Below are 224993 nucleotides of genomic sequence, written 5' to 3'. Positions count from 1 at the left end.
CGCGGTCGGCACGACCATCGTGCTCACCTGTACGAAGGCGTCCTGACAGCCTCGCTCGTCCTGCGTACCGGAAGCAGCCGTCAAATAAGTACATAGAACACAGAAGCCACAAAGAACGATATCAAAAGCACATAGGTCACAGATCGGTTCTTATGGCTCGCCAGACCATGCGAACCACAGGAATATTGTTCCGTTCACTTAGAAATTTCGACTGATTCTTCGGGATAAGCCGGACAAGATACTTCATATCCGCACATCCCTGACCACTCACGCCTGGCTCCTAGATATTCCAGGGTGTAGCTTCTTACAGCTTCACATCGATGACCAAGGCGCTTAATCCGTGATAAATGATCAACTGCCCGCTACGTGGCCCATTGGCACCTTCATGCACAGACTCAGCCCGGAGGAGCGGACGGAACTGCTGGCTCTCGCGCCGCCGTCCCCGCGGCGGGCCGGCGAGCCACTCATACAGCAAGGGGACCGAGGGGGGTCCGAGGTCTACCTACTGCGGTCCATGCCAGGCCAGAGGCCCACGGCGTGCGTGAAGGTGACGGCCTACCTGGAAACGGGCGCGGCAGCCATGCTGGGCATTCGGGTCAGCGGCGATGTGGTCGGCGAGCTGGCGGCCCTGCGCAGAGAGCCGAGATCGGCCATGGTGACCACGTGCAGTCCGATGTTGGTGCACGTCATCCGGGCCCAGGCGTTCACGGACTTCCTCGATCGTCACCCCGCGGCCTGGAACGCGCTGGCCAGGATGATCGCCGACCGGCTCGACTGGGCCAACCGCAGAAGAACCGACTTCGCTCAGTTCAGCGTGCCGGTACGGGTCGCGAACGTGCTGGTGGAACTCGCAGGCCGACACGGCATCGACCGGGTGGACGGGAAACGAGACCTCGGGATCGATCTCACCCATGAGGAGATCGCCAATCTGATCGGGGCCGGAAAAGACGCCGTCTTCAAGGCCATCCGATGTCTCAAAGATCTCAAACTGATCGATCCCAGTCATCGCCGGAAGATCATCATCGACCCGGTCAGACTGGCCGAGTTCCGATAAAGCGTACTGGTACGTCTTGGGGCGAAGAGATCTTCGCCAGACTCTATCCCCGACGATCTCCCCGGCCACTCCGTGGGATCTTTTCCGCAACCACAAGGTGACGTGATGCTCGATTCCGATTTCAGCCGCCGCTTGATCATGGCGGTCGATGCAGAGGGATACGGCCGCGGCGATGATCTACGGCACGACTCGATCCAGTCGGGTCTGGCCCAGGTCATGGACCGTGGCGCCCGTGAGACCGGACTGCGCCGTGACACCTGGACCCGCCAGGAGGCGGGCGACGGCGAGGTCATCGTCCTCCCGGACGGCGAGCCCGAACTCCGGGTCATCGACGACCTGATCCGTCGCGTACGCAAAGCACTCCACGACCACAACCGCGAACGCCGGGACGACGCCCGTCTACGGATCCGCGTGGCCATCGGCCACGGCGTCGTGAAGCGCGGCGCGATGGGCTTCGTCGGCCAGGTCGTGGTGACCACCTGCCGGCTGCTCGACGCGAAGGCCGCTCGTGCCGCCCTGAAGGCGAACCCGCGCGCCGACCTGGTGCTGATCCTCACCGATCGGCTCTACGAGGACGTCGTCCGGCAGCTCCACACCTCCTATAGGCCGGAGTCCTTCACCCGACTGGAAGTGCCGACCAAGGAACGCACCGAGATCGCCTGGATGTGGATCCCCTCCGAAGACCTGGACCAGAAGGGAACCCTCGACATGGACAACCTGCCCGAGGTCGCCGACACCCTGTGGGCGCTGATCGCCGGCGGCGCCCTCGAACGTCTGGGTGCCTACGGCACCGAGACCGGCCTCGGTGGCGCCAGGAGACTGCTCGCGAAGATCAAGGCGTTCCGGTCCGAGCAGGGCCGACCGGCCGACCCGGAGTCCCGCGACGACCTGCTGGAGTCCCTGGAGAGGCTGGTGCGGGTCGACGCCGCCGCGAAGCAGTTCGCCCAGCAGTTCAACGCCGAGCAGATGACCGTCAACCTGATCACCGCCCCCATTTCCGGCGAGGAGATCAACTTTGGCATCCGAAACTGACTCGCCGCCCGAGGGGGTGAGGATCGGCGGAGAGGCCACGCCGGTCGATCTGACTGATCAGCCTCAGTCGACGGACGAGATCTTCGCGCAGGTCTCCCACGTCCAGACCGTCATCAACCACATCCACGGCAACATCGGGGGAGCCTCCTTCGGCATCTCGGATTCCCGCCCCAAGTCGCGCCGCACGTCCGGCCCCGTATCCCAGCACGAGATGGCGGAGGCTCGCACCTGCTACGTACGCCACGCCAGTTACAGGGCCGCCGCCGAACAACTGGAGAGCAACAACATGGTGGCCTTGATCGGCAACGCCGGCACGGGCCGACGGACGGCAGCGCTCAATCTGCTTCACGATGTCGTCGCCGCCCGGCCCGACATGGTGGTGGAACTCAGTCCGGCCTACACGCTGGAGAAGCTGGCCGCCCGCGAGATTCGGCCAGGCCACGGCTATCTGCTGTGCGACTGGCCCAAGGACGACGTCGAGGGGAGCATCGCTGACTTCCACGTACGGGAGATCAGGCGCCGCGTGCGGGATGCCGGAGCTTACTTGGTGATCACAGGGACGGCTACCTCGCTGCCCGACGGGGACCAGATACCCTGGCTGCCGCCGCCGGCCGGCGACGTCCTGCGGGCCCACCACGTGGCGTCCGAGATCGCTGACGAGGCGGCCGCCCAGATCACCGCCGACCATGCCATGGCCGACGTGGTGGCACTGGCGCGCGAGCTGGCCTCAGGGGTTCCGCTGGACAAAGCGCTCGACAGGCTGGAGTCCGCCGGGCGCCGTGACGTGGTCGCCTGGTTCGACGGCCCACGCACCCGGGGTGAGCTCTTCGAGATGGCTGCCATGGCCTTCACCGCCGGTCTTCCGGAAAGCGGCTTCGAGATCCTGCTCGCCCGGCTGGAGTCCATCGCCGGCATCGGCGGGGAAAAGGCGGATGCCATCTCGGCCGACGATCCGATGCCGAGCCGCCGCCTGCTCCGGGTGGCAGAGGGCTCGCTTTTCGGCCTGGCACCGGGGCGCAGGCTGGTGTTCAAGGTCGAGGGGCATCGAACGCACGTCATGCGGGAGCTGTACCAACGGCACGGCATGCGGTTGTGGGATCCGGTCATCGAATGGCTGCATGAGTGCGCCAATCTTCGCGACCCGAGCGTACAGGCGGAGATCGCCAGGGGCGTGGCGGTTCTGGCCTCCGTCACGGACTACTCGTACGTCGAAAGCACGTTTCTCACCCCATGGGCCCGAGGAGGGGGCGTCATGCGCAGGCAGGCGACCGCCGCGATGGCCATCTCATGGTTGTGCCTGGACGAAACGACCCGTCCGGAGGTTCTGCGTACGGTCACCTCGTGGACGAGGGCATCCGCGGTCAGACCCAAATTCACCGCCAGCCTGGCCTGGTCCGGTGAGCTGGGCATCCGATTTCCGCTGGAGGCGACCCGGATGCTCTGGCTGCAGATCAAAGTCAGCGAGAAGCCGGTTCGGCACGCAGAGATCGCATTGGCTCGGCTGTTCGCAGCGCTGACCGAGGCCACCGGCAACGCCCTCCCGATGCTCGATCGGATGGCGGCTCAGATCAGCAACGACAGACGGATCGGCCGCGCAGTCGACCCGTCGATCCGGGCGATCTTGAGTGTCCTGTCGGCTCGCGCGGACGGGGTCAGGGTCCCCACAGTCACCGCCCACCTGCGTAGTCGCCCCGAATCAGCTATCCCCCTCGCCCAGCTGTGGTCGGCGGTTCTGGTCAAGCGCCCTCACCGCAGGGACGCGCTGGCCGCCCTGTACGACGCCGTCTGCGCGTTCGACGAGCGTGACGACGACGACCGCAGCCGTGTCCGTGCCCTCTTCGCAGCGCTCGTGGAGGCGCTTCCTGCGAGGGAACGGCCGCTGCTGGCCCATGATCTGCGGCGTTACGCGATCTCCCGCAACACCGACGAGAACCGGATGGAGCTTCTCCTGTCGCTGCTCCGGATCTTCTTGAGCCCCGCTGCACTGTCCCTCGACACCACTGGAAAGCGTCCATGAGCTACCCCGTGATCAGGCAGGTCCCCCTTGAGCCTGTCGCCAGGAAAGGGTTCCTGAGCAAGCCCCGCCGGCCGATCTCCAGCCTGCCCCGCCAACTTCCGCACGAGCGGCTCGTCTTCGAATACGACGGCACGTTCGTGCTGGGCGACCGGCGGCTGCACGGTGACGAACCGCACGTGCTGCACGGCGACAGCGTCAGCGTCGTGGACGTGTCCAAGGACCACCCGGTGACGATCCACGTACCGATCAACTCCTCTGGCGCCCACGACTTCAGGGTCGCGGTGCGGTTCCACTGCACGGTCGACGAACCGATCGAGGTGGTGCGTGCCGGTCTGACCGATGTCTCCGATCACCTCGTCACCTATATCCGGGCCTACCACAAGCTCTTCGAGCTCGGCCGCGACTACGAGTTGCACCAGGTCCACGACCTGTGGACGCTCGTGCACGCCCAGGTGAAGGCCTACGCGACCCTGGTGCCGTGTGTGCTGTCCGGCATGACCGCCGAGTTCTCCGGCCTCGACGTGTACGCCCCCGAAGAGATCGCTCGGGGGCGGCGGCACTACGAGACCAGTCTGCACAACATCCAGGGCGAACACGGCCTCCGCGACGCCAGGCGCAAGCTCGACCGTGACTTCGAGCTGGACGAGCAGGACTACCTGCACACCAAGGGTCGTAGCGCCAACGACTTCACCCGGCAGGAGGCGACCCTCGACCGGGATCAGCAGATCAGCGAGGCCACGAAGGTCAGGGACTTCCTGAACAGCGGTCCTGGCGCCGCCGACAGTCTGTACGTCACGGTGCACGGCCTCAGCGAGCAACAGGTCGCCGAACGGTACGCCGCCCTGGGAGACCGTGAGTACAGCGCTGTCCAGCACAGGATGCAGCGCGAGCACGAGTTGCAGGTCGTTCAGGCTCGTGGCAGGGCCGAGGTCGTCCGGGCGGCGATCGCCCAGGGCCTGTTCAACGAGAACACCGGAAAGGAACTGCTTGCCTCGTTCGACGATGTCGAGCCGGACGCGGAGGCGAGGGACCTCGAAGGCCCGGCCTATGAGCCCCGCGCCGAGGTGACGGCCGGCGACCCCGACGACGACTTCTTCATGGAGGAGGACGTCCGTGGTTGACATCCTCCACGAGTCCAAGGCCGGCGAGCAGCGCGGACGGCGTCCCCGGCGCCGGGAGCGGCTCACGCTCGGGGTGTTCCTGCGTCGGTTCACCGGAGTCGACGAGAAGATCCTCGCAAGTGTCCCGCAGGAACGTTCCCGCTACACCAGCCTCGGCGCAGTCGTGATCAGCACCGCGCTCATCGCGGGCACCTCCATGCTGGGCGCGCTGACCCTGCTCTCGCAGGCGTCCCTGCTCTACCTGGTGCCGGTCGCGGCGCTGTGGGGCCTGATCATCGCCAACATCGACCGATTCCTGATCACCAGCCTGCACGGCGACAACGACGGCTGGACCCGCTGGGGCAACCTGCTCATCCGCCTCGCCCTCGCCGTCGTCATCGGGATCTTCATCGCCGAACCCCTCACCCTGAAGATCTTCCAGGAGCGGCTCGATCGGCAGATCCTGGTGGAGCGCGACCAGGCGATCAGCTTGACGGAGAGCCGATACAAGCAGTGCAACCCCCTCGACGGGCCAGCTCCTTCGGGGGTCGACTGCACCGGCTATCTTCTCGACGGCGGCGACCAGGCGCTCGCCATCGAACGGAACATGACGCAGAGGCAAAGCAGCCTCAAGGCCGCCGAAGACCAGTTGGCGGCAGACATCAACCGACGCCAGGAGTTGGAGGCGCTCCGCGGACGGGAGTGTAACGGCATAAAGGTGGCGAACCGCACCACAGGCGTCGAGGGCAACGGCCCTGAGTGCAAGGTCCGGACGAACGATCTCACCACCTTCCTCGCCACCCATGACATTCCCCGACAGCAGGCGGAGATCGCGAAACTGAGGACCGAGATCGGCTCGCTGACGGCCGATCGCGCCAGCGCCGAAGAGCAGCGTTCGACGGCTCTCAGCAAGAAGATCACCGCGCGCGTCGAGGAGAAGAAGCGGGCCTACGCCGACATCGGCCTGCTGGACCGATGGGAGGCATTGGGCACACTCGCAGGCCAGAGTGGCATGGTCAACTTCGCTCACTGGTTGCTGCGGATCATCTTCGTCCTGCTCGACTGCATGCCGATCATCTCGAAGATGCTGAACGGCAAGACCGAGTACGACCGCCTCCTCACACAGGAGCTGCGCGCCGGCTCAGCCTGTCACGAGGCCGAACTGAACTTCACCACCCGGCAGACCACCGGCGAGTACGAGATCAGGCTGCGCGAAGAGGAACGCCGGCTGAAAGCCGAACGCGGCCGGATCGACCGGGACCAGCGCGTCGACGAGGCCTCCAGGGACGACGAGATCGACCGCCTCGCCCGCACTTTCATGACCTCGACGCCCACGCGCCGTTAGACCACCGGATCGCCGTCGGGCTCGGGAACCATCTCAGCATCCTCCTCTGTCATGCCCGGATCGGTCCCGGTCGCGGCCAGCGTGGCGATCCGGGATGCGGCCTCGTTGCGAGCCAGTCGGCATACGGTGAGCATCGAGTTCAGGCTGGCCCGCAGGTCGTCCTTGACCGCTTCGAGAGCCGCGTCCCTACGGAGCCAAGTGACCTTCCGCACCTGCCGGAAGTCGGCAGGCTCGTACGGATGGTGTTCGTAGGGCCCGGTGACCTCCCCGATGGCGATGCGGCCGGGAAGCGATTGGAGCGGCATGACCACCAGGTCTCCGGGCTGGATCTCGGTGGTGAATCTCCAGAGTTGTCCCATCCAGTTGGCGATGGTGTTGGGATTGTCCGCCGGGAAGGCGTTGCGCAGGGCGTCCGCCAGCGCCTCCCGGGTCGGGTATCGGCTGAGGTCTCCCACCTCATGCCAGCCGACGATGATCAGGCCCTCTTCCAGCGCTCGCACTTCACGCTCCCCCTCGCTGCCGCCGCGCACCAGCCATGCGCGAGGTGAGGTGTCTGCGTTCAGGAGGTCGTTCAGCGCTCCGATGACGACCGTGGAGGCATCCGGCCTTTGCAGCGCGATCGGTGCCAAGGACGGCCTCCTCGCGAAGTTGGCGGCGGAGAGCTGCGCCGGCATGCTCGCCCACCCGGGAAGCACGGAGAGGGCGTGAGCGAGCCGCTCCAGGCGATCCACCGGCACGCCCCTGTTGCGCATCCACTCGAAATTGATCGACAGCACCGACTTGCTCACGCCGGTGTAGATGCTCCACATCGCTGCCTCGTCGTGCCCGGTGCTGAACCAGGCGGTGACGGAGGGATGGGCGGCTTCCCCGAAGTAATAGCCCCGGAAGGCTGGATGGCCCTCCGCATGCCGATAGACCGCGAGGAGTGTGTCGGCCACGCCAGGAGGACAGTATTCGTCGAGGGCGTGGAGAAGGCTCTCCTCGGTCCATCTCGACAGTGCCCGGATCGCGCCTCTGCGCTTCGCGTCAGGCTGGACCGGAGCAGCCCCCAAGGAGCCGGCCTCGGCCGGTGGGAGACTGTGATCCGTGGCCGGCGGCAGGTCACCGAGCGCCTGGAGTATCGCGATCACCACCGACTCGAGCACATCGATGGTCTGCTCGGTCTCCTGCGCAGTGATCCTCATCTTGCGGTGGAAGCTGCCCGGGTCGTGGTCGCCGGTGTGCGCGATGTTGTTCCGGCGTCTGGCTATCTCGGCAAGCTTCCTGCGTATCCGATCGGCCGCGATCGGCTCGCGCGGGTCCTGATCAGTCAGCTTGCCCGCGACAGTTGTCCACAGACTGACCTTGCTGACATGAGAGAAGCCTTCCGCGATCTTGTCCGGGTGCTGGAAGGTCTTGAACTCGAAGAAACGCTCCAGTGCGGCACGGAACGCGTCCTCCAGCGGCTCGGCGTTCCGGTGTACTTTCTCCACCAGCTCGACCGGCATGGACAGGCGGCTGAAGTTGTTCGGACGCGGGGATCCCGGCCTCTGCGCCAGCGCCACGGCCCGATCGATGATCTCTTGAGTGACCCAATGGTCGAGGGCCGCGACGGCCTGGGTCCATGCAGCACGGTAGAGATCAGTGACGTCGAAGGCGGCGACGCCCAATCTTTCCAGATTGCGACCGCCGTGCACGAGTTGCCGGGCATAACCCAGGTTGCGTTGATATTGCTCGAACGCATTGGGGAAATCACCGGCCCTGATGAGCCGCCGCTCACGGTACTGGCGTTGCAATTCCCGATATATGGCGATATCTGGGAAATCGTCCAGCGCCTTGATCCCGATGCTGGTTATCGACCAGCCGTTCCTTTTGGTCATCCATCCCAGGGACGCCGCCTCGCCGGTGCGGAAGCTCACTTGGGTCCACCAGAGGATCTCGCCGTGCGCGTCAGGACGTCGCAGGTCGCGTGGTATCTCAACGCGCTCCGCTATCGCCTCACGTACAGCGCCGGGCTGCATCGGGCCCCCAGTCTCACGTAGCACCTCCAGGGCTATGCGGAAAATCGGCATAATCTGCTCGGCGAAGGACATGCGACACGCCTCTCTATGCCCAAATATCAGCCTCGGCTCAGCCGCGAGGATATCAATACTCCCCAGGAGAAAGAATCATCGCGCAACACGGGTGGCCAATAAGTGCAATGAACCCGTGCTGCATTACGGGAATGCGCGAGATCGCGTGATTGCGGTGAATCGGACTGCCATGGCCGGCGACCGCGGCTTCGGAGGCTCGTCGTGAGCTCCCCAGGCCGGCCAACAGGCGTCAACCTCGGGGAGCGGTTTTCGACTTCTTCGGCCCCGCCCGGAGCGGGGTTCCATCGCCGCACACCGCGTACGTGCGCGGACCTCGGCGAGGCAGAGGAGAGCGCGTCAGAGCGCCCTCAGGCCGTTGATCACTTCGCGGAGCAGGCTCTCCGTGGGTGAGGACGCGCGGTCGCGTTGCGGGCGGACCGCCACCAGGCCGTACTCCAGCAGGTCGCCCAGCAGCACCCTGATCACGCCGACCGGCAGGCCGACCTCCGAGGCCAGTTCGGCCACCGGCGTGGACTTGCCGGACAGGCAGGCGAGCACGCGGCGGTGCTGGGCGCTCAGTTCGGCGCCCGACGGGGCGGGCAGCCCCGTCGCGCCGACGTTCGCCAGCAGGTCGAGCGCCGAGGACGCGGGTCTCGTGCGTCCGCGCGCCACCGCGTAGGGCCGCACGACCGGCCCGGCCTCCTCATCGACCCATTCGTGCTCGCGGCTCACGATTGAGTTCCCCCATCCTGGTCGCTGTCCTGGCGGCCGCGCTGCCAGCCGGACTGGAGCGAGGAGAGCAGCGCCCTGGCCTCCTCGGGCGAGCGCTCCGGCGCGGGCGCGGGCTCCGGCGGCGGCGCCTCCTTGAGGCGCGGCGACAGGCCGTTCTGGCGCTGTCTGCGGGGCAGGCTCGCCGGGGGCCGCCCGTCGGCGGTCTGGGGCGGGCCCGCCTGCTGCTCGGCGGGCTGCTGCCCGCTCGTACGCGCCCGCCGCGGCAGGACCGCCGGCCCGTCACCGTTCCGCACCGGCGGAGCCACGGCAGGACCACCGCCGCCCCGGAACGGGGAGACGTCGGGAGCGTCGCCGCCCCGGAACGGTGAGACGTCGGGAGCATCGCCGCCCCGGAACAGAGAAACCTCCGGCGCGTCGCCGCCTCTGAGCGGGGAGACCTCCGGCGTGTCACCTCCGAAGGGCGAGGCCGCAGGGGTGTCGCCGCCCCGCAACGGGGAGACCTCCGGCGCGTCGCTGCTCCGGAACGGAGAAACCTCGGGCGCGCCGCCCCCGAAGGGCGAGGGCGCGTCGTTGCCCCGGAACGGGGAGACCTCCGGCGCGTCGTCGCTTCCGAACGGCGAGAGTGCGGGGGCGTCGCCGGTGCCGCCGAAGAGTGGGGCGGGGTCGGGGCGGGGGCCGAGTTCGTCGTCCAGAGGCTGGGCGGGCTGTGGGAGGGCGGGGCCGCGTCTGCTGGTGTGCACGCGCCGCGGCAGCCCCCCGTTCGCCGCGTTCCCGTTGGTCGCCGGCCCGTCCGTACGCACCACCGACACGGACACCGGCTCGAAGTCCAGCGCCTTCGCGGGCGTCACCAGCGGCTCCACGAGCGACCCAGGCACGAGCACGATGGCGGTGGTGCCGCCGTACGGCGACGGCTTCAGCGTCACCTTGATCCCGTGCCTGGCCGCGAGCATGCCGACGACGGCGAACCCGAGGCGCTCGGTCTGCGCCGCGTCGAACTCCGGCGGGCTGGCCAGCCGGCAGTTGATGGCCTGCCGGGTGGCCTCGTCCATGCCGAGCCCGCGGTCCTCGATCTCGACGGCGAAGCCCCTGCCCACCATCTCGCCGCGTACCGAGACCTCGTTGCTGGGCGAGGAGAAGGCGGCGGCGTTCTCGATGAGCTCGGCGAACAGGTGCATGAGGTCGGCGACCGCGGCTCCGGAGACGCCGGCCTCCGGCATCGGGTAGACCCGGACCCGGGTGTACTCCTCGACCTGGGCGGCGGCGCCGCTCAGCACGTCCTCCATCGGGATGACGCCGCGCCACCTGCGCCCGGCCGAGCCGCCCGACAGCAGCACCAGGCCCTCGGCGTGGCGACGCATGCGGGTGGTCAGGTGGTCGAGCTTGAACAGAGGTTCCAGCGCCTCCGGCTCCTCCGTCTGGCGCTGCATCTCGTCGAGCAGCTTGAGCTGGCGCTGCAGCAGCGACTGGCTGCGCCTGGCCAGGTTGCGCAGCGCCTCCGACAGGCCCTCGCGGAGGTGGGCCTGCTCGACGGCGGCGTCCACGGCCGTGCTCTGCACGCTGTCGAAGGCCGCGGCGAGGTCGGCGACCTCGCTGGTGGCGTTCCTGGCCACCCTGATGGGCGGCGCCTCGGCCGCGATGTCCACGCGCTCGCCCTTGCGCAGCTTCGCCACGACGTCGGGGAGCCTGATCTCGGCCAGGTCCAGCGCGGTACGGCGGAGCGCCGCGAGCTCACGCGTGATGCGGCGGCCGAACCGTACCGAGATGAAGATCGAGACGATGACCGCGACGAGGCCGAGCGCGCCCGCGACGGCGGCCTGGACGACGATGGCGATGCCGGCTGGCTCCATCCGGCCGAGCAGCTTGTCGCCGGTGCGCCAGACGGCCTCCTGGTATTCGTCCTGCACCTGGGTGGCGATGCCGCGCCAGAGCTCGATGTCCAGCGGCTGGCCGCTGATGGTGCTCTCCACCAGGTTCTCCATGGTGACGTACTTGGGGGAGTAGTAGATCCGCTCGAACGGGGCACGCAGCTCGGTGTCGAGGTTGGCGAGGGCCTTCGGGAACAGGTACGCCCTGGAGCCGTCGATGCCGGCCAGCATGTGGAGGTCGTGCATGGTGGCGCGGCCGTTCGAGGCGATGATCAGCGCGTGCTCGCGGCTGAGCAGCTCGCGCACCTCGTCGGCGGCGATCACGCCCTGGGCCTGGAGCGAGAGCTCGACGTCGGTGCTCATGTTGAGCCGCGAGTACAGCAGGTGGATCTCGTCGGAGATCTTGGCGTACTCGGTGACCAGGCTGCCCGGGGTGAGTCGGCGCTCGTCCACCTTGCGGCGGATGTCCGGGATGCGGTCGATGGCGGCGAAAACCGTCTGGAGCTGGTTCTTCATGTCCGGCGTCAGCGCCGCCTGTACGTCCTCCGTGGCCGCGCTCTGCGTCAGGCGCTTCCTGCTGGCGTCCACCTTGGCGCGGGACTCGGCCAGGGCGTCGGGATCGGTGACGTTGTTCCCGAGGCGCTCGGCGGAGGCCAGGCGCTCCTTCTGGAGGTTGCCGATCAGGCCGTCGGAGTGGTTGATGACGCCGGTCCAGATGGTCTCGACCTTGAGCAGGTTGAGCGCCTCACCCGTCGTGGTGCTCGCGGCGAAGCCCCACAGTGCGACCAGGGAGACCAACGGGATGACGAGCAGCGTCGAGATCTTGAATCGGATGGATCTGCCCGATGCCATGACACCTGCTCCCGGATAGAAGATCGCGGGAGAGAATAGCATCGAAACGCCTGGTTTTAAGATCGACTAGCGATAAATCTGTGATATGTCGGGAAAACGGAGGCTTTGGGGCCCCTGGGGACACCCCATGTGACCTGCCGGAAACCGCCCGCTCAGGCCCCCGGGCCCCCGGACCCCAGGTCCCCGCGTCAGGCCGCCGTCGTCAGCTCGCTGCGCACCCGGGTGGCCGTCCGGGCCAGGGCGGGACGCCACGACAGCCACGCCAGCCAGAACGCCAGCACGCCCAGCAGCGTCACCTCCGCCCCCAGCAGCAGCCGCTCCACGAGCCCGATCATGACCCGCTCCCCCGGCAGGGCCACGTACGTGATCGCCAGCAGCCCGAACCCCCCGGCCAGCGCCACCCACTCCACGACCCGCGCCACGGGCTTCCACGCGGCGTCCGCGGTCAACCGGGGCACCAGGAGCGCCCCTGCGGCCGGCAGGCTCACGAAGGCGGCGACGGACACGTACCGGTGGATCTGCGCCGCCAGGTCGAGGTCCTGCCCGATCGGCGTCGTCGGGATGACCGCCGCCACCATCAGCGCCCCCGACCACAGCAGCAGCAGGCGCTCCGGCATCCCCCGCACCGGAGCGCCCGCGGACCGCAGCCCCGCCAGCAGGGCCAGCGACCCGAGCCCGAGCACCGCCATCGCGACCTCCGTGACGCCCCCGCGGTCGGAGACGGCGTACTCGCTGATGGTCACGTTCATGGGGTCGAGGTAGGGGTCCGGGCCGAACTGACCGGCCGCCACCGCGATCACCGCGAACACGATCGAGCCACAGGCGGCGGCCGGGAGGAGCTTCTTTGCTGCGGTCATGCCACCACCATCCCGCCGCCGCCCCTCCCCCGGCATCCGGCGCCGTCCCCGATCCGCCCCTGACCCGACCCTGACCTCCTCAGGGTTCCGGGCACGAAAAGGACCGCGCAGCGTGCCCGGGTCTGGTGGGCGCGCTGCGCGGCGTGGGGGGAAGGATCAGCCGGTACGGAGGGTGAGCCCGTACGCGCTCAGAGCCTCATTGACCGGCTGGTGGTACGTGGTGCCGCCGACCGAGCAGTTGCCCGAGCCGCCGGAGGTCATGCCCTGGGCCTGGTTGCCCGAGATGAACGAGCCGCCGGAGTCGCCGGGCTCGGCGCAGGCGCTGGTCCTGGTCAGGCCGGTGACGGTGCCCTGGGAGTACCTGACGGAGGCGTTGTGCTGCTGGATGGTGCCGCAGCGCCAGCCGGTGGTGGAGCCGGAGCGGCAGATGGACGCGCCCACGGACGCCTGCGTGGACCCGCGTACGGTCACGTTCGCGCCGCCGGAGCCGCGCACGTACGGCGTGGCGGTGTTGCCGCTGTCGGCGGCGACCCACGCGTAGTCGTTGCCGGGGAAGGACGAACCCTGGAAGGTGCCGGACGGGTTCGAGGTCCTGTTGCCGGCCCGGCCGCAGTGGCCGGCCGTGGTGAAGCCCTGGACGCTGCCCTTGGTGACGGGGAAGCCGACGCTGCACCGGCTGGAGCCGATGTAGTACGGCGCGCCGCCGATGATGTTGATGAAGAGCGTCGGCTGCTCGGCCGTCGCCGCCACGCTCACCGCGCCGCGGTCCACGCCGGCGGCGGCGACCAGCGCCTCGGCGGCCTGGACCGTGGGCGCCTGGACGGAGACGGTGTTGGTGGTGACGTCGACGTACCAGAGGGTGGCGTTGTTCTTGGCCTTGCGGGGGGCCTGGTCCAGCTTCTGCTTGACCGCGTCGAGGTCGGCCAGGGAGCGCTGGACGACGACGGGCTGCGCGCCGCGCGCCGAGATGGCCGGAGCGGCGGCGGCGTCAGTGGTGGCGACGTTGAGCTTGCTGGCGTCGGCGTTGAGCCAGGCGCCGCCGAACGAGCCGCCGAGCTGGCTGCTCAGCGCGGTTTCGGTGGCGGCGGCGCGTTCCTCGTTGGCGAGCCGGGTGACGACCTGCGCCTCGGAGAGGCCGAGGTCGCGCTCCATGGCGTCGATCACGGCCGGGGGGACGGACGGGGAGGCTGCTTGAGGCGCGGGTTCCGCCGCTGCCGCGGCCGAGCTGAGGGGGGTGGCCAGGCTGACGGCGAGGATGATGCCGCCGGCCAGCGCACAGCGTTTACTCGACATGTGCACTCCTCGGGTGGGGGTGCTGTCAAGCTAACGGCTGGTAGGGCCGCCGTTCAGATGTTAATGAGCCCCTATTTCGGTGTTATGGCGGCTTTTTGGTCCTGGTTCAAAAGGTGACATCTCCCGCCTTAAAGGCGAACGCCGAGGTGGGCCGGTAATGTCCCGGGGCTGGAGGTGTTGTCGGTGCGCAGTGGTGTTCGTCATCTTCTCGGCGCCGGCGCGGGACTGCTGGCCACGCCGCTCGTGGCGGCGGGTTTCGCGTACGGTCACGTCCAGCTTCGCGTCGCTCCCGACTGGCTGCCGCTCGCCGCGTTCGCGGGCGCGGCGCTTCTGGTCGGCGTCCTTTCCGGATCGCGGCTCTCCCCGCTCGCCTCGCTGCTGCCCGGCCTCGCCCTGACCGGGCTCGCGGTCGCGGAGCCGGCCCGGCTCGACCTGAGCTGGCTCCGGGCGCCCGGCATGTACCTGGCCGGCGGGCAAGTGCTCAGCGCGTACCTGGCCGCCGTCGAACAACTGGTGAGCTTCGGCGCGCCGGCCGCCGGGTGCGTGCTGCTGGCCGCCTCCGCCTTCCCGTCCCGGTGGCGGGCCCGGCCGGCCGCGCCGGAGGCGCCCCCTCCCCCGCAGCCGGAGGAGGAGACGCCCGCGCCGCCGCCGCTGCCCAAGCGGATCCCGTCGCGCTACTGAGCGACGACCCGCTCCCTGCGGCCGGCCAGCACGGCGACCACCAGGTACGGCACCGCGAACAACGCGAACGCGGCCCCGTTCGACAGCCGCCCGGAGACCGCGCCGTAGCCGGCGTAGACGGCTAGCGTGATCACGTTCACGCCGAGCCCGGCCACCGACGTGACGGTGGCCCTGGCCGCCCCGCCGATCCGGTCCTGCAGCCGGGCGTCGGCCACCACCCCGGCGAGCTGGAACGCGCCGAACGCCACGGCGATCAGCACGAACCCGGCCGGATGCCCGCTCAGCGCCCCGGCCGCGAGGGCGACGGCCGCCGCCGCGACGGTGAGGCCGTAGGCCCGGTCGGGCAGCCGCGCCGCGACCCCGGCCAGCAGCCCGCCGGCCGTGGCCCCGATCCAGACGACGAGCACCAGCAGAGGCACGGTGCTCTGCGCGACGCCGGTCTCGACGCCCAGGAACGGGATGTACTCCTCCAGCGCGCCCCAGATCGCCGTGACGACGGCGACCAGCAGCAGCGCCCGCAGCACCGCGCGATCGGCGCGCGCCGCGGCGAGCCCCGAACGCAGGACCGCGAGATAGCCCTCCTCCCCGGCCGCGCGCGGGGCGCGGTGCTCGGGCAGCGTCAGCGCCGTGACCGCGCAGAGGACGCAGGCCGCCACGCTGGCCGCGCCGACGACGGCGTAGCCGCCGGCCGCGAAGACGGGCACCGCCAGCCCGATGGCGAGGGCGTTGGCCACGAGCCCGGCGGCCTCCGCCCGGCCCATGACGGCGGCGTAGCGGTCTTCCTGGCCCCGGCGCTGCAGCTCCTCGTACGCCAGGGCCTCGTAGGAGCCGGACACGAGGGCGCCCTGCGCCCCCCACAGCACGAACCCGGCGGCGAAGGCCCAGAAGGACGGGACCGAGACCCACAGGGCGTAACCGGCCCCGGCCAGCAGCGGGCCGAGGAACAGCAGCAGCCGCCTCGACACGGTGTCGGCCCAGGCCCCGGACGGGACCTCCAGCACCATGCCCGTCACCGACCAGATGACGAACAGCACGGATGCCTCGGCGACGGACACCCCGGCGTCGGCGAACAGCAGCGTGTAGACCGGGTAGAGCAGGATGAATTCGCCTAAGAACGCATAGGCGTACAGCTTGAAGACGAGCATGAGGCCCTCCAGCAGGACGAACAGGATCTCCGGGAGCTCGTCGCCCCGGAGGTCCGCGCGCCCCGCGCGGGCCTGCGGCCGTGAGTCATCAATGTCGTCGGATCATGCCCGCGAGTCTAGCGGCCCCGCTGCTACCCTGCGGTGCGTGGCCAGGGCAGTGAGCGTGGTGGTGCGTTATCGCAAGGCGGTGACGTACGGCGTGCACGCGCTGCTCGCCGCGCTGGAGACCGCGCAGGTCGAGCACGAGCTGCGGCTCGGCACCACCCCCGAGGAGACCGCCGGGCACATCAGGGACACCGGGGCCGACCGCGTGCTCACGCTCTGGTCGTTCTACTCGCCGGACGCCGAGGCCATGGCCGCCGAGCTCGCCGTGGTCAAGGAGCTGAGCGGCGGGCGCGGCCTGCACATCGCGGGCGGCGTGCACGCCACGGCCGAGCCGCAGCAGGTCATCGACGCCGGCTGGGACCTCGCGGGCATCGGCGAGGGCGAGTCCACGATCATCGCGCTGGTCCGGGCGCTGCGCGAGGACGCGCCGCTCACCACCGTGCCCGGCCTGGCGATCAGGGACGCCGACGGGGTCGCGCTCCGCACCCGGCCCGCGCCGCAGCTCCCGCTGGACGCGTTCCCGTCCTTCGTGGGCAGGAACGGACCCATCGAGATCACGCGTGGGTGCCGTTACACCTGCCGCTTCTGTCAGACGCCGTTCATGTTCGGCGGCCAGTTCCGGCACCGGTCGGTGGCGAGCGTGCGCGAGCACGTCCGGGGCATGGTGGAGCGCGGGCTGAAGGACATCCGGTTCATCACGCCCACGTCGCTGTCGTACGGCTCCCCCGGCCCCGACCCCGACCTCGGCGCGGTGGAGGAGCTGCTGGCGGGGGTGAAGGAGGAGCTGCCGCCGCACGGCCGGGTCTTCTTCGGCAGCTTCCCGTCGGAGGTGCGGCCCGAGCATGTGACGCCGGAGGCGATGCGCCTGCTCAAGCGGTACGTCGCCAACGACAACCTGATCATCGGGGCCCAGTCGGGCTCGGACAAGGTGCTGGCCGCCTCCGGGCGCGGCCACGACACCTCACCGGTGCGCGACGCGGTCCGCATCGCGGTCGAGCACGGCTTCCGGCCCAACGTCGACTTCATCTTCGGCATGCCCGGCGAGGACGAGGCCGACCAGGCCGCCTCGCTCCGGCTCGCCGCCGACCTGGCCGAGCTGGGCGCGCGCATCCACACGCACACGTTCATGCCGCTGCCCGGCACGCCGTGGCGGGACGCCGAGCCGGCCTTCATCCCGCTGACGACCATGCGCGAGCTCGACCGGCTGGCGCAGCGCGGCGACGCCTACGGGCACTGGCGCAAGCAGGCCGAGCACTCGGCCCGGCTGGCCGAGACCGCCAAGAACTACCCGCGCCGCGCCCGGCGCAGGCGCGCCTGAGCGGGCTGGGCGGGTCAGGCCGGGCGGCCCGCGTCGTCGTCCTCGTCGTGCCCGTCGTCGAAGGCGGCGGTCAGCGCCCGCTCGAACGCGTCGCTGACCGGCCGCAACGCCTGCGAGAACGCGTTGACGAGCGGCCCGATGATCTCGGACACCTCGGTCATGAGGTCGGGGCTCTTGCTCTCGGGAGGCGCCCAGCGCATGGCGTCGGCGCTCAGCGTCTCCCATTCCTCGACGACACCGTCGATGGCGTCGAGCACATGATCAGGATCGCTTGGCATGACGGCTCCCCGCGGCGAGAAAGGGGTCAACACCACGGTAACCCAGCCGGGGGCGCGGCGACCGTTCAGGCCGGGACGGAGACCCCCACGCCGCCGCGCGTCCGGGCGCCGAAGCGCTCCTTGTCGGCGGCGAGGTCGAGCGGCCTGATGCGGGAGCGGGCGGCGAGGATGTCGTCGGTCAGCAGCGCGGCCGGCACCAGCCAGGACACCTCGAACTCCAGCCCGTCGGGGTCCTTGGCGTACAGCGCCTTGGTGGAGCCGTGGTCGGAGGCGCCGACCAGCGCGTCCAGCTCGCTCAGCCGGGCCGCGATCCGCTCCAGCTCGTCGAGCGTGTCCACCTCCCAGGCCAGGTGGTAGAGCCCGACGGAGGTGCGCCCGGCGCCGGACGGCGCGGCGTCCGCGCCGATCTGGAACAGGCCGAGGTCGTGGTCGTTGGTGGAGCCCGGCGCCTGGAGGAAGGCGGCGCCGCGCATGCTCATGACGACCTCGAAGCCGAGGGCCTCGCGGTAGAAGGCGACGCTGCGCTCGACGTCGCGGACGTACAGGACGGCGTGGTTGAGGCGCTGGACCGGCATGATGATCCCCTTTCGCGGGTGTCTCGCCTTAAGTATATGAGAGTTCAACTAAAATGGGAGGGTGACGATGACGACCCGATGGCTGGACGAGGACGAGCAGCGGACCTGGCGCGCGTTCCTGGCGGCCACCCGGCACGTCCAGGAGACGCTGGACCGGCAGCTCCAGCGCGACGCGGGCATGCCGCACGCCTACTACGAGATCCTCGTGCGCCTGTCCGAGGCTCCCGAGCGCACGCTGCGCATGAGTGAGCTGGCCAGCCGGGCCGGCAGCTCGCAGAGCCGGCTGTCGCACGCCGTGGCGCGACTGGAGGAGCGCGGCTGGGTGCGCCGCGAGCGCTGCCCGGCCGACGGCCGCGGCCTGCTCGCCGTCCTGACCGACGACGGGTACGCCGCGCTCGCCGCCGCCGCTCCCGGCCACGTGGAGGAGGTCAGGCGGACCTTGTTCGACGTGCTGGAGCCGGGCCAGGTCGCGGCGCTTGAGTCGATCTGCACCGCGATCGTGTCGTCTCCCGGCGGGACACACGGCGGAGGTAGCGCGCGAAGTGTCGGGCCGAGGCCGTAGCGTTCTCCCGGTACCCGAGCGAGGAGAGGCCGATGCACCACTCAGAGAAGGCGCTGTTCCTGGCGGTCCACGGCATCGCGGGGCGGTTCGCCGGCCAGCCCGTGCCCGTGGTCATGGAGGCGCTGCTGCGCGGCCTGCCCAAGGCCCCCGGCCTTGAGGTGACGGAGATCCGCAAGATCGCCGAGGAGATCAGCGTCGGACGCGATCCCTCGGGCTTGTGACCGCCTGATCGCAGGGGGAGGGGACGGGCGAAAACGGCACGGCGGGGTTACCATTTGTCGCGTCTGATCCAGCTTGCGCCCGACAAGGAGTCCGTGAGTGACGCTGGTCGCCGGGGTCGATTCTTCGACGCAGAGTTGCAAAGTCGTCATCCGTGACGCGGAGACGGGCGCGCTGGTCCGCGAGGGCCGGGCCCGGCATCCCGAGGGCACGGAGGTCCACCCGTCGCACTGGTGGGCGGCGCTGCTGGAGGCCCTGGAGGGCGCCGGCGGGCTCGACGGGGTCGCGGCCGTCAGCGTGGGCGGGCAGCAGCACGGCATGGTCTGCCTGGACGAGTCCGGAAATGTCGTACGCGATGCCCTGCTCTGGAACGACACCCGCTCCGCCCGGGCCGCCGCCGACCTCACCACCGAGCTGGGCGGCCCCCAGGCGTGGGCCGACGCGGTCGGCTCGGTGCCGGTGGCGTCGTTCACGATCACCAAGCTGCGGTGGCTGGCCGAGCACGAGCCCGACAACGCCCGCCGCACCGCCGCCGTCTGCCTCCCCCACGACTGGCTGACCTGGCGGCTGGCCGGCGCGCTCGCCTCCGGCGTCCCGTTCTCCCGCGAGGGCTGGGCGGACGCGCCGCTCGCGCCCCTCGACGCGCTCACCACCGACCGGGGCGACGCCTCCGGCACCGGCTACTGGTCGCCGTTCACCGGCTCCTACCGCACCGACCTGCTGAAGGCCGCCTTCGGGGCGACGCCGCTGCTGCCCCGCGTGCTCGGTCCCACCGACCGGGCCTACGACGGCGGTGTCCTGCTCGCGCCCGGCACTGGCGACAACATGGCCGCCGCGCTCGGCGTGGGCGCCCGCCCCGGCGACGTCGTGGTCTCGCTCGGCACCTCGGGCACCGCCTTCGCGGTCGCCGAGCAGCCCAGCGCCGACCCGACGGGCGCGGTGGCGGGGTTCGCCGACGCGACGGGCCGCTTCCTGCCGCTGGTGTGCACGCTCAACGCCGCCCGCGTCCTCGACGCCGCCGCCCGCATCGCCGGCGTCGGCCTCGGCGAGCTGAGCGACCTCGCGCTCCAGGCCCCCGCCGGGGCCGGCGGGCTGACCCTGGTGCCCTACCTCGAAGGCGAGCGCACCCCCAACCGCCCCACCGCCACCGGCTCGGTCCACGGGCTGACGCTGGCCACCGCCACCCCCGCCCACCTGGCCCGCGCGGCCGTCGAGGGCATGCTGTGCGGCCTCGCCGACGCCCTCGACGCGCTGCGCACGCGGCCCGAACGGGTGCTCATGATCGGCGGCGCCGCCCGCTCGGAGGCCGTCCGGCGCATCGCGCCGACCGTCTTCGGCGTGCCCGTCACCGTGCCGCCCCCCGCCGAGTACGTCGCCGACGGGGCCGCCTACCAGGCGGCGACGCTGCTGACCACGCCGGAGTGGCGGGGGGCGGAGGAGACGGCCACGTACGACGGCGAGGCCGTCCCCGAGATCCGCGCCCGCTACGCCCGCGCCACCGAGCACATCCTCGACTGATCGTGCCCACTCATCGGCCCGCTCATCGGCCCACGGTCGGGGCGTAGGGCTCGCGCCAGAGCTCCCGGCCGGCGGCGTCGTACCCGACGACCTCGAAGCCCTTCCCGTAGATGTCGCCGTCGCGCCCGTGCCGGCCCGCGAACAGCCGCACGCCGATCCCCCACGGGTCCTTCCTGGTCGTGGCGGCCGCCCTGCGCCCGTCCGGGAAGACCAGCTCGACCTCGGTCGTCCGCACGTCCGCCACGACGCCGAACCAGCGGCGCTCGCGCTCGTGCAGCAGCACCGGGATCCTCCCCCCGCCCAGGTCGCGCAGGAGATCCTTGGCGCGTACGAGGTCGGCGGCCACCGGATCCCCGTCCAGCCGCCAGATCAGAGTGCGGTCGGGGACGTCGAACACGTTGGCGCTCAGCCCGCCGCCCAGCCGCAGCACCGTCCCGACCGGCTCGGCCGTCGCCTCCGGCACGGTCAGCGGCGTGTGCGTCGCCGTGGCCACCGTCAGGCCCCGCGCGTCGGTGAACTCGAAGCCCGTCACCCGGGTCGAGGCGGGCAGGGTGACCGTCCAGATGGCCCGGGGCGCGCCGGCCGGACGTGTGATCTGCCCGGGCGTCCTTTGTCCCGTGGCCGAGACGGCGTTCACCCCCGCGACCTGGTCGCCGGCCGCGCCGAAGTACAGCGTCTCCTCGGGCGGCGGCCACGACTCGGTGGTTCCTTCGAACGACGTATCCCCGCTGACCGGCCCGGCGTTGCAGGAGGACGACGACCCGCCCGTCCTGTTCCGGTACAGCCGGCAGAAGGCCAGTGCGCCGTCGGAGCGCCGCGCGTACCAGAGCTCCATGGTCCCGCCGAGCGCCGGGTCGTCCACGACCAGCCGGTCGCCCAGCGGCGGCTTGCCCTCCAGCCCGATCTCGCGGTCGGACGCGTGCACACCGGCGGACGGCACGGGCCGGAGAACGCCGGTGGCCACGTCCCCTCCGCCGCCACCGCCCAGCCCGGTCGTCACGACAGCCACGGCCGCCGCCGCGCCCCCCACCGCCGCCAGCATCCGCATCCGGTCCCGCCGTCTGCCCCGCGACCGCGCCACGACCCGCCCCGGCAGCCCGGCCGGCGACTGCGGCGCGTCCTCGGCCGCGTGCCGGAGCGTGCTCCGCAGCAGGCCCTCCACCCGCTCGTCCTCGGTCATCATCATGAAACGCCCTCCTCGGCCTCGCGGCGGTCGTGCGACAGGGCGGAACGCAGCTTGCCGAGACCCAGGGAGGCGTGGCTGCGCACCGTCCCGCGCGAGATCCCGAGCACCCGGGCGATCTCCTCGTCCGCCAGGTCCTCGTAGTAACGCAGGACGAGCACGGTCCGCTGCTTGCGCGGCAGCCCCTTCAGCGCCTCCCACAGCCCCTGCTCCGCCTCGGACGGCAGCAGGTCATGGCGTACGGGTGCGTCGGGCACCTCGCCGAACAGGTGCTCCCGCCTGCGACGCCGCCAGACGCTGATGTGCAGCCTGGCCATGATCGTGCGGGTGTACGCCTCGGGGTCCTGCTTGCGCCGTACGCGGGGCCAGGCCCGGTGCAGCCTGATCAGCGCCTCCTGCGTCAGATCGGCCGCGTCGTGGGCGTTGCCGCTGAGCACGTAGCCGTAGCGCAGCAACGCGTCGGCGCGATCCGCCACGAAGCTCTCGAACCTGGAGTCATCCTCCAAGATCCAACCTTTCCTCGTTCCGTCCCCCTGTAGACGGACCGAGCCCCCGAACTGTTGAACCTCACCCGGTCGCCTTGGCCTCACTCATGAGCCAGGCGCAGATCAGGGCGGTGACCACGAAGCCGATCGTCGCGGGTACGGCGACGAAGAGGTAGAGCGGGAGGTTCCCGTCGGGCATCCAGGAGCCGTAGTCCGGCTGGAGGAAGGCGACCGCCAGCATGGCGAACGGCGCCAGCATCCCCACGAGCGGCCAAGGAGACAGGCGGGCCAGCCACGCGGCCACCAGGCTGAGCGGGAAGGGCGCGAGCGCGAACGCCGACAGCAGCTTGAGCTCGGAGTCCGAGTCACGGGTCGGCCAGTGGAGGAGCAGCAGCAGCGCGAACGCCACCGCGGCCCCGGCCAGGGCGGACCTCAGGATGAGGCGCACAGCGTGATTCTGGGGCATCAGCCGCGGCCGGGTCGACGTCAGGGGCCCCTGCCGACCGGAGGTCGGCGGGGGCCCTGCCGGTTCACTTGACGGCGGTCACGAGATCGACGGACGCGAACGGATTGAACTCCTCCAGGAACCCCCTGGCCACCAGGACGCTCACCGGCACCTCGTCGTTCGTCTGCGGGAACCCGGGGACGAGTCTGCTGATCACGTGATACTGCGTGCCGCCGCCCGGCATCTGGAACGCGGGAGCGGCCGGGCCCACCTCGACGCCGAACGCGGTTCTCACTACGAACGCGTGATAGTTGCACAGGTTCATGGGGGCCGCGGAGCTGGTGTTCAGGTTCCGCGGCGGCAGTCCGCGCCTGATGAACAGGTCGCCCATCGGTGCCAGGAACGAGCCCGCGTTGCTGCCGAACCGGTCGAGCTTCATGCCGGGCTGCAGGGTGGTCGTCTTGAGCAGCAGCCGGCCGTTCGGGTAGTTGCCGGAACGGCCGAAGCCGGAGTCGGGCGGGAAACGGTAGTTGCGCATGTCGTAGTCCCAGTAGCGGGCGAGGAAGTGCTGCGGGGCGAGGCCGCCCAGCGGCACGTAGCCGTGCAGGATCGCCCCCAGATAGCCGGTTCTCGGCAGGACGGTCGGCCCGAGGTCGGGGTCGCCGGTGATGTAAGGGGGGCCGCAGACCCGCTTGCCGGGCACCGGGACGGCGGCCGACCCGCCGGGCGTGTCCTTGCTCGAAGACGGCGTGCTGAGCTCCGGCTGCTGGACGAGCCGGGTCTCGGGCTGGACGGCGCTCTCGGCGTACGCGGCCGTGCCGCCCATGGCGCTCAACATCGTGCATATCGCGGCGGCCAGCATGGCGCCGCGTCGGTTTTCCGGCATGACTTTCCCGTCGATCCTCAATGGCGAACGAATGAGAACTGATCACCAGAGAATGGACGGCCAAGCGCCGCATATAGTGATCGATTCCTACATTCCCGCCATCGCCGGAATCGCAATCTCGGGCACTCTAAGAGAACAGCAAAGCTCGAAGGCTAAATTGTCATATGTGGTGATTTGTATTCGATGTCGGTTATGGGGCGCTCCTCCTCGACGGCCGCGCGGCCGTCGAGGAGGAGCCGGAGCGAGCGGGCCGGCTCTACGGTGCGATCGACCAGAGCTGGCAGGTGTTGTTGAGCCACATCCACAACCGGACCGGCGTGCCGTTCGCCGTGCCGCAGTTCTGGTTGTCGAGCACCATGCCGCTGTTCTCCACCACGAGCTCGTACCGCCCGTTGCCCGCGGGCACGACCGCCCACTGCTGGCAGAGGTTGCCGAGCGGCTGCCACAGGTTGACGGCCGTGCCGAGGGCCAGCCCGCAGTTGACCGCGTCGAGCACCTTGCCGGCGTTGACGTTGGTGATCGTCCACTTGTTCGCGCCGACGCTGGTGAAGCGCCACTGCTGGCAGGCGTTGCCGAGCGCCTGCCACTGGTCGATCTGCGTGCCGTTGGCCGTGCCGCAGTTGACCGCGTCGAGCACCTTGCCGCTGGCGAGGTTCGTGATCCGGTAGGTGGCCCCGTTCACGGGGAAGGTGACGCTCTTGCTGTAGCCGACGGAGACGATGTTGGCCTGCACGGCGTTCTCCGTGGCGTCGCTCGGATAGCCGCTGGTCATGACGCCCTCGAAGAACGAGCCGACGGAGCCGTTGCTGTTGTCGCCGCCGATGCCGAGGATGATGGCGCCCTGCTTGGTCATCGGGCGGTAGCCCGCCTGGGTGGGCAGCGGTCCGTCGTACCGGGTCGCCAGGCCGCCGGACTGGGCGTTGCCGTCCTTGATGGCGTACGTCGAGGTGCCGTTGTTCTTCAGCATGGCCGTCACGAACGCGGAGCTGCGGCCGGTGTTCGCGGTCCAGGAGCCGTTGCCGCCGGCGAACAGCCCGTTCTCCAGGTCGGCCGCGACGCGCGGCCCGCCCGCGCACGGCGAGAACCAGCAGAGCGTGCCGAAGTAGATCGCGTCCATGTCGCCGTTGCCGGTGTCCATGTTGTTCGTCTCGGCGTTGCCGTAGTCGAAGCAGCACCGGTCGTTGACGTGCGTGCCCTCGGTCACCATGTACATGCCCTCGGGCTGGCTGCCGGTGGCGACGCCGTTCGTCGCGTTGTTGCGGTAGCCGTTGCCCGCCGACATGTAGATGCCGTAGACCTTGTGGCCGCCCGCCGTCACGGGCAGGGCCGCCGCGTTCGCGCCCTGGTCGGCCGTGGGGTTGGCGCCGCCGCCCGGGGCGATCGTGAGGTCGTTGTGGCGCGAGGTCTGGTCGTAGACGCGGACGATCGTGCAGTACGTGCCCGAGCAGAAGGAGTCCTGGGTGGCGGCGTTCGCGTAACCGCCGGCGCTGAGCACGCCGATGTTGGCGGTCGCGCCGTCGGACCAGCGCCGCACCTGGTAGAGCGGCCCGTTGTAGGAGCCGAAGAGGGCGCGGGTGGTGCTGTGCGCGGCGACGCACGGCGTGCCGCCGTTCGCGTAGATGTCGCAGGACGATGTGCCGGCCGCCTGTGCGGTGCCTGATGGCACGGCGACCAGCGCGGTGACGACGAGCGCCGCCGAGGAGGCGACGGTGAGGGCCGTCCGCCGCCAATGGCGCAAGGACCAGAAACCCATGATGTGCCTTTCATGTGCGGCGAGGCAGCGCGGTGCCAGGCGATGAAGGAGATGATTGTTAGCGCTAACATATGTCGCTGTAAAACCGACTTGTTAGCGCTAACATTTATGGCCATAACATTTCCGCGGTGTTTCGACCAAAGTGTCATCGCCGGGATGGCGGCTGTCAATAGCCGTCGAAGGCCGGTGTCAAATCCGCGCGCTCAGGCCAGGCGGGCGCCGAGTGCGGCGGCGCGGTCCAGGAACAGGTCGCGCTCGCGGGCGTTCCTGGTCAGCTCGGCCGCGCGCCGGAACTCGGCGCTCGCCTCCTCGGCCCGCCCCAGCTTGGCCAGCAGGTCCCCGCGTACGGCGGGCAGATGCGCGTACCCCCGCAGGGCGCGCTCGTCCCGGAGGCCGTCGGCGATCTCCAGGCCGCGCGCGGGCCCGTACGCCATGCCGACCGCGACCGCCCGGTTCAGCTCGACGATCGGCGAGGGCGTGAGGTGGGCCAGCAGCCGGTAGAGGGCGGCCATGCGCTCCCAGTCGGTGGCCTCCGGGGTGAGCGCGCGGGCGTGGCACGCGGCGATGGCGGCCTGCAGCCCGTACGGACCGAGCGTGCCCAGCTCCTCGGCGCGGCGCAGCGCCGCCAGGCCCCGGCGGATCAGCAGCCGGTCCCAGCGGCTGCGGTCCTGGTCGAGCAGGAGGATGGGCGTGCCGTCGGGGGCGGTCCTGGCCGGGAGCCGCGACGCCTGGATCTCCATGAGCGCGAGCAGGCCGTGGACCTCGGGCTCTTCCGGCATGAGCCCGGCCAGCACGCGGCCCAGGCGCATGGCCTCCTGGCACAGCGACGGGCGGATCCAGTCGTCGCCCGCGGTCGCCGCGTACCCCTCGTTGAAGATCAGATAGATGACCTCCAGGAGGGAGGCCAGCCGGGCCGGCAGCTCGGCGGGCGGCGGCAGCTCGATCGGGATCCTCTTGTCGGCGAGGGTGCGCTTGGCGCGCGAGATGCGCTGCCCGACGGTGGGCTCGGGGACCAGGAAGGCGCGGGCGATCTCGGCGGTGGTCAGGTTGCCGAGCAGGCGGAGCGTGAGCGCCAGCCGGCCCTCGACGGGGAGCGCGGGGTGGCAGGCGGTGAAGATCAGGCGGAGCAGGTCGTCGCCGATGTGGTCGTCGAGGGCGTCGTCCAGCTCGGCCTGCGCCGACTCCTGGCGGAGCTCCATGTCCATGCCGATCTCCTGCAGCTTGCGCTGGTAGGTGTCGCGGCGGCGGAACTGGTCGATGGCCCGGTGCTTGGCCGTGAGCGTCAGCCACGCCCCCGGATTCTCGGGCACGCCCTTGACCGGCCACTCTTCGAGCGCGGCCACCAGGGCGTCCTGCGCCAGCTCCTCGGCCAGTCCGATGTCGCCGACCATGCGGGCCAGAGCCGCGATGACCCGGGCGGACTCGATCCGCCACACCGCCTCCACCGCCCGATGCGCAGCAGCTACCGTCATATGTCCTGAATACCACCAGGCCGGGGATCATGTCCCCGGCCTGGTGGAGCGGCCCGGTCAGGCCGGCGGGGCGAAGTCCTCGGGCCCGAACAGCCGCAGGACGTCCGACTCGCCCTCCCATCCCGGCCACAGGTCACGGTGCAGCTTGACGAAGCGGGTGGTCCATTCCACGACCTCCTCCTTGCTCCTGACCTCGTACAGGGCGTAGCTGATCAGCTCCTTGGCCTCGGCGAACGGCCCGTCGCTGACGGTCAGCCGGCCTCCGCTCACCTCGACCCTGGCGCCCTCGGAGCTGGGGGCCAGGCCGCTGTTGTCGAGCAGGACCCCGGCCTCGGTGGCCTCCTGACCGAGCTTGAAGATGGCCTCCATGAGGTCGGCCGGCGGCGGTCCGGCGGGCTGGGCGGTGGCCTTGAACGTGACCAGGTAGCGCATCGTGAATCTCCTTCTCGTCATGAGGTGTTACGGGTGGTCAGGCGGCGTCACGGGACAGGCTCAGCGACACCAGCGACAGCCAGGTCCAGACCGCGACGATGCCGGCGACGAACATGAGGTTGGTCCAGGCGGCGCCGGCCCCGCTCGCGATGCCGACGAACGAGCCGAGGAACAGTGTGCCGGTGACGCGGGAGTACAGAGCCCAGCCGCCGTGGCCCTGGCGGGCCTGCCGGGAGGCGATGACGTAGCAGGCCGCCGCCATGCACAGGAACCCGACGCCGCCGACGGCCATGTGCAGGGTCCCGGACAGGGTGACGACGCCCGGACCCTCCGGGGTCCCCGCGGGGAAGCCCATCGCGGGGTCGGCGGGGAAGATCGCGGCGCCGATCATGCTGGCGCCGAACACGCCGACCAGGGCCGGCGCCCACCGGGCTCCCCGTCCGGGCGTCAGGGCGCGGCGCAGGCCGGCCGCCGCGGCGATGGTGGCGAGGGCGGTGACGACGAAGTTGACGGTCTGGATCCAGCCGAGCTCTCCGTTGGCCAGGAAGCTCCACGGGTGGCGGGTCAGGTCGAAGCCCTCACGGGTGAGCGCCTGGGCCAGGGCGACCGTCACGTAGAAGGGGCCGGCGACGACGCCGCAGCCGAGGAGCAGGCGCTGGGTGGAGATCGGGCGGGTGTGGGCGAGCTGCAGAGTCATGGTCGTCAACCTCCTGTCGCGGGACCGGCGCATCCGGACCGTCTGCCTACGCTGCGAACGGGGCGGGCCGATTTCGACACCCGCCCCCAAGATCTTTCAAGATCTTTTCGGGACGCGGCACCCCGGCCCGGCGGCGAGGTTCGCGACCGCCGCCGGACGGGGGGCGGCCCCGCCCCCTGAGCGACCGCGCGGCCCCCTCCCGCCCGCGATCGTCCTGAAATTCTCCGGGCATTCACTGGGCGACACAAATAGGTGGCGGGATTCTTCAAGCGTGCACAAACAAATGGCCCGGTCATGTCCGGCGGCTCCCTTTCCGGCCGATGCTCGGGTTTATCGCCACGAGCCAGCGGACAGCCCTCATCCATGCCATGGGGAAAAATACGCAAACGGCCGTCGCTGCCATGATGTCCGAGCATTCGAAGAAGGCGTACCGGCACTGCGAGCAGATCATGCGCAGTCAGGCCCGCAACTTCTCGTACGGTCTGCGGCTGCTCCCCGTCCCCAAGCGGCGTGCGCTGAGTGCCGTCTACGCGCTCGCCCGCAGGATCGACGACATCGCCGACGGCGACGGCCCGGCCGGGCAGCGGCTGGCCGGGCTGTCGGCGGTCCGCGAGACGCTGGGCGCGCCCCTCCCCGAGGCGCACGACCTCGTGCTGGTGGCGGTGTTCGAGGCCGCGCGCCGTTATCCGATCCCGCTCGGCGCGTTCGCCGACCTGGTGGACGGCTGCGTCGCCGACGTGCGCGGGAGGACGTACACGGAGTTCGAGGACCTGGTCGGCTACTGCCGGTGCGTCGCCGGCTCGATCGGGCGGCTCTCGCTGGGCGTGTTCGGCTCGGACGACGCCGAGGCGGCCACGCCGCTCGCCGACGCGCTCGGCGTGGCCCTGCAAATCACCAACATCCTGCGCGACCTGCGCGAGGACCGCATGGCCGGGCGGATCTACCTGCCCGCGGAGGACCTCAAGCGGTTCGGCTGCACCCTGGACGTCGACGCGTCCGGCCGGTTCGTCGACCCGCCGGAGCGCCTGGCCGAGCTGGTCAGGTTCGAGGCTGACCGGGCGCGCGACTGGTTCACCGTCGGGATGGGCCTGCTGCCGCTGCTGGACGCGCGCAGCGCCGCCTGCACGGCCACCATGGCCGGCATCTACCGGTGCCTGCTCGACCGCATCTCGGCCGATCCCCATCGCGCGGTGGCCGCCAGGCTCTCCCTGACGACGAAGGAGAAGTCCGTGGTCGCGCTGCGCGCCCTCGCCCGTGCCGGGCGCGGGAGTGCCCGGCCGGCCGATCGCGCCGGGTTCCGTTGATCACAGCCGCGCTGCTGGCGGTGCTCGCGGCGCTGTGCAACGCCGTCGCGTCGGTCCTGCAGCGCCGCGCGGCGCTGACGGTGCCGCAGGGGCCGGCAGCGCAGGCGGGCCTGATCCTGACGCTGGTGCGGAAACCGGTGTGGCTGTGGGGCATCACGGCGCTGATCGGCGGCTTCCTGTTCCAGGCCGCCGCGCTGTCGCGCGGAGCCGTCGCCCTGGTCCAGCCGGTCATGGTGGTCGAGCTGCCGTTCACCATGGTCATCCTGTCGATGGTGTTCGGCATCGTCCTGGATCGGCGCACCTGGCTGGCGATCGGCGCGCTGTCGGCCGGGCTCGCGATCTTCCTCATCGCGGCGGCTCCCGACGTGGGGCGGTGGCTGCCCGACGCGATCGGCTGGATCGTCGCCACCGCCGTGACCGCCGCCGTCGTGGCCGCGCTGGTCGCGGTGGGGGTCCTGGCGAAGGGGGCGCTGCGGCCCGCGGCGCTGGGCGTCGCCGCGGGCATCGGCTTCGCCTTCACCGCGACGCTCATCAAGAGGTGCACGGCCATCGCCGAGGAGGACCTGAGCGCGCTGCCGCGGTCCTGGCAGCTGTACGCGATGGTGCTGGCCGGCCTGTGCAGCCTGCTCCTCCTGCAGCACGCCCTGCACAGCGGTCCCCTGGTGATCGCGCAACCCGCGCTGACCATCAGCGACCCCATCGCCGGCATCCTCTACGGCGGGCTGCTGTTCGGGGAGCCCATCCGCTCCGGCTCATGGATCGTGTTCGAGGCGATCGGCATCGGGAGCATGGCCTACGGCGTCATCCAGCTGGCCCGCTCGCCGATCGTCCAGGCCCAGAACACTCCCCTTCGGTGAGGAGACGAGACCCGCCTCGGCCGGCATCGCGGCGAACAGGGCGGAGGCGCGGTCCGCCTGGCGCCCACGCGCCCGCGCGTCGTCGAGGCGGTCCAGCGCCTCCAGCAGCGCGGCCGCGTCGCCGGTGCACGCGCTCACCCCGGCCGCGGCCATCGCCCGCGCGCCGTCGCGCCCGTGGCCGCTGATCGGCCGGTGGACGACGACCGGCAGCCCGGCGGCGAACGCCTCCTCGCAGGTCAGGCCGGAACCGTTGTCGACCAGGGCGTACGCGGCCGCCATCAGCTCGGGGACGTCGTCGCGCCAGCCGAGCGCGGGCCCCAGTCCGGCCAGGCGCAGGCGGCGGCGCAGCGCCGCGTTGTCCCCACAGAGCACGAGCGGCGTGTACCGCCCCGACCGGGCCAGAGCCCGCGTGGTCGCGACGATCTCCCCGGCCCCCCATGACCCTCCCGACACCAGGACGAGCCGGGCGCCGGGGTCCGCGCCCACGCCGCGGGCCACCCGTACGGGATCGGCCACCGCCTGCCCGAACACCGGACGGACGACCGGCGCGCAGCGCAACGCCGGCCGACGGGTGCATGCGGCTATATATCCAATGATGTCGGGGTTCGGGCACAGGTACCGGTCGTTGCCCTGGTGCAACCACAACCGGTGCACCGCGAAGTCCGTGACCAGCACCGTGCTCGGGCACGGCAGCCCGCCGCGCTCGCGCAGCCGCCCGGTGATCTGCGCGGCCAGGTGGAACGTCGAGACGACCTCGTCGGGCCGCCAGTCCTGGACGAGCCGGCGCAGGCGGCCGGCCGCGAGCACCGTGAGCGGAGACGTCCCCGGCGCCCGTTTGCCCACGAAGAAGACCTGGTAGATGAGCTCGTAGAGCCAGGGGGCGCGCAGGATCATCCAGCGGTACCCATGACGCAGTGCCGGTCCCAGCCGGAGCGGGAAGAGCAGGAGGACATCGATGATCCGCGCGTCGGCATCCTCGGCCGCGAGCCGCGCGGCCAGCTCGGCGGCGACCCCGTCGTGGCCACTGCCCATCGACGCGGTGAGGATGAGCACCCGCCGCCTCCCCGCTCCCCCGGGCGGACGAGCGGCACGACGATGAGCCGGTTCGCCCTGCCGCTCGGGCTGGCCTGCCTGTCCCTGCTGCACGCGGCCCCGGCCGCCACCTGGCTGCCGTCGGTCCGTCGCCGGATGCCCGCGCTCGCCGGCGCCGGTGACCCCGGCCACGTGGCGCTCACCTTCGACGACGGCCCCCATCCCGGCTCCACCCCGCGTTTCCTGGACGAGCTGGGACGCCTCGGCGCCCACGCGACCTTCTTCGTCCTCGGCGAGCTGCTCGAACGCCATCCGGGGCTGGGCCGCCGCATCGTGGCCGAGGGCCACGAGCTGGCCGTGCACGGCTGGCGGCACGGCAACGCCCTGATCGCCCCGCCCGGCCGGCTGACGGCCGAGATCGGCCGCGCCGCCGCCCTGGTGCGGGAGGTCTGCGGGGTCCGCGCGGCCTGGTACCGCCCGCCCTACGGGGCGCTCAGCCTGGAGGCGCTGGTCTCCGCCCGCGCGCTGGGGCTGCGTCCCGTGCTGTGGACCGACTGGGGCCGGGACTGGGAGGCGACCGCCACGGCGCGCTCGGTCCTCGCCACCGTGACGGCCGGGCTGCGCGGCGGGGCGACCGTCCTGCTGCATGACTCCGACCACGCCTCCGTTCCTGGTTCCTGGCGATCGGCGCTCGACGCCCTCCCCGGGCTCGTGGAGCGCTGCCGGCTCATGGGCCTGCGGGTGGGGCCGCTGCGCGACCACGGCGTGGCGGCGAGCCGCCGTTAAATGCCGGTGCAGCGGGTTTCCATAATGGCGAGTCCCCTTTCCCCGCGCATTCAAACGCCAATTTACCGGCGGCGCCGAAAAGTAAATGCCGAGCCAATGGAACGGAAACGAATCACCTTCAGGTTTGCGCTGCCCGGCGACGGATAATTTCCCTGTCGTGCTGTCAAGGAAGGGCTATTCACAGGAGCTCGCGAAAAAGGCCCGCCGGGAGAACTTCCCGGTGGCCTCGCGGCTGCTGCCGCGCCGGCACCGCGACCACCTCATGGCCGTGTACGGCTTCGCGCGCTCCGTGGACGACGTCGGCGACGAGGAGCCTCCCGGTGACCGGCTGCGCCTGCTGGACGAGTTCGAGGCCGACCTGGCGCGGCTCTACGACGGGGAGACCCCGCGGCTGCGGCCGGTCCGCGCGCTGGCCCGCACCGTCCGGGAGTGCGCGATCCCGGCCGAGCCGTTCCACCGCCTCATCGAGGCCAACCGGCGTGATCAGTCGGTCACCCGCTACGAGACGTTCGACGACCTGCTCGGCTACTGCGCGCTCTCGGCGAACCCGGTCGGCCGGCTCGTGCTGCACGTGTTCGGGGAGGTGAGCGAGGCCCGGCTGGCCCTGTCGGACCGCGTCTGCTCGGCCTTGCAGATCATCGAGCACTGCCAGGACGTGGGCGAGGACTACCGGCACGGACGCGTCTACCTGCCGGAGAAGGACCTGCGGCGGGCCGGCTGCCCGGAGGGCCATCTCGCGGCGACGGCCACCTCGCCGCCGCTCCGCGCGGCGGTGGCCGTGCAGGCCGCGCGGGCCGCGAAGCTGCTGGGCGAGGGGGAGGCGATCGTCGCCACGCTGGCCGGCTTCGCCCGTACGGCGGTGGCCGGTTATGTCGCGGGGGGTCACGCGACCCTGGCCGCGCTGGCCGCCGCCCGCTACGACGTCCTGGGCCGTGCCGTGCGCCCGCGCCGCCTGCGCCTGCTCGCGGCGTGGGCGCGGGTCCTCATGACCACGAGATCGTCCGATCCGGCGCTCCAACGCCTTCCTTCGGCATGAGGGGGCCGCGATGAGTCCCCGGCCGGGCTCCGAGCCGGTGGCGGTGATCGGCGGCGGCCTGGCCGGCATCTCGGCGGCCGTCGCGCTCACCGAGGCCGGGCACCGCGTGACGCTGTACGAGGCCCGCCCGAGGCTGGGCGGCGCGGCCTGCTCCTTCCAGCGCGACGGGCTGACGGTGGACAACGGCCAGCACGTCTTCCTCCGCTGCTGCACGGCCTACCGCGGGCTGCTCGACCGGATCGGCGGCACCGCGCTGGTGGATCTGCAGAGCCGGTTCGACGTGCGGGTGCTGAGCGCGGCGGGCCGGTCGGGGCGGCTGCGCCGGGCCGCGCTGCCCGGACCGTTGCACTTCGTCCCCGCGCTCGCGGGCTACCGCCTGCTCGGTCCCGGCGACCGGGTCCGCGCCCTGCGCGGCTCCATCGCGCTCAGCAGACTCGATCCGGCCGATCCCGTCCTCGACGAGGTGACGTTCGGGAGCTGGCTCGCCGCGCACGGCCAGCGCGCACCCGCACGGCAGGCGCTGTGGGACCTGCTCGCGGTGGCGGCGCTGAACACCGGGGTCGAGGAGGCCGCGCTCGGCCCGGCCGTGAAGGTGTTCAAGACCGCGCTGCTCGGCCGGCCGGACGCCGCGGACCTGGGCATCCCCCTGGTCCCCCTGGGCGAGCTGCACGACACCGCCGCCAGGGCGGCCATCGTCCGGCGCGGCGGCGACGTACGGGTGGGGGCGAAGGTCAGCGCGATCGAGCCGGGACCGGCCGTCGTCGTGGACGGCGTCAGGATCAGGGCGTCGGCGGTCATCGTGGCCACCCGCCACGAGCAGGCCGCGAAGCTGGTGCCCCTGGACGCGGCGCCCGGCAGGGACACGTGGACCGCCCTCGACGCGAGCCCGATCATCAACGTGCACGCCGTCTACGACCGCCCGGTCATGCCGGCGCCGTTCGTCGCGGTCACGGACTCGCCGGTGCAGTGGGTGTTCGACAAGACCCGCGTCGCGGGCCTGCGCCGGGGCCAGTACCTCGCGGTGTCCGTGTCGGTCGCGGACACCTGGATCGACCGGCCGACCGCCGACCTGCGCGAGGTGTTCGTCCCCGCGCTGCGCTCGGTCCTGCCCGCCGCGCGCCGGGCCCGGCTGACCGACTTCTTCGTCACCAGAGAACGGCGCGCGACCTTCCGCCAGGCGCCCGGCAGCGGGGCGCTCCGCCCACGCAGCACCACCCACTGGCCCGGCCTCTACCTCGCCGGCGCCTGGACCGACACCGGCTGGCCCGACACCATGGAAGGGGCCGTACGCAGTGGACTGCACGCGGCCGGCCTGGTCAGGCGGCACCTGCGACGTCAGGAGACGACGCCATGACCCTGACCCTGCCGGCCGCCGAGGCCGCCCGCGAGCTGGTGGAGCCGGTGCTGCGCGAGGCCGTCGGCCGTCTCGACCCGCTCTCCGCGCGCGTCGCCCGCTATCACTTCGGCTGGGCGGACGGCGGCGAAGCGGGCGGCGGCAAGGCGCTGCGGCCGACGCTCGCGGTGCTGTCCGGCCAGGCCGCCGGGGCGGACGTCGAGCGCTGCCTGCCCGCCGCCGCGGCGGTGGAGCTCGTGCACGCGTTCTCGCTCCTGCACGACGACGTCATGGACGACGACCCCGTACGCCGGCACCGACCGGCCGCCTGGACCGTCTTCGGCCGCCCCCACGCCCTCCTCTGCGGCAACGCCCTGCTCGCCCTGGCCGGGGAGCTGCTGCTGGAACAGGGCTCTGCGGCGGCGGCCCGCGCGCTCAACGACGCCGTGCTCGCGCTCGTCGCGGGCCAGGCCCTCGATCTGGAGTTCCAGGACCGGGACGACGTGACGAGGGAGGAGTGCCTGCTGATGTCGCGGTGCAAGACCGCCTCGCTCCTCGCCTGCGCCTGCTCGATCGGCGTCACGGCGGCCGGCGGCCCCGCGCCTCTGGCCGGCGCCCTGGCCGCGTTCGGGGCCGAGGCGGGCCTGGCCTTCCAGCTGGCCGACGACCTGCTCGGCATCTGGGGCAGCACCGAGGCGACGGGCAAGCCGGTGCTCGCCGATCTGCGTACCCGTAAGAAGAGCCTGCCCGTGGTCGCCGCGCTCACCGGCGGGACGGCGGCCGGTCGGCGGCTCGCCGGACTGCTGGCCAGGCCCGAGCCGCTCGCCGAGGCCGACCTGCACGAGGCCGCCCGCCTGGTCGAGGAGGCGGGCGGCCGGGCGTGGGCCGAGGCGGAGGCAGGGCGGCGGCTCGACGCGGCGGTCCGGTGCCTCGACGAGGCCGACCTGCCCCCGGACGTACGAGCTGAATTCCTGCACCTCGCCCGATTCATCGCATCCAGGGACCACTGACATGACGACTCTTGAGACCCGGAACGTGCTCACCGGAGCCGAGCACGCCCTCCAGAGCGCCTGCGACCACCTGCTGGGCCTGCGGTCCCCGGAGGGCTGGTGGAAGGGCGAGCTGCAGACCAACGTGACCATGGACGCCGAGGACCTGCTGCTGCGGCAGTTCCTCGGCATCCGCACCGAGCGGGACACGGCGGAGGCCGGCCGGTGGATCCGCTCGCAGCAGCGCGCCGACGGCACCTGGGCCAACTTCCACGAAGGCCCCGCCGACCTGTCCACTACCGTCGAGGCGTACGCCGCGCTGCGGCTCGCCGGCGACCCGCCCGACGCGGCGCACATGCGCGCCGCCCGCGGCCCGATCCTGGACATGGGCGGCATCGAGGCGAGCCGGGTGTTCACCCGGATCTGGCTGGCGCTGTTCGGGGAGTGGCCGTGGCAGCGGCTGCCGGTCATGCCGCCCGAGCTGATGTTCCTTCCGCCGTGGTTCCCGCTGAACATCTACGACTGGGCCTGCTGGGCCAGGCAGACGATCGTGCCGCTGACCGTCGTGACCGCGTGCCGGCCGGTGCGCCGGCTCCCGTTCGACCTGGCCGAGCTGCGCACCGGACGGGAGCCGCGCCGGGCCGCGGACGGAGGCTGGGAGAGAGCCTTCGGCGTCCTCGACAGGGCGCTGCACCGCTACGAGCGGCGCCCTTCGCCGATCCTGCGGCGGGCCGCGCTGAGGCGCGCCATCAACTGGATCGCCGCGCGTCAGGAGGCCGACGGCTCCTGGGGCGGCATCCAGCCCCCGTGGGTCTACTCGGTGATCGCGCTCCACCTCGCCGGCTACCGGCTCGACCATCCGGTGCTGACCAAAGCCATCAAGGGACTCGACCGGTTCACCATCAGGGACGAGAACGGACGCCGGTTGGAGGCGTGCCAGTCCCCCGTCTGGGACACCGCGCTCGCGGTCAACGCCCTGCTCGACGCCGGCACCCCCGCCGACCACCCGGCCCTCACCGGAGCCGCCGCCTGGCTGCTGCGCGAGGAGATCACCACGACGGGCGACTGGGCCGTGCGCAGGCCCCGACTGGCGCCGGGCGGATGGGCGTTCGAGTTCGACAACGACGGCTATCCCGACATCGACGACACCGCCGAGGTGATCCTGGCGCTGCGCAGGCTGGACGTCCCCGGCGTGCGGCCGGCGATCGAGCGCGGGGTCCGGTGGATGGCCGGCATGGCGAGCTCCGACGGCGGCTTCGCGGCGTTCGACGCCGACAACGACCGCGTGCTCTGCACCAAGCTGCCCTTCTGCGACTTCGGCGCGGTGATCGACCCGCCGTCCGCCGACGTCACCGCGCACGTCGTCGAAGCCCTGGCCAAGGAGCGGCCCCACTCCCCCGAGCTGCGCAGGGGCGTGGTCTGGCTGCTCAGGGCGCAGGAGCGGGACGGCTCGTGGTTCGGCCGCTGGGGCGCCAACCACGTCTACGGCACCGGGGCCGTGGTGCCGGCCCTCGTCGCCGCCGGGGTCGACCCGGGACATTCCTCCGTACGGAACGCCGTGGCCTGGCTCGAACGGCACCAGAACGACGACGGCGGCTGGGGCGAGGACCTGCGCTCCTACCGCGACCCCGCCTGGATCGGCCGCGGCGCCTCGACGGCGTCGCAGACCGCCTGGGCGCTGCTGGCCCTGCTGGCCGCCGGCGAACGCTCACCGGCGGTGGAGAACGGCGTGCGCTGGCTCGTCGAGCACCAGCGGCCGGACGGCACCTGGGACGAGCCCTACTTCACGGGCACCGGCTTCCCCGGCGACTTCTACATCAACTACCACCTCTACCGGCTCGTCTTCCCGATCAGCGCACTCGGGCGCTACCTGCGCCGCGACACGCCGCCGGACGTCCGATGACCGGCCTGCTGATCTGCGCCGCGCTCGGCATCGAGGCCCACGCGATCAGGCGCGGCCTGCCGGCCCACCTCACGGACGTCAGGGTGGTCACCACCGGGATCGGGCCGCGCCGGGCCGCCCGCGCGGCCGGGCACCTGCACGGACAGGGGGCGGTCGCCGTCGTGGGCTTCGGCGGCGCCGTCGCCGCCGGCCTCCGGCCGGGCGACGTCCTGGTGGCCGACGAGATCCGGTTCAGGGGACGGACCCATCCCTGTCCTTGGGCCGCCCTGCTCATGGAGGAGCTGGTCCGCGCCGGCCTGCCCGCCAGGACCGGGCCGCTGCTCACCGTCGACCACCTCGTCAGGGGGGCCGAACGCCGCCGCCTCGCCGGTCAGGGGGTGCGGGCCGTGGACATGGAGAGCGGGCCGCTGGCCCGCGCCGCCGCCGACCGGCCGCTCGCCGCCGTACGGGTCATCGTCGACACGCCGCGGGCGCCGCTGCTGCGCCCGGCGACGCTGGCCCGTGGCCTCGCCGCGCGGCGCACGCTCGCCGCCCTCGGTCCCGTCCTGATGCAGTGGGCGGCGGCCGTCGCCCCCGAACCCGTGTCCGTCCCGCTAACCAAGGAACCGCTGCCATGACGATCCCGCTTCGGCAAAGCCTGCGCATCGGCGGCTACATCCTCGGCCAGCGGCTCCGGGGACGGACCAAGTTCCCGCTGCTGGTCGAGCTGGAGCCGTTGTTCGCGTGCAACCTCAAATGCGCCGGGTGCGGCAAGATCCAGCACCCCGCCGACGTGCTCAAACGGCGCATGCCGGTGGACCAGGCCGTCGCGGCCATCGAGGAGTGCGGCGCGCCCATGGTCTCGATCGCCGGCGGGGAGCCGCTCATGCACCCGCAGATCGGCGAGCTGGTCCGCCGCCTCGTCGGCATGAAGAAGTACGTCTTCCTGTGCACGAACGCCCTGCTGATCCCGAAGAAGATCGACGAGTTCGAGCCTTCCCGTTACTTCGCCTGGACCGTGCACATCGACGGCGTCCGCGAACGCCACGACGCGGCGGTGTGCAAGGAGGGCGTCTTCGACGAGGCGGTCGCCGCCGTGCGCGAATGCCAGCGGCGCGGCTTCCGGGTGACGACGAACACGACGTTCTTCTCCTCCGACAGCCCGCAGACCGTCATCGAGGTGCTCGACTACCTCAACGACGAGCTCGCCGTGGACCAGATGATGATCTCGCCCGCGTACGCGTACGAGAAGGCGCCCGTACAGGATCGGTTCATGGGCGTGCGGGAGACGCGCGAGCTGTTCCGCGAGGCGTTCAAGGGCGGGAGGCGGAGCCGCTGGCGGTTCAACCACTCGCCGCTGTTCCTGGACTTCCTTGAGGGCCTGACGGAGCTGCCGTGCACAGCCTGGGCGATCCCGTCGTACTCGCTGTTCGGCTGGCAGCGGCCCTGCTACCTGATGGCCGACGGGTACGCCCAGACCTACCGCGAGCTGATCGAGGACACCGACTGGTCGGCCTACGGCCGGGGCCGCGACCCGCGGTGCGACAACTGCATGGCGCACTGCGGCTACGAGCCCACCGCCGTCCTCGCCACGCTCGGCTCGCTGAAGGAGTCGCTCAGGGCCATCAGGAGCGGCTGAGCGAGAGGTCAGCCGAAGCGCCGCGCGAGCAGCCGGAACGGCCCGGGCGCCGCGCCGCGCAACCTGGCCGGCAGCCTGAGCCAGCCCGGCACGAACGACTCGGGCCGGCCGTGCAGGATCGCCGCCACGACGGCCCGCGCCACCCGCTCGGGCGGGATCGGCGCCGGCCAGCCGCGCGTGTAAGGTGAGCCGCGCCGGACGAAGAAGGGCGTGTTCACCACCCCCGGCAGCAGGACGGACACGCCGACCCCCGGCGCGTGGCGCAGCTCGTGGCGCAGGCCCTCGGCGAAGACCACCAGCCCCGCCTTCGTGGCCGAGTAGACCGCCTCCCGCGCCACGCCCACCGCTCCCGCGATGGAGGCCACGAACACGACGTGCCCGCGCCCCGCCGCCAGCATCCCGGGGAGCAGCAGCCGCGTGAGCGCGATCGGCGCGGCGAGGTTGACGGCGAGCAGCCGTTCGGCGCTGCCGGCCGGCATCTCCACGAACGACCCGGCCCACCCCACCCCGGCGTTGTTCACCAGGACGTCCACGTGACCGGCCCGCGTGACGAGCTCGTCGGCCTGGGTGGCGACGTCGCAGACCACCATGGCCCCGCCCGTCGCCGCGGCGACGGCCGCGAGGCGTTCGCGGTCGCGGCCCGCGAGCGTCAGCCGGGCGCCGGTGCCCGCCAGCGCGTGCGCGGTGGCCGCGCCGATCCCCGAGGAGGCCCCCGTGATCAGCACGTGGGCGTCCGCGAGCCTCATCGCGTCGGCCCGCAGGTGAGCCGGGTGCTCGCCTGGGCGAGGAGTTCGGCCAGGTGGAGCGGGCGGTCCGCGGCTTTGGTGTGTTCGAGCTGGGTGCGGCAGCTGAAGCCGTCGGCCAGGACGAGCGTGCCCGGCTCGCTCTCGCGTACGGCGGGCAGCAGCTCGTGCTCGGCGCAGGCGAGCGAGGTGTTCAGGTGCCCGGCGGTGAAGCCGAAGTCGCCGGCCAGGCCGCAGCAGCCGCCCACGGTCCTGAGCTTGACCCCAGCCTGCTGGAGCAGGCGCTGATCGGCCTCGTAGCCGAGCACGGCGTGCTGGTGGCAGTGCGGCTGGGCGACGGCGGCGCGGTCGATGCGCGGCGGCCGCCAGCCGTCGGTGCCGGTGAGCAGCTCGGCGAGGGTCTTCGTCTGCTCGGCCAGCCGGGTGACGTCCTGGTCGCCGGGCAGCAGGTTGGCCGCGTCGTCGCGGAAGACGGCGGTGCAGGACGGCTCCAGCCCGACGATCGGGATGCCGCGCCTGAGCAGGGGCGCGAGCGTGTCCAGGGTCCGCCGCAGCACGCGACGGGCGACACCGAGCTGCCCGGTGGAGATCCAGGTCAGCCCGCAGCACAGGGTGCGCGGCGGCACGATGACCCGGTAGCCGGCGGATTCGAGCACGGCGACGGCCGAGGCCCCGATGCGCGGGGCCAGGTTGTCGGTGAAGGTGTCCGGCCACAGCAGCACCTCGCCGAGGTCGCCGCTGCCACGCGGCCCCCGGCGGCGGTAGGCGTCGCTGAAGCGGATCCCCGCGAAGGACGGCAGCGGCCGGGCCGGCTCCAGCCCGCCCAGCCGCTTGACCAGCCGGCCCAGGCCGGGCGCGTGGGTCACGGCGTTGACCAGGCCGGGCGCGAACGAGGCCAGCCGCGCCCACACCGGCAGCCAGCCCATGCTGTAGTGGGCGGCGGGCCGGAGCCGGCCCGCGTAGTGGTGGGCGAGGAACTCGGCCTTGTACGTGGCCATGTCCACCTCCACCGGGCAGTCGCGCTTGCAGCCCTTGCAGGCCAGGCACAGGTCGAGGGCGTCGTGGACGGCCGTGGAGCGCCAGCCGTCGGTCACGGTGGAGTCGCGGTGGCCGTTCAGCATCTCGAACAGCAGCCGGGCGCGGCCCCGGGTCGAGTGCTCCTCCTCGCCGGTGGCCCGGTAGGAGGGGCACATGACGCCGCCCTGGTGGCTGCGGCACTGGCCGACGCCGACGCAGCGCATCACGGCCCGCTGGAAGCTGCCCTGGTCGTCGGGGTAGCCGAACTCGGTCTCCGGCTCGGCGGGCGTCCAGGCGCTGCCCAGCCGCAGGTCCGTGGTGATCCCGTAGGGCGAGACGATCTTGCCGGGGTTCATCCGGTCGTCGGGGTCGAACACCGCCTTGACCTGCTGGAAGGCGGTGACTACGGCGTCGCCGAACATCCTGGGCAGCAGCTCGGCCCGCGCCTGGCCGTCGCCGTGCTCGCCCGACAGCGAGCCGCCGTAGGAGACGGCCAGGTCCGCGGCCCGGTCGAGGAAGGCGCGGAAGGCCGCCACGCCGTCGGCGGTGAGCAGGTCGAACGGGATGCGGGTGTGCACGCACGCCTGGCCGAAGTGGCCGTACAGCGCGGCGTCGCCGTAGCCGAACTCCTCCAGCAGGCGGCGCAGGTCGCGCAGGTAGTCGCCGAGTCGTTCCGGCGGGACGGCCGAGTCCTCCCAGCCGGGCCAGGTGTCGGCCATGCCCGGCCCGCGCGCGGTGGCGCCGAGCCCCGCCTCGCGCAGATCCCAGAGCTCCGTCTCGGACTCGGGGTCGTCGAAGAACGCCACGTCGGGGCCGTTCCCGTCGCGGCCGATGTCCTCCAGGAGCGCGTGGGCCCGCCGGTCGGCGTCCTCCTGGTCGTCACCGGTGAACGACGCCATCAGCCAGGCGCCGCCCTCCGGCAGCCGGGCCACCGCCTTGCCGTGCATGTGCTTGCGCGTCTCGTAGCCGATGAGCTTGTCGTCGATGCCCTCAAGCTGGAGCGGCCGATGGGCGGCGATCGGCAGCACGGCGTCGCCGGCCGCCGCGATGTCGTGGTAGCCGAGCACGACCAGGCTCCGCGCGGCCGGTACGGGCACCAGCGCCAGCTCGGCGCGGAGCACGGTGACCAGCGTGCCCTCCGAGCCGACCAGAGCCCGCGCCACGTCGAACGGCCCGCCGGGCAGCAGCTGGTCGAGGTTGTAGCCGGAGACCCGGCGCGGGATGTCGGGGTAGCGGCGGCGGATCTCGTCGGCGTGCTCGTTCATGATCTCGCGCAGCCCGCGCAGGATCTCGGCCGGGCGGCCGCCCTCGGCGGTGATCCTGGCGTACTCCTCGTCGCTCGTGGGGCCCACCCACATGCGGGTGCCGTCGTAGGTGAGGATCTCCAGCCGGACGACGTTGTCGGCGGTCTTGCCGTAGAGCTGGGCGGTGGACCCGCACGAGTTGTTGCCGATCATGCCGCCGAGCGTGCAGTGGGAGTGCGTGGACGGGCGCGGGCCGAACATCAGGCCGGTCGGCTTGAGCCGCCGGTTGAGGTCGTCCAGCACGATGCCGGGCTCCACCACGCAGGTACGCGCCCGCTCGTCCACGGAGACCAGACGGTGGCAGAACTTCGACCAGTCGATGATGACGGCGGTGTTGCAGGTCTGGCCGGCCAGGCTGGTCCCGCCGCCGCGCGAGGTGATCGGCGCCCCGTGCTCGCGGCAGATCGCCACCGCGACCACCGCGGCGTCCACCGTGCGCGGCACGACGACGCCGAGCGGCACCTGGCGGTAGTTGGAGGCGTCGGTGGAGTAGGCGCCCCGGCTGCCGGGGTCGAAGCGGACCTCGCCGTCGACCTCGGCGGCGAGGTCCCGCTCCAGGTCACGCACCCGCACGTAGGGCTGCGCGGTCCGGAGGGCGGGAGCGGGAAGCGTGGCAGGACGGGTCATCACCCTCACCGGCCCATCTGGGAGATCTTGTCCTTGAACAGGGTGGTCGCGATCGACGCCTTGTGCGGCTGGCCCTTCATGAACGCCTCGGCGAACTTCTTCGCCTGCTCGTACGTCACCTTGCCCGGCATCGGCGGCTCGTCGGGGTTGACGTCGGCATCGACCAGCGCCGGCCCGTCGTGCGCGAGCGCCTCCCGTACGGCCTCGGCGAGGTCACGGGGGTCGCTCACCTTGCGGCCGTAGCCGCCGCACGAGCGGGCCCAGGCGGAGAAGTCGGCGGCGGGCTCGGCGAAGCGCACGCCGTGCTCGGGGTAGCCGAGCACCATCTGCTCCCAGAGGATCTGGCCCAGCGCGTTGTTGTTGTTGACGATCACCTTGATCGGCAGCCGGTGCTGGGCGGCGGTCAGGAACTCGGCCATCAGCATCGCGAAGCCGCCGTCCCCGACGAAAGCGATCACCTGCCGGCCGGGGAAGGCGTGCTGCATGGCGATCGCGTACGGCAGGCCCGGCGCCATGGTGGCGAGGTTGCCCGACAGGTAGAAGCCGCGCTCGCCGCGGATGGTCCAGTGCCGGGCCGCCCAGGTCGCGATGGTGCCCGAGTCACAGGTCAGGATCGCGTCGTCGGTGGCGGCCTCGTCCACGCAGGCCATCAGGTACTGAGGGGCGATCGGATCGCGGTCGGGCGTGCGCAGGGCGGCCATGTCGGCGCGCCAGCGGTCCATCGCCTTGGCGTACTTGGCCAGGTGCCCGCGGTCGCCGTTCCGCTCCAGCAGCGGCAGGAGCGCGGCGAGGCCCTGTTTGGCGTCGCCGATCATCGGCACCTCGGTCGGCATGCGCACGCCCGCCCTGATCGGGTCGGCCTCCAGCTGCACCACGCGGGCCTGGCCCGGCTCCGGCAGGTGCTTGGTGTAGGGGAAGTTGGTGCCGATCATGAACAGCGTGTCGCAGTCCTCGACCAGCTCCTCGCCCGGCCGGGTGCCGAGCAGGCCGATGCCGCCCACGGCGAAGGGCGAGTCGTCGGGGATGACGGCCTTGCCGGGCAGGGTCTTGATCACCGGCGCGCCGAGCACGTCGGCCACCGCCAGCACCTCGCGCCGGGCGTGCAGGGCGCCCGCGCCGGCCAGGATCGCCGGCCGCGCGGCGGCGTTCAGCACCGACGCCGCCGCCTCCAGGTCCTCCTGCCGGGGGACGCCGGGGGCGCTCAGGTAGATCGGCGCGGTGGCCGGCGGGCGGGCCGGCGCGACCCCGGGGTAGGGGTCCTCGTGGGCGTCGGCGACCTGGACGTCGTTGGGGATGGTCAGGTGGGCCACTCCGCGCCGGGCGTAGGCGGCCCTGATCGCGAGGTCGACGACGCCGGGCAGCTGCGCGGGGTTGTCGATCAGGAGGTTGTACTCGGTGACGTCCTCGTACAGGCGGTCCAGGTGGACCTCCTGCTGGTAGCCGGTGCCGAGCACGCTCGTCTCCTGCATGCCGGTGATGGCGAGGACCGGCTGGTGGTCCAGCTTGGCGTCGTACAGGCCGTTGAGCAGGTGGATGCCGCCCGGTCCCGAGGTGGCCAGGCACACCCCGATCTGACCGGTGGCCTTGGCGTGCGCGGTGGCCATGAACGCCGCCGCCTCCTCGTGGTGCACCAGCAGGAAACGGACGCGGTCACGATGGCGGCGAAGTCCCTCCATGATGCCGTTGATCCCGTCGCCCGGCAGGCCGAACACGGTGTCCACACCCCAGGCGACCAGCCGTTCTATGAGCGATTCTGCGACGATACGGGTCATGCCCGGCGTCCTGCCCTGCCTGCTGGAGCGGAATGCTGACGAATGCGGAAAGTGTTCGTCAGCCCGGGGCCAGGGCGGCGGCGGTGTTGATGACGGACACGTGGCTGTACGCCTGCGGGAAGTTGCCGGCCTGCCGGCGGAGGGTGGTGTCGTACTCCTCCGAGAGCAGCCCGACGTCGTTGCGCAGGCCGAGCAGCCGGTCGAACAGCTCGCGCGCCTCGCGGCGGCGGCCCAGCATCGCCAGCGCGTCGGCCAGCCAGAACGAGCAGGCCAGGAAGGTGCCCTCGCGGCCGGGCAGCCCGTCCACGCCCTCCTGCTGGGGCCGGTAGCGCAGCACGAAGCCGTCCTCCATCAGCTCGCGCCTGATCGCGTCCACGGTCCCCGCCACGCGCGGGTCGTCCACGGGCAGGAAACCGAGGCGCGGGATGAGCAGCAGCGCGGCGTCCAGCCCGGTCGAGCCGTAGTACTGGGTGAAGGTGTTGCGGTCGGCGTCGTAGCCGCGCGCGCACACCTCGTCGTGGATCTCCGCGCGCAGCGCCCGCCACCGGTCCACCGGCCCGCCCAGCCCGTACGTCTCCACCGCCCGCACCATCCGGTCGGCGGCCACCCAGGTGAGGATCTTGGAGTGGGTGAACTGCCGGCGCGGGCCGCGCGTCTCCCACACCCCGTTGTCGGGCCGCCGCCAGGCCCCTTCGAGATAGTCCATGATGCTCCGCTGCAGGTCCCACGCCTCCTCCTCCACGGCGAGCCCCGACCGCCTGGCGAGGTGCAGGCATTCGAGGGTCTCGCCGTAGACGTCGAGCTGGAACTGGCCGGAGGCGGCGTTGCCGACGACGACCGGGGACGAGCCGTCGAAGCCGGGCAGCCAGTCCACGGTCCACTCGGGGATGCGTCTGGCCCCCTCGACGGTGTACATGATCTGCATGTCGGCGGGGTGACCGGCGACGGCGCGGAGCAGCCAGTCCCGCCAGGCGCGGGCCTCGGCGTCGTAACCGGCCGACATGAGCGCCTGGAGGGTGAACGTGGCGTCGCGCAGCCAGCAGTAGCGGTAGTCCCAGTTGCGCGAGCCGCCGAACTGCTCGGGCAGGGAGGTGGTCGCGGCGGCGACGATCCCGCCGGTCGGCTCGTACGTGAGCGCCTTCAGCACCAGCAGGCTGTCGCGCACGGCGGAGTCGTCGTCGCTCCGGTGGTGGCACCGGCCGATCCAGTCGCGCCACATCCGCACGGTCGCGGCCAGGGACTCCCGCCCGTCCACGGCGTGCGGGCGCCGCAGCCACGAATGCTGCCAGGTCAGCACGAACGGCACCCGATCGCCCGGCCCCACCGTGAACTCCGCCGTGGTACGCCGGCTGTCCTCGTTTTGGCGCAGCGGGACGGGGGTGCGCAACCAGGCGGCGTCGGGCCCGGCCACGGCGGCCAGGAGGCCGTGCTCGTGGCGCAGCCAGGGCTCGTCGCGCCCGTAGTCGAAACGCAGCGCCAGCTCCATGCTCATCTCGACCCGGCCTCGTACGCCCTCGACGATGCGGACCACGTCGGGCGCCTGACCGCGCGGCGGCATGAAGTCCAAAATCCGCACCGCGCCGCCGTCACGCTCCCACGTGCTCTCCAGGACCAGCGTGCCGTCCAGGTAGCGGCGGGAGGAGCAGGGACCCGCTCCGGCCGGGGCCAGCAGCCACCGGCCCGCGCCGGGATCGGCGAGCAGGGCGGCGAAACAGGCGGGAGAGTCGAAGCGCGGCAGGCACAGCCAGTCGACGGAGCCGTCCCTGCCGACCAGGGCGGCGGTCTGCATGTCTCCGATGAGGGCGTAGTCCTCGATCCTCCGCATCTCCCCGTCACCTCCGGCTTCACGCTGTGCGGTACGGCTGAGCGGCGTCGGCGCGCAGCGTCAGGCCGTGGCCCGGCCCCCCGGTGACCGGACCGGCCAGCCCGCCGCTGGGGTCGGCGGCCCCGTCGAACAGCTCGGCCTCGATGCGCTGGTGGTCGTGGAACCACTCGATGTGCCGCAGGTTCGGGGTGGCGGCGGCGGCCGGCAGGTGCAGGTTGGGCGCGCAGTGCGCGGAGACCTCCAGGTTGTGCCCGGCCGCGATCGCGCAGGCGGCGAACCAGCCGGTGTAGCCGCCGCAGCGGGTCGCGTCCGCCTGGAGGCAGTCCACCGCCTCCGCCTGGCACATCCGGGTGAAGTACGCGGGGTCGCCGCCGTACTCGCCCGCGGCCACGTCGGCGCTGATCCGCTGCCTGACCAGCCGCAGGCCGGCCAGGTCGTCGGAGGAGACCGGCTCCTCGAACCAGCGCACGTCGTGCTCGCGCATCCGCTCGGCCTGCCGGACGGCCTGCTTGGCGGTGTAGCCGCCGTTGGCGTCGACGTACAGCTCGGCGTCGTCGCCGATGACCCGCCGGGCCAGGGCCACCCGGCGCAGGTCCCTGGCGGGTCTGGTGCCGGACGACTCCCCTATCTTGATCTTGACGCGGCCGATGCCCAGATCGTGGACCCAGTGGGTGAGCTGGGCGGCGGTCGTGTCGTCGTCGTAGGTGGTGAAGCCGCCCGACCCGTACAGCGGGACCCGCTCGCGGGCCGGCCCGAACAGCCCGGCCAGCGACGTCCCCAGCAGCCGCGCCTTCAGATCCCACAGGGCGACGTCGAGGGCGGAGACGGCGTACCCGGCGAGGCCGGGCCGCCCGGCGTTGCGCACCTGGCGGACCAGGGCGTCCCAGATCGCCGGGATCGCCAGGGCGTCCCTGCCCTCGACCACCTTCGCCAGCGCCTCGCCGATGAACCCGGCCGCGGCGGCGGGCGCGTACGTCCAGCCCGTCCCCGTCATGCCCTCGGCGTGGACCTCGGCGACGACCAGCGTCGTGGCGTCCCAGGCGAGCGTCCCGTCCCCTTCGGGCTGGTCGGTCGGCACCCGGTAGGCCGCGGCGGTCACTCGCTCGATCCTGCTCATGTGATGGGCTTCTACCCCGTCCGACCTCGGCAAACGAGGTCAGAAGATGGCGTCGAAGGCACCCCAGTTGTTGCCGATCGCGTCACCGGTCCCCGCCTTGAACCCGCCGCTGCCGTTGCCGAGGTAGAGGTGAAGGTCCTTCGTGGCGGAGTTACGGACGATCACGTCAGCCTTACCGTCACCGCTGAAGTCACCGGGCGAGAAGATGACGTCGAACGCCCCCCAGTTGTTGCCGATCGCGTCACCGGTCCCCGCCTTGAAGCCGCCGCTGCCGTTGCCGAGGTAGAGGTGAAGGTCCTTCGTGCTGGAGTGGCGGGCGATGACATCGGCCTTCCCATCGCCGTTGAAGTCGCCCGGCGAGAAGATGGTGTCGAAGGCGCCCCAGTTGTTGCCGATGGCTGCGCCTGTCCCCGCCTTGAAGCCCCCGCTGCCGTTGCCGAGGTAGAGGTGCAGGTCCTTCGTGGCGGAGTTGCGGGCGATGACATCGGCCTTACCATCGCCGTTGAAATCGCCCGGCGAGAAGATGACGTCGAACGCACCCCAGTTGTTACCGATCGCATCACCCGTCCCCGCCTTGAACCCACCACTGCCGTTGCCCAGGTAGAGGTGCAGATCCTTCGTCGTGGAGTTGCGGGCGATGACATCGGCCTTACCATCGCCGTTGAAATCGCCCGGCGAGAAGATGACGTCGAACGCACCCCAGTTGTTACCGATCGCATCACCCGTCCCCGCCTTGAAGCCCCCGCTCCCGTTCCCGAGATACAGATGCAGGTCCTTCGTGGCGGCGTTGCGGGCGATCACGTCCGCCTTCCCGTCGCCGCTGAAGTCGGGCTTCGAGAGCGCGTCCACGATGATCTGGGCGTCGGCGGCCTGCACCTGGTAGCGGTCCGGGTAGGCGGACACCTGGACCGCCTGGCACACCTCACCGACGGGAGCCGTCTTCCAGCTGTCGCCGGGGTAGAGCCTGATCATCTTGTCGAGGAAGGCGTTGGTGGCCCACGTCGGGTTGAGGCGCTGGGCGCTCGTCCCCCAGGAGGCGCGCTGCTGGAACAGGCCGAGGCTGTCGTGGTCGACCTCCTCGCTGATGTTCTGGATGCTGGACTCCACGATGGTCGTGGCGATGGCGATCACCGCGGCTCGGGGAGCCAGGCCGCGGTCGCGTACGGCCTTGACCACCATCCGGGCGCAGGAGACCCGGTAGGCGGACATGTAGCCGCGCATCTTGGCGTTGAGTGTGCTGTTGAGCTGGGTGGCCAGAGCCGCGTCGGCCGAGGTGGTGCCGTTGGGGTCGCAGGCGGCGAGCTGGTAGGCGGCGTTGAGGCGCACGGCCGGCTCGGGTTCGGCCGCCATCGCGGGGTACGCCGATAAGCCGAGGACGGTGATGACGGCCGCGGCCGTCATGCCGAGAGGGGTTTTGCGCATGACAGTCCTCCAAGGGAAGTGGGGTTCGGGTCAGAAGATGGTGTCGAAGGCGCCCCAGTTGTTGCCGATCGCGTCACCGGTCCCCGCCTTGAAGCCCCCGCTGCCGTTGCCCAGGTAGAGGTGCAGATCCTTCGTCGTGGAGTTACGGACGATCACGTCCGCCTTACCGTCACCGCTGAAGTCGCCCGGCGAGAAGATGGTGTCGAAGGCACCCCAGTTGTTGCCGATCGCGTCACCGGTCCCCGCCTTGAAGCCCCCGCTGCCATTGCCCAGGTAGAGGTGAAGGTCCTTCGTCGTGGAGTTACGGACGATCACGTCCGCCTTACCGTCACCGCTGAAGTCGCCCGGCGAGAAGATGACGTCGAACGCACCCCAGTTGTTACCGATCGCATCACCGGTCCCCGCCTTGAAGCCCCCACTCCCGTTCCCGAGGTAGAGATGCAGGTCCTTCGTGGCGGAGTTACGGGCGATGACATCGGCCTTCCCGTCACCGTTGAAATCGCCCGGCGAGAAGATGACGTCGAACGCACCCCAGTTGTTGCCAATCGCATCACCCGTCCCCGCCTTGAACCCACCACTCCCGTTCCCGAGGTAGAGATGCAGATCCTTCGTCGTGGAGTTACGGGCGATGACATCGGCCTTCCCGTCACCGTTGAAATCGCCCGGCGAGAAGATGACGTCGAACGCACCCCAGTTGTTACCGATCGCATCACCCGTCCCCGCCTTGAACCCGCCACTCCCGTTCCCGAGATACAGATGCAGGTCCTTCGTCGTGGAGTTACGGGCGATGACATCGGCCTTACCGTCACCGCTGAAGTCGGTCGCCGAGGACCCCTGGCCGCAGTTGTTGCTGGTGACGTTGCGCCAGGTCTGGCCGTTGGCCGAGCCGTAGGTGACGCCGTTGAAGGTCGGCCTGACCCGTTCTGAGCCCGCGTACCCCCAGGTCGCCGACCCGCTGCCGTCGGCGTCGTAGCCGAGCTCGAAGTGCAGGTGGGGATGTCCGTTGCTGGTCGGGCCGGTCGCGCCGACCCGGCCGATCGACGATCCCATCTGCACCTTCGCGCCGGCCGAGACGCTGCGGGACTGCAGGTGCAGGTACGTGGTGAAGTAGCCGCCCCCGTGGTCGATCTGGATCACGTTCCCGGCGTTGCTGTGGTAGAAGGACTGGTTCACCGTGCCGGCGGCCGGCGCGACGAGAAGTGCGCCGTCGGTTCCCTGCTGGTCGGGTTCCCGCACCATGTCGAGCGCGGGAGCGTGCGCCCAGGTGTCCAGCCGCCACTGCTGGCCGCAGGGGAAGGGGAGCTGGAGGTTGGGGGCGGCCATCGCCGGGGTCGCCGCGGCGACCAGGCCGAAGGCGGCGATGAGCGAGGTGGTGACGGCAGCTCTCATGGGCGTGTTTCTGAACATGGCATTCCTCCTGGCGCGGATCAGACGCTCCTCATCGAATCCCGCGACAGGGAAGCGGACCAGGACGTTCGACCTGACGTTCGTCCTGACGCCCGCCTCAGGTGGCCGGCGCGGCGCCTTCCTGCATGCCGAGCCGGCGGGCGAGCTCGGCCGCGGCGGGCGCTTCCAGCGCCTGGTAGATCTGGTACGCCTGCATGAGCAGCTCCCGCGCGGCGGGATCGCCCTGCTGCTCGCCGGCGTCCGCGAGGGCCACGAGCGTGCGCGCCTGGAGAGCGGGGACCTGCTCGTCGACCCAATACCGCAGGGACCGGCGGAGGCGCGCGGTGGCTTCAGGGTTGCCCTGGCGGGCCTCGATCTCGCCCAGGCTCAGCTCGGTGAGCGCCAGCCCCCAGCGGTGTCCCTGTTCGCGGAACAGCGCGGCGGCGGCGGTCAGCGCCTGTTGCACCTCCTCAAGCCGGTGCGGCTCGTGCGCCAGCGCCTCGCCCAGCACGCGCAGGCTCTGCGCGGTGCCGATGAGGTCGCCGACCTGCTCGAAGATCGCGGCGGCCTCGCGGGCCGCCGCCTGCGCCTGCCGGGGCCGGTCGCAGGCCCGGAGCGCGCCGGAGAGGCCCCGCAGCGCGTACGCCTCGGTGAACCGCGCGCCGCACGAGCGGGCGATGCTGAGCGCGGAGGTGATGACGTCGACCGCCTCGGCCGTGTCGCCCCGTTCGCGCAGCACGAATCCGAGGCTCGTGAGCGCGAGGGCCCTGGCGAGCGGCAGGTCGGCCTGTCCCAGCCGTTCGGCGGCCGTACGCAGCTCGGCCTCCGCCTCCTGGACCCGGCCGACGAGGCTCAGCATGAAGCCGATCTCCTTGCCGGCCAGGGCGACGCCGGCCAGGTCGCCGGTCTCTTCCGCCAGCGTCCGCGCGGCGTTCAGCGCCGACATGGCGGCCTTCGGGTCGTCGAGCTCGATGAGGCAGCTGCCGAGCCCGCGCAGCATCGTCGCCTCGCCCGCGCGGTCGCCGGCGCGCCGGCAGGCGGCCTGCGCCGCGCTCACGGCCCGCCGCCAGTCGTCGTAGTAGCCCCGCAGCTCGTAGAAGTCGGCGCTGCAACCGGCCAGGCAGCGCGCGGTCGCGGCGAGACCCGCCTCCGCGCAGGCCGACACCAGCACGGCCAGCGCCTCCCGCTCGGCCTCGAACCACTCGACGGGCCGGTCGGCGACGGCGGCGGCGGCCCGCTGGTCGGTGACGGCCGCCGGATGGTCCCTGTCGTCGAGGTGGAAGCGCAGGCAGTCGAGGTGGTCCTGCGCGTGCCTGGCCAGGGCCAGCCAGCCGGTGGCGGCGCGGGCCAGCGCGGCGGTCCACTCGGATTGGGGAACTGCGGCTTCGCGCCGCTCGCGGGCGTACAGCCGGGTGATGTCGTGGAAGCGGTAGCGCGGCTGGCCGGCCCGGTCGGAGCCGAGCGCCTCCAGCAGCCGCGAGTCGAGCAGCTCTTCGAGCACGGCGGTTCCCGCGGCGGGATCGGCGCCCAGCAGGGCGGCCACCGCCCATTCGGGGAAGGACGGCACCCCCAGCTCGCCGAGCAGCGCGAACGCCCGGGCGGCCGTGGGGGTGAGCCCTTCGTGGGCGAGGTGCAGCCCCGGGCGTACGGCCAGGTCGCCGTGGCGCAGCTCGTTGAGCCGCCTGCGTTCGTCGGCCAGTCGCTCGTTGAGCGCCTCGACGCTCCAGTGCGGACGCGCGGCCAGCCGTGCCCCGGCGATCCGTACGGCCAGGGGCAGCCCGCCGCATGCCGAGACCAGCTCGACGGCCGCCGCGGGCTCCGCCCGTACGCGTTCTTCGCCGGCCACCTGGGAGAGCAGCCGGACGGCCGTCGGGCCGGACAGCGGCCGCAGGTCGATGGAGGTCACGCCGGGCAGGCCGGTCAGGGGTAATCGGCTGGTGACCATCATGGCGACGCCCTTGGCCGGCAGGAGCTGCTCCACCTGGCGGTACCCGCCGGCGTCGTCGACGACGAGGAGCACCCGCTGGACGGCCAGCCGGTCCCGGAACAGCGCGGCGCGGGCGTCCACGCCCACGGGCAGGGCCGAGCCGTCCACACCGAGCGCCCGCAGCCACTGGGCCAGCACCTCGGCGGGGTCAACGGGGTCGGCGGTGCCGCCGCGCAGCGTCGCGTAGAGCTGCCCGTCGGGGAACCACGACGCGAACCGATGTCCCGCGTGCACGGCCAGGGCCGTCTTGCCGACGCCGGGCGGCCCGGAGAGCACTGCCAGCCTCGCGTTGTGGTTGCCCGGGTCGAGGACCGAGGCCAGGAGGGCGAGCTCGTCGTCGCGGCCGACGAAGTCGGGGGCGTCCGCGGGGAGCTGCCTGCACGTCGAGCCGGCGTCGGGGACGCTCTCGCCCGCGGGGTCGCGGTCCGTCCGGCCGGCGCGGCTCGCCCAGAACAGCGTGTGACCGGCCGCGATGAACTCCTCCCGCTCCTCGCCGTCCAGGTCCAGCGCCGTGGCCAGTTGCTCCAGCGAGCGGGGGCGCGGGCTGCGGCCGCGGCCCCGTTCGAGTTCGGCGACCGAGCGGGAGCTGATGCCCGCACGCTCGGCGAGCGCTTCTTGGGTGAGCCGGCGGCGGAGCCGATGGGATCGAAGCAGCACGCCGAACGCGTCCCCCACGTCTTGCGCCTCCCGTGTTGGCGTCTGTGAGGGTCCACACCATATGTCGTGATCAACGTCCGGCTCAATGTCCGCTCCAACGTCGGGGTGAACGTCATGGTGCGGTGATCGCGGGTCGGCTTTGCTGAGGACGGCCGGGCCGGGCAGGGCGTCCGGCCGGACAGAAGGAGGGTCCCTGTGAAGGGAAGCATCGTGGCGGCGCTCGCCGCCGGGGTCGTGCTGTGCGGCCTGCAGGCGCCGGCCCGCGCGGACACGCCCACGCTCTTCGGCGCCTCCGTCCATCAGTCGCCGGGGCAGACGTTCGCGGCGGCGCTGGCGGGCACCGACGCCGCGTACGGCACTCCCCCGGCGCTGCGGGTCTTCTACTCCGGCGCCCCGGGGGCGTGGACCGACGCCAAGCTCAACACTCCGGGCCGGGCGACCATCGTGTCGTTCAAGTACCCGCCGAAGGACGTGCTGGCGGGCAAGCACGACGCGTATCTGCGCGCGTGGTTCGCGAGCGCGCCGCGCGACCGGGACGTCTTCTGGTGCTTCTACCACGAACCCGAGAACGAGATCCAGGACGGGCTGTTCACCGCGGCGGACTACAAGGCGGCGTGGAGACGCATCGACGGCCTCGCCGACGAGGCCCGCAACGCCCGGCTGTCCGCCACCACGATCCTCATGGACTGGACGCTCAGCCCGAGCAGCGGCCGGCGCTGGCAGGACTACTACCCCGGCTCCTCGTACGTCGACGTCATGGCCTGGGACGTGTACGGCTTCGACGAGGCGAAGTCCGAGACGATGGCCGCGCACGACGCGAGCCGTCCGGGCCTGGAGGTCGCCCGGTCGCAGGGCAAGCCGTACGCCGTCGCGGAGCTCGGCGTGCGGGACCACGCCAATCGTCCCGCGATGCTCAGGGACATCGCGAAATGGACGCGGAACACGGCCGACGCCCGCTTCGTCACGTACTTCGACGCGTACGGCTGGCCGGAGTACGCCCTGAACGGCGACGACGCGAGCGTCCAGGCGTGGCGCGGCGCGGTGACCGGCACGCTGTTCGCCGGCACTCCGGCGCTGACCACGTCCGCCGGTCCGGCGGCGCCGACCTCGACCTCCATCGAGTGGACGACCCTGGTGGACCCCGCCCAGAAGAGCGGGTGGGTGTCGTGCGCGTCGTGGACTCCCGCGACCGGCGGCAATTTCTCCGAGGGACCGCGCCGCCACGTCACCGGCAATCCCGAGACGGTCACGTGCACGAGAGGGGGTCTCCTGCCGAACACGGCCTACCGTGCCCGGCTCAAGTGGTGGGACGCCGAGACCGGCGGAACGCTGCTCCACACCAGCAACACCGTCGACCAGACGACCGCCCCGGCATAGCGACGAGTTCTCCGGTCAGCGCTTCTTGGCGTTCCGCCGTCCCAGGACGAACACGATCGTGCCTATCGAGGCGAACACCACGCCCAGCCCACCGGTGATCACCGGGGCCAGGTAGGCCGACCAGAACGTGGAGATCCGCGCGTCGGACGGGTCGTCGGGGTCGTAGGCGACCGGCACGCCCTCGCCTTGCCTGTAGGCCGGGGGGTTGTTGCCGGTGGAGCTCTGGAACGAGTACCGCCTGCCGTCGACGGTGAACTCCACGGTCGGGTACCACGTGGTGCTGCGGCGCGTATAGCCGTCGGAATCCCGCGACGTGGTGGTTCGCGGGGTCAGCCCGGTCACGGTGCCCTCCGTCCGCTGGGCCGAGGCCAGGAAGCTCGCCGTGGAGGCGGCCAGCGCGAGCGTGACGCCGAGCAGGATCAGGCCGACCAGGGCGAAGATCGCGCCGATGAGGGTGAGGGGCCGTCCGTTGTGCATGGGACGAGTGTCCCAATACGTACGGTCAGGCGTGGGAGCGGGCGGCGGCGGCGACGCGCTGGATGGCGCGGACGGCGAGGTCGGGCTGGTCGAGGTAGATGTAGTGCGCGCTCTTCGCGGCCGTGCTCAGCTTGGCGCGCTTGGACAGGGCGAGCCACTTGCGCTGGCCGGCGGACCACGCCCGCTCCAGGCGGGGGCCGTACTGGGGGACGCCGGCCGCGAGGTACTGCTTGCCGTGCTGGACGACCTCCACGGGGATGTTCCCGGCGGAACGCACCTTGCCGTCGGCGATGATCAGCTTCTCCGGGTTGGCGCCCTGGAAGACGGCGAGGTTCTGCGCACGCATCTCGGCCGCCGCGCCCTTCGCGGACGCCGGGATGGCCTTCTTGACGTCGGCGAGCATCGTCGGCGACGTGGCGTCCAGCAGCACCACGCCCTTGACCCGGTCGCGGTGCTCGGGGGCGTACCTGGCGGCGATCAGGCCGCCGAGCGAGTGCCCGGCGAGCACCACCGGCCGGTCGCCGGCGACCCGGTCGAGCACCCCGGTGAGGGTCTTGCCGACGGCGGCGAAGTCCTGCTGCCCGGCGGGGGCGTCGCTCGCGCCGGCGCCGAGCCGGTCGTAGGAGCAGACCCGGTTCCGGCCGCTCAGGGTCTTCTGGAGCGGGGCCAGCTTGTCCAGCCCGTCGCCCATCCCGGCCAGCAGGACGATGACCGGCGCGCCCTTCGCCGAACGGCCCGAGCAGGACACGTTCACCGACCGGCCGCCGACCTTGATCTTCTGCGGGCCCGAGGAGGTGGCGAAGGGGTCCCAGTTCTCCAGGGAGGTGTTCGCCATCGGGTCCCATTCGGCGGCCGAGGCCGCCGACGCGGCCGGGGCGCCGGCGATCCCCACACCGACGACGGTGCAGCACAGGGCGGCCACGGCGGTTGCCTTGAACGTGCGGAGCATGCTGTTCTCCAGGTGATCTCGGGGAGCGGTCCGAACCGCTGCTGTCACACCGAGAACGTTAGGGAACGGGCGCCCCCGGGTCGTCACCGCACGGTGGACATCCGCCGGTAGCTCTCACGGGGGACAGCCGGCCGGCGGGCTCTAGTCGGGGATGGCGGCCAGGTCGAGGGTGACGGCCAGGTCGCGGAGGCACTCCTCGAAGACGGGCTCGGCGTCGGTGTAGGCGAAGTCGAGCTGGTGCAGGACCTCCATGCACAGCAGGCCGTACAGCCTGATCCAGCAGGACAGGAAGACGTGCGCGGCTTCGGGCGGGAGCCGCCCGTCGATGGACTCGGAGTAGGCGATCAGCTGCTCGCGCTGGGACGCGGGCAGGGCGGCGAGGTCCGGCACCGGGAACCCCCGCGTCCGCCACAGCTCGGCGACCAGGTCGAGCAGGACGTACTCGAACCGGAGTGCGGCCTGGTGGCGGCTGGAGTCGGGCCGCCGGTCCGGCGGGGCGACCGGGTTGGCGAAGATCCAGCCGAACTCGGCGGGATGGGCGACGGCCCAGGCGCGCATCGCGCGGCAGGCGGCCAGCAGGCGCTTGCCGGTCGGCGCGTCGGCGCGGGAGTCGCGGCCCTGCTCGACGGCGGCGGTCAGCTCGCGGAAGAAGCCCGCGGTCACCGCGCCGACCAGCTCGTCGTGGCCGGAGTAGTAGTGGTAGAGGGCCGGGCCGCTCATGCCGACCTGCCTGGCGACCGCGTTGACGGTCACGGCGGCCGAGCCCTGCTCGACCAGCAGCTTGCGGGCGGCCGCGTGGATCTCCTCCAGCGTGGCCCGGCGCAGCCTCTCCCGCCTGTTGCCGGTCTGTCGTGACCCGGTCTCTTGAGACATCGTCGCTCCTCCTGCCGTGACTCCGTTGACATCTTATGGCATCTATGTTTCCTTAATGACTCTAAACAACTTAGAGGCAGTAAGGAGCGGGACGTGCTGCGCGACCATCTGTCAGGCAAGTACGCCAGGGAGGCCACCGTCACCGTCACCGAGCAGGTGACGCCCGCCGTCCGCCGGATCCGGCTGGAGACGGACCGGCCCGTCGAGTTCCCCTACACCCCCGGCCAGCACATCAGGATCCAGCTCATGGACCCGCTGTCGGTGCCGGGAATCCTCCGGCCGGGAGAGACGCTGCGGACGTACACGATCTGGGACCTGGACGCCGGCAGGACCGGCATCGAGCTGCGCGTCCACCTGTACGACGGCGACGGCATCGGGCTGCGATGGGCGCGGAAGGCCGCGCCCGGGGAGCGGGTGACGTTCTGGTGGCCGCAGGGCGACTTCTTCACGCGCGAGGCGGCCTACCACGTGTTCGTCGGGGAGGAGACGGCCGCCGCCGCGTTCGGGCCGATGCTCCGGGCGCTGGACGCCGCCGCCGAGGTGCACGGGGTGCTGGAGAGCGAGGCCCCCGAGCACGACCTGCCCATGCCGGACGTCGCCCGGCGGGTGCGCCGCGTCCACCGCCGCGGCGCGCCCGCCGCCGCGTCGGCGGTGCTGCTCGGCGCCGTGGCCGAGCTCGACCTGCCCGGCAACGCCGGCGCCGCGTACGTGGCCGGGGAGGCGAGGACCTGCCGCCTCGTCCGCGACTACCTGGTACGCGAGCGCAACTGGCCACGGACCTCGATCAAGGTCAAGCCGTTCTGGACCCCGGGCAAGCGGGGCCTGCACTGACCGTCAGCCGGCCTCCTCCCGCTGGCTCAGCACGCTGGACAGGAACGCCCTGGTCCGTTCGTGGCCGGGGTTGGCGACCAGCTCGGCGGGCGGGCCGCTCTCGACCACGACGCCGTCGGCGAAGAACGTCAGCCGGTCGCCGACCTCCCTGGCGAAGGCGATCTCGTGGGTGACCACGACCATGGTCATGCCGTCGGCGGCGAGACCGCGCATGACCTCCAGCACCTCGTCCACCAGCTCGGGGTCCAGCGCCGACGTGGGCTCGTCGAACAGCATCAGCTCGGGGCTCATCGCCAGCGCCCTCGCGATGGCGACGCGCTGCTGCTGGCCGCCGGAGAGCTGGTGGGGCCGCTTGTGGGCGTGCTCGGCGAGGCCCACCCGCTCCAGGTGCTCCATCGCCGACCTCCGCGCCCGCTCGGCGGGCAGGCCGAGGACGTGGACGGGCGCGCAGGCCACGTTCTCCAGCGCGCTCTGGTGGGCGAACAGGTTGAAACGCTGGAACACCATGCCGATCCTGCGGCGGAAGGCGGCGAACTCCTTGGGGGACCACGGCCGGTAGCGCCCCCCGTGGAGGCGGTGGCCGACCTCCTCGCCGAGCACCCGCAGGCTGCCGCCGAGCACCGGCTCCAGCCCGTTGACGCAGCGCAGGAAGGTCGACTTGCCCGATCCCGACGGCCCGATGACGCAGCTCACCTCGCCGGGCGCGACGGCGAAGTCCACGCCGTTGAGCACCTGCGTGTCGCCGTAGCTCATGCGCACGCCCGTGGCGTGCACGACCGGGGTCACGCCGCCGCCTTGGACAGGAGCCGGACGCTCCGCCCGCCGCGGACCAGCCGTACGGCGTCGGCGCCGAAGCGCCGCTCCAGCCTGCTCTGCAGGAAGGTCGCGATGGCGGTCATGAGCATGTACCACAGGCTGGCCACGATCAGCAGCTCCATGATCAGGTTGTTGGCCTTGTAGATCTGGCTGGCGTTCGTCATCAGGTCGTGCCCGGCGACCACGTACACCAGCGAGGTCGTCTTCAGCATGGAGATGAACTCGTTGCCGGTCGGCGGGATGATGATGCGCAGCGCCTGCGGCAGCACGATCACCCGCATGCGCTTGGCCGGGGTCATGCCGAGCGCGTACGCCGCCTCCGTCTGCCCCTTGTCCACGGCCTGGATGCCGGCGCGCACGGTCTCGGCGAAGTACGCCGCCAGGTTCAGCCCGAGCCCCAGCATGGCCGCGGTGAAGCCGGTCATCACCTCGTTCGTGTCCCACTTGACGCCGATCATGGTGAACGGGATCTTGAGCACCAGCTCGGGGAACAGGAACGCCAGGTTGTACCAGAAGATGAGCTGCACCAGCACCGGCGTGCCGCGGAAGAACCAGATGTAGAGCGTGGCGAGCCCGCTCAGCACCGGGTTGTGCGACAGCCGCAGGATCGCCATCCCCACGCCCAGCACCAGCCCGAGCACGGTCGCCAGCACCGAGATCTCGATGGTGACCCAGATGCCGTCCAGGATGCGGTCGTTGAACAGGTATTCGGCGACCTTGTCCCAGTGCAGGCGCGGGTTCACTACCATCACGTAGACCAGCCAGCCGGCGACCGCGATCGCGACGGCCGCGGCCGCGAGCCGGCCCCAGTGCCGGGTCCTGACGACCGGGATGCGCTCTCCGGAGGGCCCGGTGAAGGGTTCCGTGCGCATGCTCACTTACCGCCGTTGATCACCGCGGACTGGACGGCCAGCTTGTCCAGGTTCCACGCGGCCAGCAGCTTGCCGTACTCGCCGCTCGCGATCAGGGAGTCGAGCGCGCCCTTCACCGAGTCGATGAGCTGCTGGTTGTCCGGCTTCATGCCGATGCCCCACGGGCTCTCGGTGCCCTCCAGGGCGAGGGCCTCGATGTCCAGCTTGGGGTCGTCCAGCTTGTACGCCGCCACCACGTAGTCGGTGATGGTGGCCTGCGCCCGCCCGCCGGTGACCTGGAGCATGGCCTCCTGGTCGCCGGGGAACTTCAGCAGGTTCACCGGCTTCTTGCCGGACTTGTCGCAGTCGGCGGAGTACTGCTCGGCCAGCTCCATCGACGAGCCGTTGTCGACCACGGAGACCGTCTTGCCGCACAGGTCGGCCGGGCCGTTGATCCCTTCCGGGTTGCCCTTCTTGACGATCATGCCGGCGCCGGCCTGCACGTAGTCGACGAACGTGACCTGCTTCTGCCGCTCCGGCGAGTCGGTCATGGAGGAGATCACGAAGTCGTACCGGCCGGTCAGCACGCCGGGGATCTGCGAGTTGAACTCCTCGTCGGTGATCGTCACCTTGACGCCGAGCTTCCTCGCGATGGCCCTGGCCAGCGCCGGGTCGAAGCCGATCGCCGTCTTGCCGTCGCTCGCGTACAGCTCCATGGGCGGGTAGCCGATCGAGCTGACCACCTTCAGCCCGTCGGACTTGAGCTTCGCGGGCACCTTGGCGGCCAGGCTCTCGTCCGGCGTGATGGCGTTGATGACGTCGGCGGCCTTCTCCTCGGCGGGCGCCTGGTCCAGCGTGACCGCGGGCGCGCCGCCCCCGGACTCGGTCCCGGTCGAGCCTTCGTCCAGGGACTGGGCGCCACAGGCCGTGGTGGCGGCCAGCAACGCGCCGGCGGCCAGGACGGTGATGGTACGGATCTTCACGTGGGGGGCTCCTTCTCAGAGGCGCTGCCAGCGGACTTCGCCGCCGACGACGGTGGTGAGGACCTGGGTGCGGAGCACGGCCTCCGGCGCTTCCAGGTAGGGGTCGGTGTCCACGGCGATGAAGTCGGCGAGCATACCGGGGGCCAGGACGCCCTTGCGGTCGCTCTCACCGGCCGCGTACGCGGCGCCGAGCGTGTGCGCGGTGATCGCCTCCGCCATGCTCAGCCGCTGCTCGGGCTGCCAGCCGCCGGCCGGGGTGCCGTCCTCGCGGGTACGGGTGACGGCGGCGTACAGCGCGGCCCACGGGTTCGGGCTCTCCACCGGCGCGTCCGAGCCGAAGGCCAGCGCGACCCCGGCGTTGAGCATGCCGCGCCAGGCGTAGGAGGCCAGGTCGTGCCCGGCGAGCAGCGAATCGACCAGCGCGATGTCCGTGGTGCAGTGCACCGGCTGCATCGAGGCGACGACGCCGAGCCTGGCCATTCTGGTCAGGTCCTCGGGGCGCAGGTGCTGGGCGTGCTCGATGCGGTGCCTCAGGCCGGGGGTGGGCCCGATCTGCTCGTACGCGTCGAGGACCAGCCGGTTGGCGCGGTCGCCGATGGCGTGGGTGGCGACCGCGATCCCGGCCGCCGCCGCGGTGCTGAAGATCCGGACGAGGTCTTCGTACGGAGTGACCGCGATGCCGGTGTTGTCGTGCTCGCCGGCGAAAGCCTGGTGCATGTGGCAGGTGTGCGAGCCGAGCGCGCCGTCGCTGAACACCTTGACCGGCCCGGTACGGAACCAGTCGTCGCCCTGGCCGGTGCGCCGGCCCTCGGCGATGGCCGCCTCCAGGTGGACCGTGGGGATCGCCTTGTGCACGCGGATCTTCAGCTCGCCGGCCTCGCGCAGCTCCAGGTAGGCGGCGCGGCAGTCCTCGCCGTCGATGTCGTGCACGCTGGTCAGGCCGAACGCGAGCAGCTCCTCCTGCCCGGCGCGCAGCCGGTCGCGCAGGTCGCCGGTGACCATGAGGGCGCGCAGCGGGTACGACGCCGACTCGCGCAGGATGCCGGTGGGCTCGCCGTCGGCGTACCTGACGATCTCGCCGCCGACCGGGTCGGGGGTGGTGGCGTCGATCCCGGCCATCCGCAGGGCGGCGGAGTTGGCCCAGACGGTGTGGCCGTCCACGTTGGGCAGCGCCACGGGCAGGTCGGGGCAGACCGAGTCGAGGGCGTAGCGGTCGGGCTGGACGGGCGGGTTCCAGATGTTGCTGTTCCACCGGCCGCCGAACAGCCATCCGCCCGGCCGCAGCCGCGCGGCGTGCTCGGCCACCGTGGCCAGGGCCTCGTCCAGGGAGCGCACGTCGCGCAGGTCGACGCCGCCGAGGCTCTGGGCGTACTGGGCGGTGTGGATGTGGGCGTCGTACAGGCCGGGCAGGACGGCCGCGCCGTCGAGGTCCACCAGCTCGGCTCCCGGGCCCGCGGCCTCGCGCACCTCGGCCTCGGAGCCCACGGCGACGATCAGCTCGCCGTCCACGGCCATGGCCTGGGCGACGGGCCGGCCGGTGTCTCCCGTGCCGCCGGTGCGGATGGAGGCGTTGCGAAATACGCGCATGCTCTTGGATCTTCCAGGGGTTTCGAGGAGTGGTCCGACTGACTGTAGGGGTGGCGAAAACAAGGTCGGAAGCGCTATAACCAGGACATTTAGCGCGGCTCAGAGCAAGGAACGCTTATGCTGAAGCCAGAACATCTCCGCACGCTGCGTGAGGTCGTGCGGCTGGGATCCTTCGCCGCGGCGGCCAACCGGCTCGGCTACACCTCCTCCGCCGTCTCCCAGCAGATGGCCTCGCTGGAGCGGGAGACCGGGGTGCGGCTGTTCGAGCGCTTCGCCCACAGCGTGCTGCCGACCAGCGCCGCCGAGGTGCTGGCCAGGCAGTCCGAGACCCTGCTCGCCGACATCGAGCGCATGGTGGCGACGGTCAGGGAGGTGCACAGGAACAGCGAGCCGCAGGTCCGCCTGGGCGTCTTCCCCAGCATCTGCGACCTGCTGTCGAGCGTGCTGCGGGACCTGGAGCCGGAGGAGCGGTCCGGCATCCGGCTGTCGGTGGCCGAGCCCTCGCAGCTCATCGCGCGGCTGGGCGCGGGCGGCGAGATGGACGCGGCGATCGTCTACCAGGTGGGCAACTCGGGCCTGTCCTGGCCGTCCACGCTGTCGAGGCGGTGGGTCGCCGAGGACCGCTACCGGCTCGTCCTGCCACGGACCTGGCCCGACCTGTCACCGCACCGGGCCGAGCAGCTCGTGGACCTGCCGTGGATCATGCACCATCCGGGCAGCAGCGACGCCACGCTCTTCGAGGCCATGCTCGGCCACTGGAAGCTGCATCCGCGCGTGGTCTGCCACTCCGACGACTTCAAGGTCACCCTCTCGCTGATCGGCGCGGGCCTCGGCGCGGCCCTCATCCCGGACCTCGCGCTCCGCGACCACAGCCCGGACGTCGTCGTGGTCGACCTGCCCTGGCTGAACATCAGCCGCAGCATCTTCACCCTCGTCCGCCCCGAACGCGAGAGCGCCCGCCTGCAGACGCTGCTGGACAAGCTGGCGTTCTGAGGCGGGCGATCCGGACGGCCTTACCTGGCGAGTGACTCCTCGGGGGTCCGCCGTGTGGACAGCGCCCAGCGGCCCGGGCCGAGGACGGCGATGAGCAGGAAACCCCAGCAGAAAAGGGCGGCTTTCTCGCCGCCGTTCTCGATGGGGAACAACGCCTGCGGCTGGTGCACGACGAAGTAGGCGTACGCCATGGTGCCCGAGCAGATGACGGCGGCGGCCCGCGTGGCCACGCCGAGCAGGACCATGGTGCCGGCGACGAGCTCGATGGCGGCGGCCCACCAGCCCGGCCATTCCGCGAAGGCCGGCGCCGGGCCGCCCTGCGGGCCGCCGAGGACGCCGAAGAGGGTGGCCGCGCCGTGGCAGGCGAACAGCAGCCCCAGCACGATCCGATAGAGGGCCAGGAAAAGGTCCTGATGCTGCTTGAACAGGGATTCCATGAAGGCGTCCTTTCACGAAATGGGAGCGCTTCCAGAAGAGTCAAGAATGCGGCTTCACCACGTCAACTCTGGTCAGTCAGGTAGATCGGCCGGGAAAAGCAGAAAGAGGGCGTTCACTTGGTTCGACGCCATTCCGATAAACATTTCGAGATGGTGAAAATTTCAACCGTCTGCCGTGGGACGGGCCCGTACGATCGCCACCGGGCAGGGCGCCTGCCGCAGCAGGCCCGAGGCCACGGAGCCGAACCGCCCGTGCGGGCTCCCGACCACCACCAGGGTCGCCTCGGCGACGGCCGCGACCGTCTCGGCCGCCCGCGCGTTCGCGACGCGGAGCTCGACGGCGAGGCCGGGATGCCGGCTCCGCCAGGGCGCGACCGTGGCGGCGAGCCAGTCCTCCGAGGCCTCCTGGAGGGACATCGGGTCGAGCGCCGGGTACGTCATCCCCGCCCACGCCACCGGTGGCTGGTGCCAGGCGTGCACGACGAGCAGCGGCAGGCGCCGCATGGCCGCCTCCTCGCAGGCGAAGCCGAGCACGGCGTCGGCCTTGCCGTCGTCGGCCACGCCGGCCACGATCGGGCCGGGGTCCGGGGTGCGCGGCAACGCGCCCCTGCCGCGTACGACGATGACCGGGCAGCGGGCGTGGGCCGCCGCGTGGCTCGCCACGGAGCCGATGACCGCCCGCGCCATGCCGCGCAGCCCGCGCGAGCCGAGCACGATCAGCTCGGCCTGCCCCGACAGCTCCTCCAGGCGCTCGGTCGGCGAGCCCTCGTACAGGTCGCCCCGCACGTCGAGCCCGCCGGCGCCGGTCCGCGCGCAGTCGGCGCCGTGCCACAGCACGTGCTCGGCGGCGCGGCGGAGCGAGTCGCGGCCCCCCGGGTCGCCCTCGCCGTACGGCCACTGCCAGGCGTGGCAGACGGTCAGGGGAAGCCTGCGCAGCTCGGCCTCGTCCATCGCCCAGTCCAGGGCCTGCATGGAGTGGTCGGAGCCGTCGTAGCCGACGAGCACGCCCAATGACTGTTCCACGGTCCCCACTGTGCGCGGACGGTGGCGGGGTGGCGCGAGGACACGGGGACCGCCTCTCGAAAGCTTGCCCATTCCGTGGCCGCCCTTGGTCCGCGCGCCAGTTCGGTTTTATGCGAGGTTTATCCGGAAGTGGGGCAAGATGCCGTTGTGGCTCCTGCCACGGCTTTTGTCGGAAGGGGACACGGGGGTGAAGGGCTGAGCACAGCGCGCATGGGAGTAGTCAACAAGGGTTTCAAACGACGGGCACGGCTCCTGCGCGAGGCGCTACGCCCCCCACGGCAGCTCACCGGCCCGCTCACTGGCACCGCGCCGGGCGCCACGGGACCGCAGGTCCGGCGCCCCCCGAAGCGGACACAGATCGTCGACTACGCCGTTCCGACCATGCCGCGCCTGGTGCGCTCGCCCGTCTTCCTCATCGCCCCGGTGCGCTCCGGCTCCACGCTGCTGCGCATGCTGCTGAACGCCCACTCCCGCGTCCGCGCCCCGCACGAGCTGCACCTGCGCACCGTCGGCGTACGGCTCACCCCCGGCTTCTCCGAGGCCGCCATGCTGGAGCTCGGGCTCGACCAGGTGGAGCTGGAGCACGTGATCTGGGACCGCATCCTGCACCTGGAGCTGCTGCGGAGCGGCAAGGACGTCGTGGTCGACAAGACGCCGGGCAACGTCTTCGTCTGGGAGCGGCTGAAGTACGCCTGGCCGCACGCCAGATTCCTGTTCCTGCTGCGCCACCCGATGGGCGTGGTCTCGTCGCTGGAGAACCGCAAGGAGAACACCGCCTCCAGGGAGGCGCTGGAAGCCACCGCGTGCAAGTACTTCAAGCCCCTGGAGCAGGCCCGCCGCACCCTCGGCGGCCTGACCGTGCGCTACGAGGACCTGACCGCGCAGCCGGAACGGGTCACCCGGGAGGTCTGCGCGTACCTGGGCGTGGAGTGGGAGCCCGCCATGCTGGCGTACGGCGAGCGCAACCAGGAGCAGTTCGTGCCGAACCTGGGCGACCGCAGCGACAACATCAAGTCGGGCCGCGTCCAGGCCGCCCGCACCTTCACCGGAGCGGACGGCCTGTCCCCCAAGCTCGCCGAGTACGCCGCCGCGTGGGGCTACTCATGACAGCGTGAGCGGCAGGGTCGCCGTGACGGTGGTGCCGCCCTCCGGACCCGAGGTGATGACGCAGGTGCCGCCGATCTCGGCGGCCCGCTCGCGCATCGAGGTCAGCCCGACCCCCGGCGACGGTTCCTCGGGCAGCCCCACGCCGTCGTCGGCGACCGTCACCAGCAGCACGCCGTCGCCGCGGTCCAGCGTGACCACGATCCGGCTCGCGCGGGCGTGCCGGCGGGCGTTGGTGAGCGCCTCCTGGACGATGCGGTACGCGGCCGTCTCGACCCCGGCGGGCAGCTCGCCCAGGGGCTCCCCCGGCATGCGGATCCGCACCCGGGGACCCGGGGTGGCGCGGGCGAACTTGCGCAGCGCCCCGGGCAGGCCCAGCTCCTCCAGCGCGGGCGGGCGCAGGCCGTCCACCAGCTCGCGGACCGAGCCCAGCGTGGCCGTCATCTCCTCCCTGAACCGGACCAGCAGCTCCTCCACCGAGTCAGGATCGCGTTCGAGGCGGCGGCGGGCCTCGTCCAGGGTCATGGTGACGCTGGTCAGGCTGGGGCCGAGGCCGTCGTGCAGCTCGCGGCCGAGGCGGCGGCGCTCCTCGTCGCGGGTGGCGGTGATGCGCTCGCGCGAGTCGTGCAGGTCGGTGCTGAGGCGTACCGCGTGGGCCAGCTCGGCCAGGTGCTTGGCCATGACGCGGAGCTGCTGCCGGCTCTGCCGGCCGCCGGCGAGCAGCAGGCGACCGGCGTGCTCGCCCTGCCAGACCAGCTCGATCTCGCGCGGCCGGGCGCCCAGCTCGCCGTCCGCGAACGACACCGCGGGCTCCCCCGCCACCCGTACGCCCGCGCCCCGCGCGCCCAGCGTGGTGCGCACGATCGACAGCGCCTCGGCCAGCGCGGCGGCCGGGTCGCCGGCCCGCTGCACGGCGCGGCTGAGCAGGTCGGCCGCCCGGTACGGATCGCGCTCGACGTTGAAGAGCCGGTCCACCGAGCGTTGCAGGCGCAGCCGTACGGGGTGGAAGACCGCGGCCGTGGCGAGGGCGGCGGCCAGCCCGGCGACCGCCCCGTAGTCGCCCGCGACGCTGTTGGCCGCCCAGATGAGCCCCGAGTACGTGAGGCCCGCGACGACGGCGAGCGTGCCGTACACGAGGGTGCGGTCGAGGATGAGGCGGATGCCGTAGAGCTGGTGGCGCAGCGCCGAGGCCACGACGGCGATGGGGATGCCGGCCGTCAGGAAGATGCGCAGGCCGATCACGACCGGATCCTCCGACCCCTGGCTGCCCACCCAGTAGCCCATGAAGATCACCATCGCCCAGAGGTACCAGGCGATCTGCCGGCGCACCTCGGGCGTGGCCGCCCGGTACCTGAAGCCCAGCGAGGCGACGCTCAGCAGGCTGAGCAGGATCATGGGGAGCCCGATCCACTCCTCGACGACCTCGGGGATCCGGCCCAGCGCCGGCACCCCGAACGGGTTCTCGATCGGCAGCCCCAGCTCGAACTCGGGGTCGGGGCTCAGCCCGAGCAGCAGCGAGTGACCGACCATGAGGACGAGATGGCCGTAGAGCACCGGCCGCCACCGCTTCGAGGGCAGCCGGCCGTCGGGGAAGAGCAGCGGCATGATCCCGGAGAACGTCGGCACCACCAGGAGCCACAGCCAGAGGGACGGCCAGGCGAGGTACGGCGTCAGCGGGCCGGGCGCGTACGTGTGGGTCCACGCGGTCAGCGCGAACAGCAGCAGGTAGACCGCCCAGAGCACGCCCGTGCCCCAGAGCAGCCACGGGAACAGCAGCCGCGGCCGGTGCGTGACCAGGAAGGCCCCGGCCGCCGGGAACAGCAGCCCGACCGGGTCGGGGCCGCCGTCGAGCTCGTTCCAGCCGGTTAGCTGCGCGCCGAGGACGCTGGTGACGATCGTGGCGACGGGCGCGGCCACCGCCAGGGTCCACACGACGACGAGCAGCGCCCGGCGCGTGGCCGGTGTGCTTCCGTTGGCGGTTGTCACGCGGGCTCCTTGACCGGAAGTTCCACCACGACCTCGGTGCCGCCGCCGGGGCGGGTGTCGTGCTCGTACGTGCCGCCCAGCTCCTCGGCGCGGTGCCGCAGCCGGGTGGCGCCCTCGCGGCGCTGCTCGGGCAGGCCGATGCCGTCGTCGGCCACCGACAGGCAGAGGCCGCCCGGCCGCCGCTCCACCCGGATCAGCGCGGTGGTGGCGCGGGCGTGCCTGCGCACGCCGGCCACCGCCTCGTGCGCGATCCGGTACGCGGCCACCTCCACGGCGGCGGGCAGGTCGCCGAGCGGACCGGACACCGCGACGTCCACGCGCGGCCCCGGGGTGTCGGCCAGCGTGCGGAGCGCGCCCTCCAGGCCCAGCTCGCCGAGGTCGGTGCCGTCGAGCGCGGGCGGGCGCAGGCCGTACACCAGCTCGCGCACCTCCACGATGGCCTCGGTCATGCGCCGGCGCATCCTGGTCAGCAGCGGATCGACCGCCTCGGGTCCGCCGGCCAGGCTGATCCGCGCCTCGTCCGCGCTCAGCGCCAGCTCGGTGAGGGTCGGGCCGAGGCCGGCGTAGAGGTCGCGGCGGAGCTTGTGCCGCTCCTCCTCGCGGGTGAGGAGCATGCGCTCGCGGGAGCGCCGCAGGTCGGCGCTGAGTCGTACGGCGTGGGCGACCTCGGCGAGCTGGCGGGCCAGCATGTCCAGCAGGGCGGGGTCGGCGGGCTCGCCGGCCACCAGGAGCCAGCCCATCGAGGTGCCCTGCCACTCCAGCCGCAGCACCGTCGGGCTCGCGCCCACCTCACCGTCGGCGACCGTGCGCGAGCGCCCGCCGGGCAGCACCACCTCGACCGCGACGCCGGGGGCGCGCAACGCCCTGCGGGACGCGGCGACGGCGGAGGCCAGCGCCTCGGCCGGCCCCGGAGCCTCCTGCACCCGCCGGTTGACCCGGTCGGCCAGCCGGTACGGATCCCGCTCGATCCCGAACACCCGGTCCGCAGCCCCCTGCAGCCCCACCCGCACCGGATGGAACAGCGCGCCCGCGACCAGCGCCGCCACCAGCCCCGCCGAGGAGGTGAGCGGCCGGCCGAGCGCGATGATGCCGAAGTAGACCGCGCCGACGACGGCGGTGAGCGTCAGGTAGACCAGCGCGCGGTTGAGCAGGACGAGCGCGAGGCGGCTCCGCCGCATGCCGGAGAGAACCGCCACCCGCACGAGCAGCGGTCCCGCCACTCTCAGCAGCATGAGCTTGATGGTCATGTGTCGCGCACATCATAAATCGCACGATTCACCGCGTCTCCGGCACGCATGGCCCCATGATTGTGGCGACGCCTTGCGTAGCGGTTGCGGCCCGCCAAAATCGGGCGACTCGCCCTCAGGAGTGAGCGGCAGGATCGCTCCCACCGGCGATGTCCCCGGCCCCCTCCGCCGAGCACGATGAGCGACATGAAGCTCCTGAACCTCCGTACCGCCTTCATCGCCGCCCCCCTGCTCGTCCTTGCCTACGGCGTGATCCGCATCCTCGACGGGCTCGACGGCGAACGGGGCCCCGGCCTCGCCTGGACCACCGGGCATCTCGCCTTCGTCGCGGCCCTGCTGCTGTTCGTACCGATCTACTGGCGCTTGCGGCGGATGGCGGGAGGCGGGGCGCTCGCGACCGCCACCGCGACCGCCGGCACCATCGGCGTCGCCGCACTGGTCGGGCAGTTCGGGATCGACCTCGTCGTCGGGTTCATGTCGGCCGACCACGCCGCCATGAGCGTGCTGTTCGACCAGGTGCAGTCCGTGCCCGGCGTGTCGTTCGCGGTCTACGACGGCCTGCCGTTCCTCTTCTACGTCGGCCAGCTCGCCCTGGTCACGCAGCTCGCCGCGCAGCGCCGGGTCAAGCTGTGGACGCCCGTGCTGGTGCTGGCCGACCTCGCGCTGCCGTTCGTGGACAAGGACCTCATCCCGCTCGGCGCGCTCTGCCTGCTGGTGTCGTTCGTGCCGCTGGCCCGCGCCTCCGCCGCCGTCGCGCCTGCTCGGCCCGCCGCCGTGTACGCATGACGCGGACGGCAGGATGGGATGCCGTGTCCGACGTACGGTTCCTCGTCCCGCTCCGCCGCTGGGCGAACACGCTGCCCCCGATCTGGGTGGACGCCGCGCTGGCCGCGCTGATCTGGATCGCGCAGCTCTGGCCGTTCATCAGCCGCGACAACCCCGCGGGCGGCCCCTGGCACTGGTGGGGGTACGTCGTCGTCACGCTCGCCTCGCTGCCGCTGATCTGGCGGCGGCGCGCCCCGGCAGTCGCCCTGGTGGCCGCGCTCCTGGCCATCGCCTGCTACGACCTCGTGGCGGGCGTGGCCGCCCAGCCCGTCTGGTACGGCGCCATGGTCGCCCTCTACACGGTGGCCGCGACCTGCACCCGACGGGTCAGGATCACGCTGTTCGCCCTCTCGTGCGGCGGCGGGCTGCTGCTCGTCGGCTCGTCCGACACCGCGATCCGGGGCGTGGTGCTGTTCGTCACCGCCTACGCCGTCGGCCGGGCGGCGGCCGCCTCCCGCGCCCACGCGGCGGCGCTGGAGGAACGCGCCGCCCAGCTCGCCCGCGAGCGGCAGGTCGCCGCCGAGCGGGCCGCCGAACGCGAGCGGGCCAGGATCGCCCACGACATGCACGACATCCTCGCCCACGCCGTCAGCCTCATGGTGGTGCAGGCCGAGGCCGGCCCCGTCGCGGTCGCCGCCGACCCGGCGCGCGCGGTGGCCGCCTTCGACGCCATCTCCGCCGCCGGACGGGACGCGATGGGCCAGCTCCGCCGCCTGCTCCAGGTGCTGAAGGAGGAGGAGGGGCCGCGCGAGCCGCAGCCCACGATCGACGGGCTGCCCGCACTCGCCGAGCAGGTCAGGGCGGCCGGGATCGAGGTCGTCCACACCGCGGACGGCGAGCCGAGGCGGCTGCCGCCGGACGCCGAGGTGGCGGCGTACCGGATCGTGCAGGAAGCTCTCACCAACATCGTCAAGCACGCCGGCGCGACCCGCGCCGGCCTCACCCTCACCTGGCGGGACGACGCACTGATGATCGACGTCACCGACGACGGCCGCGGCAGGGGACCGGCGTTCCCCTCCGGCGGCAACGGCCTGATCGGCATCCGCGAGCGCGCGGCCGCCTGCGGCGGCGACGCGCAGGCCGGCCCGCTCCCCGGCGGGGCCGGCTTCCGCGTCCGCGTCCGCCTGCCGCTTCCGGGAAAGGCGGCGGCGTGAGCGTGCGCGTGGTCGTTGCCGACGACCAGGAGCTGGTACGCGCCGGTTTCGCCATGATCCTCGACGCCCAGCCCGACATCGAGGTTGTCGCCGAGGCGGGCGACGGCGCACAAGCGGTCGCGGCGGTGCGCGAGCACCAGCCGGACGTGCTGCTGCTCGACATCCGGATGCCGGTCATGGACGGCATCGAGGCCGCCCGCCGGGTCTGCGCGGACGGCTCCTGCCGCGTGATCATGCTGACCACGTTCGACCTCGACGACTACGTCTACGACGCGCTGCGCGCGGGCGCGAGCGGCTTCCTGCTGAAGGACGTCCGCCGCGACGACCTCGTCCACGCCGTACGAGTGGTCGCCGCCGGGCAGTCCCTGCTCGCCCCGGCGATCACCACCAAGCTGATCGCCGAGTTCGCCGGCAGAGCCGCCCGCCCGGCCGGCCAGGTGTCACCCGAACGGCTGTCGGCACTGACCACGCGCGAACGGGAGACGCTGCGGCTGATCGCACGCGGCCTGTCCAACGCGGAGATCGCCCAGGCCATGGTGGTCAGCGAGCATACGGTGAAGACGCACGTCAGCAACGTGCTGACCAAGCTCGGCCTGCGCGACCGGGTGCAGGCGGTGATCGCCGCGTACGAAACCGGCCTCACCGTCCCCGGCGACCCGAACTGAAGCCACTCGTACATGAGCTTGACTTCGGAATCTTGGACTTCGGGCCCCACTCGCCCGAGTCGATGCGCGCGTTCAGGACTTCGAGGATTTGCTTCCAGCGGGGGGACTGCCGGGCCGGCGGGCAGGGATTCACCCGGCGGTACGACCGCTCCGTCGTACCGTGGGCCATCGCAGAGAGCCTGCGGGTGAAGATCCGCGAGGCTGAGATGCTGTGCGACAGCTCATGTCCCGGCAGGCGAGATGACGACGCGTGGTCCCTTCGCCAAGCCCGATCTCAGAAGGTGTTTCCATCCCGATGGATGATCTCGGGACGAGGGATCATGGTCGGCGAGGAGCCCTTGACTGGGACAACCGACGACTGCTCATGACTGCGCACCGAGCTGACCCGCATCAGCCGCCTGCTGGCGCGAGCCCGGCGCTGGCAAACGGTTGTCCGGTGGGTCCGTGACCTTTCCTCTCTGCGTTCGGGGACGCCTTGGTTTCACCTCCGGAGCAGGTTCCCTCCACAAGATGAAGACCACAACGCTGGCGACGGTCACCATGAAGGCCAGGCCATATAGGACGAGAAGAGCGATCGATGGCTTAGCCACGTGAATGCTGGCGCCGATCGCCAGAAGAGAGGTCGTTGGGAATATCGAGCGAAGCCCCCAGTAGGCGAAGCGCCCCCTCGGGAGCGGATGCTGCTGGACGAAGTGCTCCCAGCCGAGATTGGACTGCCCCACGCGATCTTCCACTCCGCTACGAAGGTAAGCCGCGATGCGAGTGATCAGGTGCGCCTTGTACAGCCAGACGATGCCCAAGATTAGCGACAGCAGTGGGTAAACCAGGACGATTGCGGCGTTGTTATTCTGGAGTCCCACCGGGACGATGGCACCGAAAGCCACAACGGTCAAAGTGACGATCTGCGACTGCAGGCCTGTTAATTGCACAATCTCGGCGCGTAGGGCGGTGAATTCAGCAACCGCTAGAGAGGTGGGATCCCACCCGGAAAGAGAAGTCTCTGCCACAGATGGGTATGTACCCGTTTCTGAGCACCTCTCCTGATGCCATCAGGCGGCTTGTGTCGGGCCGGACCTCGTCCGGTCCACGCCAACGCCGTCTTCCTCCTGGTCAAGCGGCGTGTCATCAGCGTGATCGAGGCCCACGTCGGATGGGCCTCGATGTGCTGCGAGAGCTGCTCGTGGTTGATCAGCGGCTGAGCAGGCCGCGGCGTCGTTGAAGATTCGACTGGCATCAGGCAGGGGTTGAGGCCCTGCGCTCCGGGTCGGGTCACCATCGAATTACCCGGGTTGCTGTCTGTGATGGTTTCGGAGTGGTGCAGGGACGTTTCAGGGTGCCCCTCCATCACGGATCATCCGGCCCCGCTTCCGCCGCCTGCTCTCCGCCTGCAGGTTCGTAGCCAGTTCGTCCAATGTCTCCCCGCACCGGACATTGGACAACCCGCTTGCACACGGGACCAAGGTCTTGCGCAGGGCCACCCAGCCGCCGGCCAGGTCCTGAATGCGCCACGCCGGGTATTTTCTGATCAACTGCTCCAAGGTCACAGGCACGGCGGCACCCCGGCGACCGGCGCGAAGAGCGTGTGGGACTCTCGCAGTTGGGCGTAGCGCAGTGCGACGCGGTAGGCGGCCTGAGCGGGTTCGCTGGAGGGGTGCCAGGCGTAGATGACTCGCTGCCGCCTCGCGTCCCACGCCGATCGCCACCAATATCGCCCGCCGTGGCACCACACGACCAATCCGGCCCAGACGGACACCAGCGCCAGGCCATAGCCGTCGTGCACGTCGGCGCGGATGCCCTGAGCGGCGAGGGCATCGGCCAGGGCAGCGGCCTCTGTCTCTGGTCGAGATGAAGGGGCGTTCACAGCGCCTGCTCCGTTGCGCCCTGTTCCTTCAACTGCTCGGCGAGTTGGGCGACATCGTCCGCATCGATCGTCTGGTAGAGGCCGTGATCCACCTCTCGCTGGGACAGGTGCAGGCCGTTGCGCGTTGCCCAGAGACGGCCGGCAGAACTGCGCCAAATGCACCAACCAGGAAAAGCCGACTGGAGGTCTTCGAGAATTACCGGTGTGGACATGGGAACAGCGTGCTTACCCGGGCGTTACGAACCCACCGCGTTATCAAGACGTCCAGGACCCTATGGAGTTACGCTCGAAACGTCCCTGACGTCCTCCGCTTCGAGGTGTACCGTGGCCAACGTCCCCCTGCGTACCGCGATGCTGAACGCCCAGGTCACGAACCAGAACTTGGCCGACCGATGTGGTGTGGACGTCAAGACGGTGGAACGCTGGTTGCAGGACGAAACGCGTATTCCGCACATGCGACACCAATGGGCCGCCGCAGAGGCGCTAGGAGCTGAGACAGCAGTGCTATGGCCAGACGCAATTCGCAATACGGTGAAAACCGGGCCGGACAAGGAAGTCTTGACAGTTTATCCGTATCGCTCCGCATGCCCGAAATCAATCTGGCGCAATCTCATCAACTCGGCACGAAACGAGATCGTGTTCGCCGGTTACACGAACTACTTTCTTTGGCTCGAACACCCGAACCTGGCCAAGGTCCTCAAGCGGAAGGCACAGCAGGGTTGCAAGATCCGGTTCCTCGTCGGCGACCCGGAGAGCGACGTCACCCGCCGCCGTGAGGAGGTGGAGAATGTCCCGCTGACCGTCTCCACCCGCATCCGGATCACACTGTCGGAGATCGAGCAGCTACGCGACGTCCCCGGAGTCGAGGCCCGTCATGGTGACGAGCACATCGCCATGAGCGTGTTCCGGTTCGACGCGGAAATGCTCGTCACGCCCCACCTGGCCAGGCTCGTCGGGCATGACTCGCCGATGCTGCATCTGCGGCGGTACCAGGACGACGGGCTGTTTGACCGGTTCGCCTATCATGCCTCCGAGCTGTGGAGCAACGGCCGCGACGTGTGGCAGCAGCCCCAGCCCACAGGCCCGACTCCGAGTGACTGACCGGGTGACGGTCGGCCCGGACCACCCTGAACTTCACGGGACTGTTCGGGGCCATAAGCCCGCGGGTACGGCTGGAGACGGCCTACGGGCACATCCTGCTTGCTGACGATGATGGGCTGGTGATCCTCGACCGTGCCGCGCGAGACGCGGCACAGCACGGGCTCGCGCACCAACTGCGCAGCATCGAGGCCATCCAGCGGACCACCAGGGGAACGTCCGTCCTCCCCTCCCACGGCGACCAGGGAGCAGCCGAGTGAGCGTCGAGCAGCAGGTCATCACCGACGAGCAGTGGCAGCACGCCTGCACCGTCTGGGACTACCACCAGATGCGCCACGACCTGCGCCGGTGCGATGTGGCCATCGGCTTGGGCAGCCATGATCTCGGCGTCGCGCGTGCGGCCGTCAGGCTGTACCGCGCCGGATGGTTCCCGCTGCTCGTCTTCACCGGCGCCACCAGCCCCACCACCGCAGCCCGGTTCCCGCGCGGCGAAGCCGTCCACTACCGCGAGCACGCCGTGGAACTCGGTATGCCCGACGAAGCGATCCTGCTGGAGCCGAACGCGACCAACACCGGGCAGAACATCAGCCTGTCGCGGCAGGTCCTGGCGGACTCCGGAGTCGAACCTGCGTCGGTATTGCTGATCTCCAAGCCGTACATGGAGCGCCGCGCCTACGCCACCGCCCGGAAGGTGTGGCCGGAGGCCGAGGTCGTGTGCGCCTCCGAGCCGCTGGAGTTGGACGACTACGTCAGCTCGATCGGTGATCCAAAGCTGGTCGTCGACATGCTCGTGGGCGACCTCCAGCGCGTGATCGAGTACCCGAAGCTCGGCTACGCCATCGAGCAGCCCGTACCAGGAGAGGTCCATGACGCCTATCAGGCTCTTCTCCGCGCCGGATTCGACAGCAGACTTCTGCAGTCCTGACCTGCCGTACGGCGAGGTGTGCGCGATCCACCAGCCGAACCTCTTCCCCCGGCTCTCGACCTTGGCCAAGCTGTACGCCGCCGACTACTGGATCGTCCTGGACGACGTCCCTCGCCGACAGCGGCTACAACGGCACTGGGATCGGAACCTTCTTGTGATTCCTCCCAATGTGTTTGACCCAAAAAACGGCCGGGTCGCCGGGTGACGGCGACCCGGCCGGGGGCTCAGCCGAGGACCGGGAAGTTGGAGCGGAAGACCCCGTGCGGGTCGCGGGCGCGCTTGATCTCGCGCAGTCGCTCCAGCGTGGCGGCCGGGAACGCCGCCGCGGCCGACTCGCCGTCGCCGAGGAACGTGAACGGCTTGAAGCCGGTGGTGTGCGACGCCAGCGCCCCGGCGATCGCGCCCATCCTGGCCGTCCCCGCCGCCGCCAGCTCGGGCACGGGCGCGGGGGCGATCATGCTCAGCAGGTACGGCTCCGCCAGGTGCCCGCAGGCGCCCCCGTCCGCCTGGGGCCGGGCCAGCGCGCCGCCGAGGTGGCGGATCTGGACCGTGGCCAGCGGCGCGATGCCCTCGGCCGTCGCCTCCAGCAGGGCCGCCACGGCGTCGTCACCGAGGCCGGTCAGCAGTTCGCCGCGCGACAGGACGGGCATGGGCTCGGTCGGCTCGGCGCAGATGGAGCCCAGCTCGCTGACCGGCAGCTCGCCGCGCGTGTCCAGCAGCGCGCCGGGCACCGACTCCAGCGGGCGCACCAGCTCGCGGCCGGCGGCGGCGTCGCCGAGGAAGGTGAGGTCGACCATGACGGCGGCGAGGCCGCGCAGCGGCTCGGGCACCTCGGGGAAGGGCGGAAACTCGGCGAGGGTGAACCACAGGCTCAGCTCGTCGGGCGCGTTCGCGGTGATCTCGCGGAAGGCGGCCATGACCTCGGCGGCGCGGGCGGCGGGCCACAGCAGGCGGCCGCCGTACAGGCCGGCCGCGGGGAACAGCTCCAGCTCCAGCGCGGTCACCACGGCGAAGTCGCCACCGCCGCCGCGCAGCGCCCAGAACAGCTCGGGGTCGGACTCGGCGGTGACGCGGGACGTGGCGCCCTCGGCGTCCACGATCTCCAGCGCGCGCACGGCGTTGGCGGCCAGGCCGCGGGCGCGGCCGTACCAGCTGAGGCCGCCGCCCAGGACGTAACCGGTCACGCTGATCACGGGCGAGCTGCCGGCGGGACCGGTGAGGTCGTGCTTGGCGGCGGCGGCCAGCAGCTCGCCCCACGAGGCCCCCGCCTCGACCCGCGCCACGCGCTCGTCGGGGCGGATCTCCACGGCCCGCATGCGGGACGTACGGATCAGGATCTCGCCGTCGAGGCCGCTGGTGGCGCCGTGGCCGCTCGGCTGCGTGGTGACGCGGAGCCCGGACGCGGCGGCCTGGCGTACGACGGCGGCCACGTCGGCGGCGCCCTCGGCCTCCACCACGACGGAGACCCGCTGCGGCACCGCGCGGTTCCACGGCAGCGCCGCCTGCTCGAAGCCGTCGTCGCCGGCGGAGAGCGTCAGCCCGCGTAGCGCCCTGTCGTCGATGGTCATGTGATCCCCCTGTCGTGGCGATGTCGTCGATCGCCAAGGGTGGACCACAGCGCTAAACGGTGGGTTGGATGTGACTTGTGCCGGACTTGTCCAAGAGAGTCAGGTTGATCTGCCCTATGTACGTGCCGACGACCATGACACCGTCGAGGGGACGGTGACGCACCGAATCTGGAGGAAACGTGTGCGCGTTCCACATCATCGACCTGGGCGCCATGCAGATCCTGGACTCCCGCGGTCGCCCCACCCTGTCGGTCACCCTCACCCTGGCCGGCGGCGCGACCGGGTGGGCCGGCGTTCCCTCCGGCGCCTCCACGGGCGCCCTGGAGGCCGTCGAGCTGCGTGACGGCGACAGCGGCAGGTACGCCGGCGCCGGCGTGACGCGAGCCGCGGCACGCATCACCGGCACCATCTTCCACCGGTTGAAGGGCCGGCCGTGGTACTCGCTCGCCGACGTCGACCAGGCGCTCATCGAGCTGGACGGCACGCCGGACAAGAGCCGGCTCGGCGGCAACGCCACCGTGGGCGTGTCGATGGCCGTCGCGCGGGCCGTCGCGGCGGCGCACGGACAGCAGTTGTGGGAGTTCCTGTCCCCGTCCACGGTGCGGCCCAGGATGCCGGTGCCGCACTTCAACATGGTGAGCGGCGGCATGCTCGCCTCGAACCAGCTCGACTTCCAGGAGTTCATGATCGCGCCGATCGGGGCGCCGTCGATGGCGGAGGCCGTACGGGCCGGGGCCGAGATCTACGCCGTGCTGCGCGCGAACCTGGCCGCCGCCGGCCGGCCCACCGGGCAGGGCGACGACGGCGGCTTCGCGCCCGACTTCACCCGGCCCCGCGAGGTGCTGTCGGCCCTTATGCGAGCCATCGACGACGCCGGCTACACCGCCGCCCGCGACCAGGTCGCCATCGCGCTGGACCCGGCCGCCACCCGGTTCCGCCGCCCCGACGGCGCCTACGAGGTCGCCGGCGAGCGGCTGTCCGGCCCGGAGCTGGTCGAGATGTACGCGGACCTGGCCGCCGACTTCCCCATCTGGAGCATCGAGGACGGCATGGCCGAGGACGACGCCGACGGCTGGCGGCTGCTCACCGAACGGCTCGGCGAGCGGCTCCAGCTCGTCGGCGACGACGTCTTCTGCACCAACCCGGCCGTCATCGAGCAGGGCATCGCCGGCAACATCGCCAACGCGGCGCTCATCAAGGTCAACCAGGCCGGCACCGTCACCGAGACGATGCAGGCCATGGACCTGTGCCGCAAGCACGGCTATGCGCGCATGGTCTCCCACCGCTCCGGCGAGACCGTGGACGACTTCGCCGCCGAGCTGGCCGTGGCCACCGGCTGCGGGCAGTTCAAGGGGGGCGCGCCGGCGCGCGGCGAGCGCGTCATCAAGTACAACCGGCTGATGCACATCGCCGGGCAGCGGCCCGACCTGCCGTACGGGCTGGCCGAGCGGTGACGCGCCCTCCCCTGGTCAGCCCGCGGCGGCGGCCTCCTCCAACGCCCGGATGTCGATCTTGCCCATGCGGAGCATCGCCTGCATGGCGCGCCCGGCCCGGCCCGGGTCGGGATCGGTGATCAGCTCGGGCAGCCGGCTCGGCACGATCTGCCAGGACAGGCCCCACCGGTCCTTGAGCCAGCCGCACTGCGACTCCTCGCCGCCGTCCGCCGTGAGCCGCGCCCACAGCTCGTCCACCTCCTCCTGCGTCTCGCAGTCCACGTACAGCGAGACCGCCTCGTTGAAGGTGAAGTGCGGGCCGCCGTTCAGCGCGAGGAAGCGCTGCCCGGCCAGCTCGAACTCGACCAGCATCACCGTGTCAGCGTCACCGTTGCGCTGCACGCGCACGATCCGCGAGCCGGCGAACAACGAGGTGTAGAAGGTGGCGGCCTCCTCGGCCTGGTGGTCGAACCACAGGTACGTCGTGATCTTCTGAGTCATCGTCGAGCCCCTTTCACTAGCCTGTATGGCGTTTCGTCAACAACGCGTCGAACGGGCTCCGGCCGGATCGACACGGCGGCCGGAATTTTTTTTCGCGGGGAGTTCGCACATGAACAGAAGAGCACTGGTGCTGGGCGGCGGCGGGGTCGCCGGGATCGCGTGGCTGACCGGCCTGCTGGCCGCGCTGGCCGACGCGGGCGTCGACGTGACCGCCGCCGACCGGATCGTCGGCACCTCGGCGGGCGCCACGGTGGCCGCCCAGGTCACCTCCGGCCTGCCGCTCGCCGACCTGCTGGCCCGGCAGACCGACCCCGCACTGCAGACGCCTGAGCTGGCGAGCGGGGTCGACATGGCGGAGCTGTGGACCCGGTTGCAGGCCGCGTACGGGAGCTCGCCCGACCCGGCCGAGCAGCGGCGCAAGGTCGGCGAGCTGGCCCTGGCGGCCTCGACGGTGCCCGAGGCCGAGCGGCGGGCGGTCATCGAGGCCCGGCTGCCGGTGCACACCTGGCCGGCCCGCGACCTGGTGATCACGGCGGTCGACGCGCACACCGGCGAGCCGCGCCTGTTCACGCGCGAGTCGGGGGTGGAGCTGGTCGACGCGGTGGCGGCCAGCTGCGCGGTGCCCGGCGTGTGGCCGTGCGTACGGATCGGCGGGGCGGCGTACACGGACGGCGGCGTGCGCTCGTCCACCAACGCCGACCTCGCGGCGGGCTTCGACCCGGTCCTGGTGATCGCGCCGATGGCCGAGCTGGGCGAGCCGTCGTGGAGCGGGCTCGGCGGCGCGGTCGAGGTGATCGAGCCCGACGAGGCGTCGCTGACCGCGTTCGGCGCCGACCCCCTCTCCCCCGCCTCCCGCACGCCGAGCGCCGAGGCCGGCTACACCCAGGGCAAGGCCGCGGCGACCAGGGTGGCGGCCTTCTGGGGGTGACCGACGTGCGGAGGTCCGCCGCGCTGGCGCCGTTCGTGGTGACGCTGACCCCCTATGAGCTCGGCGCGGGCGGCGTGCATCGGGGGCTGCCCTCGTCCACGGTGTCGGTCACCATTCCGGAGGCGGACTCGCTGGAGATCGGGTGGCCCGGGCGGTCCGGCTCGCGTGAGCGGTTCCGGGCCGTTGTCGCCGGTCTTCATCTGGACGCGGCCGAGTTGCGGCAGGTGGGCGGCACGCGGGGCGTGTGGCTGACGCTCAGCCCGGCGGGGGCGGGCGCGCTGCTGGGGGTGCCGGCGGCGGCGCTGGCGGGGCAGGTCGCCGATCTCGCCGACGTGGCTCCGGCGATGGCGCACCTGCCGGAGCGGCTGGCGGCGTGCCGGTCCTGGCCGCAACGCCGGGCCGTCGTCGAGAGCGCTCTGCTGGCCGGGCGGACGCGGTACGGCGGGGGTGAGGAGCTGCGGGCCGTGATGGCGGCGCTGTCGGGGGCCGGTCGGGTGCAGGAGGCGGCTCGGCGGCTCGGGTGCTCCCGGCGTCACCTGAGCGGTACGGTCCGGCGGGAGCTGGGGGTGACGCCGAAGGAGTACCAGCGGCTCCTGCGGTTCGAGACCGCGCGTGGCGGGCTCGTGGCCGCCGCCCGTGCCGGGACGGTCAGCCTGGCGGCTGTGGCCGCCGCGGCGGGGTTCGCCGACCAGGCGCACTTCACCAGGGAATGGCGGGTCATGGCGGGGTGTACGCCTGCCGAGTGGCTGCGCGCCGAAGGACTCACCGCGTAGGGCGTGCCCAAATCTTCAAGACCGTCGCCTCCGCCCGGCCCGACGATGGGCGCATGACGTCTCTCTTTCCCCGGCTCGTCGTGCCCGACCCCGAACTCGCGTCGGCGTTCTATCAGGTCGCCCTGGGCGCTGAGCAGGTGTTCAGCGCCCCTCCGGGCGACGACGGCCGGCCCAGTGTCATCGATCACCGCGTCGGCGGGGCGTCCTTCCGGGTTTCGCCGGCCGTCGCGGCGTGGGGGTGGCTGTCGCCCGACGATCTCGGCGGGTCGGCGGTTCTCGTGGAGATCGAGGTCGACGACCCTGACGTGGTCGGCGAACGCATGGTCGCCCACGGCGCCGAGGTGGTCGTGCCGATCGAGAACCGGCCCTACGGCAAGCGCTCGGGCCGCGTCCGTGACCCGTTCGGCCACCTGTGGATCATCTCCGGGGAGCTCAAACCAGGCGTACGGTGACCGAGGCGCCCTCACGGGCGGCGAGACCCCGGAAGGACAGGGTGGAGCCGGTCAGGAGGGCGTCCCCGGCGAGCAGGGCGGCGATCGGCCGGTCCCAGGTGACCGTCAGCTCCTCCAGGTCGCGGCGCGGATCGGACACCGCCAGCGTGGCCGTGCCGTCGCCGTGCTCGCGGGCCAGGACCGCGCACGGGGCGGAGGCGGTCAGGCCGCCGGCCGTTCCGGCGAGCCAGAAGTTCGCCGCTGTGAGGCCGAGGGCGGGCACGTGCACGGCCTGCGCGCCGGTGCCGTTGGCGAGCACCCGCACGCGGCCGGGCTCTGCCGCGCGGGCCCGCGTATCCTCCGGCGTCGCGCCCGGCAGCAGGACGTAGTGGTAGCCGGCCGAGCGCGGGTCGACGCCGTGGTCGAGCCAGAGCGTGACGTAGTCGCGGGCGAACCCGCCGCCCGCGCGACGTTCCCGCAGCGTGCGGAGCCGCCCGCCGGGCACCAGGTAGCCGCCGTGGCCCTCCAGGTGCGCCCAGCCCTCCCCCTGGGTGAGCCGCGCGGCGGTCCTGCGGTTGTCGACGATCGTCTCGACCGGCGTGCCGTCCTCGGCGGTGATGCCCGCGCCGAGGCAGACCACGGCGTCGTCGAGGAAGAACCACGACGCGAACGCCTCCAGCGTGCTCTCCAGCCCGCTCAGGTGCTGGCCGACGGCCGCGTACGTGCCGTCCGTGGCCCCGCCGACCCACCGCCACGGCGTACGGGTGTCGCCCCACGCGCCGCCCGCGCCGTCCGGCAGCCGCCTGGTGGAGACGGTCGTGCCGGGCAGGCGGTAGGGGTCGACGGTGGGCCAGAAGGCGTCGGAGTAGTGCTCGCCGTGGCCGTCCGCCCACCAGTAGAGCATCCCGGAGCCGGTGTGCCAGCCGCGCGGGTTCTCGCCGTTGCCGTGCTCGTAGTGGCCGATGCGGTCGGAGGACATGCTGAGCGCCGCGCACCAGCCGGGCCGCCGGTGCACCGCCCGCGCGCTCATCGGCAGCAGCCGGTGCCCGACCGGCTCGGGCGCGGCGGGCACCGCGGGATCGGCCTCGACCGCCGCCAGCCGGGCGTGCGCGGCGGGCTCCAGCGCGGGCCGGTGACCGCTCCGCGCCGCCCAGCCCTTCACCAGCGCCTGCCAGCGGGCCCGGTACGCGGCCGGGGCCACCTCGCCGAGCAGCAGGATCGCGTCGGCGAGCGCGTGGCCCCGCTCGTGGTCGCCGAAGGGGCGCCGGCCGACGGCACGCCCGCTGACGAGGTCCATGCACGCCCCGTCGCGCACGAACGGCGCGAACGAGCGCTCCACCACCTCGAAGGCCACCGGATGGGTGACCTCCCACGGCGAGCCGCGCAGCAGCGCGAAGATCACGGCCGCGCCCGACAGCAGCGTCACCCCGTAGGAGCCCTGGTAGGGGACGTACGCGTGCTGGATGAACGAGCCGTCCCGGTAGAAGCCGTCGCCCTCGCCGACGTAGCGGAACACCGGCGCCAGCGCGGCGACCGCGAGGTCCGCCCTGCCGTGATCGCCGTCGAGCATGGCCCGCAGGAGCATCACCAGGCACAGGTCCACCCGGTTGGCGGCGGTGCTGGTGCCGCTGTAGGAGCCGAGGCGGTGCTCGGGGACGAAGTGGTCCACGGCCCCGGCCAGCGCGCGCCGGCGCTCCTCGCCGAGCTGCGGCTCGACCAGCGCGGACGCGTCGAGCAGCGCCTTCGGGACGCCGATCTGCCAGTGCCACCAGTTGCCCGCCGGGTAGGCACCGGCCGCGTACACGTGCCGCCGGTAGTGGTCGATCCCGGCGGCCACCGCCTCGGCGAGCGCGGGGTCGCCGGTCAGCCCCGTGCCGGGCAGCGCGTACGCGCGGGCCATCGTCCGCAGGCGGCGCGGCGTCGCGACGAAGGAGGGGAACGGCTGGTCCGGCCAGAGCCGGCCGGGCCCCGGCGCCATCGTGTCCAGGTGGCGGGCGGCGGCCCGGCCCAGGGCGGCCAGCTCGGCCCGGTAGGGTTCGGCCGCCGGGTCGTAGCCGGAGCCCGCGGCGAGCTCGCGCCAGCGGCGGCGTAAGCGGACGAAGCAGTCGTCGGGCGTGCGCGCGACCCCGGCCGGCGTCAGCGCCCCGGCCAGCCCGGCCGCCGCCACCCCGCCGGCCCGCAGGAACGCCCGCCGCCGCACCCTCCCGATTATCGGCGCTCAGCCGGGAAGCAGGGCGCCGGCGCGTTTGATCGTGCGGATGATGGGGGCCGTCTCGATCTGGCGGATCGCGGGCAGCGCGCCCAGGTCCTCGGTCAGGTAGCGGTAGAAGGCCGCGTCGTCGCGGCACACGATGCTGGCCGCCAGGTTGTGCGGGCCGGTCGTCGCGCCCGCGAAGGCCACCTCGGGATGCCGGGTCAGCGCCCGTCCCGTCGCGTGCAGCTCGGCGGGCGGCACCGACATCCAGAGCTGCGCCTCCACCTGGTAGCCGAGCAGCGGGGGCAGCACGTCCATGTCGAAGAAGAGCACGCCGGCCGCGCACAGCTGCTCCATGCGGCGCTTGACCGTGGACTCCGACCAGCCGGTGGCCGCGGCGAGGTCGGCGTGGACCGCCCGGCCGTCCAGCGACAGCGCCCGGAGCAGCGCCTCGTCGCCCGCGCTCAGGGAGACGACGGATTCGCCGGTGGAGCCGTGCCCCGGGTACGCCCGGCCGGCCTCCAGGCGGGCCACCTGGTCGGCGGAGAGCGCCGCCAGCCCCGCCCAGCCGATCCGCCCGCCGACGAACACGTGCAGCGTCCGGTGCGCCACCACCGACAGCACCCGGCTCGTCCTGGCCAGCTTGTTGAGCAGCAGCTCCTGCCGCTGGGCGGGCGTGCGCTGGAGGGTGCCGCAGGAGATCTCGGTGCCGCCGGACAGCAGGTGCACCCAGGACGTGTCGGGGCGCCGCCCCAGCGCCTCGGCGATCGAGCTGGCCGCGTCGGGCGTGCACCGCAGCCGCAGCGCCCACGACTCGTAGCCGAGCCGCCGCCCGTCCACCACGCCGACCACCCGCAGCATCCCGGTGGAGCGCAGCCGCCGGTAGCGGCGCGCCACCCGCTGGTCGGACACGCCGAGCACGTCCGCGATCCGGCTGAACGAGGCCCGCCCGTCCACCTGGAGCGCGTGCAGCAGCCCCCGGTCCACCTCGTCCAGCGTGATGTTTTCCACCACAGAAGCGTAGCTCGCACGGAAATCCGGCAGAACGGCCCGGTTTTCGGGCGAGGACCGGCATCCGTCCCCGACCTTGGCACTCATGACACAAGTGACGACCCCCACCACGACCGCGAGCTGGCGGCCGCTGGTCGCCGCCTGCCTCGGCGCCTTCATGCTGCTCGTCGACGTGACCATCGTCATGGTCGCGCTTCCCCCGATCGCCGCCGACCTGCGGATGTCGTTCGGCGACACGCAGTGGCTGCTCGACGGCTACGCGCTGGCCCTCGCCGCCCTGCTGCTGGCGGCCGGGTCCGTCGCGGACCACGCCGGCCGCCGGCGGGTGTACCTGGTGGCGCTGGCGGTGTTCGCGCTGGCCTCGCTGGCCTGCGGGGTCGCCCCGAACGGCGCGCTGCTGCTGGCGGCCAGGGTGGTGCAGGGCATGGGCGGCGCGGCCATGATGGCCACCACGCTCGCCCTGGTCAGCGCCACCTACGAGGGGCGGCAGCGGGGCATCGCGTTCGGCGTGTGGGGCGGCGTGAACGGAGCCGCCGCCGCCGTCGCGCCCGTGCTCGGCGGCCTGCTCACCGAGCACCTGCACTGGCGGGCCATCTTCCTGGTGAACCTGCCCATCAGCCTGGTCGCCGCCTGGCTCACGCTGCGCTCGGTCAAGGAGTCGCGGCTGCCGGGCGGGGCCGGGCTCGACTGGGCGGGGATGGCGACGTTCACGGTGGCGACGGGGGCGCTGACGTACGGGCTGATCGAGGCCGGGCAGCACGGATGGGCGGCGGCGCGGACGCTCGGGCCGCTGGCCGCCGCCGCGGTGGCGCTGGCCGCGTTCCTGGTGATCGAGCTGCGGAGCCCGCGGCCCATGCTGGACCTGCGGCTGTTCGCGAACCGGTCGTTCAGCGGGATCATGGCGGGCGCCGGGCTGCTCATGCCGGCCGCCTTCGCCTGCCTCGCCTTCACCTCGCTCTGGCTGCAGCAGTCCCTGGCGCTCGGGCCGGTGCTGGCGGGGGTGGCGCTGTCGCCGATGGCGGTCACGTCCCTGGTGGTCGCGGTGGCCGCCGCCCGGCTGCTCCCCCGGCTGTCTCCGCGCGTCGCGCTCGGCGGCGGGCTGCTGCTCATCGCCGCGGGCGCGTTCCTCCAGGGCCGGCTCGGCCCGGACACGGGCTGGACCGCGCTCGCGCCCGGCCTGGTGGTGGTCGGCGTCGGCGTGGGCCTCGCCGTCCCGGCGCTCAACTCGGCCGCCATGGGCGCCGTCCCACCGCACCGGGCGGGCATGGCGGCCGGCGCGGTCAACACGGTCAGGCAGCTCGGCTACGCGCTCGGCGTCGCCGCGCTCGGCCTGCTCTACCAGGGCGGGGGCAGGGCGGCGTACGCGGCGCTGAACGAGGTCTACCTGGCCGCCGCGCTGACCGGGCTGGCGGCGGGGCTGCTGGTCCTCGCCGCCGTCCGGCGCTGACCCGCTTACTTGTCGTACTCGTGGGCTCCGGCGTCCACGGGGCCGTCGCTGCCGTCGATGGCGCGCCCGGCGACGTCCTGGTCGCTGAACCGCGTCACGCCGAGGTCGATGGCCGGGCTGCCGGCGCGGAGCCTGAGCGGCTGGGCCGCGTCGGTCAGGTCGAACAGCGGGTCGGCGGTGACGTTGGCGGTGCCGCCCATCTGGTGCTGGCGGGCGCCGAAGAACACGTTGTGGTGGCTGTCGGTGACGCCGGGGCCGTAGGCGGTCTTGACCACGGCCTGGACGATGTTCTGGGACATGGACAGGTGCGCGTTCGTGCAGGAGGCGTCGCAGATCACGCCCTGGGAGTCGGCGTGGGTGAGGCGGACGCTGTTGTTGCGGAAGACGGTGCCGAGGACGGGGCCGTTGGGGTCGGGATCCTCGCCGGGCTCCTGCGGCCCCCTCGTCACCAGCGCGGCCTGGGTCTCCGGCCCGGTGATCACGTTGTACTCGAAGACGTTGCCCGAGGTGCCGTCGGGGTCGGACGGGCTGCCGTCGGGGTTGACGTCCCTGCTGGTGCCGAGCTCGGTGAAGGTCTCGTTGTCCACGGCGATGTTGTGGTGGATCCAATTGCGCGAGCCGAGGAAGATCTCGACGGCGGCGCCGTCCGTGCCGTAGTCGTAGCTGAAGGCGGAGGAGCCGCGGATCTCGTTCCAGCCGATGTTGGAGTCGTCGCCCTGGACGAGGATCGCGAACGCGCCCGAGTCGTCGTTGTCGTCGACGTCCTTCGGGGTGAGCGTGCTCATGTGGTCGTTGTCGACGAAGTCGTTGGCCGTCACGGCCGTGTAGCGCGTGCCCTGCTCGATGTAGACGCCGGCGGCGGCGCCGGTGATGAGGTTGCGCTCGACCACGTTGTCGTCGCCGGAGACCTTCACCCCGGCCCACGTGCAGCGCGCGCCGTCCCGCGCGATCCCGATCTGCAGGTTGTAGAGCTCGATGTGGGCGCCTTCTAGGCTCACGCACGCCTCGGCGTGCCCGGTGATCACCGGGCGGGCGGCGGCGGTGCCGTAGGCGTCCACGACGATCGGCGCGGCGGAGGTGCCCGAGCCGGTGATGGCGAGCTGCTGCCCCTGCCAGGTGCTGCCGCGGGCGAGCAGCAGCCGGTCGCCGGGGGCGAGGGCCGCGGCGGACGCCTTGGTGAGCGTCTTCCACGCGGTGGCGGGCGAGGTGCCGGCCGCCGCGTCGCTGCCGTTGACGGCGTCCACGTAGTAGGTCCGCGCGGCTGCGGCCGACGCCGGTGAGGCGGTGAGGGTCGCGGTGAGCGCGAGGACGGCGACCGCGGCGCCGGCACGCGGGATCCAGACAGACATACGGCCTCCAGGGCGGCCGGGGCCCGTCCCGCGACGAAGATCATCCACGGCTCGCGGCTGACACTGTAGCCGGGAAGTCCTGACTTAAGAAGCTATGTCCCAGAACGGATGGGCACGACGGCGCACACCGGGCCCTGGCGGGGCAGGGCGAACCAGGTGCCCTTGCCCACCAGCTCGGGATGCGTGGCGTAACGCTGGGGATGGCAGCCGTAGAAGCCGTCGGAGAGCCGGGCCACGATGCGCAGGCCGCGCCCGTGCTCGGCCTCCAGGTCGGGCGGCCCGGGCTCGGGCGGGGCGGGGCCGCCGTCCACGACCACGCACATGATGTCCTTGGCGTCCACGTGCAGCAGCAGCTCGTACGGCGCCTCCCCGTACATGAGGGCGTTGGTCACCAGCTCGCTCACCATGAGCACGGCGTCGTGGACGAGGTCGGGGTGCAGGCCGAGGTCCGACAGGTGCCGCCGGATGACCGTGCGCGCGTGAGCGACCGTCCGGGCATCCTCCCGCAGCGGCCACACGTACCGCGTCCCGCGCCGGCGGGGCGATCGCAGGGTGGTCGTCATAACGTCTCGCTTCCGGGGGTTCACGGGTGAACTGAAGCGGCTGTCGAAACGTGTACGCACGAGACGGCCGTCCGGCTCGATGTTTCCGGTGAGAAATCGTGAACTCACGGAAAGGAGACCGGAACCTCAGCGCAGCAGCGACCACACCGCCGCCGGGGTCAGCGGCACGTCCGTGACCCGGTCGGCGATCTCGGGAAGGGCGGCGGCGACCGCGTTGGCGACGGCGGCCGGCGGGCCGATCGTGCCCGCCTCGCCCACCCCCTTCATGCCGCCCGGCGTGATCGGCGACGGCGTCTCCAGCAGGACGACCTGGATGTCCGGGACCTCCCGGGTGGTCGGCAGCAGGTAGTCGGTGATCGGCTGGCCCTCCTCGCTGTAGCCGATGTCCTCGGTCAGCGCCTGCCCGAGCCCCTGGGCGACGCCGCCGTGGATCTGGCCCTCCACCACGGCGGGGTTCACCAGCACGCCCGCGTCGTTGACCGCCCAGTAGCGCTCGACCTCGACCGCGCCCGTCTCCGGGTCCACGGCGACGGCCGCCGCGTGCGCGCCGTAGGCGTAGGTGTAGCCGGGCGGGTCGTAGCTGACCCGCTCCTCCAGGCCGGGCGGCACGCCCTCCGGCAGGTCCCAGCCCCGCCAGGCGGACGTGGCCAGCTCGCGCAGCGGCACCGACGCCTGCGGGTCGCCCTTGACCCGTACGACGTCGCCGACGAGCTCAAGGTCCTCCTGCGCGGCCTCCAGCCGGTGCGCCGCGATGGCCAGCAGTTTGTCCCGCAACCGCGCCGCCGCCCGCACCAGCGCGCCGCCGCCGAGCGTCAGCGCCCGGCTGGCGATCGACCCCACCGACGAGTACGGCGTCGCCGCCGTGTCCCCCAGCACCACCCGCACCCGCTCCAGCGGCACCCCCACCCGGTCGGCGGCGAGCTGCGCCAGCGCGGTCTCGATGCCCTGGCCCATGCCGACCACGCCCGAGGCGACGACCACGGAGGCGTCCTGCTCCATCCGCAGCACCGCCGTCTCGTAGCCGCCGGCCAGGATCCCGATGGCCTTGAGGTCGTCGGACGGTCCCATGCCGGTGCTCTCCACGTGGCAGGACCAGCCGATGCCGCGCCGCCGGCCGTCGTCCTTCACCACCGGCTCGACCAGGTCGCGCAGCGTCCGCAGGGCGCGCGGGTAGTCGCCGGAGTCGTAGCGCTGATGGACGCGGGTCGTGCACGGCAGCTCGTCCGGCCGCAGCATGTTGCGCAGCCGCAGCTCGACCGGGTCGACGCCCAGCCTGCGGGCGGCCTCGTCGATCAGCCGCTCCCGCGTCAGTGTCCCCTCGGGCTGGCCGAAGCCCCGGTAGGAGCCGGTGGGGGTCGTGGTGGTCACCACGGCCCGCACGCGGACGGCGACGCGGTCGAACCGGTAAGGGCCGGGCAGCAGCGTGGCGGTCACCGCCGCCGTCGAGGCGCCCGCGTTGGACGGGTGGGCGCCGAGGTCGGCGAGCACGTCCCCCTCCAGGGCCAGGAACCGCCCGTCGTGGTCCAGCGCCAGCCGCCCCCGGTGCACGGCGGCCCGCGCGGGCAGCGTGGCCAGCAGCCGGTCGCCAGGGGCCTCCGTCCAGGCCACCGGGCGGCCGAGGCGCGTCGCGGCCAGGCAGATCAGCGTCTCGTCCGGGTAGACGTGCTCCTTGGCGCCGAAGCCGCCGCCGGTGTCGCCGGCGATCACCCGTACCCGGTCGTGCGAGAGGCCGAGCGCCTCGGCCAGGTGCTCGCGCACGTGGTGCGGCGCCTGCGTGGAGATGTGCACGGTCAGCTCGTCGCCGGACCAGTCGGCCACGACGCCGCGCGGCTCGATGGGGTGCGGCGAGACCCGTCCCATCCGGAACGTCATCTCCACGACGTGCGCCGCTCCCTCGATCACGGCCGCGCAGTCGTCGTCGCCGAGCAGGAACTCGGTGACGACGTTCGTGCCCAGCTCGGGGTGGAGCAGCGGGGCGTCCGCCGCCAGTGCCCGCTCCGCGCCGACGAGCGCGGGCAGCTCGCCGAGCTCCAGGTCGACGAGGTCGGCGGCGTCCCTGGCGGCCTCGGGGGTACGGGCGACGACGAGGGCGAGGGGCTGGCCCGCGTACCTGATGGTCTCGTCCAGCACCGGGTAGCCGGTGAGGCGCTGGCCCGGTGAGAGGTTGACGCAGGGCAGGCGGAGGCCCGCGGCGTCCGCCGGGGTGATCACGTCGAGCACGCCGTCGGCCGCCCAGGCTCCCTTGACGTCGCAGCCGAGCAGCCGCCCGTGCGCGATGGGGCTGCGGATCACGTGCGCGTACGCCTGGCCGGGCAACCGGACGTTGCCGACGTACCTGGCCCGTCCGGTCAGCAGCCGGGCGTCTTCCCGTCGCGGCGTCCTGGCGCCGACATATCCGTCTCCCATGGGCCGATTGTGAGCGCGCTTCGGCGAGCGGTCCAGACGATCCAGGGGTAGGAGCAGGTCAGAGGGGGTGGCCGATGCAGACGTTCCTGCCTTATCCGGATTTTGTGGCGACAGCGGGGGTGCTCGACCCGCTGCGGCTCGGCAAGCAGCGGGTCGAGACCCTGCAGATCCTGCGCGCCCTCACCGTCCCCGGCTACGGCTGGCGGCACCACCCCGTCGTCAAGATGTGGGCCGGGTACGAGGAGGCGCTCATCCGCTACGGCCTGGAGGTCTGCGACACCTGGTGCGCCCTGGGCCGCGCCGACACCTGCGCCGCCACCATGACCACCGAGCTGGCCCAGCTCCGCGGCACCTCCGAGATCCGCCGCCAGCCCGAGCTCGCCACGGCCGGCGAGCTGCCGCCCTGGCTCGGCGACGAGGCCCTGCACCGCAGCCACCGTTCGGCCCTGCTGCGCAAGGACCCCGCCTACTACCGGCCGAAGTTCGGCGACGAGGAGCCCGACGACCTGGAGTACGTCTGGCCCCGCTCCGACCGCCTCCCGCCTCCGGCGTAGCCCGCCGGCGGGAGGCCCGCGATGATCACGCTCTCCGCCCACTCGGTCGCGAGGATCGCCCCATAGGCGATGATCCGCACCAGCGCGGCGTCCCCGCCCGAGCCGGAGCCGCGCCAGGCGGCCACGTCGGCGTCCGTCACCCGGTACGGCGCCAGCGCCGTGAGCAGCGCCAGCCGGGCCGCGGGCCGGTCGGCGGGCGGGAGCCCGGCGAGCAGGCCGTCCAGCCGGGCGCCGCCCATCAGCGGGTGCTCGCCGTCCCAGGCGGCGACCGCGCCGGCGACGGCGTCCCTGGCCTCGGCGCTGAGCAGGTCGCCCCCGTCGCCCGCCACCGTGCGCAGCGCCGCGTAGGCCACGCCGGCCGGCCTGCGCCGCGCCCAGCCGGGCTCGGGACGCCCGCCCAGATCGGCGATCAGCGGCAGGGCCGCCCCGCCGGGCAGCCGCCTGCGCACCGTCCGGGACATCGCCCGCCCGCCCACGCTCCGCACCAGCCGCGACCGCTGCAGGTTGCCGGGCAGCAGGTTCTCGGTGAGCAGCGCCGAGGCGATCCGGTTGACGAAGTGAAAGGTCAGCGCGGTCCCGACGTAGTCGGGGGCGTGCTCGGCGGGGAACGGCGCCGGGCCCCGGTCCTTGGCCCAGGCCAGCAGCCGCGCGTGCCCGGGATCGTCGGGGACGCCCCCCGCGGCGACGGTCTCGGCGAGCCGGTGGTCGCCGGTCGCGTGCAGCAGCGTCGTGTGCGCCGCCACGCAGAACGGGCACCGGTTGGCCAGCGACACCCCCAGCGCCACGACCTCCTTGCCGGTGCGCGGGGCGTCCCCCGCGAGCAGCGTCTCGCGCAGCAGCGCCCAGGTGGCCGCCAGCACCTCGGGCGCGGGCGACAGGGTCAGGAAGACCGCCATGCGCGCCATGCCGAAGTCGTCGGCGAGCTGCCGGTAGACGTCGGCGACCCGGCCGGTCGCGGCGTCGGGCGGCACCGGGGTCACATAGCGGAACTGGCCCCTGTTTCTGGTCGTGTCGTCCATGCCGGACATCGTGTGGCCCCGGCGGGCCTGCGGTCGTCGTGCCGCCGGATGCTTCTCCCGCTACGCCGCCGAACCGGGATGCTCGCAACGTACTACGCCGGAAGTAGCCGGAGAATACGCCCTTCTGCGGAGGATCACCGCCGGGAAAAACCCTAATCTGCAGAGGTGAGGTATCTGGAGCGATTGGGGCCGTCCGCCCAGGACGCGCTGCTCGCCGGGGTCGTCGCCGTCACGCTAGCGGTGAACGTGCTCGTCGGCACGCCGCACCCGGACCCGGCCGGCCTCGCGATCGACCTCGGGGCCGTGCTCGCCGGCTCGCTGGCGCTCGCGGCCTGGCGGCGGGCTCCCCTGCCGGCGCTGGCCGGGAGCACGGCCGCCATGCTCGTCTACGCCGTGCACGCCCAGCCGGGGCCGCCGGCCGCGTTCCCTGTGATGATCTCGGTGTTCGGCGCGGTCAGGTACGGTCACCGGCTGCTCCCCGCGCTCGCCGCCACCGCCTTCCTGGGCGCGAGCCTCGCCACGGATTTCGCCACCGTCACCGACCGGAGCGCCAAGGAGATCCTGCAGGCCACGACGTTGCTGCTCGGCTGGTTCGTGGCGGCCGGGGTGGCGGCGACGGTGACCCGGCACCGGCAGGCGTACCTGGAGCAGGCCCAGCAGCGGGCCGCCGAGGCCGAGCGCACCCGCGAGGAGGCCGCCAGGCGGCGGGCGGGCGAGGAGCGGCTGCGCATCGCCAGGGAGCTGCATGACTCGCTCACCCACAGCATCTCGGTCATCAAGGTGCAGGCGGGGGTGGCCGTGCACCTGGCGCGCAAGCGGGGCGAGGAGGTGCCCGCGGCGCTGCTCGCGATCCAGGAGGCGAGCGGTGACGCCATGCGCGAGCTGCGCGCCACCCTGGAGGTCCTGCGCGACCCCGCCCCCACCCCGGAGGAGGACGTGCCGAGCGGGCTGGACCGGCTCGACGACCTGGTGCGGCGGGCCCGCTCGATCGGCCTGCCGACCACGGTGACCGTCGCGGGAGCCCGGCGCGCGCTGCCGCCCGAGGTGGACCGGGCCGCGTACCGGATCGTCCAGGAGGCGCTCACCAACGTCTCACGCCACGCCGGAGCGGCGGCGGCGCGGGTGCGCGTCGAGTACGCGGACGCCGAGCTGGTGGTCCAGGTGGACGACGACGGCAACGCGTCGGCCGGCGAGCCCCCCGTCCCCGGCACCGGCCTGCGCGGCATGCGCGAGCGCGTGTCGGCGCTCGGCGGCCGGCTGCGCACCGAGCCCCGCCCCGAGGGCGGCTTCACCGTCCAGGCCGCGCTGCCGCTGCGGGAGCCGGCGTGATCCGCGTGCTGCTCGCCGACGACCAGGCGCTCATCCGCGGCGGCTTCCGCGCCCTGCTGGAGGCCGAGGACGACCTGGAGGTGGTCGCCGAGGCCGCGAACGGCGAGCAGGCCGTCGCGCTGGCCCTGGAGCACCGCCCCGACGTGGCCCTGGTCGACATCCAGATGCCGGTCATGGACGGCATCGAGGCCACCCGCCGGATCGCCGCCGACGACCGCCTGTCCGGCACGCACGTCGTGATCCTCACCAACTACGGCCTCGACGAGTACGTCGTCAACGCCCTGCGGGCCGGCGCCGGCGGCTTCCTGGTGAAGGACACCGAGCCCGCCGACCTGCTCCAGGGCGTCCGCGTGGCGGCCCGAGGCGACGCCCTGCTGTCCCCCGCGATCACCCGCCGCCTGATCGGCGAGTACGTCGCCCGCCGCCCCGGCCCGTCCCCCGAGGCCCTGGGCGTGCTGACCAACCGCGAGCGCGAGGTCACCGCGCTGGTCGCCCGCGGCCTGTCCAACGACGAGATCGCCGCCCACATGGTGATCAGCCCGACCACCGCGAAGACGCACGTCAGCCGGGCGATGACCAAGCTGCACGCCCGTGACCGGGCGCAACTCGTGGTGTTCGCCTATGAATCCGGGCTGGTCGCTCCCAGGAGCGGCAGGTCGGACGTCCACGGGTGACGTATGGCGGGCGGATGAACATGTGAAGCGCTCCCCACGACTGAAGAAGGAGGGGGATTCCAGCCGGCTCGGGCTCCCGTCTGCGCGGTGGCCTGTGCTGCTGTTGCTCGGCGGTCGGCCTTCCGGCCCAGCCGTCACCAGGGGAGTGTGCCGGCGCGGTCGGTCACCGTGCCGGTGGGCGTGTCGGGCCCCAGGGTGGCGATGCGCACCGCCGCCTCGGCGCCCTCCTCGACGCTCTGCCCGATGTGGCCGGTGAACTCGGTCGCGGTCTGGCCGGGGTCTACCGCGTTGAAGCGGACGTCGGGGATCGTTCTGGCGTACTGCATGGTCAGCATGGTGACCGCGCTCTTCGACGAGCCGTAGGCGGCGAGCGGATACTGCGACTCGACCCGCTCTGGGTCGTGGGTCAGCGTGAACGAGCCGAGGCCGCTGGTGACGTTGACGACGGACGGGGCGGCCGCCATCCGCAGCAGGGGCAGGAACGCGTGCGTGACGCGCACCAGTCCGAAGACGTTGGTTTCGTAGACGTGGCGAATCTGGTCGGCCGTCATGTCCTCGGGCGCGGTCACTTCGCCGAGGATGCCGGCGTTGTTGACGAGAATGTCCAGGTGGCCGGCCCGTGCGCGCAGCGTCTTGACCGCCGCGTCGACCGACGCGTCGTCGGTCACGTCCAGCTGGACGAAGCCGGCGCCGAGCCGGTCGGCGGCCTTGCGTCCGTTCCCGGCGTCCCGGGCTCCGATCCAGACCGTCTGGCCCGCCTGGACGAGTCGGCGCGCGATCTCGTGGCCGAGGCCCCTGTTGCCGCCGGTGATCAATGTGGTGGTCACGTCGTGTCTCTCCTGTGCGTGTCGTCGGAGCGGGTGCTCCCGCAAAAGCGGTCACCGGGAGCACCCGCGGGATCGGTTCGCGGTGGTGCGGCCCGCCGGCGTCGATGCCGGCGGGCGTCCGGCGCTAGTGGGCGGGACGGAACGGGCGCAGTAGGCGGATGCCGTCCTCGATGGATCCGTCGATCAGTTCGAGCATCTGCGGGACGAGTTCCCGCATCCGGGGCGCGGCGAGGTGGGCGTCGAGGTGGGCGCGGGTCTCCCAGCGTTCGTAGATGACGAATTCGCCGGGTCGGCCCTCGACTTCGTGGGCCTCGTAGTCGATGTTGCCGGGGTCGTTGCGCGAGGGGGTGACGGCGGCGGTGATGAACGCCTTGAGGTCGGCCTCCCTGCCCGCCTTCGCCTTCGCGTCCCAGACAACGGTCACGTAGCCGGTGGGTGTTGCGGTCATGGTGATTCCTGTTCTGTTCCGTGCTGCCGGGTTGTGTGTCGGTACCGGGCCGGTGTCAGCTCTCGATGAAGTCGAGGAGGTCGGCGTTGACGGTGTCAGCGTTGACGGTGCACATGCCGTGGGACAGCCCCGGGTAGACCTTCAGGCGCGCGTTCTTGACCAACGTGACCGCCATCTCCGCGGAGGCGGCGATCGGGACGATCTGGTCGTCGTCGCCGTGCATGATGAGCGTGGGCACGTCGATCGCCCGGAGGTCGTCGGTGAAGTCGGTCTCCGAGAACGCCTTGATCCCCTCGTAGTGCGCCTGCGCGCTGCCGGTCATTCCCTGGCGCCACCAGTTCTGGATGACGCCCTGGGAGATGTCCGCGCCCGGGCGGTTGAACCCGTAGAACGGCCCGGAGGCGAGGTCGAGGTAGAACTGGGAGCGGTTGGTGGCCACGGCCTCGCGAAAGCCGTCGAAGACCTCGACCGGCAGCCCTCCCGGGTTCGATTCGGTCTGAACCATGAGCGGCGGGACCGCTCCGATGAGGACGGCCTTGGCGACCCGCCCGGCACCGTGTCTGGCGACGTACCGGGCGACCTCTCCGCCACCGGTGGAGTGGCCGACGTGGACGACGTCGCGCAGGCCGAGGTGCGCCACCACGGCGGCGGCGTCCGCCGCGTAGTGGTCCATGTCGTGCCCGTGGCCGACCTGGGCGGAGCGCCCGTGCCCGCGGCGGTCGTGGGCGATGACACGGTAGCCGTGCTGGACGAGGAACAGCAGTTGGGCGTCCCAGTCGTCCGAGCTCAGCGGCCAGCCGTGGTGGAACATGACCGGCCGGCCCGAGCCCCAGTCCTTGTAGAAGATCTCGGTTCCGTCGCTGGCGGTGACGAACGGCATGGTCGGCTCCTCGTGGTCTCGCCCGGGTACCGGGCGGATTCGATGTCTCCACGAGAATGGCTCGGCGGCCGTGCCGACAGCCTCCGTCAGCTGACTGACATCCGGCCGACGACTCGCTTACGTCAGCACCGGGGCAGTGCTGAGACCCGACCGGTAGCTCTCACAGCCCGGTGGCCGGAGGCTCGGGAGGCAGCGCCTCCAGTGCGTCGCGGAGCTCGGCCCGCGATGTGATTCCCAGCTTCGGGAACACATGGTAGAGATGCGACGACACGGTCCGCGGCGAAAGGAACAGATGCGACGCGATCTGCGGATTCGACAGGCCCGTCGCCGCCAGCCTGGCGACCTCCAGCTCCTGCGGGGTGAGAGCCTCACCGGCCTTGTTCCGGCCGGCCCGCGTCATGCCGGTGGCGCGGAGCTCCGCAGCGGCCCGGGCCTCCCACGAACGGGCCCCGAGTTCCTCGAAGCGGTCGCGGGCGGCGGCCAGCTGCACCCGGGCGTCACGGTTGAGTCCTTGCCTGCGAAGCGCTTCGCCGTACGCCAGACGAGCATGGCCGACCTCGAAGGGCCACTGCTCGACGCCCGGCAGTGCGAGCGCCTCCTCGAAGCACCGGACCATGTCCTCGGCAGTTGATGTCATCGCCGTGACCGTGGCCGAGCTCAGCGCGAGCCGCGACGAGAGGTGGCCGACACCGGCGTCGCGAAGCGCGTCCGCGTGCCGTCGCGCCTCCGCGTGCCGCCCGGTGCGCACGGCGGCCTCGACGAGGTCCGGCGCGGACCACACGGCCTCGGGGTTGAACGGCGGCAGCACACCCGGGGCGCAGATCGCTGTGGCGTGCCGGAAGGCTGTCTCGAAGTCGGCGGCGCCGAGGGCCGCCCGGGCCGCCGCTTGGTGGGCGCAGTTCTCCAGCCGCCGCAGTCCCCTGGGCCCTGACCACCCCCAGACGGCCTCGCAGTGGCGGCGGCACGCGTCGAGGTCGCCGCGCTGGGCCGCGGCCATCGCGGCGATGTAGTGCCCCACCTGGGCGAACAAGTGGTATCCCGTCTCCTCGGACAGGGCGATGAGCTCGTCCGCGGCGCCGGCCGACGCCTGCCACCGGCCGGCGTAGAGGTCGTCCAGGGCGACGAACATCAGGGCCGGCATGCTCGACCCCACCGCGCCGCCGTCGCGTATGACCCGGGACACGGCCTCGCGACAGCCCGGAAGTCGGTCGAGGTAGGAGGCGGTCAGGGCGGTGCGGATGACCACGTCGGCGTTGCTCTGGTCCCTCAGCCGCGCGATCTCCTCGTCCAGGCGGCGCAGCATGCCGTCGGTGATGGAGCCGAGGTGGTGGTGGACGCGCCCCAGGTACGCCGCGGCGGCGGGCGCCGCCGCGGGAAGCTGTGCGAGGACCTTGAACAGAGGCTGCCAGTGCTCGGGCCGGCCCGAGTACTGGCTGGCGAGCATGAGGGTGAAGAGCGCGGTCTCCAGCTCGCCGGACGGCGGACCGGGCGACATCGGCGCCTGCTCGATCGCCGCCATCAGCAGCGTGTGGGCGGTGTCGGCGTCCCCTTCCGTGACGAGCACGAGGAAGCCGGCCGTCGCGGCCGCCGAGAGCGACCGGGCCGCCGGATCGCCCTCGACCTCACGCATGATCTCGTGGCTGACCTCCAGATGACCCGCGACCCAGGCGGCGACGTAGGCGGCCTGCGACAGGCGGCGTCTGCGGACTGCCCGGTCGGGGCTCAGTTCGGCCGCGCGCCGCAGCCTCGCGATCGCGCCGTCGGCGTCACCGCGTCGCAGGCTGCTGCGGGCCGCCGACTCCACGGCGGCGGCGACCGCCTCGTCGGGCGCCGTCGTGGCTCTCGCGAGGTGGTCACCGCGCCGCTCGGGCTGGTCGCCCAGCGCGTCGGCCAGCCGGCGGTGGGCCGTGCGCCGCTGCTCGCCGGTGGAACCGTCGACCACCGCGGACCTGACCAGCGGGTGCCTGAAGCGCACCGTGCGGCCGTTCTCCGCGACCATGACCAGGTGGTCGCGCTCCGCGGGAGCGAGCCCGTCGAGCCCGCCCGGCCCGCCGGCCGCCTCGAGAATGCCGATGTCGCCGGAGCCATCGAGAGCCGCGAGCAGCAGTACTTCGCGCGTTCTGTGCGGTAGCCGTCCGACGCGGGCGCTGTACAGAGCACGCACGTCCCGTCCCTGGCCGCTCGCCCACCCCGCCCCTTGGCCGTGTCGGCCGCCGGACGCCCCGGTGGACCCGGCGAACTCGAGCAGAGCCAGGGGGTTTCCCTGTGCCTCGTGCGCCAAGGTCGAAAGGACCCGGCGGGGGAGGTGGGCGAAGCGCCGGGACAGCAGTCGCAGGGCGTCCGCGTCGTCCAGCGGCGCGATCTCGAGCTCCGGCAGACCGGTGGACCGGAAGGATTCGTCGGACTCCTCTCGCTGTGCTCCGAGCAGCCCGATGCGGCGACCGCCCAGTCTTCTGGCGACGAAACCCACCGCGGCCCGGCTCGCCTGGTCGACGGCATGAAGGTCATCGACCACGAGGAGCAACGGCCGCTCCTTCGCGGCCTCGTCGAACAGGGACAGTGCCGCGTTCAGGACGGCGATCTGCCTCGGCGCGGGGCCGGCGCCGAGACCGAGGGCGACCTCGAGGGCCTCCCGCGTGGAATGCGGCAGACGACCGAGCTCGTCCGGCAGCGAGCCGACGAGCTGATGGAGTCCCGCGAAGCTGATGTCCGTCTCGTACTCGTCGCCGCTCCCGCGGACGACCCGCATTCCCTTCGCCACCGCCAGCTCGGCGGTCGCGTCCAGGAGTGCCGTCTTGCCCACGCCCGGATCACCGGTGAGCAGCAGGGCGGCTCCGTTCATCCCGGCCATGTCCAGGAACGCCGCAAGCTCGGCGAGCTCGCCCTCCCGGCCGACCAGTCCGGTCGGACCGACGCCCATGTCCGTCCTTGACTTCGCCCACATCCGCCGTGTCCCTCGCTGTACCTCGCGAGGCAGTCGAACCTCCAGCCACGCACCTGACCAGCAATTATCGCACCCACCGGCAAACGGAGCCCGAAGCCATCTGCTTCGCCGACACCCGCAGCTCCCAGACGAAGATCATGCAGAACACCAGCCGGGCGCTGCTGCCGGGCGAGCTGGAACCGCGGCGGCGAGGGTTACCTCACAGAACTGGCACCGCGACGCCTTCCTCGCCCCTCCCGCGCTCCGGGCTCGCCCCGAGCGCCGTCAGCGTCACCCCGGCTGCCACCGCCAGCGCCGCCACCAGCCCCGCCGCGAGCACCGCCCAGTGACCCAGGAACGTACAGGCGACCACCAGCAGCGCCGTGACCGGCAGCACCGACTGCTGGGCGATCCCCACCTTGTAGAAGCGCGAGTGCAGCGCCCACACCGTGAGCAGGAACAGCGCTGTCGGCAGCGTCACCGCCGCCGACGCCGACAGCGCCGAAAGGTGTGCCTTGCCCACCGCCTGCTCCACCGCCACCTCCAGACCGGCCCCGATCGCGGCACCCGAGACGAAGATCAGGTAGTGGCCGTAACCCCAGAGGAAGGACTGCCGGTTGGACCGGAGGTGCCCGTGGATGGGGACCGCGAAGTACACCCACCAGGCGGCGAAGATGATCAGCAGCCCGCCGGCGGCGATGGGCAGCAACTCACCCAGGGCCTCGTGCTCGTCGATCCCCGACTTCACGGCGACGGTGGCCGCCGCGATGGTCTCGCCGAGCACGATGAGCGTGAGCAGCCCGTACCGTTCGGCGATGTGGTGGGCGTGCCACGGCGTGGGGTGGGCCCGCTCCGCATACAGCGGTACGGCCATCTCCAGCAGCGCCATCACCAGGAAGACCCACGGGCGGCCGGCCTCCGGCAGGGCCAGTAGCCCCAGCCAGCCGATCTGGCACAGCCCGATGGCGTACCGCAGCGCCATCGTCCGCTCGGGGCCCTGGCTCGACCGCGCCACGCGCAGCCACTGCGCCGTCATGGCGAGCCGCATGATCACATAGCCCAGGATGACGACCAGGTACGCGTGTTCCTCGAACGCCTGGGAGACGCCTGCCGTCAGGACGAGCACGCCGGCTATCTGGATCAGCGTGACGATCCGGTACAGCATGTCGTCGTTGTCGTAAGCCGAGGCGAACCACGTGAAGTTCATCCACGCCCACCAGATGGCGAAGAAGATCATCAAGTAGCTGAGGATCCCCTCGCCCGCGTGTCCCTCGACCATGGCGTGCACCAACTGGGCGCCTGCCTGGGCTATGGCCACGATGAAGCACAGGTCGAAGAAGAGCTCCAGTGAGGAGACGCCGCGATGGGCCTCGTCGCGGCCTCGCGCCGTGAGCCTGCGCAGTGGTCTGTGGTGTGCGGGCGCCGCGGAGCACACCGGCGGCGGAGCCGGGCTGCTTGTCATCTGGTGAGCCAAGCTCCGAAATGCCGCTGCAGTCGGGGATTGATCTGCCAGACCATCGCTGCTGCTGCCGCCGGGACGAGCACAGCGAGTCGCACCGGCAGGTACAGATCCTCCAGAACAGGGTTCGTGGCCAGGCCGAGCAGGACGATGGTGGGGTAGATGGCGCACACGGTGAGGAGCCACAGCTTCCAACGCCGGACGGCGGCCGGAACGGTGGGGCCGAGCCGAGGTTCGGCGTTCGCGGACACGTTCCGGCTCTGCTCCCTGAGCGTATGCCGGATGTCTGTCACTGCCGGTGGACTTGGCAATCCAGGATCGTCGGCACCGTAGGCGTGGGAAACAGTTCTCTCGTTCATGGACCACTCCAAATTCGCCCGGCGCCCGGGCGGGCGCCAGCCGGGTCATGATCTGATCAGTGAGCGGACTGGGTGTGGTCCTGCTCCACGTACACCTTGAGGGCCTGGAACTCCTCGATTGCGCGCGGGCCGCACAGGTAGCCGTAACCGCTGCCCTTGACGCCGCCCTCCTCGAAGTCCTCGCTGATGGCTCCCCAGGTGTTGATCCATACCGTGCCGGTGCGGATGCGCCGGGCGACCCGGCGGGCCTTCATCGAGTCCGAGCTGAACACCGAGGCGGCCAAGCCGTAGATGGTGGCGTTCGCCTTGGTCACGGCGTCGTCCTCGTCGTCGAAGATCTCGAATGTCTGGACCGGACCGAAGACTTCTTCCTGCACGATTCGGACGTCGGTGCGGTCCACCTCGATCAGGCTCGGCCGGTAGAACGCGCCGGCGGCCAGCGGGCCGTCGGTGACCACACCGCCGCGCAGCAGTACCGTGCCGTACGAGGCGGCTTCCTCGACGATCGCGTCCACCCGCTGGGCGGACGCCCGGTCGATCACCGGGCCGAGCTGGGCCTTCTCGTCGTCGCCCGACCCGAGCCGCACCTGCGCGAGCGCGGCGGTGAGGCGAGTGCGCACCTGGTCGGCGATGTCCCGGTGAACCAGTACGCGGGAGCCGGTGCAGCAGAACTGCCCGTTCATCAGCACCAGCGACTGCACCACGGTCGGGATCACCATGTCCAGATCGGCGTCGGGAAAGATCACCATCGGCGCCTTACCGCCCAGTTCCAGACCGAGCCGCTTGAGCGTGGTGGAGGCCGCGGCCGCGATACGGCGCCCGACCGGCGTACTGCCGGTGTAGTTGATCACGTCGACCTTGTCCGAGGAGACCAGGAACGGGGCCCCGGTGTTGCCGGACTCGGTGAACACGCTGACCACACCCGCCGAGATCTCCGGGACCGAGGCCAGGACCTGCGCGAAAAGCTCATTGGTCAGCGCCGTCTGAGCCGGAAGCTTGACCACGACGGTGCAGCCGGCGGCCAGCGCCGGGCCCAGTGCCCGCACGGTCAGCATGATGGGAGAGTTCCAGGGAGAGATGATCCCGGCGACACCGAGCGGCTCGGGCACCGAGTGGGTGTACTGGCCGGGTGCCGTCTCGGCGGCGCGCCCGGCGGTCTGGGTGCGCACAGAGGCCGCCGCGTAGCGCAGCCACCCGACTGCACCGCTGACCTCCCACGTGGTCTCACCCAGCAGCTTGCCGTTCTCCCGGGACAGCATGGCCGCGACCTCGGGTACCCGGGCCTCGAGGGCGTCGGCCAGCCGGCTGAGTGCGGTCGCCCGGAGTGAGGGAGTGCGCGCCCATTCGGTGGTCTCGAACGCGGCGGCGGCTGCGTCCACGGCGGCCGAGGCCTCTGCCTCGCCACCGTCGTAGAACGAGCCGACGACGGTGCCGTCGGCCGGGTTGATCGATTCCAGAACCGAGCCGGAGCCTGTCCACTGTCCGTTGATCCAGTGCTGCGCGATGGTGTTCATGGTCCGCTCCTCGTGGTCTCGCCCGGGTACCGGGCGGTTTCGATGTCTCCACGAGAATGGCTCGGCGGCCGTGCCGACAGCCTCCGTCAGCTGACTGACATCCGGTCGACGGCTCGCTTACGTCAGTACCGGGGCGCAGCCCCGCTGAGCTGCAGCCAACAGTCCGCGCCCTGAATCTTCGATCGGTCGTTACCGCCCGGACGTCCGGATGCGGGCCCGCAGGCGCCGCTGACTGGATACACTCGGGCTCGATCCACGGCCGAGAACTGTACGGCGAGGCTCTTGGCCAGGGGCGGCCCGCCCTTCGGCCCCGTCCCTTGGGGAGTCACGTGAGCAGCGGGCTTGTCGACGCGCCGGCCTCGGAGCCGGACTCAGAGCCTGGCGCGCAGCCGCGCCGGCGCCGCCGCTGGCTGCGGTGGGTGCTGGCGATCTCGGTGACCGTCGTCCTGCTGGTGGCGGGCGTCGCGGTCGGCGTCCTCGCCAAGCTCAACGGCAACATCAAGCACGAGGACCTCACCTCCGACGACCTCGGCACGACCCGCCCGCCGAAGGTCGCCGGCACCGCGATGAACGTCCTGGTGGTCGGCTCCGACCAGCGCGACGGCAAGAACGCCAGATACGGCCACTCGATCGCGGGCGAGCGCACCGACACGATCATGCTGATGCACGTGTCGTCCAAGCGCGACAACGCGATGGTCGTCAGCTTCCCGCGCGACTCGCTCGTGCAGCTTCCGGCCTGCCGGGCCACGGGCGCGTTCCCCGGGCAGCGGGCGCACCTCGGCATGATCAACGAGTCGTTCAACTCGGGCGGCATCGGCTGCACCTGGAAGACGATCGAGCACCTCACCCACATCCGCATCGACCACTTCGTGAAGGTCGACTTCACCGGCTTCAAGGGCATCGTCAACGCACTCGGCGGCGTCGAGGTCTGCCTGCCGCAGCGCGTGGACGACAAGAAGGCGCTGCTGCACCTGCCCGCCGGCCGGCAGAAGCTCAACGGCGAGCAGGCGCTCGGCTACGTACGCGCCCGCTACAGCTTCGGCGACGGCTCCGACATCGGGCGCATCCAGCGGCAGCAGATGTTCATCGCCTCGATGGTCAAGCAGGTGATGAGCGGCGAGACGCTGACCGATCCGGCGAAGCTGTTCGGCCTGCTCGACGCGGCCACCAAGGCGGTCACCACCGACCGCGACCTGACCACGGGCGTCATGAAGGACCTCGCCACCAGCCTCCAGGGGCTCGACGCCGGCAAGATCCGGTTCATCACCACCCCGTGGCACTACTCGCTCACCCAGCCGGGCCGGGTGGAGTGGACGCAGCCGCAGGCCAACCGGCTGTTCCAGATCGTCGCCAAGGACCAGAGCGTCGAGGGCGTCAAGGGCGGCCAGGCCAAGGTGGGCCGCTCCAAGATCCAGGTCGAGCTGCGCAACGGCACCTGGCGCGGCGGCCTCGGCACCCAGGTCGCCGCCTTCCTCGAACAGCGCGGCTACCACGTCACGAAGATCGGCGACACCGCCCGCAAGCCGTACGCGAAGACCACCGTGCTCTACGGCCCCAACGGCGAGACCCGCGTCCCGACCCTCACCGGCGACCTGCTCGGCGCGTCGCTGCGCGAGTTGCCCAAGGCCCGGACCAACCAGCTGGTGCTGGTGATCGGCGACGACTGGAAGGGCCTGAAGGAGCTGCGTCCCGACGACGGCGAGGCGATCAAGGGCTTCGACGCCACCCACGACTCCTGCGCCACCTGAGGACCGTCCCGCGCCGGATAAAGTCCTTTTCGTGCTTTATGGGAGAGCCGCGGAGACCACCGCCGTCACGCTCCTGCTCGACTCGGCCCGCGACGGTGAGGGCGGCGCTCTGGCGCTGCGCGGGGAGGCCGGCGTGGGCAAGTCCGCCCTCCTCGACCTGGCCGCCTCCCTCGCGGCCGCGAGCGGGATGCGGGTGCTGCGCGCCGACGGCATCGAGCCGGAGTCCGACCTCGCCTTCGCCGCCCTGCACCAGCTCCTGCGCCCGGTGACCGGCCTGCTGGACGCGCTGCCGGGTCCGCAGCGCGACGCGCTCTCCGCGGCCCTCGGCCTCGCGGACACCCCCCACTCCGACCGGTTCCTGGTGGGGGCGGGGGTGCTGTCGCTGCTGGCCGAGGCGGCGGCCGCGGACGGGCTGCTGTGCCTGGTGGACGACGTCCAGTGGGTGGACAGGGCCTCGGCCGACGCCCTGCTGTTCGCGGCCAGGCGGCTGCGCACCGAGCGGGTCGCCGTGCTGTTCTCCGTACGCGGGGACGCTCTGCTCAAGGGCGTGCCCGAGCTGCGGGTCGGCGGCCTCGACGAGGAGAGCTGCGCCGCCCTGCTCGCCTCCGGCGGGCCGGTCGCGCCCGACGTCGTACGGCGGCTCACGGCACTGACCGGGGGCAACCCGCTCGTGCTGCGCGAGGGCGTGGCCGCGCTGTCGCCGGCGCAGCTCGCCGGGCAGGCTCCCCTGCCGGATCCGCTGCCGGGGGGCGCGCAGCTGTTCGGCGAGCAGGTGGCCAGGCTGTCACCGGAGGCCCGGCGGTTCCTGCTGGTCGCGTCGCTGGAGGCGGAGCTGGCCCTCGTCGTACGGGCCGCCGGGGAGGCGCTGCACGAGGTGGAGGCCGCCGGGCTGGTGACCGTGGCCGACGGGACGGTCAGGTTCCGGCACCCGCTCGTCCGCTCGGCCGTGCACGCCGCCGCCACGTCGGCCGAGGTACGGGACGCGCACGTCACCCTGGCCGGGCTGGTGGACGGCGACCGCCGGGCCCTGCACCTGGCCGCCGCCGCCCTGGCCCCGGACGAGACGGTCGCCGCCGAGCTGACCGCCGCCGCCGGACGGGCCCGTACGCGCGGCGGCCACGGGGACGCGGCCACCGCGCTCGCCCGCGCCGCCGAGCTCACCCCCGACCCCCTGCGCAGGGCGGAACGGCTCAAGGACGCCGCCACCGCCGCCTGGCTCGCCGGCCGCCCCGGCCAGGCCCAGACCCACCTCGCCGAGGCCCGCGAGCTGGCCGAGCACGGGGAGGGCGGGCTGCTGGAGGAGATCGCGCAGCTGCGCGGCCGGTTCGAGCTGAACAGCGGCGACGCCTCCGAGGCCGTCAGGATCCTGGCCGCCGGCGACGGCATCGAGATGCTGGCCGACGCCTCCGAGGCCGCCAGCTATGTGGGCGACGTCGCGGCCATCGTGGAGCTGGGCCGCCGGGCGCGGGCGCACCCGCCAGGCTTCCTCCGCGACGTGGTGGCCGGCATCGGCGCCATGCTGGAGGACGGCAGCGGCGGCGAGCTGCTGCGCGGGGCGCTGGCCCGCACCGGCGAGCTGACCCTGGCGGCGGAGCTGCTGTGGGCGTCGGCGGCGGCCAGCTATCTCGGGGAGGCCGACGTCTCCGCCGAGCTGGTCGAGCGGGCCGGGCGCGCGGCCCGCGTGTCGGGGATGGTCGGGCAGCTCCCGGTCGTGCTGGAGTTCGTGGCCACGGGCGAGCGCTTCAAGGGCCGCCTCTCGGAGAGCGCCGCCGTCGCCGAGGAGGGCCTGCAGCTCGCCCGCGAGGCCGGCTACACCAACTCCGTGGCCGCCCACCTCGCCAACCTGGCCGTCGTGGCCGCGCTGCGCGGCGAGGAGGAGCGCTGCCGCGAGCTGGCGGAGGAGGCGCTGTCCATCGCCGTCCCGCACCGGATCGGCCTGCGCGCGGGCGTCGCCGGGTACGCGCTGGCGCTCCTGGACCTCGGCCTCGGCCGGTACGCGGCGGCGCACGCCAGGTTCGCGGCGCTGGCCGCGGCCGGCCCCGGCGCGGGCCATCTCACGGTGACCTGGCGTTCCACCCCGGACCGGGTGGAGGCCGCCCTGGCGGCGGGCGAGCAGGAGGCGGCGGCGGAGGCGCTGGCCGCGTACGAGCAGTGGGTCGCCAACGCCGTCACCGACGAGGCGCGGGCGCTGCTGGCCCGCTGCCGCGCCCTGCTCGCCGCCCCCGGCGCGGACGCCGAGCTGTTCGAGGAGGCGCTGCGCCGGCACGGCGAGCCGATGGAGCGGGCGCGCACGGCGCTGCTGTACGGCGAGCGGCTGCGCCGCGCGCAGCGGCCCGGCCAGGCGAGGAACCACCTGCGGGCGGCGCTGGAGACCTTCGAGCGGCTGGGGGCGGCTCCTTGGGCGGAGCGGGCCCGCGGCGAGCTGCGCGCGGCCGGCGAGGCGGCCCGGCCCGCCGCCGACGACCCGGAGACCGTGCTGACGCCGCAGGAGCTGCGCATCGCGCGGCTGGTGGCGGAGGGCGCCTCCAGCAAGGAGGTCGCGGCCCGGCTGTTCCTCAGCCCGCGCACGGTCGAGTACCACCTGTACAAGATCTATCCCAAGCTCGGCATCACGACCCGTACTGAACTGGCCGGGCTACTGGTGAAGGCCAGTAGTCCTACGGAAGGCGTCCGCGCCCGCGCCGGGCAAGCTTGAGCACATGACAACGAACATGATCGAGACCGACGGCGTGGACCTCTGGACCGAGGAGTTCGGCGACCCGGCGCACCCGCCGATCCTGCTGGTGATGGGGTCGATGTCGCAGGGCGTCCTGTGGCCGGACGAGCTCGTCGGGCGGCTGGTCGCCGCGGGCCGCCGGGTCATCAGGTACGACCACCGCGACACCGGCCGCTCGGCCACCTTCGACTTCGCCGAGCAGCCGTACACCTGGCACGACATCAAGGACGACGTGCTGCGGGTGATGGACGCCTACGGGCTCGAGTCCGCGCACCTCGTCTGCCACTCGGCGGGCGGCCTGCTCGGCCAGTTCATCGCCGTGGAGCGACCGGAGCGGGTGCGCACCCTCACCGTGATCGGCTCCTCGCCGCTGGGCGGGCACGAGGGCGAGACCATCCTGCGGGCGCTCACCGGGCAGCCGCAGCCGGAGGGGAGCCTGCCGCCGCCCCGGCCGGAGTTCACGGCGTACTACACGCGGCTGATCACCGCGCCGCCGCCCGCCGACCGGCGCGAGCAGGTGCAGCGGATGATCGACGAGGCGCGGGTGCTGCACGGCACCGCGCTGCCGTTCGACGAGGACGCCGAGCGCCGGCTCCAGGAGCGGGTGCTGGAGCGGGCCCGTGACCTGTCGTCGGTGGCCAACCACCGTCTGGCGCACGCGGCCTGCCCGGACTTCGAGCCGGAGGGCGTGCTCGGGCGGGTGCAGGCGCCGACGTTGGTGATCGAGGGCACGCACGAGCCCGCCAAGCCCGGGCACGGAGCGCTCATCGCCGAGCAGATCCCCGGCGCGGAGCTGCTGATGATCGAAGGGATGGGGCACATGATGCCGCCCCAGGTCCACGCGGAGCTGGCCGCCGCGATCATCCGCCACACGGCGCCATGACACACGCCGCCATGGCAGACCGGGCGATGACACACGGCGCCATGACCGACCGGGCCATGACCCGCCGACGTCACGCCCGGGCGTGTCGCGAAATGCGCGCCCGGGCGTGTCGCGGGACACACGCCGCCCGGCTCCGGCGCGGCGGGCACCGGCCCGCCCTGCCGGGCCGGGCGGGTCATCGCCCGCGCTCGGGCTCCCGCTCCGGCACCGTGGAGGGGTAAAGCTCCTCGCGCCGCGTGTCGGCACCCAGCTCCTCGCGAAGCCGGTCGTAGTCGATGTTGTGGTTGGCGTACTTCAGCTGGCGAGCGACCTTCGTCTGCTTCGCCTTGGCTCTTCCTCGACCCATGGCTACTCCCTAGTCCCCGGCGTCATACTATCCAACGACGTTACGACTTGAAGAATTATGCAACTGCACTGGATTAGTCTGGGCAGTATGCACGTGGAGGTCTATCAGGCCAAGGCCGACTTCTTCCGTACGCTCGGCCACCCCGCTCGCATCAGAGTGTTGGAGCTTCTTCAGGAAGGGCCCCTACCCGTCAGGGACCTGCTGGCCCAGATCGACATCGAGCCGTCGAGCCTTTCCCAGCAGCTCGCGGTCCTGCGCAGAGCGGGGATCGTGAGCGCCATCCGCGAGGGCAGCACGGTGGTCTACACGCTGGCCACGCCCGAGCTGGCCGATCTGCTCGGCGCCGCCCGCCGGATCCTCACCGACATGCTCGCCGACCAGGGGGAGCTGCTCGCCGAGCTGAGAGCCGAGGTCACCTAGCCGCCAGACGTCGCACGCGCTTCGGATACCAGGCCGTGAAGACGGCGGGCAGCGCGAACGAGAGCACCTTGACGGCGACCACCGCCGTGGTGGCGTGCGGCGCGGCCGCGAGGACGATGGTCAGCGAGATCGCCGCGGCGGTGAAGGCCGCCGCCCAGACCGCCGTGATGACCACGTTGACGCGGCGGAACCTCGGCGTGTCCCAGACCTCGCGGGGCGTCGCCGCCCGCGCGATGCCCAGCGTGAACGGCCTGCCGATGGCCAGCGAGCCCCAGGCCGTGCCGGCCAGCCACACGTTGACCAGCGCGGGCCCGTACGGCGTGAGCGGCGAGTGCGGGGCCGCCAGGGAGAGCGCTGTCAGACCGGCGAAGAACAGCGCCGCGCTGGTCTCGATGACCATCTCGTCCCAGCCCCGCCCGGCCCGCCGGTCCACCAGGACGAGCCCGGCCGCGATGACCAGGCCGGCGATGGCGCCCCAGCGCCACTCGTCGCCGGTCGCGATCACGGCGTAGACGATCCAGGGCAGGAAACCGAGCAGACCACGCATGACCCCGAACCTTCCGACATTCCTATTGTGACAGGTCGAAGCTAGACCCTCCTTCTTCGACATGTCAACATAGGAACGTGAGTCTTCGACACGCCGTGCTGGGACTGCTCTCCGAGGGACCCGCGAGCGGCTACGACCTGATGAAGCTGTTCGACGTCTCGCTGTCCAACACCTGGCCGGCCACGCAGAGCCAGCTCTACGCCGAGCTGGGCAAGCTCGCCGACGCCGGCCTCGTCACGGTGGCCGCGGAGGGGCCGCGGGGCCGCAAGGAGTACGCGATCACCGAGGACGGCCTGGCCGAGCTGCGCCGCTGGATCACCGACGTCGAGCCGACCCGGGTCAACCGCAGCGACATGCTGCTCCGGGTGTTCTTCCTCGGGCGGATCCCGCCCGAGCGGGCCCGGGCCTACCTGCGCGAGCAGGCCGACCTCGCGGCCGAGCGGCTGGCGCACATGGAGGGCATCCGCCCGTTCGTGGAGAGCGGCACCGACGACCTGTCCCGTTACGGCCGCATCGCCCTGGAGTACGGCCTGCGCCTGAGCCAGGTCCAGCGGGAGTGGGCCGAGTGGGCGGAGAGCCAGATCAAGTAGGCTCCTGCCATGGTCTCCGAGCTGTTCGATCCCAAGGCGTGGCAGGCGGTCGAGGGATTCGACTTCACCGACATCACCTACCACCGGGCGGTCGACCAGGGCACCGTGCGCATCGCCTTCAACCGGCCCGAGGTGCGCAACGCCTTCCGCCCGCAGACGGTGGACGAGCTCTACCGGGCGCTCGACCACGCCCGGCAGACGACCGACGTCGGCTGCGTGCTGCTCACCGGCAACGGCCCCTCGCCCAAGGACGGCGGCTGGGCCTTCTGCTCCGGCGGAGACCAGCGCATCCGGGGCAAGGACGGCTACCAGTACGCCGACGGCTCGGCCTCGACCGGCCGCCTGCACATCCTGGAGGTGCAGCGGCTCATCCGCTTCATGCCGAAGGTCGTGATCTGCGTGGTGCCCGGCTGGGCCGCGGGCGGCGGCCACAGCCTCCACGTCGTGTCCGACCTCACGCTGGCCAGCGCCGAGCACGCCCGCTTCAAGCAGACCGACGCCGACGTCGCCAGCTTCGACGGCGGCTTCGGCTCGGCCTACCTCGCCCGGCAGGTCGGGCAGAAGTTCGCGCGGGAGATCTTCTTCCTCGGCGACACCTACACCGCCGAGGACGCCCACCGCATGGGCATGGTCAACCGGGTGGTGCCGCACGCCGAGCTGGAGAGCACGGCGCTGGAGTGGGCCCGCAAGATCAACGGCAAGTCGCCGACCGCGCAGCGGATGCTCAAGTTCGCCTTCAACCTGATCGACGACGGGCTGGTCGGGCAGCAGGTGTTCGCGGGCGAGGCGACGCGGCTCGCCTACATGACGGACGAGGCGGCCGAGGGCCGTGACTCGTTCCTGGAGAAGCGCGAGCCCGACTGGTCGCCCTTCCCCTGGCACTTCTAGGGCGGGCCGTCAGGCCATCCGCAGGACGATCTTGCCCTGGATGTGGCCGCGTTCCGCCCGCTCGTGGGCCTTGGCGGCGTCGGCGAGCGGGAAGACGCTGTCGACGCCGACCCGCAGCCGGCCGGCGTCGGCCAGGCGGGCCAGCTCCGCCAGCTGCGCGCCGTCGGAGCGCACCTGCCCGAACACGAAGGTGATGCCCAGCTCGGCGGCGCGGTCGCGGTGATACTCGCCCAGGAAGACGGGGCTGATGGTGCCGCCTCGTCTGACCACCGCGAGGAACCGGTGCCCGTGCGGGCCGCCGACGGTGTCGAAGAGGTGGTCGACGCCGCGTACGACGTCCTCGGCGGCGGTCACCGTGTAGTCGACGAACTCGTCCACGCCGAGGTCGCGCAGGAAACGTTCGTGGCCCCCCGAGGCGACGCCGATCACCCGGGCGTCCTTCGTCCTCGCGAGCTGGACGAGGAAGTGGCCGACGCCGCCGGCCGCGCCGTTGACCAGCACGGTCCTGCCCGGTTCGAGCCGGACGAGGTCGAAGAGGAACTGGTAGGCGGTGAGCCCGGCCATCGGCACGCCCGCCGCCTCGACGTGGTCCAGCGCGGCCGGCTTGCGGGCCAGGTGGGAGGCGGGCGCGGTGGTGTACTCGGCGTAGGCCCGGCCACCGCCCTCGGGGAAGCGCAGCAGGCCGAACACCTCGTCCCCGACCTGCCACTCGGTGACGCCGGGGCCGAGCGCGGCGACCACGCCCGAGACGTCCGTGCCCGGGGTGAAGGGCAGGGTCCGCTTCGGCCGTAAGTCCTCGGGGATCACCGAGTAGCCCGATCTGGCGTACCAGTCGGGCGGGTTGAGCCCGGCGGCGTGGACGCGGACGAGCACGTCGCCCGGCCCCGGCTCGGGGACCGGGACCTCCTCGGGCACCAGCACCTCGGGCCCGCCGACCCGGTGCACGCGGACGGCGGTCATCATCTTCTCGGGCATCGTCTTCTCGGGCATCGTCTTCTCGGGCATGGTGATGTCCTCTCCGGTACGATGTGGAGCACTGCTCCGCAATATAACCGGAGCAGTGCTCCACATACAATGGGAACGGATCACGTGACGGAGAAGCAGACCCGCGCCCCCCGCCTGGACGCGCGCCGCAACCACGCGCGCATCCTGGAGGTGGCCCACGCCGTCGTCGCCGAGCAGGGCACCCAGGCCTCGCTCCGCGACATCGCCCGCCGCGCCGGCATCGGCCTCGGCACGCTCTACCGCCACTTCCCGACCCGGGACGAGCTGCTGGAGACGCTGCTCGGCGAGCGCTTCGACCGGCTCGCCGCCACGGCCGCCGCCCTGGAGACCACGCGCACGCCGGCGGACGCCCTGACCGAATGGCTGGCCGAGTACGCCGCCTTCACCACCGTCTACCGGGGCCTGACCAGCTCGGTGATGACGACGCTGGAGGACGAGAACTCCTCGCTGCACGCCTCCTGCCTCGCCATGCGGCAGACCGCGGGCCGGCTGCTGAGCAACGCCCAGCAGGCGGGGCTGGTCCGCTCCGACGTGACGGGGACCGACCTGTTCGCGCTGGTCAACGCCGTCGGCTGGATCGCCGAGCAGGCCCCGTCGCTGTCCGCCCGGCGCGACCACCTCCTCGGGCTCGTCCTCGACGGCCTGCGCCCGGCGGCCGGTCGCCCGTGAGGATCGTGGTCCCGGAGGCGCTGACCGCCTCGCACGTCAAGTGGGACGGCGAAGCCGGCCGCGCCTGGTCGGCCGGGCTGCCCGCGCTGGCCGAGCGCTACCTGGAGGAGTGGGAGCTGCGGCCGGACGGCGAGCCCGGCCACGGCGTGGTGTCCCTGGTGCTGCCGGTGATCCGCGCGGACGGCACGCAGGCCGCGCTCAAGCTGCAGCCGGTCAACGACGAGAACGCCACCGAGGCCGTCGGCCTGCGCGCCTGGGACGGCGACGGCGCGGTCCGCCTGCTCGCCGCCGACCCCGCCACCGGCACCCTGCTGCTGGAGCGCCTGCACGCCGAGCGCTCGCTGTCGGCGCTGCCCGACGACCTGGCGGCGCTGGAGATCCTCACCGCCCTCCTCGCCCGCCTGACCGGCCGTCCCGCCCCGTCCGGCCTGCGCCGCCTGGCGGACATCGCCCAGGACATGCTGGACGACGTGGACCAGGCGCTGACCGCACTGCCGCGCGAGCCGGACCGCCGCCTGCTGCGCCACTGCGCCGGCGCGCTCGCCGAGGTCGTGGCCGAGCCCGGCGACCGGCTGCTGCACTGGGACCTGCACTACGACAACGTGCTGGCGGCCGACCGCGAGCCGTGGCTGGCCATCGACCCCAAGCCGCTGGCCGGCGACCCCGGCTTCGACCTGCTGCCCGCGCTGCACAACCGGTGGGACGACCTGGTGGCGACCGGCGACGTGGGGCGGGCGGTGCTGCGCCGCTTCGACCTGATGACGGCCGGGCTCGGCCTCGACCCCGGCCGCGCGGCCCGCTGGACGCTGGGCCGGGTGCTGCAGAACGCCCTGTGGGACGTCAAGGCAGGGGCGGACCACCTCGCCGAGACACACGTCGCACTCGCCACCGCCCTCCGCCCCCGCCTCTAGACCGGCCGGCACCGCCGCCGGCCCTACGGCCGGCCGGCAACGCCGGCCTGGGCCGCACGATCGCCGGCTCTAGAGCGTCAGCACGACCTTGCCCCGGCCGTGGCCGGTCTCGATCTCGCGGTGGGCCTCCGCCGCCTCCGCCAGCGCGTACGTCCGCCGCACCGTCCAAACGAACCGCCCCTCGGCGTACAGCCTGGCGTAGCGCCCGAGCCGCTCGGCCGTGCGCTCGCCGCGCACCGTCCGCACCCCCAGCCCGGCGGCCCGCCCGTGCTCGACCAGCGTGACGACGCGGCCGGGGTCGGCGACCAGCTCCAGCGAGACCTCCAGCGCGTGGCCTCCCGCGCCGTCCAGAGCGGCGTCCACGCCGCCGGGCGCGAGCGCCCGCACCCGGTCGGCCAGCCCCTCGCCATAGACGACCGGCTCGGCGCCGAGCTCGCGCAGGTGCTCGTGGTTGACCTCACGGGCGGTGCCGATCACCCGCGCGCCGCGCATGCGGGCGATCTGCACGGCGGCCGTGCCGACGGCTCCGGCCGCGCCGTGCACGAGCAGCGTCTCCCCCTCCTTCAGCCCGAGCTCGTCGAGTGCCAGCTCGGCGGTCTGCACACCGGCGGTCAGCCCGCCGGCCACCTCCCAGGGCACACCGGCCGGCTTGGGCGCCACGTCCGTCGCGGGCACCACGACGTACTCGGCGTAGGCGAACAGCCGGGAGAAGCCCAGCACCTCGTCCCCTGCGGCCACGCCGCGCACGCCCTCCCCGACCTGGTCCACCACCCCGGCGAACTCGTTGCCGGGAATGCGGGGGAAGCTCACCTCGCCCAGGTACGGCGGCAGCCAGCCGCCCCGTACCGCCGTGTCGAAGGGCTGCACCCCGGCCGCCCGCACCCGCACCCGCACCTCGCCCGGCCCCGCCTGCGGGGCCGGCAGCTCCATCACCTTCAGCACTTCGGGGCCGCCCGGCGTGGCGAACGCCGCGGCCCTCATCGACTCAGTCATGGGACCAGCGTGCTACCTCAACCTAGGTTGAGATCAAGCTGGCCAGACTTCGCATCCCATTTCGGGAACTTTCCTCTTTACTCGCACTTTATATAGATATAGTCCGTCGAGACATCGATACGGGGATGGACACAACGGGGCAAGATGGGCGAGTTCTTCAGCGCGGTGTTGAGTTTTCCGACTGTCGTTTTCAGCTTCCTTCTCGTGGTGGTCGTCGGTTATTGGCTCATCGTCGTCACCGGCGTTCTGGAGCTGGACGACGGCGACGCCGTCTGGCTGGGCCTCGGAGGAGCTCCGGCCGGCGTCACGCTCTCCCTGCTGATCGCGCTCGCCTGGCTGCTGTGCCTGATCGGCAGCCAGGTCGTGAGCGGCGGCCCGCTGATCGCCGTGCCCTTCGCCGCCGCCGGCCTCGCCTGGCTCGTCACCCGCGGCCTGCTCAAGCCGCTGCGCCGGCTGGTCCCTGACGGGGACCGGCACTCGCGCGGCGACTTCGTCGGCCGGCCGTGCGTCATCCGCACCGGCTCGGCGACCCCCGACTTCGGCCAGGCCGAGGTCACCGCGACCGACGGCTCGACCGCGCTGGTGCAGGTCCGTACGACCGGCGCCGACCGCCTGTCCCGCGGCGAGCGGGCCCTCATCTTCGACTACGACAAAGACGGCGAGTTCTTCTTGGTCATGCCGCACGAAAGTGGGTTTTGATGGACGTCATCTCGACAGGGTTCGGGGTATTCCTAGCGGTTGTCCTGGTTGTTGCGATCGGTCTGATCGTCATCATCGGCCGGCTTTTCCGTAAGGTCGAACAGGGCAAGGCGCTCATCGTCTCGAAAGTCAACAAGGTGGACGTGACGTTCACGGGCGCGGTCGTGCTGCCCGTCGTCCACAAGGCCGAGGTCATGGACATCTCGGTCAAGACCATCGAGATCGAGCGGACCGGCCGCGAGGGCCTGATCTGCCGGGACAACATCAGGGCGGACATCAGGATCACCTTCTTCGTCCGGGTGAACAAGACCGCCGAGGACGTCATCAAGGTCGCCCAGGCCATCGGCACCGCGCGCGCCAGCGACGAGGCCACGCTGCAGGCGCTGTTCAACGCGAAGTTCTCGGAGGCGCTGAAGACCGCCGGCAAGCACCTCGACTTCGTCGACCTCTACACCAAGCGGGACGAGTTCCGTGACGAGATCGTCCGGCTCATCGGCACCGACCTCAACGGCTACAGCCTGGAGGACGCCGCCATCGACTACCTGGAGCAGACCAGCATGGTCCAGCTCGACAAGAACAACATCCTCGACGCGCAGGGCATCAGGAAGATCACCGAGCTGACGGCCATCGAGCACGTCCGCACGAACGAGTTCCAGCGCCAGGAGGAGAAGGAGATCACCCGCCAGAACGTCGACGCCCGCGAGGCCATTCTCGAGCTCCAGCGCCGCCAGGCCGACGCCGAGCTGAAGCAGCGGCGCGAGATCGAGACCGTCAAGGCCCGCGAGGAGGCGGAGATCGCCCGCGTCCAGGCCGAGGAGCGGCTGCGCGCCCAGAGCGCCAACATCAAGGCCGACGAGTCGATCGGCGTCCAGCGCGAGAACCTCGCCCGCGAGGTGGCCGTCGCCGAGAAGAACCGCGAGCGGGTCATCGCGATCGAGAGCGAGCGCATCGAGAAGGACCGCGTCCTGGAGGTCATCGCCCGCGAGCGGGAGACCGAGCTGTCGCGCATCGCCAAGGACAAGGAGGTCGAGTCCGAGAAGCGGCTCATCGCCGAGGTCATCCGCGAGCGCGTCGCCGTCGACAAGACCGTGGCCGAGCAGGAGGAGGCCATCAAGCGGCTGCGCGTGGTCGAGGAGGCCGAGCGCACCCGCCAGCAGGTCGTCATCGCCGCCGAGGCCGAGGCCCAGGAGAACCTGGTCAAGGACATCAAGGCCGCGGAGGCCGCCGAGGCCGCCGCGAAGTTCAGGGCCCGCGAGGAGCTGGTGCTGGCCGAGTCCCGTCAGCAGGCCGCCGAGCTGGAGGCGCGGGCCAAGATCCGGCTCGCCGAGGGCGTGCAGGCCGAGGCCGCGGCGAGCGGGCTGGCCCAGGTGCAGGTCAAGGAGCGCGACGCCGCGGCCATCGAGAAGGTCGGCCGCGCCGAGGCCGTTGCGCTGCGCGAGAAGCTGACGGCCGAGGCCGCCGCGGTGGGCGAGAAGCTGAAGTCCGAGGCCGAGGGCCTCACCGAGAAGGCCGCCGCGCTGGCCGCGCTGGACGAGGCGAGCCGGGCGCACGAGGAGTACCGCCTGCGGCTGGAGGCCGAGAAGGAGATCAGGCTCAAGCACATCGACGTCTCCCGCGCCGTGGCCGAGTCGCAGGCCGGGGTGCTGGCCGCCGGGCTCACCAACGCCAACATCGACATCGTGGGCGGCGAGTCGACGTTCTTCGAGAAGGTCATCGGCTCGATCACGGCGGGCAAGGCCGTGGACGGGTTCGTGGAGCACTCGCAGGTCGCCACGGCGCTCGCGGCGCCGTACGTCAACGGGCAGGCCAGCATCGCCGCCGACCTCGCGCGGGTCGTCGGCGGGATCAGCACCGAGGACCTGAAGAACGTCACCGTCTCCGCGCTGCTCATGAAGCTCATCCAGGACGGCGGCCCGCAGGCCGGCGCCATGGGCGAGCTGCTGGACACCGCGCGCCGCCTCGGCGTGGCGGACTCCCCGGTGAACGCGCTGGCCGGGGCCAAGTGAGCGTGACGGGGACGGGGCTGGAGGCGGGGACGTACGAGGTTCTGCGGAACCGCCTCCAGGCCCAGGCCAAGGCCCTGGCGGCGGCCGCCGGGGCGCTCAACGGGGAGCGGCTGAAGGTGTTCGGCGGCGCGGAGCTGCGCCTGCTCGGCACCGAGCGCATCCGTACGGAGAACAACTGCGTCCCGAGGGACATCGTCTCGGTCGGCGGCGTGATGTTGTTCGGCTACAACGTCTTCATCGGGCTGAAGCCCGAGACGCGCGTGGCCGACGTGTTCGCCGTGCACCGCTTCAGCCGCGACGGCGACCGTTTCGGTTTCGCGGCGGACCGGCTGGAGGCGCTGGCCGATCCGGCGTTCGCCAAGGACTTCGCCGAGCTCTACCGCTACTACAAGGAGACCCGGCTCCAGCAGCTGCGCCGGGTGGACGGCAAGCTGCTGGCGGTGTTCAGGACAGGTCCGGCCGACCTGCGGGTGCTGCGCTGGGCCGTGGACGCGGCCGGCGTGCCGACCTACCTGGACAACCGGGGCGAGCGCGACCACGTCTTCCCGCCGTCGCACGACTTCGAGTGGACGCCGACCACCCGCGACGACCACGTCCTGGGCCGGCATCCGCACATCTCGATCGCGGGCGAGGTGTTCGTCGAGACCGTGGGCGGCGACCTCACGATCAAGATCGAGGACAACACCGAGACCGGCGCGGGCATCTACAGCGAGCCGGTCAGCGAGCCGCTGCAGAGCCTCGCCGACGCCGACGTCGAGTACGCCCGGGTGGGCCCGCTCATCCTCATGCGGATCCGGCCGTACAAGGAGACCGAGTGGCGGCACCTGGTCTTCAACACCCGTACGAAGGCCGTCGACCGGCTGGACGGCATCGGCCAGGCGTGCCGGCGCCTGCCCGAGGACCAGGGCTTCATCTTCCCCGGCGGCTACTACCTGTCGACCGGGGTCAGCAGGACGTTCGACACGGACGTGAGCGACCTGGAGTTCGAGCGGGTGGTCCGGGCGCCCAACGGCGAGGACGTGCTGTACGTCTTCCACGCGCGGGAGGACGGGCGCTCGCTGCTGCTGCCGTACAACGTGATCAGGAAGGAGGTGGCCACGCCCATCGTCTGTCACGGGTACTCGCTCTTCGACGACGGCACGATGGTGGTCTTCCGCGCCACCTCCGAGGAGCCGACCCGGGTCCACCCGATGCAGGTGTGGCAGACGCCGTACGTCTCCGACACCTTCGCCGCCGCCCAGCCGGCCGGTGACCATCCGCTGGAGCGCATCGGCAACGCCGAGCTGGTGCGCGGCATCTCCGACTGCCTGTCCGTGGCCAGGATGGTCGAGGAGATGGCGCCGTCGGCGGGGACGTTCGAGGGGCTGATCGCGGCCTGCGCGCGGGCCTTCGACTCCTACCACTGGCTCGGCGAGCACGGCCTGCACGGGCCGCTCGCCGACGTACGGGCCACCGCCGAGCAGGTGCTCGACGAGTACGAGAACGTCGAGCAGCTCACCCGCCAGGCCCGCGACACCCTCGACCGGACCACGGAGGAGACCACCCACCTGGTCAGGCAGGCCCGCGCCGACAGCCCGGAGAGCGCCGACGCCTGGGTGAGCACGCTCGCCGCGCTGCGCAGGGCGCAGGGCCACCTGGTGACGCTGCGCGAGGTCCGCTACATCGACCTGGCCGCCCTGGACGTCCTGGCGGAGTCCGTGGCCGAGGAGCTGGCCGCGACCGGGCGGCGGGCGGTGGACTTCCTGTCCGGCGCGGACGCGTTCACCTCCTACCAGGCCGCCGTCGAGCGGCTGGCCGCCGAGGCCGCCGCGATCGCGACGGTCGCCGAGGCCGCGCCCGTCGCCGAGCGGCTGGCCGAGCAGGGCGAGGGGCTGGAGGTGGTGACCGAGGTCGTCGGCTCGCTGGAGATCGCCGACGCGACCGTGCGCACGTCCGTGCTGGCGCGCATCGCCGAGGTCCTGGGCGGCGTGAACCGGGCGCGGGCCCTCCTCGACGGGCGGCGGCGCGAGCTGCTGGGCAGCGAGGGGCGGGCCGCGTTCGCCGCCGAGTTCGCGCTGCTCGGCCAGGCCGTGACGGGGGCGCTGGCGGTGGCCGGCACGCCCGCCGCGTGCGACGAGCAGCTCGGCCGGCTCATGCTGCGGCTGGAGGGCCTGGAGTCGCGCTTCGGGGAGTTCGACGACTTCGCCGCGCAGCTCGCCGCCAAGCGGAACGACGTCTACGAGGCGTTCTCGGCGCGCAAGCAGGCGCAGCTCGACGAGCTGGCGCGGCGGGCCGACCGGCTGTTCGCCTCCGCCGAGCGGGTGCTGGGGGCGATCACCCGGCGGCTCGGGACGCTCACCTCTCCGGACGAGGTCAACACCTACTTCGCCACCGACCCCATGGTGGCCAAGGTGCGCGCGACGGCCGGGGAGCTGCGGTCGCTGGGCGACGCCGTACGGGCCGAGGAGCTGGACGGGCGGGTCAAGGCCGCCCAGCAGGAGGCGGGCCGGGCCCTGCGGGACCGCCTGGAGCTGTTCTCCGACGGCGGCGAGGTGCTGCGGCTCGGTCACCACCGTTTCGCGGTCAACACCCAGCCGATCGACCTGACGCTGGTCCCGCACGACGGCACGATGCACTTCGCCATCACGGGCACCGACTACCGCTCCCCCACGCCCGCCTCGTTCGCCGACACGCGGCCGTTCTGGGACCAGCTCCTCGTCTCGGAGACCGCCGACGTCTACCGCGCCGAGCACCTGGCCGCCTCGCTCCTGCCCGCCGTCGCCCCCGGCGCGCCGCTCGCCGACCTCGTACGCCAGGCCGCCGAGTCCCGCTACGACGAGGGCTACGAGCGCGGCGTCCACGACCACGACGCGGCCGCCATCCTGGACGTGCTGGTCCGGCTGCGTGAGAGCGCGGGGCTGCTCCGCTATGCACCGGAGGCGCGGGCGCTGGCCCAGCTCTTCTGGGCGTTCGGGACCGATGATGTTTCACGTAAAACATTCGCCACCCGGGCCGTGTCGCTGACCCGCGCCCGCGACCTGTTCGGTCCCACGCCCGCGCTGGACGCCCTGGCCGGCGAGCTCGGCGCGCTGATCGCCGCCTTCGTGGCGGAGCTGGGCACCGGTGCGGCGGAGGACACGGCGGCGGCCGGCGAGTACCTGGTCGAGGAGCTGGGGAGCGGCCCGGACGGGTTCGTGACCAGCAAGGCGGCCCGCGACGTCCTCGACGGGTTCCGCGCCGGCCTCGGCCCGGACCGGACGCGGGAGTTCGAGGAGGACCTGGAGGCGGTGCCGCTCCCCGAGCGGGTGCAGCTCGCCCACGCCTGGCTGACCGCCTACCACCAGGGCCCGGAGACGGCCGAGGCCGTCGCCGTGCTGCTCTGCGGCGACCTGCCCCGCCACGACTCCGGCGCCGCGACCACCGCCACGGTGACCGGCCTGCTCGGCTCCCACCCCCGCGTCAAGGACCGGGCGCTGGAGATCCGGCTGGAGGAGTTCCTGCCGCGCACCCGCCGCTTCCGCGAGGAGCGGGTGCCCGCCTACCGGGCCTACCAGCGCCGCCGCACCGAGCTGGTCGAGGCCGAGCGGGCCCGGCTGCGCCTGGAGGAGTACCGGCCGAAGGTGATGAGCGCGTTCGTCCGCAACCGCCTGCTCGACGAGGTCTACCTGCCGCTGATCGGCGACAACCTGGCCAAGCAGCTCGGCGCGGCGGGCGCGGGCAAGCGCACCGACCAGATGGGGCTGCTCCTGCTCATCTCCCCGCCCGGCTACGGCAAGACCACCCTCATGGAGTACGTCGCCAGCAGGCTCGGCCTCGTCTTCGTCAAGGTGAACGGCCCCGCCCTCGGCCACCGGGTCACCTCGCTCGACCCGGCCGAGGCCCCCGACGCCACCGCCAGGCAGGAGGTCGAGAAGATCTCCTTCGCGCTGGAGACCGGCAACAACACGCTGCTCTACCTGGACGACATCCAGCACACCTCGCCGGAGCTGCTGCAGAAGTTCATCTCGCTCTGCGACGCCCAGCGCCGCATCGAGGGCGTCTGGAACGGCCGCACCCGCACCTACGACCTGCGCGGCAAGCGGTTCGCGGTCTGCATGGCGGGCAACCCGTACACCGAGTCGGGCCGCCGCTTCCGCATCCCTGACATGCTGGCCAACCGGGCCGACGTCTGGAACCTGGGCGACGTGCTGTCCGGCAGGGACGAGCTGTTCGCGCTCAGCTACGTCGACAACGCGCTCACCAGCAACCCGGTGCTGGCCCCGCTCGCCGGCCGCGACCACGCCGACGTGGAGCTGCTGATCCGGCTGGCGAAGGGCGACCCTGCGGTCCGCCCCGACCAGCTCAGGCACCCGTACACGAAGCCGGAGCTGGAGCAGATCCTCGCCGTCCTCGCCAAGCTGACGCGGGTGCAGGAGGTCGTGCTGGCGAACAACCGGGCCTACATCGCCTCGGCGGGCCAGTCGGACGCGGCCCGCACCGAGCCGCCGTACCGGCTGCAGGGCTCCTACCGGAACATGAACAAGCTGGCCGAGCGGATCGTCCCCGCCATGAACGAGGACGAGCTGGAGGCGGTGATCGACGATCACTACCTGGGCGAGGCGCAGACGCTCACCTCCGACGCCGAGGCGAACCTGCTCAAGCTGGCCGAGCTGCGCGGCAGGCTCACCCCGGAGCGGGCCGAGAGGTGGGCGGAGATCAAGCGCGCCTACCTCAAGGCGAAGGCGCTCGGCGGCGCCGAGGACGACCCGGCCACCCGTACGGTGGGCGCGATCGGCCTGCTCGCCGACCGGGTGGGCGAGGTCGGGACGGCCATCAGGGAGGCCGGCCGGCTATAGGGCCGCGGCCACCGATGCGGGACTCGCGGGCAGCAGCGGCAGCCGTACGTCCGGGGTCGGGATGAGACCCCGGGCGTGCAGGACGCCCTTCAGGACGGTCGGGTTGGGCTCGGCGAACAGCGCGGCCGACAGAGCGGCCAGCCGGTGCCCGAGCGCGCGGGCGCGGGGCACGTCGCCCGCGTGCCAGGCGTCCGCCAGGTCGGCGAACTCGCGTGTGCGCAGGTGGGCCGAGGCGAGGATGCCGCCCGCGGCCCCCAGCGCCAGCATCGGCGAGACGTACGGGTCGTCGCCGCACAGCACCTCGAACCCGTCGAGCGGATCGCCGAGCAGGTCGAGCGCGTCCTGGTCGAGGCCGCCTGTCGCGTACTTGACGCCGGCGACCATCGGGTGCTCCCCCAGCCGGCGCAGCGTCGCCGCCCCGACCTGCTGCCCGGTGCGGTAGGGGATGTGGTAGATCACCAGCGGCACCGGCGTCTCCTCGGCCAGCGCCGTGAAGTGCGCCTCGACGCCGCGCTCGCCGGGCCGCAGGAACGACGGCACGGTCACCAGCGCCGCCCCCACGCCCTCCGGCAGGGCGCGCAGCGCGCGGGCCGTCGTGCGGGTGTCGCTCCCGCCCACCCCTACCGTGAGCAGCGCTCCGCGCCCCTCGCAGACGCGGGCGCAGGTCTCGATCACCAGGGCCCGCTCCTCCGGGTCGAGCGCGGCGACCTCGCCGGTGGTGCCGAGCGCGACCAGCCCGGCCGCGCCGTCGTCCAGGACCTGGGAGGCGAGCTTCTCGACGGCGTCGGCGGCCACCTCGCCCTCCGGCGTGAACGGGGTGACCAGCGGCACGTGGATTCCTCTCAACATGCCTCCGAGCCTGGCCCCTGCCCACCGTTAAGGTCCAGTTCGGATTCGTGACGTGGAGCGTAAGCTCGACTTATGCTCGATCCCCGCAAGCTGCACCTGCTCCGCGAGCTGGCCAGGCGCGGCACCATCGCCGCGGTCGCCGAGGCGGTCACCTTCACGCCGTCGGCCGTCTCGCAGCAGCTCAGCGCGCTCGAACGGGAGGCCGGCGTGCCGCTGCTCGAACGTACGGGCCGCCGGGTCAGCCTCACCCCGGCCGGCCGCCTGCTCGTCGAGCACGCGCAGGCCGTGCTCGAACAGCTCGACCGCGCCTCGGCCGCGCTCGCCGCCGTGCGTGGCGGCCCGTCAGGGCCGCTGCGGATCGGCGCGTTCCCGACCGCCGTCCGCGTCCTGCTGCCGGCCGCGCTCGCGGCGCTCGCCGCCGAGCATCCCGGGCTGGAGCCGATGGTGGCCGAGATCGACCCCGCCGACGTCTCGGCCGCGCTGGGGGCGGGCGAGCTGGACGTGGCGCTCGTCCACGAGTACGACTTCGTCCCGCCCGTCACCGACGACTCCGTGGGCGTCGAGCCGCTGTTCGCCGAGCCCATGTACCTGACGAACCACCCGTCGCCGGCCGCGGCGCGCGAGGAGGCGTGGATCACCGGCAAGCCGGGGACGCTCTGCCACGCCATGGCGGTGCGGGCCTGCCAGGCGGCCGGGTTCGAGCCGCGGGTGCGGCACCACGTGGACGACTTCGACGCGGTGCTCGCCTTCGTGGCCGCCGGTCAGGGCGTGGCTATCGTCCCCCACCTGGCCGCCGCCGCACCCCCGCCCGGCGTCACACTCACCCGGCTGCCACTGGAACGCCGCACCCTCGCCGCCTTCCGCCGCGGCCACGACGACCACCCGGCCATCCACGCCGCCATCACCGCCTTCCGCGCCGCCACCCCCGCCCTGCCCCCGGCCGGCTGAGCCGCCCGGTCAGAGGTCGAGGACGGCGGCGACGAGTGCGTGGGAGCCCGCCGAGTCCTGGTCGTAGTTGCCTCCGGTCACCGCCACCACCAGCTCCTCCTCCGGCTCCACCACGAGGAGCTGCCCGCCGTTCCCTCTGCCCTGGACTCGGCGGCGCTCCTCATCGACCACGTACCACTGGTAGCCGTAGGTGAAGGACCCCTCGATCGGCACCCGCGACCGCAGCGCCTCCCGCAACCACCCCTCGGGGACGATCCCGCGCCCGCCGTCGAGCACGAGCTGCCCGACGGCCGCCAGGTCCACCGGCCGCAGCCGCAGCCCGGCGGCGGCCGACGCGACCCCGTCGCCGCCCTTCGTCCACGCGAAGTCCGTGATGCCGAGCGGCCCGAACAGCGCCTCGGCGGCGTACTCCTCGACCGGCCGCCCCGTCCCCCTGGCGATGATCCCGCCGAGCAGCGCGGTCGCGCCGCCGCAGTAGCGCCACCGCTTGCCCGCCTCCTCGACGACCGGCCGCTCCAGCACGTACCGGTAGCGGTCGGGGGCCAGCTCCATGGCGATCTCGTCGTTGAGCGGGCTGGTGTAGGGGGCGTCCTCGTTCCAGTCGAGGCCTAGCGTCATGGTCAGCGCGTGCTCGATCGTCAGGTGCGCCTTGCCGGGGTCCTCCGCCAGGTCCGGGTACTCGGGGAACTGCGCCATGAGCCCCGCCCCCGGCTCCGGCACGAGCCCGTCGCCGAGCGCGATGCCGTACAGCAGCGCCACCACGCTCTTGCTGACCGACCGCAGGTCGTGCAGGGTGTCCCGGTCGAACGTGACGTGCCCGAGCGGCTCACCCAGCCGGTGGTCCGGCCCCGCGCCGTACCGCTCCAGGACGACCTTCCCGCCGCGCATCACCACCAGCCCGTGGAACCCGGGCGCCCGCCCGTCCCGCAGCACCGCCTCGACCCGCTCGTCCATCCCCATGCTCTCCTCCTCCGACAACAAAGTATGATCGCTTCTTACTAAGATAGAGTCTTACTATGACAGCGGATTTCTCCGGACGCGAGCACGAGTTGCGGGTGCTGCGGGAGCAGCTTGATCTCGTTCTCGCCGGGAAGCTGACCACGCGCGGCAGAGCTCTGCTGGTGACCGGCCGCCGGCGCGTGGGCAAGTCCCGCCTGGTGCAGGAGTTCTGCGACCGTTCCGGCCTGCCTTACGTGGTCTTCCAAGCCTCGCGCGGGCGCTCGCCCGTCGCCGAACGCGCCGACTTCATCGACGCAGTGTCGTGCGCCGGGCTGCCGGACGCGGCACTGATCAGCGGCAACCGCCCACAGGACTGGAACGCGGCCCTGCGCGCCCTGGCCACCGCGGTCGGAGACACCCCTTGCGTCGTCGTCCTCGACGAGGTGCCCTGGCTCGTGGAGCAGGACCCCGAGTTCGAGGGGGCGTTGCAGACGGTCTGGGACAGGTTCCTGTCGGCCAGACCGATCCTGCTGATCCTCGTCGGCAGCGACCTGACGACGATGGAGGCACTGCAGGAGTACGGACGGCCGTTCTTCGGGCGGGCCGGCCACACCACCGTCAGGCCGCTCCACCTGGGCGACGTCGCGGCCATGACGGGCCTGCCCGCGGCGGACGCCGTGGACGCCTTCCTCCTGACCGGCGGCTTCCCCGAGATCGTGAGCTCGTGGGAGCCGGGCATGCCCCGGGAGGAGTTCCTGCGCCGGAGTCTCGCCTCTCCTCTGTCGCCCCTCCTCGCCGCCGGTCAGCTCACGCTGCTCGGCGAGTTCCCGGGAGGCGGCCACGCGCGTACCGTCCTGGAGGCGATCGGCACCGGCGAGCGCACCTTCGCCGGCATCGCCGCGAGGACGGGAGGCGCCGCGCCACTGCCCGCCGGCACCCTCTCACCGATCCTCGCCACACTGGCCGCCAAGCAGGTCGTCACCGCCGATCTGCCGCTGTCCACCAGGCAGGACACCAAGAACAAGCGCTACCGGATCGCCGACCCCTACCTGCGTTTCTGGCTCACCTTCCTGCATCGCGCGATCGCCGACAGCGAGCGCGGCCGTCCCGACCTCGCGCTGCGCCGCATCGGACGTTCGTGGACGAGCTGGCGTGGGCGGGCGGTCGAGCCGGTGATCCGTGAGACTCTCTCCCGCGCGTTGCCGGACGACGACTGGCCCGGCACGGAGGAGGTCGGCGGATGGTGGAACCGGCAGAACAAACCGGAGGTGGACCTGGTCGGCGCCGACAGGGGTCCGGTCGCGAGTGAGGTGCACTTCGTCGGGTCGATCAAGTGGCTGGACAATCGCCCGTTCGACCGGCACGATCACGAGGCGCTCGTCCGGAGCAAGCCCTTCGTGCCGGGGACGAGCGACCGCACGCCCGTCGTCGCCGTCTCGCGGGCCGGCGCCGAGCCGAACCTGCCCCTCGACCGGGTCTGGTCCCCGGAGGATCTGGTCGCCGCCTGGAGTTAGGCCGGTGGACCGAGTTCGGTCAGGGCGGCCTGCCAGGGGTCGGGGTCGGCGTCGTCCGGTGGGGGGAGGACGCGGACGCCGTCCGCGCGCAGGTCCGCGACCGCGCGCCGGAACGGCAGCCGGGAGGCGAGGGCGGCGTTGACGAAGGGCAGCACGACGACGGGGATGCCGAGCCCCGGCGCCTCGGCCAGCACCCCCAGCGCGTACGTGTCCGCCACCCCCAGCGCGAGCTTGTTGACCGTGTTGTACGTCGCCGGCGCCACGACCATGGCGTCCGCCCGCGGCGGCTTGGGCTCGGACGGCTTGCGGTAGCGGCTGCGTACCGGCCGCCCGGTCCGCGCCTCCAGCGCCGGGACGTCGATGAAGTCGAGCGCCGCCGGCGTGGCGACGACCTGCACGGTCCAGCCGAGCTCCTGCGCGCCGGCGACGAGCCGGGCGACGTCGCCGGCCGCCTGGGCGGCGCAGACGACGACGTACAGCACCTTGCCCGGCGACCCGATCACCTCGCCAGCATCGCACGCCCCCGAGCGGTCACGCGGACTGGGTCCCGGCGGCCGAGAGCGGGGCCGCGATGTCCTCCAGGCCCTTGCGTTCGGCCTTGACCCCGAGGAACAGCTCCACCAGACCCCCGGCGATCATCACGAGCGCGCCGATGACGAACGCGAGCGCCGTGTCGCCCGGCACGCCGCTCTCCACGAGCGAGGAGAAGACCAGCGGGCCCGCGATGCCGCCCGCCGCGGTGCCGATCGCGAAGAAGAACGCGATGGCCATGGCCCTGGTCTCCATCGGGAAGATCTCGCTCACGGTCAGATAGGCCGAGCTGGCCCCGGCCGAGGCCACGAACAGCACCGCGCACCAGCACGCGGTCAGCGTCACCGCGCTCAGCGCGCCCTGGTTGAACAGCCAGGCGGTGCCGAGCAGCAGCACTCCCGAGCCGATGTAGGTGGCCGAGATCATCGGCACCCGCCCGACGGTGTCGAAGAGGTGGCCGAGCAGCAGCGGGCCGAGGAAGTTGCCCACCGCGATGACCGCGAAGTAGTAGCCGGTGTGCGTCTCGATGCCGTAGAAGGTGGACAGGATCTGCGCGTACCCGAAGGTGATCGCGTTGTAGAGGAACGCCTGGCCGATGAAGAGCGACAGGCCGAGCACGGTGCGCTTGGGGTAGAGCGCGACCATCGTGTGCGCGATCCGGACGAAGCCGATCGACTTGCGCTGGTGGATGGTCATCGACCGGGAGGGCTCCGGCAGGTCGCCGCCGATCTGCCGCTCGACGTCGTCGACGATCTCCTCCGCCTCCTGGCCGCGCCCGTGGATGAACAGCCAGCGCGGGCTCTCGGGGACGTGCCGGCGCACCAGCAGGATGGCGAGGCCGAGCACCACGCCGAGGCCGAACGCCACCCGCCAGCCGATGTTGACCGGCAGGTCGTTGAGCAGCGGCACGGTCAGCAGCGCGCCGCCCGCCGCGCCGAGCCAGTAGCTGCCGTTGATGATGATGTCGATGCGGCCCCGGTGCCTGCTCGGGATCAGCTCGTCGATGGCCGAGTTGATGGCCGCGTACTCGCCGCCGATGCCGAAACCCGTCATGAACCGGAACAGGAAGAACCACCAGGCGTTGAACGAGAACGCCGTCATCAGCGTCGCCGCCAGGTAGACCAGCAGCGTGATGAGGAACAGCTTCTTGCGGCCGAACTTGTCGGTCAGCCAGCCGAAGAACAGCGCACCCGAGCAGGCCCCCGCGACGTAGAGCGCGGCGGCCGTGCCCGCGACCTGGGCCTGCGTGATGTCGATGCCGCTGCCCGGCTTCGCGAGCTGGGCCGACAGGTTTCCGACGATGGTGACTTCGAGCCCGTCGAGGATCCAGACGGTGCCGAGCCCTATGACGATCATCCAGTGCCAGCGGGACCAGGGGAGGCGGTCCAGTCTGGCGGGCACCTTGGTGGTGACGGTGCCGACCTCCACGTCGCTCATAAGGGCATCTCGTTACCCGCGAAACAACGTTCTAGACGGGCTTCCTGGCCTCCACGATGCCGGTGCCGAACCACGGTCCGCCGTACCAGAACCGCCACCCGGCGTCGCGCCGGCGGACGTCCACGACGCCGAGGTCGCGCAGGGCCTCCTCGTACGCGGGCGTGTGCTGGAAGTCGGCGAGCAGCAGCAGCCCGCCGGGCCGCAGCACCCGGTACGCCTCCCGCACCGCCCGCGCCCGCCCCTCGGCGTCCGGGATGTTGTGCACCGCCTGGCTGGAGACGACCACGTCGAACGCCCCGTCGCCGAAGGGCAGGTCGCGCAGGTCGCCGGTGACCAGTTCGACGCGGTCGGAGACGCCTTCGGCCTCGGCGTTGGCGCGGGTGCGCGCCTCGGCGTTGCCCGACTGGTCCGCCGAGCGCCACAGGTCGACGCCGGTGGCCCGGCCCGCGGGCAGCCGCTCGGCGGCCATGAGCAGCACCGCGCCGCGACCGCAGCCGAGGTCGAGCAGGCGCTCGTCGCCCTTCAGCCGGCGCAGCTCCTCGGCCCAGACCGCGAACTTGCCGCGCCGGGTGGTGTAGAGGTAGCTGGCCGCGCTGGCCAGCGTGTAGAGCCCGCCGAGGAGGAAGGCGAGCCCCGCGAGGAGGATGTCGAGGGCGTACGAGACCGCCGCGAGAGCCACCAGCACGATCGCTCCGAGGAGCAACCCGGTCAGGGCCCACGGCGCGTCGATGCCATAACTGCCGTGTCGCTTGCTCACACTCACGTTATATCGCAAGATGCGGAATTGGCGATGACTTGACGGGACCCTTCCCTTTCGCACCGGCAATCACGCACATCCCCTTCCTAGGGTGGCCGGGATGGATAAACAGCGGGGATTCGGCCTCGGCGCCAGCATCGCGTTGACGCTGGCCTCGGCCATGTTGTGGGGAGTCGCGCACCTGGCCGCCGAGCGGCGCAGAGCCGGGTTCGCGCTCATGGCGGCGCACGTTCTCACACTGGCCGCGATCCTCGTCCTGTTCACCGGCTTCAGCACCCGCCTGCTCTCGCTGGCCGTCCAGCCCCGCTGGCTGACCTGGCTCACCGTCGGGCTGGTGGTGCTCGCGCTGGCCTGGACGCTCGTGATCGTCTGGTCGTTCGTCCTGGTCCGTCCGCCGCGCGGGGACCTCGTCGGCCGGTTGCTCACCACGTCGCTGACCATCGCGCTCTGCGCGCTCGTGCTCGGGCCGGCCGTCTACGCCACCCGCCTCGCCCACGTCTCGCGCGACGTCATGGACAGCCTGTTCCCGGCCGCGGGCAGCTCCCCGGTCATGTCGCAGGACCCGTGGAACGGCGCCCAGCGGGTCAACTTCCTGCTGCTCGGCGCGGACGCCGCCCCTGGGCGGCCCGGGGTGCGTACCGACAGCGTGACCGTGGCCAGCGTGGACACCCGGACCGGCGCGGCCACGCTGCTCGGCCTGCCGCGCAACCTCCAGCGGGTGCCGCTGCCCAAGGGCCCGGCGCGCGACCGCTTCCCCTACGGTTTCAGCGGCACCGACCCCGAGACGCCCGGCCTGCTCAACGAGATCTTCCAGTACGCCGAGGACCACCCCGAGATGGTGCCCGGCGTCGGGCGCGGCCGGCGCGGCCCGGCCCTGATGAAGGAGACCGTCGGCGGCATCCTCGGCCTCCAGGTGCCCTACTACGCGATGGTGGACATGGCGGGCTTCGCCGAGATCATCGACGCCATGGGCGGCGTCGAGGTCACGGTCAAGGAGCCCATCGTGTACGGCCGCTACCGCGAGGGCCTGCTGCCCGCCGGCACCCGCAGGCTGACCGGCCAGCAGGCCCTGTGGTTCGGCCGCTCGCGCACCGACAGCGACGACTACGTCCGCATGGGCCGCCAGAAGTGCCTGCTCAACGCGGTGGCCAAGCAGGCCGACCCGCTGACCGTGCTCAACAGCTTCGAGCGCCTGGCGGCGGCCACCAAGCGGGCGATCTCCACCGACCTGCCGCAGGACCTGCTGCCGGCCGTCATCGAGCTGTCCCAGAAGGTCAAGGACCACAAGATCCACAGCCTCAGCTTCGTCCCGCCGCTCATCAGCACGGTCTATCCGGACTGGTCGCTGATCCGCCACAAGGTGTCCGAGGCCCTGGACGAGCCGCGTTGGCCCAGGTCGGACCAGGCGTCCACGCCCCGGCGCAGCCCCGAGGACGCGATCAACCTCGACGCCGTCTGCCAGTAGTCCCATATTCCTACTTGACGTATAGGGAACTATGCCTTTTGATACTCGCATAGCCGACTTATTAAGTAGGAATAGAGGGCTGGGCATGAACGCTCGCAGGGTGCTGGCCGCACTGGCGCTGATCGCACTCGCCGGGACGACGGCCGCGTGCGGGAGCGACACCGCGGGCGCCGGCGACAGCGGCGGCAGCGGGGCCGCCGCCACCGAGGTGCGCCTCGGCTTCTTCCCGAACATCACCCACGCCACCGCGCTGGTGGGCGTCGAGAAGGGCCTCTACGCCAAGGACCTGGGCGTCCCGGTCAAGACCAGCACGTTCAACGCCGGCCCCGCCGCGATCGAGGCGCTGTTCTCCGGCGCGATCGACGCCACCTACATCGGCCCGAACCCGGCGATCAACGCCTGGCAGAAGTCCAAGGGCCAGGCCATCAAGATCATCGCCGGCGCCGCGTCCGGCGGCGTCTTCCTCGTCGTCAAGCCGGGCATCGACAGCGTCGAGGACCTCAAGGGCAAGAAGATCGCCACCCCGCAGCTCGGCAACACCCAGGACGTGGCGCTGCGCTACTGGCTCACCAGCAAGGGGATCAAGACCGACACCAAGGGCGGCGGCGAGGTCCACATCGTGCCGCAGGAGAACTCCCAGACCCTCCAGACCTTCGCCACCGGCGACATCGACGGCGCGTGGGTGCCCGAGCCGTTCGCCAGCCGCCTGGTCCTGGAGAGCGGCGGCAAGATCCTGCTGGACGAGCGCGACCTCTGGCCGAACAAGGAGTTCGTGATCACCCACCTGATCGTCAGGCAGGAGTGGGCCAAGCAGCACCCCGACCTGGTCAAGAAGCTGCTCCAGGCGCACGTCGAGGCCAACAAGCTCATCGCCGACGACCCCGACGGCGCGGCCCAGACCGCCAACGCCGCCATCGAGAAGCTCACCCAGAAGCCGCTCAAGCCCGAGGTGCTGAAGAGCGCCTTCAAGAACATCACCTTCACCAACGACCCGATCGCCTCCTCGCTCACGCTCAGCGCCAAGCACGCCGAGGAGGTCGGGCTGCTCGAACCGGTGGACCTCAATGGCATCTACGACCTGAGCCCGCTCAACGAGATCCTGGCGGCGGCCGGCCAGTCGGCCGTCGCGGACAAGTGAGGTGAGATGAGCACCGCCCAGCTCGGCGCCGGCCCCGGCACGGACGCGGCCGTCCGCCTGGAGTCCGTCTCCAAGACCTACGGCCACGGCAGGAACGCCCTGCTCGCGCTCGACCAGGTGTCCCTCGACGTGCGTCCCGGCGAGTTCGTCTGCATCCTCGGCGCCTCCGGCTGCGGCAAGAGCACGCTGCTGTCGCTGGTCGCCGGGCTCGACCGGCCGAGCGCCGGGCAGATCTCCACGAACGGCCACAAGGTCGCGATGATGTTCCAGGACCCGGCGCTGTTCCCGTGGCTGACCGTCGCGGCCAACGTCGAGCTGGCCTTCCGCGCCGACGGCGTGGGCAAGGCCGAGCGCAAGGCGAGGGCCGCGGAGTTCCTGGAGCTGGTGCACCTCGGCGGCTTCGGCCGCAAGCGCCCGCACGAGCTGTCGGGCGGCATGCGCCAGCGCGTGGCGCTCGCCCGCGCGCTCGCGCAGTCCTCGTCCTCCTCGGAGGGCTCGGCGGTGCTGCTCATGGACGAGCCGTTCGGCGCGCTCGACGCCATGACCCGCGACCTGCTCCACGACGAGCTGGAGCGGATCTGGCGGGAGCGGTCACTGTCGGTGCTGTTCGTCACCCACAACGTCCGCGAGGCCGTCCGGCTCGGCGACCGGGTCGTGCTGCTGAGCAGCCGGCCCGGCCGGGTGGCGGAGGAGTTCCCCGTCGAGCTGGAGCGGCCCCGCCGCACCGACTCCGCCGAGGTCGCCACGCTCGCCGCGACGATCACCGACCGGCTGAAGGAAGAGGTCGCCCGGCATGGCCGTTGACACGCAGCACGCCCGGCGGATCGCCGGGCTCGACGCCCTGGAGCTGGGCGGCGAGCGGCGGGCCGGGCTCGCCGCCCGGCTGTGGGCGCGCCTGTGGCCGATGCTCACCGCCGTGGCGCTGGTGCTGGTGGCCTGGCAGCTCGTCGTGATGAGCGGGCGCTGGCCCGAGTACGTCTTCGCCGGCCCGGTCGAGACCTTCCAGTCCATGTGGGAGCGCTTCGGCGAGGCCGACTTCTACCGGGCCGTCGCCACCACCATGCGGCGGGCGTTCACCGGGTTCGCGCTGGCGGTGCTGGTCGGCCTGGTGATCGGGGCGGCGGTGTCGCGGGTGAAGGTGCTGCGGGCGGCGTTCGGCGCGCTCATCACCGGGCTGCAGACGATGCCGTCGATCGCCTGGTTCCCGTTCGCGATCCTGCTGTTCGGGCTGACGGAGAGCGCGATCACGTTCGTGGTGATCCTGGGGGCGGCCCCGTCCATCGCCAACGGGCTGATCACCGGCGTGGACTACACGCCGCCGTTGCTGCTGCGGGCCGGGCACGTGCTCGGGTTCCGGCGGCTCAGCCTCTACCGGCACGTCATCCTGCCCGCGTCGCTGCCGTCGTTCCTCGCGGGGCTGAAGCAGGGGTGGGCCTTCGCCTGGCGCTCGCTGATGGCGGGCGAGCTGATGGTGATCATCGCTTACCAGTCCTCACTGGGCGAGCAGCTCGCCTACGCCCGCGAGGTGTCCGACTCGCCCGGCCTGATCGGCACGATGATCGTCATCCTGTCCATCGGCATCGTCATCGACCTGCTCTTCGAGGCGGCCGACGGGGCACTGCGCCGCCGCTGGGGCCTCGACCAAAGGTGATGCGGCTCTCCGCGAGAACCGACTACGCGCTGCGGGCGGTCAGCGAGCTGGCCGCCGCGCCTCCCGGCCCGGTGCCGGCCGAGCGCATCGCCGCGGCGCAGCAGATCCCCCGCCGCTTCCTCGACAACATCCTGCTCCAGCTGCGGCGGGCCGGGCTCATCCACAGCATGCGGGGGCCCGAGGGCGGCTACTGGCTGGCCCGGCCGGCGGAGGAGATCACGCTGGCCGACGTCATCGTGGTGATCGAGGGGCGGCCGGAGTTCCAGGGGCACGGGGGCTATCCCGGGGCGGCCGGGCCGCTGGCGGCCGTGTGGGCGGCGCTGCGCGAGCACGAGGACCGGCTGCTCGCCGAGACCACCTTCGCGCAGATCGTGGCCGAGCGCTGACGCTCGTGGCCGGTCGCTGACGCTCGTGGCCGCCGGTCGCTGACGCGCCTCTCCGGCGAATTCCCCGCTCACGGGGTTCAGGTGTGGCATGATGCTGCCGACGGAATGACAACGATTTTCATCCTCACCTGGAGTCCCCGTGAGAGTGGCCTTCGTCGGCAAGGGCGGCAGCGGCAAGACGACGATGTCGGCGCTGTTCGCCAGGCACCTGGCCCAGCAGGGCGCGCCGGTGGTCGCCATCGACGCCGACATCAACCAGCACCTGGCCCTCGTCCTCGGCCTCGACCGCCAGCCCGAGCCGCTCGGCGAGCACCTGACCGAGATCAAGGAGCGCCTGCGCGGCGACAACCCGCGCATCCCGTCGGCCGCCGAGATGATCAAGACCACGCCGCCGGGCCGCGGCTCCCGCCTGCTGAGCTTCGACGACCTCGCCGCCGACCCCTACGGGCTCACCACCCCCGACGGCGTCCGGCTGCTCGCGGCCGGCGCGTTCAACGCCGACGACCTCGGCGTGGCCTGCTACCACTCCAAGATCGGCGCGGTGGAGCTGCTGCTCAACCACCTGGTCGACGGCCCCGGCGAGTACGTCGTCGTCGACATGACCGCCGGCGCCGACTCCTTCGCCTCGGGCCTGTTCACCCGCTTCGACCTGACCTTCCTCGTCGCCGAGCCCACCCGTCAGGGCGTGAGCGTCTACCGCCAATACCTGGAGCACGCGGCCGCGTACGACGTGGCCGTCGCGGTCGTCGGCAACAAGGTCCACGGCCCCGAGGACGTCGAGTTCCTGCGCGCGCACGCGGGCGACGACCTGCTCGGCTGGATGGAGCACTCCCCCGCCGTCCGCGCGATGGAGCAGGGCCGCCACTTCGCCCTCGACGACCTGGAGCCGGCCAACGCCGACGCGCTCAGCCTGCTGCGCAAGAGCGTGGACGAGCGCGAGAAGGACTGGGCGCGCTTCGGCCGCCAGACCGTCGAGTTCCACCTGCGCAACGCGCGGGCGTGGGCCGACGAGCGGCTCGGGCGCGACCTCGCCGAGCAGGTCGATCCCGACTTCGTCTATGGCCCGTGACGACCATGAACCTGTGCCCGCCAGGCATCTGGAGAGTCACCGTTTTTCAACCTAGCGTCATTGATGACCCATTCGAGAGGAGAAATCAGCATGTCGCTGACCGTTCCGAACGACCTGCTCGACCAGGCCAGGACCGGTGAGATCGACGACGCGGCCTTCGTCGCGTGCGTACGCGACTCCCTGCCCTACGCGTGGTCGCTGATCAGCGAGCTGGTCAAGCAGCGCGAGCACAGCGGCGCCGAGTTCGCCGACAACCAGGTGCCGCCGCCGTCCGAGGAGGCCCGCGGCCAGCTCCTGCGCTGTCTGGCGAGCGACTCCATGCGCGGCGCGCTGGAGCGTCACTTCGGGGTGCGGCTGGCCTTCCAGAACTGCCACCGGGTCGCCGTCTTCGACCCCGCGGCCACGGGGGCCCTGGCCGAGTTCGTCACCCCGAGGGCACAGATCCTCAACCAGAAACCGGAGCTGGTGGACTGCTGAGGCCGCCGGCCGGCGAGCCGGGTCCGCCCGGCTCGCCACGCAGCAGCGGCAGCACCTCGGCCCCGAACCTCCGCACGTTCTCCAGCGTCCTCCGGTGCTCGCCGATGCCCTCCACCAGCAGGATGACGTGCTCGATCCCGGTGCGGTCCGCGGTGCGCAGGATCGACTCGGCGCAGTGCTCGGGCGAGCCCACCGGGTGGATGCGGGTGAGCAGGTCCACGTACGCGCCGACGTCCCGCGACGGGCGCGGCCGGCCGTCCACCGGCCGGTAGCCCGCGAGGCCGGGGCCGAGCCAGCGGGGCATCGACTCTTTGAGCTCGCGCACCGCCCGCGCGGTGGAGTCGGCGACGTGCCCGACGGCCGCCGCCACGTGCCGGACGGCGACCCCGGGAGCCCGCTTCTCGTACGCGGCGACCGCGGCGGCCTTCTCCTCGTCGCCGACGTGCAGGCCGAGCAGCATCGGCAGGCCGCGCGCGGCGGCCAGCGCCACGGTCGCCGGTGACGTGCAGGCGACCAGCGGTCGGAGAGGGGCGCGCGGCACCGTACGCACCTCCCGGAAGCGGAAGAACTCCCCGTCGGCGGCCACCCGCTCGGCCGACAGCGCGGCGAGCAGCAGGTCGAGCGACTCGGCGAAGCCGCGCTCGTAGCGCTCCAGCCCGGTGCCGAACACCTCCAGGTCCACCCAGGGCCCGCCCCGGCCCACGCCCAGCGTGAAGCGCCCGCCGGACAGGTGGTGCAGCATCGCGGCCTGCTCGGCCAGCGCCACCGGGTGCTGCGTGGACAGCACGCTCACCGCCGTGCCGAGCCCGATGCGCGTGGTGCGGCCGGCGGCGACGGCCATCAGAGTGGTCGCCGACGGGCAGACGCCGTACGACATGAAGTGGTGCTCGGCCACCCAGGCGTCGTCGAAGCCCGCCTCCTCGGCCGCCACGACCAGCTCGACCGCGTCGGCCAGCACCTGCCCGGCCTCCCGGCCGGGGAACTGCGCGGCGACGACGAAGATGCCTGTGCGCACGTCCCCGATGATGACCGATCGGCCGGAGCGGGCCCAGCCCCGATCAGCCGAAGAGCGCGGCCTGGCCCTCGCCGGCCAGCGGGTCGCGATGCCGCTTGAGGTGCCGCCAGCGCGGCAGGTCGTCCAGGTAGGACCAGGACAGCCGGTGGTGCGGGGTGGGGCCGAGGCGGGCCAGCGCCTCCTGGTGCAGCGGCGAGGGGTAGCCGGCGTTGTCGGCGAAGCCGTAGTCGTCGCAGCCGAGCGTCGCCATGTGGGCGTCGCGCCGCACCTTGGCCAGCACCGACGCCGCCGCCACCGACACGCTGGCCGCGTCGCCCTTCACCTCCAGCCGCACCGGCCAGGGAGCGCCGATGTAGTCGTGCTTGCCGTCGAGGATCACCGCGTCGGGGCGGACCGGCAGCGCCTCCAGGGCGCGGCGGGCGGCCCGGCGCAACGCCTCGGTCATGCCGAGCGTGTCGATCTCCTCGTGCGTGGCCTCACCGAAGCCGACCCCGGCCGCCCAGGCGGCCAGCTCGGCGGCGAGCGGCCCGCGCCGGGCCGGGGTGAGCTGCTTGGAGTCGGTCAGCCCCGCCGGGGGCTCGGACAGGTCGGTGACGACCGCGCAGACCGTGACCGGGCCCGCCCACGCGCCCCGGCCCACCTCGTCCACGCCCGCGACCGTGCGGACGCTCGGCTGGGCGAGCAGGAGCTGCTCGATGTCGTACGTCGGCGCCATGGCAGCAGACGCTACCGCTCATTCCCCGAGCGGACTGCCGAGATGGCTGTCGAGGAGGCCGCCCGCGGGCGCGTCACCGGGCTTCGGCCGCTCGGCCGCCCGCACCGGCTCCAGGTCGGCCGCGATGTAGCGGGCGGCCACGTGGATCGCCCGCAACGTCACCGACACCGACGGCCGGTGCACGCTGGAGCCCCGGGCCACCGCGTGCACGTCGCGGCCGACGGGGTTGCCGGGGATCGGCCGTACGGCGAGGCCGCGCACGCCCCCCGCGAGCGCGAGCGCCGGCACGGCGGCGATGCCGATGCCCTTGGCGACCAGCGACAGGATCGTGGTCAGCCCCTCGAACTCCCACGGCGTCGGCCGGATGCCGCCCACGTCCACCAGCAGCCGGTCCACCGCCAGCCGCGACGGCTCGCCGTCGGGCGTCGCCATCCACGGCTCGTCGCGCAGCTCCCGCAGGTCGAGCGGCACGTCAGGGTCGGCCAGGCGGTGCTTGCGCGGCACCACCAGGACCAGCGGGTCGCGCAGCAGCGGGAAGACGCGCAGGCTGTCGCTGTCGTGGACCCGGCCGTACCAGTCGTCCACGAGCGCGATGTCCACCTCGCCGGAACGCACCTCGCGCATGCCGCGCCCGGAGCGGGCCTGGCCGAGCCGCAGGGTCAGGCCGGTGTGCCGGCGCAGCGAGCGGGCCAGCGCGGGCGCGAAGGCCACCGCCGCCGTGGGGAACGCGGTCACCACGACCCGCCCGGACGGGGTGCCGGCGTGCGCCGACAGGTCGGACTCGGCCTCCTCGACCATGGACAGGATGCGCTCGGCGTGGAGGACCAGCCGGCGGCCCGCGTCGGTGAGCTCGGCGCTGCGCGCGGTGCGGTCGATGAGCGCGGTGCCCGCCTCGCGTTCGAGCGCCTGGAGCTGCTGCGAGACGGCGGAAGGGCTGTAGCCGAGCGCGGCGGCGGCGGCCGCGATGCTGCCCCGGCGAGCGAACTCGCAAATCAGGACCAACCGCCGCAATTCGAGCATCAGACTTCCTTACGCCTACCCACGAAAAGCCTCGCTTGTGGTGATGCCTTCATCCAATCACGCTGGGAACGTGACAGCCATGACGGTTACCCTGTCCGCCACTCTGGCGGCCAACGAGGACATCGAACGAAGACGGCGCGCCGGGGAACGCGTGCTCCACCTGGCCTTCGGCGAGGCCGGGCTGCCCGTCCACCCGGCGCTGCGCGACCGGCTGGCCGCCGCCTCCGAGCACAACGGCTACGGGCCGGTCGCCGGCGCGGCCGGGCTGCGGGAGTCGGCGGCGGGCTACTGGGACCGGCGCGGGCTCCCCACCGACCCCGAACTGGTCGTCTGCGGACCGGGCAGCAAGTCCCTGCTGTACGGCCTGCTGCTCGCGATCGGCGGCGACATCGTGCTGCCCATGCCAAGCTGGGTCAGCTACGCCGCGCAGGCCGACCTCGTCGGGTCCCGTCCCGTCCTGGTGCCGGCGCCGCCGGGAGAGGGCGGCGTGCCCGATCCCGATCGCGTGGCCGCCGAGGTGCGCGCCGCCCGCGCCGCGGGCCGGACCGTCAGCTCCGTGCTGGTCACGCTGCCGGACAACCCGACCGGCCGGCTGGCCTCGCCGGGATGCGTCGCCCGCCTCGTGGAGGTGGCGCGGGAGCTCGACCTGACGATCATCTCGGACGAGATCTACCGCGACCTGGTGCACGATCCCGCGCTGCCGTACACCTCGCCGGCCGACCTCGCCCCCGAGCGCACGGTGATCACGACGGGGCTGAGCAAGAGCCTGGCGCTCGGCGGCTGGCGGATCGGGGTGGTCAGGCTCCCCACGGGCGCGCACGCGCTGCGCGGGAAGCTGCTGGCCGTGGCGAGCGAGATCTGGTCGGCGCCGGCCGCTCCCGTCCAGGAGGCCGCGGCCTACGCCTTCGGCGAGCCGGAGGAGCTGGTGGAGCGGGTGGCGCTCAGCCGCCGGCTGCACGGCACGCTCGCGCGGGCGGTGCACGCGTGCTTCACGGCCGTCGGCGCGCGGGTGCCGGAGCCGCAGGGCGGCTTCTACCTCTACCCCGATCTCGGCCACCTCGGGGTGGGCGGCTCGGCCGAGCTCACCAAGGTGCTGCTGGAGGAGCACGGCATCGGCGTGCTTCCGGGACACGCCTTCGGCGACGACCCGGCCGCGGCCCGCGTACGGGTGGCCGTCAGCCTGCTCTACGGCGCCTCGCCCGAGCAACGCATGACCGCTCTGACCAGCGAAGAACCGCTTCTGCTGCCCTGGATCGCGGACAGTCTCGACCATCTTTCCCGCGGCCTCGCGAGCCTCGCGCTCCGCCGTGCGTGAACCGGGCCGGACCGACGGCTCGCCGCCATGTCACGGTTAGGCGAATTTCTGCCCAAGAGCCGGTTGAACGTCCCCCAAAAGGGGCCTCTGACCTGCGAAAACGGCCCACTTGTGGAAACCCGGGAAAGATCTTCCTGGCGGCATGGTCACACACACCCCGTGCACCCTTCATCATGTGCACATGCCCGCTCTTGTCACCTTGTCCGGGCGCCTCGTGCGCCTGGAGCCTCTCAGCCTCGCGGTGGTCGATGACCTCGTCGCCGCGGCGAGTGAAGACCGTGCCACGTACGCCTTCACTCGGGTCCCGGACGGCCGGGACGAGATGGTCTCCTATGTGGAGGCCGCCATGGCTGAGCAGGCGGAGGGCCGCACGCTGCCCTTCGCCATCCGGTGGCTGAACACCGACCGCGTGGTCGGTGCCACCCGTCTCATGCACCTGGAGTATTGGCAGGGCCCCATGCCCTGGCCTCCGGGTACGCGCGGCGCGGTGGGCGACATCCCGTCCGTGGCGGACATCGGTTACACCTGGCTGGGCGCGAGCGCCCAGGGCACGGGTGTCAACCGGGAGAGCAAGTTCCTCATGCTCTCGCACGCCTTCGAGACCTGGGACGTCCACCGCATCACTCTCAAAGCAGACGTACGCAACACCAAATCCCGGGCCGCCATCGAGGCCCTCGGCGCACACTTCGACGGTGTGCGGCGAGCGGACAGCCGAGGCGCCGACAACACGGTCCGAGATACCGCGTTCTACTCGATCCTGAACTCCGAATGGCCGCTCGTCCGCGAGCGTCTGCTCAGCCGGATGGGACTGTTCGAGGCAGCCTGAGTCTCCGTTCACCTCGGCCCCGCCCACACAAATGGGCGGGGCCTGTATTTTTCGGCCCCGCCGTCGCTCTGCATGAAGGCGTACTGAATCTAGGTGACGATCGTCCCTCGATCTATCATTTGGTCACAAAACGTTCCATTTGCTGGGAGACAGACGGCATGGCTGGTCAGAGCGGTGAAGGCGGCCTGTGGTTCGCCGTGCTCGGTCCTGTCCGCGCGTGGCGGGACGGCCGGGAGCTCGACCTGGGCACCCCACTTCAGCGGTCCATCCTCGGGATGCTGCTGCTGCGCGAGGGCCGCGCGATCTCGCCCAACGAGATGATCGACGCCGTGTGGGGCGAGGACGCGCCGCCGCGGGCCCTCGGCGCGCTGCGCACCTACGTCTCCAGGCTCCGCACCGTGCTCGAACCCGACCGGGTCGCCCGCTCCCGCCCCGAGCTGCTGACCTCCATCGGCCGCGGCTACGCGCTGCGGCTGCCCGACGACGCCCTCGACCTGACCCGATTCGAGCGCCGCATCGCCGAGGCCGAGACCGCGCGCAGGTCCGGCCGGCCGCGCGAGGCCGCCGACCGCCTGCGCGCCGCGCTCGCCCTGTTCGAGGGCGAGCCGCTGGCCGGCACCGTCGGCCCGTACGCCGAGCACCAGCGCGACCGCCTCGCCGAGCGCCGCCTCAGCGTCGTCGAGACCCTCATGGACGTCGACCTGGAGCTCGGCGACCACGCCGCGGTCGTCTCCGAGCTGATCGCGCTCACCGCCGACCACCCGCTGCGCGAACGGCTGCGCGCCCAGCTCATGCTGGCCCTCTACCGGTGCGGCCGGCAGGGCGACGCGCTCAACGTCTTCACCGAGACCCGCGAGGCGCTGATCGACGAGCTGGGCATCGAGCCCGGTCCCGAGCTGACCGCGCTCCACCAGCGCATCCTCACCGCCGACCCCACGCTCGCCCCGCCTCCGGCCCCCGCCGAGGAGCCCGCGGCCGGGGCCGGGAGTGCCGCCGAGTGGCCGGTCGAGGAGCCTCAGCAGCCCGCCGAGGAGGAGCCGTACGCGGCCCCCGAGCTGCCGAGGCCCGCCCAGCTCCCCGCCGCGGTCACCGACTTCACCGGCCGCAAGGAGCAGGCCGCCCGGCTGCGCTCGCTGCTGTCCACCGCCTCCGCCGAGGGCCTGCCCCTGGTGGCGATCTCCGGCATCGGCGGCGTCGGCAAGACCACGCTCGCCGTGCACGTCGCCCACCAGGTCGAGGAGGTCTTCCCCGACGGCCAGCTCTACGCCGACCTGCGCGGCTACGGCGACGGCGCCACGGCGCCGGAGTCCGCGCTCGGCGGCTTCCTGCGCGCCCTCGGCATCCCGCCCGACGTCATCCCCGACGGCCTCGCCGAGCGCTCGGCGCTCTACCGCTCGCTCCTCGCCGAGCGGCGCGTCCTGGTGCTGCTCGACAACGCCCGCGACGCCGAGCAGGTCAGCCCGCTGCTGCCCGGCTCCCCCGGCTGCGCCGCGATCGTGACCAGCCGGGTCAAGCTGGCCGACCTGCCCGCCGCCCGGCTCGTGGACCTCGACGTGATGGAGCCGGACGAGGCCCTGTCGCTGTTCGCCGCCGTGGCCGGACCCGAGCGCGTGGCGGCCGAGCACGGCGCGGCCATGGACGTCGTCGCCGCCTGCGGGTTCCTGCCGCTCGCGGTGCGCATCGTGGCCGCCCGCCTGGCCGCCCGCCCGTCCTGGACGGTCGCCTCGCTGGCGCCCCGCCTGGCCGACGAGCAGCGCCGGCTCGACGAGATGCGCGTCGGCAACCTGGCCGTGGAGGCCACCTTCGCGCTCGGCTACGGCCAGCTCGCGCCCGAGCAGGCCCGCGCGTTCCGGCTGCTGTCGCTGCCCAGCGGGCCCGACATCTCCTCGGAGGCCGCGGCGGCGGTGCTGGCGCTGCCCGCGTACGAGACCGAGGCGCTGCTGGAGTCGCTGGTGGACGCCAGCCTCCTGGAGGCCCCCGGCCCCGGCCGCTACCGCTACCACGACCTGCTCAGGCTGTTCGCCCGCCGCGAGCTGAACAAGGCCGAGCGGCCCGAGACGCTCGCCCTCGCGCTCGGCCGGCTGCTCGGCTTCTACCTCGCCTCCGCCCAGTCGGCGCACCGGCTGGCCTACGAGGGCAGCGCGATCGCCGACAACCTGGTGGTGGTCGGCACCGGCCGTACGTTCACCACGGTCGACGAGGCCGTGGCGTGGCTGATCGCCGAGGGCGACTCGCTGTTCGCCGCCATCGGCCAGACCGCCGCCTCCGCCCGCTCCGGCGAGCAGCTGCTGCCCGCCGGCGACCTGCTGGTGGCGATGGAGCCGCTGCTGGAGTCCGGCACCCACACCCGCGAGTTCGACCAGGGCACTAGGGCCGTGCTGGCCGCCGCGCTGCGGATCGGCGACCCCGGCAGCGAATTGCGCTCCCGCTACGTGCTCGGCAGGGTGCTGTTCGCCGCCAACCGGCTGCGCGAGGCCGAGGAGCAGTTCAGGCGGGTACGCGAGCTGTCGGCCGAACGCGCCGAGAAGGTCGTCACGGGCGAGGTGCTCAACGCCCTGGCCGTGGTCGTCGGCAGGCAGCGCAGGCACGCCGAGGCGCTGGCGCTGTTCGAGGCGGCCATGACCTGGTATCGCGAGAACGGCGTGCCCGCCGGCGAGGCGCTGGTGCTCAGCTACTCCGCCCGCGACCACCTGGGCCTCGGCCGGCCCGACGACGCCATCGCGGCGGCCGAGAAGGGCCTGGCCATCTTCACCGAGATGGGCAGCGGCGCCGGCACCGCCCGCGCCCGCTACCACCTCGGCATCGTGCTGTCGCGCGTGGGCCGCCTCACCGAGGCCGTCCACCATCACGCCGAGTGCCTGGCCTTCTTCCGCGCCAGCAAACAGCGGGTTTGGGAGCAGCGGGTGTGCTCACGCCTGGCGGAGACGTTCATCGCCGCCGAGCGTTATCCGGAGGCCGTCCGCCACGCCGAGCAGGCCCTCGTCGTCTCCCGCGACATCGGCCACCCCTACGGCGAGGCGCTGTCGCTGACCGTGCTCGGCAAGGCCCTGCGCGGGCTCGGCGACCTCTCCAGGAGCCTCGCCTGCCTCCGGCAGGCGTACGACGTCTTCTCCCGGCTCGGCGCCCCCGAGGCCGGCGATCTCAAGGTCCTGCTGGACGGCGTGCCCCACGGCGCCGTCGTCGAGACCTGAGTACAGCTCGTCGTCCAGACGTGTCATCCACACATGGTTGATCAAGGCTGTCCTCGGCATTCACGATCGGCGCTCGTGATCGGCTGATGAGCAGCCCGGCCGGTCATCCTCACCGCCGCGCTTCGCCAGGGGGCCCGGTCATCCGGATGCTCCACGCGACGGCCAGCCGCCTCACTGCCGAACGACCGGCCGGACCCGACACGGCCCTCGAACCCCCCAGGTCCGTGTCGTAGGTCACAGTCTTCACTCCGGGAGTTGACGTCCGATCAACGCCGGATCAAAGCAGGAAATAGCCCTCCGCGATGAGCGGCCGGATCGCGTCGGCGTCCGGCATCTCGCCCTCCCCGACCAGCTCGGCGATCACGTTGAGCAGCGGGCCGAGTGCGAGGTCGCCGTCGCACACCCCGGCCAGCGCGGCCTCCACCGTGCCGACCTCCCTGCTGCGCCGCAGCCCCTGCGTCTGGCGCAGCACGATGCGGATCGGGTCCTCCGCGCCGGGCAGGCCGACGCGCTCGTCGAGCAGGCCGACGGCGGTGCGCAGCCGGGCCGCGCCGAGATCGCCCGCCCGGTGGGCGGCGGCGATCGAGTCGAGCACGTCGTCGACGTAGTCGCCGACCGGGAGCACCACCTGGTGGTCGAGGTGCTCGACGCGGACGACCGGGTCGAGGGTGCCGGACGCGCGCATGGTGATCCAGCCGAAGCCGATGCCCTCGACCTTGTGCTCGTCGAACCACGACAGCCAGCGGTCGTAGAGCTCGGTGTAGCGGGGGGTGCCCTGCCGGGCGGCGTCGCGCAGCCACAGCTCGACGTACTCGGCCGGGTCCTGGACGTCGCGCTGCACCACCCAGCCGTCGCAGCCGGTCTCGCGCAGCCAGCCGCCCACCCGCTCGTGCCAGTCCTCGCCCTCGACGTGCAGCCAGTTGGCCAGGAAGTGGGCCTGGCCGCCGGGGTTGAGGTGGTCGGGCGTGCGGCGGACGAGCTCGCGGCAGAAGGCGTCGCCGGCCTCGCCCGACTCGCGGTAGGTCAGCTTCCCCTCGCCGACGGGCGCGATGACGAACGGCGGATTGCTCACGACCAGGTCGAACCGCTCGCCCTCGACCGGGTCGTACGCAGAGCCCTCCCGCGTCTCCACGCCTTCGACGCCGGACAGCTCCCAGCTCAGCCGGGCCAGCTCCAGGGCGCGCGGGTTGAGGTCGGTGGCGACCACGCGCTCGGCTCGCCCGGCCAGGTGCAGCACCTGGACGCCGCAGCCGGTGCCGAGGTCGAGCGCGCTGCCCACCGGGCGGCGGGTGACGAGCTGGGCCAAATTGGCCGAAGCCCCGCCGGCCCCCACGACGTGGTCGGGCCGCAGCGGCGGGTCGCCCGGCCGCACCTTGCGGTCGGAGACGAGGTAGCCGCCGGTCTCCCAGGGCTGCAGGTGGACCGTCGCCCGCACCTCGCCGTCGCCGGCCTCCTCGACCAGGCCCGAGTCCAGGACCTCCGGGCCGAGCGCCGCGGCGGGCACGGGCACCCCGAGCCACCACAGCCTGATCAGCGTCGCCAGGGGGTCGCCGCCGGCGGTCGCCCGCAGGGCGGGCACCAGCTCCTCGCGGGCCAGGGCCGAGGCGGCCATGCTGCCGAGCCGTTCGCGTACGCCGTCGATCGTGTAGTCGGTTCGGAGGAGGAGTTGGCGCAGTCGTTCCACCCACCCATCCTTTCACCGTGGACGCTCGCACATGATCTGCCACCGACAGTGCCCATACTGTTACACAAGTACCCAAGTGAACTGCAAGCCACAGGTAAGCGCGACGGGGTATCTCTATGGAGGCAAGGAACGACTCTTAGGAGTGGGTCTCATGCTGATCCCCTGTTTGGCCTGCGAGTCCCGCTTCGGGCCCGACGAGTACTTCAACGCCTGCTCCGACTACAACCGCGGCCTCGACCTGGTGTCCTGGACGTGCCCCCACTGCGGCAACCGCGACGACCTGCGGGTGCTGCCGGGCGAGCTCGGCTTCGGCTATCCGCACCGCGGGCGGTTCGCCGTGCACGACCGGGTGCGGGTGCCCGGGCTGCGCCGGCAGCGGGGCGAGCTGCGGCTGGACATCTCCTTGGAGCGGTCCAGCTGGCGGGTCCACACCCGGCTGCGCCAGCCCGCCTGAAGGAGGTCAGCCCTCCTCGGAAGTCAGCCCGCCTGAGGGAGGTCAGGCCGGGCGGGCGATCGGCACGGCCGGCCGCGTATCGCCGCGCAGCACCCGCTCGATGTCGGCGACCAGCGCCTCGGCCAGTTCCTCCCGCGTCTCCCCGGTGGCCTCGGCGAGCCGGGGCGTCAGCACCACGTTCGGCAGCCCGATCAGCGGATGCGACGGATCCAGCCACTCCCCCTCGAAGTGGTCGAGCCCGGCGCCGCCCACCTGCCCCCGGCGCAGCGCCTCGACCAGGGCCGTCAGGTCGTGGAGCGCGCCGCGCGAGGTGTTGAGATAGATCGCGCCGGGCCGCATCGCGCCGAACTCCGCGTAGCCGAACATGCCGCGCGTCTCGGCGGTCAGCGGCAGGTGCAGCGAGATCACGTCGGACTCGGCGAGCAGTGCGGCGAAGGTGTGGGTGGCCTCGGCGACGCCGGGATCGCAGGCGATCACCCGCATGCCGAGCCCCTCGCACCGCCAGCGCATGGCCTCGCCGACCCGGCCGAGCCCGACGATGCCGAGCGTACGGCCGGTGAGCCGGCGCCCGCGGTGGCGCTGGGCGGGCGGCACCTTGCCGCGGTAGGCGCGGCCCCTGCGCACCTCGCTGTCGGCGGTGACGATGTGCCTGCTGACCGCGAACATCAGCGCCAGCGTCAGCTCGGCCACCGCGTCGGCGTCGCGGTCGCCGGCGTGCAGGACGGGCACCCCGCGCTCGGCGGCGAGGTCGAGATCGACGCTCGTCGGCGGGCCCATGACGGCCACGACGTCGAGATCGAGGTCGAGGACCGAGGCGCCCACCTGGTCCCCGTCGGTGACGAGCACGGTGGCGCCGGTCTCCACGACAAGATCGGCCAGCCGCTCGTCGGTGAAGCCGAGGTCCGGGCGTGCGGGAGCCTCGGTCAGCTCGGCCACCTCGGCCAGGCGGGCGAGCGCGCTCTCCGGCAAGACGGGCAGTACCAGAGCCCGAGGTCGTCTCACAAGCAGCACGATAACACCACGAACCGTGCTCAAATCATCGCTCCCCGTGCAGGCGACTACACGCGCGTCACCCGGCGGGCTGGCGGAGGCTGTGCCAGGCCGCCTCGCCCAGCCCCTTGATCTCCTCCTCGGTCGGCGTGTGCGCCCCCGCGAACCACAGCCGGCACATCTCCTGCGCCGGACCCAGCCACAGGACGTAGCACATGGTGGGGTGCACGGGCTGGAGCAGGCCGTTCTTCATGTGCGGCCGCCACCAGTCGGACACCTTGCGGAAGAACGCCCGCCGGGCCTCGGCGACCTCCGCGCCGCCCGGCTCCTGCTTGCGCGGCGGCCGCTCGCTGATGAGCAGCCGGGCCCGCTCAGGATGCTCGCCGGCCCAGCGCATGTGGAAGGCGACGACGGCCTCGATGCCGGCGCGCGCCTCCTCGTGCTCGGTGAGCTCGGCGAGGAAGGCTTCCTGGTAGGCGTCGAGGATCTCGGCGTAGAGGACGCCGAAGACGTGCTCTTTGCTGGCGAAGTGGTGGTAGAAGCTGCCGACGCTGACGCCGCTCTCCTCGCGGAGGCTGGCCAGCGTCGTGGCCGACACCCCGTCCTGGCTGAAGCGGCGGAGGGCGCCCTCGATGATGCGGGTCCGGCCGTCGCGTCCGTTCTTGACACTCTTCACACTGTCAATGGTGTGGCAACAGAACCTTGTTCCGCAAATAGGACGGCCGGATCGATCATAGCGGTCACCTCGACCGCCCCGGAGCACACCGTCATCCGGGCGTCCGGCCACACCCTGCGGATCAGCCGCAGCGCCCGCCGGTTCTCCCCCATGACGTCCATGGCGACGGTCCGCGCGCCCCGGACGAAGGCCCTGAGCAGGAGCGTACGGACCAGGCAGGGACCGAGCCCGCGGCCCTGCCAGTCGTCGGTGACGACGACCGCGACCTCGACGTCGGCGACGCCGCCCTGGTAGCTCATCGCGTGCCCGACGATCTCGCCGTCCGGCGTGGTGGCCACGAGCACGTCACGCCGCTCGTTCACCGCGACCAGGGCGCGGACGAGGCTCGCCGCCGGCGACGGCTGGCCGGTGAAGAACCGCAGCGTCTGCGTGTGCAGCGACAGCCCGCACAGGAAGCGGCGGACCCGTTCCTCGTCGTCGGGCCCGGCGGGGCGGATCTGAGTTCCTAACATGGACTCAGCCTGCCCGGTCAGACCTGAGTCTGTCAATCGAACTCAGATATAATGAAAAAATGAACGTTCCCTTCCGGGTGGACAACTGCTCGATCGAGCGCACCCTGGACATCGTCGGGGAGAAATGGACCTTCCTGGTGCTGCGTGAGGCGTTCAGCGGCGTGCGGCGCTTCGCCGACATGCAGGCCGTCACCGGCGCCCCCCGCCAGGTCCTCAGCGCCCGCCTGGCCCGCCTGGTGGAGGAGGGGCTGCTGCGCAAGGAGCCCTACCGCGAGCCCGGCCAGCGGCAGCGCGACGAATACCGCCTCACCGACAAGGGCCGCGACCTCTATCCGCTGCTGGTCGCGCTCATGCACTGGGGAGACCGCTACCTGGCGGACGACGACGGCCCGCCCGTGCTGCTCACCCACCGCGACTGCGGCGCGCCCATCGAGCTGCACTTCCGCTGCGCGGACGGCCACGAGGTGTCCGGGCCGCGCGAGGTCACCCCGCTGCTGGGCACGGGCGCCCGGATCAGGAGCGCCTGATCAGGGCGAGGCGCGTACGAGGGCACCGGCAGGTCTGCCTACCCTGGAGAGCGTGTACCGGATCCTGCTGACGCCCCGATGGCTCGGGCTCACCCTGGTGGTGCTGCTCGCCATCCCCGCCTTCGTCTTCCTCGGGCGGTGGCAGTACGGGCGCTTCGAGGAGCGGTCGGCCAACAGCGAGCGGGTCACCGCCAACATCGAGGCGCCCCCGGTGCCGATGGAGCGGCTGGCCGCGCCCGGCGGGCGGGTCGAGGCCGCCGACCGGTTCCGCCGGGTGACCGTGGCCGGCTCCTACGACCCCGCGCACGCCCTAGTCGTACGCCGCCGGCCCCAGGACGGCCGCCCCGGCTTCTACGTCCTGACCCCGCTCGTCACCGCCGACGGCACGGGCGTGCTGGTCAACCGGGGCTGGGTCCCGGCCGGCGCGACCGCCGACACCCCGCCGACCGTGCCGCCGCCGCCCACCGGGCAGGTAACTGTCACCGGACGGCTACGCCAGAGCGAGACCGAGAAGTCGTCCGGCATCCGCGCGGTCTCCGGCCTGCCGGCCGGGCAGGTGCTGCTGATCGACGCGGGATCGATCGGGCGGCAGGTCCCGTACCGGCTGGTGGACGGGTACGTCGAGCTCATCTCCCAGGAGCCGGCGGTAAAGCCGGCGCCCGAGCCGGTCCCCGCGCCCGACGTGGGCGCGGGCGGCGGGCTCAACCTGGCCTACGCCTTCCAGTGGTGGTTGTTCATCGGCGTGGCGATCGGCGGCTGGGTGCTGCTGCTGCGCCGCGAACTGGCCGAACAGCGTGACGGGCAGCAGTCGGGCATACCCGCAGCGCCCGAGGAGGCGCGGACCCCCTCGACGTAAGGTGATGGGGTGATCCGGCACATCGAGTTCGCCAACCTGTGCAACTTCCGCGACATGGGTGGATACCCCACCGCCGACGGCCGCGCCATCCGGTGGCAGCGGCTCTACCGTGCCGACTCGCTCGGCTGGCTCGACCGGGACGACCTGGCCGCCTTCCGCGCGTTGCGCGTGCGTACGGTCATCGACCTGCGCCACCCGTTCGAGATCGAGAGGATGGGGCGGGTCCCGGAGAGCGAGGGGCAGCGCTACCACAACCTGCCCATCGAGGGCCGCCGCTGGGACGTCAACGCCTACGACGAGGCCCTCGGCGTGGCCCGTTACCTCGCCGACCGCTATCTGGAGGTCACCGAGGACGGCGTGGACAACCTGCGCGCCGCGCTGGAGATGATCGCCGACGCCGGCAACGCGCCCGTGGTGATCCACTGTGCGGCCGGCAAGGACCGCACCGGCGTGCTGGCCGCGCTGGTGCTCTCGCTCGCGGGGGTGAGCGAGGACGACATCGTGGCCGACTACGCGCTCACCGGCCTCGCCACCGAGCGCTTCATCGCCGACTGGCGGCGGCGGCACCCCGACGCGGCCCTCTGGCCGGGCTTCGGGCTGGCCCCTGCCGAGGCGATGCGCTTCTTCCTGACCGATCTGACGGCCAGGCACGGCTCGCCCGAACGGTACGTCTCGCAGGTCGTGGGCCTCTCCCCCGCCGCGACCGAGGAGCTGCGCCGGCACCTGCTGACTGAACCCCGCCCGCAGGGGTAGAGGGCGCGGCAGGGTCCGCGCGAGCAGCATCCCTCGCCGGAACAAGCGGACCCGAACGCCCGGGATCGTCCGGCGATCCCCCTCCCCGGCGATCCCGGGCCTCGGCTTCGGATACCCAACGGATACGTCGCAGCTTGTTCGACGTTATCCCGTCGTCGTACGGTTACCTGCGTGACTACGCCGCTGCTCCCCGACCCCGAACCCCGGCGGCGCGACTACGTGATCATCTCAGCCGACGATCACCTGATCGAGCCGCCCGACCTCTTCGAAGACCGACTGCCGGAGAAATACGCCGACGTCGCGCCCAAGGTCGTGGAGACGGAGGCGGGTCACCAGGTCTGGCGCTACGGCGGCGCCACCTACCCGTGCGCCGGCATCGACGTCGGCGCGGGGCTGCCCCGCGAGCAGTGGACGCTCGACCCGGTCCGCTTCGAGAACATGCGCCCCGGTTGCCACGACATCGAGGCCCGTGTCCAGGACATGGACGTGGCCGGCATCTGGGCCGCGCTGTGCTTCCCCGGCATGCTCGCCCAGCAGGCCGGCATGCCGTTCGCCAGGACCCGCGACCAGGAGCTCGGCCTCGCGCTGGTCCGCGCGTGGAACGACTGGCACATCGACGTGTGGGCGGGCACCTATCCCGAGCGGGTCATCGGCCTGCAGCTCCCGTGGCTGCCCGATCCCGACGTGGCCGCCAAGGAGATCCGGGCCAACGCCGCGCGCGGCTTCAAGGCCGTGGTCTTCCCCGAGTTCCCCAACCGGCTGCGGCTGCCGTCCATCCACACCGGCCACTGGGACCCGTTCTTCGCCGCCTGCGAGGAGACCGGCACCGTCGTGTGCCTGCACACCAGCGACTCCTCGTGGTCGCCCGTGCCCTCCCCCGACACGCCCATCGAGGCCATCACCACGCTGATGCCCACCACCGCCATGTTCGCCTGCGCCGACTGGCTGTGGTCAGGGCTGCCGCTGCGTTTCCCCGCACTGCGCATCCTCATCGTCGAGGGCGGCGTGGGCTGGCTGCCGCTGCTGGCCGAGCGCGCCGACTACGCGCTCGACCACCCGGTGGCGGGCGAGGCGTCGTGGGACGGCGGGCTCAAGCCGAGCGAGGTGCTGCGCCGCAACTTCTTCTTCGGCACCCGCGACGACCACGCGCTGTCGGGGGTGCGGCTCGCGGTCGGGCTCGACCACGTGCTCCAGGAGAGCGGCTATCCGCACTCCGACTCGACCTGGCCCGACACGCAGAAGGCCGTCTCGCGCAACCTCGGCCCGCTGCCGCCCGCGGACATCGCCCGGGTGGCCTACGGCAACGCGGCCCGCCTGTTCGGGCACCCGCTGCCGTCGCGGGCCTGGCTGCGTATGGAGGAGATCTAGGCCTCCCCTTCCACCTGACCCAGGATGATCCGGCGCTCGTGCTCGACGTAGCGGCCGCTCTCGCCGAGGAGCGCGGTCGCCAGCCACAGGAACACGCCGAAGTCGTCGGCGACGCCGATCAGGGTGAGGAAGTCGGGGATGACGTCGATCGGCGAGATGATGTAGACGACGCCGAGGGCGATGAGGCCGAGCCGGCCCTTGCCCATGCCGCCGTACTCTCCGCGCATCACCGCGCGCACCATGCGCGGGATGGCGCGCACCCTGGTCATCAGAGCGGGCGATCCAGGCTTGGTCACCTCGCGGTACGTACGCCACGCCGCCGCTGCCCGTGCTGCCTTAGCCATCATGTCCAACCCCCTACCCCCGGCTTTTCACGATATAACGCGACGCCGGGGTGAGAGGTTCCTGTCGATCACCGCATGGCGTCGTGCGCGAAGGGCCGGGCCCGCTCGATCTGGGCCGCCACCCGGACCAGCAGGTCCTCCCGCCCGTACGCGGCCACGAGCTGCACGCCGACGGGCAGCCCGGCGGCCGTCCGGTGCAGCGGCAGGGAGATCGCCGGCTGGCCGGTCGCGTTGATCGGCGAGGTGAACGCGACCGCGTGCGCCGTACGGCCGAGCGCGAGGGTGAGGTCGTCGGACGGGATCCAGCCGAGCGGGAACGGCGCGACCCCGAGCGACGGCATCAGCAGCAGGTCGTGCCCGGCGCTCCACCAGGCGGCCATGCGGCGGCGGAAGGCGTCCACCCACTGGGTGGCGCGGAGGTGCTGCGCCGCGCTGCGGCTGCGCGCGGCGGCCACCATGGCGGCGTTGCGCGGCTCCAGCTCCTCCGGCTCGACCGGCTTGCCGCGCAGCTCGCCGAGCCCGTCGACCGTGGCGGCCAGGTTCTCGGCCACGATCGCGCCGAAGTGGGAGGGGAAGTCCGGGTCGGCGAGCGCTTCAGGGCCGCCGGGCGTCACGTCGTGGCCCAGCGACTCCAGCAGGGCGGCCGCCGCGGTGACCGCCTCCGCCGGCTCGGCCGCCTCCGGGACGTCGGCCCTGGGGTGGGCGGTGAGGTAGCCGACGCGCAGCCGTCCGGGGTCGCGTCCGGCCTCGGCGGCCAGCGGGCCGGGCAGCGCGGGCGCGTCGTACGGGTCGCCCGCGTGCAGCCCGGCGACCACGTCGAGCGCGGCGGCGGTGTCGCGTACGGTCCTGGTGACGAATCCCGGGCAGGAGAAGCCGCTCCAGCCCTCGCCGAGCGCCGGGCCGAGGCTGACCCGCCCCCGCGACGGTTTGAGCCCCACGAGGCCGCACAGGGACGCGGGGATGCGGATGGAGCCGCCGCCGTCGCTCGCCGTCGCCAGCGCCACCATGCCGGCCGCCACGGCCGCCGCGGAGCCGCCGCTGGAGCCGCCCGCCGAGTACGCCGGATCGTACGGATTGCGGGTCGGCCCGAACGCCGCCGGCTCGGTGGTGATCGTGCTGCCGAACTCGGGCGTGTTCGTCCGCCCCAGGATGACGAACCCGGCCTCGCGCAGCCGCGTCACGCCGTAGCCGTCCCGGGCGTCCTCGACGCTGTCACGGACCGCAGAGCCCGCCGCGTACGGCTCGCCCGCCTGCCGCCAGCCCAGGTCCTTCAGCAGGATCGGCACCCCGGCGAAGGGCGCCTCGCGCGGCAGGCGGTCCAGTTCGGCCAGCGCCCGCTCGAACCGGGGGAAGACGACCGCGTTGAGCTCGCCGTCGCGGGCCTCGATGGCGGCGATGGCGGCCTCGGCCAGCTCGCGGGGCGACAGGTCGCCGTTCCTGATCGCCGCGGCCTGCCCGACCGCGTCCAGCCTCAGCGCGTCATGCACGGTCCGTCTCCCCTGCCTTGGGCGACAGGTCGCGTACGGCCTGCTCGATGGGGATCTCGCCGCCGGGGATGGGCGCGAGGATGGGGGTGTCGAGGCCGTTGGCCACGTACTCGCGGATCCTGGCCCGGCAGGTGGCGGCGTCGCCGTGCACGATGAGGTCGTCCACCACCTCGTCGGGGATGGCCTTGAGCGCGGCCTGGCGGTCGCCGGCCGCCCACGCCTCGTGCATGGGGCGCAGGAGCTCGCCGCGGCCGAGCCAGTCGTGGAAGGCGGCGTACACGGGGACGGTCAGATAGCTCGCCAGCATCCAGCGGGCCAGCTCGCGGACCTTGTCGGTGTCCTCGCTCACGCACACGAACAGGCGGGCGATCAGCTCGGTGCCCGGCCCGATCTCGGCGCGCACCTTGCGCACGTCGGCGGGCGAGAGCCAGTTGGTGATCGCGCCGTCGGCCTCCTCGGCCGCCAGGCGCAGCATGCGGGGGCGCAGCGCGGCCAGCACGATCTTCGGCGGGGTCTTCGGCGCCCGCTCCAGCTTGAAGCCCTTGATCTCGAACGTCTCGTACGCCTCCGTCACCTTCTCCCCCGCCAGGGCCTTCTTGAGGAAGCGCAGGGTGTCGCGGGTGCGGGCGTAGGGCTTGGTGAACGTGCCGGCGTTCCAGCGCTCGACGATCGCCGGCGAGGAGGCGCCGATGCCGAGCACGAACCGGCCGGGCGCGAGGTCGGCGACCGTGGCCGCGGACATGGCCAGCAGCCCGGGGCCGCGCGTGGAGACGGGGACGATGGCGCTGCCCAGCCGGACCTCGGGCGCCCACTCGGCGGCGAGGGCGAGCGGCGTGAACCCGTCCACGCCGTTGACCTCGGCCGACCACGCGTCCGTGTAGCCGAGCCCGGGCAGCTCGGCGATCAGCTCCCGTGACCTCGCGAGCGAGCGGTCGTAGAAGGGGATGGTCATGCCCCAGTTCTGCGTCATCGGCGCGCCTCCAGAATGATGTTCCGACGAGGCGACCATACCAACCGTTTGGTATGTCCCCCTAGGCCCGCCAGGCCCCCGCTAGGCCCGCAGCTCGTGCACGGCCGCGATGAAGTCCTGCGTGATCCCCCGCAGCCCCGGCAGATGCGACAACCCGACCAGCCGGTCCACCAGCGGCACCGTCACCTCGATCAGCCGGTACGTCCGCGCGCACCCCGGCGAGGTGTCGTGCACCCAGAACAGCACCATCCCCATGGACAGCAGCCACAGCAGCTCGGGCAGCTCCTCGCGCAGCTCGGCGTTCATCCGATCGGCCGACCCCTCGACGACCTCGCGGTAGAGCGCGATGGACGCCTCACGCGCCGGCGACGACTGCTTGCTGAACGGGCTCAGCGGGTTGGTCGGCTCGGCCGCGTGCTTGAAGAACTTCACGGCGAACTCGTGGTACGGCTCGGAAACGCGGACCCACTCGCGCAACACCCCGCTGAGCCTGGCCGCGAACGATCGCTCGGTGGCCAGGAACTCCGCACAGGCCGCCTCGTGCTCGGCCTGGGCGCGGTCGTAATACGCCTGGATCAACGCCTCCTTGCTGTCGAAGTAGTAGTAGGCGTTGCCCACGGACACCCCGGCCTCGGCGGCGATGGCGCGCATCGTGGTCCTGTCGAAGCCGCGCTCCCTGAACAGTCGCAAGGCCGTCTCGACGATGACCTCTCGGGTGCTCTCCGATCCTCGGTTTCGGGCTTCGGACACGTTCGTCACTGTACGTCGTGAAACGCGGTTCAGTCATGGAGCCGCACGGTGATCACCGCCACAAGGCAAAGTTGCGTCCGCGGCGGGAGTTATCTCAGGTGAATGGTGGGATTGTCGTTTGTGGCGGAAGGGCTATTTCCGCGAAAAAGGCATCGACATGTGGATACGTGGAACAGCTCGACTCACCGTGGTCGCGCTCCTCGGCATTGAGATCACCATAATCGCATCGGCTTCGGCCGCCGCCGCCGCGTCCCACCCCGGAGGGACGCGGGCTGCGGACGGCACGACCGACACAGAAACCCGCTACGGGACACCGCAGCCGGAGCAGCCCGCCTTCCTGACGGCGCTCGCGAACGCGCTGGAGTCCCGGACGGACCGCGCGGCCCTCGACCGCCTCGCGCTTCTCCAGCAGCGCCTGGAGGGGCACGACGGCCGTGGCGGGCCACCGCACGGCGACGCCCGCCTCCCGCAGGGCGACGTGTGGGCCCCGCACGGAGACGGGTGGGCGCCGCTCGGCGAGATCCGCGTCCCGCGGAGCGACCTCGGCTTCCCGCAGGCCGCCGGCGAGCCCGCGTGGCTGCCTGGCGAGAACCGCGAGCACTCGGCGAGCACGGAAGCGGAGACCCTGACGGGCCCGCTGGAGCAGGCCGGCCGCTCGCTGGCCGAGGCCCTGCGCGACCCCGTCCGCACCGCCGTCGTACGGATGCCGAAGGCCCGCCGGCCCGTCGTCCACAGCCGCGCCAAGGTGCTCGACAAGCAGGCCCGCGTGGACCTCACGCGCGTGCTGCCCCGCCAGGCGTCGATCCGCATGTCGCACGCCACGGCGGACGGCTGGCTCAGGACCGCCGGGCTGCGTACCAAGTCGACCGGCAACTGCACGAGCAAGCACCACCACCACTGCACCTCGCTGGACAACGTGCGCACCGGCACGGTCGCCCAGATCATCCAGCTCAAGCAGGAGAGCCACTGCCCCATCCTGGTGACCGGCGGCACGGAGGACGGCCACGCGCCCGGCCAGTTCAGCCACGGCAACGGCTACAAGCTCGACATCGGCCACAATTCCTGCATCGACCAGTACATCACGAAGAACTACCAGCGATCAGGAGTGCGCGGCGACGGCGCCCGGCTCTACCGCTCGCCCTCGGGCACGACGTTCGCGAACGAGAGCGACCACTGGGACATCCTGTTCCGGTGACAGACGCACGGGACCCGGACAGTGGACGTGAACGCGAGTGGACGCCGCACCGGTCGTGCGACGTCCACCACTGAAGCGCGACTACAGCTCGCCCGCCACCAGCTCGGCGATCTCCGCCGCGTTGAGCGCGGCGCCCTTGCGCAGGTTGTCACCGCACACGAACAGGTCGAGCGTGTTGGGGAAGTCGATCGCCTGACGGACGCGGCCGACGTAGGTCGGGTCGTTGCCCACGACGTCGAGCGGCGTCGGGTAGACACCGTTGGCCGGGTCGTCCATGAGGACCACGGTCGGCGCCGCCTCCAGCACGCGGTGCGCGTCGGCGACCGTGATCGGGCGCTCGAAGCGCGCGTGCACGGCCAGCGAGTGCGTGGTGATCACCGGCACCCTGACGCAGGTCGCCGAGACCTTGAGGTCGGGGATGCCGAGGATCTTGCGGGACTCGTTGCGGAGCTTCAGCTCCTCGGAGGCCCAGCCGTCGTCCTTGAGCGAGCCGGCCCACGGCACCACGTTGAACGCGATCGGCGCGGGGAACGGCGACTCCTCGGGCAGCTTGTTGGCCAGCGCCTTACGCACGTCGCCGGCCGCCTGGCCGATCGAGCGGTCGCCGGCCAGCGCCTCGACCTCGTCGTACAGGCGGGCCGAGCCGGCCACGCCCGCGCCCGAGACCGCCTGGTAGGAGGCCACGACCAGCTCGGTCAGGGTGTACTCGGCGTGCAGCGCGCCCATCGCCGCCATCATCGACAGCGTCGTGCAGTTGGGCGTGGAGATGATGTTGCGGGGGCGCTGACGGGCGTCGAGCGGGTTGACCTCGGGCACCACCAGCGGCACGTCGGGGTCCATCCGGAACGTGCCGGACTTGTCGATGGCGATCGCGCCGCGCTCGGCCGCGATCGGCACCCACACGGCCGACACCTCGTCGGGCACGTCGAAGATGGCGATGTCGATGCCGTCGAACACCTCGGGCGCGAGCGCCTGCACCACGACGTCCTCGCCGCGCACCTGGAGCACCTTGCCGGCCGAGCGCGGGGAGGCCACGAGGCGGATCTCGCCCCAGATGTCCTCGCGGGTCGACACGATGTCGCGCATGACGGTGCCCACGGCACCGGTGGCGCCGATCAGCGCGAGATTGGGCCTGCTCATCGTCCGGTACCTCCGTACACCGTTGCTTCCACCTGGTCGGCGTCGAGATCGAAGGCGCGGTGCGCGGCCGCCACGGCCGCGTCGACGCCGTCCTGCCCGACGACCACTGAGATGCGGATCTCGGACGTCGAGATCATCTCGATGTTGACCCCCGCGTCCGCGATGGCCGCGAAGAACGTCGCCGTGACGCCGGGGTGCGAGCGCATGCCCGCGCCGATCAGCGACACCTTCCCGATCTGGTCGTCGAAGAGCAGCGACTCGAACCCGATGCGCTCCTGGATCTTCTTCAGCGCGCTCAGCGCCGTCTGGGCGTCGGCGGCGGGCAGCGTGAACGAGATGTCCGTGCGGCCCGTGGCCGCGGCCGAGACGTTCTGAACGATCATGTCGATGTTGATCTCGGCGTCGGCCAGCGTTTTGAAGATGAAGGCAGCCTCGCCGACCTTGTCGGGCACCCCGACAACAGTGATCTTGGCCTCGCTCCGGTCGTGCGCGACGCCGGAGATGATCGGCTGCTCCATCTCGGTTCCTTCGGTGTAAGGGTCGGAGACGACCCACGTCCCTTCCTTGGTGCTGAAAGAGCTCCGGACGTGGATCGGCAGGTCGAAGCGGCGGGCGTACTCGACGCACCGCAGGTGCAGGATCTTCGCGCCGCAGGCGGCCATCTCCATCATCTCGTCGTACGAGATCCTGGGGATCTGGCGGGCCGGGGGCACGATGCGCGGGTCGGCGGTGAAGATGCCGTCCACGTCGGTGTAGATCTCGCACACGTCGGCGTCGAGCGCCGCCGCGAGCGCCACCGCCGTGGTGTCCGAGCCGCCGCGGCCCAGCGTGGTGATGTCCTTGGTGTTCTGCGACACGCCCTGGAACCCGGCCACGATCGCGATGTGGCCCTGGGCGATCGCCTCCTGGATGCGGCCGGGCGTCACGTCGATGATGCGCGCCTTGCCGTGCGTGGAGTCGGTGATCACGCCGGCCTGCGAGCCGGTGAACGAGCGGGCCTCGTGGCCGAGGTTGGCGATCGCCATCGCCAGCAGGGCCATCGAGATGCGCTCGCCCGAGGTCAGCAGCATGTCGAGCTCGCGGCCCGGAGGCAGCGGCGACACCTGCTCGGCCAGGTCGAGCAGCTCGTCCGTCGTGTCACCCATCGCGGAGACGATCACGACCACGTCGTTGCCGGCTTTTTTCGTCGCGACGATCCGCTGCGCGACCCGCTTGATGCAGGACGCGTCGGCGACGGACGAACCACCGTACTTTTGCACAACGAGCGCCACGAGAGTCTCCCGGTTCGGACTTTGAGCTGCCAGTCTACTTGGGTCGTCTCATGTTCTTGCTGCGTCATACCACTATGTGGACCGATATGCCCGGTAACTGCGGGCCTTTCAGACCGCGGTCGCTTCCCCCGCGGCGTCGAGGGTGGACTCCTCCGCCACGTCGAGACGCGAGTGCGCGGCCAGCGCCTGCAGCGCCCGCATCGCGGCGCCCGCGTGGTTGCCCCAGGTGTTGAAGTAGGAGTACTGCCACCACCACAGCGCCTCGTGCGGCCGCCCGGCGCGGAAGTGCCGCAGGCCGTGGATGAGGTCGGCGGCGACCGCGGTCAGGTCGTCGGACAGCCGGTAGGGGGTGACGCCCGTGTCCTTGTACGGGTCGAACACCTCCGCGTAGTCGTCGACCGGCCCGAGCCGCTCGGCCAGCGCCGTGCGCACGCCGTCGATGTCGGGGTCCTCGCTCATCGGCGGCTCGTAGTTGCCGGAGAGGATGACGTCACGGTTGGCGCCGAGCTTGGCCCCCGCGAGGCTCACCTGAGCGACCTCGACCAGCAGCAGCGACCAGATGGCGTCGCCGCCCTCGCCGCCGGCGACTCTCGTCAGCCCGTCCACGTAGTCCTGCGCGTGCCTGGAGATCTCCTCGGCGAGCGTGCTCCACTCGTCAGACATCCAGCAGCCTCCGTCCTTCGAACGCGCGGCCCAAGGTCACCTCGTCGGCGTACTCCAGATCGCCGCCGACGGGCAGCCCGCTGGCCAGTCGTGTCACTTTGATGCCCATCGGCTTGACCAGACGGGCGAGGTAGGTCGCCGTCGCCTCACCCTCGAGATTGGGGTCTGTGGCGAGGATGAGCTCGGTCACCCGGCCGTCGGCCAGGCGGGTCATGAGCTCGCGGATGCGCAGGTCGTCGGGGCCGATGCCGTCGATCGGGCTGATCGCGCCGCCGAGCACGTGGTAGGTGCCGCGGAACTCGCGCGTCTTCTCGATCGCCACGACGTCCTTCGGCTCCTCGACCACGCAGATCACGTGCGTGTCGCGCCGCGCGTCGCGGCAGATGCGGCACTCCTCCTCGGAGGCCACGTTGCCGCACACCCGGCAGAAGCGGGTCTTCTCCTTGACCTCCAGCAGCGCGTGCGCCAGCCGCTTGACGTCGGCTGGATCGGCCGCGAGCAGGTGGAACGCGATCCGCTGCGCGCTCTTGGGACCGACGCCGGGCAGCAGGCCCAGCTCGTCGATCAGGTTTTGGACGACCCCTTCGTACATGCCTAGAACCCTGGCAACTGTCCGAGGCCGCCGCCGCCCAGCCCCTGCGCCAGCGGGCCGAGCTTCTCCTGCTGCAGGTCGGCCGCCGCGCGCACGGCGTCGCGGACGGCCGCGATCACCAGGTCGGCGATCGTGTCGGCCGTGTCCTGCGGGTCCGCGGCGTCGATGACGCTCGGGTCGATCTTCAGCTCCAGCAGCTCGCCCGATCCGTTGACGACGGCCGTCACCAGGCCACCGCCGGATGAGCCCTCGATCTGCGCGTCGTTGAGCTCCTGCTGGGCGCTCACGAGCTGCTGCTGCATGAGCTGGGCCTGCTCCAGCAGCTGCTGCAGGTTGACATCCCCTGGGTTCACCGTCGTGCGCTCCTCGTGGCTCCGCGTTCGTGACTGCCACGAGCCTACGGTGTTTGGGCGGCGACATGCACTGCGGGACGCCCCATGTTTCGTCACCGGCCCGCTCGCGGGCCATGACCGTGGTGCTGACCGTGGTGTTATTGGCCGGATCCCGGCCCCCCTCCAGTGTCCGAGACCCGGCCATCACGCCGGCGGAGCGGCCGCACCACGCCGACGCGTCGGGCCAGAACGCTAGGCGATCCAACGTTGCACACACGTTGCGCTCGTCCGGGCACCCTCCGCCATCGCCGATCGGGTTGCGCAGCCCGGCCGCAGGGCGGATGCTCTAGGTGACTACTTGGAGTGACCGATGAGTTACGCCCCTCCCGACGCTTGCTCCCGCCTTCTCCACGGGCCCCACGACGCCGCGGCCGCCGGCCGGGCCTGGCCCGACCCGCCCCGCGACCTCATCCGGGACTCCTGGCGCCGCTCCCTGGCCGCCGGGGTCGACGTCGAGGCCGGCGGCGCGCCCCTCGTCTGCGATCCCGCCCAGCTCGACGACATCCGCCGCGCCCATCCGCTGCACCCCCTGCTGCCGCTGCTCGCCACCACCCTCTCCGGCCTGATCGGCGGCACCGGTCACATCATGATCGTCAGCGACGGGCAGGGCCGGGTGCTGTGGCGCGACGGCGGCGCCGCGGTCCTGCACCGCGCCGACCGGGTCGGGCTGTCCGACGGGCACGCATGGGTCGAGTCCGCGGTCGGCACCAACGGCATCGGCACCGCACTCGCCGCCGGCCGTCCCGTGCACGTCTACGCGGAGGAGCACCTGATGCGGGTGCTGCGCGTGTGGTCGTGCAGCGGGGCCCCGATCACCGACCCCGACTCCGGCCGGATCATCGGCTGCGTCGACGTCAGCGGCCTCTCCCGCTCGCTCCATCCGGCCACGGTCGCCCTCGTCGGGGCGGCCGCCAAGCTCGCCGAGAGCCAGCTCGCGCTGCGCGTGCACGAGCGCGACGAGCGGCTGCGGCGGCGCTACGAGTCGCTGCGGGTGCGGCCGGGCGTCCTGCTCTCCCCCACCGGCCGGGTCATCTCCGGCGACCCCGGCGGGCGGCTCGGCGAGCGCGTGCCGCTCTGGGACGACACCGCGCCGCCCTCGGAGCGCCTCCCGGGGGGCGGGCGCGGCCTGCTCCGGCTGCCCGCCTCCGGCGGCGAGCGCCCGAGGCCGTCCGGGCAGCGCATGATCCTGCGCGACGGCAGCATGGCCGTGCTGGAGCCGTTCTCCGACGGCTACCTCCTCCGCACCGTCCCGGCCGCCGCGCCGGCCACGCTCACCCTGTCGTTCCTGGGCGAGGGCGTGCCGTCCATCACGTTCGGCGACCACGAGCGCGCCCTGTCGCTCCGCCACGCCGAGATCCTGGCCCTCCTCGCGCTCCACCCCCACGGGCTGACGGCCGAGCAGCTGTCGTTCCACGTGTACGGCGACGCGGGCAACCCGGTGACCATCCGGGCCGAGATCCACCGGCTGCGGGCGCAGTTCGGCAAGGCCGTCTCCGCCAAGCCGTACCGGCTGGCCTGCCCGGTGGAGGCCGACTTCCTCGTCCTGCGCCGCAGCCTGGCCGCCAGGGACGCGGCGGCGCTGGCCCGCGCCTACAAGGGGCCCCTGCTGCCGCGCTCCGAGTCGCCCGAGATCCGCCGCGAACGCGACGAGCTAGAGGCCCAGGTCCGCGCCTGCCTCCTCCGCCACGGCTCGCCCGAGCACCTGTGGGCGTACGCGCAGACGTGCAACGGCCGCGACGACTACGAGATCCTCGAACGCCTCGCCGCCCTCCACCCCACGGACGCCCGCGCCGCCGCCGCCCGCACCCGCCTCCTGCCTTGAGGGGGCACGGCCCCGTCAGATGTGGTCGGCAGAGGGGCCGCGGGGCGTTCGGGCGTGGTCAATTGAGGGGGGCGCGGGCCCGTCAGGTGCGGTCGGTCGCGGGGACGCCGGACCTTCAGACATGGCCGATCGAGGCGGCGCGGGCCCGTCTATGCGGCCGATCGAAGCGGCGCGGGCCCGTCTATGCGCCCGATCGCGGGGGCGCGGGGCCGTCAGGTGCAGCCGACAGAGGGGACGCCGGAACTTCAGACGTGGCCGATCGGGGCGGCGCGGGTCCGTCTATGCGCCCGATCGCGGGGGCGCGGGGCCGTCAGGTGTGGTCGATCTCGCCGATCACGCGGGCGCCCAGCTCGCGTTCCAGGAGCGCCATGCCGGTGACCGCGTCCACGTCGGCGTCCGCGTCGTTGAGCGGGTCGACCTCGTCCGCGTCCGGCCCCTTGGCACGCCCGGGGACGACGTCCGGCCAGGCGGCCGCTCCGCCCCGGCCTCCCGATGATCGGGGGCCTGCCTGGGCGGCCGCCTTGGCCGCCGAACGGGCGGCGGCCAGACCGGCGCTCGGCGTGGCGCCGACCGGCACTGTACGGGTCGGGTCCGGCGACGGCGGCAGGCTAGGTCCGGGGTCGTCCGGGGCGTCGGGCCAGGACTCGTCCGTGGTGGGACGCGCCGGAGCCAAGACCGCGACGGCCGCCGCCGGAGGCTGCCCGGGGTCCTGAGCCCCCTGGTCGTCCTGGGAGCCGGCGTGCGAGGACGTACGGCCCTGGTGCCCCGCCCCGCCCTGCTGGGCGGGAGGGGGGCTCTGGACGTTGGGCGCGGGCGGCGGGTTGTACGCCGGCTGCGCGGGCGGACGCCCGCCACCGCGCCCGGACGACGACGGCGGCGGCCCGTTGCCCACGACCGCCTCCACCCGCCAGGTCCCGCCGAGCACGTCGCTCAGCGCGCTGGCCACGACGGCGTCCTTGCCTCCGCCCGTGAAGTTCTTCATCGCGCCGACCTGGCTGAACCCCAGGGTGACCACGTTGCCTTCGACGCCCGCCACCTGGGCGTTGGTGCTCACGTTGGCCCAGACGACGATGCTGCGCTGCTTGAGCGCCGCCAGCACGGCGGGCCACTGCTGCTGCATGACCGCCGCCCCGGCCCCGGCCTGCCCGCCTCCCGCGGGCGCAGCCTGAGCGGTCGGCGCGGGCGCGGCAGGAGCGGACGCGGCGGCCGGTGCGCCGGGACGAGCCGGCTCCGGCCAGTCGTCCGCCGCGACCGGGGCGGAGACGGAACTCTGGTCACCAGCCGAAGCCCCGCCACCCGCGTACGCCGAGGCCGCCTGATCCGGGGAGGCGTCGACCTGCGGCCCGCCAGGGGCCGGAGCAGCGGAACCACCGCCGGAGGCGGGCCCCGCGGCGGCCAGGCGCGCGGAAGCCGCGCCGGGCCGCGGAATCACGACCCCACCGGCTGGGACGCCGGGCGTGGCGGTGTGTGCGACGCCGGGCGCGGCCGTGGGTGGGACGCTGGGCGCGGCGGTGGCGCGGGCGGCCATGGCCGCGACGGTGCCGCCGCGCTCAAGGCGTTCGAGACGGGCCAGCAGCGCCGCCTCACCCTGCGCGGCCCCCGGCAGCAGCACCCGGGCGCACATCAGCTCCAGCAGCAGCCGAGGCGACGTCGCACCGCGCATCTCGGTCAGCCCCGCGTTGAACACCTCGGCGGCCCGGGTCAGCTCGGCGGGCCCCATGGACGCGGCCTGCTGCACGAGCCGCTCCAGCTCGTCGGCCGGCCGGTCGAGCAGGCCGCTGGTGGCCGCCTCGGGGACGTTCGCCAGGATCACCAGGTCACGGAAGCGTTCGAGCAGGTCGGCGGCGAAGCGGCGCGGGTCGTGGCCGCCCTCGATGACCCGGTTGACCGCCTGGAACACCTTGCCGCCGTCACGCTCGGCGAACGCGTTGACGACCTCGTCGAGCAGGTCGCCGTCGGTGTAGCCGAGCAGCGAGACGGCCTTGGCGTAGGTGATGCCGTCCTCCTCGGCCCCGGCGAGGAGCTGGTCGAGGATGGACAGCGAGTCACGCGCGGACCCGGCCCCGGCCCGTACGACGAGCGGCAGCGCGGCCGGCTCGAACGGGACGCTCTCGGAGGTGAGGATCTCCTCCAGCAGCGCGCGCAGCGTCGCGGGCGGCATGAGCCGGAACGGGTAGTGGTGTGTGCGCGACTTGATCGTGCCGATGACCTTCTCGGGCTCGGTCGTCGCGAAGATGAACTTCAGGTGCGGCGGAGGCTCCTCGACGAGCTTGAGCAGCGCGTTGAACCCCTCGCGGGTCACCATGTGCGCCTCGTCGATGATGTAGATCTTGAAGCGCGCGGAGACGGGGGCGAAGAACGCCCGCTCGCGCAGGTCGCGCGCGTCGTCCACGCCGCCGTGGGAGGCGGCGTCGATCTCGATGACGTCGAGGTGGCCGGGGCCGGTGGGGGCGAGGGCGACGCAGGACTCGCAGACGCCGCACGGGTCGGGGGTCGGGCCCTGCTCGCAGTTGAGCGAACGCGCCAGGATGCGGGCGCTGGAGGTCTTGCCGCAGCCGCGCGGGCCGCTGAACAGGTAGGCGTGGTTGACGCGGCCGGTGCGAAGTGCCTGCCGCAGCGGGTCGGTGACGTGTTCCTGACCCTTGACCTCCGCGAAGGTCCCGGGCCGGTACTTGCGATAAAGCGCAAGGCTCATGCGACCATCCCGCCTGCGAGGGGGCTCTAACGAAAGAGACCCCCCGCACACCCGCCAGAGCCCGCTTATCCTTGCTGCCTTCCGGCCCTGGGGAGGTTCACAGGATGACGCCGCGCGAGGGGTCCTAGGACAGTCTAGCCGGACCCGGCAGTGCTCGCTCCACCTCCGGCCCTCGCGCGAGCCTTCGGCAATCAACGCGCAAAAGGTGGTCTGGACACCGCTGGAAGTCCGGTAAGCTCGTCGGCGGAGGATTCGCCTAGTGGCCGAGGGCGCACGCTTGGAAAGCGTGTATAGGGCAACCTATCGGGGGTTCAAATCCCCCATCCTCCGCGCCTGGTTGAGGCAGTAAACGCGAAGGGGCCGACCCTACCCAGTCGGCCCCTTTCGCTATTCGGGTCTCAGTTGGCCTTTCCAGAGCCCCTGCCTGCCTCCCAGATGAGACCCCCGACTTGCTTGGCCACGGTCTGCCGGATGCCGTCTGTCACGTGCTGATACCGCGCCGCCATGCCCGAGCCGGACCACCCCGTGATCGCCATGACCGTGCGCTCGGGCACGCCGAGGATGAGCAGTACCGTGGCGGCGGTGTGGCCGGCGTCGTGAAGACGTCCGTCCCGTAGGCCAGCGGCCTTGAGCGGGCCTCCGCGTCAGGGTGCGTGACCTCATCACCTGTCGAACTTGGGAAAGACATATGTAACTCTTCTGCCGCTTCTCACCAAGCAGGGTGTGAATCGACGAAGGGAGCATCACCGGTGCTTCGCAAACGGGCAACGATCGCCACAGATCCTGTGGCCTTCGATGCCTTCTACCGGCGGCATGTCGATGCGGTCACCCGTTTCCTCGCCCGTCGTGTCGACGACCCGCACGATGTCGCCGACCTGGTGGCGGAGGTGTTCGTGGCGGTGCTCGACTCAGGCAGCACGTACCGGGCCGAGTTGGGCAGCGAGATCGCGTGGCTCTACGGGATCGCCCGCAAGACGATCTCCGCCGAGCGACGCCGGGCGTTCAAGCAGCACAGGTTGACCGATCGGGTAAGCGGGCGGCGCCCGCTGGACACCGACGACGTCGCCAGGCTCGAGGAGCGCATCGACGCGGAGCGGCACGCCAGGCAGGCCCTCAAGGCCATGGCCGGGCTGCCGGACGGTGAGCGCGCCATGCTGGAACTGGTCGTCCTCGACCGGCTTACGGTCGCGGAGGCAGCGCTCGCCCTCGGCATCCGGCAGGGGGCCGCCAAGGTACGCCTGCACCGCGCTCGCCGGACATTGCGGAGCCTGCCCTTCGTCATGGATGGAGCATCAGGATGAGTTACGAGGAGCACCTGCTGATGGACCTCAAAGCCGAGATCACATTCCGGGCTGAACGGCGCCGCCGCATCGCCCGCAGGCTATACGCCGGGGGCGCGGTGGCCGCACTGGCAGCCGCGGCGGCGTTCGCGATCCCGGGGCTGACGGGGACGGAGTCGCCCGCGTACGCCGTGAGCAGGAACGCCGACGGCACGGTCGGGGTCGAGATCCACGAGTTCAAGGACGCCGACCGGCTGGAGGAGGACCTACGGGAAGCAGGCGTCAGCGTGGACATCACGTACCTCGAAACCGGCAAGCAGTGCGAGAAGAACAGAGGAGTGAGCGTCCTCCCGCCGGACGGGCTCGTCACCATGCAGAAGGGCGGACTAGACATAAATCCTCAGCTCATCGGCAAGGACCAGACGTTGGTGCTGGAGTTCTCCGGCAAAGAGGCCGATGAAAAGAAGCCCCCCGTAACGGGAAAGGTGTTCTGGAAGCTCGCCACGCTCCTGATCCCCGGCGCGGTCGGCCCATGCGTCGTCAGCGACGACCCACAGTGGGACGATGACGGCAGCGACACATCAGGACAGCCGCCCGCGGGGAGCTGAATGGGCGGCCCACCCACTGGGGCCAGCACGTCGCAGCACGATAGGACATGCTCGGCAGAGACGCCGAGGCCGGAACTTGGCTGGCTTCCAACGGCCATGTAGTAGCGAAGATCCCCTGCCATTTACCGCCGTAGGTAGCCGCCTGCTCGCCAAACCCAGGCCGACCTCCTCGCGGCAGCACAGGCCACCGAGGGCCGCACCAACGCCTTGACCCGCAAACCCGCCTTCACCGAGGCCCGCCGCCACGTGCTCGCCCTGCCGCCCCCGCCCGTCGTCCCCGCCCCGGCCCGCCGCCACGCGCCGTCGGCGACGACAGAGCGACGCCCGGGCAGCAGGAGCACCAAGAGGCGGTGACGGCGCACGGCGCACTGCTGGGCCGGGCCGCGCTGGAGTTCAGCCGTACGGTGCCGAGCGCCTTCAAGCGCCGCCTGCCTCCGTTGCCGGTCACGGAGGAACGGAGGCGGGACCCGTGGGTGGAGGAGTTCTTCGACTGGCTGGACCCGGTCGTACGTGCCGGTCAGGGTCTGTACCTCTGGATCTGAGCCGGAGTTCTGCGCGCCTTCGAAGCCGTTTGTCGGCCCTTGCTGCGACCATGCCGCTCACGCGCTCAAGGAAGGATCGACCATGGCCGAGGCACCCTGTTTTCCCGGCTACGAGACATTGGGTGAGATCTACTGCGTGTCCTTCGTCCGCGATCTTCCGCCGGAGGAAGCCCTCCGCCGGTTCGGCGTGGACGAGGAGACCATGGAAGAAGGGGTGACGTTCGGCGAGGTGGACCTTCGCTCGGCGGAGAGCATGAGGGACGACTCGGCCGGTTACATCGGAGCCGCCCGAGTCGGCGACTGGGCCGTGGTCATCGAGCCTGGGGGATGGCGGATGGCCGTCGACGACACGATCTACGCCCGGGTCTCGCGAGGAACCGAGGTCGTGTCGGTCTGCTGCCACGAATACGCCGAGGACACCTTCGCCTACATCGTCGACGGCACGCGGGTCGTCTCGTTCGACCCGATGTTCCCAGAAGAGCGATCGGGCAGTGATCCAGACCGTTTCGTCATGAAGATGCACGAGGTCGGGCTGGATCCCGACCACGACATCGATGGTCCGGGGATCGACCACCCGATGGAGAGTTCGTTCGCCTTGGCCAGCAGCATCACCGGCCTCTCGCTCTCCACGGACCTGCGGAACCTGCGGTTCCTCGGCGCGGAAGCGCTGTGACACCAGGAGCTTCGTCAAGCTTCAGAGCCGGATTCCCGCTCGAACTCGGCCTTGCGCCGATCGAGGTAGGCAGGCCAGTCGGTGCGCGCCGCGACGACGTCGTCGATGGATAGTTTGATCACCCCGCAGAAGGCGACGGAGCAGGCGCGCGGCATGGAGGCGTCGATCAGGGAAATCCCCTCGATCTGATCGCCGTCGTTGAAGGTGCAGAGCACGGGGTGGAAAGAGCAGTCTTCGTAGATGTCGCCGGGGCTGATACGTCCGGGCCGGTCTCCGGTCACAGAGAAAGTGTGGCGGGGCTGCGCTCTTCTTCTCACCCCGCTCTCTCGGCGCGCATTGACATGCAGCCGAACGGCTGCCTAAGGTGAAAAGGCAGCCGATCGGCTGCATATCTGGAGTGGCGTGATGGACGAGGTATTCAAGGCACTGGCCGACGCCAGTCGCCGGCGGCTGCTCGACAGCCTCAACGCCCGTAACGGGCAGACCCTGCGCGAGCTGTGCGCCGGGCTGGACATGGCGCGGCAGTCGGTGAGCAAGCACCTGGCGGTGCTGGAGGCGGCCAACCTGGTGACCACCGTGTGGCGGGGCCGGGAGAAGCTGCACTATCTCAACGCCGCGCCCGTCAGCGAGATCGCCGAACGCTGGATCAGCCGCTACGACCAGCCCCGGGTCGACGCCCTGGCCGATCTGAAGAGAGTTCTGGAGGAGACCCCGATGGACAAGCCCGAGTTCGTCTACACGACCTACATCGGCACCACGCCCGAACGCCTGTGGCAGGCGCTGACCGACCCCGCCTTCACCGAGCGCTACTGGGCGACGACGTTCAAGACCGACTGGGCGCCCGGGTCCGAGATGACCTGGGACAACCACGGGGTGGTGATCAGCGACCCCGAGCAGGTCGTCCTGGAGTCCGAGCCCTACCGCCGGCTGTCGTACACCTGGCACACCTTCACGCCGGAGCTCGGGCAGCGGTTCGGGTGGGACGAGGAGTTCCTCGGGAAGCTGGCCGGTGAGCGGCGCTCGAAGGTCACGTTCGAGATCGAGCCGGTCGGCGAGAAGGTCAAGCTGACCGTCGTCCACGACGGCTTCGAACCGGGCAGCACCGCCGCGCAGATGGTCAGCGTGGGGTGGCCCGAGGTGATCTCCGGTCTCAAGACCCTCCTCGAGACCGGCGCCCCTCTGCCCGGCTGATCAACGAGGATCGGCCTCAGGTCAGGTCCAGGACCGTCATGCCGAGCTTCGCGCGTCCCGCGACGGTCCTCATCGCCTCGGCCGCCTGGTCGAGGCGGTACCGGCCGGTGATGGGCGGCTTGAGCCGGCCGTCCGTGAGCAGGGACTCCAGGGCCCGGCGGTTGGCCTCCGCCTCGTCGGGGTGGTGGCGCTCGAAGTCGCCGATCTCGTAGCCCGTCACGATCGAGCCCTTGAGCAGGACGAGGTTGAGCGGGACGCGCGCGATCTCGCCCGTGGCGAACCCGACGACGACGAACCGGCCGCCGTAGCCGGTGGCGCGCAGTGCCGGCTCGGAGAACGGGCCCCCGACCATGTCCAGCACGACCCCGGCGCCCTTCGGGCACAGCTCCTTGAGCGCGCTCTTGAGATCGCCGCCGCTGTAGTCGACCAGCTCGTCGGCGCCCAGGTCCCGGCAGAACTCCAGCTTCTCGGCGCCGGCCGCGCAGGCGATCACCCGGGCGCCCAGGGACCTGCCGATCCCGATGGCCGCCGACCCGACCGCTCCGGCGGCGCCGAGGAGCACCAGGTCCTCGCCCGGCTGGATCCGCGCGGTGGACACCAGCGCGTCGTACGCCGTGCGGTACGTGCTCCCCGTCAGGCACGCCAGGTCCGGGGACAGCCCGCCGGGCGTGGGCCGCAACTGGGCCTCGGGCACGCAGACGCGTTCGGCGAACGCCCCGACGAACGCCATCCCGTGGACGCGGTCGCCCACCGCGAACCGGGAGCAACCCTGCCCCACGGCCGCCACGACGCCGGCCACGTTGTTGCCGGGAACGTACGGCCTCGGCACCGGAATCTGGTAGACGCCCGTCGCGATGAGCGTGTCGACGAAGTCCACCGACGCCGCCTCCACCCGCACGAGCACCTGGCCGGGCCCCGGCGCCGGGTCGGGCACCTCCTGGACGGCCAGGCTCGTCAGGTCGCCGGTGTCGGTGCACAGGAGAGCGCGCATGGCCGGCTCCCGCCTCTCTGTCGATGCCGATGTCGATGTCGCCTCGTGGATGGCAAGCTAACGCACCGGCGGGCGGCCGTGCCCGGCCCCCTGTGGCTCTCTATGCTGCTTGTTGCACATCATTCGCAATTAGAGGGAGAGTCCCATGCGGTCGCTGTTCCTGCACGCGCCGAACCGGCGCCGGCCCCGCGTGATGCTGGAGCGCATGCTGGCCCTGGTGGACGACGACACCCCGCCCGACGGCCCGGAAGGCCCCGTCGCGGTGCTGGAACGGCGGCTGGCCGACCTGCTCGGCAAGGAGCGCGCGCTGTTCTTCCCGAGCGGCACGATGGCCCAGCAGACCGCGTTGCGCGTGCACGCCGACCGGCGCGGCCGACGTACGTTCGCCGCCCACCCCCAGACGCACCTGGACGTGTGGGAGGAGCAGGGCTACAACGCCGTCCACGGTCTGACGTTGCGCCGGGCCGGCGACCCGTACGAGCTGATGACCGCGAAGGACCTGGCGGCGGCGGTCGGCGAGCCGCCGGCGGCGGTCGTCTGGGAGCTGCCGCAGCGCGACCTCGGCGGGCTGCTGCCCGAGTGGGACGACCTGTGCGAGCAGACCGCGCTCGCCCGCGCCGCCGGCGCCGCCACACACCTGGACGGCGCCCGCCTGTGGGAGGCCCAGAGCTACTACCGGCGGCCGTTCGACGAGATCGCCGCCCTGTTCGACACCGTCTACGTCTCCCTCTACAAGAGCCTGCAAGGCGTACGCGGCGCGGTGCTCGCCTCCGACGCGGCCACCGTGGACGTGGCGGCGGTGTGGCGGCAACGGCTCGGCGGCGGCATCGGCGACGCGTGGCCGCTCGCGCTCGCGGCGCTGGTCCACCTCGACACCCTGGCCGACCGGATGCCCGCGTACCGCGAGCACGCCATCGCCGTCGCGGCCGCCATCAACGCCGACGGCGCCGCCCGCGCCCACCCCGACCCGCCGCAGACCCCGCTGTTCCACGTCCACCTGCCCGCCGACCGGCGCGCCGTCGAACAGGCCGGCCAGGAGATCCTCGCCGAGCACGGCGTCCAGCTCTGGGGCCGGGTACGTCCGGCGTCCGAGCCGGGCCGATGCGCGTTCGAGGTCACCGTCGGCGAGAACGCCATGGAGTTCACCCCGGACGAGGTGGTCGCCCTCATCCACGACCTGCTGGCCCGCGCCTCCAGGCGGCGCCCGTGAAGGCGCTGTCCGCGCTCGCCGTCACCGCGGTGGTCCGCAGGGACGCCGAGGTCCTCCTGGTACGGCAGCGGGACGGGGCCTGGGACCTGCCCGGGGGCATGGTGGAGACCGGGGAGTTCGCGGACGAGGCGGTGGTCCGCGAGCTCCGGGAGGAGACCGGGCTGAGTGCGGAGCCGCCGTTCCGTCTCCTGAGCGTCGTGCAGCTCCGCAACCCCGGCGCGCCGCCCCCCGGCCTGCTGACCGCGCTGTACTTCGAGGTCACGCAGCACCACGGGGAGATCCGCTGCGAGGATCCGGACGGCGACGTGCTGGAGGCGGAGTGGGTCCCCGTCGCTGAGGCGGTCGCCCGCCTGTCCGCGAACGGGGCCGCCCACGTACGCGAACCCGCCCTCGACTGCCTCACCCGCCCCGGAGCCGAGTTGACCTTCCAGAGGTGGCCGGGCAACTCGTGCCTGATCATGGTGAAGTGGTGCCACTGACGCCCGGGGCGGCGTCGAGCGCGGCGGTGATCTTGCGGGCCATCTCGGCCGTCGCGGGGCTGGGCTCGCCCCGCTGAGCACGGGCGGCCGTCTCGACCGCGACGAGGACGGTCCCGCGGAAGTTGTCGGCCTCCGCCGGGTCCTGCCGCATGAGCAGGCCCATGGCCGCCGTCAGCGCGGGCAGCACGTGGTCGGCGAGCGCGGCCACGGACCTGCCCTTCAGCTCGATGTCCCGGGACTTCTCGGCGAGCACGTGCCCGACCAGGCCGGTCGCCGAGTAGAGGGCGATGGAGCCGCTGGTGGCGGCCTTGTGGGGCCGGCCGGCGGCGTCGGCCGCGGCCATCAGCGTGACGGCGCCGTACGCGGCGGTGCGCAGGGTGAGCTTGTCCTGGTCGGTGAGGGTCACGGACATGGTGGTGTTCTCCTTCTGTCGAGCAGGGTGGGGTGTCAGTCTTCGACGGCCTGGTAGAGCGTGGTCCAGAAGTCGTGGATCAGCCGTGCCGAGTTCGGGACGGACATGCCGACCTGGGTGAGCAGGATGCCGGTGACCCCGTTGACCGGGTCGGCGTAGGTGGAGGTGCCGCTTCCGCCGTCCCAGCCGAACTGGCCGACGGGCGCGTAGTCGCCGCGGTACGTGCGCACCGCCATCCCCATGCCCCAGCCGCCGTGCTGCCCCTGCCCGAAGGACACGTGGACGTTCTCGGTGGCCAGGGCGTTGCGGGCGGCGTTCTGCTCGGGCGTGAGCCGGTTGGTGGTCATCAGCTCGACGGCCGGCCTGGACAGGATCCGCTCGCCGTTGTGCACGCCCTTGTTCAGCAGCATCGTGAAGTAGGCGTGGTAGTCGTCGGCGGTGGAGACCAGGCCGCCGCCGCTGCCCTGGAACGCCGGAGGCCGGCTCCACCGTCCCCCTTCGGCCTCGTCCCACACGTGGAACTCCCCCGTGACCGGGTCGGGGGCGTACAGGACCGGCAGCCGCTCGATCTGGTCGGCGGGCACGTGGAAGCCGGTGTCCCGCATCCCCAGCGGCTCGAAGACCCGCTCACGCAGGAACGCCTCGAACGACCCGCCCGTGACCCGCGCGACGAGCACGCTGAGCACGTCGTGGCTGATCTGGTACTGCCAGCGCTCACCCGGCTGGTACGCCAGCGGAAGCTCGCCCAGGCGGCGCATCCACTCGTCCGGCCCCGGCATCGGCACCGGCAGGTCGGGCGTGAGCCCCCTCTCGATGATCGCGCCCATGATCGGCGCGCTCAGCAGCGTCATGTCCATGCCGAGCCCGAACGTGGACGTCAGCAGATCCCGTACGGTGATCGGCCGCCGCGCCGGCACGGTGTCGTCCAGCGGCGCGTCCGGCCGGCTCAGCACCCGCCGGTCGGCCAGCTCGGGCAGCCACTCCTGCACCAGGTCGTCCAGCCGCAGCCGGCACTCGTCCACCAGGATCATCGCCGCCGCCATCGCCACCGGCTTGCTCGTGGACGCCATCCGGAAGATCGTGTCCCTGCGCATGGGCGCGCCGCCGTCGTGGCGCATCGTCCCGATCGCCTCGACGTGCGTCTCGTCGCCCCGGCCGACCAGGGCCACCAGGCCGGGGATCTTCCCGGACTCGACATGCCGCTCCAGCACCCCGCGCAGCCTGCGCAGTCCCGCCGCGGAGAAGCCGCTGTTGCCGTGTTCCATCGTGGTCTCCTCGTCATGTGTCGTTCGCGTGAGACCAACTTTCGGCGAGCGCGCTGACACGGGACCGTCGTGGGGCTGACACGGCCGCTGACGCCGCGCTTCCCAGGCGTTATGCCGTCTTCGTCGCCTCGCCATCGCCGCGACGACCTGGCGACCTACGATCGAGACGTCCGGCCCACCCCCCTCCCGGAGGATGAACGCGTATGGCCGAGTCGTACCGGGTCGAGGCGATCCCGCAGCCGGTGTCCCTCGCGCGGATCTGCATGTGGGTGCAGGCGGGGCTGGGCACGGTCGGGCTGCTCCTGCTGCTCACGCTCGTGGGCGGGATGGAGGCGGACGCGGCGGGGGCGGCGGTGCTGCTGTTCGCCGTGCCGGTCGGCGCGATCCTGCTGATCGGGTTCGCCGCCTCCCGGATGACCTCGCGGCGGCGCTGGGTGCGCGTGGCCGGGCTGGTCGTCGAGTCGCTGCTGGTGCTCAACGGGCTCTGGTCGCTGCTCGGCGAGGTCAGCGTCGGGACGCTGGCCAACATGGCGCTGGCCGCGGCGGTGGTGTGGCTGCTGTTCACCCGCCAGTCGGCGGCCTGGTTCGACCGCTAGCCGCAGGCCTCCTCGCCCGCTTGCATCTAACGTCTCCTTCTGGGAAGTGTCTGTCCGTCGGCACCCCCGGAAGGACTGTTGGCGATGGACTTCAAGGACCAGGTTGACCTCGACGCCTCCCAGGTGGAGGACGCGGGCAGAGGCGGAGGCGGCTTCTCCGCGGGCGGCTTCCCCGGCGGGATGGTCATTGGGGGCGGCGGCATCGTCAGCCTCATCGTGCTGGTGCTGGTCTTCGTGCTCAACAACGTCGGCGGAGGCGGCGGCGAGAGCCAGCCCTCCCAGGGGCGGCCCGCGGCCGACCTGTCCGAGCAGTGCAAGACGGGCAAGGACGCCGACCAGAACGAACGCTGCCGGGTCGTCGGCGTCGTCAACAGCATCCAGGGCTACTGGAAGGGCGAGCTGGGCGGCGACTACAGCCAGGCCAAAACCGTGCTGTTCACCCAGAGCGTCAACACCGGCTGCGGCGCCGCGGACTCGGCCGTGGGCCCCTTCTACTGCCCGAACGACCGGCGCGTCTACCTCGACCTCAGCTTCTTCGACCAGCTCCACAGCCAGTTCGGGGCCAAGGGCGGGCCGTTCGCGCAGGCGTACGTGATCGCCCACGAGTACGGCCACCACGTCCAGAACCTGAGCGGCCAGCTCTCCAACGGCAACAGCTCGGTCCCCGTCGAGCTGCAGGCCGACTGCTACGCCGGCGTCTGGGCGCGCAACGCGGTCGAGACCGGCTTCTACGAGAAGCCGTTCACGGACGCCGACATCGCCGAGGCGATCGACGCCGCGGCCGCCGTGGGTGACGACCGAATTCAGCAGCGTTCGCAGGGCAGGGTCGATCCCGAATCGTTCACGCACGGTTCCTCGCAGCAGCGCGTGGCGGCCTTCCAGCGCGGTTACCAGAACGGCGGACCCGCCGACTGCGCGCAGTCCAAGCTGGGCTGATCCCGCCACTCAGCGCGAGGAATCCGATTTCGCCCTAAAATCAGCAGGGTGATCTTCAAGCAAGTCGGCGACGGACGCCCTTATCCCGACCACGGTCTGACCAACCGCGAATGGGCGCAGATCCCTCCACGGCAGGTCAGGCTCGACTCGTTGATCACCACGAAGGCCATGCTGGACCTGCACTCGCTGCTCGCCGCCGACTCCACTTTCTACGGGGACCTTTTCCCGCACGTGGTGCAGTGGCAGGGCGAGCTCTATCTGGAGGACGGTCTGCACCGCGCCCTGCGCGCGGCCCTGCATCAGCGGTCCATCCTGCACGCGCGGGTTCTCGAACTGCCCGACTGAGCCGCAAAGGCCACGAAAAAGGGAGTCGCGAAACGCGGCTCTCTTTTGTTATGCCAACCATGAGGGTGTCTCGGACGTCGAAGCAGAGCCTTTCAACATCATTTGAGGGAGCGCCGTGTCCTACCCGCCGCCACCGCCGCCCTACGGATATGGGTACGGCTACGACGGGTACGGGCATCCGCCGGAGCCGATGCCGCCCGACCGGGGCAATCTCGCGCTGATCCTGCTGCTCGCCATCGGGCTGCCGCTGCTGCTGCTGAGCGGCGCCGGGTCGGTCTACTTCGTGCTCACCGCCGGCGAGGCGAGCGTGGCCGCCCGGCACGCGACGGAGGCGGGGACCGGCGACGACGCGCCGGACGTCCTGTTCGACCAGGACCCGAGCCAGACGCCGTCACCGTCGCAGCCCGCGCAGGGCGACCAGTCCGCCGCCGCCGCGCTCGGGCAGCCGCTCACCCTCACCGGCACCGACCCGGGGGTGAGCGTCGCCGTCACCGTCGAGCAGCTCGTCTCCCCCGCCACCCCGGCGGACGAGCTGTTCAAGCCGGCGACGGGCAACCGCTACGTGGCCGTCCAGCTCGCGCTGGTGAACCAGGGCCAGTCCGCCTACAGCGACACCCTCGGCACCGGCGCGCTGCTCGTGGACGGCGCGGGCCAGGAATACCGCGCGAACCCGACCGCCCGGGTACGCGAGGCGCAGTCGTTCGACGGCGCCGGCGCGGTCACGATCGGCGTGGGCGAGAGCAGGAGGGGCGCGCTCGTGTTCGAGATCCCGGAGACGGCCACGCCGGCGACGTTCAGGTTCGCTCTGGACGGCGGCCTCGCCACCCAGAAGGGCGAGTGGCGGCTCGGCTGACGGGAGAACGCCGAAGGGCCCCCGGTCGTCCGGAGGCCCTTCGATGAGGAGCGGTGGTGGTGGGATTTGAACCCACGGATGAGTTGCCCCATCACACGCTTTCGAGGCGTGCGCCCTCGGCCACTAGGCGACACCACCGCGAACGAGCTTACCGGATTCTGCGAGTGGCAAAGAACCGCTTTAGTACGCCGGAGCACTCCTCTGCCAGAACTCCCATGACGACCTCGGGACGGTGGTTGAGCCTGCGGTCGCGTACGACGTCCCAGAGCGAGCCCACGGCCCCGCCCTTCTCGTCCACGGCCCCGTACACCACGCGCTCCACCCGGGCCAGCACGGCGGCTCCCGCGCACATCGTGCACGGCTCCAGGGTCACCACGAGCGTGCACCCGGTGAGCCGCCACTCCCCGCGCGCCGCGGCAGCCCGGCGCAGCGCGAGCACCTCGGCGTGCGCGGTGGGATCGGCGGTGGACTCACGGTCGTTGCCGGCCGTGGCCAGCGGCTCGCCGCGCTCGTCGAGGACGACCGCGCCCACGGGGATCTCGTCCCTGGCGGCGGCCGCCGCCGCCTCGGCCAGGGCCAGGCGCATGGCCTCCTCGTACGTCACCCGCCAGGACCTCGGGACGGCGCGGCTCAGCGCAGCCGGTCGAGCTCGTCGGCGAACGACAGCCGCTCGGCGATCACCGACAGGATGTCGGCCGGCAGCAGGCCCTCCTCCATGCTGAGCTCCAGCAGCTCCTCCGAGCTCACGCCGAGGTCGCTCAGCAGCTCGAAGTCGCCCGCGGGGCGCACGCCGAGGCTGTTGCCCTCCTTGTCGGGCGCCACGCCGGCGAACTCGGCGAACAGCTCGCCGAGGCGGTCGGAGACGATGGCGTGCACGTCGGACAGGAAGACGCGGGGCTCGTCGTCGCCGCGGTAGCGCACGAGGGCGAACCACTCGTCCTCGACCTCGACGCACAGGAGGGCGAGCTCGTCGCCGGTCAGCCCCAGGGTCTCCGTCACGGCGTCGCCGAAGTCGTCGACGATCTCAGCTTCGCTCAGATCGACCTCGGCACCGCTCCAGCCGTCGGGGGTTCGCACAAAGGCCGCAGAGAAGGTGTTGGCCATGTCCGCGCTCCAGGGGGATCAGCCGAAGACCGATTCGATGGCACGCTCGAACGGCTCGGAGAAGCCGAGCCGCGCGGCGATGCTGGACAGCACGTCTTCGGGCAACAGGTCGATGTCGCCGGAGAGGATGCCCAGCTCCATCTCGTCCAACCCGAGATCGGCGAAGATCGACAGATCTCCGGCGGGGAGCACGGTCTCCTCGTCCTGGAGGATCTCGTCGAGCTCCTCCTCGTCGGGGACGGGCACGTCCAGGTATTCGAGCACCTGACGGGCCAGCGGGAAGTCCCAGGAGGCGGCGATGTCGGACAGGAAGACGTCCACCCGATCGCCGAGGCCCCGCAGCGCCACGAAGAACTCGTCGCCCACGGCGACCAGCGCGATCGTGCCGCTCTCGCTCGGCTGCTGCTTGAGCACCTGGATCAGGCCGTGCAGGTCGGAGGTGAGTGCGACGGGCAGCAGCTCGGCGTGCCACCGTTCGTCCTCGCGATAGACCACGATGGCGAAGTCGAGCGCATCTTCGTCCGTCATCGCCATCCCCACCCGATTTCTGACACGACAGATATCACCAACACCCAATCGTTCCAGAACCGGGCACCCGGCGTGTGCCTCTCCGACCAAATTGTGATCAAAACCAAAACCGCGAGGTGCCGCGGTGTCTCCCAGGGGATACCGTTGTGCTCCATGGAAACCCTCGTCGTCGACCATCCGCTCGTGGCCCACAAGCTCACCGCGCTGCGTGATGCCGGCACCGACTCGCCGACTTTCCGCAGGCTCGCCGACGAGCTGGTGACCCTGCTGGCCTACGAGGCCACGCGCGACGTGCGGATCACCGACGTCACCGTCCAGACCCCGGTCGCCACCGCGCACGGCGTGCGGCTGGCCAAGCCCTACCCCCTGGTCGTGCCGATCCTGCGGGCCGGGCTCGGCATGCTCGACGGCATGACCCGGCTGCTGCCCACGGCCGAGGTCGGTTTCCTTGGCATGATCCGCAACGAGTCCACCCTCCAGGCGGAGACGTACGCCACGCGCCTGCCCGACGACCTGTCCGGCCGGCAGTGCTACGTGGTCGACCCGATGCTCGCCACCGGCGGCACGCTGGCGGCGGCCGTGCAGTTCCTCTTCGACCGGGGCGCCGTCGACGTCACCGCCATCTGCCTGCTGGCCGCCCCCGAGGGCCTCGCCTACATGGACAAGGTGTTCGCCAACTCCGGCAAGCCCATCCGCCTCGTGACCGCGGCCCTCGACGAGCGGCTCAATGAGAACGGCTACATCGTCCCCGGCCTCGGCGACGCGGGCGACCGCCTCTACGGCGTCGTCTGACCCCGCCCGCCCTTTCTTTGGACCGGTCCCGCGGCTCCCTCGCGCGACCGGCGTTTGTCACGCTCGGTCGTCACACCGTTACATACTGTGGTTAGGTGGGTACGAACAGACGCGAAGGCAACTTCCGCATGCGCGTGGGGGAGCATGATGAGCGACATGCCGGCCGGCGAGGTGTCCTCGTGAACGAGCACACCGAGGCCGATCCGATGCCGTACGCCGAGGTCGAGGCGGTGCTGCGCGACGAGTTCGCGGGCGTCCACTCCTCGACCACGGTCACGCGTTGTGTCGAGGCGGCGCACTACGGCGCGCTGGAGGTCACCGGCTACGCCCATCCCAGCCTCGTCGAGCGCATCGCGCGCAAGCACCTTCACGTGCTGGCTCTGGTGGCCAGCGAGCGCGGTTGAAACCAAGATCAAAACTAACCCGCCAACACACCTTTACCCGGGCACCCGGGTGGGTAATGTATACGGCGGGAGTGGGTAAGTGGCTCGGAGGCGACGACGGTGCAGGTCAAAAAAGTCCTCACATACAGCGGCATCGGATTTGTCGCTTACTACCTGTTGGCCCGACCAGCTGATGCCGCTGACGCGGTGAAGGGGGCGTTCGACACGGTGTTCAACGCAGCCGACTCACTGGCGCAGTTTGTGAACAACCTCTCATGAGACTGGTGACCCACGGGGACTCCGCCCCGGCGTCGGTCAACCGTTACCTCCTCCCACAGGAACAGCAGGTCCTCATGGTGCGGCGCCACCCCGCCATCCTGCTCCGCCCGGTCGCCGAGGTCTTCGGCGGCCTGGTCGTCGCCGCGTTGCTCAGCAAGTTCTTCGGCGGCACCGCGGCGGGTGGCACGGCGCTCGTCGTCGTGTGGTGGCTCTGGCTCCTGCTGCTGATCCGTTTCGTATGGAAGGTCGCGGAGTGGTCGGTCGACTACTTCGTGGTGACCTCCAAGCGAATGTTGCTCACCACGGGGCTCATCACCCGTAAGGTCGCGATGATGCCCCTGGGCAAGGTCACGGACATGAGCTTCCAGCGCTCGCTGCTGGGACGCATGCTCGGTTACGGCGAGTTCATCCTCGAGTCCGCAGGTCAGGACCAGGCTCTGTCAACAGTCGAGTACATTCCGTATCCGGAGACCCTCTACCTCGAGGTCTGCCAGATGCTTTTCCCCAGCAAGGACGACAGCGACGATTAATCTCCGCGCGGCAAATTCTTCACACGGGGATACCAGATTCGGCTACTTCATGCAATCATTGCGTGTTGTTGACCCTTCCCCGCCCTGAGAGATGAGATGCCGAGTCAGGGAACCATCGGTGACCGCGTCCGTGGATTGCGGCTGAACAGGCGGATGTCGCAGGCCCAGTTGGCCGGACCCGACCTGTCTGACAGTTATGTCTCGCTCATCGAGTCGGGCAAGCGCACGCCGACTCCTGTAGTGGCCCGGCTGCTGGCCGAGCGGCTCGGATGCACCACCGAGTTCCTCCTTCACGGGATCGAGCCTCGGCAGCGCATCGACACCGAGCTCGGGCTGCGGCATGCCGAGCTTGAGCTCCAGCACGGCGATCCCGCCGTGGCCGCCGACCGCTTCACCGAGATCGTGAAGGCGGCCGACGAGGAGAACGCCATGTTGACGGCGCAGGCCCGGTTCGGGCGGGCGCGGGCATTGGAGGCGCAGGGCCGGCTGGGCCAGGCGGTCGAGGCGTTCGAGCGGCTGCGCAGGGAGGCTGCGGCCCACCCCGAGCGGCTGGCCGACCTGCCGCTGACCATCGCGCTGAGCCGCTGCTACCAGCGGGCCGGCGACCGGCTGCGCGCCCGTGACCTGGCCGCGCACGCCCTGGAGCAGGCGGAGCGGCTCGACGTGACCAAGGGCGAGATCGCGGTCGATCTGGCGGCGGCGCTGGTCGAGGCGCGCGGCGAGAACGAGAGCGACTCCCCCGAGCTGGCTTACGTCAAGAAGGTCCTCGACATGACCGGTTTTTCCCCGGTTGTGGACCGTTCCGGTGAGATCCGGTCGCTCTGGGAGGCGAGCACGGCCGCCGCGGGCGGCGAGGACTCCGCCCTCGCGGTGCGGCTGGCCGACGACGCGATCATGGCCGGTCGTGAGACGCGGCTGGCGCTGCAGCTCGCCCGCGCCGCCATGCACTGGGCCAGGATGACCACGGCTCCGCTGGAGGAGTCCGAGCGGCTGGTGTCGAGCGCGTCCGCGGTCTTCGCCGCCTTCCCGTCGGCCGCCCCCGCCTACGCCGAGAGCCTGGTCGTGCACGCCCGGGTGCGGCTGCGTTCGGGTGACCCGGCGCGCGCGGCGGAGCTGGCCGGTCAGGCGCTGGGCCTGGCGGGCGAGGAGCCCGGCACGACGGCCGCCGAGGCCCGCCTGGTGCTCGCCGCCGTGGCGCTGGAGCTCGGCGGCAACGCCGAGTCCGAGCTCGCCGCCGCGCACCGGCTGCTGAGCGCGCTCGGCCGGCCGGCGTTCGGCACCGACCGGCAGGCCGCGCGGTGCTGGCGCGAGCTGGGCGACCTGCACGGCCGGGTCGGGTCCGTCGCGCAGCAGACGGCCGCGTATCGTAAGGCGCTCGAAGCCGCCGGAGTCCGTTCGGCCATGACGGAGGTGGCAGCCGGCGCGACCGTATCCCGCTGAATTCCTCCGGGAGCTCCAGATTTGGCGTTCCGAGTCTGGAATAATTAGGGTCTACCAGTCATTGACTCATGGGATGACTGGTTTTCCCGGAGGAGGCGGACTGTGAGTCTGCGTACGGCGCAGCGGGCTTCGCTCGTCGACCAGGTGATCGATCAGCTCAAGGAGCAGATCACCTCAGGGTCGTGGTCGATGAACGGCAAGATCCCAACCGAGACCGTGCTCGCCGAGCAGCTCGGGGTCGGGCGCAACACCGTTCGTGAGGCCGTGCGCGCGCTCACGCACGCCGGGCTGCTGGAGTGCCGTCAGGGCGACGGCACCTACGTGCGGGCCACCAGCGAGCTGTCCGGCGCCATGCTGCGCCGGCTCAGGCAGGCCGAACAGCTGGAGATCCTGGAGGTGCGGCGCGCGCTGGAGGTCGAGTCCGCGCGGCTCGCCGCCACCCGTCGCACCGACGACGACATCGCCCGCATCGAGGCCGCCCTGGCCGAGCGGGAGCGCGCGTGGGACCTCGACGACCCCGAATACTTCGTGGAGGCCGACCTCGCCTTCCACATGGCGGTCGCGCACGCCACCCACAACCTCGTCCTCATCGACCTGTACGAGGACTTCTCCGCGGCGCTGCGGGCCAGCATCACGGCGGCCGGCACGTCGCTGAACAAGAGCTACATCCCGCACGACGCGATCGCCCGCGCCATCGCGGCCGGCGACGCGACGGCGGCCGAGCGGGCCGGTCACGCCTGCATGGAGCACATCCTCATCGCCCTCACCGAGTCCGCCGACTCCTGACGGCCCCGGAGGGGTGTGCGGTGCGCAGGAGCCGGCGTCAACGCGAGCAGCCCGACCTCGGCATCCTGTCCAGCCGGACGCTGTTCGCCCTCCAGCGTGAGCTGTTCGCCAAGCTGGGCGAGCAGGGGCATCCGCGGCTCAGGCCGCGCCATGGGGCGGTGCTCGCCTACCTCGACGTGGAGGGCAGCCGGGCCACCGAGCTGGCCGCCCAGTCGGGGCAGCACAAGCAGGTGATCGGCACCCTGGTGGACGAGCTGGTCGAGCTCGGCTACGTGGAGCGGCGGCCCGACCCGGCCGACCGCCGCGCCAAGCTCATCGTGCCCACCGAGAAGGGGTGCGACTTCCTCGCCAGGTCGGACGCCGTGCTCGCCGAGATGGAGGCGGGGCACGCGCGGGCCGTGGGCGAGCAGGCGTACGCGGAGTTCAAGCGGGTCTTCAAGCTCGTCGCCGAACGTCAGACGGCCCGGCCGGGCCCGTGAGCCCGGCCGGGCTCCGCTAGCTCTGCCGCAGGGACATGACGAGGTAGCGGAAGGCGGGCTGCGCGTCGCCGGGGACGTCCTGGATGAGCGCGGGCCGCGTGGGCGACTCCAGGTTGATGCGGGCCAGCTCGCCCTCGATGCCCGTGAGCCCGTCGAGCAGGAACTGCGACTGGAAGGCGATCTGGATGTCGTCGCCGCGCAGCTCGCACGGCACCACCTCGGTGCCGCGGCCGACGTCGCCGCCGCCCGCCTGGATGAGCACCTGCCCCTGCGTGAACGACAGCCGGATCGCGGTGTTGCGCTCGGCCACGAGCGCCACGCGCTTGATCGCGTTGACGAACGGCCCCACCGCCACGTCGGCCCGGATCGACCAGTCGCTGGTCAGCCGGGAACGGTAGTCGATGAACTGCTCGTCGAGCAGCCGCACGGTCGTGCTGCGCCCGACGCTCTCGAACCCGGCCACCCCGTCGCCCATGGCCACCGCGACCTCGCCGCCGCGCAGCGACTTGGCCACCTCGACCAGCACCCGGGCCGGCACCATCGCCGAGACGGACACGTCGGGCGTGGCCGGGCGCCAGGTGAAGTCGCGGGCGGCGATGCGGTAGCGGTCGGTGGCCGCCATCGCGACCGACTCGCCGTCGATGTCGACCCTGATGCCGGTGAGCATCGGCAGGGTGTCGTCGCGGCTCGCCGCGGGGGCGACCTGACCGACGGCCGAGGCGAACACGCCGCCGCCGACCGCGCCGACGACCGGCGGCATCGTGGGCAGGGTCGGGAAGTCCTCGACCGGCATGGTGACCAGCCCGAACTCGGCGCTGCCGCAGGTGAGCACCGCCTCGGGCCCCTCGGTGACGATCTCGACGTCGTCGGCCGGCAGGCTGCGGCTGATCTCGGCGAGCAGCCGGCCCGGGATGAGCACGGTGCCCCCCTCGGCCACGTCGGCGTCGATCGCGGCCCGCGCGGAGACGTCGTAGTCGAACGCCGACAGCGTCAGCTCCTCGCCGGCCTCCAGCAGCAGCCCGGACAGAACGGGCACCACCGGGCGGCTGGGCAGGACTCGGGCAGCCCACGCCACCGCTTCTGCCAGAACATCGCGGTTAACCCGGATTTTCACCTGTTACACCCCTTCGTCGCCGTGCCTCTACGAAAATAGCCGAGACGACCGACAACCCCGGGCCCGCCGGGGGGCCGGTGATGTCGGAGAGTCAGGTGCGGCTCTGGAGGTAGGCGAGGACCGCCAGCACCCGGCGGTTGTCGTCGTCCGAAGGGGCGAGGCCGAGCTTGGCGAAGATGTTGGCGGTGTGCTTGGCGACGGCGCTCTCGCTCAGGTAGAGCCGCTGGGAGATCGCCGCGTTGGAGCGGCCCTCCGCCATGGCCTCCAGCACCTCCCGCTCGCGCGGCGTGAGCGCGGCCAGCGGCTCGTGCCTGGCGTTGCTGGCCAGCAGCTTGGCGATGACCTCCGGGTCCATCGCGGTCCCGCCCTCGGCGACCCGGCGTACGGCGTCGACGAACTGCTCGGCGTTGAAGACGCGGTCCTTCAGCAGGTAGCCGATGCCGCCCGAGCCGTCGGCCAGCAGCTCGCGCGCGTACAGCTGCTCGACGTGCTGCGACAGCACCAGGATCGGCAGGCCGGGCACCGACTTCCTGGCCGCCAGCGCGGCCTGCAGGCCCTCGTCGGTGAACGTGGGCGGCAGGCGCACGTCCACGATCGAGACGTCCGGCCGCAGCTCCAGCAGCCCCTTGAGCAGCTCGGGGCCGCTGTCCACCGCTCCCACGACGGTGAAGCCGTGCGCCTGGAGCAGGTGCACCAGGCCGTCCCTGAGCAGGTAGAGGTCTTCGGCGATGAGCACGTTCATGGGCACCAGGGTTTGGTCGGGGTGGCTTCCATCATCCAGCGCTCCCGGTTGTGCACGGCCGGGATGCGGATGGCGATGATATGCATGGTGAGCCCGAGCGTGATCATGCCGATGATGGTCGGCCACTGCCAGGGCTCCGGCATGTACAGGGCGAGGAACCACGTCTTCTCCTCGACTCCGAAGATCTTGAAGATGGCCGCCACGAAACCCTGCGGGAAGGTCGGGCACCACGCCGTCGCCCACAACAGCCCCACGAGGATCGTCTTGTTGCGCGGCAGCTTGGGCAGGTCGGTGGCACAGTGCTGGGGCAGCACCTTGGGCAGGTGCATGGTGACCGTGGTGGGGCCGCCCGGCGGGCTGTTCAGCGCGAGCACCCCGTCGAAGGCGGCCAGCCGCCGCTCGATGCCGGCCAGGCCGCTGCCCTTGGCCGGGTCGGCGCCGCCCATGCCGTCGTCGGTGACCGTGATGCGCAGGTCGGCCTCCCTGGAGCTGATGTCCACGGCCGCCGTACGGGCGTCGCCGTGCCGGGCGGCGTTGGACAGCAGCTCGCTGACCGCGAAGTAGGCCGCGGCCTCCACCGGCGCGTCCGGGCGGTGCGGCAGGTCCACGTCCACGGAGACCTGCATGGGGCTGTCCATGGCGAGGGCGCGTACGGCATCGCCGAGCCCCCGCTCGGCCAGCACCGGCGGATGGATGCCGCGGATGACCCGGCGCAGCTCGGTCAGCGTCTCCGAGGACGCCTCGCGGGCCTTGGTGAGCAGCGCCTTGGCCGCCGCCGGGTCCTGGTCCACGAGCTGCTCGACCGCGCCGAGCGTCATGCCGATGGCGACCAGCCGCGCCTGCGTGCCGTCGTGCAGGTCGCGCTCGATCCTGCGCATCTCGGCGGCCTGGGAGTCGGTGGCCAGGTTGCGGGTGCGCTGGAGGTGGGTGACCTGGTTGGCCAGGCGGCTGTTGGCGGTCGCGCCGAGCAGCAGGTCGCTCCAGAGCGCGTACAGGCGCAGCCCCTGGGCCGGGAGCAGCAGGAACACCGGCGCCAGCGTCACCTTCATCAGCGGGTCCAGCACCAGCCAGAAATCGTCGCGCCAGGTGGCCGGGTCGGTCATCAGCCACTTCCAGCGGTCGTTCCATGCGGGGATGCGCGGGGTCTTGTAGAGGGTGCGGTCGTAGCGGTAGAAGCCGTCCGCCTGCGGCACCGGGGGCGGCGGCTTCGGCAGGTAGGGGGCCTCGATGGCCAGGCCGGTCCAGCGCCGCATGAGCCGCCGGTTGAGCTCGGCCACCCCGCGCACCATGCGGACCTGCGGCGGGAACAGGAACACCATCCCCAACGCCACCGACAGCACCAGCATCACGAGGGACACGGCGATCAGCGGCACCTGGACGACGAGCAGCGCGAGCAGCGTCGCGACCCGGCCGTACCTCCTCAACATGCTCCCAGTGTGCCCAAGCCATGACCTCCGGGTCACTGCACCTAGGTACACCCTTGCCCGGCATCCAGCCGCATTCCCCGGCGGAGGCGGCGTTCCTACCGTCGTAGCCATGAAAATCATCGAGGTCAGGAACCTGCGCAAGCAGTACCCCAAACACCTGGCGGTCGACGACGTGTCGTTCGAGGTCGCCGAGGGCGAGATCTTCGGCATCCTCGGGCCCAACGGCGCCGGCAAGACCACGACGGTCGAGTGCGTGGCGGGCCTGCGGGCGCCGGACGGCGGCACCGTACGGGTGGCCGGGCTCGACCCCCGACGCGACCGCGCCGAGCTGCGCGAAGTGCTCGGCATGCAGCTCCAGAGCGCCAACCTGCCGGAGAAGATCAAGGTGTGGGAGGCCCTGGACCTGTACGCCTCCTTCTATCCCGACCCGGCCGACTGGAACGAGCTGCTGGAGCGGGTGGGGCTCGGCCACAAGCGGCACGCGACGTTCAAGAAGCTCTCCGGCGGGCAGCGCCAGCGGCTGTCCGTGGCGCTCGCGCTGGTCGGCCGGCCGCGCGTGGCCGTGCTCGACGAGCTGACCACCGGCCTCGACCCGCAGGCCCGCCGCGACACCTGGGAGCTCGTCGAGCAGATCCGCGCGTCCGGGGTGACGATCGTGCTGGTCACCCACTTCATGGAGGAGGCCGAGCGGCTCTGCGACCGGCTTGCGCTCATCGACGCCGGCAAGGTCGTCGCCACCGACACGCCCGCCGGGCTGATCCAGCAGGTCGGCGGGGAGCAACGGGTGCGCTTCCGGCCCTCCGCGCCGGTCACGGACGACGTGCTGCTCGCCCTCCCCGGGGTGCGCGCCGTCGAGCGGAACGGCGACCAGGTCGCCGTCAGCGGCGCCGGCAACCTCGCCGCCACCGTCACCCTCGCCCTGGCCCGGCAGGAGATCGTGCCCGGGGACCTGCGCATCGAGCAGGCCACGCTGGACGACGCGTTCCTCGCGCTCACCGGAAGGAAGCTGTCATGAAGAAGATGCTCCTCGTGGAGGCCAAGCTCTACCTGCGCGACTGGCCGTCGCTGGCCTTCACCATCGCGCTGCCGGTCGCCCTCCTGGTCGTGCTGGGGCTCACCATCCCCGGCATGGGCGAGGTGACCGACACCGGCGAGCGGTACGTCGACGCCCAGTGGCCGAGCCTCATGGTCCTGCTCTCGCTGCTCACGCTGGTGTGCAGCGTCCTTCCCGCGGTGCTCACCACGTACCGGGAGCAGGGCGTGCTGCGGCGGATGTCCACCACGCCGGTCAGCCCCGCGCGGATGCTGGCCGTGCAGCTCGTCATCAACCTGGCCGTCGCGGTCGTGGCCACGGCCATCCTCGTCGTCGGGACCATGCTGGTCTTCGACGCCGCGCCTCCCGGGCAGTGGCCGGGCTTCGTGCTGGTGTTCCTGCTCGGCACGGCGGCGCTCATGTCGATGGGGCTGGTCATCGCCGCCCTCGCGCCCAACGGCAAGGCGGCGCCGGGGATCGGGTCGCTGGTCATGTTCCCGCTGATGTTCGTAGCGGGCATGTGGATCCCGCGCCAGGCCATGCCGGACGCCCTCCGCATCGTGAGCGACTACTCCGTGGCCGGGCCGTTCGCCCAGGCGCTCAAGGACACCTGGGCGGGCCACGCGCCGCAGCCGCTGCACCTGATCGTGATGGCCGTCGGGCTGGTGGTCTTCGGCGGGCTCGCCGTACGGCTGTTCCGGTGGGAGTGACGGCGGGCCGTCTCCGCCAAACCTCAACTAAGCTCTCGGTATGACCAAGGTCGCCTGGAACACCAAGGAGCTCACGGTCGGGCAACTGGCCGAGCGCAGCGGCGTCGCCGTCTCGGCCCTGCACTTCTACGAGGCCAAGGGCCTCATCACCAGCCGCCGCACGGCCGGCAACCAGCGCCGCTACAGCCGCGACAGCCTGCGCAGGGTCGCCTTCATCCGGCTGGCGCAGCGCATCGGCATCCCGCTCAAGACCATCAAGGACGCGCTGGACGAGCTGCCGGGCGAGCGCACCCCCACCCGCGCCGACTGGGCCCGGCTCTCGGCCGCCTGGCGCGGCGAGCTGGACGACCGCATCCTGCAGCTCCAGCGGCTGCGCGACGACCTCACCGACTGCATCGGCTGCGGCTGCCTGTCGCTCGACCTGTGCCCCGTCGCCAACCCGTACGACCGGCTCGGCGACGAGGGGCCGGGAGCCCGGCGCATCGACACCCGGCTGTCCCCGCCGCCGGGAGCCTGCTGCAACGCGGCCGGGGACGGAGCCTAGCCTCCCGCCCTCTGGGCGGGAGGGACGATGAGCGTGGGCCGCTGCGCGTGGTGCAGCACGTGGTTGGAGACGCTGCCCAGCAGCACCGAACGCACCCCGGCCAGGCCCCGCGAGCCCGTGACAATGAGCGAGGCGTCGAGCTCGTCGGCCACGTCCACGATCGTCTTCCACACGGACTCGTTGTCGGCCACGGCCCGGTGGGTCACCTCGGCGAGGCCCGACGCCACGGCCAGCTCGGCGCCCTCCCTGGCGCTCGCCTCCGCCTGGGCCCGCGCCTCGTCCTCGGCCTCGGTCGTGAGCACACCGGCGGCGAGCGGATATTTCCGCAACTGTACGAGCAGCGGCTCCCACACGGTCAGGACGACGACGGGCTCGGCGGCGAGGTGCTTGGCGGCGAACTCGATCGCGGCGCGCGCGTCGGCCGAGCCGTCGTAGGCGACGAGGATGGTCATGGCGGACTTCCCTTCACTACGGTCATCCGCTGCAGCACCGCGGTGATCAGCGCCATTCCGCCGCCGCCTGTCTGCTTCGTCACAGCCCTCAGTGCTGGGCCATGTCCACGAACCGGCTGTAGTGGCCCTGGAACGCCACCGTGACCGTCGCCGTGGGGCCGTTTCGGTGCTTGGCCACGATCAGGTCGGCCTCGCCCGCCCGCGGCGACTCCCGCTCGTAGGCGTCCTCCCGGTGCAGCAGGATGACCATGTCCGCGTCCTGCTCGATGGAGTTGTGGACGCTGATCCCGTTGGCCACGAAGTTGTGGGTGCCGAGGACGGTGGCGTCGTAGACCGGCTGCTCGCCGAGGCTCTCGACGGAGGCGACCTCGTCCCAGAACACGTCGTTCGTGGCCAGCAGCTCAAGGTCGGCGTCATCGAGGATCGCGGAGATCCGGCGCAGGCGCTCAGGACCCTGAGCGCTCTTCGTGGCGGCCCCCACCGTCAGGTGGTCGCCGACGCGGTCCCACACCTCGCGCGGAACGGCGCCGGCGCCGGTGCCGCCCACGAGCCGCCGGAGAGCCGCGGCGCACTGCTCGGCCTGCTGCTCGAACCGCTCGCCCGGCACGCCGATCTCGTCGAGGAATCGCAGCTGGTTGTCGGCTCCGCTGACCCACAGCCGATGTGCCGGCCCGACCTCTTCGATCCGCGTCATCACGTTGAACCTCAGCAGCAGCCGCGCGACGTCGTCGACCAGGCGGCGGCTCGTGGAGGTGCAGGAGAGCCGCGCCTCGCCCAGCGCGTCGTCCCACCGGACATCACCGTCGCCCGCCCACAGGCGGCGCAGGAACAGCGCGATCTGCCGCTTGGGGAGGGAGAAGACCCCCTCGGGCACGGCTCCCTTCACCAGGGCCACCTGGTCGTCCGGCCATTCCTGCAGGTCGCGGGGCGCGGAGACGTGCCGCGGCGCGGCGACGCGCGCTCCGGGGGCGAGCTCGCCCAGCGGACGCCACCCGTCGAACGTCATGAAGGGGTGATTGGCCGTCGCCTCGATCTCCCTGCCGGAGCCGAGCCGCAGCCGGAAGACCTCTTTCGTGCCGCTGGGGAACACGTGCGTCATCGTCCGCGGGACGAGCCGCAGGTTGTCGTCCAGGGACCACACCGGGATGTCGCGCGCGCCGGACTCCAGCAGCTCGCCCAGCGACGCCTCCGCGCCCGTGTCAGCGCGCAGGACGCGGGTGGCGGCGGTGAGGCAGCCCGACTCGCGAAGGTCGCTCACCTGCGGGCGCTTGTCGGTGCGCTGCTCGGGGCCACGGTTGAGCTGGGAGATCGCGATGACCGGCACCTCCAGCTCCTTGGCCAGCAGCTTGATGGCACGCGAGATCTCCGACACCTCGTTCTGGCGGCTCTCGGTCTTCTTCGGCGAGCTCATCAGCTGGAGGTAGTCGATGACCACGAACCTGAGGTCGTTGCGCTGCTTGAGCCGGCGGCACTTGGCCCGGATCTCCATCATCGACATGTTGGGCGAGTCGTCGATGAACAGCGGCGCCTCGGCCACCTCGCTCATCCGCCTGGCCAGCCGGGTCCAGTCCTCGTCGCTCATCATGCCGGAGCGCATGGCGTGCAGCGCGACGCGGGCCTCGGCGGACAGCAGTCGCATGGTGATCTCGTTGCGCGACATCTCCAGCGAGAAGATGACGGTGGTCATGCCATTCTTGATCGCCGCAGATCGGGCGAAGTCCAGACCGAGGGTGCTGTTATGGGTGGGGATGCAGCTGCGGCCGGCAAGGTACATGTGGTCGTCGTTGTCCACCTGGACACAGCGGACCGGCCTGCTCGCGATCTCCCGCACGTCCACGATGTAGCGGAACCTGGTGTTGGGACGAGCTCCGCCGGTCTGCCGGACGGCCTTGCGTGGCAGGCGGAAGAGCTGGTCGGACGCAGTGAAGTTGATCATGTAGGCCGTGGAGGAGTCCGCGCTTCTCCCTCTGACCTGCCTGGTCCGCATGGTCGCCTTGTAGCCGAGGCTGAGGATCAGCTCGTGGACGTCGGCGGCCAGCCGCCGGTTGGTGACGGCGAACTGGATCTGGCCTCCGGTGTTGACGTAACCGTCCGAGTCGAGCAGCCCGGCCAGCAGGGCGCGCCGCTGCCGCTCAGAAGCACGGAGATAGGCGGCGGGAATGTGCTTGTCGTGAAGCACGCCCAGAGTACGGAGAATGCCCTGCACGGTTCCGTGTGAGCGATGGCACGCCTGGCAGCGCCGCAACCCGCACACCACGCACGTGCGGCTGGCCGGCGAGTCCGAGGCCGGCAGCGTGAGCTGGTAGGAGATGGAGGAACCCACGCGCGTGACGCACAGACCTTCGGCTTCGAGGTTGGCGATGATCTCCGGATCGGCCGTGCTGATGCGGGCGCCCGCGCTGTGGCCGTCGCCCAGCCAGACGCCGAGCACGTACGGCGCCAGCGGCAATTCGCGCTCGTCGAGGTCGAACGGCGCGGTCACCGCCACCGCGTGGTTCGGCCGCCCGTCGGAGGTGCGCAGGGTCGCGGCGATCTCCTCGGTGGTCACCGTCCGACGAGGGGCCGCGGTGATGGCGGCGTTCTTGGGCGTGGTGACCCGGGCGTGCAGAGCGGCGAAGAGGTCCACTGCCCGGTAGGCGGGAGTGCGCCACTCATGGCTGCGCATCGCGCCACCGACGGCGGCGACTACCTTGCCCGTCGTGCCCACCTGCTTCTGCACGACGTGCAGGACATGACGGAACTCCTCCCCCACGAGCTGAAGCGCCTCCTGGTGCGTGACCAGCTTCTCCGGGTCGCGGAGCGCGGACTCGTAGGCGATCCTGACCTTCTCGATGGCCTCCGGTGCCCAGTGGTAGGAGGGGCCGCTCCGGCGCTGCTTGCTTTCGGCACGGGTGATGGTGCGCCACTGATGCAGGGCGTCCGCGACGATCACGGTGCCGTCACTGAACTCCACCTCGTAGCAGGGACGGTCGTGCATCACCTCGGTGGCCGCCACGACCCTGGTGGGCCTGCCGTCCGCGCCGATCAGCCGGTCGCCCACCTTGACGTCGCCCATGGTCGTCCACCCCTCGGGCGTGGGCAGCGGCGTGTCGAGCGCCAGCGCCTTCCCGATCGCGGGTCGGGCGGCGACGACGATCATCTGGCCGGGGTGGAGGCCGTTGGTGAGCTGGTCGAGGTCCTGGAAGCCGGTGGGCACGCCGACCATCTGGCCGCCGCGGCTGCCGATGGCCTCCAGCTCGTCGAGGGCGCCCGGCATGATGTCGGCCAGGGGGGCGTAGTCCTCGGAGGTGCGGCGCTCGGTGACCTTGTAGATCTCGGCCTGGGCGCGGTCGACGAGGTCGTCGACCTCTTCATTCTGGCCGCCGTAGCCGTAGGAGACGATGCGGGTGCCGGCCTCGATGAGGCGGCGGAGGATGGCCTGCTCGCGGACGATCTTGGCGTAGTAGCCGGCGTTGGCGGCCGTGGGGACGACGGCCGTCAGCGTGTGGAGGTAGGCGGCGCCGCCCACGCGGGCCATCTCGCCGCGCTTCTGCAGCTCGTCGAAGACGGTGACGGCGTCGGCGGGCTCGCCGCGGCCGTAGAGGTCGGTGATGACCTCGTAGACCATCTGGTGGGCGGGGCGGTAGAAGTCGTCGGCGCGGATGATCTCGACCACGTCGGCGATGGCGTCCTTGGACAGCAGCATGCCGCCGAGGACCGACTGCTCCGCCTCGATGTTGTGCGGCGGCGTGCGCTCGAAACCGGGCCCCGCCGGGATCTCTTCGTCAATGCTCACCGCGCCCCCTCGAACAGCCTTGCAGGCGGTCGCACCACCCCCACTTGTAGTCGACCGGTCTGACAGTTTCCCGGACCTGGGGCCCGGACGCCAACGTGGCCTGTGGACAACCCTGTGGTCAAGCTGTGTACGACGGCCCCCAACATGTGAAATGCCTGTGGATGACGCCTGGGGATAACTTCTGGGGATTTCCGCCGACGAGCCTCCGACCTGCGGAAACGTTGTCCACCGGCTGTGGAGGAAAGAAAGTTGGCGCTGCATGTCGTGTAATGGGCATAATGGATGAATGCCCATTACGTCCCGAGACAGGGAGATTCTCCGGCTGGCGATCCCGGCGTTCGGCGCGCTGGTGGCCGAGCCGCTCTTCCTGCTCGCCGACTACGCCATCGTGGGCCACGGCCTCGGCACCACGGCGGTGGGCGCGCTGGGCGTGGCGGGGTCCGTACTCGGGACGCTCATGAACCTGTGCGTCTTCCTCGCCTACGGCACCACGGCCTCCGTCGCCCGCCAGACCGGGGCGGGCCGGCACGACCAGGCCATGCGCAGCGGCGTGGACGGCGTCTGGCTGGCCCTCGCCATCGGCGTGGCGCTGATCGCGGTCGTCTGGCCGCTGGCCCCGGCCTTGGTGGGCCTGTTCGGCGCGGACTCCGGCCAGTCCGCGGAGGCGGTGACGTACCTGCGGATCAGCCTGTTCGGCGCGCCCGGGATGCTGGTCGTGCTGGCCGGCACCGGCGTGCTGCGCGGGCTCCAGGACACGGTCACGCCCCTGACCGTGGCCGTCGGCTCGTTCGCGCTCAACGCGGCGCTGAACGCCTGGTTCGTGCTGGGGCTCGACTGGGGCATCGCCGGGTCGGCGTGGGGCACGGTGCTGGCCCAGACGCTCGGCGCGGCCGTCTACCTGGTCGTGGTGGCGAGGGGCGCGCGGCGGCTCGGCACCTCGCTCGTCCCCAGCCTGACGGGCATCAGGCAGGCGGGTACGGCCGGGCTCGCCCTCCTCGTACGCACCGTGTGCCTGCGCGTCGTCCTGGTCGCGGCCACGGTGATCGCGACCAGGATGGGCCAGGCGGAGCTGGCCGCGTACGCCATCGCCACCCAGGTGTGGACGCTGCTCGCCTTCGCCCTGGACGCCATCGCCATCGCGGGGCAGGCCATCACCGGCCGCTCGCTCGGCGCCGGGGACGTGGCCGCCACCAGGGCGGCCACCAGGCGCATGGTCCAGTGGGGCCTCTGGTCCGGGGCGGTGCTCGGCCTGCTGGTGCTGCTCGCGCGCCCGCTGGTGCCGGGGCTGTTCGACGCCGACCCGCAGGTGACCGAGCTGCTGCTGGCGCTGCTGTGGCCGGTGGCGCTGTTCCAGCCGGTGTGCGGGATCGTGTTCGTGCTGGACGGGGTGCTCATCGGCGCGGGCGACCAGCGCTATCTGGCGTGGGCGGGGGTGTGGACGACGCTGGCGTACCTGCCGGCCGCCTTCCTCGCCTCCGGGCTCGGCGTGGTGGCCCTGTGGTGCGCGCTCGGGGTGTGGATGATCGCCCGGCTCGTCACCCTCACCCGGCGGGCGGCGGGCACCGCCTGGCTGGTAACCGGGGCGTAATCGTCCCGTGCTTGCTGTTGTCCAAGTGGTGAGACAGAGTCGGAGCGTTCCCTGAGCGGGGTGTTCCTTGTCCAGTATCTTGCGACGACTGCCGCCCTCCGCGGCCACCGGGTTACGCACCGGCGCCCGGCACAGTCTTGCCGAGGTCTACCGGCCGGCCGACCTCGTCGTGCTCGGCCTCGGCGTGATGATCGGCGCCGGCATCTTCTCCGTGGCCGGGCGGCAGGCCGCGACCGCGGCCGGGCCCGGCGTGATCCTATCCTTCATGATCGCGGGCATCGCGTGCCTGCTGGCCTGCCTGTGCTACGCCGAGCTGTCGTCCACGATTCCGGCCTCGGGCAGCGCCTACACCTTCACCTACGTCATCTTCGGCGAGGTCTGGGCCTGGGTCATCGGCTGGGCGCTGATCCTGGAGCTGCAGCTCGCCGCCGCCGTCGTAGCCCGCGCGTGGGGCGAGATCGCGGTCGGCGCGCTGGCGAACGCCGGGGTCCGTCTCCCCTCCCCCGGCCGGGTCGCCGACCTGCTCGTGCTGGCGATCCTGGTGCTGCTCACCGGCGTGGTGGCGCTCAGCGCCCGGGTCGGGCTGCGCGCGCTGTGGGTCATGGTGGCGGCCAAGCTGCTGGCCATCGGCGCGGTCATCGTCGTGGGCCTGCCGCACGTGGACGCCCGCAACTTCGGCGACTTCTACGTCCCGCCGAAGACGCTCACGACCGCCCCCGCGACCGTGCTGGAGATCGTGGTGGGCGAGAGCCACGCGTTCGGCTGGTTCGGGATCTTCTCGGCGGCCTCGGCCATCGCCTTCGCCTACATCGGCTTCGACGTGGTGGCGACCGCGGCCGAGGAGACCGTGAACGCGCAGCGGGCGGTCCCGAAGGGCATGATCCGCAGCCTGGTCGTGGCCACCGTCGTGTACGTGGTGGTGGCCGTGGTCATGGTGGGCATGGTGTCGTACACGAAGATCTCCGTGGACGCGCCGCTGGCCAGCGCGTTCCGCGCGGCCGGCGAGGGCTGGATGGCGCACGTCATCGACGTGGGGGCGCTGCTCGGGCTGACCACGGTGATCCTGGTGCTGATGGTGGGGCAGACGCGGGTGCTGTTCTCGATGGCCCGCGACGGGCTCATCCCGCGCGGGCTCGCGGCGGTCAGCCGCCGCTACCACACGCCCTCGCGGGTGACGCTGGTGATCGGGGGCGTCGCGATCGTGCTGGCGGAGTTCGTGCCGGTGCTCACGCTGCAGGAGCTCGTCGTGCTGGGGACGCTGTTCGCCTTCGGCTTCGTGGCTGCCGGGGTGATCGTGATGCGGCGGCGCATGCCGCACCTGGAGCGCGGGTTCCGGGTGCCGCTGTCGCCGGTGGTGCCCGCGCTGTCGCTGGTGGCCACGTTCTGGCTCATGGTGAACCTGCGGCTGCTCACCTGGGTGTGGTTCGCGCTGTGGATGGCGTTCGGGCTGGGGGTCTATCTCGCCTACGGCCGCCGGCACAGCGTGCTCGCCCGCCCGGCCGCGCCGGTGCCCGCACGCGGCGGCGGGCGGCACCGGCGCTAGAAGCGGCCCGAGTGCACCACGCTGCGCAGGAACTCCTTGGTCCTCGGGTGCTCAGGCGCGTCGAAGAGCTGCTCGGGCGGCCCCTTCTCGATCAGTACGCCGCCGTCGAGGAAGCACACCATGTCGGAGATGTCGCGGCAGAAGCCCATCTCGTGCGTGGTGAGGACCATCGTCATGCCGGAGTCCTTCAGCTCCCTGATGATCGTCAGCACCTCCACCACGAGCTGCGGGTCGAGCGCCGAGGTGACCTCGTCGAGCAGCATCAGCCGGGGCTGGGTGGCGAGCGCGCGAATGATCGCCACCCGCTGCTGCTGCCCGCCGGAGAGCTGGTCGGGGTAGGCCCGCGCCTTGCCCTCCAGCCCGAACCGCACCAGCAGCTCGTGCGCCTGCTCCTCCGCCTGCGCCTTGGCCACGCGGTGCACCTGGCGGGGGGCGAGGGTGATGTTGTCCAGCACGGTCATGTGCGGGAACAGGTTGAACGACTGGAAGACGATGCCGATGCGCTTGCGCACGTCGTCCACGTCGACCCGCGGGTCGGTGATGTCCTGGCCGTCGAGCAGGATCACGCCGTCGTCCACCGTCTCCAGCAGGTTGACGCAGCGCAGCAGCGTCGACTTCCCGGAGCCCGACGCGCCGATGAGGCTCACCACCTCGTGCGCGTTCACCTCCAAATCGACGCCCCGCAGGACGCTCTGCCCGTGGAAGTGCTTCCACACCCCGTCGATGCTCAGCAGGCTCATGCGCCGCGCCTCCTTCGGGCCCGCGCCGCCAGGTGGTCGGTGAACCGCGCCAGCGGAATGGTCAACAGCAGGAACAGCAGCGCCGACGCCAGGTAGGGCGAGTACTTGAAGCTGTGGGCGACGTGGATCTGCGCCTGCCTGAGCGTCTCCAGCGGCCCGATGACGGCCACCAGCGCGGTGTCCTTCTGCAGCGAGACGAAGTCGTTGAGCAGCGGCGGACCCACCCGGCGGACGGCCTGCGGCAGCACCACGAAGCGCATGGTCTTGCCGTGGCTCAGCCCGAGCGAGCGCGCCGCGGCCACCTGGCTCGGATGGATCGACTCGATGCCGGCGCGGAAGACCTCGGCGACGTACGCGCCGTACGACAGCGTCAGCGCGATGATCCCCAGCGTCGCGAGATCCGTGGGGATGCCCTGCAACCGCAGCGCAGGCAGCCCGAACCCGACCAGGTAGATCAGCAGAATCGTCGGCACGCCGCGGAAGATGTCGGTGTAGAGCGTGGCGAGCGCCCTGATCGGGAAGAACGCCGGCGTCCTGATCCCCCTGGCCAACGCCACGAGCAGGCCGATGGCGAGGACCAGCACCTCGGTGATGAGGAACATCTTGATGTTGAGCAGGAACCCGCTCAGCACGTCGGGCAGCGCGTGGACGAACTCCTCGCCGTTCAGGAAGGTCGCCGCCACCCGGGGCCAGCCGGGCGAGCTGGTGATCGCCCACACGACGAGGACGAGGAACACGACCGTCGAGAGCGTCGCGATCGAGCCCGAGCGGCGCCCGTGGGACCGGCGGAACCGCTCCCGCTCGCTCTGCCGCTCGCTCTTGACCCAGCCGTCCGGGCCCGCTGCGGGGCTGATCCGGTCGCTCATGAGAGCTCGGGCGCGCCCACCGCCGAGCCCAGCCACTCCTGCTCGATCTTGGCCAGCTCACCCTTGGACTTCAGCGCGTCCACGGCCTTGTCCACGCACGGCTTGAGCGCGCTGCCCTTCTCCATGACCAGGCCGAACTCCTCCGGCGTGCCGCCGGTCGAGCTGAACTGGCCGACGATCTGGGCATTCTCCACCTGCGCGGCCGTCACGTAGAAGGCCGTCGGCAGGTCCACGACGAGCGCGTCCACCTGCTTGTTCTTCAGCGCGTTGACGGCGTCGACCTGCTCGTTGTAGACGTTGGGGTCGGCGGACGGCTTGATCACGCTCTTGACCGCGTCGAAGGAGGTCGTGCCCACCTGCACGCCGATCTTGGCGTCCTGCAGCTCGGCGAGGGTCTTGGCGGAGGCGTACTTGCCGCCCTTGAGCGCCACCACGGCCTGCTTGACGGTGTAGTAGCCGTTGCTGAAGTCGACGACCTCGGCCCGCTTGGGGGTGATCGACACCTGGTTGATGTCGAAGTCGAAGGTCTTGTCGCCCGGCGCGAACGCCGCGTCGAACTTGACCGTCGCCCACTCGATCTCGCTGCGGTCGAAGCCCAGCTCGCCGGCGACGGCGAAGGCGACCGCGCTCTCGAAGCCCTGGCCGTTGCTCGGGTCGTCGTCCTTGAACCACGGCTCGTAGGCGGGCTTGTCGGTGCCGATCGTCAGCTTGCCCGCCTTGACCAGGCTGAGCTGCTCCTTCGTGCACGCCGTGGAGGCGCTGGGCGCGGCCGAGGAGGCGGTGGTCGCCTGCTCGTCCACGGGTGCGCAACCGACGAGCGCCACGGCCAGCGCGAGCAGCATGAGGGGACGGGCCATGGCCAAGCCTCCAGGGGGAACGTACCGGGGAACGAAAGGAATTGTACGTGAGCAGGCAAAAGCCCCCCACCGCAGGGTGAGGGGCTTCGTCGGGGCCGGGCTCAGCCGGCGACGACCTCGACGTCCAGCGAAGCCGACACCTCGGGGTGCAGCTTCACGGTGATGCGGTGCGAGCCGACGCTCTTGATCGGGTTGACGATCTCGATGCGGCGGCGGTCGAGGACCGGCCCGCCGGCGGCCTTGACGGCGTCGGCGACGTCGCCCGTGGTGACCGAGCCGAACAGGCGGCCGGAGTCGCCCGCGCGGGTGGCCAGGCGCACCTTGAGCGCGCCGAGCTGGCCGGCGACCTCCTTGGCGGTGCCGAGGTCACGGATCTCGCGGGCGTCGCGAGCCTTACGGATGGTCTCGATCTGCTTCTCGGCGCCGCGCGTCCAGCGCATGGCGTAGCCGCGGGGAATGAGGTAGTTACGGCCGTAGCCGTCCTTGACCTCGACGACGTCGCCAGGGGCACCGAGGCCGGAGACCTCGTTGGTGAGGATGAGCTTCATGTCGACAGAACCTCCTTAGCGCGCGGTGCTCGTGTAGGGCAGCAGAGCCACCTCACGGGCGTTCTTGATCGCGGTGGCGACGTCGCGCTGGTGCTGGGTGCAGTTGCCCGTCACCCGGCGCGCACGGATCTTGCCACGGTCGGAGATGAACTTCCGCAGCAGGCCCGTGTCCTTGTAGTCGACGTAGGAGATCTTGTCGTGGCAGAACAGGCAAACCTTCTTCTTGGGCTTGCGCAGTGCCGGCTTGGCCATCGTGGTGCTCCTCTCAGAGCCCCGCCTTTCGGGCGGGAATGGTCTCGGACTGATGGACAGGGATTAGAAGGGAGGCTCGTCGCTGAAGTCGTTGCCGCCGCCGAAGCCGCCGCCGCTCTGCTGGCCGCCGCCGTAGCCGCCGCCACCGCCACCGCCGAAGCCGCCGCCGCCCTGCGGCGGGGCCGGGGTCGCGGAGGCCCACGGGTCGTCGGACGGGCCGCCGCCGAAGCCGCCGCCACCGCCCTGACGGGAGGTGCGGTTGACCTTGGCGGTGGCGTTGCGCAGAGACGGGCCGACCTCGTCGACCTCGACCTCGTAGACCGTGCGCTTCTCGCCTTCCTTGGTCTCGTAGGACCGCTGCTTGAGCCGCCCCTGCACGATGACCCGCATGCCGCGCTGCAGGCTCTCGGCGGCGTTCTCCGCCGCCTGCCGCCACACGTTGCAGGTCAGGAAGAGGCTTTCGCCGTCCTTCCACTCGTTGGTCTGGCGGTCCATGAACCGCGGAGTGGACGCGACGCGGAAACGAGCCACCGCTTGCCCCGTGGGGGTGAAGCGCAGCTCGGGGTCGTCGACGAGGTTGCCGACGATGGTGATTACGGTGTCGCCTGCTGCCATGGCTTGCGCTCGCCTTCCTGCACGCCTCTTCTTGGGTTACGGCTCAGACTACGGCTGCCTCCCGACAAAAAGTCGGCAGTCAGTGCACGTCGGGGCGGAGCACCTTCGTGCGCAGGATGCCCTCGTTGAGGTTCATCTGCCGGTCGAGCTCCTTGACCGTCGCGGGCTCCGCGGACAGGTCGATGACGGCGTAGATGCCTTCCGACTTCTTGTTGATGTCGTAGGCGAGCCGGCGGCGGCCCCAGACGTCGACCTTCTCCACGGTGCCGCCGTCGTTGCGGACCACGGTGAGGAACTGGTCAAGGGACGGCGCGACGGTGCGCTCGTCGAGTGAAGGGTCCAGGATGACCATTACTTCGTAACGACGCATGCGGACTCCGACCTCCTCTGGACTCTTGCGGTCACGACGCTCTGCCGTGACAGGAGGATGCTGACGCATGAACCGGGAACGCCCATTTCGGCGCCGCCGGGGCGATGGATCACCCATCACAGCGCAGCGTGTCCCAGGTTACCAGCCACCGGTACGTGGGAAGGCACCTAGCAGACAAGGGGGTGGTGGCAGTGCCACACGTGCTTCAGCCCTCCCAAGGGGAGCGGTTCAGGCTCACGCTCAACAGTGACGGGGTCTCGCACCCCACCGAGAACATCCTGTCCGTGGCCACGCTGGTGCTGGGTTTCGTGGCCTTCGTCTCGACCTTCTGGCCGGCCGCGCACGTCGTCTCGTCCTGGGCGGGCTTGCTCGGCTTCAGCGTCGGCATGTTCTCCCAGTACATCTCGGTGACCACGCCGCAGCGCTCGCTCAACGTCGTCGGGCTGGTCGGCTCGTTCGTGGGGGCCGCGCTCGGCATCGCCCACGGCGGGTTCCTCCCCTAGCGATCACTTCGCAAGGCGACGGCCCCGGTCTCACCGGGGCCGTTGTTCTGTGCCGCGAGTGCTATGTCGCTCAGCCGATGTGCAGGTCGATCCCCAGCAGCACCAGGAACCAGAGGAAGACCGCCAGCAACGCCTCGGCGACGTCCCTGAGCAGACCGGGCGTGATGTAGTCGTAGACCCAGGCCACGTAGATGCCGACGATCACGTAGACCAAGACGATCAGCGCACGTAAGCGCCACCTCGACATATCGATTCTCCTCGCGTAGGGGGCCCTTGGCGACTGCCCTTTGGCGCCCGCGGCAAACGGATAGGCTCGGTGACATGGTGCGCATCGGAGCTCATGTCGATCAGGACGACCCGGCCGCCCGCGCAGGGGAGATCGGCGCGGAGGTGGTCCAGTTCTTCCTCGGCGACCCCCAGGGCTACGCCAAGCCGGTGCTGCCCGCCAAGCCGGTCGAAGGCGTGGACGTCTACATCCACGCCCCCTACCTGATCAACGTGGCGACCACCAACAACCGCATCAGGATCCCCAGCCGCAAGCTGCTGGAGCAGCATCTCAAGGCGGCCGCCGGGCTGGGCGCGAAGGGCCTGGTGGTGCACGGCGGGCACGTCAACAAGAGCGACGACCCGCAGACGGGCTTCGACAACTGGCGCAAGGTGTTCGAGCGCATGGAGTGCCCGATCCCCGTGCTGATCGAGAACACCGCGGGCGGCGGCAACGCCATGGCCCGCACGCTGGAGCGCATCGGCCGGCTCTGGGACGCCCTCGACGGCTTCGACGTCGGCTTCTGCCTCGACACCTGCCACGCACACGCGGGCGGCGAGGAGCTGGTCGGCCTGGTCGAGCGGGTCAAGGCCATCACCGGCCGGATCGACCTCGTCCACTGCAACGACTCCCGCGACGAGTTCGGCTCCGGCGCCGACCGGCACGCCAACCTCGGTCAGGGCAGGATCGACCCCGAGCTGATCCTGGCGGTCTGCCGGGCGGCCGGCGCGCCGGTCGTGGTGGAGACGCCGGGCGACGGCCAGGCGGACGACATCGCGTTCCTGCGGAAGAACCTGTGATCTTTACACACAGGCTGTGGATAACTTCCCTGGATTACCGAGACGGGAAAACGGGTAGAGATTTCAGCCCGCCCACGCGCCGCTGAGAAAACGCATCGTGTTCAGCAGCATGAGGGGCCCGCACACCATCACGTACAGCGCGATCACCCATCGCCGCCGGGTCGCCGCCTTCGCCACGAGCACCCACAGCGGGAACCACAGCAGCAGCGAACGCGGGATCGACAGGTAGTACGCCGACGTCATCAGCGCCCCCGCCTGCGCCCCCGTGTAGACCAGCTCGCTCCACCTGCGCAGCGCGAGCAGCCACACCAGCACGGCGACCGCCACCACGGCGCCGGCGATCTCCATGCGGAAGGCCACCGCGTTCTCGTCGCCGCCCATGGCCGAGCCCCACGTCGCCTGCCACGCCTCCCACGGCCAGACGAACTCCCGGCCCCATCCGGCCTCCTGCGCGTGCTTCCACGCCAGCCAGTCGCCCGAGCGGGAGTAGTGGTAGAACGAGTACGCCGCCAGCGGCAGGAACGGCACCACCAGCCACCCCGCCCGGCGCGGCGACTCCCGCCGCGCCACGAACTCCACGACCAGCGCCACCGCCAGGAACAACCCGGTGATCCGCACGCCCGACGCCCCCGCCGCGAGCAGCGCCGCGGCCGACCAGCGGCCCTGCCGGGCGGCCAGCCACGCGGGGATCGCGAAGGCCAGGAACAACGACTCGCTGTAGCCCGCCGACAGGAACACCGCCAGCGGGAAGGTCAGCAGCGCCGCCACCGCCATCCACCCGTCGGCGCCCTCCAGCTCGGCCAGCCGGGCCAGCGCCACCATCGCGACCGCGCCCGCCACCAGCGAGATCAGCAGCCCGGCCGTCTCCCAGTCGGGCACCACGAGGTGCACCGCCCGCAGCACGGCCGGCAGGCCGGGGAAGAACGCGGGCAGCCCGGCGTCGGGGGGACGCCCTGGCTCGCCGTCGTAGCCGTATTGGGCGATGGTGATGAACAGCCCGGCGTCCCACTTGCGCCACCGGTCGGCGTAGCCGGCGAACGTCGCGCCGAGCAACGTCGCCACCAGCAGCCCGGCCCGCGAGCCGAACCAGAGCAGCAGCGCGTCCCGTGCGGCGGCGCGAGTGATCATCGCAGGACGGTGGCCAGCGTGACCCGGTCGGGCGCGCCGTCGAAGACCCCGCCCGTCTGGTCGTCGAGGTCGTCCTGCCGGACCACGTCCTTGTCCGGGCGCAGGATGTCGCGCACCACGAACGCCATCATGACGGCGATGGTGATGATCCGCCCCCAGACCGCCGTGAAGTAGGTGTCATCGCCGATGCCCAGGTCGTCCCGGTCGAGCGGCGACTGCGAGAGCAGATAGAGCCAGATCGCGGCGAAATACCACAGCTCGGCGAGCTGCCACAGCGCCAGCGGCTTCCAGTTGGGCCGGGCCAGCACCGCGAACGGCACCAGCCACAGCACGAACTGCGGCGACCACACCTTGTTCGTCATCATGAACGCGGCCAGCGCCAGGAAGCAGAGCTGCGCGAGCCGCGGCCGGCGCGGCGCGGCCACCGCGAGCACCGCGATGCCCGCGCACATGACCGCCAGCGACACCATGCCGAGCGTGCTCACGTCGTTCTCGCCGAGGATGTGCCAGCCCTTGGTCTGGAAGAACAGCCACGGCGAGCCCCAGTCGACCCCGCGCTCGGCGGAGAAGACGTAGAACCGGCGCCAGCCCTCCCACGCCAGGAGCATGAAGGGCAGGTTGACCACGAGCCACGCGCCCGCCGCCGAGCCCATCGTGACCAGGAACGGCCGCCACTTCGCGGTGCGCAGGGTGAGCAGGAACAACGCCCCGGCGAACATCAGCGGGTAGAACTTCGTGGCGATCGCCAGCCCCAGCAGCACCCCGGCGAGCACCTGCCGCTGCCTGGCCCAGGCCAGCAGCATGCCCATCGACAGCGCGCCCGCGACGAGGTCCCAGTTGATGTACGCGGCCAGCACCACGGCCGGCGAGATCGCGTACCAGAGCGCGTCCCAGCGGCGGGTGGGCCCGGCCACCGCGGCCATCAGCAGCACGCCGATCACCAGGCAGGCGCCGAGCAGGATCACGGTCAGGTCGTAGAACTTGACCGCCTGCCCGACCACGTCGTCCTCCACCCACCGGACGATCCAGCTGATCACCTGCATGACCTCGCCCAGCACCACCGGGTACTCGACCTGCTTGTCGAAGGGCACGTCGGCGAAGTAGGGGTTCTGGGTCGACAGGCTGCGGTCGAAGAACAGCGGGTAGATGTCGGTGTAGCAGAAGTTCGTGTACGTCGTGACCTGGTCGTTCCAGCCGCCGGTGCGGCAGGGCAGGCGCACGACGTACGCGAGGCTCGCCCCCAGGGCCGCGATCAGCCCCAGGGGGAGGAAGGGGACGGCACGCGCCACCAGCGGGACGCGTGCCTCGATGCTGGTCACCAGCCCTCTCGTCCCGAGGGAGGCGGCGCGAACGCGCCACCGAACCCGCCGAACCCGTCGTTGCCGCCGTTGTCCTGGTCGGTGCCGCCGTCGTCGTTGATGCCGAAGTTGTCCTCGTCGCCGGGGCCCTGCTCGTCACAGGGCTGGACCAGGCAGTCCTGCTGATCGTTGCCGTTGTTGTTCTCGTCGCCGCCGAAGGGGTCGTCGCCGCCGTCGAACGGGTCGTCGGTCTTCGTCGGCGTCGGCGTGGGCGTCGGGCTCGGCACGATGTTCTCCGGCAGGCCCACGTCCGACTTCTGCGGGAACTGCTCGATCGGCTTGCCCTCGTGCGCGGCCAGCATGAACTTCTGCCAGGCGATGGTGGGCGGGCCGGCGCCCTCGAAGCCGAGCGAGACCTCGTACGGCCTGGTGTAGGGGTTCTTGTAGTTGTACTTCTTGTGCGGCTTGCCCCCAGGTGTGACCGGGCAGTTGGAGTGGAGCGGCGGGACGACCTTGCCGGTCTTGGTCCGGCACTCCTCGCGGTAGAACCCGACCGCGGTGGAGATCTGCGGCGTGTAGCCGACGAACCAGGCGCCGTTCTCGTCGTTGTTGGTGCCGGTCTTGCCGGCGGCCGGGCGGCTGCCGAGGCCCTTGCCCCGCGCGGTGCCGCTGCGCAGCACCTCCTGCATGGCCACGGTGGCGTCGGCGGCCACGCCGGCGTCGATGACGTTCTTCGACAACAGCTGCTCGCCGTAGACCGTCTTGTTGCCCTGCTCGACCTTCTTGAGCACGTGCCAGCGGGTGTACTTGCCGCCGTTGGCGAAGATCGAGTAGCCGGCGGCCTGCTCGACCGGCGTGACCGGGGCGCTGCCGATGGCGAACTGGTAGTGGTGCTCCTGAATGTCCTTCTTCATGTCCTCGGGGTCGAAGCCGGCCGCCTCGACGAGGTTGCGCACCTCGTCGAGCTGACCGGGCAGCTTGTACGCCATGGACACGAACGCGGTGTTGACCGACTCGGCGGTGGCCTTGACGACGTCGACCGCGACGCCGACGTTGTGGCTGTTCTTGATGCCGCCGGCCTGCTGGCCGGGCAGTTTCTCCGGCACCGTCGCGTTGCCGGGCACGTAGCTCTTGAGCGAGTAGCCGGCCTGGAGCCAGGCGGCCAGCACGTACGGCTTGAACGCCGAGGCGGCCTGCTTCTTCGATTGGAAGGGCTCGTTCCAGGGGTCGGTGACGTAGTCGGTGCCGCCGTAGAAGGCGATGACGCGGCCGTTCCTCGGGTCCACAGCGGCGAGACCGGCGTGGTACTCCTTGTTCATCGACGCCATGGTGCTGGTGACCGCCTCCTTGGCGGCCAGCATGAGCTTGCGGTCGAAGGTGGTGACGATGCGGAAGCCGCCGCTGCGGACCTCGTCCTCGCTGAGACCACGGGCCTCCAGCTCCTTCAGCACGACCTGGACCATGTAGCCCTTGAGGCCGCCCATCTCGTTGCGGGTGTCCAGCTTGACCGGCTTGGGGAACTTCGCGGTCTGCGGGAGGGTGCCGTACTTGTCCGGCCACTGCTTCGCCATGTACTCGACGACGGTCTTGAAGCGGTTCTTCAGGCCGTCCGCCTCGGGCGTCCAGGCCGGCTGCTGGATGCGGGCGGCCAGGTAGGCGGCCTGCGAGGGGGTCAGCTTCGCGGCGGTGGTGTCGAAGTACGCCTTCGCGGCGGCCTCCGCGCCGTAGGCCCGGCCGAAGGGGACCGTGTTGAGGTAGCGCTGGAGGATCTCGTCCTTGGGCAGCGTCTGGTTGAGCTTGACCGCGATGAAGATCTCGTTGACCTTGCGCTTGACCGACACCTCGCGGCTCAGGCCGTCGTAGTAGTTGCGGGCCATCTGCTGGGTGATGGTCGAGGCGCCCTGGATCTGCTGGCCGGTCGCGGTCATGTAGACGGAGCGGAAGATGCCGGAGATCGAGATGCCCGAGTCCTCGTAGAACTCGGGGTTCTCGATGGCGATCACCGCGTCGCGCAGGACTGGAGCCATCTCGGAGAGCTTCACGATCTCACGCTTCGTGCCCAGGCTGGCGATCTCCCTCTTGCCGTCGGCGTAGTAGATCGTGCTCTGCTGGGCGATCGCGTCGGCCTGGGTGCCGGTGGGCACATCGGTGTTGGCGTAGGCGACCATGATCATGCCGAACAGGCCGGCCGCGATGACGACGAAGCCGGCCACGAGGAGCTTCCAGCTCGGCAGGAACCGGCGCCAGCCGCCACGGCCGCCGCCGTCCTTCTCATCGGGCGGGCCGGGGGGGCCGGGGGGCTCGGGCGGGCCGCCCTGGGCGCGCCTGCGCGAGCGACGCGGGCCCTCGGCCACCATGGTCTCCTGGTTGCCGACCGCCCGGGTGTCGGCACGCTCCTGCCTGGAGCGGCGCCCGGGGCGCTGCTGCGGCTGGTCGGGGGCGCCCGGGGGGAAACCCTCGCCGGGGGCGCCAGGAGGGAAACCCTCGCCGGGGGCGCCAGGAGGGAAGCCCTCGCGCCGCGGCGGCATGGGCTCACGCCGGGGCGGCTGCGGCTGCGCGTCATAAGGCTGGGCGTCATAACGCTGGGTGTCGTATGGCTGCGCGTCGTACTGCTGGGCGGCCATCGCGCCCGTCTGCTCGTACGCGGCTTCAGGCCGACGCGGCGGCTGCGGCTGGTTCCAGGAAGATTCGCCGGTTTGAGGTGGAGAACCTTGGGGCACAGAACGGGATGAAGTGGAGCGACGACGCCTCCCCGGGCGGGCCGTTCCTTCATTCATGCTGTTACTCACACGTCCTCGCACTGTCGTCGGAAACAAAAGCGGCGGTTGGGCGTGAGGTTCCTCGGCGCCCTCGGTGGTGTCTCGTCACGCCTGGCCTGCGGGCTCAGGCGGTCCGTTCCCGAGGACGTACGAAACCGTCAGGTGGTTCCAGGAACAACCCTGACAGACCTCGACGACGTACACCCGGAACTCATCGTAATCATGTGCCATGGCGGCGAGCTCCGAAGCGGCCTTTGCCTGTCCGGCATGTGAGCCGAGCGAATCGCCATAGACATAGGTCACGTGGGTGACGTTCTCCCTCTCGCACACCGGGCAGAGACGTTCGGTCGGCTCGCCGAAGTGGCGTGCCGCGCGAAGGAGGTACGGCTGTGCGTCACAGACGTCACCGCGCGAAGTACGCCCGGAACGCAGGGAGCGGACGACCGCCCTTTTCGCGAGGCCGTAATCCACCACCCTTCGCTGTGACCACATGAGCGCCAGACTACGGCGTTTCAGCCGATCATCCCAACGCCTTGAAAAATCCATAGATTGCCGCGATATAGCGGAGCGACGTATCCTGGGGATGTATCGGCTCGATACATCGACGCGAGAGGAGGGCGGTTCCCATGGCCGGCGGACAGGGCAGGGTCCTGGAACTGGCCGTGCTCGGGTCGCTGCACGAGACGCCACTCCACGGCTATGAGCTGCGCAAACGCCTCAATGCCCTGCTGGGCATGTTCCGCGCGTTCTCCTATGGCTCTCTGTATCCCTGTCTGCGATCGCTCCTGGCGCGCGGCCTCATCACGGAGGAGCAGCCGGCTCCCACCGCGATCGTCGGCGGCCGTTCAAAGATCGTTTACAGGCTGACCGCCGAGGGCAAGGAACGGCTGCAGGAGCTGCTGACGCAGGCCGGGCCCTCCGCATGGGAGGACGAGAGCTTCGGTGTGCACTTCGCGTTCTTCCGGCACACCGAGGCCGAGGTGCGGCTGCGCATTCTCGAAGGCCGCCGTAGCCGGCTTGAGGAGCGGCTCGACGCGGTGCGGACCGCGCTGGCGCGCACCAGGGAGCGTCTCGACAGTTACACGCTCGAACTGCAGCGTCATGGGCTCGAGTCGGTCGAGCGCGAGGTGCGCTGGCTCAACGAGCTGATCGCAACGGAGCGTCGGGCCTCTGAGGGGCCCGAGAGGGATACCACGTCAACTGATGAGTAAGGGAGCGAGTGCGATGGGTTCGGTCCGCGTGGCCATTGTCGGTGTCGGCAACTGCGCGTCGTCGCTGGTCCAGGGCGTTCACTATTACAAGGACGCCGACCCGGACACACGGGTTCCTGGCCTGATGCACGTGAAGTTCGGCGACTACCACGTCGGCGACGTCGAGTTCGTCGCGGCGTTCGACGTGGACGCCAAGAAGGTCGGCCGCGACCTCTCCGAGGCGATCGTCGCCAGCGAGAACAACACGATCAAGATCTGTGACGTGCCGCCCCTGGGGGTGACGGTCCAGCGCGGTCACACCTTCGACGGCCTCGGCGAGTACTACCGGGAGATCATCGAGGAGTCCGACGAGGCTCCGGTCGACGTGGTCCAGGTGCTCCGCGACAACCAGGTCGACGTCCTGGTGTCCTACCTGCCGGTGGGCTCGGAGGAGGCCGACCGCTTCTACGCGCAGTGCGCGATCGACGCCAAGGTCGCCTTCGTCAACGCGCTGCCGGTCTTCATCGCCTCCGACCCCGAGTGGGCCGAGAAGTTCACCGAGGCGGGCGTGCCGATCGTCGGCGACGACATCAAGTCGCAGGTCGGCGCCACCATCACGCACCGCGTGCTGGCCAAGCTGTTCGAGGACCGCGGGGTGGAGCTGCTGCGCACCTACCAGCTCAACTTCGGCGGCAACATGGACTTCATGAACATGCTGGAGCGCACCCGCCTCCAGTCGAAGAAGATCTCCAAGACGCAGTCGGTCACCTCGCAGATCCCCCACGAGATGGGCAAGGCCGACGTGCACATCGGGCCGTCGGACCACGTGCCGTGGCTGGACGACCGCAAGTGGGCGTACGTGCGGCTGGAGGGGCGCTCCTTCGGCGACACGCCGCTCAACCTGGAGTACAAGCTGGAGGTCTGGGACTCGCCGAACTCGGCCGGCATCATCATCGACGCCGTGCGCGCCGCCAAGATCGCCCTCGACCGGGGCGTCGGCGGGCCGATCCTGTCGGCTTCCTCCTACTTCATGAAGTCGCCGCCGAAGCAGTTCTCCGACGACGAGGCCCGCGAGTACGTCGAGAAGTTCATCCGGGGCGAGGTCGAGCGCTGACCCCGGAGAACGGCGCCGCGTCCCTGGTGGGGCGCGGCGCCGTTCGCGCCTTCAGACCCGGGCGGCCGGCGGCAGCTCGGCGGCGGAGGCCGGCTCCCAGGTCAACGGGTCGCAGCCGAGCTCGGCGAGCAGCGGCACCTGCTCGCGGCACCACGGCGAGAGCGCCAGCAGGCCGTTCTGGGCCCCCTCGGCGAACTCCTTCCACGGCATCCACATCGTCTCCCCCACCTCCTCCGGGTTGGGCTCCGCCGGCCCCTCGACGACCACCCGGTAGACCGGGCAGAGCTCGTGCTCGACGATGCCGTTGGCCATGACGGCACGGTAGGAGAAGCCGGGCAGCATGAGGTCGGCGCCCTCGGAGCGCAGCCCCAGCTCGTACGCCAGCCGCCGCACCACCGCCCGGCCGAGTGCCTCGCCCGGCAGCGGATGGCCGCAGCAGCTGTTGGTCCACACCCCCGGCCAGGTGACCTTGTGGTCGGCCCGCCTGGTGAGCAGCACCCGGCCTTCGCCGTCGAAGACATAACTGGAGAACGCCAGGTGAAGCGGGGTCTCCGGGCCGTGCACCGACGTCTTGGGCGCGGTGCCGAGCGCGCGTCCGTCACGGTCTACCAGCACAACGTGTTCCTCGATCGTCACGCTTCGAAGCGTACGCAATGACGGCCACCGCGAGGAACCTCCGCACCGGGACCGGCGCGGGCTTGGCTAGGCTGACGGCGTGTCCTTCGTCGCCGATCTCCGCGTGGTCCTCCGGGGCAGAGACTTCAGGCACCTGTTCGGCACGCGGCTGGTCTCCCAGTTCTCCGACGGGATCTTCCAGTTCGCGGTGACCGGGTTCGCCTTCTTCAGCCCCGAGAGCAAGACCACCGCGTTGCAGGTGGCGGCGGGGCTCGCGGTGCTGCTGCTCCCCTACAGCATCCTCGGGCCGTTCGTCGGCGTGTTCATCGACCGGTGGCCGCGGCGGCAGGTCCTGGTGCTCGCGCCCGTGGCGCGCGGCGCGCTGCTGCTGGTGGCCGCCTGGCTGGTCGCCGCGGACGCCCCCGACCCCGCCTTCTACGCGGCGGCGCTGGCCGTGCTGGCGGTCAACCGGTTCTTCCTGGCCGCGCTCGGCGCCTCGCTCCCCCACGTCGTGCCGACCGAGCGGCTGCTGTCGGCCAACGCCGTCGTGCCGACCTCGGGCACGGTGGTCACGTTCGTCGGCGTGGGCGTCGGCTTCCTGCTGCGCGCGCTGGTCGGCGGCGACGACTCCGGCGTGGCGGTGCTGCTGGTCGCCTCCGGAGTGGTGTTCGCGCTGAGCTCGCTGATCGCCCGCCGCATGGACCGCATGCTGCTCGGCCCCTGGCCCGACCCCGACCGGCCGCAGGCCCGCGAGGCGCTGCGCAACGTGGTGGTCGGCCTGGCCGACGGCACGCGCCATCTGCTGAGTCACCGGATCGCGGCCGGCACCCTGGGCGCGATGGCCGCCCACCGCTTCTTCTACGGCATCGCGACCGCCCTCGGCATCATCCTCTACCGCTACTACTTCACCGACGGCGACCCCGACGCCGCGCTCAAGGGCATCGGCCTGGTCGTGGCCACCTCCGGCGTCGGCTACTTCGTGGCGGTGCTCATCACCCCCTACGCGACCGAGCGGTTCACCATCGAGCGCTGGGTGCCGATCGCGCTGACCGCGGCCGGCGTGCTCACCGCGGTGCTGGTGCTGCCGTTCCAGGAGTGGGGGCTCGCCGCCGCCGGGTTCGTGCTGGGGGTGGCCGGGCAGAGCGTCAAGATCTGCGCCGACACCACCGTGCAGCGCGACGTCGAGGACATCTACCGAGGCCGCGCGTTCTCCATCTACGACATGCTCTTCAACGGGATGTACGTGCTCGCCGCGGCCCTGTCGGCGGCCATCCTGCCGGCCGACGGCAAGTCGTACCTCGCGGTGGCGATCATGTCGGTGGGCTATCCGCTCGCGGCGCTCGCCTACCGGGCGATCGCCGCGCGCTCACGTCAGCGGCTGACCGAACCGCCGTCAGCCGAGCTCGGCTGACCGCGACCACTCCAGCAGCGCCTCGGTCGCGGCCTCCTTGCCGATCACGCCCTTGTCGAGCCTGAGGTCGAGCAGGAACTTGTAGGCCCTGCCCACGACCGGCCCCGGGCCCACGCCCAGCACCCGCTGGATCTCGTTGCCGTCGAGCTCGGGCCGGATCTTGGCCAGCTCCTCCTCCTCGGCCAGCCGCTCGATGCGCTCCTCCAGGTGGTCGTAGGTGCGCGAGAGCGCGGCCGCCTTGCGCTTGTTGCGCGTGGTGCAGTCGGCCCTGGTCAGCTTGTGCAGCCGGGAGAGCAGGTGACCGGCGTCGCGGACGTAGCGGCGCACCGCGCTGTCGGTCCACTCGCCGGTGCCGTAGCCGTGGAAGCGCAGGTGCAGCTCGACCAGCCGGGAGACGTCGGCCACGACGTCCTTGGGGAACTTCAGCTCGCTCATGCGTTTCTTGGTGAGCTGGGCGCCGACCACCTCGTGGTGGTGGAACGACACCCGGCCGCCCGCCTCGTGCCGGCGCGTCTTGGGCTTGCCGACGTCGTGCATGAGCGCCGCCCAGCGCAGGATGCGGTCGGCCTTGCCGTCCTCCTCCTGGGCGATGGCCTGGTCGAGCACGGTCAGCGTGTGCTCGTAGACGTCCTTGTGCCGGTGGTGCTCGTCGATCTCCAGGCGGAGCTTCGGCAGCTCGGGCAGCACGTGGGCGGCGAGGCCGGTCTCGACCAGCAGCCGCAGCCCCTCGCGGGGGTTGGCGCCGCAGATCAGCTTGTCCAGCTCGTCGCGGATGCGCTCGGCGGAGACGATCTCGATCCGCTCGGCCATCGCGGTCATCGCCGCCAGCGCGGCGGGATCGACGGCGAAGCCGAGCTGCGAGGCGAACCTGGCCGCGCGCAGCATCCGCAGCGGGTCGTCGCCGAACGAGCGCTCGGGCGGGCCGGGCGTGCGCATCACCTTCGCGGCCAGGTCGTCGAGCCCGCCGTAGGGGTCGACGAACTCGTGCCCGGGCAGGCGCACGGCCATCGCGTTGACCGCGAAGTCGCGCCGCTCCAGGTCGGCCTGCAGCGTCTCGCCGTACATGACCTCGGGCTTGCGCGACTTCGGGTCGTACGACTCGCTGCGGTAGGTGGTGATCTCGATCAGCCAGCTGCCCTTGCGCAGCCCGACGGTGCCGAAGTCGATGCCGATCGTCCACACCGAGTCGGCCCAGTCACGGACGATCTCCAGCACCCGCTCGGGGCGCGCGTCGGTGGTGAGGTCGAGGTCGTTGCCGACCCGGCCGAGCAGGATGTCGCGCACCGGGCCGCCCACCAGGGCCAGCTCGTGCCCTTGCGCGGCGAACAGGCGGCCGAGCTCGTCGGCCACCGGGGCGATCTTGCGGAACAGGTCGGTCATCGCCCGCCGCTGGCCTTCGGTCAAAGTTGCATCCACCACAACCGGGTCGGTCCTTCGTCATCCGGAACATATCCCCCGAGCCACATGAGGTCCGGGTTACCGTCGGTCAAGGGACCGTCGGGGGCCATGGCAACGAGGCTAGGAGGTCTACATGAAGGACGCCCTCGCGATCCACCGCTGGCTCCTCGCCCACCAGGTCCATCATGAGATCGTACGCCTTCCGCGCCCCTTGGCTCGCGCGGAAGAGCTTCCCGGGGCGCTCTCCGCGGCCCCCGGCCGATGCCTGACGGTCACGGTGTTCGAGGTGGCCACCAGGGTCGGCGGCGAGGCCGTCGTGGCCGTCGTCGCCCCGGTGTCCGCCGGTCCGCGTCCCGGAGCCGTGGGCGGCCTGCTCGGCGCGCGCCGGGTGCGACCCGCGCCGGCCCACGTCGTCAACTCCGCCACCGACTACGCGCACGGCCTGGTCTGCCCGCTGCTGCTGCCGGCGTCCCTGCCGCTGCTCGTCGACGACCGGTTGAGCGCCGCCGCGGGGCCGATCTTCACGGCCACCGGCGAGCGTCACACGGCCCTCCGCATTCGTGCGCTCGACCTGCTGACTCTCCTGCCAGGCAAGACGGTCGACCTCCGCCTGGCACGGCCAAGAGGATCACGTGCGGCGGTCACGCGGCGGCACTGAACCCGTACCATTGCGGGCGTGCGTCGTCGTACTCCAGCCCGGGCAGCCGCGTGATCCGTAAGACCGCGCTGCTCGCCGTGCTGTCCGCCGCGTTGCTCGCCCCCACCCTGGCGGCGGCGCCGAGCACGGCTGCCACGAGCGCTCAGACCAGCAGGCAGACCCTCTCCGTCGCCATCACCGCCATCACGCCCGCGGTGCCGCGCTCCCCGACCGACGTCATCAAGATCAGCGGCACGGTGCGCAACGACACCGGCGCCGACATGGCCGGCCTCCAGGTGCGCCTGCGCTACGACGCCCAGAAGCTGCCCGACCGGGCCGCCATGGACGCCTACATGAGCGACCAGTCCACCGCGACGCTGCCGGTCAACGTCTCCACCCGCAACTCCTACATGGACCTGCAGCCGCTCGCCGCCGGCGGCACCGTCCGCTGGGAGATCCAGGCCACGCCGGTGCAGCTCGGCCTGCGCGAGTTCGGCGTCTACAAGATCGCCGTGGACGTGGCGCAATACCGCGTGCCGCTCCAGGCCGAGCGCACCTTCCTCACGTACGCGCCGCCGACCCCGCAGAAGCTGCCGCGCACCAGGCTCGCCGTCGCCCTGCCGGTCATCGACCAGCCCCACCGGGCCACCGACGACCCCGTGTTCGTCGACGACAAGCTGAGCCAGGCCATCGCCGGCAAGGGCCGCCTCGCCGACCTGCTCCGCATCGCCCAGTCCGCGCCCAGCAACGTGACGTGGTTCGTCGACCCCTCGCTGCTCGACGACCTCAACACCATGGTCAAGGGCTACAAGGTCAAGACCAAGGACGGCGAGCAGAGCCGGCCCGCCAACCCCGCGGCCGGTCAGTGGCTGCAGGAGTTGCGCACCGCCCTCGCCGCCGCGCCCGTCGTGGCGGTCCCGTACGCCGACCCCGACCTCACCGCGCTCACCCACCAGGGCCTCGACGACCAGCCCAACCGGGCGATCGCGCTCGGCGGCAAGAAGGCCAAGGAACTGCTCGGCCGCGACGTCAAGACGACGATCAACTGGCCCGCCGGCGGCCTGCTCGACCCCGACGCGCTCGACCTGCTCTCGGTCAGCGACGACAAGGTGGACAAGGTCCTGCTCGACGCCGCCAACCTGCCGCCGGCGCAGCCGCTCACGGTCACGCCCGACGCCGCCTCGACCCTCGACTCGGTCCAGGGCCCGGTGACCGCACTGGTCGCCGACCCCGGGCTGAGCCGCCTGTTCGAGCCGGAGACCAGCACGTCCCTGCTGCTCAGCACGCAGCGGTTCATCGCCGAGACCGCGATGATCGCCGCCGAGCCCGGCCAGACCCTGCCGAGGTCGCTGGTCGTCGCCCCGTCGCGGCGCTGGGACCCCAACCCCGCGCTCGTCACCGGCCTGCTCAAGACCGCGGGCCGGCTGCCCTGGCTGCAGCTCACCACGCTGGAGACGATCAAGCCGGGCAAGGCGTCCGTCCCGCGCGCCGGCCTGACCTACACCGACCAGAACCGCCGCGAGGAGCTGAGCGGCAAATACCTGGCGCCGGTGAAGGAGACCGCGGAGCGGGCCCAGCTCACCGCCCTGATCACGGCCACGCGCACGCAGTCCGTGTTCGACGCCGCGGTGCTGCGCACCGCCTCCTCGGCCTGGCGCAACAGCACCCGCATGGGCCGCTCGGTGACCAACGCGGTGAGCAAGGCCGTGACCGAGCGCGTGGACCGCGTCCAGATCACCGGCGCGGGGCCCGACCGGCCGCGCACCCTGGCGGGCAACAACGGCTTCGTCCCCATCAGCGTCAAGAACGCCAGCGGCGCCGAGATCAGGCTCTACGTCGACGTGCGGTCCGACGACCAGAAACTGCTGCAGGTCACCTTCCAGCAGGACGAGCCCCTGTCCATCGGCGCCGGGCAGAGCGGCACGGTCCAGGTGCCGATGAACGCCACGCCGGGCACCAGCGGCGACGCCACGGTGACCGTTCAGCTCAGGACCGCCGACGGCAAGGCCTACGGCAAGCCGCAACGCCTCACCATCCGCACCACCGGCTACACCGGCATCGCCTCGGTGATCGTGGGCGCGGGGCTCACCGTCATGCTGGCGGCCGTGGTCACGCGGGTGGTGCGGCGCAGGGCGGAGCGCAGGCGCGCGGCGTCCGCCAGGAAAACGGGAGAGTGAAGACCGAATGAGCCGCATGCTGCGGGCCAGCGCCCTGATGGCGGCCGGGACGATGGTGTCCCGGGTCACCGGGTTCGTACGCACCATGGTGCTCGCCTACGCCATCGGCACGGCGGCACTGGGCGACTCCTACAACGCGGCGTACGCGATCCCGTACAGCATCCTCGACCTGCTGCTGCTGGGCGTCCTGAGCAGCGTCGTGGTGCCGATGATCGTGCGGGCGCAGCAGCAGGACCCTGACGGCGGCCGGGCCTACGAGCAGCGGCTGCTGACCGTCGCGACGATGGCGCTGACCGTCGTCGCGGTGCTGGCCGTGCTCGCCGCGCCGCTGCTCATCGACCTCTACACCGACTGGGCGCCGGGCAGCAGGAAATACGAGGTCGGCGTGATGCTGGCCCGGTTCATCCTGCCGCAGCTCGCCTTCTTCGGCATCGGCGCGGTCGCGGGCGCGATACTCAACACCCGTGATCGCTTCGGCGCCCCGATGTGGGCGCCGGTGATCAACAACCTGGTCGTGATCTGCGTGTTCGTCACGTACGCGCTGGTCAGCCAGGCGCGCGACAACATCGACGCGGTCACCACCGCCGACCTGGCGCTGCTCGGGCTCGGCACCACGGCCGGCATCGTGGCCCAGGCGGCCGTGCTGATCGTCGCGCTGCGCCGGGCCGGGTTCTCCTTCGTGCCCCGCTTCGACCTGCGCAACGCCCGCCTGGGCGAGATGGGCAAGGCCGGCGTCTGGACGATCGGCTACGTCATCGTCACCCAGCTCGGCTTCCTGCTGACCACCAACCTGTCGTCCGCGGCGGGCGCCGAGGTGCCCGGCCACGGCATCAGCCCCTACACGCTGGCCTTCCAGCTCTTCCAGCTCCCGTACGGCGTCGTCGGCGTCTCGGTCATCACGGCCATGCTGCCGCGCATGAGCCGGGCGGTCGGCGAGGGCCGGCTCGCCGACGTGCGCGAGGAGTTCGGCTCCAGCGTGCGGCTCATCTGCGCGCTGATGGTGCCGGTGTCGCTGCTGCTCATGGTGCTGGGGCCGGCGATCACCGTGCCCCTTTACAGCCACGGCGCCAACAGCGTGGCCGACGCCGTCTACATCGGCAACGTGCTGCAGGTGTACGGGCTGGCGCTGGTGCCGTTCGCGGTCTTCCAGCTGCTGCTGCGGGTCTTCTACAGCTTCGGCGACACGCGGACGCCGGTCTACGTCGGTGCCGGGACGACCGCGGTCAACGCGGGGCTGATGGTGGTGTTCTACCTGCTGCTGCCGCCCGAGTACGCGGTCATGGGGCTGGCGCTGGCGTACGCGATCGCGTACGGGCTGGGCGCGCTGCTCGCCTGGATGCTGGCCAGCCGCCGGGTGGGCGGACTCGACGGATGGACGGTCGGCATGGCGATGACCCGGATGTACCTCGCCTCGCTGCCCACCGCCGTGCTGGCCCTGGCCGCCGTCTGGGGGGTCACGCAGGCGTTCGGCGGGCTGCGTTTCGTCAGTTCGCTCATCGTCCTGGCGGTCGGCGGCGGGCTCGGTCTGGTGCTCTACCTCGGTGTGGCTCACAGAATGCGCATACCGGAGGTCAACTCGATCGTTGGGATGGTCGCGCGACGGGTAGGTCGGTAAAGAAACTCGGCACTACGATGGAGCCCGACACGCGCGAATGGAAGCAGGAGGGGCGTGGGCGGATCCACCCGGCATAGCGTGCCTTCGTGGGACACCACCACGCGGGCGAGTCCAACCATGTCCGATCGGCCTAGCGGAGTGAGCCTGTGAGCACGTCGGCCGTCGCCCCCGGCACCCGCCTCGCCGAGCGCTTCCGGCTTGAGGACCGCGTCAGCGAGTCCGACGGCGCGACGCTGTGGAAGGCCATCGACGAGATCCTCGCGCGGCCGGTGGCCGTGCACACGTTCGCGCCCGACTTCCCGCGCGTGCACGAGGTCGTGACGGCCGCCCGCGCGGCGAGCCGGCTCACCGACCCGCGCCTGACGCAGGTCTTCGACGCCGCCGAGGACGACAAGCACGCCTACGTCGTCAGCGAGTGGGTCACCGGTGAGACGCTGACCGACCTGCTGGCCAACGGGCCGCTGGAGCCCGAGCGGGCGGCCGGGCTGGTGGCCGAGGCCGCCGAGGCCCTGGCCCACGCCCACGAGGCCCGCCTCTACCACCTGTGCCTGCGCCCGGCCCACCTGGTGTGGACGACCGGCAACACCGTCAAGGTGCTCGGCGTGGCCGTCGACGCCGCGATGTACGGCCTGACCACCGACCAGCCGGCGCTCGACGACGCCGAGGGCCTCGGCCGGCTGCTGTACGCGGGCCTGACCGGCCACTGGCCGGGCGACGAGGAGGAGGGCGGCCTGCCCGCCGCCCCCATGATGGACGGCCACTTCTGCACGCCGCGCCAGGTCACCGCGGGCGTGCCCGGCTACCTCGACACCGTCACGGTGCGGGCCTGCCTGCCCGAGTCGCGCAAGGGCCAGGGCGCGCTGTCCAGCCCGGCGGAGATCACTGAGGCGCTGGCCGACGTGGCCCGCCCGATGCCGATCCCGATCTCCTACCCGAGCACGCCCGCGGTGGCCTCCGCCTCGCACTCCGAGGGCCTCGACGTGGGCCACCGCAACCAGACCACGGTCGCGCCGCTGCCTCCCGCGCCGCGGCGGCCGCAGGGCGGCGGCAGCACGCTCAACCGGGTGCTCATGACGATCGTGGTGCTGCTGGTCATCGCCGCGGTCGGCGTGGGCGCGTGGACGATCGGCCGCAGCCTCGGCAGCGGCACCGAGCCCGAAGCTCAGACGGCCACGCCGAGCGCCACCGGCTCCACCTCCTCCACGCCCACGCAGACGGTCAAGCCGGCCAAGGCCAAGGGCTTCGACCCGCTCGGCGACGACGGCGACGAGAAGTCGGACAAGGCCGGCCTCGCGATCGACGGCAAGCCCAGCACGTACTGGGAGACCCAGGGCTACGCCACCGCCGAGCTCGGCAACCTCAAGAAGGGCGTCGGCCTGCTGCTCGACATGGGCAAGTCCGTGCAGGTCAGTGACGTGGTGGCGACGCTGGGCAGCACCTCGGGCGCGAACGTCGAGCTGAAGGTGGGCGACGCCCCCGAGCTCGGCTCGCTGAAGACGGTCGCGACGGCGAAGGACGCCTCGGGCAAGACCACGTTGAAGCCCGATCAACCCGCAACCGGACAGTACGTTTTGATCTGGTTTACCCGTCTTCCGGCAGATGCGGGCAAGTTTCATGGCACCATCTATGAAGTAGTGGTGCACTCTCCCGGATCGGCATAATCAGGAAACTCTCTTGTGAACTCCCCACCCGAGACACCTTCAGCAGCGGATCGGCCTGCGGTCACGGACGCCGACCTGCTGACCGCGCACATCAACGGGGATCCTCACGCCTTCAGCGAGATCGTCAAACGGCACCGCGACCGCATGTGGGCGGTCGCCCTGCGCACGCTCGGTGACCCGGACGAGGCCGCCGACGCCGTGCAGGACGCCTTCGTCTCCGCCTATCGCAAGGCCGCCACGTTTCGCGGCGAGGCCGCCGTCACCACCTGGCTGCACCGCATCGTGGTCAACGCCTGTCTCGACCGCATGCGGCGCAAGTCCGTCCGGCCGGTGGCCGACGACGAGCTCATCGAGGCCGCCGAGCGCGAGACGCCGCTGCCGGACCAGACCCTGGAGCGCGAGGTCTCCATGGAGGTTTCGGCCGCTCTGAAACTGCTGCCCGCCGACCAGCGCGCGGCCCTGGTGCTCGTCGACATGATGGGCTATTCGGTCGAAGACGCAGCTCAGGTGCTGGAGGTGCCGAGCGGCACCGTGAAGAGCCGGTGCGCCCGTGGGCGCGCGAAACTTGCCCCAATTCTTTCGCATCTGCGGAACCGATCAGACCTCAATCGCGTCTCATCCGCGAAGGGAGCAGAACTTCGTGACGGGTGATACGCACTACGAACTGGAAACTCTCGCCGAGCTGGCCGAGGGTCTCCTGGACGCTGCCGAGGCACGCCAGGTCCGCGAGCATCTCGCGGTCTGCGACCCCTGCGGGGAGCTGCTGGCCGACCTGGCGGCGGTTCGCGAGGTGCTCGCGGCGACCCCCACACCGGCCATGCCGATGGGTGTCGCACTGCGCATCGACAAGGCCCTGGCGGCCGAGGCCGAGACCGGGCGCGGCGGCGTCGGGCTCGCGGAGCCACCGGACTGGGACGAGCTCATGCGGGACGCCCCCTGGGAGCGGCCGATCGCGGTCCCCGAGCCCGTGGGCTCGGTCAACGGCTCCGCGGCGGACGTCCCCGAGCCGGTACGCCTCGGAGTGGTCTCCGACGACGGCACCATCGTCCCCGCCAGGACGCGCTCGGCCAGGAGGCGGCGGTGGGCGCTGCCCGCGGTGGCCGCCGCGGCGGCCGCGGCCGTGGTCGGCACGGCGGTGGTCTCGACCAACCTGCTCGCCTCGGGCGGCTCGTCGGGCGGCTCCGCGCCGGTCGCGCTGCCGTCCAGCGACGTGGCGAGGACCCCGGAGCGGGCGCCGGCGTACAAATTGACCGACAGCGGCTACAACTACAGCGACTACGCCCTCCGCCAGCCGATGGAGCAGTTCTTCGGCTTCGCGCAGGCGCAGCAGCCGCTGGGCGGCGACAACGCCGCCGCCAAGGCGGCCAAGTGCGTGGGCAAGGTGGGCGAGCGCAACGGCCTGGAGACCTTCGCGGCCGACCAGGGGCAGTACAACGGGCAGGAGGCGCTCGTCGTCGTCTCCTGGAAGGACCGGACGGCCAAGAAGATCCGCATCGACATCGTCGACCCGTTCAACTGCAAGAACCTGCGTAAGGCGGCCCTCGGGCGCTGGTAGTTCCCGTACGTGTGCGTCGTGAAGAGCCCGCTTCGGCGGGCTCTTCCTTTTTTGTCCTGTGCACAACCTGTGGAAAAGTACGCGCAACGAGGTCCCCTCGCAGGTCACCGTACGATTCGTCGGGCCTGCGGCCGGGTCGCGGGTAGGGAGGGGAATCAGGGCGGCCTAGGATCTGTTGACGCCGGTGCAACTGCAGACGAGGAAGGCGTGGAGCGTTGAGCGACGTTCGTAACGTGATCATCATTGGATCCGGGCCAGCCGGCTACACCGCGGCCGTCTACTCCGCGCGCGCCGAGCTCAAGCCCCTGGTCTTCGAGGGCTCCGTCACCGCCGGCGGCGCGCTCATGAACACCACCGACGTGGAGAACTTCCCCGGGTTCCCCGACGGCATCATGGGGCCCGACCTCATGGACAACCTGCGCAAGCAGGCCGAGCGCTTCGGCGCCGAGCTGGTCGCGGACGACGTGGTCGAGGTGGACCTCACGGCCGAGCCCAAGGTCGTCAAGACGCACACCGACACCTACTACGCCAAGTCCGTCATCCTGGCGATGGGCTCCGGCTACCGCGAGCTCGGCCTCGAGAACGAGAAGCGCCTGTCCGGCCACGGCGTGTCCTGGTGCGCCACCTGTGACGGGTTCTTCTTCCGCAACAAGGACATCGTGGTCGTCGGCGGCGGCGACACGGCGATGGAGGAGGCCACGTTCCTCACCCGGTTCGGGCGCATGGTCACCGTGGTCCACCGCCGTGACGAGCTGCGGGCCAGCAAGATCATGCAGGACCGCGCGCTCGGCAACGACAAGATCCGCTTCGTCTGGGACTCCGAGGTCGTCGACGTGCTCGGCGACACCAAGGTCGAGGCCGTGAAGCTGCGCAACGTCAAGACCGGCGAGGAGTGCGAGCTGGCCACCGACGCGCTGTTCCTCGCGATCGGCCACGACCCGCGCACCGACCTGGTCAAGGGCCAGATCGACCTGGACGAGAACGGCTACATCAAGGTCGCCTCCCCCAGCACCGCGACCAACATCCCCGGCGTGTTCGCCGCGGGTGACGTCGTCGACCACACCTACCGCCAGGCCATCACCGCGGCCGGCACCGGCTGTGCGGCCTCGCTCGACTCCGAGCGCTGGCTCGCCGACAACGACAAGTAAGGAGCGCACCGTGAAGGCAGTCACCGACGCCACGTTCGAAGCCGAGGTACTCAAGAGCGACAAGCCCGTGCTCGTCGACTTCTGGGCGGAATGGTGCGGCCCGTGCCGTCAGGTCTCGCCCATCCTTGAGGAGATCGCCAAGGAGCACGGCGACAAGCTGGAGATCGTCAAGCTCAACATCGACGAGAACCCCGAGGTTCCGCGCCAGTACGGTGTGCTCCAGATCCCGACGATGAACGTCTACAAGGGTGGCGAGGTCGTCAAGCAGATCATCGGCGCCAAGCCGAAGGCCATGCTGCTGCGCGAGCTCGACGGCGTCATCTAGGCCGCGTCCTCCGGCGGTCCTGACGACCCGTCTCTCGTGGCGCGCTTCGCCCGGCGAAAGAGCCTCCCGCGACCACGCGGGGGGCTCTCCTGCTTCCCGATGCCTCTGAACGGGTCCCAGCGGGCGCGTGCTCCCTCGGCACCTCCCGTGGGTCCCCCGCCGTGCGGCGGGCCGTCACACTGGGCGCAGGGCCCGTTCGGGGCTCATGGACCCGAGCAGCCGCTCCAGCGCGACCTCGACGTCCTCCCGCCACGACACGGCGCTCTTCAGTTCGAGCCGCAACCGCGGAAAACGCAAATGCGGACGAACAGTCTTAAATCCCACTGAAAGCAGATATTCGGCAGGAACCACGCAACTGGGCTCCTCCCACTTGAGATCCCCGAACGCCTCGATGGCTTTCACCCCGCGCCGCGTCAGGTCCTTGGCCATCCCCTGGATGAGCATCCGCCCCAGCCCGCCGCCGGAGAACTCCGGAATGATGTGCGCCGTCATCAGCAGCACCGCATCGGCGCTCACCGGCGAGGTGGGGAACGCCACCGACCGCGGCGTGTAGAGCGGCGGGCTGTAGAGCACGAACCCGGCAGGCACGCCGTCGACGTACGCGATCTTGCCGCAGCTCCCCCACTCCAGCAGCGTGGCGGAGAGCCAGGCCTCCTTCTCCAGCCCCGGATCCCCGGAGTCCACCGCGCGCTCCCCGCTCATCGGGTCGAGCTCCCAGAACACGCACCGCCGGCACCGCCGCGGTAGATCTTCAAGATTGTCCAGGGTTATGTTGACCAGCCGGCGCGACAACTACCGCCCCTATCGTTGACCCGGAAAAGCGCGCGAAAACCGCGTCCACAGGTGGCATCGTAGCTCAGTGAAGAGAACGTCAGCGGACACCACGACGGCGTAGCCCTGTCACGTACGACATGTCCGGCTGGCGTAATCTGGTATTTCCGCCCGATATGACACCTAGGAGGTGGGCCGTGACGGAAGAGCTTGATCACGGTCAGACACCCGCGCCGGCCCAAGGGTCGCGCATCGACGCCTACGTCGATCGCTACGCCGCGCGAGCTACCGGGATGGTCGCCTCCGAGATCCGAGCTCTTTTCGCCGTCGCGTCGAGGCCCGAGGTGGTCTCGCTCGCGGGCGGCATGCCGTACGTCACCGCCCTTCCCCTCGACATGGTCGGCGAGCTCGTCTCCGAGCTCGTCACCCGGCGCGGCCCTGTCGCGCTCCAGTACGGCTCCGGCCAGGGCGACCCGCATCTGCGCGAGCAGATCTGCGACGTCATGCGCCTTGAGGGGATCCAGGCCGCGGCGGACGACGTGGTCGTCACCGTGGGTTCGCAGCAGGCGCTCGACCTGATCACCCGCATCTTCATCGACCCGGGCGACGTGGTGCTCGCCGAGGGCCCCTCGTACGTGGGGGCGCTGGGCACTTTCTCCGCCTATCAGGCCAAGGTGGTCCATATCGCCATGGACGATCAGGGCATCGTGCCCGAGTCCCTGGCCCAGACCATCTACGCGCTGGAGACCGCCGGCGCGCCCATCAAGTTCCTCTACACGATCCCCAACTTCCAGAACCCGGCCGGCGTCACCCTCAACATCGCCCGCCGCCAGCAGGTGCTCGACATCTGCCAGCGGGCCGGGGTGCTGATCATCGAGGACAACCCGTACGGGCTGCTCGGCTTCGACGGCGAGCCCATGCCCGCGCTGCGGGCCGACAACGCCGACGGGGTCGTCTACCTGGGCTCGTTCTCCAAGACGCTGGCCCCGGGCTTCCGGGTCGGCTGGGCGCTCGCCCCGCACGCGATCCGCGACAAGCTCGTGCTCGCCATGGAGTCGGCGGTGCTGTCGCACTCGTCGTTCACGCAGCTCGCGGTCGGCCAGTACCTCGCCACGCAGCCGTGGCGGGAGCAGATCAAGACGTTCCGCGAGCTCTACCGCGAACGCCGCGACGCGCTCCTCGACGCCCTGGAGTCGCTAATGCCGCCCGAGGTCACCTGGACCCGGCCGGGCGGCGGCTTCTTCGTCTGGGCCACCCTTCCCGAGGGGCTCGACTCGAAGGCCATCCTGCCGCGGGCCGTGGCCGAGCGCGTGGCGTTCGTCCCCGGCACCGGCTTCTTCTCCGACGGCAGCGGGGCGCGGCACATGCGCCTGTCCTACTGCTACCCCGAGCCCGACCGGATCCGCGAAGGCGTGCGCCGGCTCGCCGGGGTGATCGAGCAGGAGATGCAGCTGCGCGACACGTTCGGCACGGGCTCCGTACGCGAGCACAACGGCGTCGACACTCCCGGTCCCGACCTCGCCTGACCCCCGAACGGCCCGGCCACCCGCGCCGGGCCGTACGGGGCTCCGCGCCGGGCGCCTCACGTACACCATTCGCCCCTCACGCCGGTACGCTCGGACAGCGTTCTGTCAGCAGAGGAGAAGTGATGAGCGAGTTGGGCCACGTGCTGGTGCTGGCCGGAGGCCTCTCCTACGAGCGGGAGGTGTCCCTGCGCTCGGGCCGCCGGGTCACCGAGGTGCTGCGCACCGCCGGCGTCGACGTGGAGACCCGCGACACCGACGCCTCCCTCGTGCCTTCGGTCCTCGCCGACCCTCCGGACGCGGTGTTCGTCACCCTGCACGGCGGCGCCGGCGAGGACGGCGCCATCCGCTCCGTGCTCGAACTCCTCGACGTCCCCTACGTGGGCGCCGACCCCGACGCCTGCCGGGTGGCCTTCGACAAGCCCACCGCCAAGGCGGTCGTCCGCTCCGTCGGCCTGCGCACGCCGGAGTCGGTCACGCTGCCCAAGGAGACCTTCCACGACCTCGGCGCCACGGTCGTGCTCGGCCGGATCATCGAACGGCTCGGCCTGCCCCTGTTCGTCAAGCCGGCGCGGGGCGGCTCCGCGCTGGGCGCCTCCATCGTCCGCACCGCCGAGGAGCTGCCCGCCGCGATGGTCGGCTGCTTCGCCTACGGCGACACCGCCCTCATCGAGCGCTACGTCGAGGGCGTGGAGGTCGCCGTCTCGGTCGTGGACGTCGGCGACGGCCCGATCGCCCTCCCCGCCGTCGAGATCGTCCCCGACAAGGGCGTCTACGACTACGCGGCCCGCTACACCGCCGGGCACACCGAGTTCTTCGCCCCGGCCCGCCTGTCCCCGGCCGCCGCGGCCGCGTGCGCCCAGACGGCCGTCACCGCCCACACGGCGCTCGGCCTGCGGGACATCTCCCGTACCGACCTCATCGTGGACGCCGACGACGTCCCGCACTTCCTGGAGGTCAACGTGGCGCCGGGGATGACGGAGACCTCGCTGCTCCCGATGGCCGCCGAGGCGGCCGGCCAGGACCTCGGCGACCTCTGCCGCGCCCTCCTCCGGAACGCCGCGGCCCGCGCCCGCGCCTGATCCCGGGTCGTAGCCTTACGGTGTGCTGATCGATCCGATGTACCCCAAGAGCTTTGCCAGCGACAACCACGCGGGCGTCCACCCGGACATCCTCGAAGCCATGGCGGCGGCGAACCAGGGAGACGCCCCCGCCTACGGCGGCGACACCTGGACCGCCGCCTTCGCGGAGAAGGTCAAGGAGGTGTTCGGCCCGGAGGCGGAGGGCTTCGCGGTGCTCAACGGCGCGGGCGCGAACATGGTGGGCCTCGCCCTCACCCTCCCCCGCCGCTACGACGCCATCATCTGCGCCGACAGTGCGCACATCGCGACCCACGAAGGCGGCGCCGCCGAACGCCTGCTCGGCGTGAAGCTGATGACGGTCCCCACCTCGCACGGCAAGCTCCGCCCGGCCGACATCGAGTCCCGCCTGCGCGGCCTCGGCGATCCGCACGAGTCGCAGCCGGCGGTCGTCTCCATCTCGCAGGTGACGGAGCTCGGCACGTGCTACTCCCCCGACGAGATCGCGGCCCTCGCCGAGACGGCGCACGCCGCCGGCCTACGCCTCCACATGGACGGCGCCCGGCTGGCGAACGCCGCCGCCCATCTCGGCTGCGACCTGAAGGCCATCACCACCGACGTCGGCGTGGACGTCTTCAGCTTCGGCGGCACCAAGAACGGCGCGCTCGCCGCCGAGGCCGTGGTCGTCCTCGATCCGTCCCTCGCCGAGGCCGTGCCCTTCCTCCGGCGGCAGTCCCTTCAGCTCGCCTCCAAGATGCGCTTCATCTCCGCCCAGCTCACCGCCCTGCTCTCGGACGACCTCTGGCACCGCAACGCCCACCACGCCAACCAGATGGCCGCCCGCCTGGCCGCCGGCCTCACGGACGTCCCCGGAACGTCCCTCGCCTACCCCGTCGAATCCAACGCCGTCTTCGCCCAGCTCCCGCACGCCGTCGCCGAAACCCTCCGGGACCGCTACCTCTTCCACTACTGGGACGAGCCGGCCGGCGTCGTCCGTTGGATGACCGCCTTCGACACCACCCCGGAACACATCGACGACTTCCTCGCCGACCTCCACAAGGCCGCATCCGCCCTCTGAAGCGCACCCGACCGGTCCCCGCAAACCCCCGCCCATGTTTCACGTGAAACCAACCACGCTTCGCTCGCGCCTCGCTCCGTGTCGCGTCGGCTTCCGTGTCCCGAGCGCCCCCGAAGCCTCGTAAGCGTGGGAGCGGCCCGCCACTGTTTCACGTGAAACCAGCCGCCTCTTCCCGAAGAGCCGTCAGCCCCAGTTTCCGACGCCACGGGCACCGGGGCTGACGACCGTCACCTCAGAAATGGCCAGCCCCGTTCCCGCTCGCGGCTCGCCCTCTGTCACACAGCCCGCCCTGCATCGCGCGGCCGCATTGCCCCAGTCAGCGTCCCTTGCCACCACCCGCACCGCATCGCCTCGCACTGCACCGCCTCGCACCACACTGCACCGCCTTGGGAGCCGGGGGCTGACGACGGTGTTTCACAAATGGCCAGCCCCGTTCCCACTCCCCGCTCGCCCTGTGCCGCCGCAGCCCGCCCTGTATCGCGCGGGCCGCGCTGCCTCGGGCAGCGTCACCTTGCCCGCCGCCCGCACCGCACTGCACGCGCCGCCGCACCGCCGCACCGCCTCGGCTGGCACCACACCGCCCGGCACCGCGGGGGGCACCGGGGCCGACGACGGTCATTTCGGGAATGGCCAGCCCCGTTCCCGCTCGCGGCTCGCCCTGTGTCGCGCAGTCCGCCCTGTGTCGCGCGGCCGCATTGCCCGGGGCAGCGTCACCTTGCCCGCCGTCCGCACCGCACTGCACGCCGCCGCACCGCCTCGCCTGGCAACCACACCGCCCGGCACCGTCTCGGGCGCCAGGGCTGACGCCCGTCGCTCCACAAGTAGCCAGCCCCCTTCACGCTCGCAGCTCGCCCTGTATCGCGCGACCCCGCCGCACCCGCCGCACCCGCCTCGCCTGACGCCGCACCGCCCGGCACCCGCACCGCATGCACCCCCGCGCTGCGGCGTCCGGCGCCGCCCAGTACCGCCTGACACCGTCTTGCTCCCCTTGCGTCCGCGCCGTCCGCGCCGTCCGCGCCGTCCGCGCCGTCCGCGCCGTCCGCGCCGTCCGCGCCGTCCGCGCCGTCCGCGCCGTCCGCGCCGTCCGCGCCGTCCGCGCCGTCCGCGCCGTCCGCGCCGTCCGCGCC

215 protein-coding genes, 2 tRNA genes and 1 other RNA gene (1 of these 218 running past the window's edge) are annotated in these 224993 nt (G+C 71.7%); 109 read left to right on the top strand and 109 right to left on the bottom strand.

Annotated features, from left to right (window positions below):
* The 6 genes from AC27IY_RS48285 to AC27IY_RS48260 form a co-directional block, all read left to right on the top strand.
* On the top strand, window positions 1-46 hold the 3' end of the coding sequence (locus AC27IY_RS48285; RefSeq protein ID WP_344208632.1) for a PASTA domain-containing protein. 404 nt of this gene lie to the left of the window's left edge; 46 of the gene's 450 nt are visible here — the last part of the coding sequence; the start codon falls outside the window, past its left edge; the stop codon is at window positions 44-46.
* A gap of 339 nt (window positions 47-385) precedes the next feature.
* Window positions 386-1054 carry a Crp/Fnr family transcriptional regulator gene (locus tag AC27IY_RS48280; protein ID WP_344208634.1) on the top strand — a complete coding sequence of 223 codons (669 nt, stop codon included), beginning with the start codon at window positions 386-388 and terminating at the stop codon, window positions 1052-1054.
* A 105-nt stretch (window positions 1055-1159) separates the two neighbouring features.
* Window positions 1160-2086, top strand: a complete 927-nt coding sequence (locus tag AC27IY_RS48275) for a hypothetical protein (RefSeq protein WP_371250953.1) — start codon at window positions 1160-1162, stop codon at window positions 2084-2086.
* The gene (locus AC27IY_RS48270) at window positions 2070-4103 is read left to right on the top strand and encodes an nSTAND3 domain-containing NTPase (protein WP_371250954.1); all 2034 of its coding nucleotides are present in this window, start codon (window positions 2070-2072) and stop codon (window positions 4101-4103) included. Before AC27IY_RS48275 ends, AC27IY_RS48270 begins: the two co-directional genes overlap by 17 nt.
* Window positions 4100-5224, top strand: coding sequence for a hypothetical protein (locus tag AC27IY_RS48265; RefSeq protein ID WP_344208640.1), 1125 nt, complete (start codon window positions 4100-4102; stop codon window positions 5222-5224). The genes AC27IY_RS48270 and AC27IY_RS48265 overlap by 4 nt, the downstream gene beginning before the upstream one ends.
* The gene (locus tag AC27IY_RS48260; RefSeq protein WP_371250955.1) at window positions 5217-6548 is read left to right on the top strand and encodes a DUF4407 domain-containing protein; all 1332 of its coding nucleotides are present in this window, start codon (window positions 5217-5219) and stop codon (window positions 6546-6548) included. Before AC27IY_RS48265 ends, AC27IY_RS48260 begins: the two co-directional genes overlap by 8 nt.
* Here the strand turns inward: AC27IY_RS48260 and AC27IY_RS48255 are convergent.
* The 5 genes from AC27IY_RS48255 to AC27IY_RS48235 all read right to left on the bottom strand — a co-directional run bounded on the left by AC27IY_RS48255 (window position 6545) and on the right by AC27IY_RS48235 (window position 14198).
* A complete protein-coding gene (locus tag AC27IY_RS48255) occupies window positions 6545-8620 on the bottom strand; it encodes a hypothetical protein (RefSeq protein WP_487182026.1) in 2076 nt (691 codons plus the stop codon). The genes AC27IY_RS48260 and AC27IY_RS48255 overlap by 4 nt on opposite strands.
* A gap of 336 nt (window positions 8621-8956) precedes the next feature.
* The gene (locus AC27IY_RS48250; protein WP_344208646.1) at window positions 8957-9331 is read right to left on the bottom strand and encodes a DUF742 domain-containing protein; all 375 of its coding nucleotides are present in this window, start codon (window positions 9329-9331) and stop codon (window positions 8957-8959) included.
* Window positions 9328-12048 (bottom strand): sensor histidine kinase, encoded by a 2721-nt coding sequence (locus AC27IY_RS48245; RefSeq protein ID WP_487182025.1) that lies wholly within the window; start codon window positions 12046-12048, stop codon window positions 9328-9330. Before AC27IY_RS48245 ends, AC27IY_RS48250 begins: the two co-directional genes overlap by 4 nt.
* Before the next feature lie 188 nt (window positions 12049-12236).
* On the bottom strand, window positions 12237-12905 hold the full coding sequence (locus AC27IY_RS48240; protein WP_487182024.1) for a DUF998 domain-containing protein: 669 nt from the start codon (window positions 12903-12905) through the stop codon (window positions 12237-12239).
* 156 nt (window positions 12906-13061) lie between these two features.
* Window positions 13062-14198: a S1 family peptidase gene (locus AC27IY_RS48235; protein WP_364456902.1), complete on the bottom strand. Its 1137-nt coding sequence runs from the start codon at window positions 14196-14198 to the stop codon at window positions 13062-13064.
* 183 nt (window positions 14199-14381) lie between these two features.
* Here AC27IY_RS48235 and AC27IY_RS48230 point away from each other — a divergent pair, with 183 nt between their 5' ends.
* A complete protein-coding gene (locus AC27IY_RS48230) occupies window positions 14382-14879 on the top strand; it encodes a hypothetical protein (RefSeq protein ID WP_487182023.1) in 498 nt (165 codons plus the stop codon).
* On the opposite strand, the gene AC27IY_RS48225 is transcribed toward AC27IY_RS48230, so the two are convergent.
* Window positions 14873-16024 carry an MFS transporter gene (locus tag AC27IY_RS48225; RefSeq protein ID WP_487182022.1) on the bottom strand — a complete coding sequence of 384 codons (1152 nt, stop codon included), beginning with the start codon at window positions 16022-16024 and terminating at the stop codon, window positions 14873-14875. The two genes, AC27IY_RS48230 and AC27IY_RS48225, sit on opposite strands and share 7 nt — an antisense overlap.
* A 145-nt stretch (window positions 16025-16169) precedes the next feature.
* Between AC27IY_RS48225 and AC27IY_RS48220 the strand changes: the two genes are divergently transcribed.
* Window positions 16170-17447, top strand: coding sequence for a TIGR04013 family B12-binding domain/radical SAM domain-containing protein (locus tag AC27IY_RS48220; protein WP_487182021.1), 1278 nt, complete (start codon window positions 16170-16172; stop codon window positions 17445-17447).
* Window positions 17448-17461: 14 nt separating this feature from the next.
* Here AC27IY_RS48220 and AC27IY_RS48215 read toward each other — a convergent pair whose 3' ends face one another.
* Together AC27IY_RS48215 and AC27IY_RS48210 are read right to left on the bottom strand one after the other, a co-directional pair.
* On the bottom strand, window positions 17462-17725 hold the full coding sequence (locus tag AC27IY_RS48215) for a hypothetical protein (protein ID WP_344208661.1): 264 nt from the start codon (window positions 17723-17725) through the stop codon (window positions 17462-17464).
* Between the two features lie 65 nt (window positions 17726-17790).
* On the bottom strand, window positions 17791-18300 hold the full coding sequence (locus AC27IY_RS48210) for a VOC family protein (RefSeq protein ID WP_423477963.1): 510 nt from the start codon (window positions 18298-18300) through the stop codon (window positions 17791-17793).
* Between the two features lie 67 nt (window positions 18301-18367).
* Here AC27IY_RS48210 and AC27IY_RS48205 point away from each other — a divergent pair, with 67 nt between their 5' ends.
* From AC27IY_RS48205 to AC27IY_RS48195, 3 genes are all read left to right on the top strand, one after another.
* Window positions 18368-18862 carry a MarR family winged helix-turn-helix transcriptional regulator gene (locus AC27IY_RS48205; protein ID WP_423451646.1) on the top strand — a complete coding sequence of 165 codons (495 nt, stop codon included), beginning with the start codon at window positions 18368-18370 and terminating at the stop codon, window positions 18860-18862.
* 32 nt (window positions 18863-18894) lie between these two features.
* On the top strand, window positions 18895-19083 hold the full coding sequence (locus AC27IY_RS48200; protein WP_329587413.1) for a hypothetical protein: 189 nt from the start codon (window positions 18895-18897) through the stop codon (window positions 19081-19083).
* Between the two features lie 97 nt (window positions 19084-19180).
* Window positions 19181-20599, top strand: coding sequence for a xylulokinase (locus AC27IY_RS48195; RefSeq protein ID WP_487182020.1), 1419 nt, complete (start codon window positions 19181-19183; stop codon window positions 20597-20599).
* Window positions 20600-20621: 22 nt separating this feature from the next.
* Here the strand turns inward: AC27IY_RS48195 and AC27IY_RS48190 are convergent, their stop codons facing one another.
* The 8 genes from AC27IY_RS48190 to AC27IY_RS48155 form a co-directional block, all read right to left on the bottom strand.
* Window positions 20622-21785: a hypothetical protein gene (locus tag AC27IY_RS48190; protein ID WP_487182019.1), complete on the bottom strand. Its 1164-nt coding sequence runs from the start codon at window positions 21783-21785 to the stop codon at window positions 20622-20624.
* On the bottom strand, window positions 21782-22288 hold the full coding sequence (locus AC27IY_RS48185) for a SigE family RNA polymerase sigma factor (protein ID WP_423451485.1): 507 nt from the start codon (window positions 22286-22288) through the stop codon (window positions 21782-21784). Before AC27IY_RS48185 ends, AC27IY_RS48190 begins: the two co-directional genes overlap by 4 nt.
* Before the next feature lie 61 nt (window positions 22289-22349).
* Entirely contained in the window at window positions 22350-22715 is a 366-nt protein-coding gene (locus AC27IY_RS48180; RefSeq protein ID WP_487182018.1) for a hypothetical protein, read from the bottom strand.
* 82 nt (window positions 22716-22797) lie between these two features.
* Entirely contained in the window at window positions 22798-23598 is an 801-nt protein-coding gene (locus AC27IY_RS48175) for a TNT domain-containing protein (RefSeq protein WP_487182017.1), read from the bottom strand.
* 256 nt (window positions 23599-23854) lie between these two features.
* The gene (locus AC27IY_RS48170; protein WP_487182016.1) at window positions 23855-25351 is read right to left on the bottom strand and encodes an arabinofuranosidase catalytic domain-containing protein; all 1497 of its coding nucleotides are present in this window, start codon (window positions 25349-25351) and stop codon (window positions 23855-23857) included.
* A 203-nt stretch (window positions 25352-25554) separates the two neighbouring features.
* The gene (locus AC27IY_RS48165; RefSeq protein WP_487182015.1) at window positions 25555-26823 is read right to left on the bottom strand and encodes an RNA polymerase sigma factor; all 1269 of its coding nucleotides are present in this window, start codon (window positions 26821-26823) and stop codon (window positions 25555-25557) included.
* Window positions 26824-26880: 57 nt separating this feature from the next.
* Window positions 26881-27255 (bottom strand): YciI family protein, encoded by a 375-nt coding sequence (locus tag AC27IY_RS48160; RefSeq protein WP_344208680.1) that lies wholly within the window; start codon window positions 27253-27255, stop codon window positions 26881-26883.
* A gap of 37 nt (window positions 27256-27292) precedes the next feature.
* A complete protein-coding gene (locus tag AC27IY_RS48155; RefSeq protein ID WP_487182014.1) occupies window positions 27293-27952 on the bottom strand; it encodes a DUF998 domain-containing protein in 660 nt (219 codons plus the stop codon).
* 401 nt (window positions 27953-28353) lie between these two features.
* Between AC27IY_RS48155 and AC27IY_RS48150 the strand changes: the two genes are divergently transcribed.
* Together AC27IY_RS48150 and AC27IY_RS48145 are read left to right on the top strand one after the other, a co-directional pair.
* Window positions 28354-29256: a phytoene/squalene synthase family protein gene (locus tag AC27IY_RS48150; RefSeq protein ID WP_487182013.1), complete on the top strand. Its 903-nt coding sequence runs from the start codon at window positions 28354-28356 to the stop codon at window positions 29254-29256.
* On the top strand, window positions 29253-30113 hold the full coding sequence (locus tag AC27IY_RS48145; protein WP_487182012.1) for a DMT family transporter: 861 nt from the start codon (window positions 29253-29255) through the stop codon (window positions 30111-30113). Before AC27IY_RS48150 ends, AC27IY_RS48145 begins: the two co-directional genes overlap by 4 nt.
* On the opposite strand, the gene AC27IY_RS48140 is transcribed toward AC27IY_RS48145, so the two are convergent.
* Window positions 30009-31166, bottom strand: coding sequence for an MGDG synthase family glycosyltransferase (locus tag AC27IY_RS48140; protein ID WP_487182011.1), 1158 nt, complete (start codon window positions 31164-31166; stop codon window positions 30009-30011). The genes AC27IY_RS48145 and AC27IY_RS48140 overlap by 105 nt on opposite strands.
* A 42-nt stretch (window positions 31167-31208) precedes the next feature.
* Between AC27IY_RS48140 and AC27IY_RS48135 the strand changes: the two genes are divergently transcribed.
* The 7 genes from AC27IY_RS48135 (at window position 31209) to hpnH (ending at window position 38810) form a co-directional block, all read left to right on the top strand.
* Entirely contained in the window at window positions 31209-31931 is a 723-nt protein-coding gene (locus tag AC27IY_RS48135; RefSeq protein WP_487182010.1) for a polysaccharide deacetylase family protein, read from the top strand.
* Window positions 31932-32088: 157 nt separating this feature from the next.
* Complete coding sequence (gene hpnC / locus AC27IY_RS48130) at window positions 32089-32967, top strand: squalene synthase HpnC (RefSeq protein ID WP_487182009.1); 879 nt, start codon at window positions 32089-32091, stop codon at window positions 32965-32967.
* Window positions 32968-32977: 10 nt separating this feature from the next.
* Window positions 32978-34321, top strand: coding sequence for a hydroxysqualene dehydroxylase HpnE (gene hpnE / locus AC27IY_RS48125; RefSeq protein WP_449947428.1), 1344 nt, complete (start codon window positions 32978-32980; stop codon window positions 34319-34321).
* Entirely contained in the window at window positions 34318-35310 is a 993-nt protein-coding gene (locus tag AC27IY_RS48120) for a polyprenyl synthetase family protein (protein WP_449947431.1), read from the top strand. The genes hpnE and AC27IY_RS48120 overlap by 4 nt, the downstream gene beginning before the upstream one ends.
* A gap of 1 nt (window position 35311) precedes the next feature.
* Complete coding sequence (gene shc, locus AC27IY_RS48115; protein WP_487182008.1) at window positions 35312-37192, top strand: squalene--hopene cyclase; 1881 nt, start codon at window positions 35312-35314, stop codon at window positions 37190-37192.
* Window positions 37189-37809 carry a phosphorylase family protein gene (locus AC27IY_RS48110; RefSeq protein WP_487182007.1) on the top strand — a complete coding sequence of 207 codons (621 nt, stop codon included), beginning with the start codon at window positions 37189-37191 and terminating at the stop codon, window positions 37807-37809. The genes shc and AC27IY_RS48110 overlap by 4 nt, the downstream gene beginning before the upstream one ends.
* Window positions 37806-38810 carry an adenosyl-hopene transferase HpnH gene (gene hpnH, locus AC27IY_RS48105; RefSeq protein WP_364456948.1) on the top strand — a complete coding sequence of 335 codons (1005 nt, stop codon included), beginning with the start codon at window positions 37806-37808 and terminating at the stop codon, window positions 38808-38810. Before AC27IY_RS48110 ends, hpnH begins: the two co-directional genes overlap by 4 nt.
* 8 nt (window positions 38811-38818) lie before the next feature.
* Here hpnH and AC27IY_RS48100 read toward each other — a convergent pair whose 3' ends face one another.
* From AC27IY_RS48100 to AC27IY_RS48065, 8 genes are all read right to left on the bottom strand, one after another.
* The gene (locus AC27IY_RS48100; protein WP_487182006.1) at window positions 38819-39556 is read right to left on the bottom strand and encodes an SDR family NAD(P)-dependent oxidoreductase; all 738 of its coding nucleotides are present in this window, start codon (window positions 39554-39556) and stop codon (window positions 38819-38821) included.
* Window positions 39553-42501 (bottom strand): FAD-binding and (Fe-S)-binding domain-containing protein, encoded by a 2949-nt coding sequence (locus tag AC27IY_RS48095; RefSeq protein ID WP_487182005.1) that lies wholly within the window; start codon window positions 42499-42501, stop codon window positions 39553-39555. The genes AC27IY_RS48100 and AC27IY_RS48095 overlap by 4 nt, the downstream gene beginning before the upstream one ends.
* Window positions 42502-42506: 5 nt before the next feature.
* A complete protein-coding gene (locus tag AC27IY_RS48090) occupies window positions 42507-44273 on the bottom strand; it encodes a thiamine pyrophosphate-dependent enzyme (protein ID WP_487182004.1) in 1767 nt (588 codons plus the stop codon).
* Window positions 44274-44331: 58 nt separating this feature from the next.
* On the bottom strand, window positions 44332-46098 hold the full coding sequence (locus tag AC27IY_RS48085; RefSeq protein WP_487182003.1) for a glycoside hydrolase family 15 protein: 1767 nt from the start codon (window positions 46096-46098) through the stop codon (window positions 44332-44334).
* Window positions 46099-46117: 19 nt separating this feature from the next.
* The gene (locus tag AC27IY_RS48080) at window positions 46118-47215 is read right to left on the bottom strand and encodes an enolase C-terminal domain-like protein (protein ID WP_423451504.1); all 1098 of its coding nucleotides are present in this window, start codon (window positions 47213-47215) and stop codon (window positions 46118-46120) included.
* 39 nt (window positions 47216-47254) lie between these two features.
* Window positions 47255-48637: an FG-GAP repeat domain-containing protein gene (locus AC27IY_RS48075; RefSeq protein WP_487182002.1), complete on the bottom strand. Its 1383-nt coding sequence runs from the start codon at window positions 48635-48637 to the stop codon at window positions 47255-47257.
* Window positions 48638-48667: 30 nt separating this feature from the next.
* The gene (locus tag AC27IY_RS48070) at window positions 48668-50044 is read right to left on the bottom strand and encodes a VCBS repeat domain-containing M23 family metallopeptidase (RefSeq protein ID WP_487182001.1); all 1377 of its coding nucleotides are present in this window, start codon (window positions 50042-50044) and stop codon (window positions 48668-48670) included.
* 97 nt (window positions 50045-50141) lie between these two features.
* Window positions 50142-52685 carry an ATP-binding protein gene (locus AC27IY_RS48065; RefSeq protein ID WP_487182000.1) on the bottom strand — a complete coding sequence of 848 codons (2544 nt, stop codon included), beginning with the start codon at window positions 52683-52685 and terminating at the stop codon, window positions 50142-50144.
* 177 nt (window positions 52686-52862) lie between these two features.
* Here AC27IY_RS48065 and AC27IY_RS48060 point away from each other — a divergent pair, with 177 nt between their 5' ends.
* Entirely contained in the window at window positions 52863-54044 is a 1182-nt protein-coding gene (locus tag AC27IY_RS48060) for a glycoside hydrolase family 26 protein (protein ID WP_487181999.1), read from the top strand.
* 15 nt (window positions 54045-54059) lie between these two features.
* Here the strand turns inward: AC27IY_RS48060 and AC27IY_RS48055 are convergent, their stop codons facing one another.
* From AC27IY_RS48055 to AC27IY_RS48045, 3 genes are all read right to left on the bottom strand, one after another.
* Window positions 54060-54521, bottom strand: coding sequence for a DUF3592 domain-containing protein (locus AC27IY_RS48055; RefSeq protein ID WP_487181998.1), 462 nt, complete (start codon window positions 54519-54521; stop codon window positions 54060-54062).
* A 25-nt stretch (window positions 54522-54546) separates the two neighbouring features.
* Window positions 54547-55470, bottom strand: a complete 924-nt coding sequence (locus AC27IY_RS48050) for an alpha/beta fold hydrolase (RefSeq protein ID WP_449947471.1) — start codon at window positions 55468-55470, stop codon at window positions 54547-54549.
* A gap of 141 nt (window positions 55471-55611) precedes the next feature.
* Entirely contained in the window at window positions 55612-56343 is a 732-nt protein-coding gene (locus AC27IY_RS48045) for a TetR/AcrR family transcriptional regulator (protein ID WP_487181997.1), read from the bottom strand.
* Between the two features lie 93 nt (window positions 56344-56436).
* Here AC27IY_RS48045 and AC27IY_RS48040 point away from each other — a divergent pair, with 93 nt between their 5' ends.
* On the top strand, window positions 56437-57174 hold the full coding sequence (locus tag AC27IY_RS48040; protein WP_423451512.1) for a siderophore-interacting protein: 738 nt from the start codon (window positions 56437-56439) through the stop codon (window positions 57172-57174).
* Between the two features lie 3 nt (window positions 57175-57177).
* Here the strand turns inward: AC27IY_RS48040 and AC27IY_RS48035 are convergent, their stop codons facing one another.
* From AC27IY_RS48035 to AC27IY_RS48020, 4 genes are read right to left on the bottom strand one after another with little or no spacing between them, the layout of a single operon-like run.
* Window positions 57178-57927, bottom strand: coding sequence for an amino acid ABC transporter ATP-binding protein (locus AC27IY_RS48035; protein ID WP_364457261.1), 750 nt, complete (start codon window positions 57925-57927; stop codon window positions 57178-57180).
* Window positions 57928-57956: 29 nt separating this feature from the next.
* Entirely contained in the window at window positions 57957-58862 is a 906-nt protein-coding gene (locus AC27IY_RS48030) for an amino acid ABC transporter permease (protein ID WP_344208735.1), read from the bottom strand.
* Between the two features lie 2 nt (window positions 58863-58864).
* The gene (locus tag AC27IY_RS48025) at window positions 58865-59824 is read right to left on the bottom strand and encodes an ABC transporter substrate-binding protein (protein ID WP_423451513.1); all 960 of its coding nucleotides are present in this window, start codon (window positions 59822-59824) and stop codon (window positions 58865-58867) included.
* Between the two features lie 15 nt (window positions 59825-59839).
* A complete protein-coding gene (locus AC27IY_RS48020) occupies window positions 59840-61411 on the bottom strand; it encodes an amidohydrolase (protein WP_423451514.1) in 1572 nt (523 codons plus the stop codon).
* Window positions 61412-61528: 117 nt separating this feature from the next.
* Between AC27IY_RS48020 and AC27IY_RS48015 the strand changes: the two genes are divergently transcribed.
* Complete coding sequence (locus tag AC27IY_RS48015) at window positions 61529-62404, top strand: LysR family transcriptional regulator (RefSeq protein WP_344208741.1); 876 nt, start codon at window positions 61529-61531, stop codon at window positions 62402-62404.
* A gap of 20 nt (window positions 62405-62424) precedes the next feature.
* Here AC27IY_RS48015 and AC27IY_RS48010 read toward each other — a convergent pair whose 3' ends face one another.
* Complete coding sequence (locus AC27IY_RS48010; RefSeq protein WP_487181996.1) at window positions 62425-62841, bottom strand: DoxX family protein; 417 nt, start codon at window positions 62839-62841, stop codon at window positions 62425-62427.
* Window positions 62842-63003: 162 nt separating this feature from the next.
* Entirely contained in the window at window positions 63004-63864 is an 861-nt protein-coding gene (locus AC27IY_RS48005; protein WP_449947489.1) for a universal stress protein, read from the bottom strand.
* Window positions 63865-64074: 210 nt separating this feature from the next.
* Between AC27IY_RS48005 and AC27IY_RS48000 the strand changes: the two genes are divergently transcribed.
* A complete protein-coding gene (locus AC27IY_RS48000) occupies window positions 64075-64971 on the top strand; it encodes a sulfotransferase family protein (RefSeq protein ID WP_487181994.1) in 897 nt (298 codons plus the stop codon).
* On the opposite strand, the gene AC27IY_RS47995 is transcribed toward AC27IY_RS48000, so the two are convergent.
* Entirely contained in the window at window positions 64966-66954 is a 1989-nt protein-coding gene (locus tag AC27IY_RS47995) for a sensor histidine kinase (protein ID WP_487181993.1), read from the bottom strand. The genes AC27IY_RS48000 and AC27IY_RS47995 overlap by 6 nt on opposite strands.
* The gene (locus AC27IY_RS47990) at window positions 66951-68201 is read right to left on the bottom strand and encodes a sensor histidine kinase (protein ID WP_344208751.1); all 1251 of its coding nucleotides are present in this window, start codon (window positions 68199-68201) and stop codon (window positions 66951-66953) included. The genes AC27IY_RS47995 and AC27IY_RS47990 overlap by 4 nt, the downstream gene beginning before the upstream one ends.
* A 186-nt stretch (window positions 68202-68387) precedes the next feature.
* Here AC27IY_RS47990 and AC27IY_RS47985 point away from each other — a divergent pair, with 186 nt between their 5' ends.
* The 3 genes from AC27IY_RS47985 to AC27IY_RS47975 are packed head-to-tail and all read left to right on the top strand — an operon-like array spanning window position 68388 to window position 70845.
* Entirely contained in the window at window positions 68388-68987 is a 600-nt protein-coding gene (locus AC27IY_RS47985) for a hypothetical protein (RefSeq protein WP_487181992.1), read from the top strand.
* A gap of 23 nt (window positions 68988-69010) precedes the next feature.
* Window positions 69011-70180 (top strand): sensor histidine kinase, encoded by a 1170-nt coding sequence (locus tag AC27IY_RS47980; protein ID WP_487181990.1) that lies wholly within the window; start codon window positions 69011-69013, stop codon window positions 70178-70180.
* Window positions 70177-70845, top strand: coding sequence for a response regulator (locus AC27IY_RS47975; protein WP_423477918.1), 669 nt, complete (start codon window positions 70177-70179; stop codon window positions 70843-70845). The genes AC27IY_RS47980 and AC27IY_RS47975 overlap by 4 nt, the downstream gene beginning before the upstream one ends.
* A 362-nt stretch (window positions 70846-71207) precedes the next feature.
* Here AC27IY_RS47975 and AC27IY_RS47970 read toward each other — a convergent pair whose 3' ends face one another.
* The 3 genes from AC27IY_RS47970 to AC27IY_RS47960 form a co-directional block, all read right to left on the bottom strand.
* Window positions 71208-71852 carry a hypothetical protein gene (locus AC27IY_RS47970; RefSeq protein WP_487181989.1) on the bottom strand — a complete coding sequence of 215 codons (645 nt, stop codon included), beginning with the start codon at window positions 71850-71852 and terminating at the stop codon, window positions 71208-71210.
* A gap of 533 nt (window positions 71853-72385) precedes the next feature.
* On the bottom strand, window positions 72386-72625 hold the full coding sequence (locus AC27IY_RS47965; protein WP_487181988.1) for a hypothetical protein: 240 nt from the start codon (window positions 72623-72625) through the stop codon (window positions 72386-72388).
* 77 nt (window positions 72626-72702) lie between these two features.
* On the bottom strand, window positions 72703-72918 hold the full coding sequence (locus AC27IY_RS47960) for a hypothetical protein (protein WP_487181987.1): 216 nt from the start codon (window positions 72916-72918) through the stop codon (window positions 72703-72705).
* Window positions 72919-73030: 112 nt separating this feature from the next.
* Between AC27IY_RS47960 and AC27IY_RS47955 the strand changes: the two genes are divergently transcribed.
* The 3 genes from AC27IY_RS47955 to AC27IY_RS47945 all read left to right on the top strand — a co-directional run bounded on the left by AC27IY_RS47955 (window position 73031) and on the right by AC27IY_RS47945 (window position 74729).
* Entirely contained in the window at window positions 73031-73807 is a 777-nt protein-coding gene (locus AC27IY_RS47955; protein ID WP_487181986.1) for a hypothetical protein, read from the top strand.
* A gap of 119 nt (window positions 73808-73926) precedes the next feature.
* Window positions 73927-74064 carry a hypothetical protein gene (locus AC27IY_RS47950; protein WP_487181984.1) on the top strand — a complete coding sequence of 46 codons (138 nt, stop codon included), beginning with the start codon at window positions 73927-73929 and terminating at the stop codon, window positions 74062-74064.
* Window positions 74061-74729, top strand: coding sequence for a YdcF family protein (locus AC27IY_RS47945; RefSeq protein WP_487181982.1), 669 nt, complete (start codon window positions 74061-74063; stop codon window positions 74727-74729). The genes AC27IY_RS47950 and AC27IY_RS47945 overlap by 4 nt, the downstream gene beginning before the upstream one ends.
* A 224-nt stretch (window positions 74730-74953) precedes the next feature.
* On the opposite strand, the gene AC27IY_RS47940 is transcribed toward AC27IY_RS47945, so the two are convergent.
* On the bottom strand, window positions 74954-76297 hold the full coding sequence (locus AC27IY_RS47940; protein ID WP_487181981.1) for an FAD-binding oxidoreductase: 1344 nt from the start codon (window positions 76295-76297) through the stop codon (window positions 74954-74956).
* A 179-nt stretch (window positions 76298-76476) separates the two neighbouring features.
* Here AC27IY_RS47940 and eno point away from each other — a divergent pair, with 179 nt between their 5' ends.
* Window positions 76477-77751, top strand: coding sequence for a phosphopyruvate hydratase (gene eno, locus AC27IY_RS47935; protein ID WP_364457014.1), 1275 nt, complete (start codon window positions 76477-76479; stop codon window positions 77749-77751).
* Between the two features lie 15 nt (window positions 77752-77766).
* On the opposite strand, the gene AC27IY_RS47930 is transcribed toward eno, so the two are convergent.
* Window positions 77767-78231 carry a VOC family protein gene (locus tag AC27IY_RS47930; protein WP_423451528.1) on the bottom strand — a complete coding sequence of 155 codons (465 nt, stop codon included), beginning with the start codon at window positions 78229-78231 and terminating at the stop codon, window positions 77767-77769.
* A 109-nt stretch (window positions 78232-78340) separates the two neighbouring features.
* Here AC27IY_RS47930 and AC27IY_RS47925 point away from each other — a divergent pair, with 109 nt between their 5' ends.
* Genes AC27IY_RS47925 through AC27IY_RS47915 form a run of 3 tightly spaced genes read left to right on the top strand, consistent with a single transcriptional unit; the run spans window position 78341 to window position 80384 of the window.
* Window positions 78341-79159, top strand: a complete 819-nt coding sequence (locus AC27IY_RS47925; protein WP_487181980.1) for a patatin-like phospholipase family protein — start codon at window positions 78341-78343, stop codon at window positions 79157-79159.
* 5 nt (window positions 79160-79164) lie between these two features.
* The gene (locus AC27IY_RS47920; RefSeq protein WP_487181979.1) at window positions 79165-79932 is read left to right on the top strand and encodes an AraC family transcriptional regulator; all 768 of its coding nucleotides are present in this window, start codon (window positions 79165-79167) and stop codon (window positions 79930-79932) included.
* Between the two features lie 53 nt (window positions 79933-79985).
* Complete coding sequence (locus tag AC27IY_RS47915) at window positions 79986-80384, top strand: VOC family protein (RefSeq protein ID WP_487181977.1); 399 nt, start codon at window positions 79986-79988, stop codon at window positions 80382-80384.
* Here AC27IY_RS47915 and AC27IY_RS47910 read toward each other — a convergent pair.
* Together AC27IY_RS47910 and AC27IY_RS47905 are read right to left on the bottom strand one after the other, a co-directional pair.
* The gene (locus tag AC27IY_RS47910; protein WP_487181975.1) at window positions 80365-82563 is read right to left on the bottom strand and encodes a polysaccharide lyase 8 family protein; all 2199 of its coding nucleotides are present in this window, start codon (window positions 82561-82563) and stop codon (window positions 80365-80367) included. The genes AC27IY_RS47915 and AC27IY_RS47910 overlap by 20 nt on opposite strands.
* 18 nt (window positions 82564-82581) lie before the next feature.
* The gene (locus AC27IY_RS47905) at window positions 82582-83568 is read right to left on the bottom strand and encodes an Lrp/AsnC family transcriptional regulator (protein ID WP_487181973.1); all 987 of its coding nucleotides are present in this window, start codon (window positions 83566-83568) and stop codon (window positions 82582-82584) included.
* 85 nt (window positions 83569-83653) lie between these two features.
* Between AC27IY_RS47905 and AC27IY_RS47900 the strand changes: the two genes are divergently transcribed.
* Window positions 83654-85015, top strand: coding sequence for a DHA2 family efflux MFS transporter permease subunit (locus AC27IY_RS47900; RefSeq protein ID WP_487181972.1), 1362 nt, complete (start codon window positions 83654-83656; stop codon window positions 85013-85015).
* 5 nt (window positions 85016-85020) lie between these two features.
* Here AC27IY_RS47900 and AC27IY_RS47895 read toward each other — a convergent pair whose 3' ends face one another.
* The 3 genes from AC27IY_RS47895 to AC27IY_RS47885 all read right to left on the bottom strand — a co-directional run bounded on the left by AC27IY_RS47895 (window position 85021) and on the right by AC27IY_RS47885 (window position 89333).
* A complete protein-coding gene (locus tag AC27IY_RS47895) occupies window positions 85021-86364 on the bottom strand; it encodes a polysaccharide lyase domain-containing protein (RefSeq protein ID WP_423451534.1) in 1344 nt (447 codons plus the stop codon).
* Window positions 86365-86456: 92 nt separating this feature from the next.
* The gene (locus AC27IY_RS47890; protein ID WP_487181970.1) at window positions 86457-86927 is read right to left on the bottom strand and encodes an ATP-binding protein; all 471 of its coding nucleotides are present in this window, start codon (window positions 86925-86927) and stop codon (window positions 86457-86459) included.
* Window positions 86928-87053: 126 nt separating this feature from the next.
* Window positions 87054-89333 (bottom strand): xanthine dehydrogenase family protein molybdopterin-binding subunit, encoded by a 2280-nt coding sequence (locus AC27IY_RS47885; protein ID WP_487181968.1) that lies wholly within the window; start codon window positions 89331-89333, stop codon window positions 87054-87056.
* Window positions 89334-89407: 74 nt separating this feature from the next.
* Here AC27IY_RS47885 and AC27IY_RS47880 point away from each other — a divergent pair, with 74 nt between their 5' ends.
* Window positions 89408-89887, top strand: a complete 480-nt coding sequence (locus AC27IY_RS47880; protein ID WP_344208798.1) for an MSMEG_6728 family protein — start codon at window positions 89408-89410, stop codon at window positions 89885-89887.
* On the opposite strand, the gene AC27IY_RS47875 is transcribed toward AC27IY_RS47880, so the two are convergent.
* On the bottom strand, window positions 89803-90906 hold the full coding sequence (locus AC27IY_RS47875) for a carboxymuconolactone decarboxylase family protein (protein ID WP_487181965.1): 1104 nt from the start codon (window positions 90904-90906) through the stop codon (window positions 89803-89805). The genes AC27IY_RS47880 and AC27IY_RS47875 overlap by 85 nt on opposite strands.
* 165 nt (window positions 90907-91071) lie before the next feature.
* On the opposite strand from AC27IY_RS47875, the gene AC27IY_RS47870 reads away from it, so the two are divergent.
* Window positions 91072-92235, top strand: coding sequence for a sensor histidine kinase (locus AC27IY_RS47870; protein ID WP_487181963.1), 1164 nt, complete (start codon window positions 91072-91074; stop codon window positions 92233-92235).
* The gene (locus tag AC27IY_RS47865; protein ID WP_423451539.1) at window positions 92232-92909 is read left to right on the top strand and encodes a response regulator; all 678 of its coding nucleotides are present in this window, start codon (window positions 92232-92234) and stop codon (window positions 92907-92909) included. The genes AC27IY_RS47870 and AC27IY_RS47865 overlap by 4 nt, the downstream gene beginning before the upstream one ends.
* Before the next feature lie 134 nt (window positions 92910-93043).
* Here the strand turns inward: AC27IY_RS47865 and AC27IY_RS47860 are convergent, their stop codons facing one another.
* The 7 genes from AC27IY_RS47860 to AC27IY_RS47830 form a co-directional block, all read right to left on the bottom strand.
* Window positions 93044-93736, bottom strand: a complete 693-nt coding sequence (locus tag AC27IY_RS47860; RefSeq protein WP_449947539.1) for an SDR family NAD(P)-dependent oxidoreductase — start codon at window positions 93734-93736, stop codon at window positions 93044-93046.
* Window positions 93737-93860: 124 nt separating this feature from the next.
* Window positions 93861-94184 (bottom strand): putative quinol monooxygenase, encoded by a 324-nt coding sequence (locus AC27IY_RS47855; RefSeq protein WP_159528653.1) that lies wholly within the window; start codon window positions 94182-94184, stop codon window positions 93861-93863.
* Between the two features lie 55 nt (window positions 94185-94239).
* Complete coding sequence (locus AC27IY_RS47850; protein ID WP_487181960.1) at window positions 94240-95064, bottom strand: alpha/beta fold hydrolase; 825 nt, start codon at window positions 95062-95064, stop codon at window positions 94240-94242.
* A gap of 160 nt (window positions 95065-95224) precedes the next feature.
* Window positions 95225-97984 carry an ATP-binding protein gene (locus AC27IY_RS47845; RefSeq protein ID WP_487181958.1) on the bottom strand — a complete coding sequence of 920 codons (2760 nt, stop codon included), beginning with the start codon at window positions 97982-97984 and terminating at the stop codon, window positions 95225-95227.
* A gap of 223 nt (window positions 97985-98207) precedes the next feature.
* The gene (locus tag AC27IY_RS47840) at window positions 98208-99449 is read right to left on the bottom strand and encodes a low temperature requirement protein A (protein ID WP_487181957.1); all 1242 of its coding nucleotides are present in this window, start codon (window positions 99447-99449) and stop codon (window positions 98208-98210) included.
* Window positions 99446-99805, bottom strand: a complete 360-nt coding sequence (locus tag AC27IY_RS47835) for a putative antibiotic biosynthesis monooxygenase (protein ID WP_449947549.1) — start codon at window positions 99803-99805, stop codon at window positions 99446-99448. The genes AC27IY_RS47840 and AC27IY_RS47835 overlap by 4 nt, the downstream gene beginning before the upstream one ends.
* A 56-nt stretch (window positions 99806-99861) precedes the next feature.
* Window positions 99862-101319 carry an aldehyde dehydrogenase family protein gene (locus tag AC27IY_RS47830; protein WP_487181956.1) on the bottom strand — a complete coding sequence of 486 codons (1458 nt, stop codon included), beginning with the start codon at window positions 101317-101319 and terminating at the stop codon, window positions 99862-99864.
* Window positions 101320-101648: 329 nt separating this feature from the next.
* On the opposite strand from AC27IY_RS47830, the gene AC27IY_RS47825 reads away from it, so the two are divergent.
* The 3 genes from AC27IY_RS47825 to AC27IY_RS47815 are packed head-to-tail and all read left to right on the top strand — an operon-like array spanning window position 101649 to window position 106666.
* Window positions 101649-103067 (top strand): LCP family protein, encoded by a 1419-nt coding sequence (locus AC27IY_RS47825; protein ID WP_344208812.1) that lies wholly within the window; start codon window positions 101649-101651, stop codon window positions 103065-103067.
* Between the two features lie 31 nt (window positions 103068-103098).
* Complete coding sequence (locus AC27IY_RS47820; protein WP_487181955.1) at window positions 103099-105762, top strand: helix-turn-helix transcriptional regulator; 2664 nt, start codon at window positions 103099-103101, stop codon at window positions 105760-105762.
* Window positions 105763-105766: 4 nt separating this feature from the next.
* The gene (locus AC27IY_RS47815) at window positions 105767-106666 is read left to right on the top strand and encodes an alpha/beta fold hydrolase (RefSeq protein WP_487181954.1); all 900 of its coding nucleotides are present in this window, start codon (window positions 105767-105769) and stop codon (window positions 106664-106666) included.
* Window positions 106667-106841: 175 nt separating this feature from the next.
* On the opposite strand, the gene AC27IY_RS47810 is transcribed toward AC27IY_RS47815, so the two are convergent.
* Entirely contained in the window at window positions 106842-107012 is a 171-nt protein-coding gene (locus AC27IY_RS47810; protein WP_423451550.1) for a DUF3073 domain-containing protein, read from the bottom strand.
* Between the two features lie 87 nt (window positions 107013-107099).
* On the opposite strand from AC27IY_RS47810, the gene AC27IY_RS47805 reads away from it, so the two are divergent.
* On the top strand, window positions 107100-107432 hold the full coding sequence (locus tag AC27IY_RS47805) for an ArsR/SmtB family transcription factor (protein WP_020542962.1): 333 nt from the start codon (window positions 107100-107102) through the stop codon (window positions 107430-107432).
* Here AC27IY_RS47805 and AC27IY_RS47800 read toward each other — a convergent pair.
* Entirely contained in the window at window positions 107425-107979 is a 555-nt protein-coding gene (locus AC27IY_RS47800) for a hypothetical protein (RefSeq protein ID WP_449947560.1), read from the bottom strand. The genes AC27IY_RS47805 and AC27IY_RS47800 overlap by 8 nt on opposite strands.
* Before the next feature lie 77 nt (window positions 107980-108056).
* On the opposite strand from AC27IY_RS47800, the gene AC27IY_RS47795 reads away from it, so the two are divergent.
* Both AC27IY_RS47795 and AC27IY_RS47790 read left to right on the top strand, forming a co-directional pair.
* Complete coding sequence (locus AC27IY_RS47795; protein ID WP_344208823.1) at window positions 108057-108569, top strand: PadR family transcriptional regulator; 513 nt, start codon at window positions 108057-108059, stop codon at window positions 108567-108569.
* A gap of 9 nt (window positions 108570-108578) precedes the next feature.
* Window positions 108579-109457, top strand: coding sequence for a 1,4-dihydroxy-2-naphthoyl-CoA synthase (locus tag AC27IY_RS47790; RefSeq protein ID WP_344208825.1), 879 nt, complete (start codon window positions 108579-108581; stop codon window positions 109455-109457).
* Between the two features lie 9 nt (window positions 109458-109466).
* On the opposite strand, the gene AC27IY_RS47785 is transcribed toward AC27IY_RS47790, so the two are convergent.
* Window positions 109467-110462, bottom strand: a complete 996-nt coding sequence (locus tag AC27IY_RS47785; protein WP_487181953.1) for an NADP-dependent oxidoreductase — start codon at window positions 110460-110462, stop codon at window positions 109467-109469.
* An 84-nt stretch (window positions 110463-110546) separates the two neighbouring features.
* On the opposite strand from AC27IY_RS47785, the gene AC27IY_RS47780 reads away from it, so the two are divergent.
* Both AC27IY_RS47780 and AC27IY_RS47775 read left to right on the top strand, forming a co-directional pair.
* Complete coding sequence (locus AC27IY_RS47780; protein WP_487181952.1) at window positions 110547-111131, top strand: TetR/AcrR family transcriptional regulator; 585 nt, start codon at window positions 110547-110549, stop codon at window positions 111129-111131.
* Complete coding sequence (locus tag AC27IY_RS47775; RefSeq protein WP_487181951.1) at window positions 111128-112042, top strand: aminoglycoside phosphotransferase family protein; 915 nt, start codon at window positions 111128-111130, stop codon at window positions 112040-112042. Before AC27IY_RS47780 ends, AC27IY_RS47775 begins: the two co-directional genes overlap by 4 nt.
* A gap of 69 nt (window positions 112043-112111) precedes the next feature.
* Here AC27IY_RS47775 and AC27IY_RS47770 read toward each other — a convergent pair whose 3' ends face one another.
* Window positions 112112-113023, bottom strand: a complete 912-nt coding sequence (locus tag AC27IY_RS47770; protein WP_487182047.1) for an NADP-dependent oxidoreductase — start codon at window positions 113021-113023, stop codon at window positions 112112-112114.
* Between the two features lie 216 nt (window positions 113024-113239).
* On the opposite strand from AC27IY_RS47770, the gene AC27IY_RS47765 reads away from it, so the two are divergent.
* From AC27IY_RS47765 to AC27IY_RS47755, 3 genes are read left to right on the top strand one after another with little or no spacing between them, the layout of a single operon-like run.
* Window positions 113240-113734: a hypothetical protein gene (locus AC27IY_RS47765; RefSeq protein WP_423451557.1), complete on the top strand. Its 495-nt coding sequence runs from the start codon at window positions 113240-113242 to the stop codon at window positions 113732-113734.
* Window positions 113734-115740, top strand: a complete 2007-nt coding sequence (locus AC27IY_RS47760) for a flotillin family protein (RefSeq protein ID WP_423451558.1) — start codon at window positions 113734-113736, stop codon at window positions 115738-115740. Before AC27IY_RS47765 ends, AC27IY_RS47760 begins: the two co-directional genes overlap by 1 nt.
* Window positions 115737-120554, top strand: coding sequence for a DNA repair ATPase (locus tag AC27IY_RS47755; RefSeq protein WP_487181950.1), 4818 nt, complete (start codon window positions 115737-115739; stop codon window positions 120552-120554). Before AC27IY_RS47760 ends, AC27IY_RS47755 begins: the two co-directional genes overlap by 4 nt.
* Here the strand turns inward: AC27IY_RS47755 and AC27IY_RS47750 are convergent.
* A complete protein-coding gene (locus AC27IY_RS47750) occupies window positions 120549-121403 on the bottom strand; it encodes a dihydrodipicolinate synthase family protein (RefSeq protein WP_487181949.1) in 855 nt (284 codons plus the stop codon). The two genes, AC27IY_RS47755 and AC27IY_RS47750, sit on opposite strands and share 6 nt — an antisense overlap.
* Before the next feature lie 72 nt (window positions 121404-121475).
* Here AC27IY_RS47750 and AC27IY_RS47745 point away from each other — a divergent pair, with 72 nt between their 5' ends.
* Entirely contained in the window at window positions 121476-122351 is an 876-nt protein-coding gene (locus AC27IY_RS47745) for a LysR family transcriptional regulator (RefSeq protein WP_423451561.1), read from the top strand.
* A 9-nt stretch (window positions 122352-122360) separates the two neighbouring features.
* Here the strand turns inward: AC27IY_RS47745 and AC27IY_RS47740 are convergent, their stop codons facing one another.
* The gene (locus AC27IY_RS47740; RefSeq protein WP_487181948.1) at window positions 122361-123311 is read right to left on the bottom strand and encodes a serine hydrolase domain-containing protein; all 951 of its coding nucleotides are present in this window, start codon (window positions 123309-123311) and stop codon (window positions 122361-122363) included.
* A 56-nt stretch (window positions 123312-123367) separates the two neighbouring features.
* On the opposite strand from AC27IY_RS47740, the gene AC27IY_RS47735 reads away from it, so the two are divergent.
* Window positions 123368-124804 carry an ATP-binding protein gene (locus tag AC27IY_RS47735; protein WP_487181947.1) on the top strand — a complete coding sequence of 479 codons (1437 nt, stop codon included), beginning with the start codon at window positions 123368-123370 and terminating at the stop codon, window positions 124802-124804.
* Here AC27IY_RS47735 and AC27IY_RS47730 read toward each other — a convergent pair.
* From AC27IY_RS47730 to AC27IY_RS47720, 3 genes are read right to left on the bottom strand one after another with little or no spacing between them, the layout of a single operon-like run.
* Window positions 124801-125307 carry a flavoprotein gene (locus tag AC27IY_RS47730; RefSeq protein WP_423477885.1) on the bottom strand — a complete coding sequence of 169 codons (507 nt, stop codon included), beginning with the start codon at window positions 125305-125307 and terminating at the stop codon, window positions 124801-124803. The two genes, AC27IY_RS47735 and AC27IY_RS47730, sit on opposite strands and share 4 nt — an antisense overlap.
* A 28-nt stretch (window positions 125308-125335) precedes the next feature.
* The gene (locus AC27IY_RS47725) at window positions 125336-126772 is read right to left on the bottom strand and encodes an MFS transporter (protein WP_344208849.1); all 1437 of its coding nucleotides are present in this window, start codon (window positions 126770-126772) and stop codon (window positions 125336-125338) included.
* A 31-nt stretch (window positions 126773-126803) separates the two neighbouring features.
* Window positions 126804-127529 (bottom strand): class I SAM-dependent methyltransferase, encoded by a 726-nt coding sequence (locus AC27IY_RS47720; protein WP_449947596.1) that lies wholly within the window; start codon window positions 127527-127529, stop codon window positions 126804-126806.
* A 100-nt stretch (window positions 127530-127629) separates the two neighbouring features.
* Between AC27IY_RS47720 and AC27IY_RS47715 the strand changes: the two genes are divergently transcribed.
* From AC27IY_RS47715 to AC27IY_RS47685, 7 genes are all read left to right on the top strand, one after another.
* The gene (locus tag AC27IY_RS47715; protein WP_487181946.1) at window positions 127630-128994 is read left to right on the top strand and encodes an LCP family glycopolymer transferase; all 1365 of its coding nucleotides are present in this window, start codon (window positions 127630-127632) and stop codon (window positions 128992-128994) included.
* Between the two features lie 85 nt (window positions 128995-129079).
* On the top strand, window positions 129080-130132 hold the full coding sequence (locus tag AC27IY_RS47710) for an ABC transporter substrate-binding protein (protein ID WP_487181945.1): 1053 nt from the start codon (window positions 129080-129082) through the stop codon (window positions 130130-130132).
* A 6-nt stretch (window positions 130133-130138) separates the two neighbouring features.
* A complete protein-coding gene (locus AC27IY_RS47705; RefSeq protein WP_344208857.1) occupies window positions 130139-130936 on the top strand; it encodes an ABC transporter ATP-binding protein in 798 nt (265 codons plus the stop codon).
* Window positions 130926-131783: an ABC transporter permease gene (locus tag AC27IY_RS47700; RefSeq protein ID WP_423451569.1), complete on the top strand. Its 858-nt coding sequence runs from the start codon at window positions 130926-130928 to the stop codon at window positions 131781-131783. Before AC27IY_RS47705 ends, AC27IY_RS47700 begins: the two co-directional genes overlap by 11 nt.
* Window positions 131783-132169 carry an RrF2 family transcriptional regulator gene (locus tag AC27IY_RS47695; protein ID WP_423451570.1) on the top strand — a complete coding sequence of 129 codons (387 nt, stop codon included), beginning with the start codon at window positions 131783-131785 and terminating at the stop codon, window positions 132167-132169. The genes AC27IY_RS47700 and AC27IY_RS47695 overlap by 1 nt, the downstream gene beginning before the upstream one ends.
* A gap of 139 nt (window positions 132170-132308) precedes the next feature.
* Entirely contained in the window at window positions 132309-133238 is a 930-nt protein-coding gene (locus tag AC27IY_RS47690) for an ATP-binding protein (protein WP_364457087.1), read from the top strand.
* Window positions 133239-133328: 90 nt separating this feature from the next.
* Complete coding sequence (locus AC27IY_RS47685; RefSeq protein ID WP_423451571.1) at window positions 133329-133715, top strand: SCO5389 family protein; 387 nt, start codon at window positions 133329-133331, stop codon at window positions 133713-133715.
* On the opposite strand, the gene AC27IY_RS47680 is transcribed toward AC27IY_RS47685, so the two are convergent.
* The 3 genes from AC27IY_RS47680 to AC27IY_RS47670 are packed head-to-tail and all read right to left on the bottom strand — an operon-like array spanning window position 133684 to window position 136465.
* Window positions 133684-134730, bottom strand: coding sequence for an LLM class flavin-dependent oxidoreductase (locus tag AC27IY_RS47680; protein WP_449947608.1), 1047 nt, complete (start codon window positions 134728-134730; stop codon window positions 133684-133686). The genes AC27IY_RS47685 and AC27IY_RS47680 overlap by 32 nt on opposite strands.
* 43 nt (window positions 134731-134773) lie before the next feature.
* The gene (locus tag AC27IY_RS47675; RefSeq protein ID WP_344208869.1) at window positions 134774-135445 is read right to left on the bottom strand and encodes a ribonuclease HII; all 672 of its coding nucleotides are present in this window, start codon (window positions 135443-135445) and stop codon (window positions 134774-134776) included.
* 18 nt (window positions 135446-135463) lie between these two features.
* Window positions 135464-136465, bottom strand: a complete 1002-nt coding sequence (locus AC27IY_RS47670; RefSeq protein ID WP_364457095.1) for a LysR family transcriptional regulator — start codon at window positions 136463-136465, stop codon at window positions 135464-135466.
* 79 nt (window positions 136466-136544) lie between these two features.
* On the opposite strand from AC27IY_RS47670, the gene AC27IY_RS47665 reads away from it, so the two are divergent.
* The 3 genes from AC27IY_RS47665 to AC27IY_RS47655 all read left to right on the top strand — a co-directional run bounded on the left by AC27IY_RS47665 (window position 136545) and on the right by AC27IY_RS47655 (window position 141797).
* On the top strand, window positions 136545-137780 hold the full coding sequence (locus AC27IY_RS47665; RefSeq protein ID WP_423477879.1) for a pyridoxal phosphate-dependent aminotransferase: 1236 nt from the start codon (window positions 136545-136547) through the stop codon (window positions 137778-137780).
* A 181-nt stretch (window positions 137781-137961) separates the two neighbouring features.
* Entirely contained in the window at window positions 137962-138606 is a 645-nt protein-coding gene (locus AC27IY_RS47660) for a GNAT family N-acetyltransferase (protein WP_329587668.1), read from the top strand.
* A gap of 158 nt (window positions 138607-138764) precedes the next feature.
* Window positions 138765-141797, top strand: coding sequence for an AfsR/SARP family transcriptional regulator (locus tag AC27IY_RS47655; RefSeq protein ID WP_423451574.1), 3033 nt, complete (start codon window positions 138765-138767; stop codon window positions 141795-141797).
* A 277-nt stretch (window positions 141798-142074) separates the two neighbouring features.
* Here AC27IY_RS47655 and AC27IY_RS47650 read toward each other — a convergent pair whose 3' ends face one another.
* Complete coding sequence (locus tag AC27IY_RS47650; protein ID WP_423477876.1) at window positions 142075-143481, bottom strand: DUF7059 domain-containing protein; 1407 nt, start codon at window positions 143479-143481, stop codon at window positions 142075-142077.
* Window positions 143482-143632: 151 nt separating this feature from the next.
* Here AC27IY_RS47650 and AC27IY_RS47645 point away from each other — a divergent pair, with 151 nt between their 5' ends.
* On the top strand, window positions 143633-143935 hold the full coding sequence (locus tag AC27IY_RS47645; protein WP_344208878.1) for a hypothetical protein: 303 nt from the start codon (window positions 143633-143635) through the stop codon (window positions 143933-143935).
* A gap of 42 nt (window positions 143936-143977) precedes the next feature.
* On the opposite strand, the gene AC27IY_RS47640 is transcribed toward AC27IY_RS47645, so the two are convergent.
* The 3 genes from AC27IY_RS47640 to AC27IY_RS47630 all read right to left on the bottom strand — a co-directional run bounded on the left by AC27IY_RS47640 (window position 143978) and on the right by AC27IY_RS47630 (window position 146113).
* Window positions 143978-144937: a 2-hydroxyacid dehydrogenase gene (locus tag AC27IY_RS47640; protein WP_423451577.1), complete on the bottom strand. Its 960-nt coding sequence runs from the start codon at window positions 144935-144937 to the stop codon at window positions 143978-143980.
* A gap of 67 nt (window positions 144938-145004) precedes the next feature.
* Window positions 145005-145601: a TetR/AcrR family transcriptional regulator gene (locus tag AC27IY_RS47635; protein WP_487181944.1), complete on the bottom strand. Its 597-nt coding sequence runs from the start codon at window positions 145599-145601 to the stop codon at window positions 145005-145007.
* Window positions 145598-146113 carry a GNAT family N-acetyltransferase gene (locus AC27IY_RS47630; protein ID WP_344208884.1) on the bottom strand — a complete coding sequence of 172 codons (516 nt, stop codon included), beginning with the start codon at window positions 146111-146113 and terminating at the stop codon, window positions 145598-145600. The genes AC27IY_RS47635 and AC27IY_RS47630 overlap by 4 nt, the downstream gene beginning before the upstream one ends.
* 59 nt (window positions 146114-146172) lie before the next feature.
* On the opposite strand from AC27IY_RS47630, the gene AC27IY_RS47625 reads away from it, so the two are divergent.
* From AC27IY_RS47625 to AC27IY_RS47610, 4 genes are all read left to right on the top strand, one after another.
* On the top strand, window positions 146173-146640 hold the full coding sequence (locus tag AC27IY_RS47625) for a winged helix-turn-helix transcriptional regulator (RefSeq protein WP_423451578.1): 468 nt from the start codon (window positions 146173-146175) through the stop codon (window positions 146638-146640).
* Between the two features lie 52 nt (window positions 146641-146692).
* On the top strand, window positions 146693-147496 hold the full coding sequence (locus AC27IY_RS47620) for an SURF1 family cytochrome oxidase biogenesis protein (RefSeq protein WP_449947621.1): 804 nt from the start codon (window positions 146693-146695) through the stop codon (window positions 147494-147496).
* Window positions 147497-147505: 9 nt separating this feature from the next.
* Window positions 147506-148249 (top strand): tyrosine-protein phosphatase, encoded by a 744-nt coding sequence (locus tag AC27IY_RS47615; protein WP_423451580.1) that lies wholly within the window; start codon window positions 147506-147508, stop codon window positions 148247-148249.
* A 171-nt stretch (window positions 148250-148420) separates the two neighbouring features.
* Window positions 148421-149617 (top strand): amidohydrolase family protein, encoded by a 1197-nt coding sequence (locus AC27IY_RS47610; RefSeq protein WP_423451581.1) that lies wholly within the window; start codon window positions 148421-148423, stop codon window positions 149615-149617.
* On the opposite strand, the gene AC27IY_RS47605 is transcribed toward AC27IY_RS47610, so the two are convergent.
* From AC27IY_RS47605 to AC27IY_RS47590, 4 genes are all read right to left on the bottom strand, one after another.
* On the bottom strand, window positions 149614-149964 hold the full coding sequence (locus AC27IY_RS47605; protein WP_423451582.1) for a YkvA family protein: 351 nt from the start codon (window positions 149962-149964) through the stop codon (window positions 149614-149616). The genes AC27IY_RS47610 and AC27IY_RS47605 overlap by 4 nt on opposite strands.
* A gap of 65 nt (window positions 149965-150029) precedes the next feature.
* Window positions 150030-151448: an amidase gene (locus AC27IY_RS47600; protein ID WP_487181943.1), complete on the bottom strand. Its 1419-nt coding sequence runs from the start codon at window positions 151446-151448 to the stop codon at window positions 150030-150032.
* Entirely contained in the window at window positions 151441-152418 is a 978-nt protein-coding gene (locus AC27IY_RS47595) for an LLM class F420-dependent oxidoreductase (RefSeq protein WP_487181942.1), read from the bottom strand. The genes AC27IY_RS47600 and AC27IY_RS47595 overlap by 8 nt, the downstream gene beginning before the upstream one ends.
* 81 nt (window positions 152419-152499) lie before the next feature.
* Complete coding sequence (locus AC27IY_RS47590) at window positions 152500-153168, bottom strand: TetR/AcrR family transcriptional regulator (protein WP_329587709.1); 669 nt, start codon at window positions 153166-153168, stop codon at window positions 152500-152502.
* A 157-nt stretch (window positions 153169-153325) separates the two neighbouring features.
* On the opposite strand from AC27IY_RS47590, the gene AC27IY_RS47585 reads away from it, so the two are divergent.
* Window positions 153326-154363: a hypothetical protein gene (locus AC27IY_RS47585; protein ID WP_487181941.1), complete on the top strand. Its 1038-nt coding sequence runs from the start codon at window positions 153326-153328 to the stop codon at window positions 154361-154363.
* An 81-nt stretch (window positions 154364-154444) separates the two neighbouring features.
* Here AC27IY_RS47585 and AC27IY_RS47580 read toward each other — a convergent pair whose 3' ends face one another.
* The 5 genes from AC27IY_RS47580 to AC27IY_RS47560 all read right to left on the bottom strand — a co-directional run bounded on the left by AC27IY_RS47580 (window position 154445) and on the right by AC27IY_RS47560 (window position 158382).
* The gene (locus AC27IY_RS47580) at window positions 154445-155503 is read right to left on the bottom strand and encodes an aspartate-semialdehyde dehydrogenase (RefSeq protein ID WP_364457123.1); all 1059 of its coding nucleotides are present in this window, start codon (window positions 155501-155503) and stop codon (window positions 154445-154447) included.
* Window positions 155500-156774 carry an aspartate kinase gene (locus AC27IY_RS47575; protein WP_344208906.1) on the bottom strand — a complete coding sequence of 425 codons (1275 nt, stop codon included), beginning with the start codon at window positions 156772-156774 and terminating at the stop codon, window positions 155500-155502. The genes AC27IY_RS47580 and AC27IY_RS47575 overlap by 4 nt, the downstream gene beginning before the upstream one ends.
* 108 nt (window positions 156775-156882) lie before the next feature.
* Complete coding sequence (locus tag AC27IY_RS47570; protein WP_344208908.1) at window positions 156883-157437, bottom strand: DUF5063 domain-containing protein; 555 nt, start codon at window positions 157435-157437, stop codon at window positions 156883-156885.
* Window positions 157430-158029 (bottom strand): recombination mediator RecR, encoded by a 600-nt coding sequence (recR, locus tag AC27IY_RS47565; protein WP_091088194.1) that lies wholly within the window; start codon window positions 158027-158029, stop codon window positions 157430-157432. The genes AC27IY_RS47570 and recR overlap by 8 nt, the downstream gene beginning before the upstream one ends.
* Window positions 158030-158031: 2 nt before the next feature.
* On the bottom strand, window positions 158032-158382 hold the full coding sequence (locus AC27IY_RS47560) for a YbaB/EbfC family nucleoid-associated protein (RefSeq protein ID WP_020543009.1): 351 nt from the start codon (window positions 158380-158382) through the stop codon (window positions 158032-158034).
* A 349-nt stretch (window positions 158383-158731) separates the two neighbouring features.
* Between AC27IY_RS47560 and AC27IY_RS47555 the strand changes: the two genes are divergently transcribed.
* Entirely contained in the window at window positions 158732-160243 is a 1512-nt protein-coding gene (locus tag AC27IY_RS47555) for a helix-turn-helix domain-containing protein (RefSeq protein ID WP_487181940.1), read from the top strand.
* Between the two features lie 310 nt (window positions 160244-160553).
* Here the strand turns inward: AC27IY_RS47555 and AC27IY_RS47550 are convergent, their stop codons facing one another.
* Both AC27IY_RS47550 and ffs read right to left on the bottom strand, forming a co-directional pair.
* Window positions 160554-162938 (bottom strand): DNA polymerase III subunit gamma and tau, encoded by a 2385-nt coding sequence (locus AC27IY_RS47550; RefSeq protein WP_487181939.1) that lies wholly within the window; start codon window positions 162936-162938, stop codon window positions 160554-160556.
* 31 nt (window positions 162939-162969) lie between these two features.
* An RNA gene (gene ffs / locus AC27IY_RS47545) (signal recognition particle sRNA small type) lies at window positions 162970-163065 on the bottom strand.
* 118 nt (window positions 163066-163183) lie between these two features.
* Here ffs and AC27IY_RS47540 point away from each other — a divergent pair.
* The 5 genes from AC27IY_RS47540 (at window position 163184) to AC27IY_RS47520 (ending at window position 166041) form a co-directional block, all read left to right on the top strand.
* Window positions 163184-163268: transfer RNA gene (locus tag AC27IY_RS47540), tRNA-Ser, on the top strand.
* A 419-nt stretch (window positions 163269-163687) separates the two neighbouring features.
* Window positions 163688-164239 carry an RNA polymerase sigma factor gene (locus AC27IY_RS47535; protein ID WP_423451588.1) on the top strand — a complete coding sequence of 184 codons (552 nt, stop codon included), beginning with the start codon at window positions 163688-163690 and terminating at the stop codon, window positions 164237-164239.
* Window positions 164236-164826 carry a hypothetical protein gene (locus AC27IY_RS47530; protein WP_487181938.1) on the top strand — a complete coding sequence of 197 codons (591 nt, stop codon included), beginning with the start codon at window positions 164236-164238 and terminating at the stop codon, window positions 164824-164826. Before AC27IY_RS47535 ends, AC27IY_RS47530 begins: the two co-directional genes overlap by 4 nt.
* Before the next feature lie 350 nt (window positions 164827-165176).
* Window positions 165177-165368, top strand: a complete 192-nt coding sequence (locus tag AC27IY_RS47525; RefSeq protein ID WP_487181937.1) for a hypothetical protein — start codon at window positions 165177-165179, stop codon at window positions 165366-165368.
* 82 nt (window positions 165369-165450) lie between these two features.
* A complete protein-coding gene (locus tag AC27IY_RS47520) occupies window positions 165451-166041 on the top strand; it encodes a DUF6461 domain-containing protein (RefSeq protein WP_487181936.1) in 591 nt (196 codons plus the stop codon).
* A gap of 14 nt (window positions 166042-166055) precedes the next feature.
* Here AC27IY_RS47520 and AC27IY_RS47515 read toward each other — a convergent pair whose 3' ends face one another.
* Window positions 166056-166322 carry a hypothetical protein gene (locus tag AC27IY_RS47515; protein ID WP_364457139.1) on the bottom strand — a complete coding sequence of 89 codons (267 nt, stop codon included), beginning with the start codon at window positions 166320-166322 and terminating at the stop codon, window positions 166056-166058.
* A 124-nt stretch (window positions 166323-166446) separates the two neighbouring features.
* Between AC27IY_RS47515 and AC27IY_RS47510 the strand changes: the two genes are divergently transcribed.
* On the top strand, window positions 166447-167232 hold the full coding sequence (locus tag AC27IY_RS47510; RefSeq protein WP_344208919.1) for an ArsR/SmtB family transcription factor: 786 nt from the start codon (window positions 166447-166449) through the stop codon (window positions 167230-167232).
* Between the two features lie 16 nt (window positions 167233-167248).
* Here AC27IY_RS47510 and AC27IY_RS47505 read toward each other — a convergent pair whose 3' ends face one another.
* Window positions 167249-168223 carry an NADPH:quinone oxidoreductase family protein gene (locus tag AC27IY_RS47505; RefSeq protein WP_487181935.1) on the bottom strand — a complete coding sequence of 325 codons (975 nt, stop codon included), beginning with the start codon at window positions 168221-168223 and terminating at the stop codon, window positions 167249-167251.
* Window positions 168224-168368: 145 nt separating this feature from the next.
* On the opposite strand from AC27IY_RS47505, the gene AC27IY_RS47500 reads away from it, so the two are divergent.
* Together AC27IY_RS47500 and AC27IY_RS47495 are read left to right on the top strand one after the other, a co-directional pair.
* A complete protein-coding gene (locus AC27IY_RS47500; RefSeq protein WP_487181934.1) occupies window positions 168369-169433 on the top strand; it encodes a threonine aldolase family protein in 1065 nt (354 codons plus the stop codon).
* Entirely contained in the window at window positions 169430-169912 is a 483-nt protein-coding gene (locus AC27IY_RS47495; RefSeq protein WP_487181933.1) for an NUDIX hydrolase, read from the top strand. Before AC27IY_RS47500 ends, AC27IY_RS47495 begins: the two co-directional genes overlap by 4 nt.
* Here the strand turns inward: AC27IY_RS47495 and AC27IY_RS47490 are convergent.
* Window positions 169890-170324, bottom strand: a complete 435-nt coding sequence (locus tag AC27IY_RS47490) for a hypothetical protein (protein ID WP_487181932.1) — start codon at window positions 170322-170324, stop codon at window positions 169890-169892. The genes AC27IY_RS47495 and AC27IY_RS47490 overlap by 23 nt on opposite strands.
* Before the next feature lie 35 nt (window positions 170325-170359).
* Window positions 170360-171589, bottom strand: coding sequence for a serine hydrolase domain-containing protein (locus AC27IY_RS47485; RefSeq protein WP_423477864.1), 1230 nt, complete (start codon window positions 171587-171589; stop codon window positions 170360-170362).
* 203 nt (window positions 171590-171792) lie between these two features.
* Between AC27IY_RS47485 and AC27IY_RS47480 the strand changes: the two genes are divergently transcribed.
* From AC27IY_RS47480 to AC27IY_RS47465, 4 genes are all read left to right on the top strand, one after another.
* Entirely contained in the window at window positions 171793-172185 is a 393-nt protein-coding gene (locus tag AC27IY_RS47480) for a hypothetical protein (protein WP_364457155.1), read from the top strand.
* A gap of 84 nt (window positions 172186-172269) precedes the next feature.
* Window positions 172270-173121 (top strand): KPN_02809 family neutral zinc metallopeptidase, encoded by an 852-nt coding sequence (gene ypfJ, locus AC27IY_RS47475; RefSeq protein ID WP_487181931.1) that lies wholly within the window; start codon window positions 172270-172272, stop codon window positions 173119-173121.
* A gap of 48 nt (window positions 173122-173169) precedes the next feature.
* The gene (locus tag AC27IY_RS47470; protein ID WP_344208937.1) at window positions 173170-173466 is read left to right on the top strand and encodes a type II toxin-antitoxin system VapB family antitoxin; all 297 of its coding nucleotides are present in this window, start codon (window positions 173170-173172) and stop codon (window positions 173464-173466) included.
* 115 nt (window positions 173467-173581) lie between these two features.
* Complete coding sequence (locus AC27IY_RS47465; RefSeq protein WP_487181930.1) at window positions 173582-174319, top strand: DUF4352 domain-containing protein; 738 nt, start codon at window positions 173582-173584, stop codon at window positions 174317-174319.
* Window positions 174320-174370: 51 nt separating this feature from the next.
* Here AC27IY_RS47465 and AC27IY_RS47460 read toward each other — a convergent pair.
* The 4 genes from AC27IY_RS47460 to AC27IY_RS47445 all read right to left on the bottom strand — a co-directional run bounded on the left by AC27IY_RS47460 (window position 174371) and on the right by AC27IY_RS47445 (window position 175957).
* A tRNA-Ser gene (locus tag AC27IY_RS47460) sits at window positions 174371-174457 on the bottom strand.
* A 10-nt stretch (window positions 174458-174467) separates the two neighbouring features.
* Window positions 174468-174905: a tRNA adenosine(34) deaminase TadA gene (tadA, locus tag AC27IY_RS47455; protein WP_344209112.1), complete on the bottom strand. Its 438-nt coding sequence runs from the start codon at window positions 174903-174905 to the stop codon at window positions 174468-174470.
* 44 nt (window positions 174906-174949) lie between these two features.
* Window positions 174950-175423, bottom strand: coding sequence for a tRNA adenosine deaminase-associated protein (locus AC27IY_RS47450; RefSeq protein ID WP_344208941.1), 474 nt, complete (start codon window positions 175421-175423; stop codon window positions 174950-174952).
* A gap of 18 nt (window positions 175424-175441) precedes the next feature.
* Window positions 175442-175957 (bottom strand): tRNA adenosine deaminase-associated protein, encoded by a 516-nt coding sequence (locus AC27IY_RS47445; protein ID WP_020543023.1) that lies wholly within the window; start codon window positions 175955-175957, stop codon window positions 175442-175444.
* 147 nt (window positions 175958-176104) lie between these two features.
* Between AC27IY_RS47445 and upp the strand changes: the two genes are divergently transcribed.
* From upp to AC27IY_RS47410, 7 genes are all read left to right on the top strand, one after another.
* Complete coding sequence (gene upp / locus AC27IY_RS47440; RefSeq protein WP_344208944.1) at window positions 176105-176743, top strand: uracil phosphoribosyltransferase; 639 nt, start codon at window positions 176105-176107, stop codon at window positions 176741-176743.
* Window positions 176744-176922: 179 nt separating this feature from the next.
* The gene (locus AC27IY_RS47435; protein WP_091088233.1) at window positions 176923-177147 is read left to right on the top strand and encodes a hypothetical protein; all 225 of its coding nucleotides are present in this window, start codon (window positions 176923-176925) and stop codon (window positions 177145-177147) included.
* A 99-nt stretch (window positions 177148-177246) separates the two neighbouring features.
* Complete coding sequence (locus tag AC27IY_RS47430) at window positions 177247-177405, top strand: hypothetical protein (RefSeq protein ID WP_177240954.1); 159 nt, start codon at window positions 177247-177249, stop codon at window positions 177403-177405.
* Complete coding sequence (locus tag AC27IY_RS47425; RefSeq protein ID WP_344208946.1) at window positions 177402-177935, top strand: PH domain-containing protein; 534 nt, start codon at window positions 177402-177404, stop codon at window positions 177933-177935. Before AC27IY_RS47430 ends, AC27IY_RS47425 begins: the two co-directional genes overlap by 4 nt.
* 96 nt (window positions 177936-178031) lie before the next feature.
* On the top strand, window positions 178032-179375 hold the full coding sequence (locus AC27IY_RS47420) for a helix-turn-helix domain-containing protein (RefSeq protein ID WP_487181929.1): 1344 nt from the start codon (window positions 178032-178034) through the stop codon (window positions 179373-179375).
* 102 nt (window positions 179376-179477) lie between these two features.
* Window positions 179478-180161 carry a FadR/GntR family transcriptional regulator gene (locus AC27IY_RS47415; RefSeq protein ID WP_344208950.1) on the top strand — a complete coding sequence of 228 codons (684 nt, stop codon included), beginning with the start codon at window positions 179478-179480 and terminating at the stop codon, window positions 180159-180161.
* A gap of 20 nt (window positions 180162-180181) precedes the next feature.
* Window positions 180182-180640 carry a MarR family winged helix-turn-helix transcriptional regulator gene (locus tag AC27IY_RS47410; protein WP_487181928.1) on the top strand — a complete coding sequence of 153 codons (459 nt, stop codon included), beginning with the start codon at window positions 180182-180184 and terminating at the stop codon, window positions 180638-180640.
* Between the two features lie 16 nt (window positions 180641-180656).
* Here AC27IY_RS47410 and dnaN read toward each other — a convergent pair whose 3' ends face one another.
* From dnaN to AC27IY_RS47395, 3 genes are all read right to left on the bottom strand, one after another.
* On the bottom strand, window positions 180657-181754 hold the full coding sequence (dnaN, locus tag AC27IY_RS47405) for a DNA polymerase III subunit beta (RefSeq protein WP_371248712.1): 1098 nt from the start codon (window positions 181752-181754) through the stop codon (window positions 180657-180659).
* Window positions 181755-181845: 91 nt separating this feature from the next.
* A complete protein-coding gene (locus AC27IY_RS47400) occupies window positions 181846-182496 on the bottom strand; it encodes a response regulator transcription factor (protein ID WP_344208956.1) in 651 nt (216 codons plus the stop codon).
* Window positions 182493-183923 carry a sensor histidine kinase gene (locus AC27IY_RS47395; RefSeq protein WP_487181927.1) on the bottom strand — a complete coding sequence of 477 codons (1431 nt, stop codon included), beginning with the start codon at window positions 183921-183923 and terminating at the stop codon, window positions 182493-182495. Before AC27IY_RS47395 ends, AC27IY_RS47400 begins: the two co-directional genes overlap by 4 nt.
* Before the next feature lie 109 nt (window positions 183924-184032).
* On the opposite strand from AC27IY_RS47395, the gene AC27IY_RS47390 reads away from it, so the two are divergent.
* From AC27IY_RS47390 to soxR, 3 genes are read left to right on the top strand one after another with little or no spacing between them, the layout of a single operon-like run.
* Window positions 184033-184938: an ABC transporter ATP-binding protein gene (locus AC27IY_RS47390; RefSeq protein ID WP_344208960.1), complete on the top strand. Its 906-nt coding sequence runs from the start codon at window positions 184033-184035 to the stop codon at window positions 184936-184938.
* Window positions 184935-185666, top strand: coding sequence for an ABC transporter permease (locus AC27IY_RS47385; protein ID WP_371248714.1), 732 nt, complete (start codon window positions 184935-184937; stop codon window positions 185664-185666). Before AC27IY_RS47390 ends, AC27IY_RS47385 begins: the two co-directional genes overlap by 4 nt.
* A gap of 40 nt (window positions 185667-185706) precedes the next feature.
* Entirely contained in the window at window positions 185707-186210 is a 504-nt protein-coding gene (gene soxR / locus AC27IY_RS47380; protein WP_344208965.1) for a redox-sensitive transcriptional activator SoxR, read from the top strand.
* Here the strand turns inward: soxR and AC27IY_RS47375 are convergent.
* Both AC27IY_RS47375 and dnaB read right to left on the bottom strand, forming a co-directional pair.
* Complete coding sequence (locus AC27IY_RS47375) at window positions 186207-186662, bottom strand: universal stress protein (protein ID WP_344208967.1); 456 nt, start codon at window positions 186660-186662, stop codon at window positions 186207-186209. The two genes, soxR and AC27IY_RS47375, sit on opposite strands and share 4 nt — an antisense overlap.
* Before the next feature lie 88 nt (window positions 186663-186750).
* Window positions 186751-190437 (bottom strand): replicative DNA helicase, encoded by a 3687-nt coding sequence (dnaB, locus tag AC27IY_RS47370; RefSeq protein WP_487181926.1) that lies wholly within the window; start codon window positions 190435-190437, stop codon window positions 186751-186753.
* 286 nt (window positions 190438-190723) lie between these two features.
* On the opposite strand from dnaB, the gene AC27IY_RS47365 reads away from it, so the two are divergent.
* Window positions 190724-192025, top strand: a complete 1302-nt coding sequence (locus tag AC27IY_RS47365) for an MATE family efflux transporter (RefSeq protein ID WP_487181925.1) — start codon at window positions 190724-190726, stop codon at window positions 192023-192025.
* 67 nt (window positions 192026-192092) lie between these two features.
* Complete coding sequence (locus AC27IY_RS47360; RefSeq protein ID WP_344208973.1) at window positions 192093-193568, top strand: APC family permease; 1476 nt, start codon at window positions 192093-192095, stop codon at window positions 193566-193568.
* Here the strand turns inward: AC27IY_RS47360 and AC27IY_RS47355 are convergent.
* The 7 genes from AC27IY_RS47355 to rpsF all read right to left on the bottom strand — a co-directional run bounded on the left by AC27IY_RS47355 (window position 193565) and on the right by rpsF (window position 197816).
* A complete protein-coding gene (locus AC27IY_RS47355; protein WP_344208975.1) occupies window positions 193565-194308 on the bottom strand; it encodes an amino acid ABC transporter ATP-binding protein in 744 nt (247 codons plus the stop codon). The genes AC27IY_RS47360 and AC27IY_RS47355 overlap by 4 nt on opposite strands.
* Complete coding sequence (locus AC27IY_RS47350) at window positions 194305-195174, bottom strand: amino acid ABC transporter permease (protein WP_487181924.1); 870 nt, start codon at window positions 195172-195174, stop codon at window positions 194305-194307. Before AC27IY_RS47350 ends, AC27IY_RS47355 begins: the two co-directional genes overlap by 4 nt.
* Window positions 195171-196031, bottom strand: coding sequence for an ABC transporter substrate-binding protein (locus AC27IY_RS47345; RefSeq protein ID WP_344208979.1), 861 nt, complete (start codon window positions 196029-196031; stop codon window positions 195171-195173). The genes AC27IY_RS47350 and AC27IY_RS47345 overlap by 4 nt, the downstream gene beginning before the upstream one ends.
* A 101-nt stretch (window positions 196032-196132) precedes the next feature.
* Window positions 196133-196579, bottom strand: a complete 447-nt coding sequence (gene rplI, locus AC27IY_RS47340; protein ID WP_020543047.1) for a 50S ribosomal protein L9 — start codon at window positions 196577-196579, stop codon at window positions 196133-196135.
* Window positions 196580-196594: 15 nt separating this feature from the next.
* Window positions 196595-196831, bottom strand: coding sequence for a 30S ribosomal protein S18 (gene rpsR, locus AC27IY_RS47335; RefSeq protein ID WP_327088611.1), 237 nt, complete (start codon window positions 196829-196831; stop codon window positions 196595-196597).
* Between the two features lie 63 nt (window positions 196832-196894).
* Window positions 196895-197446 (bottom strand): single-stranded DNA-binding protein, encoded by a 552-nt coding sequence (locus AC27IY_RS47330; RefSeq protein WP_344208986.1) that lies wholly within the window; start codon window positions 197444-197446, stop codon window positions 196895-196897.
* Window positions 197447-197525: 79 nt separating this feature from the next.
* Entirely contained in the window at window positions 197526-197816 is a 291-nt protein-coding gene (gene rpsF, locus AC27IY_RS47325; protein ID WP_055504125.1) for a 30S ribosomal protein S6, read from the bottom strand.
* A 191-nt stretch (window positions 197817-198007) separates the two neighbouring features.
* Here rpsF and AC27IY_RS47320 point away from each other — a divergent pair, with 191 nt between their 5' ends.
* Window positions 198008-198319 carry a hypothetical protein gene (locus tag AC27IY_RS47320; RefSeq protein ID WP_344208991.1) on the top strand — a complete coding sequence of 104 codons (312 nt, stop codon included), beginning with the start codon at window positions 198008-198010 and terminating at the stop codon, window positions 198317-198319.
* Between the two features lie 70 nt (window positions 198320-198389).
* Here the strand turns inward: AC27IY_RS47320 and AC27IY_RS47315 are convergent, their stop codons facing one another.
* Entirely contained in the window at window positions 198390-198566 is a 177-nt protein-coding gene (locus AC27IY_RS47315; RefSeq protein WP_177240955.1) for a hypothetical protein, read from the bottom strand.
* 74 nt (window positions 198567-198640) lie between these two features.
* On the opposite strand from AC27IY_RS47315, the gene AC27IY_RS47310 reads away from it, so the two are divergent.
* Window positions 198641-199384 (top strand): deoxyribonuclease IV, encoded by a 744-nt coding sequence (locus tag AC27IY_RS47310; RefSeq protein ID WP_344208994.1) that lies wholly within the window; start codon window positions 198641-198643, stop codon window positions 199382-199384.
* A gap of 63 nt (window positions 199385-199447) precedes the next feature.
* Here AC27IY_RS47310 and AC27IY_RS47305 read toward each other — a convergent pair whose 3' ends face one another.
* The 4 genes from AC27IY_RS47305 to AC27IY_RS47290 form a co-directional block, all read right to left on the bottom strand.
* Window positions 199448-200512 carry a mannosyltransferase family protein gene (locus tag AC27IY_RS47305; RefSeq protein ID WP_344208996.1) on the bottom strand — a complete coding sequence of 355 codons (1065 nt, stop codon included), beginning with the start codon at window positions 200510-200512 and terminating at the stop codon, window positions 199448-199450.
* Window positions 200509-201831, bottom strand: coding sequence for a glycosyltransferase family 87 protein (locus AC27IY_RS47300; RefSeq protein ID WP_487181923.1), 1323 nt, complete (start codon window positions 201829-201831; stop codon window positions 200509-200511). Before AC27IY_RS47300 ends, AC27IY_RS47305 begins: the two co-directional genes overlap by 4 nt.
* Entirely contained in the window at window positions 201828-204434 is a 2607-nt protein-coding gene (locus tag AC27IY_RS47295; protein WP_487181922.1) for a transglycosylase domain-containing protein, read from the bottom strand. The genes AC27IY_RS47300 and AC27IY_RS47295 overlap by 4 nt, the downstream gene beginning before the upstream one ends.
* A 240-nt stretch (window positions 204435-204674) precedes the next feature.
* Complete coding sequence (locus AC27IY_RS47290) at window positions 204675-205061, bottom strand: DUF5318 family protein (RefSeq protein WP_020543057.1); 387 nt, start codon at window positions 205059-205061, stop codon at window positions 204675-204677.
* 134 nt (window positions 205062-205195) lie between these two features.
* Here AC27IY_RS47290 and AC27IY_RS47285 point away from each other — a divergent pair, with 134 nt between their 5' ends.
* Window positions 205196-205780, top strand: coding sequence for a PadR family transcriptional regulator (locus AC27IY_RS47285; protein WP_091088297.1), 585 nt, complete (start codon window positions 205196-205198; stop codon window positions 205778-205780).
* A gap of 13 nt (window positions 205781-205793) precedes the next feature.
* Window positions 205794-206873, top strand: a complete 1080-nt coding sequence (locus AC27IY_RS47280; protein WP_344209003.1) for an inositol-3-phosphate synthase — start codon at window positions 205794-205796, stop codon at window positions 206871-206873.
* A 51-nt stretch (window positions 206874-206924) separates the two neighbouring features.
* Here AC27IY_RS47280 and idi read toward each other — a convergent pair whose 3' ends face one another.
* Complete coding sequence (gene idi / locus AC27IY_RS47275; RefSeq protein WP_487181921.1) at window positions 206925-207509, bottom strand: isopentenyl-diphosphate Delta-isomerase; 585 nt, start codon at window positions 207507-207509, stop codon at window positions 206925-206927.
* 79 nt (window positions 207510-207588) lie between these two features.
* Here idi and AC27IY_RS47270 point away from each other — a divergent pair, with 79 nt between their 5' ends.
* Complete coding sequence (locus tag AC27IY_RS47270; protein ID WP_344209005.1) at window positions 207589-208899, top strand: MFS transporter; 1311 nt, start codon at window positions 207589-207591, stop codon at window positions 208897-208899.
* Here AC27IY_RS47270 and AC27IY_RS47265 read toward each other — a convergent pair.
* Complete coding sequence (locus AC27IY_RS47265; protein WP_344209114.1) at window positions 208882-210279, bottom strand: CCA tRNA nucleotidyltransferase; 1398 nt, start codon at window positions 210277-210279, stop codon at window positions 208882-208884. The genes AC27IY_RS47270 and AC27IY_RS47265 overlap by 18 nt on opposite strands.
* A 151-nt stretch (window positions 210280-210430) precedes the next feature.
* On the opposite strand from AC27IY_RS47265, the gene AC27IY_RS47260 reads away from it, so the two are divergent.
* The 8 genes from AC27IY_RS47260 (at window position 210431) to trxA (ending at window position 219415) form a co-directional block, all read left to right on the top strand.
* A complete protein-coding gene (locus AC27IY_RS47260) occupies window positions 210431-210955 on the top strand; it encodes a YbaK/EbsC family protein (protein ID WP_344209007.1) in 525 nt (174 codons plus the stop codon).
* Between the two features lie 50 nt (window positions 210956-211005).
* A complete protein-coding gene (locus AC27IY_RS47255) occupies window positions 211006-213111 on the top strand; it encodes a DUF6049 family protein (protein ID WP_487181920.1) in 2106 nt (701 codons plus the stop codon).
* A 7-nt stretch (window positions 213112-213118) separates the two neighbouring features.
* Window positions 213119-214726 (top strand): murein biosynthesis integral membrane protein MurJ, encoded by a 1608-nt coding sequence (murJ, locus tag AC27IY_RS47250; protein ID WP_487181919.1) that lies wholly within the window; start codon window positions 213119-213121, stop codon window positions 214724-214726.
* Between the two features lie 146 nt (window positions 214727-214872).
* Window positions 214873-216387 carry a protein kinase family protein gene (locus tag AC27IY_RS47245; RefSeq protein ID WP_423451617.1) on the top strand — a complete coding sequence of 505 codons (1515 nt, stop codon included), beginning with the start codon at window positions 214873-214875 and terminating at the stop codon, window positions 216385-216387.
* Window positions 216388-216402: 15 nt separating this feature from the next.
* Window positions 216403-217038, top strand: a complete 636-nt coding sequence (gene sigM, locus AC27IY_RS47240) for an RNA polymerase sigma factor SigM (RefSeq protein ID WP_091088316.1) — start codon at window positions 216403-216405, stop codon at window positions 217036-217038.
* On the top strand, window positions 217028-217942 hold the full coding sequence (locus tag AC27IY_RS47235; protein WP_364457216.1) for an anti-sigma factor family protein: 915 nt from the start codon (window positions 217028-217030) through the stop codon (window positions 217940-217942). The genes sigM and AC27IY_RS47235 overlap by 11 nt, the downstream gene beginning before the upstream one ends.
* A gap of 215 nt (window positions 217943-218157) precedes the next feature.
* Window positions 218158-219090, top strand: a complete 933-nt coding sequence (gene trxB / locus AC27IY_RS47230) for a thioredoxin-disulfide reductase (RefSeq protein WP_329587878.1) — start codon at window positions 218158-218160, stop codon at window positions 219088-219090.
* A gap of 10 nt (window positions 219091-219100) precedes the next feature.
* Window positions 219101-219415, top strand: a complete 315-nt coding sequence (trxA, locus tag AC27IY_RS47225) for a thioredoxin (RefSeq protein WP_344209018.1) — start codon at window positions 219101-219103, stop codon at window positions 219413-219415.
* A gap of 174 nt (window positions 219416-219589) precedes the next feature.
* Here the strand turns inward: trxA and AC27IY_RS47220 are convergent, their stop codons facing one another.
* Window positions 219590-220138: a GNAT family N-acetyltransferase gene (locus AC27IY_RS47220; protein WP_479724965.1), complete on the bottom strand. Its 549-nt coding sequence runs from the start codon at window positions 220136-220138 to the stop codon at window positions 219590-219592.
* 245 nt (window positions 220139-220383) lie between these two features.
* On the opposite strand from AC27IY_RS47220, the gene AC27IY_RS47215 reads away from it, so the two are divergent.
* From AC27IY_RS47215 to AC27IY_RS47200, 4 genes are all read left to right on the top strand, one after another.
* Entirely contained in the window at window positions 220384-221712 is a 1329-nt protein-coding gene (locus AC27IY_RS47215; RefSeq protein WP_423477849.1) for an aminotransferase-like domain-containing protein, read from the top strand.
* Between the two features lie 122 nt (window positions 221713-221834).
* Window positions 221835-222791: a D-alanine--D-alanine ligase family protein gene (locus AC27IY_RS47210; RefSeq protein WP_487181918.1), complete on the top strand. Its 957-nt coding sequence runs from the start codon at window positions 221835-221837 to the stop codon at window positions 222789-222791.
* Between the two features lie 22 nt (window positions 222792-222813).
* Window positions 222814-223866, top strand: a complete 1053-nt coding sequence (locus AC27IY_RS47205) for a threonine aldolase family protein (protein ID WP_487181917.1) — start codon at window positions 222814-222816, stop codon at window positions 223864-223866.
* Window positions 223867-224792: 926 nt separating this feature from the next.
* The coding region (locus AC27IY_RS47200) for a hypothetical protein (RefSeq protein ID WP_487181916.1) at window positions 224793-224993 on the top strand (201 nt) is incomplete at its 3' end.

It is taken from the genome of Nonomuraea sp. B208, assembly GCF_057536035.1.
The sequence above is the reverse complement of the archived record's forward strand: the minus strand, read 5'-3'. Positions and strand labels throughout refer to the sequence as shown.

Bases quoted from the DNA above. Each gene is read 5' to 3' on its own strand.
- AC27IY_RS48010 (WP_487181996.1), bottom strand. From the start codon at position 62,841: ATGGAATCCCTGTTCAAGCAGCATCAGGACCTTTTCCTGGCCCTCTAT.
- AC27IY_RS47740 (WP_487181948.1), bottom strand. From the start codon at position 123,311: ATGGGGATGGACGAGCGGGTCGAGGCGGTGCTGCGGGACGGGCGGGCG.
- AC27IY_RS47450 (WP_344208941.1), bottom strand. From the start codon at position 175,423: ATGGCCAACACCTTCTCTGCGGCCTTTGTGCGAACCCCCGACGGCTGG.
- AC27IY_RS48265 (WP_344208640.1), top strand. From the start codon at position 4,100: ATGAGCTACCCCGTGATCAGGCAGGTCCCCCTTGAGCCTGTCGCCAGG.
- AC27IY_RS48210 (WP_423477963.1), bottom strand. From the start codon at position 18,300: ATGCCGGTCCAGCGCCTCAACCACGCCGTCCTGTACGTCCGCGACGTC.
- murJ (WP_487181919.1), top strand. From the start codon at position 213,119: ATGAGCCGCATGCTGCGGGCCAGCGCCCTGATGGCGGCCGGGACGATG.
- AC27IY_RS47345 (WP_344208979.1), bottom strand. From the start codon at position 196,031: ATGGCCCGTCCCCTCATGCTGCTCGCGCTGGCCGTGGCGCTCGTCGGT.
- AC27IY_RS47505 (WP_487181935.1), bottom strand. From the start codon at position 168,223: ATGCGCGCTCTCCTGTGCACCGACACCGGCGACCTGACGAGCCTGGCC.
- AC27IY_RS47750 (WP_487181949.1), bottom strand. From the start codon at position 121,403: ATGTTGAGAGGAATCCACGTGCCGCTGGTCACCCCGTTCACGCCGGAG.
- AC27IY_RS47710 (WP_487181945.1), top strand. From the start codon at position 129,080: ATGAACGCTCGCAGGGTGCTGGCCGCACTGGCGCTGATCGCACTCGCC.
- AC27IY_RS47735 (WP_487181947.1), top strand. From the start codon at position 123,368: ATGACAGCGGATTTCTCCGGACGCGAGCACGAGTTGCGGGTGCTGCGG.
- AC27IY_RS47900 (WP_487181972.1), top strand. From the start codon at position 83,654: ATGACACAAGTGACGACCCCCACCACGACCGCGAGCTGGCGGCCGCTG.
- AC27IY_RS47665 (WP_423477879.1), top strand. From the start codon at position 136,545: ATGACGGTTACCCTGTCCGCCACTCTGGCGGCCAACGAGGACATCGAA.
- ypfJ (WP_487181931.1), top strand. From the start codon at position 172,270: ATGGACTTCAAGGACCAGGTTGACCTCGACGCCTCCCAGGTGGAGGAC.
- AC27IY_RS48035 (WP_364457261.1), bottom strand. From the start codon at position 57,927: ATGAGCTACGGCGACACGCAGGTGCTCAACGGCGTGGACTTCGCCGTC.
- AC27IY_RS47310 (WP_344208994.1), top strand. From the start codon at position 198,641: ATGGTGCGCATCGGAGCTCATGTCGATCAGGACGACCCGGCCGCCCGC.
- AC27IY_RS47570 (WP_344208908.1), bottom strand. From the start codon at position 157,437: ATGTCTGACGAGTGGAGCACGCTCGCCGAGGAGATCTCCAGGCACGCG.
- AC27IY_RS47580 (WP_364457123.1), bottom strand. From the start codon at position 155,503: ATGAGCAGGCCCAATCTCGCGCTGATCGGCGCCACCGGTGCCGTGGGC.
- AC27IY_RS48120 (WP_449947431.1), top strand. From the start codon at position 34,318: ATGACCCTGACCCTGCCGGCCGCCGAGGCCGCCCGCGAGCTGGTGGAG.
- AC27IY_RS47805 (WP_020542962.1), top strand. From the start codon at position 107,100: ATGCACGTGGAGGTCTATCAGGCCAAGGCCGACTTCTTCCGTACGCTC.
- AC27IY_RS47485 (WP_423477864.1), bottom strand. From the start codon at position 171,589: ATGGAACACGGCAACAGCGGCTTCTCCGCGGCGGGACTGCGCAGGCTG.
- AC27IY_RS47960 (WP_487181987.1), bottom strand. From the start codon at position 72,918: ATGTCCACACCGGTAATTCTCGAAGACCTCCAGTCGGCTTTTCCTGGT.
- hpnE (WP_449947428.1), top strand. From the start codon at position 32,978: ATGAGTCCCCGGCCGGGCTCCGAGCCGGTGGCGGTGATCGGCGGCGGC.
- AC27IY_RS48075 (WP_487182002.1), bottom strand. From the start codon at position 48,637: ATGCGCAAAACCCCTCTCGGCATGACGGCCGCGGCCGTCATCACCGTC.
- soxR (WP_344208965.1), top strand. From the start codon at position 185,707: ATGACCAAGGTCGCCTGGAACACCAAGGAGCTCACGGTCGGGCAACTG.
- AC27IY_RS47390 (WP_344208960.1), top strand. From the start codon at position 184,033: ATGAAAATCATCGAGGTCAGGAACCTGCGCAAGCAGTACCCCAAACAC.
- AC27IY_RS48100 (WP_487182006.1), bottom strand. From the start codon at position 39,556: ATGAGGCTCGCGGACGCCCACGTGCTGATCACGGGGGCCTCCTCGGGG.
- AC27IY_RS47655 (WP_423451574.1), top strand. From the start codon at position 138,765: ATGGCTGGTCAGAGCGGTGAAGGCGGCCTGTGGTTCGCCGTGCTCGGT.
- AC27IY_RS48200 (WP_329587413.1), top strand. From the start codon at position 18,895: ATGCACCACTCAGAGAAGGCGCTGTTCCTGGCGGTCCACGGCATCGCG.
- AC27IY_RS47400 (WP_344208956.1), bottom strand. From the start codon at position 182,496: ATGAACGTGCTCATCGCCGAAGACCTCTACCTGCTCAGGGACGGCCTG.
- AC27IY_RS47365 (WP_487181925.1), top strand. From the start codon at position 190,724: ATGCCCATTACGTCCCGAGACAGGGAGATTCTCCGGCTGGCGATCCCG.
- hpnH (WP_364456948.1), top strand. From the start codon at position 37,806: ATGACGATCCCGCTTCGGCAAAGCCTGCGCATCGGCGGCTACATCCTC.
- AC27IY_RS47625 (WP_423451578.1), top strand. From the start codon at position 146,173: ATGAACGTTCCCTTCCGGGTGGACAACTGCTCGATCGAGCGCACCCTG.
- AC27IY_RS47745 (WP_423451561.1), top strand. From the start codon at position 121,476: ATGCTCGATCCCCGCAAGCTGCACCTGCTCCGCGAGCTGGCCAGGCGC.
- recR (WP_091088194.1), bottom strand. From the start codon at position 158,029: ATGTACGAAGGGGTCGTCCAAAACCTGATCGACGAGCTGGGCCTGCTG.
- AC27IY_RS47490 (WP_487181932.1), bottom strand. From the start codon at position 170,324: ATGTCCGTGACCCTCACCGACCAGGACAAGCTCACCCTGCGCACCGCC.
- AC27IY_RS47830 (WP_487181956.1), bottom strand. From the start codon at position 101,319: ATGAACACCATCGCGCAGCACTGGATCAACGGACAGTGGACAGGCTCC.
- AC27IY_RS47210 (WP_487181918.1), top strand. From the start codon at position 221,835: ATGAGCGAGTTGGGCCACGTGCTGGTGCTGGCCGGAGGCCTCTCCTAC.
- AC27IY_RS47555 (WP_487181940.1), top strand. From the start codon at position 158,732: ATGAGTTACGCCCCTCCCGACGCTTGCTCCCGCCTTCTCCACGGGCCC.
- AC27IY_RS47605 (WP_423451582.1), bottom strand. From the start codon at position 149,964: ATGATGGCTAAGGCAGCACGGGCAGCGGCGGCGTGGCGTACGTACCGC.
- AC27IY_RS47845 (WP_487181958.1), bottom strand. From the start codon at position 97,984: ATGGGCGTCGGTCCGACCGGACTGGTCGGCCGGGAGGGCGAGCTCGCC.
- AC27IY_RS47395 (WP_487181927.1), bottom strand. From the start codon at position 183,923: ATGTTGAGGAGGTACGGCCGGGTCGCGACGCTGCTCGCGCTGCTCGTC.
- AC27IY_RS48235 (WP_364456902.1), bottom strand. From the start codon at position 14,198: ATGTCGAGTAAACGCTGTGCGCTGGCCGGCGGCATCATCCTCGCCGTC.
- AC27IY_RS47480 (WP_364457155.1), top strand. From the start codon at position 171,793: ATGGCCGAGTCGTACCGGGTCGAGGCGATCCCGCAGCCGGTGTCCCTC.
- AC27IY_RS47685 (WP_423451571.1), top strand. From the start codon at position 133,329: ATGTCGCTGACCGTTCCGAACGACCTGCTCGACCAGGCCAGGACCGGT.
- AC27IY_RS47925 (WP_487181980.1), top strand. From the start codon at position 78,341: ATGAACAGAAGAGCACTGGTGCTGGGCGGCGGCGGGGTCGCCGGGATC.
- upp (WP_344208944.1), top strand. From the start codon at position 176,105: ATGGAAACCCTCGTCGTCGACCATCCGCTCGTGGCCCACAAGCTCACC.
- AC27IY_RS48160 (WP_344208680.1), bottom strand. From the start codon at position 27,255: ATGCGCTACCTGGTCACGTTCAAGGCCACCGCCCAGCCCGCCGGACCG.
- AC27IY_RS47940 (WP_487181981.1), bottom strand. From the start codon at position 76,297: ATGACCATCGACGACAGGGCGCTACGCGGGCTGACGCTCTCCGCCGGC.
- AC27IY_RS47285 (WP_091088297.1), top strand. From the start codon at position 205,196: ATGGCCGGCGGACAGGGCAGGGTCCTGGAACTGGCCGTGCTCGGGTCG.
- AC27IY_RS47355 (WP_344208975.1), bottom strand. From the start codon at position 194,308: ATGAGCCTGCTGAGCATCGACGGGGTGTGGAAGCACTTCCACGGGCAG.
- rplI (WP_020543047.1), bottom strand. From the start codon at position 196,579: ATGAAGCTCATCCTCACCAACGAGGTCTCCGGCCTCGGTGCCCCTGGC.
- AC27IY_RS47630 (WP_344208884.1), bottom strand. From the start codon at position 146,113: ATGTTAGGAACTCAGATCCGCCCCGCCGGGCCCGACGACGAGGAACGG.
- AC27IY_RS48280 (WP_344208634.1), top strand. From the start codon at position 386: ATGCACAGACTCAGCCCGGAGGAGCGGACGGAACTGCTGGCTCTCGCG.
- AC27IY_RS48155 (WP_487182014.1), bottom strand. From the start codon at position 27,952: ATGACTCTGCAGCTCGCCCACACCCGCCCGATCTCCACCCAGCGCCTG.
- AC27IY_RS47280 (WP_344209003.1), top strand. From the start codon at position 205,794: ATGGGTTCGGTCCGCGTGGCCATTGTCGGTGTCGGCAACTGCGCGTCG.
- AC27IY_RS47840 (WP_487181957.1), bottom strand. From the start codon at position 99,449: ATGACAAGCAGCCCGGCTCCGCCGCCGGTGTGCTCCGCGGCGCCCGCA.
- rpsF (WP_055504125.1), bottom strand. From the start codon at position 197,816: ATGCGTCGTTACGAAGTAATGGTCATCCTGGACCCTTCACTCGACGAG.
- AC27IY_RS48170 (WP_487182016.1), bottom strand. From the start codon at position 25,351: ATGGGTTTCTGGTCCTTGCGCCATTGGCGGCGGACGGCCCTCACCGTC.
- AC27IY_RS47855 (WP_159528653.1), bottom strand. From the start codon at position 94,184: ATGACCGCAACACCCACCGGCTACGTGACCGTTGTCTGGGACGCGAAG.
- AC27IY_RS48090 (WP_487182004.1), bottom strand. From the start codon at position 44,273: ATGACCCGTATCGTCGCAGAATCGCTCATAGAACGGCTGGTCGCCTGG.
- AC27IY_RS47500 (WP_487181934.1), top strand. From the start codon at position 168,369: ATGCGGTCGCTGTTCCTGCACGCGCCGAACCGGCGCCGGCCCCGCGTG.
- AC27IY_RS48055 (WP_487181998.1), bottom strand. From the start codon at position 54,521: ATGCACAACGGACGGCCCCTCACCCTCATCGGCGCGATCTTCGCCCTG.
- AC27IY_RS48225 (WP_487182022.1), bottom strand. From the start codon at position 16,024: ATGCTCGTCTTCAAGCTGTACGCCTATGCGTTCTTAGGCGAATTCATC.
- AC27IY_RS47510 (WP_344208919.1), top strand. From the start codon at position 166,447: ATGGACGAGGTATTCAAGGCACTGGCCGACGCCAGTCGCCGGCGGCTG.
- AC27IY_RS48240 (WP_487182024.1), bottom strand. From the start codon at position 12,905: ATGACCGCAGCAAAGAAGCTCCTCCCGGCCGCCGCCTGTGGCTCGATC.
- AC27IY_RS47305 (WP_344208996.1), bottom strand. From the start codon at position 200,512: ATGATCACTCGCGCCGCCGCACGGGACGCGCTGCTGCTCTGGTTCGGC.
- AC27IY_RS47880 (WP_344208798.1), top strand. From the start codon at position 89,408: ATGCAGACGTTCCTGCCTTATCCGGATTTTGTGGCGACAGCGGGGGTG.
- AC27IY_RS48165 (WP_487182015.1), bottom strand. From the start codon at position 26,823: ATGACGGTAGCTGCTGCGCATCGGGCGGTGGAGGCGGTGTGGCGGATC.
- AC27IY_RS47915 (WP_487181977.1), top strand. From the start codon at position 79,986: ATGACGTCTCTCTTTCCCCGGCTCGTCGTGCCCGACCCCGAACTCGCG.
- AC27IY_RS47695 (WP_423451570.1), top strand. From the start codon at position 131,783: ATGCGGCTCTCCGCGAGAACCGACTACGCGCTGCGGGCGGTCAGCGAG.
- AC27IY_RS48015 (WP_344208741.1), top strand. From the start codon at position 61,529: ATGCTGAAGCCAGAACATCTCCGCACGCTGCGTGAGGTCGTGCGGCTG.
- AC27IY_RS47725 (WP_344208849.1), bottom strand. From the start codon at position 126,772: ATGAGCGACGTGGAGGTCGGCACCGTCACCACCAAGGTGCCCGCCAGA.
- AC27IY_RS47800 (WP_449947560.1), bottom strand. From the start codon at position 107,979: ATGCGTGGTCTGCTCGGTTTCCTGCCCTGGATCGTCTACGCCGTGATC.
- AC27IY_RS47895 (WP_423451534.1), bottom strand. From the start codon at position 86,364: ATGTCTGTCTGGATCCCGCGTGCCGGCGCCGCGGTCGCCGTCCTCGCG.
- AC27IY_RS47810 (WP_423451550.1), bottom strand. From the start codon at position 107,012: ATGGGTCGAGGAAGAGCCAAGGCGAAGCAGACGAAGGTCGCTCGCCAG.
- AC27IY_RS47595 (WP_487181942.1), bottom strand. From the start codon at position 152,418: ATGACGCAGAACTGGGGCATGACCATCCCCTTCTACGACCGCTCGCTC.
- rpsR (WP_327088611.1), bottom strand. From the start codon at position 196,831: ATGGCCAAGCCGGCACTGCGCAAGCCCAAGAAGAAGGTTTGCCTGTTC.
- AC27IY_RS48080 (WP_423451504.1), bottom strand. From the start codon at position 47,215: ATGAGCAGGATCGAGCGAGTGACCGCCGCGGCCTACCGGGTGCCGACC.
- AC27IY_RS47660 (WP_329587668.1), top strand. From the start codon at position 137,962: ATGCCCGCTCTTGTCACCTTGTCCGGGCGCCTCGTGCGCCTGGAGCCT.
- AC27IY_RS47675 (WP_344208869.1), bottom strand. From the start codon at position 135,445: ATGGCGCCGACGTACGACATCGAGCAGCTCCTGCTCGCCCAGCCGAGC.
- AC27IY_RS47875 (WP_487181965.1), bottom strand. From the start codon at position 90,906: ATGGACGACACGACCAGAAACAGGGGCCAGTTCCGCTATGTGACCCCG.
- AC27IY_RS47585 (WP_487181941.1), top strand. From the start codon at position 153,326: ATGTGGATACGTGGAACAGCTCGACTCACCGTGGTCGCGCTCCTCGGC.
- tadA (WP_344209112.1), bottom strand. From the start codon at position 174,905: ATGCGCCTGGCCCTGGCCGAGGCGGCGGCGGCCGCCGCCAGGGACGAG.
- AC27IY_RS47315 (WP_177240955.1), bottom strand. From the start codon at position 198,566: ATGTCGAGGTGGCGCTTACGTGCGCTGATCGTCTTGGTCTACGTGATC.
- AC27IY_RS48020 (WP_423451514.1), bottom strand. From the start codon at position 61,411: ATGCGCGTATTTCGCAACGCCTCCATCCGCACCGGCGGCACGGGAGAC.
- AC27IY_RS48050 (WP_449947471.1), bottom strand. From the start codon at position 55,470: ATGCTCCGCACGTTCAAGGCAACCGCCGTGGCCGCCCTGTGCTGCACC.
- AC27IY_RS48030 (WP_344208735.1), bottom strand. From the start codon at position 58,862: ATGCGCACGGAACCCTTCACCGGGCCCTCCGGAGAGCGCATCCCGGTC.
- AC27IY_RS47770 (WP_487182047.1), bottom strand. From the start codon at position 113,023: ATGAGGGCCGCGGCGTTCGCCACGCCGGGCGGCCCCGAAGTGCTGAAG.
- AC27IY_RS47260 (WP_344209007.1), top strand. From the start codon at position 210,431: ATGAAGGACGCCCTCGCGATCCACCGCTGGCTCCTCGCCCACCAGGTC.
- AC27IY_RS47785 (WP_487181953.1), bottom strand. From the start codon at position 110,462: ATGCCCGAGAAGACGATGCCCGAGAAGACGATGCCCGAGAAGATGATG.
- AC27IY_RS47835 (WP_449947549.1), bottom strand. From the start codon at position 99,805: ATGAACGAGAGAACTGTTTCCCACGCCTACGGTGCCGACGATCCTGGA.
- AC27IY_RS47295 (WP_487181922.1), bottom strand. From the start codon at position 204,434: ATGGCCGCCCAGCAGTACGACGCGCAGCCATACGACACCCAGCGTTAT.
- AC27IY_RS48205 (WP_423451646.1), top strand. From the start codon at position 18,368: ATGACGACCCGATGGCTGGACGAGGACGAGCAGCGGACCTGGCGCGCG.
- AC27IY_RS48190 (WP_487182019.1), bottom strand. From the start codon at position 21,785: ATGATGATGACCGAGGACGAGCGGGTGGAGGGCCTGCTGCGGAGCACG.
- AC27IY_RS47705 (WP_344208857.1), top strand. From the start codon at position 130,139: ATGAGCACCGCCCAGCTCGGCGCCGGCCCCGGCACGGACGCGGCCGTC.
- AC27IY_RS48245 (WP_487182025.1), bottom strand. From the start codon at position 12,048: ATGGCATCGGGCAGATCCATCCGATTCAAGATCTCGACGCTGCTCGTC.
- AC27IY_RS47445 (WP_020543023.1), bottom strand. From the start codon at position 175,957: ATGGCGATGACGGACGAAGATGCGCTCGACTTCGCCATCGTGGTCTAT.
- AC27IY_RS47700 (WP_423451569.1), top strand. From the start codon at position 130,926: ATGGCCGTTGACACGCAGCACGCCCGGCGGATCGCCGGGCTCGACGCC.
- AC27IY_RS47645 (WP_344208878.1), top strand. From the start codon at position 143,633: ATGCTGATCCCCTGTTTGGCCTGCGAGTCCCGCTTCGGGCCCGACGAG.
- AC27IY_RS48070 (WP_487182001.1), bottom strand. From the start codon at position 50,044: ATGTTCAGAAACACGCCCATGAGAGCTGCCGTCACCACCTCGCTCATC.
- AC27IY_RS48215 (WP_344208661.1), bottom strand. From the start codon at position 17,725: ATGCCAAGCGATCCTGATCATGTGCTCGACGCCATCGACGGTGTCGTC.
- AC27IY_RS47850 (WP_487181960.1), bottom strand. From the start codon at position 95,064: ATGCCGTTCGTCACCGCCAGCGACGGAACCGAGATCTTCTACAAGGAC.
- AC27IY_RS48255 (WP_487182026.1), bottom strand. From the start codon at position 8,620: ATGTCCTTCGCCGAGCAGATTATGCCGATTTTCCGCATAGCCCTGGAG.
- AC27IY_RS47715 (WP_487181946.1), top strand. From the start codon at position 127,630: ATGGATAAACAGCGGGGATTCGGCCTCGGCGCCAGCATCGCGTTGACG.
- AC27IY_RS47890 (WP_487181970.1), bottom strand. From the start codon at position 86,927: ATGACGACCACCCTGCGATCGCCCCGCCGGCGCGGGACGCGGTACGTG.
- AC27IY_RS47550 (WP_487181939.1), bottom strand. From the start codon at position 162,938: ATGAGCCTTGCGCTTTATCGCAAGTACCGGCCCGGGACCTTCGCGGAG.
- AC27IY_RS47420 (WP_487181929.1), top strand. From the start codon at position 178,032: ATGCCGAGTCAGGGAACCATCGGTGACCGCGTCCGTGGATTGCGGCTG.
- AC27IY_RS48175 (WP_487182017.1), bottom strand. From the start codon at position 23,598: ATGCCGGAAAACCGACGCGGCGCCATGCTGGCCGCCGCGATATGCACG.
- AC27IY_RS47350 (WP_487181924.1), bottom strand. From the start codon at position 195,174: ATGAGCGACCGGATCAGCCCCGCAGCGGGCCCGGACGGCTGGGTCAAG.
- AC27IY_RS47290 (WP_020543057.1), bottom strand. From the start codon at position 205,061: ATGTGGTCACAGCGAAGGGTGGTGGATTACGGCCTCGCGAAAAGGGCG.
- AC27IY_RS47790 (WP_344208825.1), top strand. From the start codon at position 108,579: ATGGTCTCCGAGCTGTTCGATCCCAAGGCGTGGCAGGCGGTCGAGGGA.
- AC27IY_RS47990 (WP_344208751.1), bottom strand. From the start codon at position 68,201: ATGACCATCAAGCTCATGCTGCTGAGAGTGGCGGGACCGCTGCTCGTG.
- AC27IY_RS47885 (WP_487181968.1), bottom strand. From the start codon at position 89,333: ATGGGAGACGGATATGTCGGCGCCAGGACGCCGCGACGGGAAGACGCC.
- AC27IY_RS48000 (WP_487181994.1), top strand. From the start codon at position 64,075: ATGGGAGTAGTCAACAAGGGTTTCAAACGACGGGCACGGCTCCTGCGC.
- AC27IY_RS47670 (WP_364457095.1), bottom strand. From the start codon at position 136,465: ATGCTCGAATTGCGGCGGTTGGTCCTGATTTGCGAGTTCGCTCGCCGG.
- AC27IY_RS47375 (WP_344208967.1), bottom strand. From the start codon at position 186,662: ATGACCATCCTCGTCGCCTACGACGGCTCGGCCGACGCGCGCGCCGCG.
- AC27IY_RS48095 (WP_487182005.1), bottom strand. From the start codon at position 42,501: ATGACCCGTCCTGCCACGCTTCCCGCTCCCGCCCTCCGGACCGCGCAG.
- AC27IY_RS47330 (WP_344208986.1), bottom strand. From the start codon at position 197,446: ATGGCAGCAGGCGACACCGTAATCACCATCGTCGGCAACCTCGTCGAC.
- AC27IY_RS48150 (WP_487182013.1), top strand. From the start codon at position 28,354: ATGATGTCCGAGCATTCGAAGAAGGCGTACCGGCACTGCGAGCAGATC.
- AC27IY_RS47985 (WP_487181992.1), top strand. From the start codon at position 68,388: ATGAAGCTCCTGAACCTCCGTACCGCCTTCATCGCCGCCCCCCTGCTC.
- AC27IY_RS48275 (WP_371250953.1), top strand. From the start codon at position 1,160: ATGCTCGATTCCGATTTCAGCCGCCGCTTGATCATGGCGGTCGATGCA.
- AC27IY_RS47385 (WP_371248714.1), top strand. From the start codon at position 184,935: ATGAAGAAGATGCTCCTCGTGGAGGCCAAGCTCTACCTGCGCGACTGG.
- AC27IY_RS47520 (WP_487181936.1), top strand. From the start codon at position 165,451: ATGGCCGAGGCACCCTGTTTTCCCGGCTACGAGACATTGGGTGAGATC.
- AC27IY_RS48045 (WP_487181997.1), bottom strand. From the start codon at position 56,343: ATGTCTCAAGAGACCGGGTCACGACAGACCGGCAACAGGCGGGAGAGG.
- AC27IY_RS48110 (WP_487182007.1), top strand. From the start codon at position 37,189: ATGACCGGCCTGCTGATCTGCGCCGCGCTCGGCATCGAGGCCCACGCG.
- AC27IY_RS47425 (WP_344208946.1), top strand. From the start codon at position 177,402: ATGAGACTGGTGACCCACGGGGACTCCGCCCCGGCGTCGGTCAACCGT.
- AC27IY_RS47815 (WP_487181954.1), top strand. From the start codon at position 105,767: ATGACAACGAACATGATCGAGACCGACGGCGTGGACCTCTGGACCGAG.
- AC27IY_RS48135 (WP_487182010.1), top strand. From the start codon at position 31,209: ATGAGCCGGTTCGCCCTGCCGCTCGGGCTGGCCTGCCTGTCCCTGCTG.
- AC27IY_RS47530 (WP_487181938.1), top strand. From the start codon at position 164,236: ATGAGTTACGAGGAGCACCTGCTGATGGACCTCAAAGCCGAGATCACA.
- AC27IY_RS47760 (WP_423451558.1), top strand. From the start codon at position 113,734: ATGGACGTCATCTCGACAGGGTTCGGGGTATTCCTAGCGGTTGTCCTG.
- AC27IY_RS47265 (WP_344209114.1), bottom strand. From the start codon at position 210,279: ATGACCGACCTGTTCCGCAAGATCGCCCCGGTGGCCGACGAGCTCGGC.
- AC27IY_RS47930 (WP_423451528.1), bottom strand. From the start codon at position 78,231: ATGACTCAGAAGATCACGACGTACCTGTGGTTCGACCACCAGGCCGAG.
- AC27IY_RS48085 (WP_487182003.1), bottom strand. From the start codon at position 46,098: ATGCGGAGGATCGAGGACTACGCCCTCATCGGAGACATGCAGACCGCC.
- shc (WP_487182008.1), top strand. From the start codon at position 35,312: ATGACGACTCTTGAGACCCGGAACGTGCTCACCGGAGCCGAGCACGCC.